This window comes from Thermomonospora sp. CIF 1 (assembly GCF_001896795.1).
Lineage (GTDB): Bacteria > Actinomycetota > Actinomycetes > Streptosporangiales > Streptosporangiaceae > Thermomonospora > Thermomonospora curvata.
In genome coordinates this window covers 113,457-342,018 of the sequence record NZ_MOYN02000021.1, presented here as the reverse complement: position 1 = coordinate 342,018, position 228,562 = coordinate 113,457, and the positions used below count along the sequence as shown (strand labels likewise).

Annotated in this window: 209 protein-coding genes, 1 tRNA gene, 1 pseudogene and 1 riboswitch (2 of these 212 only partly in view); of the genes and pseudogenes, 149 read left to right on the top strand and 62 right to left on the bottom strand. The window is 72.5% G+C overall.

All coding sequences use genetic code 11. The annotated features are described in order from the left end of the window. From BUE48_RS14820 to BUE48_RS14780, 9 genes are all read left to right on the top strand, one after another. On the top strand, positions 1-1,224 hold the 3' portion of the coding sequence (locus tag BUE48_RS14820; RefSeq protein ID WP_012853325.1) for an RsmB/NOP family class I SAM-dependent RNA methyltransferase. 192 nt of this gene lie to the left of the window's left edge; the window shows 1,224 of its 1,416 coding nt (coding positions 193-1,416); its start codon lies beyond the left edge, outside the window; its stop codon occupies positions 1,222-1,224. Positions 1,225-1,281: 57 nt separating this feature from the next. Next, positions 1,282-2,259: a phosphatase PAP2 family protein gene (locus BUE48_RS14815; protein WP_041439792.1), complete on the top strand. Its 978-nt coding sequence runs from the start codon at positions 1,282-1,284 to the stop codon at positions 2,257-2,259. 11 nt (positions 2,260-2,270) lie between these two features. Beyond that, on the top strand, positions 2,271-2,936 hold the full coding sequence (gene rpe / locus BUE48_RS14810; RefSeq protein WP_286990157.1) for a ribulose-phosphate 3-epimerase: 666 nt from the start codon (positions 2,271-2,273) through the stop codon (positions 2,934-2,936). 264 nt (positions 2,937-3,200) lie between these two features. Continuing rightward, positions 3,201-3,331, top strand: a riboswitch (FMN riboswitch). 255 nt (positions 3,332-3,586) lie between these two features. Then, the gene (locus BUE48_RS14805; protein ID WP_286990156.1) at positions 3,587-4,195 is read left to right on the top strand and encodes a riboflavin synthase; all 609 of its coding nucleotides are present in this window, start codon (positions 3,587-3,589) and stop codon (positions 4,193-4,195) included. Positions 4,196-4,361: 166 nt separating this feature from the next. After that, on the top strand, positions 4,362-5,618 hold the full coding sequence (locus tag BUE48_RS14800; protein ID WP_012853321.1) for a bifunctional 3,4-dihydroxy-2-butanone-4-phosphate synthase/GTP cyclohydrolase II: 1,257 nt from the start codon (positions 4,362-4,364) through the stop codon (positions 5,616-5,618). Positions 5,619-5,657: 39 nt separating this feature from the next. Continuing rightward, positions 5,658-6,170, top strand: coding sequence for a 6,7-dimethyl-8-ribityllumazine synthase (gene ribH, locus BUE48_RS14795; protein WP_012853320.1), 513 nt, complete (start codon positions 5,658-5,660; stop codon positions 6,168-6,170). Positions 6,171-6,221: 51 nt separating this feature from the next. After that, the gene (gene hisG, locus BUE48_RS14790; protein WP_012853319.1) at positions 6,222-7,097 is read left to right on the top strand and encodes an ATP phosphoribosyltransferase; all 876 of its coding nucleotides are present in this window, start codon (positions 6,222-6,224) and stop codon (positions 7,095-7,097) included. 59 nt (positions 7,098-7,156) lie between these two features. Next, a complete protein-coding gene (locus BUE48_RS14785) occupies positions 7,157-7,612 on the top strand; it encodes a PH domain-containing protein (RefSeq protein ID WP_012853318.1) in 456 nt (151 codons plus the stop codon). 112 nt (positions 7,613-7,724) lie between these two features. After that, a complete protein-coding gene (locus BUE48_RS14780; RefSeq protein ID WP_286990154.1) occupies positions 7,725-8,291 on the top strand; it encodes a Uma2 family endonuclease in 567 nt (188 codons plus the stop codon). Here BUE48_RS14780 and BUE48_RS14775 read toward each other — a convergent pair. Together BUE48_RS14775 and BUE48_RS14770 are read right to left on the bottom strand one after the other, a co-directional pair. Continuing rightward, a complete protein-coding gene (locus BUE48_RS14775; protein ID WP_012853316.1) occupies positions 8,288-8,650 on the bottom strand; it encodes a hypothetical protein in 363 nt (120 codons plus the stop codon). The two genes, BUE48_RS14780 and BUE48_RS14775, sit on opposite strands and share 4 nt — an antisense overlap. Before the next feature lie 3 nt (positions 8,651-8,653). Beyond that, on the bottom strand, positions 8,654-9,571 hold the full coding sequence (locus tag BUE48_RS14770) for a D-alanyl-D-alanine carboxypeptidase family protein (RefSeq protein ID WP_012853315.1): 918 nt from the start codon (positions 9,569-9,571) through the stop codon (positions 8,654-8,656). Positions 9,572-9,594: 23 nt separating this feature from the next. Between BUE48_RS14770 and BUE48_RS14765 the strand changes: the two are divergent. Next, positions 9,595-10,449, top strand: a pseudogene (locus BUE48_RS14765) (amidase); the annotation flags it as partial. After that, positions 10,404-11,099: an amidase family protein gene (locus tag BUE48_RS14760; RefSeq protein ID WP_353745294.1), complete on the top strand. Its 696-nt coding sequence runs from the start codon at positions 10,404-10,406 to the stop codon at positions 11,097-11,099. The pseudogene BUE48_RS14765 and the gene BUE48_RS14760, both read left to right, overlap by 46 nt. Before the next feature lie 50 nt (positions 11,100-11,149). Here BUE48_RS14760 and BUE48_RS14755 read toward each other — a convergent pair whose 3' ends face one another. The 7 genes from BUE48_RS14755 to BUE48_RS14725 all read right to left on the bottom strand — a co-directional run bounded on the left by BUE48_RS14755 (position 11,150) and on the right by BUE48_RS14725 (position 19,320). Beyond that, positions 11,150-12,361, bottom strand: coding sequence for a Dyp-type peroxidase (locus tag BUE48_RS14755; RefSeq protein WP_286990151.1), 1,212 nt, complete (start codon positions 12,359-12,361; stop codon positions 11,150-11,152). Positions 12,362-12,366: 5 nt separating this feature from the next. Beyond that, positions 12,367-12,906, bottom strand: a complete 540-nt coding sequence (locus tag BUE48_RS14750; RefSeq protein WP_286990150.1) for a copper chaperone PCu(A)C — start codon at positions 12,904-12,906, stop codon at positions 12,367-12,369. Positions 12,907-13,062: 156 nt separating this feature from the next. Then, entirely contained in the window at positions 13,063-13,620 is a 558-nt protein-coding gene (locus tag BUE48_RS14745; protein WP_012853311.1) for a hypothetical protein, read from the bottom strand. Positions 13,621-13,683: 63 nt separating this feature from the next. After that, positions 13,684-15,762 (bottom strand): AAA family ATPase, encoded by a 2,079-nt coding sequence (locus tag BUE48_RS14740; protein WP_012853310.1) that lies wholly within the window; start codon positions 15,760-15,762, stop codon positions 13,684-13,686. Between the two features lie 217 nt (positions 15,763-15,979). Next, positions 15,980-16,612: a hypothetical protein gene (locus BUE48_RS14735; protein ID WP_012853309.1), complete on the bottom strand. Its 633-nt coding sequence runs from the start codon at positions 16,610-16,612 to the stop codon at positions 15,980-15,982. Next, complete coding sequence (locus BUE48_RS14730; protein WP_012853308.1) at positions 16,609-18,006, bottom strand: selenium-binding family protein; 1,398 nt, start codon at positions 18,004-18,006, stop codon at positions 16,609-16,611. The genes BUE48_RS14735 and BUE48_RS14730 overlap by 4 nt, the downstream gene beginning before the upstream one ends. A 66-nt stretch (positions 18,007-18,072) precedes the next feature. Continuing rightward, positions 18,073-19,320 carry a sulfite oxidase gene (locus tag BUE48_RS14725; RefSeq protein ID WP_286990149.1) on the bottom strand — a complete coding sequence of 416 codons (1,248 nt, stop codon included), beginning with the start codon at positions 19,318-19,320 and terminating at the stop codon, positions 18,073-18,075. 106 nt (positions 19,321-19,426) lie between these two features. Between BUE48_RS14725 and BUE48_RS14720 the strand changes: the two genes are divergently transcribed. From BUE48_RS14720 to BUE48_RS14700, 5 genes are read left to right on the top strand one after another with little or no spacing between them, the layout of a single operon-like run. Beyond that, positions 19,427-20,341 (top strand): AAA family ATPase, encoded by a 915-nt coding sequence (locus tag BUE48_RS14720; protein WP_012853306.1) that lies wholly within the window; start codon positions 19,427-19,429, stop codon positions 20,339-20,341. Between the two features lie 5 nt (positions 20,342-20,346). Beyond that, positions 20,347-21,486, top strand: coding sequence for a vWA domain-containing protein (locus BUE48_RS14715; protein ID WP_286990147.1), 1,140 nt, complete (start codon positions 20,347-20,349; stop codon positions 21,484-21,486). Further along, a complete protein-coding gene (locus tag BUE48_RS14710) occupies positions 21,467-22,624 on the top strand; it encodes an XdhC family protein (protein ID WP_012853304.1) in 1,158 nt (385 codons plus the stop codon). The genes BUE48_RS14715 and BUE48_RS14710 overlap by 20 nt, the downstream gene beginning before the upstream one ends. A gap of 20 nt (positions 22,625-22,644) precedes the next feature. Further along, positions 22,645-23,208 carry a nucleotidyltransferase family protein gene (locus tag BUE48_RS14705; RefSeq protein WP_041439787.1) on the top strand — a complete coding sequence of 188 codons (564 nt, stop codon included), beginning with the start codon at positions 22,645-22,647 and terminating at the stop codon, positions 23,206-23,208. 55 nt (positions 23,209-23,263) lie between these two features. After that, positions 23,264-23,755 carry a nitroreductase family deazaflavin-dependent oxidoreductase gene (locus BUE48_RS14700; protein ID WP_012853302.1) on the top strand — a complete coding sequence of 164 codons (492 nt, stop codon included), beginning with the start codon at positions 23,264-23,266 and terminating at the stop codon, positions 23,753-23,755. A gap of 24 nt (positions 23,756-23,779) precedes the next feature. Here BUE48_RS14700 and BUE48_RS14695 read toward each other — a convergent pair whose 3' ends face one another. The 6 genes from BUE48_RS14695 to BUE48_RS14670 form a co-directional block, all read right to left on the bottom strand. Beyond that, positions 23,780-24,298: an XdhC family protein gene (locus tag BUE48_RS14695; RefSeq protein ID WP_012853301.1), complete on the bottom strand. Its 519-nt coding sequence runs from the start codon at positions 24,296-24,298 to the stop codon at positions 23,780-23,782. Between the two features lie 37 nt (positions 24,299-24,335). Further along, entirely contained in the window at positions 24,336-25,553 is a 1,218-nt protein-coding gene (locus BUE48_RS14690) for a DUF6986 family protein (protein WP_012853300.1), read from the bottom strand. Beyond that, positions 25,550-26,461, bottom strand: a complete 912-nt coding sequence (locus BUE48_RS14685) for an aldose 1-epimerase family protein (protein ID WP_286990145.1) — start codon at positions 26,459-26,461, stop codon at positions 25,550-25,552. Before BUE48_RS14685 ends, BUE48_RS14690 begins: the two co-directional genes overlap by 4 nt. Before the next feature lie 88 nt (positions 26,462-26,549). Continuing rightward, complete coding sequence (locus BUE48_RS14680; protein ID WP_012853298.1) at positions 26,550-27,836, bottom strand: YlbE family protein; 1,287 nt, start codon at positions 27,834-27,836, stop codon at positions 26,550-26,552. Continuing rightward, on the bottom strand, positions 27,833-29,275 hold the full coding sequence (locus BUE48_RS14675; RefSeq protein WP_286990144.1) for an AllF/FdrA family protein: 1,443 nt from the start codon (positions 29,273-29,275) through the stop codon (positions 27,833-27,835). Before BUE48_RS14675 ends, BUE48_RS14680 begins: the two co-directional genes overlap by 4 nt. A gap of 220 nt (positions 29,276-29,495) precedes the next feature. After that, entirely contained in the window at positions 29,496-30,491 is a 996-nt protein-coding gene (locus BUE48_RS14670; protein ID WP_012853296.1) for an oxamate carbamoyltransferase subunit AllH family protein, read from the bottom strand. Between the two features lie 175 nt (positions 30,492-30,666). On the opposite strand from BUE48_RS14670, the gene BUE48_RS14665 reads away from it, so the two are divergent. Then, positions 30,667-32,385: a PucR family transcriptional regulator gene (locus BUE48_RS14665; protein WP_286990143.1), complete on the top strand. Its 1,719-nt coding sequence runs from the start codon at positions 30,667-30,669 to the stop codon at positions 32,383-32,385. Between the two features lie 216 nt (positions 32,386-32,601). Then, positions 32,602-34,080 carry a uracil-xanthine permease family protein gene (locus BUE48_RS14660; RefSeq protein ID WP_286990142.1) on the top strand — a complete coding sequence of 493 codons (1,479 nt, stop codon included), beginning with the start codon at positions 32,602-32,604 and terminating at the stop codon, positions 34,078-34,080. A 330-nt stretch (positions 34,081-34,410) separates the two neighbouring features. On the opposite strand, the gene BUE48_RS14655 is transcribed toward BUE48_RS14660, so the two are convergent. Further along, complete coding sequence (locus tag BUE48_RS14655; RefSeq protein WP_012853293.1) at positions 34,411-35,268, bottom strand: polysaccharide deacetylase family protein; 858 nt, start codon at positions 35,266-35,268, stop codon at positions 34,411-34,413. A 281-nt stretch (positions 35,269-35,549) separates the two neighbouring features. Between BUE48_RS14655 and BUE48_RS14650 the strand changes: the two genes are divergently transcribed. Next, positions 35,550-38,078 carry an ATP-dependent Clp protease ATP-binding subunit gene (locus BUE48_RS14650; RefSeq protein ID WP_012853292.1) on the top strand — a complete coding sequence of 843 codons (2,529 nt, stop codon included), beginning with the start codon at positions 35,550-35,552 and terminating at the stop codon, positions 38,076-38,078. A gap of 73 nt (positions 38,079-38,151) precedes the next feature. Here BUE48_RS14650 and BUE48_RS14645 read toward each other — a convergent pair whose 3' ends face one another. From BUE48_RS14645 to BUE48_RS14635, 3 genes are read right to left on the bottom strand one after another with little or no spacing between them, the layout of a single operon-like run. Next, positions 38,152-38,985, bottom strand: a complete 834-nt coding sequence (locus BUE48_RS14645; RefSeq protein WP_012853291.1) for an ABC transporter permease subunit — start codon at positions 38,983-38,985, stop codon at positions 38,152-38,154. Beyond that, complete coding sequence (locus BUE48_RS14640) at positions 38,982-39,941, bottom strand: ABC transporter ATP-binding protein (RefSeq protein WP_012853290.1); 960 nt, start codon at positions 39,939-39,941, stop codon at positions 38,982-38,984. Before BUE48_RS14640 ends, BUE48_RS14645 begins: the two co-directional genes overlap by 4 nt. Positions 39,942-39,961: 20 nt before the next feature. Next, entirely contained in the window at positions 39,962-40,336 is a 375-nt protein-coding gene (locus BUE48_RS14635) for an FKBP-type peptidyl-prolyl cis-trans isomerase (protein WP_041441900.1), read from the bottom strand. 220 nt (positions 40,337-40,556) lie between these two features. Between BUE48_RS14635 and BUE48_RS14630 the strand changes: the two genes are divergently transcribed. Continuing rightward, positions 40,557-41,954, top strand: a complete 1,398-nt coding sequence (locus BUE48_RS14630; protein WP_286990141.1) for an FAD-binding oxidoreductase — start codon at positions 40,557-40,559, stop codon at positions 41,952-41,954. On the opposite strand, the gene BUE48_RS14625 is transcribed toward BUE48_RS14630, so the two are convergent. Beyond that, complete coding sequence (locus tag BUE48_RS14625; RefSeq protein ID WP_286990140.1) at positions 41,948-42,739, bottom strand: carbon-nitrogen hydrolase family protein; 792 nt, start codon at positions 42,737-42,739, stop codon at positions 41,948-41,950. The two genes, BUE48_RS14630 and BUE48_RS14625, sit on opposite strands and share 7 nt — an antisense overlap. Positions 42,740-42,842: 103 nt before the next feature. Between BUE48_RS14625 and BUE48_RS14620 the strand changes: the two genes are divergently transcribed. The 12 genes from BUE48_RS14620 to BUE48_RS14565 all read left to right on the top strand — a co-directional run bounded on the left by BUE48_RS14620 (position 42,843) and on the right by BUE48_RS14565 (position 53,010). Next, positions 42,843-43,787 carry an ABC transporter ATP-binding protein gene (locus tag BUE48_RS14620; protein ID WP_286990139.1) on the top strand — a complete coding sequence of 315 codons (945 nt, stop codon included), beginning with the start codon at positions 42,843-42,845 and terminating at the stop codon, positions 43,785-43,787. Further along, positions 43,784-44,623: an ABC transporter permease gene (locus BUE48_RS14615; protein ID WP_012853285.1), complete on the top strand. Its 840-nt coding sequence runs from the start codon at positions 43,784-43,786 to the stop codon at positions 44,621-44,623. The genes BUE48_RS14620 and BUE48_RS14615 overlap by 4 nt, the downstream gene beginning before the upstream one ends. A 36-nt stretch (positions 44,624-44,659) precedes the next feature. Then, positions 44,660-45,877 carry a sensor histidine kinase gene (locus BUE48_RS14610; RefSeq protein WP_012853284.1) on the top strand — a complete coding sequence of 406 codons (1,218 nt, stop codon included), beginning with the start codon at positions 44,660-44,662 and terminating at the stop codon, positions 45,875-45,877. Then, on the top strand, positions 45,874-46,479 hold the full coding sequence (locus tag BUE48_RS14605; protein ID WP_012853283.1) for a response regulator transcription factor: 606 nt from the start codon (positions 45,874-45,876) through the stop codon (positions 46,477-46,479). The genes BUE48_RS14610 and BUE48_RS14605 overlap by 4 nt, the downstream gene beginning before the upstream one ends. Before the next feature lie 49 nt (positions 46,480-46,528). Beyond that, positions 46,529-47,692, top strand: a complete 1,164-nt coding sequence (locus BUE48_RS14600; RefSeq protein ID WP_012853282.1) for a pyridoxal phosphate-dependent aminotransferase — start codon at positions 46,529-46,531, stop codon at positions 47,690-47,692. A gap of 119 nt (positions 47,693-47,811) precedes the next feature. Then, positions 47,812-48,543: an SseB family protein gene (locus BUE48_RS14595; RefSeq protein ID WP_041439779.1), complete on the top strand. Its 732-nt coding sequence runs from the start codon at positions 47,812-47,814 to the stop codon at positions 48,541-48,543. A gap of 10 nt (positions 48,544-48,553) precedes the next feature. Further along, on the top strand, positions 48,554-49,336 hold the full coding sequence (locus BUE48_RS14590) for a prepilin peptidase (RefSeq protein WP_012853280.1): 783 nt from the start codon (positions 48,554-48,556) through the stop codon (positions 49,334-49,336). A gap of 69 nt (positions 49,337-49,405) precedes the next feature. Next, entirely contained in the window at positions 49,406-50,584 is a 1,179-nt protein-coding gene (aroC, locus tag BUE48_RS14585) for a chorismate synthase (RefSeq protein ID WP_012853279.1), read from the top strand. Between the two features lie 11 nt (positions 50,585-50,595). Further along, positions 50,596-51,111, top strand: coding sequence for a shikimate kinase (locus BUE48_RS14580; RefSeq protein WP_012853278.1), 516 nt, complete (start codon positions 50,596-50,598; stop codon positions 51,109-51,111). Beyond that, positions 51,108-52,184, top strand: coding sequence for a 3-dehydroquinate synthase (aroB, locus tag BUE48_RS14575; protein ID WP_012853277.1), 1,077 nt, complete (start codon positions 51,108-51,110; stop codon positions 52,182-52,184). The genes BUE48_RS14580 and aroB overlap by 4 nt, the downstream gene beginning before the upstream one ends. After that, entirely contained in the window at positions 52,181-52,630 is a 450-nt protein-coding gene (gene aroQ, locus BUE48_RS14570) for a type II 3-dehydroquinate dehydratase (RefSeq protein ID WP_012853276.1), read from the top strand. The genes aroB and aroQ overlap by 4 nt, the downstream gene beginning before the upstream one ends. Positions 52,631-52,644: 14 nt before the next feature. Beyond that, positions 52,645-53,010 carry a DUF2834 domain-containing protein gene (locus BUE48_RS14565; RefSeq protein WP_286990136.1) on the top strand — a complete coding sequence of 122 codons (366 nt, stop codon included), beginning with the start codon at positions 52,645-52,647 and terminating at the stop codon, positions 53,008-53,010. 16 nt (positions 53,011-53,026) lie between these two features. Here the strand turns inward: BUE48_RS14565 and BUE48_RS14560 are convergent, their stop codons facing one another. Next, positions 53,027-53,602, bottom strand: a complete 576-nt coding sequence (locus BUE48_RS14560; protein WP_041441887.1) for a TetR/AcrR family transcriptional regulator — start codon at positions 53,600-53,602, stop codon at positions 53,027-53,029. A 102-nt stretch (positions 53,603-53,704) separates the two neighbouring features. Between BUE48_RS14560 and BUE48_RS14555 the strand changes: the two genes are divergently transcribed. The 9 genes from BUE48_RS14555 to BUE48_RS14515 all read left to right on the top strand — a co-directional run bounded on the left by BUE48_RS14555 (position 53,705) and on the right by BUE48_RS14515 (position 60,703). Beyond that, complete coding sequence (locus tag BUE48_RS14555; RefSeq protein WP_012853273.1) at positions 53,705-53,908, top strand: hypothetical protein; 204 nt, start codon at positions 53,705-53,707, stop codon at positions 53,906-53,908. Between the two features lie 34 nt (positions 53,909-53,942). After that, complete coding sequence (locus tag BUE48_RS14550) at positions 53,943-54,605, top strand: enoyl-CoA hydratase/isomerase family protein (protein WP_012853272.1); 663 nt, start codon at positions 53,943-53,945, stop codon at positions 54,603-54,605. Between the two features lie 73 nt (positions 54,606-54,678). After that, complete coding sequence (locus BUE48_RS14545; RefSeq protein ID WP_286990134.1) at positions 54,679-55,725, top strand: LLM class F420-dependent oxidoreductase; 1,047 nt, start codon at positions 54,679-54,681, stop codon at positions 55,723-55,725. Between the two features lie 155 nt (positions 55,726-55,880). Next, positions 55,881-56,963, top strand: a complete 1,083-nt coding sequence (locus BUE48_RS14540) for a M24 family metallopeptidase (RefSeq protein ID WP_012853270.1) — start codon at positions 55,881-55,883, stop codon at positions 56,961-56,963. A 53-nt stretch (positions 56,964-57,016) separates the two neighbouring features. After that, positions 57,017-57,574, top strand: coding sequence for an elongation factor P (gene efp, locus BUE48_RS14535; protein ID WP_012853269.1), 558 nt, complete (start codon positions 57,017-57,019; stop codon positions 57,572-57,574). 79 nt (positions 57,575-57,653) lie between these two features. Further along, positions 57,654-58,070, top strand: a complete 417-nt coding sequence (nusB, locus tag BUE48_RS14530; RefSeq protein WP_012853268.1) for a transcription antitermination factor NusB — start codon at positions 57,654-57,656, stop codon at positions 58,068-58,070. 20 nt (positions 58,071-58,090) lie between these two features. Next, positions 58,091-58,864, top strand: a complete 774-nt coding sequence (locus BUE48_RS14525; RefSeq protein ID WP_012853267.1) for a methyltransferase — start codon at positions 58,091-58,093, stop codon at positions 58,862-58,864. A 19-nt stretch (positions 58,865-58,883) separates the two neighbouring features. Beyond that, complete coding sequence (locus tag BUE48_RS14520; protein WP_012853266.1) at positions 58,884-60,152, top strand: DNA polymerase IV; 1,269 nt, start codon at positions 58,884-58,886, stop codon at positions 60,150-60,152. A 146-nt stretch (positions 60,153-60,298) separates the two neighbouring features. Further along, positions 60,299-60,703: an SCO2097 family morphological protein gene (locus BUE48_RS14515; protein WP_012853265.1), complete on the top strand. Its 405-nt coding sequence runs from the start codon at positions 60,299-60,301 to the stop codon at positions 60,701-60,703. A 320-nt stretch (positions 60,704-61,023) separates the two neighbouring features. Here BUE48_RS14515 and BUE48_RS14510 read toward each other — a convergent pair whose 3' ends face one another. The 3 genes from BUE48_RS14510 to BUE48_RS14500 are packed head-to-tail and all read right to left on the bottom strand — an operon-like array spanning position 61,024 to position 65,803. After that, positions 61,024-63,456, bottom strand: coding sequence for a transglutaminase TgpA family protein (locus BUE48_RS14510; protein ID WP_286990131.1), 2,433 nt, complete (start codon positions 63,454-63,456; stop codon positions 61,024-61,026). Positions 63,457-63,490: 34 nt separating this feature from the next. Continuing rightward, positions 63,491-64,738, bottom strand: coding sequence for a DUF58 domain-containing protein (locus BUE48_RS14505; RefSeq protein WP_012853263.1), 1,248 nt, complete (start codon positions 64,736-64,738; stop codon positions 63,491-63,493). A gap of 39 nt (positions 64,739-64,777) precedes the next feature. Further along, on the bottom strand, positions 64,778-65,803 hold the full coding sequence (locus BUE48_RS14500; protein ID WP_502694614.1) for an AAA family ATPase: 1,026 nt from the start codon (positions 65,801-65,803) through the stop codon (positions 64,778-64,780). 475 nt (positions 65,804-66,278) lie between these two features. On the opposite strand from BUE48_RS14500, the gene mraZ reads away from it, so the two are divergent. The 18 genes from mraZ to BUE48_RS14410 all read left to right on the top strand — a co-directional run bounded on the left by mraZ (position 66,279) and on the right by BUE48_RS14410 (position 86,927). Continuing rightward, the gene (mraZ, locus tag BUE48_RS14495) at positions 66,279-66,710 is read left to right on the top strand and encodes a division/cell wall cluster transcriptional repressor MraZ (protein ID WP_012853261.1); all 432 of its coding nucleotides are present in this window, start codon (positions 66,279-66,281) and stop codon (positions 66,708-66,710) included. 308 nt (positions 66,711-67,018) lie between these two features. Then, on the top strand, positions 67,019-68,032 hold the full coding sequence (gene rsmH, locus BUE48_RS14490; protein ID WP_012853260.1) for a 16S rRNA (cytosine(1402)-N(4))-methyltransferase RsmH: 1,014 nt from the start codon (positions 67,019-67,021) through the stop codon (positions 68,030-68,032). Continuing rightward, entirely contained in the window at positions 68,029-68,610 is a 582-nt protein-coding gene (ftsL, locus tag BUE48_RS14485) for a cell division protein FtsL (RefSeq protein WP_012853259.1), read from the top strand. The genes rsmH and ftsL overlap by 4 nt, the downstream gene beginning before the upstream one ends. 412 nt (positions 68,611-69,022) lie before the next feature. After that, positions 69,023-70,735 carry a peptidoglycan D,D-transpeptidase FtsI family protein gene (locus BUE48_RS14480; protein WP_483754781.1) on the top strand — a complete coding sequence of 571 codons (1,713 nt, stop codon included), beginning with the start codon at positions 69,023-69,025 and terminating at the stop codon, positions 70,733-70,735. An 84-nt stretch (positions 70,736-70,819) separates the two neighbouring features. Then, positions 70,820-72,364 carry a UDP-N-acetylmuramoyl-L-alanyl-D-glutamate--2,6-diaminopimelate ligase gene (locus BUE48_RS14475; protein WP_041439772.1) on the top strand — a complete coding sequence of 515 codons (1,545 nt, stop codon included), beginning with the start codon at positions 70,820-70,822 and terminating at the stop codon, positions 72,362-72,364. Further along, positions 72,361-73,788, top strand: a complete 1,428-nt coding sequence (locus BUE48_RS14470; protein ID WP_012853256.1) for a UDP-N-acetylmuramoyl-tripeptide--D-alanyl-D-alanine ligase — start codon at positions 72,361-72,363, stop codon at positions 73,786-73,788. Before BUE48_RS14475 ends, BUE48_RS14470 begins: the two co-directional genes overlap by 4 nt. Next, positions 73,785-74,864 carry a phospho-N-acetylmuramoyl-pentapeptide-transferase gene (gene mraY, locus BUE48_RS14465; protein WP_012853255.1) on the top strand — a complete coding sequence of 360 codons (1,080 nt, stop codon included), beginning with the start codon at positions 73,785-73,787 and terminating at the stop codon, positions 74,862-74,864. Before BUE48_RS14470 ends, mraY begins: the two co-directional genes overlap by 4 nt. Next, entirely contained in the window at positions 74,846-76,270 is a 1,425-nt protein-coding gene (gene murD / locus BUE48_RS14460; protein WP_041439769.1) for a UDP-N-acetylmuramoyl-L-alanine--D-glutamate ligase, read from the top strand. Before mraY ends, murD begins: the two co-directional genes overlap by 19 nt. A gap of 6 nt (positions 76,271-76,276) precedes the next feature. Further along, entirely contained in the window at positions 76,277-77,530 is a 1,254-nt protein-coding gene (gene ftsW, locus BUE48_RS14455; protein ID WP_012853253.1) for a putative lipid II flippase FtsW, read from the top strand. 39 nt (positions 77,531-77,569) lie between these two features. After that, positions 77,570-78,664, top strand: a complete 1,095-nt coding sequence (gene murG / locus BUE48_RS14450) for an undecaprenyldiphospho-muramoylpentapeptide beta-N-acetylglucosaminyltransferase (RefSeq protein ID WP_012853252.1) — start codon at positions 77,570-77,572, stop codon at positions 78,662-78,664. Next, positions 78,661-80,076, top strand: coding sequence for a UDP-N-acetylmuramate--L-alanine ligase (murC, locus tag BUE48_RS14445; protein ID WP_286990124.1), 1,416 nt, complete (start codon positions 78,661-78,663; stop codon positions 80,074-80,076). Before murG ends, murC begins: the two co-directional genes overlap by 4 nt. A 228-nt stretch (positions 80,077-80,304) precedes the next feature. Then, a complete protein-coding gene (locus BUE48_RS14440) occupies positions 80,305-81,063 on the top strand; it encodes a cell division protein FtsQ/DivIB (RefSeq protein ID WP_012853250.1) in 759 nt (252 codons plus the stop codon). A 471-nt stretch (positions 81,064-81,534) separates the two neighbouring features. After that, positions 81,535-83,019, top strand: coding sequence for a cell division protein FtsZ (gene ftsZ, locus BUE48_RS14435; RefSeq protein ID WP_286990122.1), 1,485 nt, complete (start codon positions 81,535-81,537; stop codon positions 83,017-83,019). Next, complete coding sequence (locus BUE48_RS14430; protein ID WP_012853248.1) at positions 83,019-83,753, top strand: YggS family pyridoxal phosphate-dependent enzyme; 735 nt, start codon at positions 83,019-83,021, stop codon at positions 83,751-83,753. The genes ftsZ and BUE48_RS14430 overlap by 1 nt, the downstream gene beginning before the upstream one ends. 102 nt (positions 83,754-83,855) lie before the next feature. Then, positions 83,856-84,389 (top strand): cell division protein SepF, encoded by a 534-nt coding sequence (locus BUE48_RS14425; protein WP_012853247.1) that lies wholly within the window; start codon positions 83,856-83,858, stop codon positions 84,387-84,389. Between the two features lie 21 nt (positions 84,390-84,410). Beyond that, positions 84,411-84,701 carry a YggT family protein gene (locus BUE48_RS14420; RefSeq protein WP_012853246.1) on the top strand — a complete coding sequence of 97 codons (291 nt, stop codon included), beginning with the start codon at positions 84,411-84,413 and terminating at the stop codon, positions 84,699-84,701. Between the two features lie 72 nt (positions 84,702-84,773). Beyond that, complete coding sequence (locus BUE48_RS14415; RefSeq protein ID WP_012853245.1) at positions 84,774-85,652, top strand: DivIVA domain-containing protein; 879 nt, start codon at positions 84,774-84,776, stop codon at positions 85,650-85,652. A 138-nt stretch (positions 85,653-85,790) separates the two neighbouring features. Further along, a complete protein-coding gene (locus BUE48_RS14410) occupies positions 85,791-86,927 on the top strand; it encodes a hypothetical protein (protein WP_286990121.1) in 1,137 nt (378 codons plus the stop codon). A gap of 58 nt (positions 86,928-86,985) precedes the next feature. Here the strand turns inward: BUE48_RS14410 and BUE48_RS14405 are convergent, their stop codons facing one another. Together BUE48_RS14405 and ileS are read right to left on the bottom strand one after the other, a co-directional pair. Next, the gene (locus BUE48_RS14405; RefSeq protein WP_286990120.1) at positions 86,986-87,375 is read right to left on the bottom strand and encodes a LiaF domain-containing protein; all 390 of its coding nucleotides are present in this window, start codon (positions 87,373-87,375) and stop codon (positions 86,986-86,988) included. Positions 87,376-87,562: 187 nt separating this feature from the next. After that, a complete protein-coding gene (gene ileS / locus BUE48_RS14400) occupies positions 87,563-90,742 on the bottom strand; it encodes an isoleucine--tRNA ligase (RefSeq protein WP_286990119.1) in 3,180 nt (1,059 codons plus the stop codon). A 363-nt stretch (positions 90,743-91,105) separates the two neighbouring features. Between ileS and BUE48_RS14395 the strand changes: the two genes are divergently transcribed. The 4 genes from BUE48_RS14395 to BUE48_RS14380 all read left to right on the top strand — a co-directional run bounded on the left by BUE48_RS14395 (position 91,106) and on the right by BUE48_RS14380 (position 93,606). Beyond that, positions 91,106-91,378: a DUF167 domain-containing protein gene (locus BUE48_RS14395; RefSeq protein ID WP_217265529.1), complete on the top strand. Its 273-nt coding sequence runs from the start codon at positions 91,106-91,108 to the stop codon at positions 91,376-91,378. 256 nt (positions 91,379-91,634) lie between these two features. Then, positions 91,635-92,015, top strand: coding sequence for a TraR/DksA family transcriptional regulator (locus BUE48_RS14390; RefSeq protein WP_286990334.1), 381 nt, complete (start codon positions 91,635-91,637; stop codon positions 92,013-92,015). Positions 92,016-92,083: 68 nt separating this feature from the next. Next, positions 92,084-92,665, top strand: coding sequence for a signal peptidase II (gene lspA / locus BUE48_RS14385; protein WP_012853240.1), 582 nt, complete (start codon positions 92,084-92,086; stop codon positions 92,663-92,665). An 11-nt stretch (positions 92,666-92,676) separates the two neighbouring features. Further along, a complete protein-coding gene (locus BUE48_RS14380; protein WP_012853239.1) occupies positions 92,677-93,606 on the top strand; it encodes an RluA family pseudouridine synthase in 930 nt (309 codons plus the stop codon). An 84-nt stretch (positions 93,607-93,690) separates the two neighbouring features. Here the strand turns inward: BUE48_RS14380 and BUE48_RS14375 are convergent, their stop codons facing one another. From BUE48_RS14375 to BUE48_RS14345, 7 genes are all read right to left on the bottom strand, one after another. Further along, positions 93,691-94,554, bottom strand: coding sequence for a DUF2382 domain-containing protein (locus BUE48_RS14375; protein WP_012853238.1), 864 nt, complete (start codon positions 94,552-94,554; stop codon positions 93,691-93,693). A gap of 101 nt (positions 94,555-94,655) precedes the next feature. Then, complete coding sequence (locus BUE48_RS14370; protein ID WP_012853237.1) at positions 94,656-94,967, bottom strand: AzlD domain-containing protein; 312 nt, start codon at positions 94,965-94,967, stop codon at positions 94,656-94,658. After that, on the bottom strand, positions 94,964-95,692 hold the full coding sequence (locus BUE48_RS14365; RefSeq protein WP_012853236.1) for an AzlC family ABC transporter permease: 729 nt from the start codon (positions 95,690-95,692) through the stop codon (positions 94,964-94,966). The genes BUE48_RS14370 and BUE48_RS14365 overlap by 4 nt, the downstream gene beginning before the upstream one ends. 40 nt (positions 95,693-95,732) lie before the next feature. Continuing rightward, positions 95,733-96,071, bottom strand: a complete 339-nt coding sequence (locus BUE48_RS14360) for a chorismate mutase (protein WP_286990116.1) — start codon at positions 96,069-96,071, stop codon at positions 95,733-95,735. Between the two features lie 234 nt (positions 96,072-96,305). Beyond that, positions 96,306-97,730: an NAD(P)/FAD-dependent oxidoreductase gene (locus tag BUE48_RS14355; protein WP_286990114.1), complete on the bottom strand. Its 1,425-nt coding sequence runs from the start codon at positions 97,728-97,730 to the stop codon at positions 96,306-96,308. Positions 97,731-97,737: 7 nt separating this feature from the next. Continuing rightward, positions 97,738-98,043, bottom strand: coding sequence for a hypothetical protein (locus BUE48_RS14350; protein WP_012853233.1), 306 nt, complete (start codon positions 98,041-98,043; stop codon positions 97,738-97,740). After that, positions 98,040-98,282: a ribbon-helix-helix domain-containing protein gene (locus BUE48_RS14345; protein WP_012853232.1), complete on the bottom strand. Its 243-nt coding sequence runs from the start codon at positions 98,280-98,282 to the stop codon at positions 98,040-98,042. The genes BUE48_RS14350 and BUE48_RS14345 overlap by 4 nt, the downstream gene beginning before the upstream one ends. 352 nt (positions 98,283-98,634) lie before the next feature. Here BUE48_RS14345 and dnaE point away from each other — a divergent pair, with 352 nt between their 5' ends. Next, complete coding sequence (dnaE, locus tag BUE48_RS14340) at positions 98,635-102,168, top strand: DNA polymerase III subunit alpha (RefSeq protein ID WP_012853231.1); 3,534 nt, start codon at positions 98,635-98,637, stop codon at positions 102,166-102,168. A 212-nt stretch (positions 102,169-102,380) separates the two neighbouring features. On the opposite strand, the gene BUE48_RS14335 is transcribed toward dnaE, so the two are convergent. Continuing rightward, positions 102,381-103,142, bottom strand: a complete 762-nt coding sequence (locus BUE48_RS14335; RefSeq protein WP_012853230.1) for a DUF6882 domain-containing protein — start codon at positions 103,140-103,142, stop codon at positions 102,381-102,383. Between the two features lie 600 nt (positions 103,143-103,742). Here BUE48_RS14335 and BUE48_RS14330 point away from each other — a divergent pair. Together BUE48_RS14330 and BUE48_RS14325 are read left to right on the top strand one after the other, a co-directional pair. Further along, entirely contained in the window at positions 103,743-105,074 is a 1,332-nt protein-coding gene (locus BUE48_RS14330) for a UDP-glucose dehydrogenase family protein (RefSeq protein ID WP_012853229.1), read from the top strand. 103 nt (positions 105,075-105,177) lie between these two features. Beyond that, entirely contained in the window at positions 105,178-105,783 is a 606-nt protein-coding gene (locus BUE48_RS14325; protein WP_281054993.1) for a hypothetical protein, read from the top strand. Here the strand turns inward: BUE48_RS14325 and ybaK are convergent. Both ybaK and BUE48_RS14315 read right to left on the bottom strand, forming a co-directional pair. Further along, positions 105,667-106,161 carry a Cys-tRNA(Pro) deacylase gene (ybaK, locus tag BUE48_RS14320; protein WP_012853228.1) on the bottom strand — a complete coding sequence of 165 codons (495 nt, stop codon included), beginning with the start codon at positions 106,159-106,161 and terminating at the stop codon, positions 105,667-105,669. The genes BUE48_RS14325 and ybaK overlap by 117 nt on opposite strands. A 71-nt stretch (positions 106,162-106,232) precedes the next feature. Beyond that, positions 106,233-106,895 (bottom strand): LON peptidase substrate-binding domain-containing protein, encoded by a 663-nt coding sequence (locus BUE48_RS14315; RefSeq protein WP_012853227.1) that lies wholly within the window; start codon positions 106,893-106,895, stop codon positions 106,233-106,235. 105 nt (positions 106,896-107,000) lie between these two features. On the opposite strand from BUE48_RS14315, the gene hisD reads away from it, so the two are divergent. The 8 genes from hisD to hisF are packed head-to-tail and all read left to right on the top strand — an operon-like array spanning position 107,001 to position 112,720. Continuing rightward, positions 107,001-108,308 carry a histidinol dehydrogenase gene (hisD, locus tag BUE48_RS14310; RefSeq protein WP_012853226.1) on the top strand — a complete coding sequence of 436 codons (1,308 nt, stop codon included), beginning with the start codon at positions 107,001-107,003 and terminating at the stop codon, positions 108,306-108,308. Then, the gene (locus BUE48_RS14305; protein WP_286990109.1) at positions 108,305-109,405 is read left to right on the top strand and encodes a histidinol-phosphate transaminase; all 1,101 of its coding nucleotides are present in this window, start codon (positions 108,305-108,307) and stop codon (positions 109,403-109,405) included. The genes hisD and BUE48_RS14305 overlap by 4 nt, the downstream gene beginning before the upstream one ends. After that, positions 109,402-109,995 (top strand): imidazoleglycerol-phosphate dehydratase HisB, encoded by a 594-nt coding sequence (hisB, locus tag BUE48_RS14300; protein ID WP_012853224.1) that lies wholly within the window; start codon positions 109,402-109,404, stop codon positions 109,993-109,995. Before BUE48_RS14305 ends, hisB begins: the two co-directional genes overlap by 4 nt. A 3-nt stretch (positions 109,996-109,998) precedes the next feature. Further along, complete coding sequence (locus tag BUE48_RS14295; RefSeq protein ID WP_012853223.1) at positions 109,999-110,169, top strand: CG2302 family histidine operon protein; 171 nt, start codon at positions 109,999-110,001, stop codon at positions 110,167-110,169. Then, on the top strand, positions 110,166-110,798 hold the full coding sequence (hisH, locus tag BUE48_RS14290) for an imidazole glycerol phosphate synthase subunit HisH (RefSeq protein WP_012853222.1): 633 nt from the start codon (positions 110,166-110,168) through the stop codon (positions 110,796-110,798). Before BUE48_RS14295 ends, hisH begins: the two co-directional genes overlap by 4 nt. Before the next feature lie 40 nt (positions 110,799-110,838). Further along, the gene (priA, locus tag BUE48_RS14285; protein ID WP_012853221.1) at positions 110,839-111,558 is read left to right on the top strand and encodes a bifunctional 1-(5-phosphoribosyl)-5-((5-phosphoribosylamino)methylideneamino)imidazole-4-carboxamide isomerase/phosphoribosylanthranilate isomerase PriA; all 720 of its coding nucleotides are present in this window, start codon (positions 110,839-110,841) and stop codon (positions 111,556-111,558) included. Next, positions 111,555-111,953, top strand: coding sequence for a RidA family protein (locus BUE48_RS14280; protein ID WP_012853220.1), 399 nt, complete (start codon positions 111,555-111,557; stop codon positions 111,951-111,953). The genes priA and BUE48_RS14280 overlap by 4 nt, the downstream gene beginning before the upstream one ends. Then, positions 111,950-112,720: an imidazole glycerol phosphate synthase subunit HisF gene (hisF, locus tag BUE48_RS14275; protein ID WP_012853219.1), complete on the top strand. Its 771-nt coding sequence runs from the start codon at positions 111,950-111,952 to the stop codon at positions 112,718-112,720. Before BUE48_RS14280 ends, hisF begins: the two co-directional genes overlap by 4 nt. Before the next feature lie 39 nt (positions 112,721-112,759). Here hisF and BUE48_RS14270 read toward each other — a convergent pair whose 3' ends face one another. Further along, positions 112,760-113,026, bottom strand: coding sequence for a DUF1876 domain-containing protein (locus BUE48_RS14270; RefSeq protein WP_012853218.1), 267 nt, complete (start codon positions 113,024-113,026; stop codon positions 112,760-112,762). Positions 113,027-113,205: 179 nt separating this feature from the next. Here BUE48_RS14270 and BUE48_RS14265 point away from each other — a divergent pair, with 179 nt between their 5' ends. Continuing rightward, the gene (locus BUE48_RS14265; RefSeq protein WP_012853217.1) at positions 113,206-114,828 is read left to right on the top strand and encodes an alkaline phosphatase D family protein; all 1,623 of its coding nucleotides are present in this window, start codon (positions 113,206-113,208) and stop codon (positions 114,826-114,828) included. 8 nt (positions 114,829-114,836) lie between these two features. Here the strand turns inward: BUE48_RS14265 and BUE48_RS14260 are convergent, their stop codons facing one another. The 7 genes from BUE48_RS14260 to BUE48_RS14230 form a co-directional block, all read right to left on the bottom strand. After that, positions 114,837-116,522, bottom strand: coding sequence for a CocE/NonD family hydrolase (locus BUE48_RS14260; RefSeq protein ID WP_012853216.1), 1,686 nt, complete (start codon positions 116,520-116,522; stop codon positions 114,837-114,839). 161 nt (positions 116,523-116,683) lie between these two features. Continuing rightward, a complete protein-coding gene (locus tag BUE48_RS14255; protein ID WP_041439762.1) occupies positions 116,684-117,826 on the bottom strand; it encodes an acyl-CoA dehydrogenase family protein in 1,143 nt (380 codons plus the stop codon). Between the two features lie 145 nt (positions 117,827-117,971). Further along, entirely contained in the window at positions 117,972-118,313 is a 342-nt protein-coding gene (locus BUE48_RS14250; protein WP_041439760.1) for a hypothetical protein, read from the bottom strand. Between the two features lie 67 nt (positions 118,314-118,380). Next, entirely contained in the window at positions 118,381-118,863 is a 483-nt protein-coding gene (locus tag BUE48_RS14245; RefSeq protein WP_012853213.1) for a hypothetical protein, read from the bottom strand. A gap of 101 nt (positions 118,864-118,964) precedes the next feature. Then, positions 118,965-120,224 carry a hypothetical protein gene (locus tag BUE48_RS14240; protein WP_012853212.1) on the bottom strand — a complete coding sequence of 420 codons (1,260 nt, stop codon included), beginning with the start codon at positions 120,222-120,224 and terminating at the stop codon, positions 118,965-118,967. A gap of 65 nt (positions 120,225-120,289) precedes the next feature. Beyond that, positions 120,290-122,092: an ABC transporter ATP-binding protein gene (locus BUE48_RS14235; protein WP_286990100.1), complete on the bottom strand. Its 1,803-nt coding sequence runs from the start codon at positions 122,090-122,092 to the stop codon at positions 120,290-120,292. 43 nt (positions 122,093-122,135) lie between these two features. After that, positions 122,136-123,962 carry an ABC transporter ATP-binding protein gene (locus BUE48_RS14230; RefSeq protein ID WP_012853210.1) on the bottom strand — a complete coding sequence of 609 codons (1,827 nt, stop codon included), beginning with the start codon at positions 123,960-123,962 and terminating at the stop codon, positions 122,136-122,138. A gap of 633 nt (positions 123,963-124,595) precedes the next feature. Here BUE48_RS14230 and BUE48_RS14225 point away from each other — a divergent pair. From BUE48_RS14225 to pyk, 19 genes are all read left to right on the top strand, one after another. After that, a complete protein-coding gene (locus BUE48_RS14225; protein WP_012853209.1) occupies positions 124,596-124,802 on the top strand; it encodes a cold-shock protein in 207 nt (68 codons plus the stop codon). Between the two features lie 110 nt (positions 124,803-124,912). Beyond that, positions 124,913-125,290 (top strand): phosphoribosyl-AMP cyclohydrolase, encoded by a 378-nt coding sequence (gene hisI / locus BUE48_RS14220; RefSeq protein WP_041441860.1) that lies wholly within the window; start codon positions 124,913-124,915, stop codon positions 125,288-125,290. Positions 125,291-125,292: 2 nt separating this feature from the next. Further along, a complete protein-coding gene (locus tag BUE48_RS14215) occupies positions 125,293-125,892 on the top strand; it encodes a Trp biosynthesis-associated membrane protein (protein WP_012853207.1) in 600 nt (199 codons plus the stop codon). An 88-nt stretch (positions 125,893-125,980) separates the two neighbouring features. Continuing rightward, positions 125,981-126,643, top strand: coding sequence for a winged helix-turn-helix transcriptional regulator (locus BUE48_RS14210; RefSeq protein WP_012853206.1), 663 nt, complete (start codon positions 125,981-125,983; stop codon positions 126,641-126,643). Positions 126,644-126,687: 44 nt separating this feature from the next. Beyond that, a complete protein-coding gene (locus BUE48_RS14205) occupies positions 126,688-127,116 on the top strand; it encodes a DUF2752 domain-containing protein (RefSeq protein ID WP_012853205.1) in 429 nt (142 codons plus the stop codon). A 91-nt stretch (positions 127,117-127,207) separates the two neighbouring features. Then, positions 127,208-128,014, top strand: coding sequence for an indole-3-glycerol phosphate synthase TrpC (gene trpC, locus BUE48_RS14200; protein WP_012853204.1), 807 nt, complete (start codon positions 127,208-127,210; stop codon positions 128,012-128,014). A 99-nt stretch (positions 128,015-128,113) separates the two neighbouring features. Then, the gene (gene trpB, locus BUE48_RS14195; RefSeq protein ID WP_012853203.1) at positions 128,114-129,388 is read left to right on the top strand and encodes a tryptophan synthase subunit beta; all 1,275 of its coding nucleotides are present in this window, start codon (positions 128,114-128,116) and stop codon (positions 129,386-129,388) included. Continuing rightward, the gene (gene trpA / locus BUE48_RS14190; RefSeq protein ID WP_012853202.1) at positions 129,385-130,206 is read left to right on the top strand and encodes a tryptophan synthase subunit alpha; all 822 of its coding nucleotides are present in this window, start codon (positions 129,385-129,387) and stop codon (positions 130,204-130,206) included. The genes trpB and trpA overlap by 4 nt, the downstream gene beginning before the upstream one ends. 209 nt (positions 130,207-130,415) lie before the next feature. Then, positions 130,416-131,102, top strand: coding sequence for a MauE/DoxX family redox-associated membrane protein (locus BUE48_RS14185; RefSeq protein ID WP_012853201.1), 687 nt, complete (start codon positions 130,416-130,418; stop codon positions 131,100-131,102). Between the two features lie 86 nt (positions 131,103-131,188). Continuing rightward, a complete protein-coding gene (locus BUE48_RS14180) occupies positions 131,189-131,959 on the top strand; it encodes a DsbA family protein (protein WP_012853200.1) in 771 nt (256 codons plus the stop codon). Positions 131,960-132,170: 211 nt separating this feature from the next. Beyond that, complete coding sequence (lgt, locus tag BUE48_RS14175; RefSeq protein WP_286990089.1) at positions 132,171-133,685, top strand: prolipoprotein diacylglyceryl transferase; 1,515 nt, start codon at positions 132,171-132,173, stop codon at positions 133,683-133,685. Positions 133,686-133,709: 24 nt separating this feature from the next. Then, complete coding sequence (locus tag BUE48_RS14170; RefSeq protein WP_012853198.1) at positions 133,710-134,417, top strand: VIT1/CCC1 transporter family protein; 708 nt, start codon at positions 133,710-133,712, stop codon at positions 134,415-134,417. A 120-nt stretch (positions 134,418-134,537) separates the two neighbouring features. Next, entirely contained in the window at positions 134,538-135,317 is a 780-nt protein-coding gene (locus BUE48_RS14165; RefSeq protein ID WP_041439752.1) for a hypothetical protein, read from the top strand. Between the two features lie 145 nt (positions 135,318-135,462). Continuing rightward, positions 135,463-136,548, top strand: coding sequence for a hypothetical protein (locus tag BUE48_RS14160; RefSeq protein WP_286990087.1), 1,086 nt, complete (start codon positions 135,463-135,465; stop codon positions 136,546-136,548). Positions 136,549-136,972: 424 nt separating this feature from the next. Next, positions 136,973-141,532, top strand: a complete 4,560-nt coding sequence (gltB, locus tag BUE48_RS14155) for a glutamate synthase large subunit (protein WP_012853195.1) — start codon at positions 136,973-136,975, stop codon at positions 141,530-141,532. A gap of 14 nt (positions 141,533-141,546) precedes the next feature. After that, a complete protein-coding gene (locus tag BUE48_RS14150) occupies positions 141,547-143,010 on the top strand; it encodes a glutamate synthase subunit beta (RefSeq protein ID WP_012853194.1) in 1,464 nt (487 codons plus the stop codon). Positions 143,011-143,216: 206 nt separating this feature from the next. Then, the gene (locus BUE48_RS14145) at positions 143,217-144,494 is read left to right on the top strand and encodes a PucR family transcriptional regulator (protein WP_012853193.1); all 1,278 of its coding nucleotides are present in this window, start codon (positions 143,217-143,219) and stop codon (positions 144,492-144,494) included. A 418-nt stretch (positions 144,495-144,912) separates the two neighbouring features. Beyond that, complete coding sequence (locus BUE48_RS14140) at positions 144,913-145,491, top strand: type 1 glutamine amidotransferase domain-containing protein (RefSeq protein ID WP_012853192.1); 579 nt, start codon at positions 144,913-144,915, stop codon at positions 145,489-145,491. Positions 145,492-145,581: 90 nt separating this feature from the next. After that, the gene (gene pyk, locus BUE48_RS14135) at positions 145,582-147,012 is read left to right on the top strand and encodes a pyruvate kinase (RefSeq protein WP_012853191.1); all 1,431 of its coding nucleotides are present in this window, start codon (positions 145,582-145,584) and stop codon (positions 147,010-147,012) included. 449 nt (positions 147,013-147,461) lie between these two features. On the opposite strand, the gene BUE48_RS14130 is transcribed toward pyk, so the two are convergent. Continuing rightward, the gene (locus BUE48_RS14130) at positions 147,462-148,238 is read right to left on the bottom strand and encodes a helix-turn-helix domain-containing protein (protein WP_012853190.1); all 777 of its coding nucleotides are present in this window, start codon (positions 148,236-148,238) and stop codon (positions 147,462-147,464) included. A gap of 62 nt (positions 148,239-148,300) precedes the next feature. Beyond that, a tRNA-Leu gene (locus BUE48_RS14125) sits at positions 148,301-148,374 on the bottom strand. 79 nt (positions 148,375-148,453) lie between these two features. Here BUE48_RS14125 and BUE48_RS14120 point away from each other — a divergent pair. The 6 genes from BUE48_RS14120 to BUE48_RS14095 all read left to right on the top strand — a co-directional run bounded on the left by BUE48_RS14120 (position 148,454) and on the right by BUE48_RS14095 (position 154,287). Beyond that, on the top strand, positions 148,454-149,098 hold the full coding sequence (locus BUE48_RS14120) for an ANTAR domain-containing response regulator (RefSeq protein ID WP_012853189.1): 645 nt from the start codon (positions 148,454-148,456) through the stop codon (positions 149,096-149,098). A 232-nt stretch (positions 149,099-149,330) separates the two neighbouring features. After that, positions 149,331-150,506: a branched-chain amino acid ABC transporter substrate-binding protein gene (locus tag BUE48_RS14115; RefSeq protein WP_148233025.1), complete on the top strand. Its 1,176-nt coding sequence runs from the start codon at positions 149,331-149,333 to the stop codon at positions 150,504-150,506. Between the two features lie 86 nt (positions 150,507-150,592). Next, the gene (locus BUE48_RS14110) at positions 150,593-151,555 is read left to right on the top strand and encodes a branched-chain amino acid ABC transporter permease (protein WP_012853187.1); all 963 of its coding nucleotides are present in this window, start codon (positions 150,593-150,595) and stop codon (positions 151,553-151,555) included. Then, positions 151,552-152,733, top strand: coding sequence for a branched-chain amino acid ABC transporter permease (locus BUE48_RS14105; protein ID WP_012853186.1), 1,182 nt, complete (start codon positions 151,552-151,554; stop codon positions 152,731-152,733). The genes BUE48_RS14110 and BUE48_RS14105 overlap by 4 nt, the downstream gene beginning before the upstream one ends. Beyond that, positions 152,730-153,560, top strand: a complete 831-nt coding sequence (locus BUE48_RS14100; RefSeq protein WP_012853185.1) for an ABC transporter ATP-binding protein — start codon at positions 152,730-152,732, stop codon at positions 153,558-153,560. Before BUE48_RS14105 ends, BUE48_RS14100 begins: the two co-directional genes overlap by 4 nt. After that, the gene (locus BUE48_RS14095; RefSeq protein WP_012853184.1) at positions 153,550-154,287 is read left to right on the top strand and encodes an ABC transporter ATP-binding protein; all 738 of its coding nucleotides are present in this window, start codon (positions 153,550-153,552) and stop codon (positions 154,285-154,287) included. The genes BUE48_RS14100 and BUE48_RS14095 overlap by 11 nt, the downstream gene beginning before the upstream one ends. 62 nt (positions 154,288-154,349) lie before the next feature. Here BUE48_RS14095 and BUE48_RS14090 read toward each other — a convergent pair whose 3' ends face one another. Both BUE48_RS14090 and BUE48_RS14085 read right to left on the bottom strand, forming a co-directional pair. Further along, positions 154,350-154,889 carry a DUF4352 domain-containing protein gene (locus BUE48_RS14090; protein ID WP_012853183.1) on the bottom strand — a complete coding sequence of 180 codons (540 nt, stop codon included), beginning with the start codon at positions 154,887-154,889 and terminating at the stop codon, positions 154,350-154,352. Between the two features lie 313 nt (positions 154,890-155,202). After that, positions 155,203-155,601, bottom strand: coding sequence for a PaaI family thioesterase (locus BUE48_RS14085; RefSeq protein ID WP_052305680.1), 399 nt, complete (start codon positions 155,599-155,601; stop codon positions 155,203-155,205). 105 nt (positions 155,602-155,706) lie between these two features. Between BUE48_RS14085 and polA the strand changes: the two genes are divergently transcribed. From polA to BUE48_RS14030, 11 genes are all read left to right on the top strand, one after another. Continuing rightward, the gene (polA, locus tag BUE48_RS14080) at positions 155,707-158,427 is read left to right on the top strand and encodes a DNA polymerase I (RefSeq protein WP_012853181.1); all 2,721 of its coding nucleotides are present in this window, start codon (positions 155,707-155,709) and stop codon (positions 158,425-158,427) included. Positions 158,428-158,717: 290 nt separating this feature from the next. Beyond that, complete coding sequence (locus BUE48_RS14075) at positions 158,718-159,845, top strand: polysaccharide deacetylase family protein (RefSeq protein ID WP_286990082.1); 1,128 nt, start codon at positions 158,718-158,720, stop codon at positions 159,843-159,845. 267 nt (positions 159,846-160,112) lie between these two features. After that, positions 160,113-161,576: a 30S ribosomal protein S1 gene (gene rpsA / locus BUE48_RS14070; protein WP_012853179.1), complete on the top strand. Its 1,464-nt coding sequence runs from the start codon at positions 160,113-160,115 to the stop codon at positions 161,574-161,576. A 550-nt stretch (positions 161,577-162,126) separates the two neighbouring features. Next, complete coding sequence (locus tag BUE48_RS14065; protein WP_012853178.1) at positions 162,127-164,061, top strand: endonuclease/exonuclease/phosphatase family protein; 1,935 nt, start codon at positions 162,127-162,129, stop codon at positions 164,059-164,061. A gap of 46 nt (positions 164,062-164,107) precedes the next feature. Continuing rightward, the gene (locus tag BUE48_RS14060) at positions 164,108-164,593 is read left to right on the top strand and encodes a GNAT family N-acetyltransferase (protein ID WP_012853177.1); all 486 of its coding nucleotides are present in this window, start codon (positions 164,108-164,110) and stop codon (positions 164,591-164,593) included. A 54-nt stretch (positions 164,594-164,647) separates the two neighbouring features. Then, positions 164,648-165,250: a dephospho-CoA kinase gene (gene coaE, locus BUE48_RS14055; RefSeq protein WP_286990081.1), complete on the top strand. Its 603-nt coding sequence runs from the start codon at positions 164,648-164,650 to the stop codon at positions 165,248-165,250. A 76-nt stretch (positions 165,251-165,326) separates the two neighbouring features. Next, a complete protein-coding gene (locus BUE48_RS14050) occupies positions 165,327-166,484 on the top strand; it encodes a sensor histidine kinase (RefSeq protein WP_286990080.1) in 1,158 nt (385 codons plus the stop codon). A gap of 163 nt (positions 166,485-166,647) precedes the next feature. After that, positions 166,648-168,762 (top strand): excinuclease ABC subunit UvrB, encoded by a 2,115-nt coding sequence (gene uvrB / locus BUE48_RS14045; protein WP_012853174.1) that lies wholly within the window; start codon positions 166,648-166,650, stop codon positions 168,760-168,762. A 194-nt stretch (positions 168,763-168,956) separates the two neighbouring features. Further along, entirely contained in the window at positions 168,957-169,436 is a 480-nt protein-coding gene (locus BUE48_RS14040) for a GNAT family N-acetyltransferase (protein WP_052305679.1), read from the top strand. A gap of 351 nt (positions 169,437-169,787) precedes the next feature. Further along, entirely contained in the window at positions 169,788-170,132 is a 345-nt protein-coding gene (locus tag BUE48_RS14035) for an STAS domain-containing protein (RefSeq protein WP_052305513.1), read from the top strand. 676 nt (positions 170,133-170,808) lie between these two features. Next, positions 170,809-171,798: an SGNH/GDSL hydrolase family protein gene (locus BUE48_RS14030; protein WP_286990079.1), complete on the top strand. Its 990-nt coding sequence runs from the start codon at positions 170,809-170,811 to the stop codon at positions 171,796-171,798. A 24-nt stretch (positions 171,799-171,822) separates the two neighbouring features. Here BUE48_RS14030 and BUE48_RS14025 read toward each other — a convergent pair whose 3' ends face one another. From BUE48_RS14025 to pip, 4 genes are all read right to left on the bottom strand, one after another. Next, positions 171,823-172,974 (bottom strand): NAD(P)H-dependent flavin oxidoreductase, encoded by a 1,152-nt coding sequence (locus BUE48_RS14025; RefSeq protein ID WP_012853170.1) that lies wholly within the window; start codon positions 172,972-172,974, stop codon positions 171,823-171,825. A gap of 150 nt (positions 172,975-173,124) precedes the next feature. Then, positions 173,125-173,523 (bottom strand): Zn-ribbon domain-containing OB-fold protein, encoded by a 399-nt coding sequence (locus BUE48_RS14020; RefSeq protein ID WP_012853169.1) that lies wholly within the window; start codon positions 173,521-173,523, stop codon positions 173,125-173,127. 2 nt (positions 173,524-173,525) lie between these two features. After that, positions 173,526-174,692, bottom strand: a complete 1,167-nt coding sequence (locus BUE48_RS14015; protein WP_286990078.1) for a thiolase family protein — start codon at positions 174,690-174,692, stop codon at positions 173,526-173,528. A gap of 287 nt (positions 174,693-174,979) precedes the next feature. Next, positions 174,980-175,945 carry a prolyl aminopeptidase gene (gene pip, locus BUE48_RS14010; RefSeq protein WP_012853167.1) on the bottom strand — a complete coding sequence of 322 codons (966 nt, stop codon included), beginning with the start codon at positions 175,943-175,945 and terminating at the stop codon, positions 174,980-174,982. 129 nt (positions 175,946-176,074) lie between these two features. On the opposite strand from pip, the gene BUE48_RS14005 reads away from it, so the two are divergent. The 20 genes from BUE48_RS14005 to soxR all read left to right on the top strand — a co-directional run bounded on the left by BUE48_RS14005 (position 176,075) and on the right by soxR (position 195,735). Then, the gene (locus tag BUE48_RS14005; RefSeq protein WP_286990077.1) at positions 176,075-177,511 is read left to right on the top strand and encodes a coiled-coil domain-containing protein; all 1,437 of its coding nucleotides are present in this window, start codon (positions 176,075-176,077) and stop codon (positions 177,509-177,511) included. 237 nt (positions 177,512-177,748) lie between these two features. Continuing rightward, positions 177,749-179,428: a CTP synthase gene (pyrG, locus tag BUE48_RS14000; protein ID WP_286990076.1), complete on the top strand. Its 1,680-nt coding sequence runs from the start codon at positions 177,749-177,751 to the stop codon at positions 179,426-179,428. Beyond that, entirely contained in the window at positions 179,425-180,057 is a 633-nt protein-coding gene (locus BUE48_RS13995; protein WP_012853164.1) for an NUDIX domain-containing protein, read from the top strand. Before pyrG ends, BUE48_RS13995 begins: the two co-directional genes overlap by 4 nt. A 202-nt stretch (positions 180,058-180,259) precedes the next feature. Continuing rightward, entirely contained in the window at positions 180,260-181,204 is a 945-nt protein-coding gene (locus BUE48_RS13990) for a tyrosine recombinase (RefSeq protein WP_286990075.1), read from the top strand. Between the two features lie 121 nt (positions 181,205-181,325). After that, a complete protein-coding gene (locus BUE48_RS13985) occupies positions 181,326-182,234 on the top strand; it encodes a ParA family protein (RefSeq protein WP_012853162.1) in 909 nt (302 codons plus the stop codon). 40 nt (positions 182,235-182,274) lie between these two features. Further along, a complete protein-coding gene (locus tag BUE48_RS13980; RefSeq protein WP_012853161.1) occupies positions 182,275-183,213 on the top strand; it encodes a segregation and condensation protein A in 939 nt (312 codons plus the stop codon). Beyond that, the gene (scpB, locus tag BUE48_RS13975) at positions 183,210-183,800 is read left to right on the top strand and encodes an SMC-Scp complex subunit ScpB (protein ID WP_012853160.1); all 591 of its coding nucleotides are present in this window, start codon (positions 183,210-183,212) and stop codon (positions 183,798-183,800) included. The genes BUE48_RS13980 and scpB overlap by 4 nt, the downstream gene beginning before the upstream one ends. Further along, positions 183,797-184,549 (top strand): pseudouridine synthase, encoded by a 753-nt coding sequence (locus BUE48_RS13970; RefSeq protein ID WP_012853159.1) that lies wholly within the window; start codon positions 183,797-183,799, stop codon positions 184,547-184,549. Before scpB ends, BUE48_RS13970 begins: the two co-directional genes overlap by 4 nt. 75 nt (positions 184,550-184,624) lie before the next feature. Further along, positions 184,625-184,987, top strand: coding sequence for a chorismate mutase (gene aroH / locus BUE48_RS13965; RefSeq protein WP_012853158.1), 363 nt, complete (start codon positions 184,625-184,627; stop codon positions 184,985-184,987). 99 nt (positions 184,988-185,086) lie between these two features. Continuing rightward, positions 185,087-186,160, top strand: a complete 1,074-nt coding sequence (locus BUE48_RS13960) for a prephenate dehydrogenase (RefSeq protein ID WP_012853157.1) — start codon at positions 185,087-185,089, stop codon at positions 186,158-186,160. 144 nt (positions 186,161-186,304) lie between these two features. Then, a complete protein-coding gene (cmk, locus tag BUE48_RS13955; RefSeq protein ID WP_286990074.1) occupies positions 186,305-186,976 on the top strand; it encodes a (d)CMP kinase in 672 nt (223 codons plus the stop codon). Between the two features lie 128 nt (positions 186,977-187,104). Then, a complete protein-coding gene (gene der / locus BUE48_RS13950) occupies positions 187,105-188,496 on the top strand; it encodes a ribosome biogenesis GTPase Der (RefSeq protein WP_286990073.1) in 1,392 nt (463 codons plus the stop codon). A gap of 97 nt (positions 188,497-188,593) precedes the next feature. Continuing rightward, entirely contained in the window at positions 188,594-188,797 is a 204-nt protein-coding gene (locus tag BUE48_RS13945; protein ID WP_012853154.1) for a hypothetical protein, read from the top strand. Between the two features lie 23 nt (positions 188,798-188,820). After that, complete coding sequence (locus BUE48_RS13940) at positions 188,821-189,957, top strand: nucleoside 2-deoxyribosyltransferase domain-containing protein (protein ID WP_286990072.1); 1,137 nt, start codon at positions 188,821-188,823, stop codon at positions 189,955-189,957. 111 nt (positions 189,958-190,068) lie between these two features. Further along, positions 190,069-190,467: a TOBE domain-containing protein gene (locus BUE48_RS13935; protein WP_286990071.1), complete on the top strand. Its 399-nt coding sequence runs from the start codon at positions 190,069-190,071 to the stop codon at positions 190,465-190,467. Positions 190,468-190,519: 52 nt separating this feature from the next. Then, the gene (gene modA, locus BUE48_RS13930) at positions 190,520-191,242 is read left to right on the top strand and encodes a molybdate ABC transporter substrate-binding protein (protein WP_286990331.1); all 723 of its coding nucleotides are present in this window, start codon (positions 190,520-190,522) and stop codon (positions 191,240-191,242) included. Further along, on the top strand, positions 191,239-192,027 hold the full coding sequence (locus BUE48_RS13925) for an ABC transporter permease (protein WP_012853150.1): 789 nt from the start codon (positions 191,239-191,241) through the stop codon (positions 192,025-192,027). The genes modA and BUE48_RS13925 overlap by 4 nt, the downstream gene beginning before the upstream one ends. Beyond that, positions 192,024-193,073 carry an ABC transporter ATP-binding protein gene (locus BUE48_RS13920; protein ID WP_286990070.1) on the top strand — a complete coding sequence of 350 codons (1,050 nt, stop codon included), beginning with the start codon at positions 192,024-192,026 and terminating at the stop codon, positions 193,071-193,073. Before BUE48_RS13925 ends, BUE48_RS13920 begins: the two co-directional genes overlap by 4 nt. Positions 193,074-193,250: 177 nt before the next feature. Beyond that, entirely contained in the window at positions 193,251-195,065 is a 1,815-nt protein-coding gene (locus BUE48_RS13915; RefSeq protein WP_012853148.1) for a phosphoenolpyruvate carboxykinase (GTP), read from the top strand. A 154-nt stretch (positions 195,066-195,219) separates the two neighbouring features. Further along, complete coding sequence (gene soxR, locus BUE48_RS13910; RefSeq protein ID WP_012853147.1) at positions 195,220-195,735, top strand: redox-sensitive transcriptional activator SoxR; 516 nt, start codon at positions 195,220-195,222, stop codon at positions 195,733-195,735. Here soxR and BUE48_RS13905 read toward each other — a convergent pair. Beyond that, a complete protein-coding gene (locus BUE48_RS13905) occupies positions 195,732-198,164 on the bottom strand; it encodes a glycoside hydrolase family 65 protein (protein WP_012853146.1) in 2,433 nt (810 codons plus the stop codon). The two genes, soxR and BUE48_RS13905, sit on opposite strands and share 4 nt — an antisense overlap. A 357-nt stretch (positions 198,165-198,521) precedes the next feature. Here BUE48_RS13905 and gnd point away from each other — a divergent pair, with 357 nt between their 5' ends. After that, complete coding sequence (gene gnd, locus BUE48_RS13900) at positions 198,522-199,949, top strand: NADP-dependent phosphogluconate dehydrogenase (protein WP_012853145.1); 1,428 nt, start codon at positions 198,522-198,524, stop codon at positions 199,947-199,949. A 59-nt stretch (positions 199,950-200,008) separates the two neighbouring features. Further along, positions 200,009-202,522, top strand: a complete 2,514-nt coding sequence (locus BUE48_RS13895) for a DEAD/DEAH box helicase (protein ID WP_012853144.1) — start codon at positions 200,009-200,011, stop codon at positions 202,520-202,522. 4 nt (positions 202,523-202,526) lie between these two features. Here the strand turns inward: BUE48_RS13895 and BUE48_RS13890 are convergent, their stop codons facing one another. Next, positions 202,527-204,656 carry a SpoIIE family protein phosphatase gene (locus BUE48_RS13890; RefSeq protein WP_012853143.1) on the bottom strand — a complete coding sequence of 710 codons (2,130 nt, stop codon included), beginning with the start codon at positions 204,654-204,656 and terminating at the stop codon, positions 202,527-202,529. 253 nt (positions 204,657-204,909) lie between these two features. Between BUE48_RS13890 and BUE48_RS13885 the strand changes: the two genes are divergently transcribed. Further along, the gene (locus BUE48_RS13885) at positions 204,910-205,905 is read left to right on the top strand and encodes an arabinan endo-1,5-alpha-L-arabinosidase (RefSeq protein ID WP_012853142.1); all 996 of its coding nucleotides are present in this window, start codon (positions 204,910-204,912) and stop codon (positions 205,903-205,905) included. Between the two features lie 21 nt (positions 205,906-205,926). On the opposite strand, the gene BUE48_RS13880 is transcribed toward BUE48_RS13885, so the two are convergent. Both BUE48_RS13880 and BUE48_RS13875 read right to left on the bottom strand, forming a co-directional pair. Beyond that, positions 205,927-206,532 (bottom strand): CBS domain-containing protein, encoded by a 606-nt coding sequence (locus tag BUE48_RS13880; RefSeq protein ID WP_012853141.1) that lies wholly within the window; start codon positions 206,530-206,532, stop codon positions 205,927-205,929. 169 nt (positions 206,533-206,701) lie between these two features. After that, the gene (locus BUE48_RS13875) at positions 206,702-208,222 is read right to left on the bottom strand and encodes a bifunctional aminoglycoside phosphotransferase/ATP-binding protein (protein WP_286990067.1); all 1,521 of its coding nucleotides are present in this window, start codon (positions 208,220-208,222) and stop codon (positions 206,702-206,704) included. A gap of 250 nt (positions 208,223-208,472) precedes the next feature. On the opposite strand from BUE48_RS13875, the gene BUE48_RS13870 reads away from it, so the two are divergent. Further along, the gene (locus tag BUE48_RS13870) at positions 208,473-209,522 is read left to right on the top strand and encodes an NAD(P)-dependent alcohol dehydrogenase (RefSeq protein WP_012853139.1); all 1,050 of its coding nucleotides are present in this window, start codon (positions 208,473-208,475) and stop codon (positions 209,520-209,522) included. Between the two features lie 234 nt (positions 209,523-209,756). On the opposite strand, the gene BUE48_RS13865 is transcribed toward BUE48_RS13870, so the two are convergent. Beyond that, positions 209,757-210,206: an Hsp20/alpha crystallin family protein gene (locus BUE48_RS13865; RefSeq protein WP_012853138.1), complete on the bottom strand. Its 450-nt coding sequence runs from the start codon at positions 210,204-210,206 to the stop codon at positions 209,757-209,759. Between the two features lie 314 nt (positions 210,207-210,520). On the opposite strand from BUE48_RS13865, the gene BUE48_RS13860 reads away from it, so the two are divergent. Continuing rightward, a complete protein-coding gene (locus BUE48_RS13860) occupies positions 210,521-211,309 on the top strand; it encodes an enoyl-CoA hydratase-related protein (RefSeq protein WP_012853137.1) in 789 nt (262 codons plus the stop codon). Between the two features lie 144 nt (positions 211,310-211,453). On the opposite strand, the gene BUE48_RS13855 is transcribed toward BUE48_RS13860, so the two are convergent. Beyond that, a complete protein-coding gene (locus BUE48_RS13855; protein WP_041439735.1) occupies positions 211,454-212,068 on the bottom strand; it encodes a TetR/AcrR family transcriptional regulator in 615 nt (204 codons plus the stop codon). A 528-nt stretch (positions 212,069-212,596) separates the two neighbouring features. Between BUE48_RS13855 and BUE48_RS13850 the strand changes: the two genes are divergently transcribed. Genes BUE48_RS13850 through BUE48_RS13835 form a run of 4 tightly spaced genes read left to right on the top strand, consistent with a single transcriptional unit; the run spans position 212,597 to position 216,447 of the window. Further along, a complete protein-coding gene (locus BUE48_RS13850; RefSeq protein WP_286990063.1) occupies positions 212,597-214,990 on the top strand; it encodes a sensor histidine kinase in 2,394 nt (797 codons plus the stop codon). Positions 214,991-214,993: 3 nt separating this feature from the next. Beyond that, positions 214,994-215,446: a roadblock/LC7 domain-containing protein gene (locus BUE48_RS13845; RefSeq protein ID WP_012853134.1), complete on the top strand. Its 453-nt coding sequence runs from the start codon at positions 214,994-214,996 to the stop codon at positions 215,444-215,446. Positions 215,447-215,453: 7 nt separating this feature from the next. Continuing rightward, positions 215,454-215,852, top strand: a complete 399-nt coding sequence (locus tag BUE48_RS13840; protein ID WP_012853133.1) for a DUF742 domain-containing protein — start codon at positions 215,454-215,456, stop codon at positions 215,850-215,852. Further along, positions 215,833-216,447, top strand: a complete 615-nt coding sequence (locus BUE48_RS13835) for a GTP-binding protein (RefSeq protein ID WP_012853132.1) — start codon at positions 215,833-215,835, stop codon at positions 216,445-216,447. Before BUE48_RS13840 ends, BUE48_RS13835 begins: the two co-directional genes overlap by 20 nt. 217 nt (positions 216,448-216,664) lie before the next feature. Here the strand turns inward: BUE48_RS13835 and BUE48_RS13830 are convergent, their stop codons facing one another. Then, a complete protein-coding gene (locus BUE48_RS13830; protein ID WP_012853131.1) occupies positions 216,665-217,783 on the bottom strand; it encodes a carboxylate-amine ligase in 1,119 nt (372 codons plus the stop codon). A 392-nt stretch (positions 217,784-218,175) separates the two neighbouring features. Between BUE48_RS13830 and BUE48_RS13825 the strand changes: the two genes are divergently transcribed. Beyond that, positions 218,176-218,925, top strand: a complete 750-nt coding sequence (locus BUE48_RS13825) for an AfsR/SARP family transcriptional regulator (protein WP_245536859.1) — start codon at positions 218,176-218,178, stop codon at positions 218,923-218,925. A 156-nt stretch (positions 218,926-219,081) separates the two neighbouring features. Here the strand turns inward: BUE48_RS13825 and BUE48_RS13820 are convergent, their stop codons facing one another. Then, on the bottom strand, positions 219,082-219,891 hold the full coding sequence (locus tag BUE48_RS13820) for an antibiotic biosynthesis monooxygenase (RefSeq protein WP_012853129.1): 810 nt from the start codon (positions 219,889-219,891) through the stop codon (positions 219,082-219,084). Between the two features lie 145 nt (positions 219,892-220,036). Here BUE48_RS13820 and rfbB point away from each other — a divergent pair, with 145 nt between their 5' ends. The 4 genes from rfbB (at position 220,037) to BUE48_RS13800 (ending at position 224,074) form a co-directional block, all read left to right on the top strand. Beyond that, positions 220,037-221,047: a dTDP-glucose 4,6-dehydratase gene (rfbB, locus tag BUE48_RS13815; protein ID WP_286990060.1), complete on the top strand. Its 1,011-nt coding sequence runs from the start codon at positions 220,037-220,039 to the stop codon at positions 221,045-221,047. 37 nt (positions 221,048-221,084) lie between these two features. After that, positions 221,085-221,798, top strand: a complete 714-nt coding sequence (locus BUE48_RS13810) for a class I SAM-dependent methyltransferase (RefSeq protein ID WP_012853127.1) — start codon at positions 221,085-221,087, stop codon at positions 221,796-221,798. An 85-nt stretch (positions 221,799-221,883) separates the two neighbouring features. Continuing rightward, positions 221,884-222,531 (top strand): FMN-dependent NADH-azoreductase, encoded by a 648-nt coding sequence (locus tag BUE48_RS13805; RefSeq protein WP_012853126.1) that lies wholly within the window; start codon positions 221,884-221,886, stop codon positions 222,529-222,531. Positions 222,532-222,892: 361 nt separating this feature from the next. Beyond that, positions 222,893-224,074, top strand: coding sequence for an acyltransferase family protein (locus BUE48_RS13800; protein ID WP_012853125.1), 1,182 nt, complete (start codon positions 222,893-222,895; stop codon positions 224,072-224,074). 51 nt (positions 224,075-224,125) lie between these two features. On the opposite strand, the gene BUE48_RS13795 is transcribed toward BUE48_RS13800, so the two are convergent. Continuing rightward, a complete protein-coding gene (locus tag BUE48_RS13795) occupies positions 224,126-224,593 on the bottom strand; it encodes a hypothetical protein (RefSeq protein ID WP_012853124.1) in 468 nt (155 codons plus the stop codon). 177 nt (positions 224,594-224,770) lie between these two features. Between BUE48_RS13795 and BUE48_RS13790 the strand changes: the two genes are divergently transcribed. Both BUE48_RS13790 and BUE48_RS13785 read left to right on the top strand, forming a co-directional pair. Next, positions 224,771-225,019: an acyl carrier protein gene (locus BUE48_RS13790; protein ID WP_012853123.1), complete on the top strand. Its 249-nt coding sequence runs from the start codon at positions 224,771-224,773 to the stop codon at positions 225,017-225,019. Positions 225,020-225,041: 22 nt separating this feature from the next. Continuing rightward, positions 225,042-225,821, top strand: a complete 780-nt coding sequence (locus BUE48_RS13785; protein ID WP_286990055.1) for a 3-oxoacyl-ACP reductase — start codon at positions 225,042-225,044, stop codon at positions 225,819-225,821. Between the two features lie 142 nt (positions 225,822-225,963). Here BUE48_RS13785 and BUE48_RS13780 read toward each other — a convergent pair whose 3' ends face one another. After that, entirely contained in the window at positions 225,964-227,052 is a 1,089-nt protein-coding gene (locus tag BUE48_RS13780) for a winged helix DNA-binding domain-containing protein (protein WP_012853121.1), read from the bottom strand. 248 nt (positions 227,053-227,300) lie between these two features. Here BUE48_RS13780 and BUE48_RS13775 point away from each other — a divergent pair, with 248 nt between their 5' ends. Then, positions 227,301-227,927: a dTDP-4-dehydrorhamnose 3,5-epimerase family protein gene (locus BUE48_RS13775; protein WP_012853120.1), complete on the top strand. Its 627-nt coding sequence runs from the start codon at positions 227,301-227,303 to the stop codon at positions 227,925-227,927. Between the two features lie 86 nt (positions 227,928-228,013). Next, a protein-coding gene (locus BUE48_RS13770) for a nucleotide disphospho-sugar-binding domain-containing protein (RefSeq protein ID WP_012853119.1) crosses the window boundary here: on the top strand, positions 228,014-228,562 show its 5' end (the start). It continues 594 nt past the right edge of the window; 549 of the gene's 1,143 nt are visible here — the first part of the coding sequence; the start codon lies at positions 228,014-228,016; its stop codon lies off the right edge, out of view.

Below are 228,562 nucleotides of genomic sequence, written 5' to 3'. Positions count from 1 at the left end.
GCGCTGGCCACCGAGCTGACCTACGGGACGCTGCGCGGGCGCGGCACCTATGACGCGGTGCTGGAGGTGTGCAGCGACCGCCCCTTGCGCCGCATCGACGAGCCGCTGCTGGATGTGCTGCGGCTGGGCGCCCACCAGCTGCTGGGCACCCGCATCCCCCCGCACGCCGCCGTCGGCACCGCGGTGGAGCTGGCCCGCTCGGTCGTCGGGGCGGGACGGGCCGGGTTCGCCAACGCGGTGCTGCGCAAGGTCGCCACCCGTGACCTGAAGGCGTGGCTGGACATCGTCGCCCCGCCCGACGACGAGCTCGGCCGGCTGTCGGTGACCTACAGCCACCCCCGCTGGATCGTCTCGGCGCTGCGCGATGCGCTGGGCCCGGCCCGGGATGAGATCGAGGCGCTGCTGGCCGCCGACAACGACCGGCCGCGGGTGACCCTGGTCGCCAAACCCGGCCGCGCCACGGTGGCCGAGCTGGTCGAGGCCGGGGCCGAACCGGCCGCCTGGTCACCGCAGGCGGCCGTGCTGCCCGAAGGCGACCCGGCGGCCATCGAGGCGGTCGCCGCCGGCCGCGCCGCCGTCCAGGACGAGGCCAGCCAGCTGGTGACGCTGGCGCTGGCCGCCGTGCCGCTGGACGGCCCCGACGGCCGCTGGCTGGACATGTGCGCCGGGCCGGGCGGCAAGGCGGGCCTGCTGTCGGGCCTGGCCGGCGGGCGCGGCGCCCGCCTGTTGGCCTGCGACCTGCAGGAGCACCGGGCCGCGCTGGTGCGCCAGGCGGTCGATGACCGCACCGCCGTGGCGGTGGCCGACGGCACCGCGCCGCCCTGGCGTCCCGCCTCCTTCGACCGGGTGCTGCTGGACGCCCCGTGCACCGGGCTGGGGGCGCTGCGGCGCCGTCCCGAGGCCCGCTGGCGGCGTGACCCCAGCGCGCTGGCCGAGCTGGGGCCGCTGCAGCGGGCGCTGCTGGCCGCGGCGCTGGAGGCGGTCCGGCCCGGGGGAGTGGTGGCGTACGTGACGTGCTCGCCGCACCTGGCCGAAACCCGCGTGGTCGTCGACGACGTGCTGCGCGACCGCCCGGACGTGCAGCGGCTGGACGCCCCGGCCGTGCTCGCCGAGACGGCCCGCGGGGAGCTGACCGGGCTGGGGGAGGGCCCCTACGCCCAGTTCTGGCCGCACCGGCACGGCACGGACGCGATGTTCCTGGCCCTGTTGCGCCGCACCGGCTGAAAACCGGCCGGCGGCGACGGGCCGGATACGGATCACCGTCCCGGGAAGGGACGGGCCGTGACGGAGTTCATGCAGGCCGCGTCGTTCATCGGCGGGACGGGGTTCTACCTGTCGCTGCTGGTGGTGGCGTTCTGGTGCGTCTCGCCCCGCCCCGCCGCGACCGTGGGCGTGGCGCTGGCCCTGAGCGGGACGGTCAACGCGGTGCTGAAGCTGGTCTTCGCCCAGCCGCGGCCGTACTGGAACGACCCGCAGGGGATGGCGCACGCGGCGGAACCGACCTTCGGCATGCCCTCCGGTCACGCCCAGGCGGCCGTGGTCGTCTGGGGGCTGCTGGCCGTGCACGTCACCCGGCGGGGGCGCCCTGTCGGGCTTCCCGGGCCGCTGCCGGCGCTGCGGCCCGGTTGGGTCTGGGCGCCGGCCGGGGCGGTGATCGTCCTGGTCGGGGTGTCCCGGGTGTATCTGGGGGTGCATTCGGCGGGCCAGGTGGCGGCGGGCTGGGCGGTCGGCGCGGTGCTGCTGGCCGGGGTCGTCCGGTTCGGGCCCCGGCTCCTTGCCCGGTGGCGTGCCCTGCGGATCGGGTGGCAGGTGACGCTGAGCGCGGCGGTGACGCTGGGCGCGGTGGCGGGCGCCCTGGCCGCCCTGGCGCCGCCGGGGGAGTGGGGGAGGCTTCTGGTGGACGGCGCGGCCGTGGCCGGTCCCGAGCGGGCCGGCCTGGAAGACGCGCTGCAGGCCGCCGGGCTGCTGGGCGGCCTGGCGGCGGGGCTGTCCGTGACGGCCCGCCGCGGCTGGTTCACCGCCGGCGGTCCGCCGCCGCGCCGGGCGGCCCGTCTCCCGGTCGGGCTGGCCGGCCTGGCGGTGATCAATCTCACGGTGGGGTTCGGCCCGGCCCCGCCGGCGCTGCTGTGCGGCCGGCTGCTGAGCGGCCTGTGGATCGGCGCCGGGGCCGTGGAGGTGTTCGTGCGAGCGGGGTTGGCCCGGCGTTCCACCCCCGCCCTCCCCCGGACGGGTGAACCCGCCATGGCCGAGGACACCTAGACTCGACCATCATGGCCGCAAAGATCTTTCCCAGCATCCTGTCCGCCGACTTCGCCCGCCTGGCCGAGGAGGTCGCGCTGATCTCCGACGACGCCGACTGGGTGCACGTCGATGTGATGGACAACCACTTCGTGCCCAACCTCACGCTGGGCCTGCCGGTCGTGGAGTCGCTGGTCAAGCACAGCGCGCTGCCGCTGGACTGCCACCTGATGATCGAGGACCCCGACCGCTGGGCCCCCGCCTACGCCGAGGTCGGCGCCGGCAGCGTGACCATTCACGCCGAAGCGGCCAAGGCCCCGATCCGCACCCTGCGCGCCATCCGCGCCGCCGGGGCGCGGGCCGGGCTGGGCATCAACCCGGCCACCCCGCTGGAGCCGTACGAGGAGCTGCTGGGCGAGATCGACATGCTGCTGCTGATGACCGTCGAGCCCGGTTTCGGCGGCCAGAAGTTCCTGGACCTGGTGCTGCCCAAGGTCCGCCGCGCCCGTCAGATGATCAAAAGCCGGGACCTTGCGGTCTGGCTGCAGGTCGACGGCGGGGTCAGCGCCGAGACCATCGAACGCTGCGCCGAGGCCGGCGCCGATGTGTTCGTGGCCGGCAACGCCGTCTACGGCGCCGACGACCCGGCCGAGGCCGTCCGCCTGCTGCGCGCCAAGGCCGAGGCCGCCGGGGCCTGAACCCGGCCGGGACGTCCGGCCGGACCGGGCCCGGGAGCGCGCCCGTCCGGCCGCCTGTTTCCGCCCGCCGTCTCACTGGGCGGGATGTGATTTCAGCGCCCCGCACGCCACCGTCAAAAGCCCTTTGACCTGCTGTTGGAACGGTCCCGGCGGGCCGCCGGGCGGGTGCGGGGGCGACCGCGAAGACCCCGGTGCGGACCCGGTGGCGGGACCTGGCATGAATCTGGGAATGCCGGACATGGCACACTGGTTGTGAGTCCTTGAACGCGTGCTCCGGGGTCGGTGGAACTCCGAACCGGCGGTGAAAGTCCGCGACCCGGCCGAAGCCATCGGCCGGTTGACCCGGTGGAACTCCGGGACCGACGGTGAAAGTCCGGATGGGAGGCAGCACGCCGGGCGCCCCTGTGCGGGGCGCCGTGCTCGTTCGTCCCCGGAGCCACGACCGTCTCGAAAGACGCGGGAGGCCCGGGGAGATGAGACCACCCCAGACGGCACCGGCCGGCGAGCGACCGTCCGGTGCCCGCGCATGCCCGCCCCGCTCCTTCGGAACGGTCCCGCCCGCCCCGCAGCCGGCGGCAGGCGTTCACTTCGGCTGTGCCCAGGGTCCGGACCGCCCGTGGCCGGCACCCGCCCGAGAGGAGCGCTAGAGGATGTTCACCGGCATTGTCGAGGAGCTCGGCGAGGTCGTCGCGGTGGAACCCGCCGGGGACTCGGCCCGGCTGACCGTGCGCGGTCCGCTGGTCACCCAGGACGCCGTGCACGGCGCCTCCATCGCGGTCAACGGGGTCTGCTTGACCGTGGTGGAGGTGAACGGCGAGGAGTTCACCGCCGATGTGATGAAAGAGACGCTCGACCGTTCCAGCCTCGGCGTCCTGGAACCCGGTTCGCCGGTCAACCTGGAACGGCCCGTGCGGCTGTCGGACCGGCTCGGCGGGCATCTGGTGCAAGGGCATGTGGACGGCGTGGGACGGATCGTCTCCCGGCGGGCCGAGGAACGCTGGCACCTGGTGACCGTCTCGGTGCCCGCCGAGCTGAGCAGGTACATCGTCGAAAAAGGCTCGATCGCCATCGACGGCGTCAGCCTGACCGTGGTGGAGGCCGGGCCGGAGCACCTGTCGGTCTCGCTGATCCCGACCACCTTGGAACTGACCACCTTGGGCCGCAAAGGCCCCGGCGACCCGGTCAACCTCGAGGTCGACGTCATCGCCAAGTACGTCGAGCGGCTCACCGCTCACCGCACGGCGGAGCCCGCCCGATGAGCGGCCCGGCGGCACAGGCCGCAACGCCGCTTCCCCGATCGCATCCGGCACCGGCCGGGACGGCGCGCGGGGTGTTGATGCAAAGGAAGCAGGCGGGCGAGCAGACCCGCCGGGCGCGGCGGGCGGACCGGCCCGTCCGTTCTGAAACCAAGGAGACGGTGGCGGCATGATCGGCGATGTGATGGACGAGGTGACGGGCGAGGAGACCGGCGGCGGGATCTTCGACTCCGTCGAGGAGGCGCTGGCCGACATCGCGGCCGGCAAGGCGGTCGTGGTGGTCGACGACGAGGACCGCGAAAACGAAGGCGACATCATCTTCGCCGCCGCCAAGGCCACCCCCGAGCTGCTGGCCTTCACCATCCGCCACACCAGCGGGGTGATCTGCGTGCCGATGCTGGGCCAGGAGCTGGACCGGCTGCAGATCCCGCTGATGACGACGCAGAACGGCGACCGGATGCGCACCGCCTTCACCGTCAGCGTGGACGCCCGCGAAGGCATCAGCACCGGCATCTCGGCGGCCGACCGCGCCCACACCATCCGCCTGCTGAGCGACCCGGCCACCGGGCCGGAGGACATCGTCCGCCCCGGGCACATCTTCCCGCTGCGCTACCACGAGGGCGGGGTGCTGGTCCGCCGCGGCCACACCGAGGCGGCCGTGGACCTGGCCCGGCTGGCCGGGCTGCCCCCCGCCGGCGTGCTGGCCGAGGTGGTCAACGACGACGGCACCATGGCCCGCCTGCCGGAGCTGCAGGTCTTCGCCAAGGAGCACGGCCTGAAGCTGATCTCCATCGAGCAGCTGGTGGAGTACCGCAAGCGCACCGAGACCATGGTGCGCCGCGAGGTGGAGACCCGCCTGCCCAACCGGTACGGCATCTGGCGCGCGGTCGGCTTCTCCAGCGCCATCGACGGCGGCGAGCACGTGGCGCTGGTCTACGGCGACATCGGCGACGGGGAGAACCTGCTGGTGCGCGCCCACTCCGAATGCCTGACCGGGGACGTGCTGCACTCGGAGCGCTGCGACTGCGGCGCCCAGCTGGACGCCGCCATGGAGGCCATCTCCGCCGAGGGCCGCGGCGTCATCCTCTACCTGCGCGGCCACGAGGGCCGCGGCATCGGGCTGCTGGCCAAGCTCAAGGCCTACGCCCTGCAGGACCAGGGCCACGACACCGTCGACGCCAATCTGGAGCTGGGGCTGCCCGCCGACGCCCGCGAGTACTCCAACGCCGCGCAGATGCTGCTGGACCTGGGCGCCCGCTCCATCCGGGTGCTGACCAACAACCCCGCCAAGCTCACCGGGCTGGAGGGCTTCGGGCTGCGGGTGCTGGGACGGGTGCCGATGCCCGTCGTGGTCACCGAGCACAACCGGCGCTACCTGACCGTCAAGCGCGACCGCCTGGGCCACCGCATCGACGGCCTGGCGTGAGCTGCCCGTCCATACCCAGGCAAGGAAGGGAACCCGAACATGAGCGGCCTCGGACGCCCCGAGCTGACCAGCGTGAACGCCGCCGAGCTGACCTTGGGCATCGCCTGCACCCGCTGGCACTCCCAGATCACCGATCAGCTGCTGGAGCGGGCCGTGCTGGCGGCCAAGGAGTGCGGCATCGACGAGCCGGTGGTGGTCCGCGTGGCCGGCGCCCTGGAGCTGCCGGTGATCGCCCAGCAGCTGGCCCGCGACCTGGACGCGGTGGTCTGCCTGGGCGCGGTCATCCGGGGGGAGACGGCGCATTTCGACTACGTCTGCGACTCCGTTACCGCGGGTTTGACGAGGGTTGCCCTCGATGAGGCCACACCGGTGGGCAATGGAGTCCTCACATGTGACACCATTGAGCAGGCACTGGATCGCAGCGGGCTGCCGGACAGCCGCGAGGACAAGGGATGGGAGGCGACTGTGGCCGCTCTTGACACGGCTCTGACCCTGCGAGGTCTGCGGCACCACGGTCCCGCCGGGCATCTTTCGGAGCATTTGAGCTCCTGAAAGCGTCCCGGACATCCATTCCCTTCACCTTCAGAGCGAAAGGCAACGACTGTGCTGTCCCTCGTCCTGCCCAAGGGGTCCCTGGAGAAGGCGACCATGGAGCTGTTCGACGCGGCGGACCTGACCGTCCGCCGCTCCTCGGACCGCGACTACCGCGCCTCCATCGACGACCCCCGCATCGACCGGGTGCGCGTGCTGCGCCCCCAGGAGATCCCCACCTACATCGAGCAGGGCCTGTTCGACCTGGGCATCACCGGCCGCGACTGGATCACCGAGACCGACTCCGATGTGGTCAGCCTCGGCCAGCTGCAGTACTCCAAGGCCACCTCCAACCCGGTGCGGGTGGTCATGGCGGTGCCCAAGGACGCCCCCTGGCAGAAGGTCTCCGACCTGCCCGAAGGGGTGCGGATCTCCACCGAGTTCCCCTCGCTGACCCAGCGGTTCCTGGAAAAGCACGGCGTCAAGGCCACCGTGGTGCCCTCCTACGGCGCCACCGAGGCCAAGGTCCCCGACATCGTGGATGCGATCGTGGACCTGACCGAGACCGGCTCCTCGCTCCGCAAGAACGGCCTGCGCATCCTGGACACCCTGCTGACCAGCTACACCGAGCTGGTGGCCAACCGCCAGTCCTATGAGGACGAGGCCAAGCGCGCCGCGATGGAGGACATCGCGCTGCTGCTGCAGGGCGCCATCCGGGCCCGCGGCAACGTGCTGCTGAAGCTGAACGTCTCGGCCGCCGACCTGCAGGCCGTGCTGGACATCATGCCCGCCATGTCCTCGCCGACGGTGACCTCGCTGGCCGGCGGCGAGGCGCACGCGGTGGAGAGCGTGGTCGCCAAGAAGGGCGTCAACACCCTGATCCCCGCCCTCAAGGCGGCCGGGGCCCGCGACATCCTCGAGATCCCCATTTCCAAGATCGTTGACTGACCCGCTCGTTCCAGGAGGCGCCCGGCGGGCCTCCGCGTCGCGCGGTGGAGGTCCCGCCCGTGGCTGAAGACGGGACGCGGCCGCCGGACCTTCCGGTGGTGTGGCGGCCGCGGCGCACCCGGATCGTGGCCTACGCGCTGGCGGGCACGATCATGCTCGGCATGGTCGTGCTCGCCGTCGTGGTGGCGCCCGAGTTCACGCTCATCGACCGTTTCCTGCTGGTCGCCTGCGGCGCCGTGGTGGCCTGGCTGCTGCACATGTTCGCCCGCTGCCGCGTCGTCGCCGATGAGCAGGGCCTGACCGTCGTCAACGCCTTCCGCACCCGCCGCCTGGAATGGCCCGAGGTGCTGGGGGTCACCATGAACGAAGGCGACCCCTGGCCCACCCTCGACCTGTCCGACGGCACCTCCCTGAGCGCCATGGGCATCAACGGCGCCGAGAAGGCCCGCGCCGCCCGCCACCTGGCCCAGCTGCGCACCCTGATCGCCCGCAAGGCCGAGGCCCCCGACCGCTGAACCTTTTCGGCGCGCCTTGGGCCGCCACGACGGATTAGGCTGCCGGTGCGCCTTGGCCCGGCCTTGCGGGCTCGGCGGAATCGGCGTCCCCTCTGCGGCGGGAAGTGATTTCGTGGACGGTGTGACACCGCCGGGCGGCTTCACCGCCGACGGCTTCCTCACGATGAAGGACCTGCCCCGGCATGCCGAGCTGATCGACGGAAGCCTCGTCTTCCCAGGCCCGCAAGGAAAGTGGCACAGCCGTGTCGTCAACCTGCTCGTCCGTGAACTGGACGCGCAGGCCCCCGAAGGGCTGCGGGCGGACCGGGAGATGGCCGTCAAACTGGCCAAGCGGCAGGTGCCCGAACCGGACGTGCTGGTCGTTACGCAGGAGGCCTACGAGCGTCCGGACCCTTCCACCTATTACTTCGCCGAGGACCTCGTCTTGGCGGTGGAGGCGGTCTGCCCGGATTCGGAGGACCGGGATCGCGACACCAAGCCCCGCAAGTACGCCGCGGCGGGCATCCGGCACTTTTGGCGGGTGGAGAACGACGCCGGCCGGACCGTGGTCTACGTCTACGAATTGGATCCGGCGACCAAGTGCTATGCCTTGACCGGCATTCACCACGACCGGCTGGTGTTGTCGGTTCCCTACGCCATCGACATCGACCTGACGCAGGTGGGGCGGCGCGGAGCCTAGGAGGCGGCGCGGAAGACGGTGGAGTCGCCCTCGCTCCAGGTCATCACGAAGGAGTCGGCGCCCTTGGGCGGGGGCGGGGCGGTGCCGGTGAACTTCGCGATGCCGCAGTCGATGGCGAAGCGGTAGACGCCGCCGGCCGGGGCGGCGGTGCCGGTGCACTTGACGGTGCTGGTGAAGGCGACCTTGCCGTCCTCGGCGACGGTGAGGGTGGTGCCGCCGATGCCGGAGCCCGCGCCGCCGGCGCCGTGCCAGGTGCCGGCGAAGGGGTGGCGGTCGCGGGCGGAGGAGCCGCCGCAAGCGGTCAGCACCGCCGCCAGGGCGGCGGCGGCCACGGTGAAAACGGTGCCGCGAAGTGTCATGGCTCAGTCGACGTTGGCTCCGGGCGGCAGGGGCGCCAGGACCAGCCTCGAGGGGGCGGCGGTGCCGAAGCCCCAGCTCAGGATACGGGCGGCGTCGGTGAAACGGGCCGTGGAGTCGGTGGTGGAGCTGTTGAGGACGGCTCCGATCAGGGTGCGCTTGCCGCGGGTGGCGGCGAACAGCAGGCTGTAGCCGGCGGCGCTGGTGTAGCCGGTCTTGACCCCGTTGACGCCCTTGAAGGAGCCCAGCAGCCGGTTGGTGTTGTGCCAGGTGTAGGCGCGGTGACCGCCGCCCGCCTTGAGCCGGTAGGTGCGGGTGCGCACGATCTTGCGGAACTCCGGGAGCTTCTTGAAGGCGTAGTTGGCCAGCTTGGTCTGGTCCAGCGCCGTGGAGTAGCCCGCGGTGGGGGTGGGCCAGGGCAGGCCGTCGAAGTTGGCGTAGTGGGTCTTCTTCATGTTGAGGGCGCGGGCGGTGGCGTTCATCTTCTTGACGAAGTTCCGCCAGCCCGGCCCGTAGGCGTCGGCCAGCACGTAGGCGGCGTCGCAGCCGGAGGGCAGCAGCAGGGCGCGCAGCAGCTGCCGGGCGGTCAGTTTGTCGCCCGGCCGCAGGTGCGCCATGCTGCCGCCGTGCCGGACGGCGTAGTTGATGTGCTTCTGCTTGATGGTGATCTTGCGGTCCAGCTTGCCGGACCGCAGCACCACGACGGCGGTCATGGCCTTGGTGATGCTGCCGATCGGCCGCTTGGTGCCGCCGGCCCGATGCCAGCGGATCTTGCGCTTGGCGGGCTCGTACAGCAGCGCCGACCTGGCCTTCACCCCCGACGGCCCGGCCCCTGCGGCGGCGGCCGGAGCGGCCGGCACCGAGATCAGCAGCGTCGCCCCCACCAGGGGCACGATGATCCGGTTGGTTCGCATGAACCGCATGACTCGCCTTGCTTCCACCCCGAATGCATGGAACGCCGGAAGATTCTCAGTTCGGCGGCCTCACCGCAACCGGATCGCGATTTCGGGCGGGCACCGGAGCGTTTCTGCTCTCCCACGGCGGCCCGTTCCGGCCGGTCAGATGGGGGCGGTGGGGCGGCGGCCATGGCCGGGCATCGGGCCGTCCCCGCCCGGTGTTCAAAAGACGGCGGGGCCCGCCGGGGCGGCACCCGTGGCAGGGCTTCTTGAAGCGGCGGTCAGGGCCGGACATGGTGGCGGCCATGGACACCTGGAACGGCTGGAGCGTTGCGGAACTGCATGCGCTCTACCGCGGCGGAAAGGCCACGCCGTCACAGATCGTCGAAGAGTGCCTGCGGCGCATCGAGGCGTCCGGGTCGCTCGGGGCCTACACCGCGGTGCTCGATGAGACGGCGCGGGCCGAGGCGGCGCGGCTGGACCGGCGCATGGGCCACGAGCCGATGGGGCCGCTGTTCGGCGTGCCCGTCGCGGTCAAGGAACTGATCGACGTGGCGGGCGCCGAGATCGGCTACGGCAGCCGGGCGTTCGCCGGCCGGATCGCCACCGCCGACGCCGAGGCCGTGCGGCGCCTGCGCGCGGCCGGGGCGATCGTGGTGGGCGTGACCCGCAGCCCCGAGTTCGGCTGGAGCCTGAGCGGACGGGACGCCGCCTCACCGGCCCCCGTGGCCAACCCCTGGGATCCGGCCCGCGACCCCGGCGGCTCCAGTTCCGGGTCGGCGGTGGCCGTCGCCACCGGAACCGTCTGCCTGGCCCTGGGCACCGACACCGCCGGCTCGATCCGGATGCCCGCCGCCCTGTGCGGGGTGTGGGGGTTCAAACCCACCCGCGGCGCCGTCAGCGACCGCGGGGTGCGGCTGCTGTCGCGCCCGCATCCCCTCAGGACGCCCAGACTCCCGGCACCGTCGTCGTCGCCCCCCGCGACGGGCTCCACCCGGACTACGCCGAGGCCCTCACCGCGGCCGCGGATCGTTTCACCGCGCTCGGCTGGCGGGTGCTCACCGAGGACTTCGCGCCGCCGGAGGACGTCATCGACGGCTACATGATGATGTTGCTGCATGAGGGCGCCCGGCTTTACGCGGACGAGCCGGGCTCCTCGGTGGAGCTGTGCACCGAGCCCGTCCAGGAGATGCTGAGGGCCGGTCACGGCGTCACCGACGCCCTCTACCGGGACGCCCGGCGCACCGTCGCCCGCTACCGGGACGGGCTGCTGGCCCGGCTGGACCCCGGCACGCTGCTGCTCGGCGTGGTCTGCCCCGGGCCGCCGCACCCCTCCCGCGCCGCCACCGCCGTCACCGCCGGCGGACCCCGGCCGTTCGTCCAGGCGGTCATCCCCTGGACGCTGCCGCAGAGCATCGCCGGGCTGCCCGCGGTGGCGGTCCCCGCGGGCCGGGACCGCGACGGCATGCCCATCGGGCTGCAGCTGTCGGGCGCGCCGGGCCGGGACGGGACGGTCCTGGCGGCGGCCGCCCTGCTCGGCGGGCGGGCCGCCTGACCGCCCCGTGCCGGGCGGGCACCGCCCAAGGCGCCCGCCCGGCACGGCGGTCAGCCCAGCAGACCCTGGCCGATCCAGCCGTTTTCGTCACAGCCCGGCGGGATGGCGAAGACGGCCGAGCCGATCGGGGTGGTCCACAGATTGAGCAGGTCGCCGCCCTCGTCGAGACGGCGCTGGACGGGGATGAACTGCCGGTCGATGTCGGCCTGGTAGGCGGCGAACAGCAATCCGGCGTCCGAGCGGCCGTCGGCGGTCAGGCCCTCGTCGTAGTTGTAGGGGCGGCGCAGCATCCGCAGCCGCGGGGAGTCGACGTGGGCCAGCCGGATGTGGGCGTTCTCGGCGATCACCGGGAAGCCCGCTGAGTCCACCGCATCGAAGTCCGGCTCGTCGTGTTCGTGCCGGCCGGTCAGCGGCGCCCCGCTGGTCAGCCGGCGGCCGACGGCGAACTCCTTGCCGGCCGGGTCGGCCTCGTCCCACTTCTCCAGCTCCATGCGGATGCGCCGCAGCACCAGCGTGGTGCCGCCGCGCAGCCACTCGGGCCCGTCCTGCACCCACACGGCCTGGTCGAAGTCGGCCGTGCCGGGCACGGGGTTGACGGTCCCGTCCAGCTGCCCCATCAGGTTGCGCTGGGTGGCGCCGCTGGACTGGACGCCGGGACTGCGCCGGAACCCGCGCTGCACCCAGCGCACGCGGGTGAAGGCCCGCGCGTCCTTGACCGTCATGCGCAGGGCGTGGGCCAGCGTGATCGGGTCGTCGCAGCAGATCTGCACCAGCAGGTCGCCGCCGCTCCAGCGGTCCTCCAGCCGGTCCACCTTGAACGGCGGCAGCGGGCGCAGCCCCTCGGGCCGCTGCTTCTCCAGCCCGGTCGCCTTGAACAACCCCGGGCCGAACCCGAAGGTGAAGGTCAGCCGGGACGGCAGGGGCGCCAGGTCGGGTTCGGGGTCGGCCAGCGCCGGGCGGCCCTGGGTGAGCCGCCGGGCGTCGTCGGTCAGCAGCCGCATGAGCCGGCCCAGCTCCTTGCGCCCGGTGCCTTTGCGCAGGTCCAGGCCGAGGAAGACGGCGTGGGCCTGCGGGGGCGTGGCGATGCCCGCCTGGTGCGGGCCGTGGAAGGGTTCGGTGGCCGTGCCGGTGGTCTGCGTGGCGGAGGGGCGGGCACCGGCGGCCCGCTCCTCGGAGCAGGCCGCCAGCGCGCCCGCCGCCGCGGCGATGGCGCCGCCCGCCAGCAGTCCCCGCCGGCTCAGCGGCCGTTGCGATGGGGCCATCGGAATCACCCGTGTTCGTGGTGCTCGGAGGGGTCGTAGGTCTCCTTGGCGCCGGTGAACTCCTTGGCGACCGCGGTGAAGGCGACGGTGGAGCCGTCGCTCAGCGTCAGCGTCAGGGAGATCTCGGCGCCCGGCTCCACCGGCTGCTTGAGGTCCATCAGCATGATGTGGTCGCCGCCGGGGGCCAGGCGGTGCGAGCCGCTTGCGGGCACGGTGAAGCCGCCCTGCTTGGGCTGCATCTTGGTGGCGCCGCTGGAGTCGGCGACGACCTCGTGGAACTCGACCGCGCCGGCGGCGGGGGAGGAGCCGGAGACCACCGTCACCGGCTTGTCGGTGTGGTTGACCAGGGTGCCGAACACGGCGGTCATGCCGGACTTGGCGGCCTTGACCCACGGGTCGGTGACCGACAGCGCGGCGCGGGGGGTGGCCGCGGCCGGGGAGTGCGCGGGGGCGGCGGGGCCTTCGGTGTCGGAGCCGCAGGCGCTCAGCGGCGCGGCGGTCAGCAGTGCGGCGGCGGCCAGCAGGGAGAGACGTCGCATGTTCATGAGTGCTCTTCTTCGGATCCGCCCGGGGGCATGCGCAGGCCGTCCGGCAGGAGAAGGAGCGCATGCCGCACGCCGGGACATCGCTTCGGTTCGGTCGCCCGCGCCATCGCGCGGGATGTCAGGCCCTTTCGACCCGGGCCGAGGTGAAAGCGGTGATCAGAGCACGGCGGGCGGGCCGCGGCGGCTGACGGCGTGCCGCAGCGCGGCCTGCAGCGGCGGGCACGGCGCGGCGAAGGCCGGCACCGGGGACGGCGCCGGCTCCGGCAGCGCCCAGGCGAGGATGATCCGCACAAAGCGCAGGGCCAGCCGGCGCAGCGCCGACCACAGCAGCGCCTCGCCCCACGCCAGCCACAGCGCGGTCAGCGCCACCGCGCAGCCGTGCAGCACCACCATGACCGCGTCGGCGGGCAGCAGCCCGTGCGCGTGCTCTGCCGGATGCGCGGCGGCCGCGGCGGCCGGGACCGCCGGGGCGGACAGGGCGAACAGCAGGTGCAGCACGACCTGCAGCCCGCCCAGCAGCGGCAGCAGCACGTTCACCGAGCGTTCCCGGCCGAGGACGGGAAGGGCCGCCGCCAGCGACAGCGCCAGCCCCGCCAGGATGCTCGCGGTCGACGGCGCCGTCGCGCTCATCAGGTGCGCCATGACGCCCAGCCCGGTGCAGACCGCGGCGAACGCGGCCGCCCGCAGAACCCGGAACAGCAAAGGGGCCGTCATGACGGGACCATCCTCGCACGCACCCCGGTCACCCCCCAGAAGGCCCCGCCCCATGGGGCCGCTTCACGGGCCCTGGAGTTCGCGGGTCCACAGCCAGTCGACGATCCGTTCCACGCCGCGCGCCAGATGCCGCCGGTAGGTGCTGAACGGCAGGCCGAGGATCTCGGCGGCCCGCTCCTGGGTGGCGGCGGGCCGCAGGTAGGTCCGGTCGATCGCGCGGTAGGGGCGGTCGTCGCGGACGTCGGCGCCCAGCGCCTGCGCGGCCTCGCACAACAGGGCGCGCAGGGTGTCGGGGACGGGCTCGCCCCGCTCGCGGACCACCCGCGAGCGCAGCAGCGGGCTGCCGGCCAGCCTGTCGTCGCGGTGCAGGTCGCGCAGCGCGGCCCGGACCGCCTCGGCGAAGTCGGGGCGCGAGAGCACCAGTTCCGGGGCGGGCCCGGTGGGCGGGGCGGCCTCGGCGCCGATCTCCCGGTCGCTCATCAGGTCCAGCCACTCCTCCACCCCCAGGCGCCGGAAGTCGTGGGCGAAGACCCCGTAGCGCCGTCCGCCGACCTCATAGGAGGCCTCGTGGACGCGGTGGTAGTCGATGTGCCGCAGCAGCGGCTCCCAGAAGTCGGCGTCCTCGTAACCGGCGATGAAGTCCCAGGCCAGCGCCTTGGAGGAGAGCAGGTGCTGGATGTGGCGGGTGGTGACGACGTTCTGTGAGGGGGAGGGCCGCTGGTAGTGCTCGCGGTCCATGAAGAACCGCGCCACCCAGACCTGCTCGCCGGGGCGCGGCGCGCCGTTGCGCAGGGCGTACTGCCAGACCGCCCGGGCGCCGGGGTCGGCGGCGATGTCGGGCTCGCCGGCCTCGTGCAGCGCCAGCATGCCCGCGTATCCGATCGGCTCCTCCTCACCGGCGGTGCGGATGGGCAGGATGCGGGCCGCCGGCCGGTCCATCCAGAACGCCAGCAGCTCGGCCTGCTCGGGCCCCTGGTGCAGCTCGGTCATGGCCAGCAGCGGGTCGCGGTCCTTGGGACGCAGCTCATCGGCGTGGGCCAGCCCGAAGGTCTCCCAGTCCCAGAACCTGCTCACCACCGGGTTCGCCCGGTGCAGGAAGACGAAGTCGGCCGTCCTGCGCTGCTGTTCCAGGCCGGTGGAGCGCTGCACCTGCGCCACGATGTGGCCGCGGATGCGGCGGTGCAGGTCGTGGTAGGAGGCCGGGTCCCGCCAGCGCAGCTCGGTGTCGAGCACATCGCGCGCCACGTCGTGGGGGAACAGGCCGTGCACGCCGGTCTCGATGAACGACAGCCCGCACAGCCACTCGAACAGCTCGTGCGCATCGCCGTCCTCCAGCACGGCGCGCAGCAGCTCCTCGGTGGTGAAGCGGGCGTGCGCGCACACCTCCAGGGCCCGCCGGTGCAGCCGGCTGGGCACGGTGTCGATGAAGTTCTCCAGCAGCACCCGCACCACGTGCGGGTCGCCCAGCGGCAGCGGCGGCTCGGCCGTCTCGCGCCGCCGCGCGAGGTGCTGGGCGATGACGTCGGCCACCAGCGACAGCGCCAGCGGATGCCCGTGGGTGGCGGCCAGCACCCGCCGGTGCAGCCGCCGCGGCACCCCGGCGGCGCTCAGCAGCGCCTGCCCGTCGCGCGGCGGCAGGTTGCGCAGCGCCACCACGCGCAGCAGCTCCCGCCAGCCCGGGTCGGCCCGCCAGTGCGGGGAGGGCGGGTGCCGGCCGGCCAGCACCACCAGCGTGGTGGCCGGCAGGGAGGGCAGGAACTCCTCGCGCAGCCACTCCTCCAGCGGCGCCAGCAGCTCACAGGTGTCCACCATGAGCACGGTGCGCGCCCCCTCGCGCTCCCGGTCGCCGCCGAGCGCGCGCACCGCGGCCAGGAAGGCCGGCGGGGTCGGCTCCAGCGTCCGGGCGTCCAGGCGCACCGGGCGGGCCCCGGCCTCCTCGGCGACCTCGGCGAGCATCGTCAGCAGGGTCGACTTGCCGACTCCTCCCGGGCCGTGCACGAACAGCACTCCGAAGGGGGGCTCGTCGCAGGCCAGCGCAGAACGCAGCAGCTCCAGCTCCTCGGCCCGCCCGACGAACCGCCGCCGCCGGGCTTGCCGCAACCTGTCGGCGAGGGTCGCAGGCCCGCTCCGCTCACCCGCCATACCGTCTCCTCCCGGCCCCACACGCTAACCGGCGGGCCGGACGGGCGGAATGCGCGCAAAGGGCAGTCTTCCGGTCGGCTCCTGCGTCGATGCGGGCACCGGCCGGATGTGGACATGCCCGGGGCGGGCCCGGCCTCCCGCCCCGGGCATGCCCATGCCCTGCCGGCACGTCCCGGCGCGCAGGGGACGGACGGCAGGAGCCGGAAAGGCGCGGCCGTCAGGCGGTGATGACGGCGACGGCCCCGGCGCCGACCAGGGCCAGCGCCCAGATCCGGTCCAGGTTGAACCAGGCGTGGCGCAGCACGGCCAGCCCGACGACCTCATAGACCAGCACCGCGATCACCCCGGCCACCGCGAACATGGCCAGGGTGTGCGCGCCGGTCACGAAGACCCCCGCCATCAGCGCGCTGCCGTGGGCGTGGCCCAGGCCGTGGTCGTGGCCGGCCGCCGGGGCCGAGGCGGTGATCACCGGCAGCAGCATCAGCCCCGCCCCGTGCACCGACGACATCAGAAACGACCAGCCCGCCAGCTGCCACAGCGACACCCGCATGCCCACCCAGCGGAAGTGCCGCCGGGCCAGCAGGTGCCACAGCCCGAAGCCGACCAGCACCAGCCCGCCGCAGATCGCCACGGTCCGGGAGGCCACCACCGACTGGGTCAGCGACACCAGCACCGCGACGGCCCCCACGGAGGCGGCGTGCCCGGCGGCGATGGCCGGCAGCGACTCCAGCACCCGGGCGCGGGAGCGCTCCTGCAGCCCGCGGGCGACCGCGAACAGCCAGCCCATGGCGGGGTTGAGGCCGTGGAAGGCGCCGAGGGCCAGCAGCGCCGCCAGCGACCCCTCGGTCACGGGTAGCAGTAGGAGTCGGAGGAGGCGTCCCCGCCCTGCAGCCGGGTCTGGTGCGGGCGCAGCCCCCGGAAGTCGTCGCCGTGCGGGAAGAACCGCTCATCGAAGGCGAACTCCTCACCGGAGTCCAGCTTGGCCATCCAGGCGCCGACCCCGTCGGGGTAGAACTGGTCGTCCCAGGCCCCGTACAGCGAGTTGGTCACATACACCCGCTTGCCGTCCCGGCTGACCTCCACCATCTGCGGCCCGCCGGCCAGCGGCAGGTCGGGCGCGGCCGGGTGCGGGGTGCGGCGGACGATGCCGCCGATGCGCACCGATCCGGCCTCCACCGGGTGGAACGGGTCGGACACGTCGTAGCGCTTCAGCTCGCCGGTGCCCCAGCACGACACATACAGCCACTTGTCGTCCACCGACAGGTCGATGTCGGTGACCAGCGGCGGGACGGCCCCGAACGGCTGGATGACCGGCGGCAGCTCCGCGGGGTCGGCCGGTTCGGCGGGAATGGTGATGACCTTGGTGGCGGCCCAGGACTTCCCGTCGCGGTGCCACAGCCACACCGACGCCGACAGGTCCTCGACGCTGACGGCCACGCCGACGAAGCCGTACTGCTTGGTGGGGTCGTGGGCGGGGCGCAGCTCCAGCGGCATCTGGTGCTCATCGCCCAGGTCCACCGCCTGCACGTGGCGGCGTTTGCGCAGGTCCCAAAAGTGCAGGCGGTGCCCGTACTTGCGGCCCAGCAGCAGCTCGCCGACCACGCCGTCCTCGATCATCGACGGGGTGCCCCACTCGGAGGTGACCAGCACGTCCTGGGCGATGTGCCACCAGGCGTCGTAGGCCAGGTACTGGGGGCCCCGGTCCACTTCCCAGCGGCCCAGCACTTCAAAGGAGGTGTGGTCCAGCAGGGCGATGCCGCCCGGCCCGTCCTCACCGTCGGCGCCGCCCAGGGCGGTCAGGTACAGCCCTTCCGGGCCGCAGTGCACGGTGTGGGGGCGGGAGTAGCCGGCGCGCTTGGCCAGCTCATCGGGTTCCAGGACCTTGACGATGCGGGGGCTGGTGGGCTGCTCCTTGGTGTCCAGCACGTAGATCCGCGAGGAGCGCAGCCCCGGGACGATCAGGTAGCGGCGTTCGATGTGGGGGTGCGGGGCGTAGGGGCACAGCGCGCTGGAGCAGGCGTTCCAGCCGAAGTGGTGCAGCTCGTCACCGGTGTAGGGCATCTCGGTCCAGCCGACGACCCGGCCGTAGGAGGCGGAGTCCGGATCGGTGTCCAGCACGGCGATGGCGTCCGGCCGGGCGGCGGAACGGTCGAAGGCGGCGACGTAGGCGAGTTTCTCGGGCGGGGCCTTCACCGCGTCGCGGGGAGAGGCGTAGAAGGTCGGGTCCGGCTTCCACAGTGCCATGGGAAGAACCTCCGTTGTCTCCTGGGATCGTCACATCGCGACTACTCCCCGTCAATGAGGGAAGGGTCAGACCAATGTGACGGGGTGCCGGGCGACCGCGTCGAAGAGGTATCCGAGGGTGTTGTGCGGGGTGACGGCGGGCTGGGTGGCGCCGGTCTCGTCGGTGGCGCGGGCCAGCAGCTCATAGGAGCCGGGACGCGGGTTGCGCCACTGGTAGCGCCACTGCACCCAGCTTTCGGGGGCGTGGGGGCCGTGCAGGTGGGCCTTGTGCCAGGTGGCGCCGCCGTCCACGCTGACTTCGACCTTGCGGATGCGGCCGTTGCCCGACCAGGAGCGGCCGTGCAGCACTTTGGCGTCGCGGACGGGGACCTGCCCGTCCCAAGGCAGCTCGAAGACGCTCTTGAGGCTCAGCCGGGTCAGCGGGGCGCTGCCCTCGGGCGGGTAGGAGTCGCCGAACAATCGGTAGTAGACGGTGTTCCACGGCGAGAACAGCGGCTGGTCGGAGACCTCGATGTCGCCGACCCATTTGATGGAGGCGATCCCCACCCAGGAGGGCACCACGACCCGGACCGGGAAGCCGTGGTCGGGCGGCAGGGGGCGGCCGTTCATCTCGTAGGCCAGCAGCACGTCCTTGAGCGCCTTGGCCACCGGCAGCGGGCGCCGTACCCGGCCTTTGTTCTCGCCTTTGTCGATGTAGTCGGCGTCCAGGCCGCGCGGCATCACATCCACGGCGTGGGGGGTGATGCCGGCGCGCCGCAGCACTTCCGCCAGGGGCACGCCCCGCCAGCGCGCGGCGCCGGCGGCGCCCAGCTTCCAGGGGGTGCCGGAGACCGGCCGGCCCTGCTGGGTGGTGAACAGGCTGCGGCCGTTGCCGGTGCATTCGATGACCGCGGTCACCGTCTTCGACGGCATCGCCTTCAGGTCCGCGTAGCTGAACTCCACCGCGTTCTCCAAGGTGGGACGGCCGCGCAGGCCGCTGCCCCACACCTTCAGCCGCCAGGTGCGCGGGTCGATGCGCGGGGTGGCGGTGTGGTTGCGGACGAAGAAGCGGTCCGCGGGGGTCAGGTGGCCCTGGCCGCGCATCGCCTCCCAGCGCATCTCGGCGTTGGTGCCGTGGTCGATGAACAGCTCGGGCGGCAGCGGTTTGACGAGGGGTCCTTCGGCGCGGGCCGGCAGGGCGGGCAGGGCCGCCATCGCCAGGCCGGCCCCGGCCGAGGCGCCCAGCAGCCGCCGCCGGGTGAGGGGGGACAGCTGCAGCCACTGCCGCAGGCGGACGCGTTCGTAGGTGGCCTCGTCGGTGAGGTCGTCGCTCATGGCGCGATGGTGACCCGGGTTTCACAGATTGTCAATCGATTAGGTATAAAAACTAGGAAATTGTCACCCATTCCGTAGCGGGTCTTCGCTAAGTAGCCTGAACGGCGTGGTGGACGATGCGGCGGCCCGGGCGCCCGAAATCGGCTCGCCCCGGGAATTGGCCGCGTTGCTGGAAGAACACGGCTACCTGGCCGACGAGGCGGTGGCCACCGCCGCGTTCTTGGCGCTGCGCATGCGCCGCCCGCTGTTTTTGGAGGGCGAGCCCGGAGTCGGCAAGACCGCCCTGGCCCAGGCACTGGCGGAGGCGCTGGACACGCCGCTGATCCGGCTGCAGTGCTATGAGGGCCTGGACGCCGCCCAGGCCCTCTACGACTGGGACTTCCCCCGCCAGCTGCTGCACCTGCGCGCCGCCGAGGCCGCCGGCGTGACCGACCCGGCGCGCCTGGAGGCCGAACTGTACGACCGGCGCTTTTTGGTGGCCCGGCCGCTGCTGCGGGCCCTGCAGGTCCCCGCCGGGCAGGGCCCCGGCGTGCTGCTGGTGGACGAAATCGACCGCGCCGACGACGAGTTCGAGGCCTTCCTGCTGGAAGTGCTGTCGGACTTCGCCATTTCCATTCCCGAACTGGGCACCGTCCGCGCCGCCGAACCGCCGGTGGTGGTGCTGACCTCCAACCGCACCCGCGAGGTGCACGACGCGCTCAAACGCCGCTGCCTCTACCACTGGCTGGAGCACCCCTCCTACGAACGGGAGGTGGCCATCATCTGCCGGCGGCTGCCCCAGGTCGCCCGCCGCCTGGCCGGGCAGGTCGCCCGGGCCGCCCAGCGGCTGCGCGAGGCCGACCTGCTCAAACCGCCGGGCGTGGCGGAAAGCCTGGACTGGACCCGGGCCCTGGCCGCCTTGGGGGTGCGCGAGCTGGACCCTAAGGCCGCCGCCGTCACGCTCGGCGCCGTCCTGAAATACCGCGAAGACCAGGAGAAGGTGACCGCCTCCGGCCTGGAGGCCCTGCTGAGCGGAGGCTGAGGCCCATGCCCGGCGCCACCGAGACGCTCGTCGGCTTCGCCCGCGCCCTGCGGGCGGCCGGGGTGGCCGCCGACCCGGGACGGGTGCACGCCATGCTGCGCGCCCTGGACCACCTCGATGCGCTCGACCCCGGCGACGTCTACTGGGCGGGCCGGCTGACCTTGTGCTCGGACCCGGCCGACCTGCCGCGCTATGACCGCTGTTTCGCCGCCTACTTCTCCGGGCGCACCGCCCGGCCCGTCCGCCGCACGCCGCCGGTGGCGATCCCCCGCCCGGCGGCCGTCCCGGTCGCACCCGGCCGCGGGGAGGGGGAGGAGCCGGACCGGGCCGACCTGCGCGCCTCCGTCGCCAGCGAGATCGAGGTGCTGCGCCACCGCGACGTGGCCCGGCTCGACGCCGCCGAACGCGCTCAGCTCAACCGGCTGATCGCCGTGCTGGAGGCCGCGCCCGAGCAGCGCCGCTCGCGCCGCTTCGCCCCCGCCGCCTCCGGCCGGCCGGACCCCCGCCGCACCGTCCGGGACGTGCTGCGGCACGGCGGGGAGATTCCCGCGCTGCGGTATCGCGCCCACCGCACCCGGCCGCGCCGGGTGGTGCTGCTGGTGGACGTCAGCGGGTCCATGGCCCCCTATGCGGACGCGCTGCTGCGTTTCGCGCACGCCGCCGTGCGGACCGGCGGCCGCACCACCGAGGTCTTCAGCGTCGGCACCCGGCTGACCCGCCTGACCCGCCAGTTGCGGCACCCCGACCCGGACGCGGCCATGGCGGCGGTCTCGCAGGCCATCCCCGACTGGCGCGGCGGCACCCGCCTGGGGGAGGAGCTGAAGGAGTTCTGCGACCGCTTCGGGCAGCGCGGCCCGGCCCGGGGCGCGATCGTGGTGATCGCCTCCGACGGCTGGGAGCGGGGCGACGCCACTCTGCTGGGCGCGCAGATGGCGCGGCTGCGGCGGCTGGCGCACCGGGTGGTGTGGGCCAACCCGCACAAGGGACGGCCCGGATACCGGCCGCTGACCGCCGGGATGCGCGCGGCGCTGCCCCATGTGGACCACTTCGTGGCCGGGCACAGCCTGGCCGCGCTGGAGGAGCTGGCCCGGATCGTTCGCAAAACCGCGCGGAAGGGGGACCGGCATGCGCGACGTCCTCGCTGAGATCGCCCGCTGGCACGCGGCCGGGGAGACCTTCGGGCTGGCCACGGTGGTGGACACCTTCCGCAGCGCGCCGCGGCCGCCGGGCGCGGCGATGGCGGTCTCGGCGGCCGGCGAGGCGGTCGGCAGCGTCTCGGGCGGCTGCGTGGAGGGCGCGGTCTACGAGCTGGCCCGCGAGGTGATCGGCACCGGCCGCCCGGTGCTGCGCCGCTTCGGGGTCAGTGACGAGGCCGCCTTCGAGGTGGGGCTGACCTGCGGCGGCGTCATCGACATCTGGGTGGAGCCGGTCGATGTGGACACCTTCCCGCAGCTCGGCGAGGTGGCCGCGGCGGTCGCGGCGGGCGAGCCGGTGGCGGTGGCCACGGTGGTGGACGGGCCCGGCGTGCTCGGCGCCCGCCGCGTCATCCGGCCCGACCGCGCCTTCGGCTCCCTGGCCCCGGGCCTGCCGCACGCCGCCCGGCTGGATGCGGCGGTGGACGACGACGCCCGCGGCATGCTCGCCCAGGGCCTGACCGGGGTGCGGCGCTACGGGCCGCGGGGGGAGCGGCGGGGCGATGCGCTGGCCGTCTTCGTCCACTCCTTCGCCCCGCCGCCCCACCTGCTGGTGTTCGGCGCGATCGACTTCGCCGCCGCCGTCGCCCGGATCGGCAAGTTCCTCGGCTACCGCGTCACCGTCTGCGACGCCCGCCCGGTGTTCGCCACCGCCAAGCGCTTCCCCGAGGCCGACGAGGTGGTGGTCAAATGGCCGCACAAGTTCCTCGGCGAGCGCGCCGCCGCGGGCGGCGTGGACGAGCGGACCGCCATCTGCGTGCTCACCCACGACCCCAAGTTCGATGTGCCGCTGCTGGAGGTGGCGCTGCGCACCCCGGCCGGGTACATCGGGGCGATGGGCTCGCGCCGCACCCACCGCGACCGGATGGCCCGGCTGCGCCGGGCCGGCCTGACCGAGGCCGAACTGGCCCGGCTGCGCTCGCCGATCGGCCTGGACCTGGGCGCCCGCACCCCCGAGGAGACGGCCGTGTCCATCGCCGCCGAGCTGATCCAGCTCCGCTGGGGCGGCTCCGGCCGTCCCCTCACCGAGACCACCGGCCGCATCCACGGCGAGCCGCTCGCCCGCACGGATCCCCGGGAGCGACAGTGAGACTTCCCGTCCCGGCGGCGATGCGGGCCCCGGCGGGGCTGCTGCTGGCCGCGGGGGCGGGCAGCCGGCTCGGGCGCCCCAAGGCGCTGGTGGAGCTGGACGGCGAGCGGCTGGTCGACCGGGGCGTGCGGACGCTGCGCGGCGGGGGCTGCTCCCCGGTGCTGGTGGTGATCGGCGCGGTGTCGCTGGAGGTGGCCGGGGCGGTGGTGGTGCCCAACCCCCACTGGCGCACCGGGATGGGCTCCTCGCTGCGCACCGGGCTGGCCGCGCTGCCGCCGGGCTGCCCCGCCGTGGTGATCGCGCTGGTCGACCAGCCCCGCGTGACGCCGGAGGCGGTGCGGCGGCTGATCCGGGCCCATGAGGCGGGCGCCCAGGTCGCGGTGGCGACCTACGGGGGCGAGCCGCGCAACCCGGTGCTGATCTCCGCCCGGTACTTCGCCGAGGCGGCCGAGGCCGCGGTCGGGGACGCCGGGGCCCGGGCGTTCCTGCGCGCCAACCCGGCGCTGGTGACCGGGGTGCCCTGTGACGATGTGGCCTCCCCGGAGGACATCGACACTCCCGGCGACCTGGACGCGCTGGGCTGAGACCCGTGTGTCAGCATAAGGAAGTCCTTACGTACAAAGATCGGTCGGAGGTCGCATGTCCGCGCCCAAGATCAAGCCGCGCCCCAGGGCCTACGACTCGCCCTGGATGCCCAAGTTCATGAAGGTGATGGGCAAGACGCACGTGGCGGTCTACCGGGCGACCGGCGGCCTGATCGGGCGGCGCTTCCACGTCGGCTCGGCCTGGCTGCGCGGCGTCCCGGTGTGCCTGTTCACCACCATCGGGCGCAAGAGCGGGCTGCCGCGGACCATGCCGCTGCTGTACATGCGCGACGGCGAGCGCATCGTGGTCGTCGCCTCACAAGGCGGCCTGCCCGGCCACCCGCAGTGGTACCTCAACCTCCGGGCCAACCCCGAGGTGGTCGTCCAGATCGGCCGCAAGAAGCGGCGCATGCGCGCCCGCACCGCCGACGAGGCCGAACGCGCCCAGCTGTGGCCCCGGCTGCTGAAGATCTACGCCGACTTCGACAACTACCAGCGCTGGGCGGGCGACCGCGTCATCCCCGTGGTGATCTGCGAGCCGGCCTGAACCGGCCTTGAGAACGCAAGGCCGCTAGAACGCAAAGCCGCCCGGACGGCCGTTGCGGTCGGCCAGCAGCCCCGCCAGGGTCGCCACGGCGATCTCGGCGGGCGTGCGCGACCCGATGTTCAGCCCGATCGGCCGGTGCACGCGGGCGATGTCGCCTTCGGCCACCCCCAGCCGCCGCAGCTCCGCCACGTGCGGGGCGGGATGGCGCGCGCCGCCCATCACCCCGATCCACCGGGACGGGACGGCCAGCAGGTCGCGCAGCACCGGCCCCAGCTCGGGGCGGTGGTGGTCGGTGACCACGATGTCGGCCCGCTCGTCGATGTCGGCGGTCGGCCCGGTGATCACCTTCGGGCCGTCCCACCCGGAGGCGCGGGAGGCGTCCGGCTCCAGCAGCAGCGTGCGAAAGCCCAGATCCGCCCCGTACCGCAGCAGGAACTCCGCCACCGGCGTGGCGAACACCGCCACCAGCGTGCGGTCGGCGGTGTCGGGCACCACCTCGCCGTGCGCCACCGCGCAGGCCGGGTCGTTGTGGACATGGGTCATGGGCCCAGTGTCGCACCGGCCGCCCGGCCCGCACAGCCTACGGAGCGGCGGGCAGCGCGCTCGCGTCCAGGGCGCCGCAGTCGACGGCGCGGCGCAGCCGCTCGGTGAGCGCCTTGACGGTGGCCGGCTCCTCCAGCACGCCGTTCTTGCCCGCCACCTGCTCGTGCCAGGCCCGCACCCGCGCGATCGCCTCGTCCACCCCGGTCAGGTGGAAGGCGTACACGGCGGCGTACCGGCTGGGCAGGTGCGCCGGGTGCAGGTCCCAGCCCTGGTAGATGCCGTTGCGCAGGGAGTGCCGCACGCTCGCCGAGTGCGCCTTCCAGGTGCGGCCCACCTCCTCGGGGCCGTCGTTGCGGGGCACCGCGTTGCAGGAGCCGTCGCTGATGCGGATGCCGGTGCCGGCCAGCGCCACCTGCATGAGGGTGCGGGCGAAGTCGCAGGCCGGATGCTCGATGCGCTGCTGGTCGGGGGGCAGCCCGAGGGCGGCGGTGTAGTCGTGGACGCCGAAGTGCGCGGCGGTGATGCGGCCGCGTCCGGCCTGGGCGATGGCCCGGATCCCGATCATGCCCCGCTGGTCGATGATCGCCTCGGTGGTCTCGATCTGCACCTCAAAGCGCAGTATCCCGGCCGGCAGCCCCAGCGCGTCCTCCAGCCGGTCCAGGTAGTCGGCGAAGATCGCCACCTGCTCGGCCGACACCACCTTGGGGAAGGTGATCACAAAGCCGCCGGGCAGCCGGCCCAGCTGGTCGCGCAGCTGGGTCAAAAAGCCGTCCAGGGTGCGCATGGCCCGCTCGTGGGCGCCCCCGGTGAAGGACTTGATCCGCAGGCCCCAAAAGTGCGGCAGCCCCTTGACCTGGTAGGCGGCGGCCACCGCCGCGACGACCTGGGCGATGTGCCCGTCCTCTTCGGCGTCGGGGCGCACCCCGTAGCCGTCTTCGAAGTCGATGCGCAGATCCTCGATGGGCTCGCCGGCCAGCTTGGCGGCCACCCGTTCGCGCACCGTGCCCGCCAGCTCCGCATCGATCCCGAAGGCCGCGCCGAACGACTCGGCGTCCGGGGTGTGGTTGTTGAACAGGCGCAGCGCCTCGGCGCCGAAGTCGGCGGGGATCGTCCGGGTGAACCGGTCGGCCGGGATGTAGACGGTGTGCACCGGCTGCCGCCCGGCGGGCGGGCCGGGGAAGTGCCGGGCGTGCTCGGCGGTGACCGCCGCGATCCGCGCAGATAGGTCGTCGGTCGAGGAAACGCTCAAGTTCACCCGGCTATGATCCCCCAAGATCCGGTGACCGTGTGGCCGGGTTGCAACTCGATCAGGTCGATTCCGCTGGCGAACGCGTTCGGCGGCCCGGTCATCGGCTCCACCCCCAGCCCCAGGCGGCGCAGCGGCCCGGGAAGCCGGTCGGCGGTGTAGATCTCCAGCCAGGGCTGAGTCTCATCCAGCCAGCACGACACCGCGCGTCCCCCGCCCCGCAGGCGCACCCATGCCCGGCCCGTCCCATCCCGGCGCAGCCCGGTGTAGGCGTTGTCGATCCGCTGCGAACCCAGCACGGACGGCTCGCGGCGGTCATAGGGGGTGCCGGCGACGTCCCGGGCGGGACCGGTGGGAATCATCCGCTCATCGACCGGCAGGTACCGGTCGCCGGGGATGACCACCTCGCACTCGTCGATTGGCACGCCCACGGTGAGATAGGGGTGGGCGCCGTGCGCGTAAGGGGCCGTGCGGGAGCCGGTGTTGCGCGCCGTCAGCCGGACGGTGAGGCCGCCCGCGGCGTCCAGCGCGTACTCGACGGCCAGATCCAGCCGGAACGGGTAGCCGGCGGAGGCCAGCAGCCGGTGGGCCAGGCGCACCCGGTGCGGCTCGTGCTCCTCGGCCCGCCACGCCGCCCAGCGCACCAGCCCGTGGATGGCGCAGTCGAACTCCGGTTCGCTGATGTCGAGCTGGTGGGTCCGCCCGCCGTAGGCGTAGCGGCCGCGGTCGATCCGGTTGGGCCAGGGGACCAGCAGCTGGCCCAGGGCGGCCGGGGCGGGTTCGTCGGCGTCGTGCGACAGGATCAGCGGCGCCCCCTCGAAGGTCAGCTCCCGCAATCCCGCCCCGCACTCGGTGATCACCGCCCGGTAGGGCCCGGCCGAGATCTCATGCTGCCGCCCGGTGATCGGTTCACTCATGATCACATTCCTACCCCGGGCCGCGGGCGCCGGCCACAGGCCCCGGCGCACCGCCGGCCCGCCCCGGGGAGGGGGACGTTCCCACCGGTCAGCGGACCTGCCGGGCCAGCGCCCGCAGCGCGTCGGCGAACACCTGCGGCGGCGGCTCGAACGGGGCGGCGCCGGGCCGGGCGGTGCCGATCACCGGCAGGATCCCGGTGCGCACCACCCGGGTCACGTCGATGCCCGTCGCGGTGCCCGCCGGCGACGGCGGCACCCGGAAGACCGGATGCTCGGCCAACGTGATCTGCCGCATCCGCCGGGCGGCCGGTGCGAAGGCGCCCAGCCCGACCGTCTCCATGATCGCCGAGTCGCCGATGCCGGACGCGGCCTCCCGCGGCCCCGCCGGGCCGGTGAACCAGCGGTCGCCGGTACCGGAGAGCTGGACGCCGAAATCGGTGCCGTTGCAGGCCATGGCCACCACCGCGCCGGAGCCGGGCACACCGCGCGCCGCGTCCGCGCTCACCTTGGCCGCCGCCATCGCCGCACCGAGAAAGAAATGGTCGTTGCCGCTGAGAAAACGCAGCACCGCGGCCAGATCGGGCGGCGGCGCACCGGCGGCGGCGATGTCGGCGGCCAGCTCTCCCAGCAGCAGCAAGGTCGCCGCCCGGGTGCGCGCATGCAGCTCATCGCCCATCTGCAGGGCCTGCGCGGCGAGCGCGACCAGGTCCACCGGGCCGTGCCGGCGCAGCGCCCGCCGCAGCACCGGACCCAGCACCGCGCCCATCCACCGCAGCCGCCCGATCACCTGCGGGCCGTACGCCCCGTGCCGCAGCGCCTCGCCCGGGCCCTCGAGGAGCGGGCAGCAGGCCCGGCGCGGCGGGCGCTCGGCGGCGTCCTCGACCACGAGCACCCACATCGAGGCGCTGATCACGCCCGCCATCGGCGCCACCGCGGCACGCCGGTGGCAGGGCTCCAGGCGCACCGCCCCGCAGGCCAGCGCCCGCTCGGCCTCCTCCGGGGAGGAGGCCAGGCCCTCCAGCAGCACGGCGCCGATCAGCGCGCCCCGCATCGGCCCGGCGGCCCGCTCCCACTCCAGCGGCGGGCCGGCGTGCAGCAGCACATCCGGCTCCAGCCCCAGCGCCTGCCCGGCGGGCCGCACGTCCACCAGGTGCGGCCGGGCCGCCAGCAGGCGCTCTGCCGCGGTGGCGTCGGCCTGGGCGTGCCGGGGGTCGCCGAGCACCGCGTTCAGCGCCTCCACCGCCGCCGCGGGCGGGGGACGCCACCGCACCCGCAGCACCGCGACGGCCCGCTGCTCCAGCGCCTCGGCCGGCGCCGGGGCCCCGACCGCCACCACCACCGGCTCCCGGCCCAGCAGCCCGCCCAGCCTGCTCACCGCCCGCCCCCGGCCAGGGCGGCCGCATGGCGGGCCGCGGCGGCGTTGGAGGCGAACACATCGGCCCCGGCCCACTGCAGCGCCGCCGCCTGCCGGCCGAGGCCCTGCGGGTCGGCCGGCGTCCCGCACAGCGACACCACCACCCGCAGGTCGTCGCGGCCGGCCAGGGCGGCCTCGATCGCCGGGGCCAGCAGCGCGGCCGGATCCGGGTCGGCCCCCTGGCCCAGCAGCACATCCAGCAGCACCACCCGGCAGGACGGATCGGCGGCCGCGGCGGCCAGGTGCTCCAGCCGCGGCGCCGGGTCGATCATGGGGTGGGCGCGGCCCCGGGCGCAGGCGTCGGCGCCCAGGTCGATCAGCCGGTGCCCGCCGCAGGCCAGGTCGGGCCCCAGCATCCGGCGGGCGATCAGCGCCGCCTCCGCACGCAGCGCACCGCCGGTGAACAGCCCGCGCAGCGCGCCCGGCGCCACCGGCCCGGCGGGGCGGGCGGCGGGCCAGCACGGCCAGCGCGGCACCCTCCGGCCGAGGGCGCTCAGCAGCCGCTCGGTGGCGGCGGTCAGGTCCGGCGAGTCCTCGGCGAGCATGGCGAAGTGCACCGGGGTGTCCAGCCGGCGGGCCGCCGAGTGGACCAGATCGGCCACCCGGGGCGCCGGCGGCCCCGCCACCACGGCGATCAGCTCGGTGGCCGGGTCCTCATCCAGCGCCGCCAGCGCCGCCAGCGTGGAGCGCCCGCTGACCTCGGCCGACAGGTCGCGGCCGCCGACCCCCAGCACATGGCGCACCCCCACCCCGGCGGCGTCCAGCAGGCACATCACCTGCTGGGCGCCGGTGCCGGAGGCGGCCACGATGCTCACCGGGCCGGGCCGCACCGCGTTGGCGAACCCCAGCCCCGCCCCGCCGATCACCGCCGTGCCGCAGCCGGGCCCCATCACGATCAGGCCCCGCCGCCCGGCGGCCTCCTTGAGCGCCACCTCCTGGTGCAGCGGGACGTCGCCGCTGCACACCATCACGTTCAGCCCGGCGTTCAGCGCGTCCATCGCCTCGATGAAGGCGTACCGGCCGGGCACCGACACCAGCGCCAGCCCGCCGGCCGGCTCCGCCAGCAGCCGGGCGGCCGCCCCGGTGGTGCGGGGCGGGTCGTCCTGCGGCGCGTGCCGTGCGGCCGGCGCCGGGTCGTCGGCCAGCAGCCCTTCCAGAACCCGCCGCGCCTCCCGCACCGACGCCTCATCGGCGCCCCGGATCGCCACCACCAGGTCGTCGGGCCCGGCCCCCTCGGGGACGGCGAAACCCCGCCGCCGAAGCAGGTCGAGGTTCGGCTCGGTGGCCATCGCGACCATCGCCGCCGTGATCCCCTCACGCCCGGCCAGCTCCCGGCTCACCCGCAGCAGGGTCACCGAGTCGCGATACCTTCCGGACTGAACCTCGACCCAGGAGTTCATGCGGTCGGCCCGCCTCCCTCCGGCGCACCTCGCCGCGCACCCGGCCACGATCTGGGCCGCACGGCGCCCGGCGGCGCGCATCCCCCGGGCCACGGCGGCCGGTCTCCTCGCACGCGTGCCCGGCCGCCGCGGGCGCTCCCCGGCCCGGCCGCCGCAGTGGCTCCGGCGGCTTTGCGGCGTGCGCTTTGCGCCGGATCGCCGCCGGGCGCCTTCGGCCCGTTCATGCGGGGACCCGCCGGTCCTGCGCGGCGGCCAGGGACAGGGCCAGCACCGCGCGGCATCCGGCCAGCAGGCCGAAGGCCAGGTCGGCGCCGGAGGTGTGGCCGACGGCCAGCAGCCGGCGGACGGCCGGGCCGAGCGGGTCCGCCCCGCCGACCCCGCGCAGCACCGCGGTGACCTCGGCGCTGGCCTGGCCGGCGGCGGCGCAGTGCAGCAGCGTGGCGGCCAGCGCGGTGGTGCGGGTGCCGGCGTCGGCGGTGACCGCGGCGCCCAGCCAGTCGGCCAGCCAGATCGCGGTGCGGCCGTGCGGCACGGCGCCGCCCAGGGCGCGCAGCGCCACCAGCAGCCCGGCCAGCACATCGTCGCCGCTGGGGGTCAGCCCCGGGCCCAGCCCCACGATGCGCTCGGCGATCTCCACGGCGTCGGCCAGGTCGCCGGTGGCGCACCGCTCCGCCAGCAGGCCGGGGTCGGGATGCCCGGCCAGGCCGAGCCGGCCCTCGGCGACGGCGGCCTCCAGCTCGCCGATCCCCCGGGCGAGGCGGGCCGGGGTCACCCCGCCCAGCGCGGGAACGGGGTCCCACCAGCGGCGGATGCGCACCCGCAGCGCGCCGGCCTCGATCTGGCCGTCGCCGACCCAGGCCTCCTGGCCCTCGCGGATCGAGCGGAACGGCCGGTCCCGGCCGCCGACGGGCACCACCACCGCGTTCGGCAGCCGCACCGCGTCGCTGCACACCACGGCCAGCACCCGCGGTTCGGCGGCCGTCCGCATCTCCAGGTAGACGGCCGCCGGGAAGACGGCCAGGACCCGGGCGGGACGGCGTGCGGAATCCAGCAACTCGCGCAGGCCCATCGCGGCCGCACCGGCGATGGCCGATCCGGTGGCGGCCCGGGGATCACCCGAGAGGACGGACGCGGTGGATCGCGCCGCGCCCGCCAGCGTGGGCCGGGGTCGCCGCCGGGTGGGCAGGGCGACCGGTTCGCGCATGACGGCAGTCACAAGCCCTCCATACGTCTGTTTTCTGGAAACGTAGGGCCCCGGCCTAGTCCGGACGTATGGAGAAACATGCCAAGGATGGTTGTCATGCTTCGTGTTTCTTGTCAGGGTTGGGCGCGGAACGGTTGCGGACCTGCCCTGACTGGGGTGTCCGCGCATATGGCAGGAGACCCCCGACATGCTCCCCGACAAGCTCACCGACAGGGCTTATCCCACCGCCGACCTCGGTCCTCCGGCACTGCGGCTGGCCAGTACCGGCACGCTGACCTACGGGCTGTCGGTGGGGGAGGTGCTGGGCGTGTCCACACTGGCCGGGGCCCGCCTGATCGGCGGCCGCGCCGGACTGGAGCGTATCGTGCAGCGCCTCAACGTCATGGAGGTCCCCGACATCCTGGCCTGGGTCAAGCCGCACGAGCTGCTGCTGACCACCGGCTATCCGCTGCGCCACACCCCCCAGTCGCTGGAGAACCTGGTCGCCGACCTGGACGCGCGCGGGGTGTCGGCGCTGGGCATCAAACTGGGCCGCTACCTGGACGCCCTGCCGCCGCGGATGATCGAGCAGGCCGACCGGCTGGGCTTCCCGCTGATCCTGCTGCCCGCCGACGTGGGGTTCGACGACATCCTCAACCAGGTCCTCACCGACATCCTCAACCGGCAGGCGGCGGTGCTGGCCCGCACCGAGGAGGTGCACCGGGCGCTGGTGCAGATCGTGCTGAGCGGCGGCGGACTGCAGGAGGTGGTCGACGAGGTCGCCGCCCTGCTGGAGGTGGCGGTGGTCGCCATGGACGGGGAGCGGCGGATGCTGGCCGGCTGCGGCCCCGACGAGCACCTGCGGGCCATGCTGGAGTGGGACGGCCCCGCCGACCCGGCCGGCCCGGTCACCGACGGCGAGCACCTGATGGTGCCGGTGCTGGCCGGCGGCCTGGACCACGGCCGCATCGTCGCCTACGGCGCCGGCGGCGGGCTGCGCGCCAGCGACGTGGTGGGCATCCTGGAACGGGCCGCCACCGTGGTGGCGCTGCTGATCACCAACCAGCAGGCGGTCGCCGCCGTGGAGAGCAAGTACCGCGCCGACTTCCTGCGGGACGTGCTGGCCGGGCGGGCCGGCGAGGACGACCAGGTGATCGCCCACTGCTCGGGGTTCGGCTGGGACCTGGACCGCCCGATGACCGTGCTGGTCGCCGAGCTCGACGGGCGGGACGATGCGGCGGACGGCACCGGCGGCCGCGCCGGGCGCCGGGACCGCGGCGCCGATGAGCGCCTGGTGCAGGAACGGCTCGCCGCGGCCTGGACGTCGGTGGTGCGCCGGCACGACCGGCACGCCGCGGTGGCGGGTTTCGCCAACGAGGTGGTCGCCGTCGTGGGCGCGCCGGAGGAGGGCGGCGCGGCCCCCGACCCGGCGGTGCTGGTACGGGAGGCGGCGGCGGTCTTCTCCGAGCCGCATGGCGCGCGCCACACCTTCTCCACCGGCATCAGCCGCACGGTGACCTCCCCCTCCCGGCTGCCGGAGGCCTATGAGCAGGCCGTCAAGGCGGTGCGGGTCGGCCGGCAGATGCACGGCGCCGGGGCGCGCGTCCACTTCGACCAGCTGGGCGTCTACCGGCTGCTGAGCCTGGTCCCCGACCCGGCGGAGCTGCACGCCTTCGTCCGGGAGACGCTGGGCGAGCTGGCCTGCGACGACGAGCCGGAGGCGGTCGATCTGCGCCGCACCCTGCAGGTGCTGCTGGAGACCAATCTCAACGTCGCCGAGACCGCCCGCCGGCTGCACTTCCACTACAACACCCTGCGCTACCGCATCGGCAAGCTGGAGCGCATGCTCGGCCCCTTCACCGAGGACGCCCACCTGCGGCTGAATCTCACCCTCGCGCTGCACGTGCTCCGCATGAAGGGGATCTGAAAAAGCCGCTCGCCGGTGGGAATCCCGCCATGACCTGCCGGCCCCGATGTGGCCTGGGACACAGCGGGTTCGCCAAGGACGGGCGCTCTCTTTGGCAGGTGTCGCCGGTGATGCCCGCCTGAGCCGCGTCTATCTTCCCCTGGGCGGCGCAGGGCCGCCTAAGGCAGGTCAGGACGGGGGACTGGCCCTTCCGCCGGGATTTGAGGGAATTGATCGATGGAATTCGGCTGGAAGGTGCACGGCGACGGGCGCAGCCCCGCGCCGGGCGAGGTGGTCGGGCCGCGGGAGCGGCTGAGCTGGCCGCGCACGGTGGGGCTGGGCGCCCAGCACGTCATCGCCATGTTCGGCGCGACGTTCGTGTTCCCCCTGGTCATGGGGTTGGACCCGAACCTGGCGGTGATGATGTCGGGGGTCGCCACGATCTTGTTCCTGCTCATCGTGCAGGGCAGGGTCCCCAGCTACCTGGGCACCAGCGCCTCGTTCGCGGGCGCGGCGCTGGCCATCCGGGCCGGGGTGGACGACGCCCGCACCGACGCGTGGGTGACCGGGGCGATTCTGATCGCCGGGGTGGTGCTGGCGGCGGCCGGGCTGGCGATCCACTTCCTCGGCCCGCGGATCATCCACCGGGTGTTCCCGCCGCCGGTGACCGGCGCGGTGGTGATGCTGATCGGCTTCGGGCTGGCCTTCGTGGTGGCCGACACCTACTGGCCGCAGGACCCGTGGGTGGCGTTGCTCACGATGCTGTTCGTATTCGTGATCATGGTGGCCTTCCGCGGGTTCATCGGCCGGATCTCGGTGCTGCTCGGCCTGGTCTTCGGGTTCGTCCTCTCCTGGGTGCTGGACCGGTTCGGCCAGGTCACCTCCGTGCTGCCGGGCGCCAATCTGCGGGACGCCTCCGGCGCCCCCTGCGCCGTCGAGGGCCCCTACTGCGTGGCCACCGCCTTCCCGCACGACCGGGTGGACCTGTCGGCGGTGGGGGAGGCCCCCTGGTTCGGCCTGCCGGACATGCACGCCCCCGACTTCAAGCTGTCGGCGGTCCTGCTGGTGCTGCCGGCGGTGATCGCGCTGATCGCCGAGAACACCGGGCACGTCAAGGCGGTCGGCGAGATGACCGGCGAGGACGTGGACCCGCTGATCGGCCGGGCGATCTTCGCCGACGGCGCCGCCACCGTGGTCGCCACCTCGGTGGGCGGCTCGCCCACCACCACCTACGCCGAGAACATCGGGGTCATGGCGGCCACCCGGGTCTACTCCACGGCGGCCTACTACGTGGCGGCGCTGATCGCGATCCTGTTCGGGCTGTGCCCGAAGTTCGGCGCCCTGGTCGCGGCCACCCCCGGCGGCGTGCTCGGCGGCGTCACCGTGATCCTCTACGGCATGATCGGCCTGCTGGGCGCCAAGATCTGGGTGGAGTCGCGGGTGAACTTCTCCGACCCGGTCAACATGGTGCCGATCGGCGCGGGCATCATCTTGGCCATCGGGCCGGTCGTCCACCCCGTCGGCGACGACTTCACGCTGGAGGGCATCGCCCTGGGCACCATCGTGGTGCTGGCCGGCTACCACCTGCTGCGGTTCATCGCCGCCAGGACCGGCGGGCACGAGGTCTCCTACGGGGAGATCGGCTTTGAGCGGATCACCCTCGAGGAGGAGACCGGCGGGAAGGCGGGGGAGGACCCGAAGGGAGGGCCCGCCTAGCGCGCTCCCGGAGCCGCCGCCCGGCTGGGCCTTTTCAACACGCCGTTCCCGCGGGCGGGGACGGTGCCGTGACCTGCGATGTCATGACCTCGGACACCGCCCCGGCTCCCGTCTCCGGTGCCTGAGAGCACGTGTTGAACGAACTTCACTGCACGGCGCCGTCCCACGGCCGTTGCGGCCGGGCCCTGCCCCGGGCCTTGCGCCCGGGGCAGGGCTTGTCACCGAACCCTTTTCAACAGGCCCTCTTCGCAGGCCGGGGCGGGGACGTCACGGCACCGAACGCCATGAGGGATCCCGTCCCCGGCTCTTCGGGCCACGTGGTGAGAAAGTTCACTTGACCTGAGTGGCGGAGTCGGGGGCGTTGCCGCCCAGGGACCGTGGGATGTAGTTCTCCACCGCCGCGGGGCGGAAGCCCTGCTCCCTGATCCACGTCAAGATCATCTTGAGGTGCCCGGCCAGGCCCTTGCGGTAGTGCATCAGCACGATGTCGCCGGGCCGGAAATGCTTGCCGCCGCCGTCCCCGCGGGCGAAGCCGTTGAAGCCCACCCCGGGCCCGGTGGTGCCGTTGTAGAACTCCACGTTCCACAACATGATCAGCTTGATGCCGCACTCCTTGGCGGCCTGCTGGGTGAGGGCGTTCATCGCCCCGAACGGCGGGCGCAGGAACGTCGGCCGCCGCCCGTACTGCCGGGCGATGGCGTCGGAGGCGTCGCAGATCTCCTTGCGCTGCCTCTCCAGCGGGAGGGTGTTGAGCGCCGGATGGGTCACCGAGTGGTTCTCCATGCGCGACCCGGCGTTGCGCATCGCCCAAAAGTACTGGCCCTGCCCCTTGATGTAGGAGGAGGTCAAAAAGGTCAGGATCGGGACCCGGTGCTCGCGCACCAGCCGGACGAACTCGGCGTCGTACTCATAGCCATCGTCGATGGTGAGGAACACCACCTTGTCCTGGGTGTTGATCCGGCGGATCGTCGGCACCGGCCCCCGGGGGATGTCGGCGGCCTGCTCGATGGTCCAGCTGCCGGGCTTGGGCCGCTGCCACTGCTGGTCGGCCAGCATCGCCGACAGCTCGCCCCGCATCGAGGGATCGGTGTTGGCGGCGGCATGGGTGCGCACTTCGGGCCAGATGCCCGCGCCGACCCCCAGCACGCCTGCGACCAGGCAGGCGACCAGGGGAGTCTTCCCTCGCATGAACGGGACCTCCTTTACCGGCACCCGACCGCCCGCAGCGGGTTTCGGGCGTCCTCATCCATTGACGGACAGCGTGCGCTGGAAGGTTCGCACAGAAGCGTGACAAAGGCACGCGACTCGCTCAGGAATCCTTTGCCGTTGCCGAACACATCCCTGGCCGTCCACGCCGGGCCGCCAAGACCGCCGGGGGCGTCCGCTCACGGCGCCGGCGAGGTTTCGCCCCGACCGCCGGGGTAGAGCCCCGACCTGACCGGAACCGAGCCGTGGGAGGAGGTCACGTCATGGGCGGGGACTGGCAGGAACAGGAGGGCAAGGACCCCTTCGAGGAACTGCTCGCACGGTTCTTCGGCGCGGCCGGCGTGCACCGGGCGGTGGAACGCGTCAACCTCGCCCGGCTGATGAGCGAGCCGGGCCGCGACCTCATCCGGGACGCGGCCGCCCGGGCGGCCGAGTGGGGCAGCTCGGATCTGGACACCGACCATCTGCTGTGGGCGGTGACCCGCCAGGAGGCCACCCGGCACCTGCTCAGCCGGGCCGGCACCGACCCGGAGGAGCTGGCCGTCCGGGTGGAGGGGCACATCGAACGCGGCCCGGCCCGCGACACCCCGCCGATGATGACGCCCTCGGCCAAGCGGGCGCTGCTGGACGCCTTCCAGATCTCCCGTGCCGTCGGCTCGTCCTACATCGGCCCCGAGCATGTGCTGTTCGCGCTGGCCGTCAACCCCGACTCCGAGGCCGGACGGATCCTGCGCGAGGTGCACATCACCCCCGAGGCGCTCAAAGAGGCCGCCATCGGCGGGCATGCGGCGGCCCCGCCCACGCCGCGCCCGGCCATCGACACCCCCACCTTGGAGGAGTTCGGCCGCGACCTGACCGAGGCGGCCCGCGAAGGCCGCATCGACCCGGTGATCGGCCGGGAGTCGGAGATCGTCCAGACCATCGAGGTGCTGTCGCGGCGGACCAAGAACAACCCGGTGCTGATCGGCGACCCGGGCGTCGGCAAGACCGCGATCGCCGAGGGCATCGCCCAGCGCATCGCCGACGGCGAGGTGCCCGAGCCCCTGCTCGGCAAGCGGCTGGTCCAGCTCGACCTGTCGGGAGTGGTGGCCGGCACCCGCTACCGGGGCGACTTCGAAGAGCGATTGCGCAAGCTGATCGATGAGATCCGCGACAACTCCGAGCATTTGGTGATCTTCATCGACGAGCTGCACACCGCGGTGACCGCCGGCGGCGGGGAGGGCGCGATGACCGCCGGCAACATGCTCAAACCCCCGCTGGCCCGCGGCGAGCTGCACGTCATCGGCGCCACCACCATCGACGAGTACCGCAAGCACATCGAAAAGGACCCCGCCTTCGAACGCCGCTTCCAGCCCATCTTGGTGCCCGAGCCGTCGGTGGAGGACAGCGTGGAGATCCTGCGCGGCCTGCGCGACCGCTACGAGGCCCACCACCAGGTCCGCTTCAGCGACGAGGCGCTGGTGGCCGCGGTGGAGCTGGCCGACCGCTACCTGACCGACCGGTTCCTGCCCGACAAGGCCATCGATTTGATCGACCACGCCGGTGCGCGGGTGCGGCTGCGCACCCGGACGCCCGGCCGGGACGTGCGGGACCTGGACCGGCAGATCGAACAGGTGCGCCGGGAAAAGGACCAGGCCGTCGCCGAGGAGAACTACGACCGCGCCAAGAAGCTGCGCGAGCAGCTCAATGAGCTGGAGCGGCGCCGGGACGGGCTGCCGCACCCCGCCGGCGCCGCGGCGGTGCCCGAGGTGACCGTCGAGGACATCGCCGAGGTGGTCTCCCGCAGCAGCGGCATCCCGGTCTCCCGCCTCACCCAGGAAGAGCGCGAGCGCCTGCTGGGGCTGGAAGGGCAGCTGCAGCGGCGGGTGATCGGGCAGGACGAGGCGGTGGCCGCGGTCGCCGAGGCGGTGCGCCGCTCCCGGGTGGGGATGGGCGACCCGAACCGCCCCATCGGCAGCTTCCTGTTCCTGGGCCCGACCGGGGTGGGCAAGACCGAACTGGCCCGCACGCTGGCCGAGGCGCTGTTCGGCAGCCAGGACCGCATGGTCCGGCTCGACATGAGCGAGTTCCAAGAGCCCCACACCGTCAGCCGGCTGACCGGCGCGCCGCCCGGCTACCTCGGCTATGAGGAGGCCGGGCAGCTCACCGAGGCGGTGCGCCGCCGCCCGTACTCGGTGCTGCTGCTGGACGAGATCGAAAAGGCCCACCCGGATGTGTTCAACGTGCTGCTGCAGCTGCTGGACGACGGCCGGCTCACCGACGCCCAGGGCCGCACCGTCGACTTCCGCAACACCGTGGTGATCATGACCAGCAATCTCGGCTCGGACGTGATCGGCGGCACGGTGTCGCTGGGGTTCACCCCCGACGGCGGCGACGGGGTGGACTCGGCGGTGCGCGAGCGGGTGATGGGGCGGCTGCGCGAGGCGTTCCGCCCGGAGTTCCTCAACCGGATCGACGAGATCATCGTCTTCCGCCGGCTGGAGCCCGAGCAGCTGCGCCAGATCACCGAGCTGCTGCTGGAGGAGACCCGCCGCCGGCTGCACGCCCAGGACGTCACCGTGCAGTTCACCCCCGAGGCGATCGGCTGGCTGGCCCGCAAGGGCTACCAGCCGGAGTACGGCGCCCGCCCGCTGCGCCGCACCATCCAGCGGGAACTGGACAACCCGCTGTCGAACATGCTGCTGGACGGCAGGCTGCACCCCGGCCAGCACGTGGTGGTCAGCGTCCGCGGCGACGCGCTGGATCTGCAGGTGACCGCCGCCCGGCAGATCGCCGCCGCCAGGCCCTCCTGACCGCCGGCCCGGGGCCGCACGCGCAAAGAGCCCGGCGCATCGCCGGGCTCTTTGCACGCCGTTCAGGCGGCGCTCAGGCGTCGCGCCGGGTGAAGGAGACGAACGCCGCCGCCAGCGCGATCGCGGTGTACAGCGCGAACACCGCGCCGCCGGCCAGCGGCGAGAGCGAATCCGGCGCCTCCTTGGCCGTCATGAGCATCCCGCCGGCGTTCGACGGCAGCAGCTTGGCGACGTCATCGCCCCACTCGCCGGGCAGGAACGCCCCGATGATCGGCAGCACGAACAGCACGCCCAGCACGGTGGTGACCGCCCCGGCGGTGTGCCGCAGCAGCACGCCCACCGCCAGCGAGATCAGCGCGATCAGCGTCAGGTAGACCGCGCCGCCCACCACCGCGCGCAGCACCCCCGGGTCGCCCAGCGAGCCGTCCAGGCCCTTGGTCCGGTAGATCAGCTGGGACAGGAAGAAGGAGGCGAACGACACCACCAGCCCCACCGCCAGCACCACCCCGGCCAGCACCAGCGCCTTGGCGGCCAGGTACTGCACGCGGCGCGGCACCGCGGTCAGCGCGGTGCGGATCATGCCGGTGGCGTACTCCCCGGTGATCACCAGCACGCCCAGCACCCCGAAGGCCACCATGCCGAAGTTCAGGCCCACCAGGCTGAAGGAGGCGACATCGAAGGCCTGCCGGTCGTATTCGGGAAGCTGCTCATAGGAGGAGGTGTAGGCCAGCGAGATCAGCACCGACAGCCCGACCGACACCACCACGCCCGCCAGCAGCGTCCAGAACGTGGAGGGCACGGTGATGATCTTCGTCCACTCGGCGGCCAGCACCCGGCCGAAGGCGGCCCCGCGCGCCGGGACCGTGCGCTCGCGCCCGATCCCGCCGCCGGGCTCGACGGCGGTCACCTGCCGCCTCCCGGCAGCGGCTCGGCCGCCTGCGCCTGATGCGGGACGGCCGGTGCGCCCGCGTGATACTCCACGGCCTCTCCGGTGAGCCGCATGAACGCATCCTCCAGTGACGCCTGCACCCCGGTCAGTTCGTGCAGCCACAGCCCGGCCTCCCCGGCCAGGTCGCCGATCTGCTCGGCGGTGGCCCCGTACACCCGCACCGCCCCCTCGGAGTCGTCTTCCACCCGCCAGCCCTTTTCGGCCAGCAACGGGGCCAGCCGGTCCAGGTGCGGCGAGCGCACCCGCACATGGCTGGTGGCGTTGGCGTCGATGAACTCCCGCATCGAGGTGTCGGCCAGGATCCGGCCCTTGCCGATCACCACCAGGTGGTCGGCGGTCAGCGCCATCTCGCTCATCAGGTGGCTGGAGACGAACACGGTGCGGCCCTCTGCGGCCAGTTGCCGCATCAGCGTGCGGATCCACACGATGCCCTCGGGGTCCAGGCCGTTGACCGGCTCGTCGAACATCAGCACCCCCGGGTCGCCCAGCAGCGCCGCGGCGATGCCCAGCCGCTGGCTCATGCCCAGCGAGAACCCCCGCACCGGCTTTTTGGCCACCGCCGCCAGCCCCACCAGCTCCAGCACCTCATCGACCCGGCGGCGCGGGATGCCGTTGCTGCGGGCCAGGCACCACAGGTGGTTGTAGGCGCTGCGGCCGCCGTGCGCCGCCCTGGCCTCCAGCAGCGCCCCGACCTCGCGCAGCGGGGCCGGCAGCTCCCGGTAGCTGCGCCCGTTGACGGTCACCTCGCCCTCGGTGGGGCGGTCCAGGCCCAGGATCAGCCGCATCGTGGTGGACTTGCCCGCCCCGTTGGGCCCCAGGAACCCGGTCACCTTGCCGGGCCGGACGGTGAAGTCGGCGTGGTCGACGGCGACCTTGGCGCCGTAGCGCTTGGTCAGTCCTCGTGCCTCGATCATCTCCTGCTTTCCCGCGGGGATCAGTTCACCGCCAGCAGATCCACCACGAAGATCAACGTCTCGCCCGGGCGGATCGCCCGGCCCGCGCCGCGGTTGCCGTAGGCCAGGTGCGGCGGGATCACCAGCTTGCGCCGGCCGCCGACCCGCATCCCGGCCACGCCCATGTCCCAGCCCTTGATGACGCGCCCGGCGCCCAGCGGGAATTCGAACGGCTCGCCACGGTTCCAGGAGGCGTCGAACTCCTCGCCGGTGGAGTAGGCCACGCCCACGTAGTGCACGGTGACGTTGGAGCCCTTGACGGCCTCCGGCCCGTCGCCGACGGTGATGTCGGTGATGTCGAGGTAGCTCGGCGGAGCACCCTCGGGAAAGTCGATCTCGGGTCGTTCAAGCGCCATCGCCAGGCTCCCGCCTTCGTCGTGATCGGTCATCGGCCGCCGCCAGCCTAGTGGCAGTCGCCCCATGCCCCCGAAACCCGGTGGCGGCGCCCGGCGGCCGGGAGCGGCCGTGAGCGACGTGCCCCGGCCGGTGTTTTCAGACGTTTTTTCGGTCGCGTTACCGGTGTCCGATCCGGGTAGGTTCCGCCCACGGCATCGATGCCGGATCGGGGGATACGACATGACTGCGATCCAGGACGTGACCCAGCGCCTGGCGCCCCGGCTGAGGGGCCGGGTCGTCCGCCCGCCGGACGCCGACTACGACCGGGCCCGCGCGGTCTGGAACGGCATGATCGACCGGCGCCCGGCCTTCATCGTGCGCTGCGAGGGGACCAGCGACGTCATCGAGGCGGTGCGCTTCGCCCGGCGGCACGGCCTGCCGGTGGCCGTGCGCGGCGGCGGCCACAACGTGGCCGGCGGCGCGACCTGCGACGACGGGCTGGTGATCGACCTGTCGCCGATGCGGGGAGTGCATGTGAACCCCGCCGCGCGGACCGTGCGCGCCGAAGGCGGCGTCACCATCGGCGACCTGGACCATGAGACCCAGGTGTTCGGGCTGGCCGTGCCGATGGGGGTGGTGACCGAGACCGGGATCGCCGGGCTGACCTTGGGCGGCGGGCTGGGCTGGCTGCGCCGCGAATACGGCCTCAGCTGCGACAACCTGATCTCGGCGGACGTGGTGACCGCGGACGGGCGGGTGGTGTCCACCGACTCCGAGCGGCACCGGGACCTGCTGTGGGCGCTGCGGGGCGGCGGGGGCAACTTCGGCGTCGTCACCTCGTTCGAATTCCGCGCCCACCCGGTCGGCCCCCAGGTGTACTTCGCCAACCTCATCCACCCGGGAGCCCAGGCCCGCCGGCTGCTGCGCGCCTACCGGGAGTGGGCGGCCGACGCCCCCGAGGAGATCAGCGCCTTTGCGATCCTGTGGCACGCCCCGGCGGACGAGGCCATCCCCGCCGAGCACCACGGCAGGCCGGTCGTGACGTTCGCGGCCATGCACAGCGGCGACCCGGCCCACGGCGAGGCGGCGCTGCGTCCCCTGCGCGACATCGGCTCCCCGATCGCCGACCTGTCCGGCCCCAAGCCGTACCTGGAGGTCCAGCGGTTCTTCGACGAGGACTACCCGGCGCACGTGATGCGCTACTACTGGAAGTCGCGTTACCTCGGCGGCCTGCCGGACGAGCTGATCGACGTACTGGTCGAGCTGAACGAGGCCAGTCCCTCCCCGCACTCCACCCTGGACGTCTGGCAGCTGGGCGGGGCGTTCGCCCGCCCGGGGCCGCAGGCCACCGCCTTCGGCGACCGGTCGGCGCCGTTCCTGCTCGGCATCGAGGCCAACTGGGAGGACCCCGAACGCGACGGCGCCTGCATCCGATGGGCCCGCCGGGTCTATGACGCGGTCGCCCCGTTCACCACCGGCGCGGACTACCTGAACTTCCCCGGCCTGCTGGAAGACCACGACCGGATGGTGCGCGACTCCTTCGGCGTCAACCTTGCGCGCCTCGCGGAGCTGAAACGCCGCTACGACCCCGGCAACCTCTTCCGCCTCAACCCCAACATCCGCCCGGCGCCTCAGTAGGCGTCGGGACGGCGGTGCTGCAGGGACGGCAGGATGCGGCGGACCCGCTCGGTCACCTCCTGGTCGATCTCCGCCACCCGCACCGCCGGGAACGGGCCCAGATCGGCCACCACCGTGCCCATCGGGTCGATCAGCATGCTGCGTCCCACCCCGCCCGGGCCGCCCTCCGGCGGCCGGGTGCGGTCGGGGGCCTTGTCCACGGCCACCACCCAGGTGGTGTTCTCGATCGCCCGGGCCCGCACCAGCGTGGTCCAGTGCTCCTCCTTGAACACCCCCTGCGCCCAGGCCGCGATGATCACCAGCACCTGCGCCCCCCGGTCCACCAGCGCCCGCGCCAGCTCGGGGAAACGCACGTCATAGCAGGTGATCAGGCCGATCCGGGCACCGGCCAGCTCCACCACCACCGGGGCGTCGCCGGGCGCCACCCGCGCCGACTCCCGGTCCCCGAACGCGTCGAACAGGTGGATCTTGCGGTAGGCGCCGACCGGCCGTCCGGAGGCGTCGATGGCCACCGCGGTGTTGTAGACCCGCCCGTCGCCGGCCGGCTCGAACACCCCGGCGATCAGCGCGGTGCCGTGCTCGCGCGCCAGTTTCCGCAGCTCGCCGGCGAACCCCCGCTCCAGCGGCTCGGCCACCGCCGTCAGGTCGTTGCCGAACCGCACCGGCACCGCCTCGGGGAACACCGCCAGGTCGGCGCCCTCCGCCCGGGCCAGCGCCCGGCGGACCTGCTCCAGGTTCTCTGCGGGGTCGTCGCCGACCGGGATCTGACACAGTGCCACGCGCATGCCTCCAGCATGACAGCTGTCATGCCGCCGGCCTGACAGGCGCGGCCCGAACCGGTGACGGCGGCGACTACCGGACCGCCGCCGGCCAAAAGACCATCGAGGCATGGAAAGCGACAAAGTCGTCGAGGTGGCCGGGCTGCACCAGCGCTACGGGGACTTCGAGGCCGTGCGCGGGGTGTCGTTCGAGGTGTCCGCCGGGGAGGTGTTCGCGCTGCTGGGCACCAACGGCGCCGGCAAGACCACCACGATGGAGACCGTCGAGGGCTTCCGGCCCGCCCACGCGGGCACCGTCCGGGTGCTCGGGCGCGACCCCCACCGCGAACGCCGGCGGATCGGCGGCCAGATGGGCGTCATGCTGCAGGAGAGCGGGCTGTTCCCGGAGCTGACCGTCGCCGAGACCCTCGATCTGTGGTGCGACCTGATCCCCGGCGCCCGTCCCCGCGACCGGCTGCTGGAGCGGGTCGGGCTGGCCGGGCAGGCCGCGGTGCGGGCCCGGCAGCTGTCGGGCGGGCAGAAACGCCGGCTGGAACTGGCGCTGGCGATCGCCGGGCGCCCCAGGGTGCTGTTCCTGGATGAGCCCACCACCGGCATGGACCCCCAGTCCCGCCGCGCCACCTGGCAGATCATCCGCGACCTGGCCGCCGAGGGGGTCGGTGTGCTGCTGACCACCCACTACCTGGAGGAGGCCGAGCAGCTGGCCGACCGGCTGGCGATCATGCACCGGGGCCGGGTGGAGCTGTCGGGAACCGTGGCGCAGGTGCTGGCCGGCAGCGGCGACCGGATCAGCTTCCGCGTCCCCGCCCAGGTGGCCGTGGCCGAACTGCCGCGCCTGGGCGGCGACCCGCCCCGCATCACGGCCACCGGAGGCGGGCCGGCGGCGACCTACACGCTCCCCGGGCCGCTGCTGCAGCAATCGCTGCGCGAACTGCTGAACTGGGCCGCCGACCGGCGGCTGGAACTGGCCGGGCTGCAGGTGCGCAGCGCGTCCCTGGAGGACGTCTTCCTGCGGATCGCCGGGCGGCCGGCCGCAGAGGAGGCGCGTCGATGAACCCCACCGAGACGCTCGTCCCGCCCGCCCGCGCGGCGGGCGCCGCACGCGTGCTGCGTCTGGCGCGGCTGGACCTGCTGCTGCTGTGGCGCAACCGCACCGCCCTGTTCGGCGTCGTCGGCCTGCCGGCCTTCTTCGCCGTGATGCTGCTGGTCTCCAACGGCAACGGCCACACCAGCGGCGGGATCGACGCGGTGCTGTGGACCGCCACCGGGGATGTGGCCTTCTTCCTGGTCCCCGCGGTGTTCATGAACCTGCTCAACGTCTTCACCGCCCGCCGCGAGGAGCTGACCCTCAAACGGCTGCGCGGCGGCCCGCTGACGGACGCCCAGATCCTGGGCGGCAGCATCCTCAGCGCCACCCTGCTGTACCTGGCGCAGGCCGCCGTCATCGTGGTGATCATCGCCACCGAGCTGGGCGGCGGGCTGCCGGCCGACCCGCTGCTGATGGGGGTGGGCATGCTGGCCGGCGCGGCGGTGTTCGCGCTGCTGGGCATGGCCGTCTCCGGGCTGACCCCCACCGCCGAGCTGGCCCAGCTGACCGTGCTGCCGGTGCTGCTGGTGAGCATGGCCGCCTCCGGCTTCATGATCCCGCTGGAGGGGCTGCCGGAGGGCTGGCAGCGCGCCGCCCAGCTGACGCCGCTGACCCCGGTGGTGGAGATCGTCCGCACCGCCTACCTCGGCCGCGACTACACCGTGACCGGCGACCACGCGGAACTGGGCGCGCTGGAGACCTGGGCGACCTGCCTGCCCGCCCTGGCGGTGCTGGCCGCCTGGATCGGGCTGAGCCTCTGGGCGGCCCGGCGCTGGTTCCGCTGGGAACCCCGGCACGGCTGAAGGATCTACTCTGGGCACGATCAGGAGGTCGGGCAGGTGACCACTATCAACGGCACGTCGGCCGACATCGCCGAACGGGCGTCCCGGCGCCTGGAGAAGGCCCGCCGTCTCACCGAGGGCACCTTCGCGACGGTGGCGGTGATCCTCGCCGTGATCCTCGGCATGGACGTGGGCAGGCAGTACGTCGAGGAGACGATCGCGCCGCCGGTGGCGCTGGCGGCGCTGGCCGGACTGGGGTTCTTCGGGGCGCTGTACACCCGGCTGGTGCGGGCCGGGCTGGCCGGCCGCACCCCGGTGCGGGAGCTGGTGCTCAGCGGGGCGCTGGCCGCCGTGCTCAGCTTGATGATCTTCGAAAGCCACCTGTGGATCGCGGTCGGCCCGGTCTGGGCCTCGGGCGCGGTGCTGTGCCTGCCCGGCGTCCGCCGCATCGCCGCCGTCTGCGCGGGCACCGGCGCCGTGATGGCCACCTACACGGTGATCGAGGCCGGGGAGCGGGCCCACTGGTACATGTGGCCGACGATGTTCGTGCTGTTCACCGTGACCTGCGGGGTGACGGTGACGGGCAACATGGCGCAGAAGTGGCTGTGGGAGGTGATGCAGGAGGCGCACGCCGCCCGCGAGGCGCAGGCGCGGCTGGCGGTCACCGAAGAACGCCTGCGCTTCGCCCGCGACCTGCACGACCTGCTGGGCCACAGCCTGTCGCTGATCGCCGTCAAAAGCGAGCTGGCCATCCGGATGGCCGAGGCCGACCCCGCCCGCGCCAAGGCGGAGATGGCCGATGTGCGGCAGGCCGCCCGCGACGCCCTGCGCGAGGTCCGCGCGGCGGTGCGCGGCTACCGGCAGGTCGAGCTGGACGCCGAGGTCGCCGGCGTGCGCGCGGTGCTGGAGGCCGCCGGGGTGCGCTGCAGCGTGCCGCGGCACCTGGACGGGCTGCCCCCGCAGGTCGGCACGGTGCTGGCCTGGGTGGTCCGCGAAGGGGCCACCAACGTCCTCAAGCACAGCGACGCGCGGCGCTGCGACATCACGCTGAGCCGCGCCGACGACGCGGTGGTGCTGGAGATGATCAACGACGGCGCCCGCCCGGCGTCGGGAGACTCCGGCACCGGGCTGACCGGACTGACCGAACGGCTGGCCACCGTCGGCGGCACGCTGACCGCCGAGCACATCGAGGCGGGACGGTTCCTGCTGCGCGCCACCGTCCCGCTGCCGGGCGAGCCGGCCGCCGACGACGAGCCGCTGCGGAGCGTGGCGTGATCAAGATCCTGCTGGCCGACGACGAGCACCTGATCCGCGGCGCGGTGGCGGCGCTGCTGAACCTGCAGCCGGACCTGGAGGTGGTCGCCGAGATCGGCCGCGGCGACCAGGTCCTGGCGGCGGTGCGCGAACACGACCCGGACGTGGCGGTGCTGGACATCGACATGCCCGGCGCCGACGGCCTGACCGTCGCCGAGCAGCTGCGCGAGACCGGCGCCCGCTGCGCGGTGTGCATCCTGACCAGCCTGGGCCGCCCCGGCTACCTGCGCCGCGCCATGGCCGCCGGGGTCCGCGGCTTCATCGCCAAGGACGCCCCCGCCGAAGACCTGGCCGCCGCCGTCCGCAAGGTGCACGCCGGCGGCCGCTACCTGGACGCCGAACTGGCCGCCTCCGCCATGGCCGCCGGCGACAACCCCCTGACCGAACGGGAACGGCAGATCCTCCGCCTGATCGGCCGGGGCATGGAGGCCCCCGGCATCGCCGAGGCCCTCCACCTGTCGCAGGGCACCGTCCGCAACTACCTGTCCAGCGCCATGACCAAGCTCGACGCCCCCAACCGCCTGGCGGCCGTCCGCACCGCCGAGGAGATGGGCTGGATCTAGCCGGCCGCACCGGCGCTCCCGCCGGTGCGGCCGCCGTTAGTGTGGCGGCATGACCGAACCGCTGGTCGAGCGCATGCGGGCGTTCGGGACCACGATCTTCGCCGAGATGACCGACCTGGCCGTGCGGACGGGCGCCATCAATCTGGGCCAGGGCTTCCCGGACACCGGCGGCCCGCCGCAGATGCTGGAGCACGCCGCGCAGGCGATCGCCGAGGGCGACAACCAGTACCCGCCCGGCCCCGGCGTCCCCGAGCTGCGGCGGGCCGTGGCCGCCCAGCGCGCCGAGCGGTACGGGCTGCACTACGACCCCGACGGCGAGGTGCTGGTGACCGTGGGCGCCACCGAGGGCATCGCCGCGGCGATCCTGGCGCTGGCCGGGCCCGGCGACGAGGTGGTGGTGTTCGAGCCCTACTACGACTCCTACACCGCCATGATCGCGCTGGCCGGGGCGGTGCGGCGGCCGGTCACGCTGCGGCCGGCCGGCGGCCGCTTCACCTTCGACCCCGACGAGCTGCGCGGCGCGGTCGGCCCCCGCACCCGGCTGATCCTGGTCAACTCCCCGCACAACCCCACCGGCACCGTCTTCACCCGCGCCGAGCTGGAGGTCATCGCCGCCCTGTGCCGCGAGCACGACCTGATCGCCGTCACCGACGAGGTCTACGAGTACCTCACCTTCGACGGCGTCGAGCACGTGCCGCTGGCCTGCCTGGAGGGCATGCGGGAACGCACCGTGGCGATCTCTTCGGCGGGCAAGACCTTCTCGGTCACCGGCTGGAAGACCGGCTGGGTCACCGGGCCGGCCCCGCACGTGCGGGCCGTGCAGACCGTCAAGCAGTTCCTGACCTACGCCGCCGCGGCGCCCTGGCAGCGGGCGGTGGCCTACGCGCTGACCAGCCAGCGGGAGTGGGTGGCCGGGCTGCGCGATGCGCTGCAGGCCAAGCGGGACCGGCTGATCGCCGGGCTGGAGGCGGCCGGCTTCACCGTCTACCGGCCGCAGGGCACCTACTTCGTGCAGGCCGACATCCGCCCGCTGGGCTTTACCGACGGCATGGAGCTGGCCCGCGCCCTGCCGCACAAGGCCGGGGTGGTGGCCGTGCCCAGCCAGGTCTTCTACGACCATCCCGAGGCCGGGGCGCACTTTCTGCGCTTCGCCTTCTGCAAGCAGGACCACGTCATCGACGAGGCGGTCCGCCGCCTGTCCGCGCTGCGCTGAAGGAACGTCCGCAAGGACGAGCCGCCCGAAGACCGCCGTCGGGCAGAGGCGCGCCCGAACGCGGAGGGTGTTTTTGCAACGACCCTCGGTTGCGGCGGATCCCGTATACGCTCTCTGCCGTGGCCGCACCGACGCTTAACCAGCCCCAGTTCCCCGACGACGACGGCAGCGCCCATCCCGGACTGCGGGACGCGCTCGCCGAGTACGCCGCAGGACGGGTGAGCGAGCACACCGTGCTCCAGCAGCTTTCCGAGGCCCGCCTGCTGCTGCCGGTGGTCCCCCTCCCGCCCGAACAGCGGCACCAGGCCGGCTGCCGGTCGCACCACGACCATGACCACGACCACGATCACCACGACCACGGCGCCGCGATGGCCACGCCCACCCTCATCGGCGAGGACGGGCGGCGCGGCTACCTGGGCTTCACCTCGCTGGAGTCGCTGCAGAAGTGGCGCGCCGACGCCCGGCCCGTTCCCGTCCGCGCCCAGGACGCCTGCCGCTCCGCCCTGGAGCACAACGCCCACGCCCTGGTGGTCGATGTGGCCGGGCCCGTGCCGTTCGCGGTGGACGGGCTGCGGCTGCACCTGCTCGCCGAGGGGCAGGCCATCCCGCCGCCGCACGAGGACCCCGAGGTGCTGGCCGCCGTCAACGCCGCCTTCGGCGGCGAGCAGGGGGTCTGCGGGGTGCGGGTCGGCCGCGGCCGGTCGGCCGAGCTGGCCATCCGCTGCGGAATCGCCCCCGGCCACGATGAGCGCGCCACCATCCAGCGGGTCTCCGACCGGCTCGCCGAGCTGCTGCGCGGCCGGATCGTCGGCGGCGTCGAGCTGACCGTCAGCCGCGGCTCCCTGGACTGACGCGGCGGGCATGGACACGGCCCACCCGCTCAGGGCGCCGGCCCGCAGGCGGCGTGAACGCCTTCTCCCCCTCGGCGTTCCCGCGCTGGCCGTGGCGGCGCTGGGCCTGACGGCCCGGCATTTCGGCCCGCGCCCGGAGGCGGCCGCGCTGGCCTGCCTGCTGCTCGCCGCCTGGCGGGACGGCCGGGTCCGCGTGCCCGACCCCGCCGAGCCGGCCCTGGGACGGCGGTGGGCGGCCCCGCTGACGCGCCGCCCCGCGCTGACCGCCGCGCTGGCGGCGGCGGTGGTCACCGCGCTGGCCTGGCGGATCGGAGCGCGCCCGGAACTGGCGGCCTTCGCCTGGTTCGGCACCGCCGCCACCGCCTTGGCGATCATCGACGCGGAGACCAAACGGCTGCCCGACCCGCTGACGCTGCCGTCCTACCCGGTCGGCATCGCGCTGCTGGGCGCGGCCGCGCCGTTCACCGCCGACGGCGGCGCCCGCTACCTGCAGGCCCTGATCTGCATGGGGGCGCTGTGGCTGCTGTATGCGGCCCAATGGTTCCTGCTGCCCGGCCGGCTCGGCTTCGGGGACGTCAAGCTGGCCGGGATCTGCGGCCTGCACCTGGGCTGGCTCGGCCCCGGCGCGGTCATCGTCGGCGCCATGGCCGGCCATGTGATCTTCCTCCCCTACGCGCTGGCGCTGCTGGCCACCGGCGGCGCGGGGCGGCGCACCCAGCTCCCCTACGGCCCGTTCATGATCGCCGGTGCCCTGCTGGCGGTGCTGGTCTACGCCCCCGCCTCGGCCGGTTGAGCCGGGCCCGCCGGGACGCGGCGGCCGCACCGCACGGGCCGGGCCGCGGACTCCAATAGGATCGTGCCCATGCTGCGCTGGTTGACCGCGGGGGAGTCGCATGGCCCGGCCCTCGTCGCGATCGTCGAAGGGCTTCCGGCGGGCGTGCAGGTGACCTCGGGCGACATCGCCGAGGAGCTGCGCCGCCGCCGGCTGGGGCACGGGCGGGGCGCCCGGATGAAGTTCGAACAGGACGAGGTCACGATCACCGGGGGCATCCGGCACGGCCGCACCCTGGGCGGCCCGGTGGCCATCGAGGTCGGCAACACCGAGTGGCCCAAGTGGGAGACGGTGATGGCCGCCGACCCGGTGGACCCGCAGGTGCTGGCCGGCCAGGCGCGCAACGCGCCGCTGACCCGGCCCCGCCCCGGGCACGCCGACCTGGTCGGCATGCAAAAGTACGGCTTCGACGACGCCCGCCCGGTGCTGGAACGGGCCAGCGCACGCGAGACCGCCGCGCGGGTGGCGCTCGGCGCGGTCGCCAAGGCGTTCCTGCGGCAGGCGCTGGGCGTGGAGGTGCTCAGCCACGTGGTGGCGCTGGGCGAGGTGACCGCCCCCGAGGGGCTGCAGCCCACCCCGGCCGACCTGCCGGCGATCGACGCCGACCCGGTGCGCTGCTTCGACGCCGAGACCAGCGCCGAGATGGTGGCCCACATCGATGCGCTGCGCAAGGCCGGCGACACCATCGGCGGGGTGGTGGAGGTGCTGGCCTACGGCCTGCCCCCGGGCCTGGGCAGCCACGTCCACTGGGACCGCAGGCTGGACGCCCGGCTGGCCGGCGCGCTGATGGGCATCCAGGCCATCAAGGGCGTGGAGATCGGCGACGGCTTCGCCACCGCCCGCCGTCCCGGCTCCCGCGCCCACGACGAGATCGAGGACGGGCCCGACGGGCTGCGCCGCCGCACCAACCGCGCCGGAGGCGTGGAGGGCGGCATGACCACCGGCGAGGTGCTGCGGGTGCGGGCGGCGATGAAGCCGATCTCCACCGTGCCGCGCGCCCTGGACACCGTGGACGTGACCACCCGCGAGCCGGCCAAGGCCATCAACCAGCGCAGCGACGTGACCGCGGTGCCGGCCGCCGGGGTGGTCGCCGAGGCGATGGTGGCGCTGGTGCTGGCCGACGCCGCGCTGGAGAAGTTCGGCGGCGACTCGGTGGAGGAGACCGCCCGCAACGCCCAGGGCTACCTGTCCTCGCTGATCATCAAGTAGGAAGCGACCTCATGAAGCGACCTCGGGCCGTGCTCATCGGCCCGCCGGGCTCGGGCAAGACCACGGTCGGCCGGGCGCTGGCCGACCGGCTCGGCGCGGCGTTCCGCGACACCGACGCCGATGTGGAGGCCACGGCGGGCAAGCCGATCAGCGAGATCTTCATCGACGACGGCGAGGAGCGCTTCCGCGCCCTGGAACGGGAGGCGGTGGCCGCCGCGCTGGCCGAGCACGAGGGCGTGCTGGCGCTGGGCGGCGGCGCGATCCTCGATGCGGGGACCCAGCGGCTGCTGGCCGGCCACACCGTGGTCTACCTGCAGGTGGGGCTGTCGGAGGCGGTCAAGCGCGTCGGGCTGGGCGCGGCCCGCCCGCTGCTGGTGCTCAACCCGCGCAGCCAGTTGCGCAAGCTGATGGAGCAGCGGCGGCCGATCTATGAGCGGCTGGCGACGATCACCGTGGACACCGACGGCCGCGAGACGGCCGAGGTCGTCGACGAGCTGGCCGCCGCGCTGACCGAGGAGGCCCCGTGAGCGCCACCAGGATCACCGTGCGCGGCGAAAGCCCCTATGAGGTCGTCATCGGCACCGGCGTGCTGGAGGAGCTGCCCGGCCTGCTGGGGGAGAAGGTCCGCACCGTCGCCGTGGTGCACGATGAGGCCCTGCCGGAGATCGCCGGGCCGGTGTGCAAGGCGCTGGAGGAGGCCGGCTACACCGCATGCCCGCTGCCGGTTCCCAGCGGCGAGGCCGCCAAGGAGATCGGCGTGCTGGCCGGGCTGTGGTCGGACTTCGCCCGCCTGGGCGTCACCCGCAGCGATGCGGTCGTCGGCGTCGGCGGCGGCGCCACCACCGACCTGGCCGGGTTCGCCGCCGCCTCCTGGCTGCGCGGCGTGCGGGCGGTGCTCGTCCCCACCACCCTGCTGGGCATGGTGGACGCCGCGGTCGGCGGCAAGACCGGCATCAACATCGCCGAGGGCAAGAACCTGGTGGGCGCCTTCCACCCCCCCTCCGGGGTGTTGTGCGAGCTGTCGGCGCTGGCGACCATGCCGCACCAGGACTACATCAGCGGCCTGGCCGAGGTCATCAAGGCCGGGTTCATCGCCGACCCGAAGATCCTGGAGCTGGTGGAGGCCGACCCGGCCGGCGCCGCCTCGCCCACCGGGACGCACACCCGCGAGCTGGTCGAGCGGGCCGTGCGCGTCAAGGCCGAGGTCGTCTCGGCCGACCTGCGCGAAAGCGGGCTGCGGGAGATCCTCAACTACGGCCACACCTTGGGACACGCCATCGAGAAGGCCGAGGACTACCGCTTCCGGCACGGCCATGCGGTCGCCATCGGCATGGTCTACGCCGCCGAGCTGGCCCGTCTGACCGGGCGGCTGGATGCGGCGACCGTCGAGCGGCACCGCACGGTCTTGACCTCCGTGGGGCTGCCGACCGGTTACCGGGCCGACGCCTGGCCCGCGCTGCGCGAGGGCATGCGGGTGGACAAGAAGGCGCGGGGCGCCACGCTGCGCCTGGTGGTGCTGGACGGCCTGGCCCGCCCCGGCCGCCTGGAGGGCCCCGCCGACGAACTGCTGGCCGCCGCCTACAAGGAGATCGCCGAGTGAGACACGTCCTGGTGCTCAACGGTCCCAACCTGCGTCGTCTCGGCACCCGCGAGCCGGATGTGTACGGCGTGCAGACGTTCGCGGACCTGGAGGCGTTGTGCCGGGAGACCGGCCGCCGGCTGAGCCTGCACGTCGATGTGCGGCAGACCGACGACGAGGCCGAGATGATCAGGTGGGTGCACGAGGCGGCCGACTCCCGGCTGCCGATCGTGATCAACCCGGCGGCCTTCACCCACTACTCCTATGCGCTGCGCGACGCCCTGGCCCAGCGCACCGCGCCGCTGGTGGAGGTGCACATCTCCAACCCGGCCGCCCGTGAGGAGTTCCGCCACAACTCCGTGGTCGCCGGCGTCGCCGACGGCACCATCGCCGGTTTCGGCCTGTACTCCTATGTCCTGGCGCTGCAGGCCGTCGCCGAGATGCTGGCCAGGGAAGAGGCCCGCTGAGTAAGCTCCCGCTTATGCTGCGGCGGCGGGACAAGATTTTGTGCGGGATCTACGCGGTCATCGCCGCCGGTGCGCTGATCGCCACCTGGTCGCAGAACATCCGCTTCTTCCTCCAGGACGGCAACGGCGGGCTCGTGGGCTTCCTGGAGGGCGCCTGGGCCAACCCGGCCGCCGCCTCGCTGTCCAACGACGTGGTGTTCGTGGCGCTGGCCGCGGTGGTGCTCATGGTGAACGAGGCGCGCCGGTGGGGCGTCCGCCACGTGTGGGCGTATGTGATCGGCTCGGCGCTCATCGCCATCAGCGTCACCTTCCCGCTGTTCCTCATCGCCCGCCAGCTGCGCATCGCCGCCCGCCGGGCCGAAGCGGCCGCCTCCGCCTGACGGTCCGGCCGCGCCGTCAGCGGTCCCGGACGGCGGCGCGGGTCAGTTCCTTGAGCTCGGCGACCACGTCGTCGAGCGGCCGCACGTCGCGGTGCGCCCGGCACAGCAGGGTGGCGCCCTCCACCGCCGCCACGATCAGCCGGGCCAGCCGGGCGGCCCGCGCGTCGGGGATGCCCGCGTTGGCCAGGCCGGTGGCCAGCGTGTCCTGCCAGCGGTCGAACACCGCCGCGGCGGCCTCGGCCAGCTGCGGGACCTCGTCGTGGCACTCGACGGTGACGGCCGCCACCGGGCAGCCGGCCCGGAACCCGCTTTTGATCAGCACCCCGCGCCACCAGCCCACGAAGGCGTCCACGGCGGCGGCCGGGTCGCCGCCCTCCATGGCCTTTTCGATGCCGGCGTTGAGGAACTCGCCGGCGTACCGCACCGCCTCCTGGGCCAGCTGCACCTTGCCGCCGGGGAAGTGGTGGTAGATCGACCCGCGCGGCGCCCCGCTGTGCGCGATGACGTCGCGGAACCCCGTCCCGCTGTAGCCGCGCTCACGGAACAGGTAGGCGGCGCTGCGCACCATGCGCTCCCGGCTGTCGGTTGCCATGGTCATTGATTATGACATTCGTCATAGGGATGTCGACTTGACCATGACGAGTGTCATAGGAAAACGTGTCTATGACGGTCGTCATACAGAGAGGGCGGTGACATGGCGGACACGCGGCAGCGGGACGGCCTGCAGCGGCTCCGGGAGCCGTGCGCGCAGGGCGCCGCGCGGCTGGGCGGCGTGGGCGGACCGCGCCGCGAGGGAACCGCCGTCCACCGCCGGGGCCGCATCACCGGCGGGGCGGGCGGGCCGGCGGCGCACGGGACCGCCACCCGCATGATCTTCTCGCCGGCCGCCTCCCAGTAGGGTCGTGGGGACCGCCTGGGAAGGAGAGAGCGGCATGATCGATCTGCAGCGCGACGGAGACGTGCTCGTCCTGCGGCTGGAGGAGGGGGAGAACCGCTTCAGCCCCGGATTCCTGGACGGCGTGCTGGAGGCCCTGGACGCCGCGGAGAAGGCCGAGGGACCGCGCGCGCTCGTCACCGTCGGGGCCGGCAAGTTCTACTCCAACGGGCTGGACCTGGACTGGCTCGGCGCCAACCGCGACAAGCTCGGCGACTATCTGCGGCGGGTGCAGGAGATGTTCGCCCGGCTGCTGGAGCTGCCCATGCCCACCGTGGCGGCCGTCAACGGTCACGCCTTCGCCGGCGGCGCCATGCTGGCGCTGTGCCACGACTTCGCCGTCATGCGCACCGACCGCGGCTTCTTCTGCCTGCCCGAGGTCGACCTGGGCATGAACTTCACCCCCGGCATGAGCGCCCTCATCCAGGCCAGGCTGCCCAAGGTCACCGCGCACGAGGCGATGATCACCGGACGCCGCTACACCGCGCAGGAGGCGCTGGCGGCGGGGATCGTCTCCCAGGCCGTCCCCGAGGAGCAGGTACTGCCGGCCGCGCTGGAGCGGGCGGCGGGACTGGCGGGCAAGGACGGGCCGACCGTCGCCAAGATCCGCACCCGCATGTACGCCCAGGTCCTGGAGGCGCTGCGGGGCCCACTGTCGTGACGGGGAAACGGCGGGCTACGCTCGTCGTTCACATGCTGAACCAGATTCGGTTTACACCGGGGAGGAACGCCGGATGCGCATCGGGATGTCACTGAGCTACTCGGGCGGCTTCAAGGAGACCGTGGAGGAGCTGGCCGACTACGAAAAGGCCGGCCTGGACATCGTGTTCGTCGCCGAGGCCTACAGCTTCGACGCCGTCAGCCAGCTCGGCTACATCGCGGCCAAGACCGAACGCCTGCAGATCGCCTCCGGCATCCTGCCGATCTACACCCGGACCCCCACCCTGCTGGCGATGACCGCGGCCGGCCTGGACTACGTCTCCGACGGCCGCTTCACCCTCGGCCTGGGCGCCTCCGGCCCCCAGGTCATCGAAGGCTTCCACGGCCTGCCCTACACCGCCCCCCTGGGCCGCACCCGCGAGGTCATCGAGATCTGCCGCCAGGTCTGGAAGCGCGAGCGCGTCCAGTTCCAGGGCAAGTACTACCAGCTGCCGCTGCCGCCGGAGAAGGGCACCGGACTGGGCAAGCCGCTCAAGCTGATCAACCACCCGGTCCGCGAGCGCATCCCGGTGCTGATCGCCGCCATCGGCCCCAAGAACGTGGAGATGGCCGCCGAGATCGCCGAGGGCTGGCTGCCGATCTTCTACATGCCGGAGAAGGCCGCCGACGTGTGGGGCGAGGCGCTGGCGGCCGGCAAGGCCAAGCGCGACCCCTCCCTGGGCGAACTGGACGTGGTGGCCTCCGCCCCGCTGGCCATCGGCGACGACGTCGAGGGCTACCTGGAGTTCGGCCGTCCCATGCTCGCCCTCTACATCGGCGGCATGGGCGCCAAGGGCAAGAACTTCTACAACGACCTGTGCCGCCGCTACGGCTGGGAGAAGGAGGCCGAGGAGATCCAGGACCTGTACCTGTCGGGCAAGAAGGACGAGGCCGCCGCCAAGGTCCCGCTGGAGCTGCTGCGCAGCACCTCCCTGATCGGGCCGGAGTCCTACGTCAAGGAGCGGCTGGCCGCCTTCAAGGAGTCGGGCGTCACCACGCTCAACGTCACCCCGATCGCCGGTGACCACAAGGCCCGCGTGGCCCTGATCGAGAAGATCAAGGAGCTGGCCGCCGAGGTCTGAGATCGCCAGGCGCCGAGAGCCGCCCGGTCACCGGCGCCGGTGACCGGGCGGCCCCGGTGCGCAGGCGGTTTCACCTCCTCCCCGGCCGGGGTAGGCGGACCGACGATCCCGTCCGGCCGAGGACGGGCGATCGCAGAGAAAGAACCGGAACTTCGATGAGCGATCTCCACGCCGAGCGCCGGCGGCGGCTGGCCGGACTGGTCGCCGCCGACGGCCACGACGCCGCGCTGATCACCCGCCTGGTGAACGTGCGCTACCTGACCGGGCTGGCCAGCTCCAACGCCGCGCTGCTGGTGCCCGCCGACGGGGAGGCGGTGCTGGCCACCGACTCCCGCTACGCCGGCACCGCCGCCGCGCTCTGCCCCGGCCTGGAGACCGTCATCGACCGCGACACCGCCGGGACGCTGCTGAAACGGGCCGCCGGCGCGGGAGTGCGCACGCTGGCCTTCGAAGCCCACGACCTGACCGTGGAACGGCACGCCGAACTGACCGAGAAGGCCGGGGAGGGCACGTCCCTGGTCCCGCTCGGCCGCCGGGTCGAGCAGCTGCGCACGGTCAAGGACGAAAGCGAGATCGCCCTGCTGCGGCAGGCGTGCGCCATCACCGACGAGGCCTTCGCGGCCGTGCTGCCGCTGATCCGGCCCGGCCTCACCGAACGGCAGCTGGCGGTGGAACTGGAACGGCGCATGGTGGACCTGGGCGCCGAAGCGCCGGCCTTCGAGTCGATCGTGGCCGCCGGCCCCAACGGCGCGATCCCGCACCACCGCCCCGGCGATCGCCCCCTGGCCGAAGGCGACCTGGTCACCATGGACTTCGGCGCCCGCTGCGGCGGCTACCACGCCGACATGACCCGCACCGTGGCCATCGGCCGCGTCGCCGACTGGCAGCGCGAGATCTACCAGCTGGTCGCCGCGGCCCAGCGCGCCGCGCTGCAGGCCATCGTCCCCGGCGCCGACGTCCACGACGTCGACGCCGCCGCCCGGAACATGATCGACGAGGCCGGGCACGGCGCCGACTTCCCGCACGGGCTCGGGCACGGAGTGGGCCTGGAGATCCATGAGGCGCCGCTCTTGGGGTACGGCAAGACCGGTAAACTGAGCGGTCGGGTTCCGATCACCGCCGAGCCCGGGGTGTACCTTGCGGGCCGGGGCGGAGTCCGCATCGAGGACACCCTGGTGGTCCGGGCGGACGGGCCCGAGATCCTCACCAAGACGACCAAGGACCTGCTCGTGGTGTGACACCGGCCGCCCGGCCGGGGCCGGCGGGCGGGGCCGCGACCGGGAGAAGCACCGTGACCACCACGAACGACCTGAAGAACGGCATGACGCTGAACCTCGACGGCCAGCTGTGGACCGTCCTGGAGTTCCAGCACGTCAAGCCAGGCAAGGGCGGCGCGTTCGTGCGCACCAAGCTCAAGAACGTGCTCTCCGGCAAGGTCGTGGACAAGACCTTCAACGCCGGTGTCAAGGTCGAGGTCGCCAGCGTCGACAAGCGCGAGATGCAGTACCTGTACCGTGAGGGCGAGGACTTCGTCTTCATGGACACCGAGACCTACGACCAGCCGCACATCCCGGCGGCCACCGTGGGGGACGCGGCCAACTACCTGCTGCCCGAGCAGACCGCGGTGGTGGCCTTCCACAACGAGACCCCGCTGTATGTGGAGCTGCCCGCCGCGGTGGTGCTGGAGGTCACCCACACCGAGCCGGGCCTGCAGGGCGACCGCTCCACCGGCGGCACCAAGCCCGCCACCTTGGAGACCGGGGCCGAGATCCAGGTGCCGCTGTTCATCACCACCGGCGAGAAGGTCAAGGTCGACACCCGCACCGGCGAGTACCTCGGCCGGGCCTGATGACAGCCGAAGGCGGCGGCGCGGCGGAAGACCACCCGCCGCGCCCTGCAGGCGGTGAGCCGTTGAGCGGAGCGAGGTAATGGCAGCACGCACCAAGGCCCGCAAGCTGGCCCTGGACATCCTGTACGCCGCCGAGATGCGCGGCGAGCGGCCCACCGACGTGCTCGCCCAGCGCGGCCGTCCCAACACCGACGAGATCTCCGCCCGCGAGCACGCCGTCCGGCTGATCGAGGGCGTGCAGGAGCACCGGGAGCGGATCGACGAGCTGCTGGCCACCTACGCCACCGGCTGGACGCTGGACCGCATGCCGGCCGTCGACCGCAACCTGTTGCGGCTGGGCGCCTATGAGCTGCTGTGGGTCGACGACGTGCCCGACGGCGTGGCCATCGCCGAGGCGGTGGCACTGGCCACCGAGCTGTCCACCGACGAGTCCCCCCGCTTCGTCAACGGGCTGCTGTCCCGGCTGCAGCGGCTCAAGCCGTCCCTGGCCCTGTAGGCGCGGTCTAGGGTGGTGTCATGACCGACACCATCGGCGGCGCCGGAGATGTGATCATGGGCACTCGGGGAAGCGGACGGGTGCGGACCGCCGTGCTGTGGCAGGCGCTGCGCCGCACGGTGGACGAGCTGGCGAGCACCAGGCCGGGCGGCCTGGAAGTGATCGACGCCGGCGGCGGCACCGGCGGCCTGGCCGTTCCGCTGGCCTCCCTGGGGCACAAGGTGACGGTGGTGGACGCCAGCCCCGATGCGCTGGCCGCCCTGGAACGCCGCGCCGCCGAGGCGGGCGTCGCCGTGGCGTCGGTGCAGGGCGACGCCGGCGACCTGCTGGACCTGATCGGCCCCGGGCGGGCCGACCTGGTGCTGTGCCACAGCGTGCTGGAGTACACCGACGACCCGGCCGCGGTGATGGCCGCGCTGGCCGGCACGGTCCGCCCCGGCGGGGCGGTCAGCGTGCTGGTGGCCGGCCGGCTCGCCGCCGCCGTGCACCGCGCCCTGACCGGCCACTTCGATCAGGCCCGCCGGGCGCTGACCGACCCGGCCGGCCGGTGGGGTGAGCGCGACCCGGTGCCGCTGCGCTTCACCCGGCAGACGCTGACGGAGCTGGCCGAGGGCGCCGGGCTGCGCGTGGCCGAGCTGCAGGGGGTGCGGATCTTCGCCGACCTGGTGCCGGGGGCGCTGCTGGACGGCGAGGCGGAGGCCGTGCAGTCGCTGATCGAGCTGGAGACGGCCGCGTCCGTCCACCCGGTGCTGCGCGATCTGGCCACCCAGCTGCATCTGCTGGCCCGCAAGTAGCCCGGCTACCCTCGATCGGGTGAGCCGCAAGCAGCAGCTGCCCCGCCCGGGGCCGCCGCCCGGCCCGCCGGCCGACGACACCGGCTGCGGCATCCTGCACGTCGACATGGACGCCTTCTACGTCAGCGTCGAGCTGCGGGAACGTCCCCAGCTGCGCGGGCGCCCGGTGATCGTGGGCGGGACCGGCGGACGCGGGGTGGTCGCCTCCGCCTCCTATGAGGCCCGCGCCTTCGGGGTGCACTCGGCGATGCCCATGGCCCGGGCCCGGCGGTTGTGCCCGCAGGCGGTGGTGCTGCCGCCCCGGCACGAGGTCTACGCCCGCGTCTCCGCCGAGATCATGGAGATCTTCCGGGCCGTCACCCCGCTGGTGGAGCCGCTGGCCCTGGATGAGGCGTTCTTGGACGTCAGCGGGGCGCGCCGGCTGCTGGGCCGGCCGGCGGAGATCGGCCGGCGCATCCGCGCGCAGGTCGCCGCGCAGCAGGGCATCACCTGCTCGGTGGGGGTGGCCGCCACCAAGTTCGTCGCCAAGCTGGCCTCCACCCGCTGCAAGCCCGACGGCCTGCTGGTGGTGCCCACCGAGCAGGTGGTGGAGTTCCTGCACCCGCTGCCGGTGGCCGTGCTGTGGGGAGTGGGGGAGCGCACCGAGCAGCGGCTGCGCCGCCTGGGCCTGCGGACCGTGGGGGACCTGGCCCGCTACCCGGTGGCGGCGCTGCGCCGCGAGCTGGGCGATGCGCTGGGCGAGCACTTGCACGAACTGGCCTGGGGACGCGACCGGCGGCCGGTCACCCCGCACTCGCCCGACAAGAGCATCGGCGCCGAGGAGACCTTCGAACGCGACATCGCCGACCCCGAGCTGATCCGGCGGGAGCTGCTGCGGCTGTCGGAACGGGTCGGGGCGCGGCTGCGGGCCGCCGGGCTCGCCGGCCGGACCATCGGCGTCAAACTGCGCACCGACCGGTTCCGCACCCTGACCCGGGCCCGCACCTTGGACGAGCCCACCGATCTCTCCCGGGTGATCTACCTCACCTCGTGTGAGTTGTACGAGGCCGCAGGGCTGAGGGGGGTGCCGCTGCGGCTGGTGGGCGTCCGTGTGGAGAACCTCACTCCACCCGGGCGCACCCCGCGGCAACTGGCCTTGGACGAGGCGGAAAACTCCTGGCGGGAGGCCGAACGCGCGGTGGACCAGGTGGTCCGGCGCTTCGGCAAGGGAATGGTCCGTCCCGCCTCGCTCGTCGACCGGCCCGGCGGGCGTGGCGACAACTGTGACGGAAGTGACGTGAGAGCTTAAAGAGGTTGTCGAGGCTACCCGCCGATGACCTCACGGTGGAGGTTTCCTTTCGAACACTCGTTGGGCCTCGTATTGTGGGCATATCACCGTTGAGTTCTCCGTCCGTCATCGGGATCCCCGATGCGGGGCTGTCGTTGGGAGGCGCCGTGCCGCTCTCTGAGCACGAGCAGCGTCTGCTCGACCAGATCGAGCGGGCGTTGTACGCCGAGGATCCGAAGTTCGCGCACGCCGTCCGCGCCAAGGATCCTCAGGTGCATTACAAGCGCCGGATCGTCAAGGCGGTCCTCGGTTTCGTGCTGGGCGTGGTGGTGTTGATGACGGGCCTGGTCATCAACGCGGGCACCGCCACGATCGTGGTCAGCGTCGCCGGCTTCCTGCTCATGGTGCTCTGCTGCGTGTGGGGCCTGACCAGCTGGAAGCGCATGGCGGGCATCGGCACCGACCCCGATTCGGCCGCCCGCCCGCGCCTGGGCGGCGTCCGCCGGCCGGCTCGGGGCGGCTTCATGGAGCGCCTGGAGGAGCGCTGGCGCCGCCGCATGGAGGGCCAGTGACCCTTGCCGGCCGCCGCCCGTGAACGGCCGGCCGCAGAACCCTCCTCATCTCAAGCATTCCCAGCGCCCCGAGAACACCGGGTCCCGCCGCGGATCCGCCATGCCTTCCCGGGGCCGCTTCGTCTGCGCGGCATGCCCGCCCTGCGCAGGCGGTCTGCGCCGGCTCGGCGGACGTCCCCATCAGCGACGCCTCGCACCCGTCACCTCCGCCCGCAAGACTCATCTCCGCCCGCAAGGCGCCGTCCACCGCGGGCGTCCAAAGGCTCAAGCGCCGGGCGCTTGACGCGCGACGCAGAGCGCCCCTTCCGGCGGGCGGGCGATCAGCGACGGAAGACGCGGCGCAAGACCACGCCCAACCGGCGAGCATCGAAGCGCCCCAGATCGGCCGCGAACCGTGCGGCGCCCTCCCGCAGGCCCTCCATCGTCGAGGGCGGGGCCAGCCGGGCCCGCCAGCGGGTGCGCCGGTCCACCGCCGCCCCGAACGCCTCCCGCACGATCCGGATGTCTTCGCCCAGGGTGTCGGCGGGGGCGGGGACGCGCGCATAGCGGGCCCGCTCCTCTGCCCTGGCCAACCGCTCCAGCGCGGCGACGGCCGGTGAACCCGGCTCCAGCGTCCGGCTCAGCCGGCGCGCGGTGGCCCGGGGGCTTTCACCGGACCGCCAGGCCAGGCCGTGATCGATGGCCTCGGCGCGCAGCTCCCGCCAGGCGGCGTGCGCGGCCGCACCCGGATCGGACGGCGCCTGGCCCCCGCCCCGTCCGCCGCCTGCGAGCCGCCGCCCGGCGGCGCCGGCCGGCGCCACCTGCGCCCAGCGCCGCCGCCGCGCCAGCGACCGGGCGGCCATCGGGGCGCTCAGGACCAGCGCCGTCAGCAGGCCGGCGGCGATCCAGCCGAACGGACCGCCGCCGTCTGCGGCATCGGCCGCCATCTCCCGCCCGGCCTGCGGGGCGTCCCGGTCGGCGAGACGGCCGGCGCCGGGCGTGGCGTCCGGGGTCTGCGCGGCCTGAGAGGGGGAGGGCTCGGCGGCGTCCGGGGCACTGGCCTGCGGCTGCCGGTTGTCCTCGCCGCTTTCCCGGGTGTAGGAGGGGACGGTGGCGCTGCCCTGCCCGCCGGGCCCGGCCGGGGTCGGCTCGAACCGCACCCAGCCGGCGCCCTCGAAGTACAGCTCCGGCCAGGCGTGCGCGTCCCGGGAGCGGACCACCCAGCGTCCGTCGGGGGCCTGCGTCCCGGAGGTGTACCCCATGGCGACTCGGGCCGGGATGCCCAGCAGCCGGGCCATCAACGCCATCGACGCCGCGAACTGCTCGCAGTACCCCCGCCTGTTGACCAGCAGGAAGTCCACCAGGTCAGAGGTCGCCCGGGGCGCGATCGCGCTGGTGTCGTAGACGAACCGGTCGCCGGTGGTGAACCAGCGCTGCAGCCGGCGCGCCTGCTCGTACTGCGACCGGGCCCCGGCGGTGATCTGCTCGGTCAACCGCCGCACCTGTGGGGGGAGGTCACCGGGCACCCCCAGGTACCGGCGCAGCACCTCCGCGGCGGGGGAGGGGGCCTGGGCCAGCTGCCGGGGAGTGGGCTCGGCGCGCAGGCTGGAGACCGTGTAGGTGCGTCCGGCGGCCTCGTCGCGCAGCGAGTAGATCATCAGCGACGGCGCGTGCACCCGCCAGTCGCCGCCGATCGACACCATGGCCGGCGCATAGGGGACCGGCAGGAAGTTCATGTTCCGTACGTGCGAGGCCACCGAGATCCGCGTGGTGACCGGGCGGCTGCGCACGGCCGACAAACCGGGCGGGGCCGGCAGGGGGCGGCCTTCGGTGATCCGGTCGCGCGGCGAGCTCTGCAGCGGGCTGTAGGTCCAGTGGTCCCCGTCGAACCGGTCGAGCGCGAACAGCCGCAGATAGTCGGGGGCTTGGTCGTCGGTGCGGTAGACGAGCACGACCTCGTCGCTTTGGCGGGTCAGCTCCCGCTTCAGGCTGACCAACGGATCGGGGGTGGTCACCGTCTGTGAGCCGCTCTCCCCGGCGCCGGCGCCCAGCCCGAACGGCCCGCGCGGGTGCACCCCCGGCACCACGGTGGGCACCGCCACCGCGATCGCCACCGCCGCCAGCCCCACCCGGTTGCCCGAGGAGGCCATCGGATGCGGCCGGATCCGCCGCGCCGCCGCGGAGCGGGGCGGCACCGGCCTGCCCCAGGCGCGCGTCTGCTCCCGGGAGTCGATCAGCAGCAGCCACAGGAACCCGGCGGCGCCCAGCGCGAACGCCACCCAGCTCAGGCTTTCCTCGCGGATCGCGGCGGGCACGCTGTAGAGCGCCAGCAGCGGCAGCCCGGCCGCGGCGGCCCGGCGCAGCCGCACCGCCAGCAGGTCCACCATGACGGCCACCGCGCCGATGCCCGAGGTGGCCAGCAGCTCGATGCCCGGCCCCGGCGGCACCGGCGCCGCGTACCGGTTGGCCGTCTCCCACCCCTCGCCGGCCAGCTCGGCGAGCCGGGCCAGGGACGCGGGCGTGGGCACTGCGCCCAGCAGCGCCTGGCCGGGGGCGTACCGCAGGGTGAGGTAGGCCAGCAGGAAGAACAGGGCGACCGGCGAGTCGGCCACCGCCGGCAGCCGCAGCCGGCGCGACAGCGCGCCCGCCGCCGCCACCGTCGCGATGGCGCCCACCCCCGACCAGGCCCAGCCGGTCCCCTCGAACAGGGGATAGAGCCCGATCGAGCTCAGCAGCGTCGCCACCGCGGCGACGATCGTCAAATGCACGCGCATGAGCGGCTCCCGTCCCCCTGAACGCCGTCGGGCCTTACGGACTGCTTCGGGCCTGCCGGCGGGGCGCCCGGTCGGCGGCGATCCAGGCGGCGGGCAGCTCGGCGGCCGAGGCGACCACCGTCACCTGCCAGCCCGCGGCGCGCAGCAGCCGGGCGGCCCGGTCGCTCGGGCGGCGCCGGTCACCGGATTGATCCACCATGATCGCCACATGGGCGGCGGCGCCGCGCCGCAGCGCCGCCAGCGCCTGCGCCTCCTGCTCCTCCAGCGCGCCGAGCACCGCGATGACCGGTCCTGCGCCGTTTTCGCCCGGACCGCCGCCGGTCAGCTCGGCCAGGCCGCGGTTCAGCGAGCTCCTCTTGGAGGGCCGCACCCCGGCCAGCAGGTCCAGCAGCGCGCTTTCGAAGGCGGCCGAGGCCTCCAGCGACCGCCCGGCGTCGGTGACCAGCCGCAGCCCCACCCCGGCCCGGCTCAGATGCACGCCCACCGAGGCGGCGATCGACACCGCCTGCTCGAACGACCCGGCCGGCCCCTCCCCGGGGTGCGCGCGGGCCCGGGTGTCCAGCAGCAGCGTGCCGCTGTCGCGCCGGTGCCGCTCCTCGCGGCGCACCATCAGCTCGCCGCGGCGCGCGGTCGACCGCCAGTGCACCCGCCGCAGGTCGTCGCCGTGCCGGTACTCCCGGGGCGCCACATCGTCCTCGCCGGAGCCGGCCAGCGCGCGGGCCGGGCTGTCGCCGCCTCCGCCCCATCCGCCCGGCGGCCGCCCGGCCGGCAGCTCCACCACCTGCGGGGTGACGGTCAGCCGGTCCGCCACGCTGAAGGAGCGGACCAGCTCCACCAGCCCGAACGGGTCGGCCAGCCGCACCGTCAGCGGGCCCACCCGGTGACGTCCGCGCACCTGCGAGCGCACCCGGTAGCTCAGCTCGCGCGACCCCTGCGGCTCGATCCGCTCGATCACGAACCGGGCCCGCCCGCCCAGGGCGTACGGCACCCGGTCCTCCACCAGCAGCAGCCCGCTGGGCAGCCGCGAGACGTTCTGCAGCCGCAGGTCCACCCGGGCCTCGTGCCCCACCGGCACCCTGGCGGGCGCCAGCCGCCGGGCGCACACCAGCCGGTAGCGGGTCCGCGCGACCATCACCGCCGACAGCAGCGGCAGCACCAGCACCAGCATCCCGGCGCGCAGCAGGTCCCGCTCCCCGAGCACGAACGCGCACACGATCGCGGTCACCCCGGCGGCCATGAAGGACCTGCCGCGCGTGGTCAGGCCGCTGAGCGTTCTCCTCACGTCCGCATTCTCCCGTCGCCGAGCCGCCGCCGGGCCGGCTCAGCGGCGCGGACCGGGCACCGGCAGCCGTTCCACCAGGGCGGCCACCACCTGCTCGGGGGTGCGCCGCTCCAGCAGCGCCTCGGGGGTCGGCAGCAGCCGGTGCGCCAGCACCGGGACGGCCAGCGCCTGCAGGTCGTCGGGCACCACATAGTCGCGGTCGTCGAGCGCGGCGTAGGCACGGGCCGCCCGCACCAGCTGCAGCGTCGCCCGGGGCGAGGCGCCCAGCCGCAGATCCGGGTGCTTGCGGGTGGCGGTGATCAGGTCGATGGCGTACTGGCGCACCCCCGGCGACAGGTGAACCTGGCGGATCGCCTCGGCCAGGGCGCGCACGTCGTGGGCGTGCGCCACCGGGGTCAGCCGCTCCAGCGGCGAGGACCGCCCATGGGAGTCGATCATCTCCAGCTCGGCGGCCGGGTCCGGGTAGCCCATGGAGATCCGGGCGGTGAACCGGTCCCGCTGGGCCTCCGGCAGCGGGTAGGTGCCCTCCATCTCCACCGGGTTCTGGGTGGCGATCACCATGAACGGCGACTCCAGCGGGTAGGTGGCGCCGTCCACCGTGACCTGCCGTTCCTCCATGCACTCCAGCAGCGCCGACTGGGTCTTGGGGGAGGCCCGGTTGATCTCGTCGCCGACCACGATGTTGGCGAAGACCGGGCCGGGTTTGAACTCGAACTCGCCCCGTTCGGCGTTGTAGGCGCTCACCCCGGTGATGTCGCTGGGCAGCAGGTCGGGGGTGAACTGCACGCGCCGCACCGAGCAGTCGATGGACCGCGCCAACGCCTTGGCCAGCAGCGTCTTGCCCACGCCCGGCACGTCCTCGATCAGCAGGTGCCCCTCGGCCAGCAGCACCGTCAGCGCCAGCCGGACGGCCCGGGGCTTGCCTTCCACGACCGACTCCACGGCGTTGCGGATCTTGGTTGCGATCTGCACCAGATCGTCCAGCCCTACGCCGCCGTTTCGGGACGCTTCGGGGGCGGGTGCGGGGGGATTCACATATGACTCGCCATGCGTCCCTACTGACACAAACCCTCCTCCGCCACCCCTGCCGCGGTGCCGACCACCGGATAAGGACCGCCGGCCCTGGATGTGGTCTCCTGCGAGGCGATGCACATGCTTTTTGTCTGGCTTAACGACAGTACGTCGTCCGGTCGTTCCGCCGCGATGTTTCATGCGCGGCGGGAGAGTCACCATTCTGCCGCTCCGCGGCGAGTCCGTGGGGATCGGCACAGCCAGGGGACTTGGCCGTTTTGTTCGCGCACTCGCCATGCCCGCCTTCTGCGCCCTCGCTTGGCGCCGTGCCGGGCCGGGAGGCCGCCGGGGAGGGCCGCTGCGGGGCCCGGCCGTGCACCACTTCTCACCACCCCCTTTTGAGCTGCGGTTTTGTCGCCTGAGACGCAATGAGACACGGGTTTAGGCAGTTGACGGTGGGGAGGAGTGGAGTAGAGTGGAGCCGCGTGGGGGGCCGGTCGCGCCCTACGCGGCGCGGGGAGGTGGGCCGGTGTTTCTGGGCACCCATACTCCGCGTCTTGATGAGAAGGGACGGCTGTTCCTGCCGGCGAAATACCGCGAGGAGTTGTCGGGGGGATTGGTGATCACGAAGGGCCAGGAACGCTGCCTCTACGTCTTCCCCGTGGCAGAGTTCCAGCGCATCACCGAGGCCCTGCGCACCGCACCGCTCACCGACAAGGCCCTGCGGGCCTACAGCCGGGTCTTCTTCGCCGGCGCCTGTGACGAGGTCCCCGACAAGCAGGGGCGCATCACCATACCGCCGGCGCTGCGGGCCTACGCCGGTCTCGAGCGGGACTGCGCCGTCATCGGGGCCAACACCCGTCTGGAGATCTGGGACGCCCGGGCGTGGCAGAAGTACCTGGAGGCCCAGGAGCCCGCCTTCGCGGATCTGTCGGAGGAGGTGATGCCCGGGATCTTGTGATCGTTCCTGCGCCGGTCGCAACAGACCGGCACGGCCGACGTTCGGCCAGGTCTCCAGCCGCTCTCCGGTCAGCTGACGCAGCTTCCCCGGTGTCAGGTGACGCTCGCCTCCGCGGTGACGCGGCGGCCTCCCATATCAGGGCAGCGGATGGGGACCTGGCCGGACGAGGTGGCCGGTTCTCGGGGGCACCCACGGGACACGGCGACCCCGCACCGACGGGGCCGGGACGGTGAGCCGTCGCATCATGCGGCCACCGAGTCCTCGTGCGAGCCGTGGCCGACTGTGGCGGTACAAGGGGGGGTAAGGACGTGCAGGACAGCGCTTGCGCGGCGCAGGCCGGCCACATACCGGTACTGCTCGACCGCGTCCTGTCCCTGCTGGCCCCCGCCGTCGAATCCGCCCCCGCCGGGCGCGACCCGCTCTATGTCGACGCCACCTTGGGAATGGGCGGCCATGCCGAGGCCATGCTGCAGGCGCATCCGAGACTGCGCCTGATCGGGCTGGACCGCGACCCCTCCGCCATCGAACGCGCCGGCCGCCGCCTGGCGCGTTTCGCCGACCGCGTGCGCCTGGTGCACGCCGTCTACGACGAGCTTCCCCGCGTGCTGGCGGAGCTGGGCGAGCCGCACGCCGAGGCGATCCTGTTCGACCTGGGAGTCTCCTCCCCCCAGCTGGATGAGGCCGAACGCGGCTTCGCCTACTCCTACGACGCCCCGCTGGACATGCGGATGGACCCCACCCAGCCGCTGACCGCCGCCGACGTGGTCAACGGCTACCCGCCCGAGGAACTGGCCCGCATTCTGCGCGAGTACGGCGAAGAACGCCACGCCCGGCGCATCGCCGCCGCGATCGAACGCGAACGCCGCCGCGCGCCGCTGCGCTCCACCGGGCGGCTGGCCGAGCTGGTGCGCCAGGCCATCCCCGCACCGGCCCGCCGCAGCGGCGGCAACCCCGCCAAACGGACTTTCCAAGCACTGCGCATCGAGGTCAACGGCGAACTGGCGATCTGGGAGCGGGCGCTGCCGGCCGCTTTGCAGGCGCTGCCCGTCGGCGGCCGGGTGGCGGTGCTGTCGTACCACTCGCTGGAGGACCGCATCACCAAGCGGGTGCTGACGGCCTGCAGCACCGACACCACCCCGCCGGGACTGCCCGTCTCGCTGCCGGAGCACCGGCCGACCTTCCGGCTGCTGACCCGGGGCGCCGAGACGCCCGGCGAGGAGGAGATCACGGCCAACCCGCGCGCCGCCTCGGCCCGGCTGCGCGCGGCCGAGCGAATCGGCGAGCCGGTCGCCGCACCGGCGGGTCCAGGAGGCAGGGCATGACCACGACCACCGACCCCGGGTCGCGCCCCACCCGGCGCCCGTCCCGGCGTCCGGCCCGCTCCGGCCGGGCCGTTTCCCAGCGCCCGCACGCCGCCCCGCCGCAGCGGCGGCCCCGCGCCGGGGAACGGGCCGCCCGGGACGGACGACGGGCCGAGGAGTGGGGGCCGGCGCGGCCGGCGGCCCCGCCGCGGACTCCGTTCGTGCTGCTGATCATCGGGTTGCTCGCCGGCGCGCTGGTCAGCCTGCTGCTGCTGAACACGGTGCTCGCCCAGGACGCCTTCGAGCTGAGCCGGCTGCAGCGCAACGTCAAGCTGCTCCAACAGGAAAAGCAGGCCATGGAAAGCGAGATCGCCCGCGAGGAGTCCCCCGAGCGCCTGGCCCGCAAGGCCGAGAACCTCGGCATGGAGCAACCCACCCAGGTCGCCTTCATCGACCCGCACACCCGCCGGGTGGTGGGCGGCGGCCTGCGGCCCGTCCCGCACGCCGCGGCCGCCGCGGCCGCGGCGGCGGGCGCCCTCGGGGTGCCCGGCGCGGTCATCCCGGGCGGTGAGGCGGCCTCCGCGGCCACCCGACCGTGATCGCCGGGGGCAGCGCATGACGACCCGTCCGGGAGGTTCTCCGAGCGGCGGCAGGCGATCTCCGCGCAACCGCGGCGACGACGGCGCCGGCCCGCCCCGCGTCTCCGGACGGCGGGGCGGCCGCCCGCCCGCCGGCGGCGACCGCGTCGGCCGATCCGACCGTGCCGGCCGGGANNNNGCCGCCCGGCGCGGCCCGGCGGCCGACTCCGCCCCCGTCCGCCCCGCCGCCAGGGACCGGCGGTCCTCCGGCGCGGCGGGCCGGACGCCGTCCGCCGCCCGGCGCCCGGCGCGCACCGAGGCGGCGTCCGTCCGCAGGCTCCCGACCGCCTCCACCGGACGTCCGGGCCGGTCCCGCAGGACCTCCGGCGGCGGCCCGCGCCGCCCCCGCCCGTCCTTCCGCCGCGCCGACCCGATGCGCCGGCTGAACGCCGGGCTGCTGGCCATCGCGTTCGTGCTGTCGCTGTTCGCCGGACGGCTGGTGCAGCTGCAGACCATCGACTCGGAGGTCTACACCGCCCGGGCCCTGCAGCAGCGGCTGCACAAGCTGGAGCTGCCGGCGGTGCGCGGCGACATCACCGACGCCGAGGGCCACCCGCTGGCCAAGACCGTGGAGGCCCGCGCGGTCTTCGCCGACCCGCACCTGATCAAGCCCGAACAGCGGCAGAGGATCGTCTCGGCGCTGGCGCCGCTGCTGGGGCTGGAGGCCGACTGGCTGCTCAAGAAGATCAGCACCCCCAACAGCCGGTTCGTCTACCTGGCCCGGGGCATCGCCCCCGACCAGGGCCGGATGGTGGAGGCGCTGCGCCTGCCCGGCATCGACACCCTCCCCGAATACCGGCGGATCTACCCCAACGACGACCTGGCCGCCGGCGTCATAGGTTTTGTGAACCGAGACGGCAAGGGCGGCGCCGGGCTGGAGTGGGCGCTGGACTCCCAGCTGGCCGGCAAGGACGGCTGGCAGCGCGTGGAGATCAGCCCCACCGGCCAGCACATCCCCATGGGGCAGGACAGCAAGCAGCCGCCGGTGCCCGGCAAGGGCGTGCGGCTGACGCTGCTGCGCGACCTGCAGGCCCACGCCCAGCAGGCGATCGAAAAGCAGGTCAAGGCCACCGGGGCCGACAACGGCAGCGTCATCGTCATGGAGCCCCGCACCGGGCGGATCCTGGCCATGGCCTCCGCCCCCGGATACGACCCCAACCGCTACAGCGAGGCCGACAACTGGCGCAACCCGGTCGTCGAGGACGCCTACGAGCCGGGCAGCACCAACAAGGTCATCACCGCCGCCGCCGTGCTGGAAAAGGGCGGGGTGACGCCCGACACGGTGTACCGGGTACCTTACTCCATCCGCCGCTATGACCGGGTCTTCCACGATTCCAGCCCGCACCCCACCCGGCGGATGACCTTCGCCGGCGTGCTGGCCAAGTCCAGCAACGTCGGCACCATCCTGGCCAGCGAGACCATCACCGACCAGGAGCTGTACGGCTACCTGCGCGCCTTCGGGTTCGGCGAGAAGACCGGGGTGGGCCTGCCGGGCGAGACCCCCGGCCAGCTCAAGCCGCCCTCCCAGTGGTCGGGCACCGACCGCTACCCCATCTCCTTCGGCCAGACCGTCTCGGTGAACGCGCTGCAGATGGCCAGCGTGTACGCCACCATCGCCAATGGCGGGGTCCGCGTCACGCCCACCCTGGTCGCCGGCACCATCGGCCCCGACGGCCGCTTCACCCCCTCCCCCGAGCCGGCCCGGCGGCGGGTGATCAGCGAGCGCACGGCCGATGAGATCATCCGCATGCTGGAGGGCGCCACCGGCGCCGAGGGCACCGCCCCGGCCGCCGCCATCCCCGGCTACCGGGTGGCCGGCAAGACCGGCACCGCCGAGATCGTCAACCCGCGCTGCGGCTGCTACAAGGGCGGCGGCTACACCGCCTCCTTCGCCGGATTCGCCCCCGCCGACGACCCGCAGCTGGTGGTCCAGGTCGTCCTGCAGAAGCCGACGAAGGGAAGCCACTATGGTGGCGACATCGCCGCGCCGGTGTTCCGGGACGTGATGTCCTTTGCGTTGAAGACCCGGAAGATCCCGCCCACCGGGGGAACGGCGCCGAAGATCAGAATCTACGCCCGAGACTGACCACGATCGGTACGGTGAGCGAGTATCTTCCCGCCGTGTCGCCGTAGCGACGTCCGGCCCGCTGACCGCCGCGAAAGAACCATGATGCGCCCGACCACCAATCCCGCCCGCCCGCTGCTGGGGCTGGTCGAGCTGCTGTCCGCTCAGGCGGACGGGCCCGGCCTGGCCAAGGTCGCGGTGACGGGCATCACCCACGACTCCCGGCAGGTGCTGCCGGGGGACCTGTACGTCGCGCTGCCGGGGACCCGCGCCCACGGCGCCGAGTTCGCCGCCCAGGCCGCCGCCGCCGGCGCCGTCGCGATCTGGACCGACCCGGCCGGCCGCCACCGGGCCGCCGCCACCGGGCTGCCGGTGCTGGTCACCGACGACGTCCGCGCCCGCCTGGGCGAGGCGGCCTCCTGGGTGTACGGGGACCCGGCCCGCGACCTGAGCCTGATCGGAGTGACCGGCACCAGCGGCAAGACCACCACCGTCTACCTGCTGGAGGCCGGGCTGCGCGCCGCCGGGGTGGACACCGCGGTGATCGGCACCGTGGAGATGCGCATCGGCGACACCCGGCTGCCCAGCTCGCTGACCACCCCCGAGGCCACCGACCTGCACGCCATCTTCGCCAAGATGCGGGAGGTGGGCGTGGGCGCGGCGGCCATGGAGGTCTCCAGTCACGCCCTGGCCCAGGGACGGGTCGGCGGCACCTGCTACGACGTGGCGGTCTTCACCAACCTCTCCCAGGACCACCTGGACTACCACGCCACCATGGCGGACTACTTCGCCGCCAAGGCCAAACTGTTCACCCCCGCCTACAGCCGGGTCGGCGTCGTCAACGTCGACGACGGCTACGGCCGGGAGCTGACCCGCATCGCCCAGGTCCCGCTGACCACCTTCTCGGCGGCCGGCGACCCGTCGGCGGACTGGCGCGCCGAGGATGTGCGGCTGGGCGCCGACGGCAGCGTCTTCCGCCTGGTGGGGCCCGGCGGCATCGAGGCCGACGTCTCCATCCAGCTGCCCGGCCCGTTCAACGTCGCCAACGCGCTGGCCGCCATCGTCGCGCTGGTGGAGGCCGGGCTGCCGCTGCAGGTCGCGGCGGCCGGGGTCGGCACGCTGACCGGCGTGCCGGGCCGCCTGGAGCCCATCGACGAGGGCCAGGACTTCACCGCCCTGGTGGACTACTCCCACAAACCCGGCGCCGTGGAGGCGGTGCTCACCTCCCTGCGCGAGGTCACCGCCGGACGGCTGATCGTGGTGCTGGGCTGCGGCGGCGACCGGGACCGCGGCAAACGCCCGCTGATGGGCGAGACGGCGGCCCGGCTGGCCGATGTGGCGGTGCTCACCGACGACAATCCCCGCTCCGAGGACCCGCTGGCGATCCTCGCCGCTATGGTCGAGGGCGTGCTCAAGGTGCCGCAGGCCGAGCGGGCGCACCTGGTGGTCGAGCCCGACCGCGCCGCGGCGATCGCCTTGGCGCTCGGCCGGGCCCGGCGCGGCGATGTGGTCGTCATCGCCGGCAAGGGGCACGAGCAGGGACAGTACGTGGCCGGCCGGGTCCTGCCGTTCGACGACCGCGAGGTCGTCCGCGCCGAGCTGCGCCGGCTGGTGGCCCAGGCGGACGGAAGGGACGTGGCCCAGCGGTGATCCCACTTGCGCTGTCGCAGATCGCGCTGCTTTCCGGCGGAAAGGCGACGCCGGGCGCCGAGGACGCCCTGGTGACCGGCCCGGTCGTCATCGATTCGAGGGCCGTCGTCCCCGGCGCGCTGTTCGTGGCGCTGCGCGGCGAGCGCGCCGACGGGCACGACTTCGCCGCCGCCGCGGTGGCCGCCGGCGCCGCCGGGGTGCTGGCCCAGCGTCCCCTGGACGACCCGGCGCTGCCCGCGGTGATCGTGGACGATGCGGTGGCCGCCCTCGGCCGGCTGGCCGGCGGGGTGCTGGCGCGCCTGCCGCAGGTCACCGTGGTCGGGGTCACCGGGTCGGCGGGCAAGACCTCCACCAAGGACCTGATCGCCCAGGTGCTGCGGCGGCACGGGCCCACCGTCGCCGCCGAGGGCTCGTTCAACAACGAGATCGGGCATCCGCTGACGGTGCTGCGCGCCGACGAGCAGACCCGGCACCTGGTGCTGGAGATGGGCGCCCGGGGCATCGGGCACGTGGCCTACCTGTGCCGGGTGGCGCCGCCGCGCATCGGCGTGGTGCTGAACGTCGGCAGCGCCCACCTGGGGGAGTTCGGCGACCGGGAGGCCATCGCCCGGGCCAAGGGCGAGCTGGTGGAGGCCCTGCCGGCCGACGGCGCCGCCGTGCTGAACGCCGACGACCCCCTGGTGCGGGCGATGGCCGCCCGCACCGCCGCCGAGGTCCTCACCTTCGGCCGGGCCGCCGACGCCGATGTGCGCGCCGCCGACGAGACGCTGGATGCGCGGGGCCGGCCGCGTTTCACCCTGGTCACCCCCCGCGGCTCGGCACCGGTGGAGCTGCGGCTGCACGGCCGGCACGCGGTCGGCAACGCGCTGGCCGCCGCCGCGGTGGCGCTGCGGGCCGGGATGGCGGTGGAGGCGATCGCCCGGGCGCTCTCCCAGGCCGCCCCACTCAGCCGCTGGCGGATGGAGGTCACCGAACGGCCCGATGGGGTCACGGTGGTCAACGACGCCTACAACGCCAACCCCGAGTCGATGCGCGCCGCGCTGGAGGCGGTCGCGCACATGGCGCGGGCCGCCGGCGGCCGCGCTTTCGCCGCCTTGGGCGAAATGGCGGAACTCGGCGCCCGTTCTGTGGCGGAACACGAGAAGATCGGGCAGCATGTCGCGCGCAACGGATACGCCGGACTGGTCGCCGTGGGCGAGGCGGCGGCTCCGCTGCTCGACGGGGCCAGGCAGGCGGGGTCATGGACGGGAGAGTGCGTACAGGTGGATGACGTCGGCGCGGCGGTGACCGCGCTCAGCGAGCGGCTGCGTCCGCGGGACGTCGTGCTGGTGAAGGGCTCCCGTGTCGCGGGGATGGAACGGGTCGCCCAGGGGCTGCTGGCGTCCGCCGGCGAGCGCAAGGCCGATGGAGGTGCCGCCCGGTGAGGAACATCATCCTGGCCGCGGCGTTCTCACTGTTCATCGGCATGGTGGGAACTCCGCTGTGGATCCGCATCGTGCGCCGCCTCGGTTATGGGCAGATGATCCGCGAAGAGGGGCCGTCGGCCCACTACGACAAGCGCGGCACCCCCACCATGGGCGGCACGGTCTTCATCGTCGGCTCGCTGGTCGGCTACGCCGCCGCGCACGTCTTCACGCGGACCCCGCCCACGGTGTCGGGGCTGCTGGTGCTGATGCTGATGGCCGGGCTGGGCCTGGTCGGCTTCGTCGACGACTACATCAAGGTGTTCAAGCAGCGCAGCCTGGGCCTGCGCAGCGGCGCCAAGATGATCGGCATCATCCTGGTCGGGGTGGTCTTCGCCGTCGCCTCGCTGAACTTCCCCAACGGCTATGACGTCACCCCGGCCACCGACCAGCTGTCGTTCCTGCGCGACTTCGGCCCCTCCATCGGGCCCTACCTGTTCGTGCTGTGGGCGCTGTTTTTGATCGCCGCGGTCTCCAACGGGGTCAACCTGACCGACGGCCTGGACGGCCTGGCCGCCGGCCCGGCCGCCATGGTGCTGGCCGCCTACGTGATCATCGGTAACTGGCAGCTGCGCAACAGCTGCTTCAACGACGCGCTGGCGCCCAACTGCTACAGCGTGCGCGACCCGCTGGATCTGGCGGTGGTGGCCGCCGCGGTGCTCGGCGGTGTGTTCGGCTTCCTGTGGTGGAACGCCCCGCCCGCCAAGGTCTTCATGGGCGACACCGGCTCGCTGGCCCTGGGCGGCGTGCTGGTGGGCCTGGCCATCTTGACCCGCACCCAGTTCCTGCTGGCGATCCTGGCCGGCCTGATCGTGATGATCACCCTGTCGGTGATGATCCAGGTCGGGGTGTTCCGGGTCACCCAGAAGCTGACCGGCACCGGGAAACGGGTGTTCAAGATGGCCCCGCTGCAGCACCACTTCGAGCTGTCGGGGTGGGCCGAGACCACCATCGTCGTGCGATTCTGGCTGATGTCGGCGCTGTTCGTGGCGATCGGCGTCGGGTTGTTCTACCTGGAATGGATGCCCAAGGGGTGAGCTGGAAGGATCGCCCGGTCTGCGTGGCCGGGCTGGGGATCTCGGGCCGGGCGGCGGCCAGGGCGCTGGCCGCCCGCGGCGCCCGCGTCACCGTCGTGGACGCCCGCGACGATGCGGCCGCCCGCGAGCAGGCCGGCGAGCTGCGCGAGTGCGGCGTGCAGGTGCGGCTGGGCGACGGGGACGCACTGCCGGAGGGCACCGACCTGGTCGTGGTCTCGCCCGGCTGGCGGCCGGACGCGCCGCTGCCGGCGGCCGCCGCCGCGGCCGGCGTGGAGATCTACGGCGAGGTCGAGCTGGCCTGGCGGCTGAGCCGGGAGGACGGCGGGCGCGCCGCTCCCTGGCTGGCGCTGACCGGCACCAACGGCAAGACCACCACGGTGCGGATGCTGGCGTGCATCCTGCGCGCCGCCGGGCACCGGGCGCCGGCCGTCGGCAACGTCGGCACCCCCATCGTGGAGGCGGCGCTGGACCCCTCCTGCGACGTGCTGGCCGTGGAGCTGTCCAGCTACCAGCTGCACTGGTCCTCCAGCCTGGCCCCCGAGGCGGGCGCGGTGCTCAACGTGGCGCCCGACCACCTGGACTGGCACGGCTCCCTGGAGGCCTACGCCGCCGACAAGGGCAAGATCTACGCGCCCGGCACCGTGGCGGTGTTCAACGCCGACGACGAGATCAGCACCCGCCTGGCCGCCGGCGCCGAACGCGCCGTCGGCTTCACCCTGGGCATCCCCGCCCCCGGGCAGCTGGGCGTCGTGGAGGACCTGCTGGTGGACCGGGCGTTCACCGGCGACCCCCGGCGGGAGGCCGCCGAGCTGGCGCAGCTGTCGGACGTGCGGCCCTTCGCCCCCCACAACGTCGCCAACGCCCTGGCCGCCGCCGCGTTGGCCCGCGCCCACGGCGTGCCGCCGCAGGCCGTCGCCGAAGGGCTGCGGGCGTTCGTGCCCGACCCGCACCGCATCGCGCACGTGGCCACCGTGAACGGGGTCGACTACATCGACGACTCCAAGGCCACCAACCCGCACGCGGCGGCCGCGTCGCTGGCCGCCTGCGAGTCGGCGGTGTGGATCGCCGGCGGCCTGCTCAAGGGCGCCGACGTGACGGAGCTGGTGCGCTCGTGCGCGCCGCGGCTGCGCGCGGCGGTGCTCATCGGCGCCGACCGCGCCAAGATCGCCGAGGCGCTGGCGCGACACGCGCCCGAGGTCCCGGTGGTGGACATCCCCGACACCCACACTGGGACGATGGACATCGTCGTCGCCGAAGCCGCCCGCCTGGCCAGGCCGGGCGACACCGTGCTGCTGGCCCCCGCCGGGGCCTCCTTCGACATGTTCACCAGCTACGGCGCCCGCGGGGAGGCGTTCGCCGCGGCGGTGCGCCGGCTGGCCGGCCGCGACGGGCGGGCCGACGGGTAGCCGCCGATGACCCCGCTGCCTGCCGAAAGCGGCCCGGGCCGGGTGGGGGCGCGCGGCCGGCTGGTGGCCGTGATCGGGCTGCTGGACCGCCCGCTGACCTCCTACTACCTGGTGCTGGGCTGCTCGATGCTGCTGCTGGCGCTCGGGCTGACCATGGTGCTGGCCTCCTCCAACGTCGACCAGCTGGAGCGGACCGGCTCGGCGTTCACGCTGCTGCAAAAGCAGGCCGCCTGGATCGGGATCGGGCTGCCGGTCATGTGGCTGGCGTCCAAGCTGCCGCCGCGCACCTTCCGGGCGCTGGCCTACCCGCTGCTGCTGCTGTCGGTCATCGGGCTGGTGATCGTGCTCATCCCCGGGCTGGGCGTCAGCGCCTGGGGCGCCACCCGCTGGATCGACGTCGGACCGTTCCAGGTCCAGCCGTCGGAGCCGGCCAAGCTGGGCCTGGTGCTGTGGGGCGCCGACCTGATGGCCCGCCGCGAGCGGCTCGGCCAGCTCACCGACTGGCGGGCGCTGCTGATCCCGCTGCTGCCCGGCGCCGGGGTGGTGGTGATGCTGGTGATGCTGGGCAGCGACCTGGGCACCACGGTGGTGCTGCTGACGATCTTCCTGACGCTGCTGTGGGTGGTGGGCGCCCCGGTCCGGCTGTTCGTCGGCATGGCCGGGCTGATCGGGCTGCTGGTGGCGATCCTGATCGTGGTGGAGCCGTACCGTATGCAGCGCCTGGTGGGCTTTCTGGACTCCTCCGGCGACCCGCTGGGCATCCGCTACCAGGGCAACCAGGGGCTGCTGGCGGTCGCCTCCGGGGGCTGGTTCGGCACCGGGCTGGGGGAGGGCCGGGCGCAGTGGGGCTTTTTGCCGCGCGCCGAGAACGACTTCATCTTCGCGATCATCGGAGAACAGCTCGGTCTGGTCGGTACTCTCGTCGTGTTGGGGCTTTTCGGGCTGCTGGCCTATGCCGGGCTGCGGATCGCCCGCAGGGTCAGGGATCCGTTCATGCGGCTGGCCGCCGCCGCCGTCACCGGGTGGCTGTCGGTCCAGGCGATCGTCAACATCGGAGGCGTGATCGGCGTGCTGCCCATCACGGGCATCCCGCTGCCGCTGGTCTCCTACGGCGGTTCGGCGATGATTCCGACCCTGGCCGCGCTGGGCATGCTGCTGGCGTTCGCGCAACGCGAGCCGGGGGCACGGCAGGCGCTGGCCGCGCGGGGTCCCGGACCCGCCCGCAGAGCCCTAAGCTGGCTGGGTCTGGCACGGCGATGAAGTGCGGTACACCATGACGTCAAGGAGGCGTACTCGAGCATGAGGGTTGTCCTGGCCGGCGGCGGGACCGCTGGACACATCGAGCCCGCCCTCGCCCTCGCCGACGCGCTGCGTCGGGAGGATCCGAGTGTCGGGATCACCTGTCTGGGCACCGAGCGGGGACTGGAGACCCGCTTGGTCCCGCAGCGCGGCTATGAGCTCGAGCTGATCCCCCCGGTGCCGCTGCCGCGTACCCTGACCCCCCGGCTGCTGACCGTGCCCGGACGGCTGCGCGGGGCCATCAACGCCGCCGCCGCCGTGCTGGACCGGGTGCAGGCCGACGTGCTGGTCGGCTTCGGCGGCTACGTGGCCACCCCCGGCTATCTGGCCGCCCGCAAGCGCCGCATCCCGATCATCGTGCACGAGGCCAACCCGCGGCCCGGCCTGGCCAACAAGCTGGGCGCCCGCTTCACCGAGCACGTGATCGTCTCCCACCCCGACACGCCGCTGCCGAACGCCAAGTTCATCGGGATCCCGCTGCGCCGCGACATCGCCACCTTGGACCGGCTGGCCAGCGGCGACAAGGCCCGCTCCTACTTCGGGCTGCTGCCGGACCTGCCCACGCTGCTGATCTTCGGCGGTTCCCAGGGCGCCCGCTCGCTGAACCGGGCCGCGGTCGCCTGCGCCCCGGCGTTCCGGGAGGCGGGCATCCAGGTGCTGCACATCGTGGGCCCCAAGAACACCGAGGAGCCCGAGCCCGGCCCCAAGGGCAGCCCCCAGTACGTGACGCTGCCCTACTGCGACCGGATGGACCTGGCCTATGCCGCCGCCGACATGGCGCTGTGCCGCGCCGGCGCGATGACCTGCGCGGAGCTGACCGCGGTGGGACTGCCGGCGGTGTATGTGCCGCTGCCGCACGGCAACGGCGAGCAGCGCCTGAACGCCGAGCCGATCGTCAAGGCCGGCGGCGGGATCCTGGTGGAGGACGCCGAGCTGAGCCCGGAGTGGATCACCGCCAACCTGCTGCCGGTGCTGGCCGATCCCGCCCGGGTCGCCCAGATGTCGGAGGCGGCCGCGGCGATGGGCCGCCGGGACGCCGACGTGGCGCTGGCCCGGCTGGTCCGCGAGGTCGTCCAGGGAGCGCAGGCGCGATGACGCAGGCCGCCGGGCCGGGCGCGGCGATCGACGGCGCGACCATCAGGCACGCGCACTTCATCGCCATCGGCGGAGCGGGCATGTCGGGGATCGCCCGGATCATGCTGCGGCGCGGCATCACCGTCTCCGGCAGCGACGCCAAGGACTCCCCGATACTGGCGCAACTGGCCGAACTCGGCGCCGAGGTCTTCGTCGGCCACTCCGCCGAGCACCTGGGGGACGCCGACACCGTGGTGGTCTCCACCGCCATCCGGGAGAGCAACCCCGAGCTTCGGGCGGCGCGTGAGCGCGGGCTGCGGGTGCTGCACCGCTCCGAGGCGCTGGCGGCGCTGATGGCCGGGCGCCGGGCGGTCGCGGTCGCCGGCACCCACGGCAAGACCACCACCACCTCGATGCTGACCGTGGTGCTGCAGCACGCCGGTCTCGACCCCGCCTACTGCATCGGCGGGCAGCTGGTCACCACCGGCCTGGGCGCCGACGACGGCACCGGCGACGTCTTCGTGGCCGAGGCCGACGAAAGCGACGGCTCGTTCCTGCGCTACAGCCCGCACATCGCGGTGGTGACCAACGTCGAGGCCGACCATCTGGACAACTACGGCGCCTTCGAGAAGGTCAAGGAGAACTTCGCGCGGTTCATCGAGCGGATCGAGCCCGGCGGCGCGCTGGTGGCCTCGGCCGACGACCCGGTCGCCGGCGAGCTGGCCGGCGCCGCCCGCGAGCGCGGCCTGACGGTGGTCACCTACGGCGAGTCCGCCGGCGCCGACCTGCGCCTGACCGGCTTCACCCCGCGCGGCCTGGGCTCGCGCTTTGCGATCGAAGGGCTGGGGGAGCTGACGCTGGAGGTGCCCGGACGGCACTACGCCCACAACGCCACCGCGGCGTTGGCCGTGGCGCGCCTGCTGGGCTGCGATTTCGCCACCATCCGGGACGGGCTGGCGTCCTTCACCGGGTCGATGCGCCGGCTGGAGCGCAAGGGCGAGGCCGGCGGGGTGCAGGTGTTCGACAGCTACGCCCACCACCCCACCGAGCTGACCGCCGACCTGCAGGCCACCCGCGAGTACCTGGACCAGCTGGCCGCCGAGGGGCGCACCGGCCGGATCGTGGCGGTCTTCCAGCCGCACCTCTACAGCCGCACCCGCTTTTTCGCCACCGAGTTCGGCCGGGCTCTGGGACTGGCCGACGTGGCGGTGGTGCTGGACGTCTACGGCGCCCGCGAGGACCCCGAGCCGGGGGTGAGCGGCCGGCTCATCGCCGACGCCGTGCCGGAGGGCACCCGCGTGGAGTACGTCCCGGTGCGCGAGCAGGTGCCGCAGGTGGTGGCGGAGCTGGCCCGTCCCGGTGACCTGGTGCTCACGCTCGGCGCCGGCGACGTGACCGCGCTGGGTCCGTTGATCTTGGAGCGGCTGGCCTGAGGACGGCCGGCGGCGAACGCCGCACGGCGGCGGGCGAGGGTGTGTTAGCGTTGCGCGGTCCGGCGGTGACCAGGCCGGATCCACCACATGAGCGGCGGGCCGGCGACCGGGGGAGCGGCCGCAGGCCCTCGGCGAGAATCCCGGAGCCGCCGGTGCGGCAGGCAGGGTCCGGACTCAGAGGATGAATCTCCCGGCCTCGGCCGTGGGGAGGAGACCGACATCGGGGCCATGACACAGCCCAGGGGGAAAGAGCAGGCCGGGCGGGGCGTCCCGGCCGGGCGCGATCGGCGGCGCTGGCGGCTGGTCTGCGCGGTGCTGCTGGTGGCGGCCGTGCTGGCGGCCGCCGCCTGGGTGCTGCTCGGCTCCCGGCTGCTGGTGGTGCGGCACGTGGAGGTCTCCGGCACCCATCTGGTGCCCCGCGACCGGCTGGTGCACGTCGCCCGCATCCGGCTGGGCCTGCCGATGGTCAGGCTGGACACCGGCGCCGTCGCCGGACGGGTGCGGCGGCTGCGCGAGGTGGAGTCGGTGCGGGTCAAGCGGGTCTGGCCGGGCACGGTGCGGATCGAGGTGCGCGAGCGGGTGCCGCTGGTGGCCGTGGAGCGCGCGGGCCGCTACTACCAGCTCGACCGGTTCGCGATGGTCGTGGTCGACTCCGCGCAGCGGCCGGCGCTGCCGCTGCTGACGGCGGCCTCGCCCGGCCCGGAGGACCCGGCCACCCTGGCCGCGCTGCAGGTCCTGCAGGAGCTGCCGGAGTCGATGGTGCGGCGGCTGGTCTCCCTGGAGGCGCCCAGTCCGCAGGCGGTCACCCTGCGGCTGGGCGGCGGCGGGCTCGGCGAGGACGACGCCGGCCCGCTGACGGTGGTGTGGGGGGCGCCCGGCCGTGCCGCCGAAAAGCTCCGGCTGGTGGAGGCGTTGCGCCGGACGTCGGCCGGACGCTCGGCGCACACCATCGACGTCAGCTCACCCGAAGTGGTTACCGCCCGGTAAGGCCGCTTGCGGCGCCGCCCGGGCGAACATCACGAAGACGATCGGGCTGCATCGTGTGTGTCGGCGGGTATGACTGCCCTTTCATGGGGCAGTCTTGGAACACCTCGGGTGCGCCGCCCCGGTGCGCCGATGCGACAGAGAGGGGAGGGATCGGAATGCACGTCCGGCCGACGGCTCATCCGGGCAACCGGACGAGGTGCCCGGACCGGGGCAACCCTCTCCCAGCGCGACACGCCGGGCCACTTTTCAGGCGGTTAGTTGACCCTGCCGGTGACCCGCCCCTACTGTCCGTATCAGCCCGCAGGTTGACATAACTCTAACCCTCAACTTGAGGGTGAGGGTTGACGGGCGGCCCCGGGTATCCGATCACACAGCAAAGACCAGGTCAGTAACATTGCGCGGGTCGGCGTGATGCTTCATGGTGAAGCTCCCCGGTCCGCCGGACACAAGCGAGCGGAAAGGCCCCTCGTCGTGGCAGCACCGCAGAACTACCTCGCGGTCATCAAGGTCGTCGGTATCGGCGGCGGCGGCGTCAACGCCGTCAACCGGATGATCGAAGAGGGCCTCAAGGGCGTTGAGTTCATCGCGATCAACACCGACGCCCAGGCGCTGCTGATGAGCGATGCCGACGTCAAGCTGGACGTCGGCCGTGAGCTCACCCGCGGGCTCGGCGCCGGGGCCAACCCGGACGTGGGCCGCAAGGCCGCCGAGGACCACCGCGAGGAGATCGAGGAGGTCCTCAAGGGCGCCGACATGGTCTTCGTGACCGCCGGCGAGGGCGGCGGCACCGGCACCGGCGGGGCGCCGGTGGTGGCCAACATCGCCCGGTCGCTGGGCGCGCTGACCATCGGCGTGGTCACCCGGCCCTTCAGCTTCGAGGGCCGCCGCCGGGCGATGCAGGCCGAGGCGGGCATCGAGACGCTGCGCGATGAGGTCGACACCCTCATCGTCATCCCCAACGACCGGCTGCTGTCGATCTCCGACCGCCAGGTCAGCGTGCTGGACGCCTTCAAGGCCGCCGACCAGGTGCTGCTGTCGGGTGTGCAGGGCATCACCGACCTGATCACCACCCCGGGGCTGATCAACCTGGACTTCGCCGACGTGAAGTCGGTGATGAGCGGGGCCGGCTCGGCGCTGATGGGCATCGGCTCGGCCCGCGGTGACGACCGCAGCGTGGCCGCCGCGGAGATGGCCATCTCCAGCCCGCTGCTGGAGGCCAGCATCGACGGCGCCCACGGGGTGCTGCTGTCCATCTCCGGCGGCTCGGACCTGGGCCTGTTCGAGATCAACGAGGCGGCCCAGCTGGTGTCCAACGCCGCCGCCCCCGACGCCAACATCATCTTCGGCGCGGTCATCGACGACGCGCTCGGCGACGAGGTGCGCGTCACGGTGATCGCCGCGGGGTTCGACGAGGGCCGCCCTACTAAGCCGGCGCCGGAGGTGGACACCCGCAAGCTTCCGACGTCGGCGAACCGTCCCGCCTCCGCTCCCGCCGCGCCGGGAGCGGCCGCCCCGCAGAGCAACCCCATCCCGACCAAGATCGGCCGCTCCGAGAGCATCTCCGTGCGGCCGCCCCGCCCGCCGGCGTCCCCGTCCGCCGCGACCCCGCCGGCCGCGCCGCCCAAGCCGGTGCCGCCCCGCCAGGAGAGCGGCTCCGCCAAGCAGGAGGGCGAGGGGACCGCCGGCGCCTCCGGGTCGGCCTCGGGCAAGGAGGAGTCCTCCCGGCCGTCCGCACCCTCCGGCGGATCCGCCGCCTCCGGCGAGTCCTCCTCCGCGGCCAAGGCCGAGCGGGAGCAGGCCGACGCATCCTCACGCCCTCGGCCCCAGCCGGAGCAACCCGCTCCCCGGCCGCAGGCCGAGAGTGAAGGCGGCCCGTCCGGTCCCGCCGTCCCGCGGCGCCGGCCGGTCGTCTTCGATGAGGACGACGATCTCGACATCCCCGAGTTCCTGAAGTAGTGGACCACGCATCCTCGGCCGCCGCGGCGGGGATCGAGGCCCGCCGCCGGGAACTGGCGGCCAATCTCGACAAGGTTCGCCGGCGCATCGCCGCGGCCTGCGCCGCGGCGGGGCGGGACCCCGAGCAGATCACTTTGATCGCGGTCACCAAGACCTTCCCGGCCTCCGACGTGCGCCTGCTGGCCGGGCTCGGGGTCGCCCACGTGGGGGAGAACCGCGACCAGGAGGCCGCGCCCAAGGCCGCCCAATGCGCAGACCTTCCGTTGACCTGGCATTTCGTGGGTCAGCTGCAGACCAACAAAGCGCGTTCGGTGGCCCGTTACGCCGATGTGGTCCACTCCGTGGACCGTTCCCGGCTGGTGTCGGCGCTGTCGGCCGGCGCGCTGCGGGCCGGCCGGACGCTGCGCTGCCTGGTGCAGGTGTCGCTGGAAGAACACGCCGAGGGCCGGGGCGGCGCCGCTCCTGAGCGGGTGCCGGAACTGGCCGCGCAGATCGCCTCGGCCGAAGGGCTGGAACTGGGCGGGGTGATGGCCGTGGCGCCGCTCGGCGCCGACCCCGCCCCGGCCTTCGAACGCCTGGCACAGGTCGCCGCCGAGCTGCGCGCCGAGCATCCCGCCGCCACGATCATCTCCGCCGGGATGAGCGGGGATCTGGAACAGGCGATCGCGTGCGGAGCGACACACCTGCGGATCGGTACGGCGTTGCTCGGCGGCAGGAACGCAATCGTCAGGTAATGTCCCCACAGCGGCCCCTGCCGGGGCCGGGAGCACATCCGAGCTACTGCCACAGCGGCGGCGTCCGCCAGGTGCGGCACCAACAGGACGACGGAGGGGCGTATGGCCAGCGCGATGCGCAAGATGGCGGTCTACCTCGGCCTGGTTGAGGACGACCGCTACGACGATAAGTACGACGATTACGACGAGTACGACGTCTACGACGACGACGCGGTCGAGCAGGGCCGACGCCGTTCCGATGAGCCCGGCGGCCAGCTTACCCGAGGCGAGGGCGGCCCGGACCGCGATCGCGATCACCACGCTCCGTCAACGTCTGATCGACGTTCCGCACCTTCTCATGAGTCGGGTTCGTCAGACCTCGCGCGCATCACTACCCTGCATCCCAGGACCTACAACGAGGCGAGGATCATCGGGGAGCACTTCCGGGAGGGCACTCCGGTGATCATGAATCTGACCGAGATGAACGACAGCGACGCCAAACGGCTGGTCGATTTCGCCGCGGGCCTGATATTCGGCCTGCACGGCAGCATCGATCGTGTTACCAACAAGGTGTTCCTGTTGACTCCCGCCAACGTTGAGGTGACGGCCGAGGACAAGGCCCGGATGGCAGAACGAGGATTCTTCAACCAAAGTTGACAGCCACATGAGAGAGCGTCCGTGAACATCGTCGCGTCCGTACTGACCACGGTGCTGTGGATCTTCCTCCTGTTCCTGATCGGGAGGCTGGTCCTGGAGGTGCTGCAGTCATTCGCCCGGTCATGGCGGCCCAGGGGAGCGGTCTTGGTGGTGGCGGAGGTCACCTACACCGTCACCGATCCGCCGCTGAAGTTGCTCAGACGGTTCATCCCGCCGGTACGGCTGGGTAATGTGGCTCTAGACCTCAGCTTCACGGTGCTGTTCCTTGTGGTCTACATCTTGATCATCCTCATCGGGAGCTGGTCGCAATGATCACCTTCGCCACGGAGCTCTGATCAGATACCGTCCTTTGGGACAGGACTCCAAGCGCGCCAAGGAGACGACATGCCGCTCACACCCGCCGATGTGCGGAATAAGCAGTTCAGCACCACCAGGCTGAGGCCCGGCTACGACGAGGAGGAAGTGGACGCCTTCCTCGACGAGGTCGAGGCCGAGCTCGACCGCCTCATCCAGGAGAACGAGGAGCTGCGCGCCAAGCTGGCCGAGTGCCTGCGCGGCAAGGTGCCGGCGATGGCGGCCCCGATCGTCGAGCCCAAGCCCGACCTGCCTCCGATGCCCGAGCCCCCACGGCCGGAGCCCAAGCCCGAGCCCGAGCCCGCGCCCTTGGGCATGTCCGCGCCCAGCGGCGAGGACAACATGGACACCGCCGCCCGGGTGCTGGCGCTGGCGCAGCAGACCGCCGACCAGGCGATCGCCGACGCCCGCCGGGAGGCCGACGAGACGCTGGGCCGCGCCCGCCGCGAGGCCGAGGAGATCGTCGGCAAGGCCCGCCGGCAGGCCGACCAGATCATCAGCGAGGCCCGCTCGCGCGCCGAGGCCCTCGACCGCGACGCCCAGGAGCGCCACCGCCAGGTGATGGGCTCCCTGGTGCAGCAGCGCGAGGAGCTCGAGCGCGAGGTGGACAACCTGCGCGCCTTCGAGCGCGAGTACCGCAGCCGCCTGAAGGTCTATCTGGAGGGGCAGCTGCGGGAACTGGAGGTCGGCGCCGTCGAGACAGGACCCTTCGGTGCCGGCGGCGCACAGACAGGGCCGCAACCCACCGTGACGCATCCGGAGAACCGCAACGGCCAGCCGCCGCAGCCCGCGCCCGCCACGACCGGCCCCACTCCGTTCCCGCCACCGGCCGAGCCCGTCCCGCACGCTCAGCACTCTGCGACAGGAGCCTTCCACACGGCTGACAACCCGCCGCACGACAGGCGTTGACGCCCGCTGAGCAGACGGTAGTGTCTTCGTGATCGCCGCGTCGCGGATGGCAGCGCGGCCATTCGCCCGACGCAGCGAGAACGGTGGTGGCGCCGGCCCTTCGGACGGCCTGCGGAAAGCCTTGGAGAGAAGGACCCAGTGATCATCCTGAGCGGCGTTCTCGTCGTGGTGGCCTTCGCCCTGCTGATCGTGGGCATCGTGGCCGGCAACGGTGCGGACGCGCAGGTGCTCGGCATCGACGCGCGGATGGTGATCTACGCCTCGATCGGGGTCAGCATCGCCTCCGCCGTGTTCTTGATCATCGGGGTCTTCCTGCGGCGCAACGAGCTGTTCGGCGTCGGGGCCGCTCCGGCCCGTCCCAAACCGGCCAAGAGCCGCCGCTCCAAGCAGCCTGCGCGCAAGGCCGCGGCATCGGGCTCCGGCACCGCGACGGCCACCGCCGTCGCCGATTCCGCCGGGAAGGTGCCCGATGAGGCGCTGGTGCACGTCGTCCCCGGCCGCAAGCGTTACCACCTGGCCACCTGCCGTCAGCTGGCCGGGCGCGACACCGAGGAACTCACCTACATCGAGGCCAGGGAGGAAGGCTTCAGCCCCTGCACCGCCTGCATGCCCGACACCGCTTTGGCGGCGCGCGCCGCGGCGTCGGCACCGGAATCCGCCGAAGCGGGCGGACCGGCCAAGGGCAGGGGCAAGCGGCAGGACCGGGCCGCAGGCAGGGCCAAGGCGGCCAAGAAGACCGATGCGGCCGAGCCCGGGCGTGACAAGGCCGCCGGCCGGGGAGACCGCCCGAGCGGTGCGGACACCGCCGACGGCGGCACCGCGGTGCCGAGCAAACCCGGCGCCTCCACGCGGCCCCTGCCGGATGAGCCCGCCGCGGCCGCGGCACCGGCTCCCGCACCGGTCGCGCCGGCCGCGTCCGGCGCGCCTTCCGCACCGGCCGCTCCCGCGCCCGCGTCGCCGAGGGCGGTGCCGTCCGCCTGGTCTCCTCCCAAGTCCTCCCCGGAGGGACGCGCTGAGAGCGTCTCCCGGCCCTCCGGTACGGCCGGGCGGTCGCGGCCACGATCGGCCACCGTCACCGACGACGGGGAGGCCGCCGAGTCCGACCCGAAGGTCTGCATTCTCAGCGGCACCAAGCGCTTCCACCGGGTGGACTGCGCGCTGATTGAGGACATCGGGGAGACCGAGGACCTGGAGACACTGCCGCTGTCGCAGGCGCAGGAGCGCGGCTGCACCCCCTGCCTGGTGTGTCAACCCGACAAGACGTCCCTCGGCTGAGGACGTCCCCTCTTCACCGGCCCGCCGGCCAGGGACCCTGCCGGGGCCGGGGTGAGGCCTAGACGGCTTGGTCGCGCCTGATGTCCAGCTTGCCCAAGAGCAGCGACCCGCTCAGCCGGATCGTGGGGGCGTCGTCGCCGGGCTGCCCGTAGTTCTGATCCTGGCTGAAGGCGAACCCGCCGAGCGGGGGCGTCAGCGACGCGATGTCCAGCTTGACCCCCGGCGGAATCTTGACCGTGACCCCACCGAACAGACAGCGGATGGCGACGGTCACCTCCTGGCTGCTCAGCACCGCCTGACGAAAGTCCAGCTCGGCTCTGCCGAAGACGACCCGCACGGCGGTGTCCGGTTCCACCAGCCAGCGACCGCTGCGCTCGACCTTGGTGAAGACCGCTGAAATGTTCGCCGACTCGCGGCGTGGCCGGGGGGAGGTCTCAGGGGAATTCACGCCCCTCATCATTCCAAGCACGATGCGCCGGGACAAAAACCGAAGGCTCGCATCGTCCTCTTTCCCCGTCACCGAGTTCCCCCGTCACCGAGCACGGCGGCTCAAAACGTGCACAAGCGGTGCGCCCCGTTCCCTTCGCACGAAGAGAACGGGGCGCACCGGCCTGCGGCGTCGTCCGTTTCCCGGCTCAGCTCTTCTTGCGCAGGCAGAACACCAGCCCCAGCTCCTCGTCCCGGTGGACGGGCAGCTCCTCGTCGGGCTCGCCTTCGCGCATCGCGACGGCCAGCACCTCCGCGGCGATCTGCGCATCGTGCGCACGCAGCGCCTCGGCCAGGTCGGCGGCGGTGGCGCCCTCGGCCCGCCACCACAGCTCGATCCGGTCGGTGACCTCCAGGCCGCTGGACTTGCGGGCCTCCTGCACCAGCCGGATCACCTCCCGCACCAGCCCGGCGCGGCGCAGCTCGGGGGTGATGGTCAGGTCCAGGGCGACGGTCTCGCCGGCGGCGCTCTCCACCGCCCAGCCGCTGCGCGGACGCTCGGTGACGATCACATCGTCGGGGCCCAGCGTCACCTCGCCCACCTCGGGCACCTGCAGGGTCACCGACCCGTCGGCCCGCAGCGCGCTCACCAGGGCGGCCGGGTCGGCGGCGGTCACCGCCCCCGCGACCTTGGGGGCGTTCTTCTTGTAGCGTCCGCCCAGCGCTCGGAAGTTGGGCTTGACCTGGTATTCGACCAGGTCTCCGCCGATCGCCGACAGGTCCTCGAAGTGCTCGACGTTGAGCTCCTCGGCCAGCTGGGCGCGCAGCTCGGCCGGCAGCTCCGCCCAGCCGGGGGCGCCGACCAGGGCGCGGCCCAGCGGCTGGCGGGTGCGCACCCCGCTGGAGGCGCGGGCGGCCCGGCCCAGCTCCACCAGCCGCCGCACCAGGGCCATCTGGGCGCTCAGCTCCTCGTCCACCAGCTCCGGCCGGGCGGTCGGCCAGTCGGCCAGGTGCACCGAGGACGGCGCGCCCTCAGGGCGGATGACGTCCCAGATGTAGTCGGTGATGAACGGCACCAGCGGCGCCAGCAGCCGGGTCAGCGTCTCCAGGCACTCATACAGCGTGGCGAACGCCGCCGCCCCCTCGGGGGTGTCGGGGCCCTCCCAGAACCGCCGCCGCGACCGCCGCACATACCAGTTGGACAGGTCGTCGATGAACTCCGCCAGGCGGCGTCCGGCGCGGGTGGTGTCGAAGTTCTCCAGCGCCGCGTCCACCTCGGCGACGGTGCGGTGCAGCTCCGACAGCGCCCAGCGGTCCAGCAGCGGCCGGTCGGCGGGGGCGGGGGCCTCGCTCATCCGGTCCGGCGTCCAGGGCCGCCCGCCGGAGGCCGCCGCGGCGTTGGAGTACAGCACCAGGAAGGAGGCGGTGTTCCAGTAGGTCAGCAGGACCTTGCGGACGATCTCCTCCAGCGCCGCGTGCCCCACCCGCCGGGCGGTCCACGGCAGGCCGTTGCAGGCCATGAACCAGCGCAGGGCGTCGGCGCCGTGCCGGTCCATCAGCGGGATCGGCTCCAGCACGTTGCCCAGGTGCTTGCTCATCTTGCGGCCGTCCTCGGCCAGGATCAGGCCCACGCACAGCACGTTCTCGTAGGAGGACTTGTCGAACACCAGCGTGCCGACCGCCATGAGCGAGTAGAACCAGCCGCGGGTCTGGTCCTGGGCCTCGCAGATGTACTGCGCCGGGTAGGTCCGCTCGAAGATCTCCTTGTTCTTGTAGGGGGCGCCCCACTGGGCGAACGGCATCGCGCCCGAGTCGTACCAGGCGTCGATGACGTCGGGCACCCGCCGGGCCTCCTTGCCGCACTGCGGGCAGGGGAAGGTCACCTCGTCGACGAACGGGCGGTGCGGGTCCAGCCCCGACAGGTCGCGCCCGGCCAGCTCGCCCAGCTCCTTCAGCGAGCCGATGGCGGTGACGTGCTCGTCCTCGCACAGCCACAGCGGCAGCGGGGTTCCCCAGTAGCGGTTGCGCGACAGCGCCCAGTCGACGTTGTTGCGCAGCCACTCCCCGTAGCGGCCCTCCTTGACCGTCTCGGGGAACCAGTTGGTGGCGGCGTTCTCCTCCAGCAGCCGGTCCTTGATCTGGGTGGTCTTGATGTACCAGGCCGGCAGCGCGTAGTACAGCAGCGGGGTGTGGCAGCGCCAGCAGTGCGGGTAGCTGTGCTCGTACTTCTCAGCGCGGAACAGCAGGCCCCGCTCCCGCAGGTCCTTGGTGAGCACCTCGTCGGCGTCCTTGAAGAACACCCCGCCGACCTGCGGCACCTCGGCGGAGAACCGGCCGTCGGGCCGGATCGGGTTGACCACCGGCAGCCCTTCGGCCCGGCAGGCGGCGAAGTCGTCGGCGCCGAAGGCCGGGGCCAGGTGCACCATGCCGGTGCCGTCCTCGGTGGTGACGAAGTCGGCGGCGATCACCCGGTGCGCTTCGGGGATGTCCACCAGTTCAAAGGGCCTGCGGTAGGTCGAGCCGACCAGCTCGGTGCCGGCCAGCCGCTGCAGCGTCTCCCACCCTTCGCCGAGGACCTTGTCGAACAGCGGCTCGGCGACCACGACCGTCTCGGCGCCGTTGGTGGCGACCAGGTACGTCACCTCCGGGTGGACGGCCACGGCGGTGTTGGACACCAGCGTCCAGGGGGTGGTGGTCCACACCAGCAGGGACGCCCGGCCGGCCAGCGGCCCGGAGGTGAGCGGGAAGCGGACGGTCACCGACGGGTCCACCACGGTCTCATAGCCGCCGGGCTGGCCGAGTTCGTGGTCCGACAGCGGGGTGCCGCAGCGCGGGCAGTAGGGGCTGATGCGGTGGTCGCGCACCAGCAGCCCCTTGTCGAAGATGACCTTCAGGGACCACCACACCGACTCGATGTAGTCGGCGTCCATGGTGCGGTAGGCCTGGGACATGTCCACCCAGTAGCCCATGCGCTCGGTCATCGCCTCGAAGGCGTCCACGTGGCGCAGCACCGACTCGCGGCAGCGCTCGTTGAACTCCACGACGCCGTAGCGCTCGATGTCCTGTTTGCCCGACAGGCCCAGTTCCTTCTCCACCGCCACCTCGACCGGCAGGCCGTGACAGTCCCAGCCGGCCTTGCGGGGGACGTGGAAGCCCTTCATGGTCTTGAAGCGGGGGAAGACGTCCTTGAAGACCCGGGCCTCCACATGGTGGACGCCGGGCATCCCGTTGGCGGTGGGCGGGCCCTCGTAGAACATCCAGAGCGGGCCCTGTGCGGTGCGCTCCAGCGACCGCTGGAAGACCTTCTGCTCCTGCCAGCGGCGCAGTACCTCCCGCTCCAGTGCGGGCAGATCGACCTGCGCGGGCAGCGACCTGAACTGACGGCTCACTGCGGGAACCTCCGGTGCGACACGACAACCCTCATGTGGACCGGAGGGACGAGGCTCGCTGCGCGGGCCCCGCGGTACCACCCTCCCTTGACCGCGCCCGCACATGGGACGCGGCCCCCTTCATTTACGTCTCGGCTGCCGGTTCTACTGAGACGCCAAGGTCCGTTCTTCCGGCGGCTCCGGGGTGATCAGACCGCCGGGCACGCCTCCGGGCTCGCACCGTCCCCGGATCGCTCATGGCTGCGTACGGCGGCAGGTGTCCCCATCAATGCCGTGCCTGTGAGACTGCCGTAAGCGACGATACTGCACCGGCAGGGCAAACTCGTCCCGATATCGGTGTCGGGACGGGATCGGGAGGCGATGATGGCCGTTCGGGTGGCGATCCGGGTGGGTCCCGGCGCGTCGCGGACCAAGGTCGGCGGCGCGCACGGCGAGGCGCTGGTGGTGAAGGTGGCGGCGCGGGCGGTGGAGGGCAAGGCGACCGAGGCGGCGCTGCGCGCGGTGGCCGACGCCCTGGGGGTGCGGCGCCGGGACGTGCGGCTGATCAGCGGGGCCACCAGCCGCGAGAAGCTGATCGAGGTGGACGGGGACGAGCGGGCGCTCACAGAAAAGATCAACGCCTTGCGAGGTTCCTGACGACCGGCGGGCGGGCACATATGCGGCCTGTCCATCAGGTCGATTCGTCCGCGGCCCCGTCGTAAGGAGACCCATGCTGCCAGCACTGCCCGCCGAGAAGACCAGCGTGAGGGACGCCGGAACGGCCGGTGCGCAAGGCACCGGACGGCAGGCCGCCCCGCCCGGTGAGCACCCCGAACGCGCCGCACCCGCCGAGCGGCGCCGCGCCGCCTCCGGCCGGGCGAACGCCCGGCCGGCCTCCGCCGCGGCCGCCGAGCTGCCGGTGCGCGGCGATGAGGAACGCTGGAGCGAGGCCGAGCTCGCCGAGGTGCGCGCCCGCCTGGAGGCCGAGATCACCGCCCTGCGGGCCGAGATCGCCGCCGCCGAGACGCAGATCGCCCAGGAGGACATCAGCGAGGGGGCCGGCGACGACCAGGCCGACTCCGGCGCCAAGGCCTACGCCCGCGAGCATGAGATGGCGCTCGCCTACAACTCCCGTGACCTGCTGATCCAGAACGAGCGGGCGATCGCCCGGATGGACGCGGGCACGTACGGGGTGTGCGAGTCGTGCGGCCGGCCGATCGGCAAGGCGCGACTGCAGGCCTTCCCTCGTGCGACGCTATGCGTACCATGCAAAACACGCGAGGAGCGTCGCTGAGCGACGCACAAGACCCCCGCAACGCAGCCGAGGGAACCGGTGGGTGCCCTCGGCCGCGCCGTATCGGCGTGCTGATCTCAGTGGCGCTGACCGCGTTGGCGCTGGATGCGATCACCAAGGTCGTGGTGGTGGCGCACCTGGAGGGCGGCACGCCGATCGAGCTGCTGGGCGGGCTGCTGACGCTGCGGGTGACCCGCAACAGCGGGGCGGCCTTCTCCATCGGCACCGGGATGACGATCGTGTTCACCCTGATCGCCCTGGGGGTGGTGGTGGCGATCTTGCGCACCGCCCGCCATCTGCGCAGTGTGCCCTGGGCGGTCAGCCTGGGGCTGCTGCTGGGCGGCGCCACGGGTAACCTTGCCGACCGGCTGCTGCGTGCCCCCGCCCCCCTGAAGGGGCACGTGGTGGACTGGATCGAGCTGCCGTACTGGCCGGTGTTCAACCTGGCCGACTCGGCGATCGTGTGCGGCGGCGCCCTGGCGGTGGTGCTGGCGGCCCGCGGCCTGCAGCTGGACGGGACCCGGGCCGGCGAGACCGGGGAGGGGCCGGAGGCATCCGGTCGCGACGGCCGCGATGATGGAGACGGCGGCAAGGACGCCCCCGAGGACGACGGCGCCGCAGGGCAGGCGCGAAGCGGCGACGAGCAGTGACGGAAGGAGCCATGGCGGACGTACGCAGCCTCCCCGTACCCGAGGGACTCGACGGCGAACGGGTGGACGCGGCGCTGGCCCGGTTGTTCGGGCTGTCGCGCAGCCGCGCCGCCGAGCTCATCGCGGCCGGGGACGTGCTGGTGGACGGCCGGACGGTGGTCAAGTCCGACCGGCTGCACGGCGGCGGCTGGCTGGAGGTGACGCTGCCGCCCCCGCCCGCACCGCCGCGCCCGGTGGCCGAGCCGGTGCCGGGCATGACGATCCTGTACGAAGACGAGCACATCGTGGTGGTCAGCAAGCCGGTCGGCGTGGCCGCGCACCCCACCATCGGCTGGAACGGGCCGACCGTGCTCGGCGGGCTGCTGGGCGCCGGCCACACCGTGGCCACCAGCGGCGCGGCCGAGCGGCAGGGCATCGTGCACCGCCTGGACGCCAACACCACCGGCGCCATGGTCGTCGCCAAGAGCGAGATCGCCTACTCCCGGCTGAAGCGGGCCTTCAAGGAACGCCGTGTCGACAAGCGCTACCACGCGCTGGTCCAGGGGCATCCGGACCCGCTGCGCGGCACCATCGACGCCCCCATCGACCGGCATCCCTCCGGGGACGGCCGCTTCGCGGTGGTCGCCGGAGGGCGGCCCTCGATCACCCACTACGACACGCTGGAGGCGTTCCGGGCGGCCAGCCTGCTGGAGATCGACCTGGAGACCGGGCGCACCCACCAGATCCGGGTGCACATGTCGGCGGTGCGCCACCCGTGCGTGGGCGACCTGCTGTACGGGGCGGACCCGACGCTGGCGGCCCGGCTCGGCGTCAAGCGGCAGTGGCTGCACGCGATCCGGCTGGGGCTGGAGCACCCCACCACGGGCGAGTGGATGGAGTTCGAAAGCCCTTACCCGGAGGATCTGACCCGCTCCCTGGAGCTGATCCGCCAGGAGTCCTGATTTCCGGGCCGCATGCCGGCCGGCCCCGTCCCCGCCGTCCCGGGCCGGCCGCGGCGCCGCCGGGACGGCCCAGGGAGGCCGGGCTCACCGGCCCCGGCGCTTGCGGCCGGAGCGTCCGGTGTCCTCCTCTTCGATCTGGATCTCCTCTCTGCGGACCTCGCCGCCCACCGTCTCCTCCTCGGTGACCGTCTCTTTGGCGGCCCGCACCCGCTCGACCGGGACGGTCTCCTTGGAGACCACCGGCCGTTCCTCGTGCAGGATGACCTCGTGCTCGGCCTCGGAGATCTCCGGCCCGCTCATCGCGGCCTCCCGGTTCTCCTCGGTGATCGGCTCGCGTTCCAGCCGCACCTCTTCGTGGCTGACCGGTACGGTGACCTCCTGCTGCTCGGTCACCACGTACTTGCGCAGCCGGGCGCGGCCGCTTTCCCGGGTCTCCTTGCTGACCCGCAGCCGCTCCTCCGAGCGGGTCATCGCGGTGTCGTCCGATCCGGCGGCGGCTCGTTCCCGTTCGCGCAGCCGCTGCCGCCGGAGCGACTCCTCGGTGGGAGCGGTCCCCGCGGCACCCATGGCTCCCGCGGTGCCCGCCGCCCCGGCGGTTCCGGTGGTCTCGGCCGCCGTGGCCTGGCCGCTCCAGTCGATGCCGTAGTAGCGGTACAGCTGCTCCTCCTCGGCGGCCGACAGGTGACCGCGGTCGTCGACGTCGACGTGGGGCGCGTGCTTGATGAAGTCCTTGTCGAAGCCGACCTCCACGTGGTCGGTGACGAATTCGGCGCTGCCGGTCGGCACGAAGGCCTCCTTCGTGCCGAACATGCCGGTCTTGACGCACAGCCATTCCGGGCGGCCGGTGGCGTCGTCGAGGAAGACGTGCTTGACGTCGCCGATCTTGCTGCCCTGCCGGTCGTAGACCGCATGGTCCAGCACCTGCGGGATCTGCTGTTCTGTGATCATCTCGATACTCCCTCCTTCCCGGTGACCTACCGCAGCACATCCGAACAACTCCGATGAGGTGGGCAAAACCTGGTCAAATAGGGAAGAGGGGGCGTGTCCCGTCAGCCGGTCACCAGCCGCAGCAGGGCGGCGGTGGCGGCGGCCACGGCCAGCACCACCAGGAAGGGAGCGCGCAGCAGCAGGGCGGCCACCGCGGCGCCCAGCCCGGCCAGCCGGGGGGCGTCCAGTTCCAGGGATCTGCCGTCGGCGAAGGTCTGCACGGCGATCAGCGCGGTCAGCAGCGCCACCGGCACCAGTTCGGTGAAGCGGCGCACCCTGGGGTCGGCCAGGAAACGCTGCGGAGTGACCAGCCCGCCCAGCTTGAGGGCATAGCAGCCGGCCGCGGTCGCCAGCACGGCGATCCAGGTGCTCATGCGGTGGAGTCCTTTCGCCCGCCGTCGTCGTCACCGTCCACCGCGGCCGCGCCCGGCGCCCGCAGCCCGGCCAGCGCCGCCACGGCGGCCAGCATCACCGGCACCCCGGGCGGCAGCAGGGGAGTGGCGGCGATCGCGATCACCGCGGCGGCCGCGGCCACCCGCGCCTCGGCCCGCCCGGCCGTCAGCCGCGGCCACAGCAGTGCCAGGAAGACCGCCGGACCCAGCACGTCCAGGCCGAAGGTGGCCGGATCCCCGATGCGGGCCGCGCCCAGCGCTCCCGCCAGCGTGCTGAGGTTCCAGGTCGCATACAGGCTCACCGCGGTGGTGTAAAAGCCCACCCGGGCCGCGCGGTCGTCGCCTTGGGCGGTGGCCACCGCCGTGGTCTCGTCGATCACCACCTGGGCGGCCAGCAGCCGGCGCCAGCCCCGCACCCGCAGCAGCGTCGCCAGCCGCAGCCCGTACAGCCCGTTGCGGGCCCCCAGCAGCACCGCGCCCAGCGTGCCGGCGGCCAGGTTGCCGCCACCGCCGACCACCCCGGCCAGCGCGAACTGGGACGCGCCGGTGAAGGCCAGCAGGCTGAGCACGCACGCCTGCGCCACCGACAGGCCCGCCACGGCCGCGGCGGCGCCGAACGCCAGTCCCGAGATGCCGACCGAGACGCCCACACCCAATCCGTCGCGCACCGCGGCGCGCACCGCGCCCGGCGGGGAGGTCATGCGCATGGGCCCGCCTTGAGGCCGCGGCGGGGCGTTCGCGGGGCCGTCAACGGGCCTCCCGGCTCTCTTCGGCGACCTCCAGCCCGGCCTCGATCACCGCGTTCATGATCCGGGCCAGCCGCTCGGCGCCCAGCGAGGGCGCCCGCCGCGCCATGGCCTCCACGATCTGGTGTTCGCGACGGCGGTCGCGTCCGGCGAAACCGCCCACCGGCTTGAGCCGCTGCACCGCCCCGGCCAGCTCGGCCCGCCGCTCCAGCAGCACCGCCAGCGCGGCGTCCACCCGGTCGATGGCCGCCCGGGCCTCCTCCAGCGACGTGACCTGCGCCGCCGTCGGCAGGCCGCAGGTCACCTCCGCCTCGCAGATCACCGATTCCGCCGTGTCCATGGTGTGTCCTTCCTCACCGCCGGCCGGTGGCCCGCAGTGGGGAACCGGCCGCAAAGAAAAAGAGCAGAGACCCGCGGGACTCTGCTCAGCCGGCTCCGGGGATCGTCGCTCAGGGGGCGCCGACCGGCTCACCCGGAGCCGGCTGGATAAACCCGAAATAGCGGCGATCCACGCCCCCAGCCTAGGGAAAAGGCCCGCCACCTGCCAAATTCCGCGCCCGGGGGTGCGCCGCCGTCAGCGCCCGGAGATCAGGTCGGCGAGCCTGGCGTAGGCGGAGGTGGTCTGCAGCCCGCCGTTCTCCCGGCGATCGGCGGCCCGGTACAGCGTGTAGATCAGCCGCACGCCCAGCCAGCGCAGCGGCTCGGGCTCCCAGCGCCGCACCCGGCGGCCCACCCACGGCAGGCGGGTCAGTTCGGTGGACTCCCCCAGCACCAGGTCGCGCAGGGTCCGCCCGGCCAGGTTGGTGGTGGTCACGCCGCTGCCGACATAGCCGCCGGCCAGGCCCAGCCCGCTGGAGCGGTCCACATCCACCACCGAGCACCAGTCGCGCGGCACGCCCAGCACCCCGCACCAGGCGTGGTCGATGCGGGCGTCGGCGGCGGCCGGCAGCAGCCCGGCGAGCATCCGCTGCAGCGCCGCCGCGGTCCGCAGGTGGGTGGCGCCCCGCTCGTCCCAGCGGGAGCCGAACCGGTACGGCACGCCCCGGCCGCCGATGGCGATCCGGTCGTCGGCGGTGCGCTGGGCGTAGATGTAGGCGTGCGCGGAGTCGCCCAGCACCTCGCGCCCCTCCCAGCCGATGCGCTCCCACACCTGCGCATCCAGCGGCTCGGTGACGATCATGGAGCTGTTCATCGGCAGCCACTGGCGGCGCTGCCCGGCCAGTCCGGCGGTGAAGCCCTCGGTGGCGCGGATCACATACTCGGCGGTGACCTCGCCGTGCTCGGTGACCGCCGCCGCGGGCCGCCCGCCGCGGCGGGGCCGGATCTCGGTCACGGTGGTGGACTCGAAGATGTCCACCCCGAGCCGCTCCGTCGCCTGCGCCAGCCCGAGCGCCAGCTTGGCGGGCTGGATGCGGGCGCAGTGCGGGCTGTAGGCGGCCTCCAGCACGCCCGCCAGGCGCAGCCGCTTTTCGCTCTCGTCGCGGTCGAGCAGGTACAGGTCCTGCTCGTCCCAGCCCCACCGGCGCGCCTCGGCCACCTCGGCGCGCAGCCGCCGGCGCTGGGCGGGGTTGGTGGCCGCATACAGGACGCCGCCTTTGACGATGTCGGCGTCGATGCCCTCCCGGGCGCACACGGCGATGACCTCGTCCACCGCGGCCATCATGGCCTTTTGGAAGGCCACCACCGGCTCGCGGCCGGAGCGGGCGGCATAGCGCCGTTTGGAGCCGGCGATCTCGGCCGACAGCCACCCGCCGTTGCGGCCGGAGGCGCCGAAGCCGGCGAACTCCCGCTCCAGGATGGCGATGCGCAGGTCCGGCCGGGCCTTCTTCAGGTAGTAGGCCGTCCACAGCCCGGTGTAGCCGCCGCCGACGATGCACACGTCGTACTGGCGCGGCCCCGGCAGCGCCGGGCGGGGCCGGGGCAGTCCCGCCCGGCGGTACCAAAAGGACACCCCGCCGTTGGTGAAGCCGGGGGTGCGGGGGAATGCGTGGGCGCTCATACGGACGTCAATCGCGGATGCCGAACAACAGGCGCAAGGCGATCTCCACGTGGTCGAGGACCGACTGCTCGACGTCGCCGATGTGCTCGATGAAGCGCTTGGGGGAGAAGGGCCCCACGTCGTAGACCGCGGCGATGCCCGTCACCGGAGAGTCGACACGGACGCTCAGCACCGTCTCGGGGACCTCTCCCGGGTCCTTGATCGGCACCACCTGGATGCCGCGCAGGTGCGGGATGAACACATCGTCCAAGACGACGATGCCGGTCCGCTCGCGGTTGACGGTCTGCAGTCGCCACACCTGACCGCGCTTCACGCCGCACCCACGGCGGCGCCCCAGAAATCCGGGTCGCGGTCGCTCTCGATGGTGTTCAGCCAGTCCTCGTCACCGAGCGCGCCGACGCTCTTCAGCTGTACCAGCGCGTCCTCCAGCAGCGCCTTGCGGACCGACTCCCCGATGAACGTCGACCTGGACACCCCGACCCGTTTGACGTGCGCATCCAGCATGCGCAGCTGGGCCGAGGGCAATGACACGTTGATCCGCTCAGTCGCCATGTCCACAACATTAATACACACGACTCGTGTGTATCACCCGTGTGTATGGGTGTGTCCCCACACCCCATGAAGAGCGCGAAAAGTAGTTGTTTGTGTGCGTAAAGTGACAGAGCTGGGGTAGAGGGCGAGAAAGGCGGCGTCCATCCAGGACGGTCAGCGGCCGGACGGAACGGGTGCAGCCGACATCCGGAGTGTCGGGCAACGGCCACCGGCCGATCGCGTTAGGCTCGCAGGCACCGAGCCGCCCCGGAGGGGAAGAGTCCGGGACGGCGGTCTTCCCCCGGATCCCGTATCAGCGACACGTGCCGGCGGGCACGTGCGTGGTCGCATGCACTGAGGAGGCGCAGCGGGCATGGCCGACTCGTTCGTCCATCTCCACGTGCACACCGAGTACTCCATGCTGGACGGCGCCGCCCGGCTCAACCAGCTGTTCGCCGAGGTCGAGCGGCAGAAGATGCCCGCCATCGCGATGACCGACCACGGCAACATGCACGGGGCCTACGACTTTTGGAAGCACGCCAAGGACGCGGGCGTGACCCCGATCATCGGGATCGAGGCCTACATGGCGCCCGAGTCGCGCTTCCACAAGAAGAAGGTCCAGTGGGGCGAGCCGTCCCAAAAGCGCGACGACGTCTCCGGCGGCGGCCTGATCAACCACATGACGCTGTGGGCGCGCAACAAGACCGGGCTGCACAACCTGTTCAAGCTGTCCTCGCGCGCCTACACCGAGGGCTTCGTCTTCAAGTACGCCCGCATGGACGAGGAGCTGCTGGCCGAGCACTCCGAAGGGGTGATGGCCACCACCGGCTGCCCGTCCGGCAAGATCCAGACCCGGCTGCGGCTGGGGCAGTTCGACGAGGCGCTCAAGGCGGCGGCCACCTTCCAGGAGATCTTCGGCAAGGAGAACTACTTCCTGGAACTGATGGACCACGGCCTGGAGATCGAGCGCCGGGTCCGCGACGGGCTGCTGGAGATCGGCAAGAAGCTCGGCATCCCCCCGGTGGTGACCAACGACTCCCACTACACCCACGAGTCGGAGGCCGCCGCCCACGACGCCCTGCTGTGCGTGCAGGTCGGCAAGCAGCTGTCCGACCCCGACCGGTTCCGCTTCGACGGCACCGGCTACTACCTCAAAAGCGCCGAGGAGATGCGCTCCCTGGACTCCTCGGAGGTGTGGGCCGAGGGCTGCCGCAACACCCTGCTGATCGCCGAGCGGGTCGACCCCACCGGCTTCTTCGAGCACCGCAACCTCATGCCCCGCTTCCCCGTCCCCGAGGGCGAGACCGAGGCCTCCTGGTTCCGCAAGGAGGTCATGCGGGGCATGGACCGGCGCTTCCCCAACGGCTATGACGAAGCGCACCGCCGCCAGGTCGAGTACGAGATCGACATCATCACCCAGATGGGGTTCCCCGGCTACTTCCTGGTGGTGGCCGACTTCATCATGTGGGCCAAGAACAACGGCATCGCCGTCGGCCCCGGCCGCGGCTCGGCCGCCGGGTCGCTGGCCGCCTACGCCCTGGGCATCACCGACCTGGACCCGCTGCAGCACGGCCTGATCTTCGAGCGGTTCCTCAACCCCGAGCGCGTGTCCATGCCCGACATCGACGTGGACTTCGACGAGCGCCGGCGGGGCGATGTGATCCGCTACGTCACCGAGAAGTGGGGCGCCGACAAGGTCGCCATGATCGCCACCTTCGGCACCATCAAGGCCAAGGCCGCCGTCAAGGACGCCGGCCGCGTCCTGGGCTTCCCCTACGCCATGGGGGACCGCATCTCCAAGGCCTTCCCGCCCGCGGTGATGGGCAAGGAGATCCCGCTGTCGGCGATCTTCGATGAGAACCACCCCCGCTACGGGGAGGCCGGCGAGCTGCGCAAGATGTACGAGGAGGAGGCGGACGTCAAGCAGATCCTCGACCTGGCCCAGGGCCTGGAGGGTCTGATCCGCCAGTGGGGGGTGCACGCGGCCGGGGTGATCATGTCGTCCGAGCCGCTCACCGACCACATCCCCATCATGCGGCGGGACAGCGACGGGGCGATCATCACGCAGTTCGACTACCCGACCTGCGAGACGCTGGGCCTGCTGAAGATGGACTTCCTGGGCCTGCGCAACCTCACGATCATGGACGACGCCCTGAAGGCCATCAAGGCCAACAAGGGCGTCGAGATCGACCTGCTGAAGCTCCCGCTGGACGACAAGAAGACCTTCGAACTGCTGGCCCGGGGCGACACGCTGGGGGTGTTCCAACTCGATGGCGGGCCCATGCGGGCCCTGCTGCGGCTGATGAAGCCGGACAACTTCGAGGACATCTCCGCGGTGCTGGCGCTGTATAGGCCCGGCCCGATGGGCGCCAACTCCCACACCAACTACGCGCTCCGCAAGAACGGCCAGCAGGAGATCACCCCGATCCACCCGGAGCTGGAGGAGCCGCTCAAGGACATCCTCGACACCACCTACGGCCTGATCGTCTACCAGGAGCAGGTGATGGCCATCGCCCAGCGGGTGGCCGGCTACACCCTGGGCGGCGCCGACCTGCTGCGCCGGGCGATGGGCAAGAAGAAGAAGGCCGAACTGGACAAGCAGTTCGAGTTCTTCGAAAAGGGCATGCGGGAGAACGGCTACTCCGATGAGGCCATCAAGGCCCTGTGGGACATCCTGCTGCCGTTCTCCGACTACGCCTTCAACAAGGCCCACACCGCCGGCTATGGGCTGGTGTCGTACTGGACGGCCTACCTGAAGGCCAACTACCCGGCCGAGTACATGGCCGCGCTGCTGACCTCCGTCAAGGACGACAAGGACAAAAGCGCCCTGTACCTCAACGAGTGCCGCCGCATGGGCGTCACCGTGCTGCCGCCGGACGTCAACGAGTCCGACGCCGACTTCACCCCCAAGGGCGACGCCGAGGTCCGCTTCGGGCTGTCGGCCATCCGCAACGTGGGGGAGAACGTGGTGGAGGCCATCATCGCCGCCCGCCGCGAAAAGGGCGCCTTCACCGACTTCAACGACTTCCTCAACAAGGTGCCCTCCCAGGTGTGCAACAAGCGGGTGGTGGAGTCGCTGATCAAGGCGGGGGCCTTCGACAGCCTCGGGCACCGGCGCCGGGCGCTGCTGACCGTGCACGAGCAGGCCATCGACTCCGTCATCGACATCAAGCGCAAGGAGGCCATCGGCCAGGACTCGCTGTTCGGCGCCCTGGACGGCGGGGAGGACACCACGGCCTTCTCGGTGACCATTCCCGACGAGGAGGAGTGGGACAAGACCACCAAGCTGTCCTTCGAGCGGGAGATGCTCGGCCTGTACGTCTCCGACCACCCGCTGCTGGGCGTGGAGCACATCCTGGCCAAGGAGGCCGACACCTCGATCGCCGCGCTGACCGGCGAGAGCGACCGGCCCGACGGCCAGGTCGTCACGGTGGCCGGGCTGCTGTCGAACCTGCAGCGCAAGGTCACCAAGCAGGGCAACTCCTGGGCCATGTTCCAGCTGGAGGACCTCGGCGGCTCCATCGAGGTGATGTGCTTCCCCTCGACCTACCAGCTGTGCTCCACCCTGCTGGCCGAGGACGCCATCTTGGTGGTCAAGGGCCGGCTGGACAAGCGCGAGGACACCACCAAGATCGTCGCGATGGAGGTGACCCAGCCGGACCTGACGACCGGTGACTCGGGCGCGCCGCTGGAGGTCGCGCTGCCGCTGTCCCGCTGCACCCCGCCGGTGGTGGAACGGCTCAAGGAGGTCCTCACCACCCACCCCGGCCCCAACGAGGTGCACCTGCACCTGCAGAACGGGCCGCGCACCACGGTCGTCCGCCTCGACGACAAGCTGCGGGTGAACCCCTCACCGGCGCTGATGGGCGACCTGAAGCAGCTGCTGGGGCCTTCCTGCCTGCTGTGAGGACCCGCGCCGCGATCCCGCGGCCGTGGCGCACCCGGCCGTGGGATCGCCGGCGGGAAGGGCTCTTCGGGCTCCCCGCCTGAGACGGGACGGATGCGACGCCGGGCCATGCCCGAGGCCCCGCCGTTCTCTGCGGCGGGGACGCACCGAAACCGTGCACGAACGGCGGAGAGGCGGCGTCAAGGGCGCCGGTTCGCCCTGCGGCGTCCGCCTCACCAGGCGCGGCCGGCCGCGCCCTCCCCGCCCGTCTCCGCGCCGGCCGACGAGGCCGGGATGTGGGAGTTCCACTCGGTGAGCCGGCCCTGCCGGTCGAAGCGGGCCAGCGCCGAACCGCCCCCGGGCAGCAGCGCCTCGATCGTGGTGGGGGTCTGCCGGTAGGGCACCCGGTGGTGGCTGAGCAGCCTGGCCAGCGTCAGCCGGGAGTCGTGGGGGAACAGCCCGGCGGCGTTGGCGACCAGCCGCGGCACCGGGATCGGGTCCCAGGAGGCGCGCGGCGCCTGCGGGTCGTCGACGTGCAGGTAGGCCGAGCCCCCGTCGTAGCCGGCGCCGATGTATCCGCCCCCGCCCAGGATCCCGCCGGCCACCACCGCGATCAGCTCGCCGCCGTGCCCGGCCGGCCCGTCATACCAGGCCAGGTCCACCTCGGGGGTGACCAGTTCGGGAACGCCGAGCCGCTGCCCGATCTCGCGCACCACCAGCGTCGGCACCACCGCGGGGTGCTCCTCGCCGAACTGCGGGTTGGCCCACCCCCACAGCCAGGTCTGCTCGCGCACCGCATAGCTGCCCAGCAGCGAGACCCGCACCGTCACGCCGCCGCTGGAGTAGGTGCGGGCGGTCAGGTCGGCTTTCCAGTCCTCCCGCGGCAGGAACTCCGCGAGGGTCTCCTGCTGCTGCAGGACGACCGCGGCCAGTGCCGCGCCGAGACGCTGGAAGGCGGGGCTGAACCCGGCCTGCGACGGGGTGGCAGTAGACATCTTGGGCAAGAGTATCTCAGGTGGTGCCGCGGGTTTCCGCCTCGTCGGAGGGGTGCGGCGGGCGGGTTTCCCCGGCCGGGACGGCTCTGGCGCGCACGCCGGCCCAGGGCCGTACCGGGAGCGTATGGGAGTGTCCGGGCGGACGCCGCGATGACGGCGGTTCGCGCAAGGATTCGCGCAAGGAGCGGCGTGAGCGACCCGCGGGTGAGACGACGACGCGCCCGAGGCGGCTTGCAACAGTGCCACCCTGTGCCCGAAGGTGCGGCCACGGCCCGTCGGGCGGATGAGCGACGCGCCGGCGCCGGCCTGCGCGGGACGGGCGGTTCGCGGTTCCCTCGAGGAGAGAGATATGCCCGGGTTCCGGATGAACCGGCGCCCGGGACAAGGCAGGATGAATGCACCAGCGCGGGTACTCGATGGGAACCGAGCGACGTGACCGACGAGACCGGCCTGGGACTGTCGGCGGGCCCGCCGATCGCCGCGGCGGCCCGGGCCACTGCCGGCAGGCACACCGACGAGGGGGCGGTACATCGACTTCCCGCGCAGCCCGCGGCTTCCGGGTGCCGCGGCTCGCACCGTGACACATGAGGGAGAGTGAGATTGAACACGGACGAGTCCCCGCGTCTCACCGTGATCGGCACCGGTTACCTCGGCGCCACCCATGCGGTCTGCATGGCCTCGCTGGGCTATGAGGTGATGGGCGTCGACGTGGACGCCGCCAAGATCGAGAAACTGGCCTCCGGGCAGGTGCCCTTCTTCGAGCCGGGGCTGCCGGAGCTGCTGACCAAGACGCTGGAGTCGGGCAGGCTCCGTTTCACCACCTCCTATGAGGAAGTCGCCGAGTTCGGCGACGTGCACTTCATCTGCGTGGGCACCCCCCAGATGCCGGGCTCGGACGCCTGCGATGTCAGCTACGTCGACGCCGCGGTCACCTCGCTGGCCCCCCACCTGACCCGCAAGGCCCTGGTGGTCGGCAAGTCGACGGTGCCGGTGGGCACCGCCGCCCGCCTCACCCACACCATCCGCGAGCTGGCCCCGGCCGGGGAGGAGGTGGAGCTGGCCTGGAACCCCGAGTTCCTGCGCGAGGGCTATGCGGTCGACGACACGCTGCACCCCAACCGGCTGGTCTTCGGGGTGGCCTCCGAGTGGGCCAGGGAACGGCTGACCGCCGCCTTCCGGCCGATCATCGATGCCGGCACCCCGGTGGTGGTCACCGACCTGGCCACCGCCGAGCTGGTCAAGGTCGCCGCCAACTCGTTCCTGGCCACCAAGATCTCCTACATCAACGCCATGGCCGAGGTCTGCGAGGCCACCGGCGCCGACGTGCGGGACCTGGCCACCGCGCTGGCCTACGACGACCGGATCGGCGGCAAGTTCCTGCAGCCGGGGCTGGGTTTCGGCGGCGGCTGCCTGCCCAAGGACATCCGGGCGTTCGCGCACCGCGCCGAGGAGATCGGGGTGGGCCAGGCGGTGGCGTTCCTGCGCGAGGTGGACGCCATCAACCGGCGCCGCCGCTCCCGCACCGTGGACCTGGTGCGCGAGCTGCTGGGCGGGCGGCTGGACGGCAAGCGGATCGCCTGCCTGGGCGCGGCCTTCAAGCCCAACTCCGACGACATCCGCGACGCCCCCGCCCTGGACGTGGCGCGCACCATGCACGGCCTGGGCGCCTACGTGCGGGTCTACGACCCGGCCGCGCTCGACAACGCCCGCCGCGCCTACCCGGAGCTGCGCTACGGCACCAGCGCGATGGACGTGGCGCAGGACGCCGACGTGGTGGTGCTGCTGACCGAGTGGGCCGAGTTCCGCCAGATCGACCCGTACGCCATGGGGGAGGTGGTCGCCCACCGCCGCATCGTGGACGGCCGGCACGCCCTGGACGCCGAGGCCTGGCGCGCCGCCGGCTGGGAGTACCGGGCGCTCGGCCGCTGCTGAGGCCGCCGCCCGGCGGCGGCGCGCTGTGCGCATTGCCGATCACCCCGCCGTCGCGCACTAGGCTTTTTCGCAGGACGAGACGCGGGTGCGCGGGGCAGGGGGCATGCCAGTGGGCCGACCGGATGTGCGATCGCTGCTGACCTGGGCGGTCACCACGGCGACGCTGGCGCTTTTGGGTCCGCCGGCGGGGCTGCTGTGGGCGGCGGTCGCGCCCCCGGTGCGGTACCTGGTGCTGGAGGGACGGCCGGTGCTGGCCGACCCGGAGACCCAGGCGCTGATCGCCGGGGACGGCTGGTTCGCGCTGATCACCGGGGCCGCCGGGCTGGCCTGCGGGACGCTGGCCTATCTGGCCGGCGGCCGCGGCAACGACATCCCGCTGCTGCTGGGCCTGGGCAGCGGGGGAGTGGCGGCCGCGCTGCTGGCCTGGTGGAGCGGGCACCAGGTGGGGCTGGCCGAGTTCGAACGGGCGGTGCGGGCCGCCGCCGGCGGGCCCGTGGAGAGCCCGCCCGACCTGCACGCCACCGGGGTGGTGGTGTGCTGGCCGCTGCTGGCGGTGGCGGCCTATGCGGTGCTGGAGGCGGCGCTGGCCCGCCTAGCGACGCGCGATGGGGGCCAGCGCGGCGCCGGTGAGGCGGACCAGGTCGGCGGGGGCCAGCTCGATCTGCAGGCCGCGCCGCCCGGCGGAGACAAAGATCGTGTCGAACCCTGAGGCCGACTCATCCAGCACGGCCGGCAGCCGGCGGCGCTGGCCCAGCGGGCTGATCCCGCCCACCACATAGCCGGTGAGCCGTTCGGCCGTCTCCGCTTCGGCCATGCGGGCCCGTTTGCCGCCCGTCGCGGCGGCCAGCGCCTTGAGGTCCAAGGCGCCGCAGACCGGCACCATCCCGACCGTCGGCTCCTCGTCCACCACGGCGATCAGCGTTTTGAACAGCCGTTCCCGCGCCACCCCCAGCGCGTCGGCGACCTTCGCCCCGTAGTCGTCGACGCCGTGCTCCACCTCATACGGGTGCAGGGTGAAGGCGACCCCGGCCTTGGCGGCGGCCACCGTGGCGGGCGTCTGCCCACCGCCCTTCTTTCGAGCGCCCATAGGGGCAGTGTGCCGTCCGCGATCGCTTCCCGCACCTTGATATTTCGCCGGCGCTCCGCCCGCGGCGGGAGTCAGTTGGGGTGGACGGCGCCCTCGATGAGCCGCCCGGCCGGCACCGTCGGCAGCGCGTCCAGCAGCCGGATCTCCCGCCGCAGCAGCTCGTGCTCGGCCCACAGCCGCTGCGTGGCGTCGGCGGCCTCCAGCAGGCGCTGCTTGTCGCGCTGGTCCAGCACCATGGCCCCGGCGATCAGGTAGGACAGCCGCACCGGGTCGTCGGGCAGCTCCACGGGGTCGCCGGCCGGCGCGCCCGCCGCCTCCAGCCGCAGCCGGTAAAGCCGAAACAGCCGGCCCACGCGCCCGGCGGCCGCATCGGGCTCCGTGCCCGCCTCCTCGGGCAGGAACTCCACCTCGCCGCTCAGATAGGGCCGCGAGTCGTCCACCTGCAGCAGCCGGAATCGCTCGCCGCCCACCGTCACCACGTCGAACCGGCCGTCGTCGTGGGGGTTGACGACGCGGATCTCGGCGGTGCAGCCGACCGGGGCCAGCCGCCGCGCCGCGCCGTCGCCGACCTCATGGCCCAGTTCGATGCCGACGACGCCGAAGCGGCGCGGCCGCGGCTCCTCCAGCAGCTCGCGGATCAGCAGCCGGTAACGCTCCTCGAAGATGTGCAGGGGTAGCACCAGTCCCGGAAAGAGCACCGTGCCCAACGGGAACAGCGGCAGCCGTGCGGTCACACCGTCAGCCTACGCGCTGGTAACGATCATGGCGGCCGGGGCTTTCTCAAATGATGAAGCACGCCCCGGCACCGATCAGGGCGCGCGCCTTCGTAGACTGGAGCGGTGATCTCCCGAATCGACCTGCGCGGTTCGCTGCCCGGCGACCTGCGCTCCGTGCTGCCGCGTGCCGAACTGGACGTCGAGGCCGCCCTGGAGCGGGTGCGGCCCATCTGCGAGGACGTGCGCCATCGCGGCGCGGCGGCGGTCCGGGAGTACACCAAGAAGTTCGACGGGGTGGAGCTGGAGAGCCTGCGGGTGCCCGCCGCGGCGCTGGAGCGGGCGCTGGCCGGGCTGGACCCGGCCGTGCGGGACGCGCTGGAGGAGTCCATCCGCCGCGCCCGCCTGGTGCACCGCGACCAGCGCCGCACCGACGTCACCACCCAGGTGGTGCCCGGCGGCACCGTCACCGAGCGGTGGATCCCGGTGGAGCGGGTCGGGCTGTATGTGCCGGGCGGCCGGGCCGTCTACCCCTCCAGCGTGGTGATGAACGTCGTCCCCGCCCAGGAGGCCGGGGTCGGCTCGCTGGCCGTCACCTCCCCGCCGCAGCAGGAGTTCGGCGGCCTGCCGCACCCGGCGATCCTGGCCGCCTGCGCCCTGCTGGGCGTGGAGGAGGTCTACGCCGCCGGCGGCGCCCAGTCCATCGCGATGCTGGCCTACGGCACCGACGAGTGCCGCCCGGTCAACCTGGTCACCGGCCCGGGCAACATCTGGGTGGCCGCCGCCAAACGCCACCTGCGGGGCGTGGTCGGCATCGACTCCGAGGCCGGCCCCACCGAGATCGCCATCCTCGCCGACGCCAGTGCCGACCCGGTGCACGTGGCCGCCGACCTGATCAGCCAGGCCGAGCACGACACGCTGGCCGCCGCGGTGCTGGTCACCGACAGCGAGGAGCTGGCCGAGCGGGTGGAGCGGGAGCTGGCCGAGCAGGTCGCCCGCACCAAGCACACCGAGCGCATCACCCAGGCGCTGGCCGGCCGGCAGTCCGGCATCGTGCTGGTCGACGACATCGAGGCCGGGCTGGCGGTGGTCAACGCCTATGCCGCCGAGCACCTGGAGATCCAGACCGCGAACGCCCGGCAGGTGGCCGAGCGGGTCCGCAACGCCGGGGCGATCTTCATCGGCCCGCACTCGCCGGTGTCGCTGGGCGACTACCTGGCCGGGTCCAACCACGTGCTGCCCACCGGAGGGTGCGCCTGCCATTCGTCGGGGCTGTCGGTGCAGTCCTTCCTGCGCGGCGTCCATGTGGTCGAGTACGACCGCGCCGCGCTGGCCGAGGCCACCGCCCGGGTGGTGGCGCTGGCCGAGGCCGAGGACCTGCCCGCCCACGGAGCCGCGATGAAGGCCCGCTTCAACTGGGAGATCCCCACGTGACATCCCTCGACGACCTCCCGCTGCGCGAGGACCTGCGCGGGCGGGAGCCTTATGGTGCCCCCCAACTGGACGTGCCGGTCCGGCTGAACACCAACGAAAACCCCTACCCGCCCTCGGAGCGACTGGTCGAGGCGCTGGCGAAGGCGGTCGCCGACGCCGCCGCCTCGCTCAACCGCTACCCCGACCGCGACGCGCTGGCGCTGCGCGCCGAGCTGGCCGACTTCCTCAACCACGACACCCCCGGCGCGGAGCTGACCGCCGAGCGGGTGTGGGCGGCCAACGGCTCCAACGAGATCATCCAGCAGATCCTGCAGGCCTTCGGCGGCCCCGGCCGGTGCGCGCTGGGCTTTGAGCCGTCGTACTCGATGCACCCGATCATCACGCACGTCACCGGGACGCGCTGGATCAACGCCCACCGCGACGAGGACTTCGGCCTGGACGTCGACCGCGCCCTGGCCGCGATCGACGAGCACCGCCCCGACGTGGTGTTCCTCACCTCGCCCAACAACCCCACCGGCACCTCGCTGCCGCTGGAGGTCATCGAGGCGATCGCCGCCGCCGCGCCCGGCATGGTGGTGGTGGACGAGGCCTACGCGGAGTTCCGCCGCGAAGACACCCTCTCGGCGCTGGAACTGCTGGCCGAGCACCCGCGCCTCATCGTCACCCGCACCATGTCCAAGGCGTTCGCCATGGCGGGCGTGCGGCTGGGCTACCTGGCCGCCCACCCGGCGGTGATCGAGGCGCTGCTGCTGGTCCGGTTGCCCTACCATCTGTCGTCGATCACCCAGGCGGCGGCCCGCACCGCGCTGGCCCACGCCGATGAGCTGCTCGGCTCGGTGGCGCAGCTGCGCACCGAACGGGACCTGATCGTCGGCTGGCTGCGCGGCCAGGGCCTGCGGGTGGCCGACTCCGACGCCAACTTCGTGTTGTTCGGCACATTCCCCGACCGCCGCCGGGTGTGGCAGGCCATGCTGGACCAGGGCGTGCTGATCCGCGAGGTGGGGCCGCCGCAGTGGCTGCGGGTCACCGTCGGAACCCCCGCCGAGATGGCCGCCTTCCGATCCGCGCTGACCACCGCATTGAAGGAGATCCAGTGAGCCGCACCGGGCGCATCGAGCGCGCCACCAAGGAGACCACCGTGGCCGTCGAGATCGACCTGGACGGCACCGGGCGGGTGGACGTGGCGACCGGGGTGGGCTTCTTCGACCACATGCTCGCCCAGCTCGGCAAGCACGGCTCGTTCGACCTGACCGTCAAGACCACCGGCGACCTGCACATCGACAGCCACCACACCATCGAGGACACCGCGATCGCGCTCGGCCAGGCCTTCGCCCAGGCCGTGGGCGACAAAAGCGGCATCCGCCGCTTCGCCCACGCCGCGGTGCCGCTGGATGAGGCGCTGGCCCAGGTCACCGTGGACATCGCCGGCCGGCCCTACCTGGTGCACACCGAACCGGAGGGCATGGCCCCGATGATCGGGCCCGACTACGACACCACGATGACCCGGCACATCCTGGAGTCGTTCGTGGCCAACGCCCGCATCGCGCTGCACGTGCACGTCCCCTACGGCCGCAACGCCCACCACATCGTGGAGGCCCAGTTCAAGGCGCTGGCCCGGGCGCTGCGCGACGCCGTCGCCTTCGACCCCCGGGTGCAGGGCGTGCCCTCGACCAAGGGGGCCTTGTAAGGCATGGAGATCGGCGGCCTGCACTTCACCTACCTCAATGTGGCGCTGTTCGGCCTGGCCGTCTTCCTGCTGATGGGCGTGATCAGCTTCATCAGGCAGGGCATCAAGGGCGGGGCGGTGCTGCTGGCCGTGCTGACCGTGATGGCCTTCGTGGCGGGAGTGTTGTGGCTGTGAAACCTTCGGTGGTCGTCTTGGACTACGGGTCGGGCAACCTGCGCTCGGCCGAGCGGGCGGTGGCCCGCGCCGGCGCGCAGGTGACCGTCACCTCCGACTATGAGACGGCGCTGGAGGCCGACGGCCTGGTCGTCCCCGGCGTCGGCGCGTTCGCCGCCTGCATGCAGGGGCTGAACGCCATCCGCGGCCGGCAGCTCATCGGCCGCCGCCTGGCCGGCGGCCGCCCGGTGCTGGGCATCTGCGTGGGCATGCAGATCCTGTTCGAAAAGGGCGTCGAGCACGGCGTCACCACCGAAGGCTGTGCCGAATGGCCCGGCACGGTGGAACGGCTGCACGCCCCCGTCCTGCCCCACATGGGCTGGAACACCGTCCGGGCCCCTGAGGGGTCGGTGCTGTTCCGCGGCCTGGACGCCGACACCCGCTTTTACTTCGTGCATTCTTATGCGGTGCGCCGCTGGGAGATGCCGGCCGGCAGCCGGCTGACCCCGCCGCTGGTCACCTGGGCCGAGCACGGCGAACCGTTCGTGGCCGCGGTGGAGAACGGCGCCCTGTGCGCCACCCAGTTCCACCCCGAAAAGTCCGGCGACGCCGGCGCCCAGCTGCTGCGCAACTGGCTGTCCACGCTTTAAGAGGATCGCGCCGCCCCGCGGCGATGGATGAGGTTTTGCGATGACTTTGACGCTCCTTCCCGCCGTCGACGTCTCCGGCGGCCAGGCCGTCCGGCTGGTGCAGGGCGAGGCCGGCACCGAGACCTCCTATGGGGCTCCGCTGGATGCGGCGCTGGCCTGGCAGGCGGCCGGAGCGGAGTGGATCCACATGGTGGACCTGGACGCGGCGTTCGGCCGGGGCTCCAACCGGGAGCTGCTGGCCGAGGTGATCGGCCGGCTGGATGTGAAGGTCGAGCTGTCCGGCGGGATCCGCGACGACGCCTCCCTGGAGGCGGCGCTGGCCACCGGCTGCGCCCGGGTCAACATCGGCACCGCCGCGCTGGAGAAGCCCGAGTGGTGCCGCAAGATCATCGCCGAGCACGGCGAGAAGATCGCGGTCGGCCTGGATGTGCGCGGCACCACGGTGGCGGTGCGCGGCTGGACGCGCGAGGGCGGCGACCTGTGGGAGGTGCTGGAACGGCTGGAGGCCGACGGCTGCCCCCGCTATGTGGTCACCGACGTCACCAAGGACGGCACGCTGCGCGGCCCCAACCTGGAGCTGCTGCGCCAGGTGTGCGCCCGCACCGGCAAGCCGGTGGTCGCCTCCGGCGGCGTGTCGTCCCTGGAGGACCTGCGCGCCCTGACCGCGCTGGAGGGCGACGGCGTGGAGGGCGTCATCATCGGCAAGGCCCTGTACGCCGGGGCGTTCACCCTGCAGGAGGCCCTGGAGGCGGTGAAGTGATCCGCCGGGTCGGCTCGGGCGCCCCCTGGGAGGGGATCGTCGGCTACAGCCGGGCCGTCGCCGCCGGTGACCACGTGCACGTGAGCGGATGCGCCCCGGTGGACCCGGCCGACGGCAGAGTGGTGCACGAAGGCGACGCCTACGCCCAGACCCGCCAGTGCCTGGCCAACGTGCTGCGGGCGCTGGAGCGCTTCGGCTGCTCGGCGGCCGACGTGGTGCGCACCCGCATCTACGTCACCGACATCGCCCGCTGGCGCGAGTACGGCCGCGCCCACGGCGAGGTCTTCGGCGAGGTCAGGCCCGCGACGACGATGGTGGAGGTGGCCGGGCTGATCGACCCGGCGATGCTGGTGGAGATCGAGGCCGACGCCTACCGGGCGGGGGTGGGACGATGAGCGTGGCGGTACGGGTGATCCCCTGCCTGGACGTGGACGCCGGGCGGGTGGTCAAGGGCGTCAACTTCCGCAACCTGCGGGACGCCGGCGACCCGGTGGAGCTGGCCCGGCGCTATGACGCCGAGGGCGCCGACGAGCTGACCTTCCTGGACATCACCGCCTCCAGCGCCGACCGCTCCACCACCTATGAGGTGGTGCGGCGCACCGCCGAGGAGGTGTTCATCCCGCTGACGGTGGGCGGCGGGGTGCGCACCGTCGAGGACGTGGACCGGCTGCTGCGCGCCGGCGCCGACAAGGTCTCCATCAACACCGCGGCCATCGCCCGTCCGGAGTTCCTGCGCGAGGCCGCGCATCGCTTCGGCTCCCAGTGCATCGTGCTGTCGGTGGACGCCCGCCGCGTCACCGGCGACGTGCGCACCCCCTCCGGTTTCGAGGTCACCACGCACGGCGGGCGGCGCGGCACCGGCATCGACGCCATCGAGTGGGTGCGCCGCGGCGAGGAGCTCGGGGTGGGGGAGATCCTGCTGAACTCCATGGACGCCGACGGCACCAAGAACGGCTTCGACCTGGAGATGCTGCGGCAGGTGCGCGCGGCGGTGACGGTCCCGGTGATCGCCAGCGGGGGAGCGGGCGCGCTGGAGCACTTCGCCCCCGCGGTGGAGGCCGGGGCCGACGCGGTGCTGGCCGCCAGCGTCTTCCACTTCGGCGAGCTGAAGATCTCCGAAGTCAAGGACGCGCTGCGCCGCGCCGGGCACCCGGTCCGCTGAAAAAGCGGGCGCCCGGCCGGCGGCGCCCTGCGGGCCTCCCTAGTGGGTCAGGCGCACCTTGCGGTGCTCGATCTGGCTGATCTCCCGGGCGGCGGCGTCCAGCAGCCCGTGCGACAGCTCCGACAGCGCCCGTGATACCGCCAGTTCGTCGCCGATGCTGGGCACGTCGGCGTCGCGCGGGTTGCGGCGCGCGACGCCGCGCCCGGTGAGCGTCCCGTTCGGCGTGGACAGTTTCGCCTCCGCCTCCGTGTAGCGGTCCTGCTCGCTGATGTGCACCGTCAGCTGCCAATCCTTGTCCTGGTGCATGGCTCCTCCTGGTCTGGGTCCCCCTGTCGCCATGGGTGGGCGTTTACCCCCGTTCCGCCGCTGCATGCCGCCCGCCCGGCGCACGAGGGGACCCGGCCGCCGGTACCAGGGGTGAACGGGCGGTGTCCATTGCAGGAAACCCTTTTCTGGTCAGGGCATGGGTGAGTACTTTCCCAACCATGACCCTCCTTGACCGTCGTGGTTTTCTCCGGGTCGGCGGGGCGGGCGCGTTGGCGATCCCCTCGCTCGGCCTGGCGGCCTCCGGCGCGCATGCCGCGCCCAGCCGCTACTTCCGGCACGGCGTGGCCTCCGGCGACCCGCTGCCCACCGCGGTGATCATCTGGACCCGGGTGACCCCCACCGCCTCTTCCCTCCCCGGCTCCGGCGCCGGCCCGGTGGTGGACGTCGGCTGGCAGGTGGCCCGGGACGCCGCGTTCCGCAAGATCGTGGCCAGGGGGACCTTCCGCACCGGCCCTGACCGTGACCACACGGTCAAGGTGGACGTGCGCGGCCTGGCCCCCGGGACCGTCTACTACTACCGGTTCCTGCTGGACGGCAGCCCCTCCCCGGTCGGCCGCACTCGCACCGCGCCGCCGGCGACGGCCCGGGTGCCGGCGCTGAAGCTCGGGGTGGTCTCCTGCGCCAACTGGGAGGCCGGCCACTTCGCCGCCTACCGGCATCTGGCGGCGCGCGACGACCTGTTCGGGATCGTCCACCTCGGCGACTACATCTACGAGTACGCCAGCGGGGACTTCGCCGCCGGCGGCCGCGTGGTGCGCCCCAACGAGCCCCGGCACGAGATCCTCACCCTGGCCGACTACCGGATGCGGCACGCCCTCTACAAGACCGACCCGGACCTGCAGGCGCTGCACGCCCGCTTCCCCTGGATGATCGTCTGGGACGACCACGAGGTCGCCAACGACGCCTGGGCGGGCGGCGCCCAGAACCACGACCCGGCCACCGAGGGCCCGTACGCGGCCCGCCTGGCCGCCTCCCGCCGGGCCTACTTCGAGTGGATGCCGGTGCGGGTGAAGCCGGGCGGCGCCATCTACCGACGGCTGCGGTTCGGGCGGCTGGCCGAGCTGACATTGCTGGACCTGCGCGGCTACCGGTCCCGCCAAGAGCGCGGCATCGCGGTGGACGACCCGGCCCGCACCATCACCGGCACCGCGCAGATGCGCTGGCTGAAGGAGGGGCTGTCGGCCAGCAAGGGCGAGGTGCGCTGGCGGCTGATCGGCAACTCGGTGATGATCAGCCCGGTGGCGGTCGGGGCGGTGCCCGCCCGGCTGCTGGGCCCGCTGGGGCGGCTGCTGGGCGTCCCCGCCGGGGGGTTTGCGATCAACCCCGACCAGTGGGACGGCTACACCGCCGACCGCAAGCAGCTGCTGGGCCACCTGCACCGGAACCGGATCGGCAACACGATCTTTTTGACCGGCGACATCCACACCTGCTGGGCCAATGAGGTGCCGCTGGATGCGGCCACCTACCCGCGCAGCCCCGCGGTCGCCACCGAGATGGTGGTGCCCTCGGTGACCAGCGACAACATCGACGATCTGGCGGGCGTGCCACCGCGCACGCTGTCGCTGGCGGCCGAGGGGGCGCTGGCGGTGACCAACCGGCACGTGCGCTGGGCGGAGCTGGACTCCCACGGCTACGGCGTGATCGGCCTGACCCCCGAGCGGGCGCGGATGGACTGGTTCGCGCTGTCCGACCGCACCCGCCGCGACGCCTCCTCCCGCCGCCTGGCCTCGTTCGCGGTGCCCTCCGGGTCGCCCACGCTCAAGCGGCTGATCGCCGGCTGAGGGCCGCTTCAGACCTGCTCGGCCGCCGGGTCGGACACGGTGTGCTCGGCGGCCCGCTCGACCACCGGCAGGTGGATCGCCGACGGGTGGTCCGGGTCGTGCAGCACCTGCTGGCGTGCGACGAGGCGGGCGGTGGCGCTGCCCAGCGGCTCGCCGGTGCCGGGGTTGACGGCCACGACGGGGAACGCCCCGCTGGCCACGTGCACGCGGACGCGGTGGCCGCGGCGGAAGCGGTGGCCGACCGGCCACAGCTCCACCCGCACCCGGCGGACCCCGTCGGGGCCGGGGGCCGGGTCGCCCGGGCGCAGCCGCCGTGCGCCCTCGCACAGGTTCAGCGAGGTGCCGTCGGGGGCGACGTCGCACAAGCGCACCACGAAGTCGGTGTGCTCGCGGTCGGAGCGCACGAACAGCTCCGCCTCCACCGGGCCGATGACGTCCAGGTCCGCCCGCAGCGGCGCGGAGGTGAACACCAGCACATCGGCGCGTTTTTCCACCGGGCGCTGGTCCACCGGCTTGCAGCTGCCCAGCACGCTCGGCCCGGCCAGCGAGGGGGTCGGGTCGGCGGGGTCGAACAGGTAGCGGCTGGGCTCGCCCGGCTGCGGCCCGTCCTCCCCGAGCCCGCCCCCGGGGTGCAGGTGCCAGCGGACCGGCCGCATGCCCGGCGGCGGCCAGTCGCGGTAGTCGCGCCACTGCCCGGCCCCGGTGAGGTACACCCGCACCGGGTTGGCGCGCACCCGGGAGAAGTCGCCCCGCAGGTGGGCGCGGAACCAGGCCAGCGACTCGCGCAGCGCCGCGATCCCGTGCCGGGCGTCGAAGTGCCACCACGGGCCGATGGTCAGGTAGGGGCGCCGCCCGGCGGCGCGCAGCGCCAGGTAGTCCTTCAGCTGCCAGGGCAGGAAGATGTCGTACCAGCCGCCCAGCAGCGTCACCGGGGCGGTGACCCGGTCGAGGGTGCCGGTGAAGTCGCGGCTGCGCCAGTACTCGGCGCCGGGCTCGTCGTTGGCCAGCAGGTCCTGGTAGAAGCGCACCATCGCGCCGGTGGCCAGCTCGTCCAGCTCCGCCAGCGGCCGGCCGCTGCGCGCGGCCCGCCGGGCCCGCCGTTTGGCCAGCAGCGCCCCGTTGACCATGCCCAGCGGCCGTTCCTGCCGGAAGGTCAGATCCGACCAGGTCAGCACGGTCTCCAGGGCGAACGAGCCGCCCACGTAGGCGGCGTCGCGGAAGGAGGAGGCGGTGACCTGCGCGGAGATGGCCTTGAGCTCCGGCCCGGCCTCGGCGGCGATCGCCCAGGAGGAATACCCCAGGTAGCTGGCGCCGTAGGTGGCGAAGGACCCGGTGAACCACGGCTGGCTGCGCATCCAGCGCACGGTGGCCAGCCCGTCGGCCTGCTCGCTGCCCAGCGGGTCGAACTCCCCGCCGGAGCCGAAGGTGCCGCGGACGCTTTGCACCAGGAGCTGGAACCCGAAGGGGACCAGCGGCAGCCCGGCCAGGACGGCCGGCAGCCCGCGGCGCCCGTACGGGGTGCGGACCAAGATGGTCGGCGCGTCGGGCACGCCGGCGGGGGCGTAGCGGTCGGCCAGCAGCGTCACCCCGTCCGGCATCGGTACCGGGATGTCGCGCTGCACGGTGTAGCGGAAGCGGCCGCGGGGGAGCGGCAGCCGGCGGGCCGGAGCGGGCAGGCGCTCGATGAGAGGCATCGCGTCCTCCTCGCGCGCCCCGGTGTGCCCGGGGCGCCACGGCGGCCCGGAGCGAGGGGGCGGCGGGCCGAGCCAGACCTTACTAGCAGGTAACTATAACGTATTTCAGTTGTTGAATGTCGTGTTTGTCCTGCTCAGTGAGGTTCTGGGGTGCTGGTCCGCTACGCCCGCGCCAGATGACGGGCGATCACCATGCGCTGAATCTGGTTGGTGCCCTCGAAGATCTGCATGACCTTCGCCTCGCGCATGAAACGCTCCACCGGGAAGTCCCGGGTATAGCCGTAGCCGCCGAGCACCTGCACCGCGTCGGTGGTGACCTTCATCGCCGCATCGGTGGCCACCAGCTTGGCGATGGAGGCCTGCCGGGAGAAGGGCAGCCCACGGTCCCGGCGGCGGGCGGCCTCCAGGTAGGTCGCCCGGGCCGACTCCACCGCCGCCGCCATGTCGGCCAGCAGGAAGCCCAGCCCCTGGTGCTCGATGATGGGACGGCCGAACTGCTCGCGCTGCCGGGCATAGGCGACCGCCTCATCCAGCGCCCCCTGCGCCAGGCCCACCGCGCAGGCGGCGATGCCCAGCCGCCCCGAATCCAGCGCCGACAGCGCGATCGGAAAGCCCTGCCCCTCGGCGCCGATCCGCCGCTCGGCGGGCACCCGGGCGCCGTCGAACAGCAGCTGGGCGGTGGTGGAGCCGGTCAGGCCCATCTTGCGTTCCGGCGGCCCGAACGACAGCCCGTCCATCCGCCCGTCGATCAAGAACGCGCTGATGCCCCGTCCGCCGTCGTCGGAGGTGCGGGCGAACAGCACATAGAAGTCGGCCTCGCCGCCGTGGGTGATCCACGCCTTGGTGCCGGTGATCACGTAGTGGTCGCCGTCGCGGACCGCCCGGGTGCTCAGCGCCGCCGCGTCCGACCCGGCGTGCGGCTCCGACAATGCGTACCCGCCCAGCAGCTCGCCGCCGAGCAGCTCCGGCAGCCGCTTGCGCTGCTCCTCGTCGCCGTACGTCGCCACCGGGTAGCACGCCAGCGTGTGCACGCTCACCCCGACCGCCACCGACGCCCACGCCGCCGCGATCTCCTCCAGCACCTGCAGGTAGACCTCGTACGGCTGGCCCCCGCCGCCGACCTCCTCCGGGTACGGCAGGCCCAGCAGCCCGGCCCGGCCCAGCACGCGGAACACTTCGCGGGGGAACTTCTCCGCGGCCTCGGCCTCGGCGGCGCGGGGGGCCAGCTCGGCCTTGACGATCTGACGGGTGAGGTCGATGAGATCCTCGGCCTCGGGGGTGGGAAGCATGCGTTCTGCTGGCATGTCCCCATATTGGCCGATATGTCGGCATGAGGTGGACGGGGGTGCCCGGGCTCAGCCCATGGGCCTCACCTGCGGCCGGCGTCGCGCCGGAACTCGACCCGGCGATCCCGGGTGCAGCTGACACACAGCCGTAGCCGGCGTTGCGTCAGCCCTCGCCGCCGCCCCGGGAGATCTTGACGACCACCTGGTCCTGGGTGATGGACTCCACGCCCACGCTCAGCCCGTCGGCCTCCCCCTCGCCCTCCCGCGGGACGGTGATCTGCTGGCCGGCGATGCGCAGCGTGACGCTGTCGCCGTCCACGCCCACCAGTTCGGCCTTGATGCCCAGGATGGAGGCGCTGGCCTCCACCCCCCGGTCGAAGGTCACGGTGCAGGAATCGATCGTGCACTCGGTGGTGGCGCCCTCACCGCTGCAGGCGGCGACGGCAGCGAAGGGCAGCAGAGCGAGGGAGACCGCGGCGAGCGTCCGTCGAACAGGAAGGATCATGCCGCCGAGTTTACGGTCCCTTGAGCCGCCGGCCCCCTCCCGCGGAAGGAACACCGCCCGCCGCCGCTCACCCCGGGGTATGACCCGCATGACCACCGGAGCCGTGTCCGTGGTCCTCACCCTTTTGGATCTGGCCGCCCAGTTCCTGACGCAGCGTCTGCAGCGTCGGCTCGGTGCCCACCACCACCCAGCGCAACCCCACCAGGTAGGTGCCGCCCCAGGGCTTGGCCTCCTTGAGCCACTCGGCCTGCCCCTCGTCGGTGGCGAAGGTCAGCAGGGTGTAGCGGTTCTGCCCGGACTTGCAGGCGCCCTGCTGCAGCTCCTCGGCCTCGGTCCGGTTCTGCAGCTTGCAGCCGGACTTGGCGGCCAGGTCCTCCAGCCCGGCCACCAGCACGGCCGGCGGGTCGCCGCGGCCCGCGGCGCCGGCGGCCCGCCCGCCGCCGTCCGAGCAGCCGCCCAGCAGCAGCGCCGCGGCGCAGGCCGCGCCCAGGGCGGCAAACGGCGCCGGCCCGGTCCGGGGGCGGGGGAAGAACAGGTGCGGGCGTCTCATCGGCCGTCCTTCCGCGAAGGTGGAACACCATCGCCGGGACATACGCGGCCGCAGACGCCGGAAGTTCAACGCGAAGGCGCGGGCCTTGAATTCACGACATCTCAGAGCATCAACCGCTCGGCGGCGGCGGCGCGGACCTGCCGGTCTTCGGCCGGATCCGAACGCAGACGGTGCAGCCGCAACCGGGTCTCGTCGGTGAACGGGGCGGCCGAGGCGGCCACCCGCCGGGTGTCGTCCTCACAGTCCCACAGCGCTTCGACGGCGTAGGACTCGGCGGTGTGGGGTGCGGTGCGGGTCAACGCGACCAGCACGCGGGGCCGCAGATAGGAGTAGGCCGATTCGGTCCAGATGCGTTTCAGCAGCGGCACGGCCTCACCGGCGCGGAGCCGGCCCAGGCCCTCCACGGGGCCGGCGGCGGCGCCCCAGGACCGGCGCGCCACCGCGGCCTCCAGCTCGGCCATGAGGATGGGGATGTCCTGCCGGGTGCCGTGCTGGGCCAGGATGCACAGCGCGATTTCCGCGCAGCCGGTGTGGGCGCGCGCCCATGCGCGGGCTCTGGGCAGCGCCTGTGAGCCGTATTCCCGCAGCGCCCGGCATAGCGCGCCCTCCCACCGCCCGTGACGTTGCGGCAGCAGTTCCTCGGCCAGGTCCAGCAGCGCCGGGGTGCGCCGCCGGCCCAGTTCGAAGATCGCCGCCACCGCCCCGTCGTCGTCGCGTCGCCGGGCCAGGTCCAGCAGCTCGGAGTCGGATCTGGCGGTGCGGTCCCCGCCGTCCTCTTCCCAGGCCGGACGGGCCTTGCCCGCCCCCGCCGTCCCTTCGCGCCGCCGGCGCAGGGCGGCGGCGATCTGCGGCCGCCGGCGGGCCCACTGCTGCAGCACCGGGTTGTCCGGGTCGGTGATCAGCCAGTCCAGGTCGGGTTCGTCACAGCGGGAGACCACCAGCTCATCCAGCCCCTCGGCGAGCGCCGGATCGCCCAGCCCGATCAGCGCGTCCACCGCCTCAAACCACAGCTCGCCCTCTTCGGCGCAGGTCCGCAGCGCCGCGGCCGCCTCCCGCCGGCTCAGCCGGACCAGCTCGGTCAGCACCTCCAGGGCCAGCCGTCCCCGCCACTCGTCGCCGCCGGAGGGCTCCAGCAGGAACTCGCCGATCGGCGCGGCCGGCAGCTCCAGATCGACCACCAGGCGGGCGTAGTACAGGCCGCGCGCCTCCACCTGGCGATCCCAGCGCGGATCGCGCCGTATGCAGTCGAAGACCAGATCGCCCGCGCCCTTGTGGTCCGCCGCCCGGCGCGCACCCCTGCCCAGGCCGCGCTGCAGCTGCCCGTGCAACGTGTCCGCTGATTCGATGACGACCCTGTTCACTGCGCCAATATGCGCAGACGACCGCAGACCGGGCAAGTGCTATTCGCCGCCGGCGGCCCTTGCGGTCAGATCTTCCGCTGGGCGATCCAGGAGGCGTACAGATCGGCGTAGACGCCCTCCTGGGCGACCAGCTCGGCGTGCGGGCCGCGCTGCACCAGCCGCCCCCGGTCGAACACCAGCACCTCATCGGCGTTCTCGGCGGTCGAGAGCCGGTGGGCGATGGTGACGGAGGTGCGGCCGCGGGTGACGCTCTCCAGCGCCTGCGCGATGCGCATCTCGGTGGCCGGGTCCACCGCCGAGGTCGCCTCGTCCAGCACCAGCAGGTCCGGGTCGGCCAGGTAGGCGCGGGCCAGCGCCACCAGCTGCCGCTCGCCGGCCGACAGCGACTCGCCGCGCTGGCCCACCGGGGTGTCCAGCCCGCGCGGCAGGCCCTCCAGCCAGTCGGCCAGCCCCAGCTCCGCCAGCGCCCGCCGCAGCTCCTCGTCACTGGCGCCGGGACGGCCGTAGCGGATGTTGTCGCCCAGCGAAGCGTCGAACAGGAACCCGTCCTGGGGCACCATCACGATCCGCTCCCGCAGCGAGGAGAAACGCACCCGGTCCAGCGGCACCCCGTCCACCAGCACCCGGCCCCGCACCGGGTCCATCAGCCGGGTCAGCAGTTTGGCGAAGGTGGTCTTGCCCGATCCGGTCTCGCCCACCACCGCCACCCGGGAGCGGGGGGCGATGTCCACCGACACGTCCTTCAGCACCATCGGCCCGCCCGGGTAGGCGAAGGAGACGTTCTCAAAGCGCACCGCGACGGGCCCGCGCGGCAGCTCCCGCCCGCCGGACCCCGGGTCGGCCACGTCCGGCTCGGTGTCCAGCACGTTCAGCACCCGCCGCCAGCCGGCGATGGCGTTCTGCGCCTCGTTGAGCACCTCGGTGGCGACCTGCATCGGCCCCACGAACAGCGTCACCAGGAACATGAACGCCACCAGCTCCCCGGCGGTCAGATGCCCGCCCACGCCCAGCAGCGTGCCCGCCACCACCACGGCGGCGGTGGCCACCGCCGCCACCAGCTCGCTGGAGGGAAACGTCAGCGCCACCAGCCCCTGGGCGTGGGTCTGCGCCTTGCGGTAGGCCTCCACCGACTCGTCGACGCGCCGGGCGGTGCGCTCCTCGGCGGCGTACGCCCGGATGACCGGCGCCCCCACCACCGACTCGCCGATCGCCGCCAGCATGTCCCCGGCGCGTTCCCGCACCCGCAGGTAGGCGTTCGACAGCAGCCGCTGGAAGTGCCGCAGCGCCAGCGCCAGCGGCAGGAACGACGCCCACACCAGCAGCGCCAGCGGCCAGGAGTAGATCGCCATCAGCGCGCTGGCCACCACCAGCTGACCCACCGACACGATGATCATCAGCCCGCCCCACTGCATGAACTGGCTGATCTGGTCGACATCGCCGGTCACCCGCGACACCAGCGAGCCGCGCCGCTGGCTGCTTTGGGTCAGCATGGACAGGTCGTGCACGTGCCGGAACGCCTTGATGCGCAAGGTGGCCAGCCCGCCCTCGGTGGTCTTGTACAGCCGGACGTTCATCAGGTACGCCGACAGCGCCGTCACCACCACGACGACGGCCGACACCAGCACCGCCCGCCGGATGAAGGCCACATCCGGGCCGCCGGGGGCGGCCAGCCCCCGGTCGATGGTCTGCTGGATCGCGATCGGCACCACCACCCGCCCGGCGGTGGCCACCAGCGCCAGCAGCAGCGTGACCGGCAGCCCCACCCGGAACTCCGGGCTCAGCCGCAGCCCCCGCCGCAGCGTGCTGAGCGCGCCTTCGCCGGCGGCGCCCTCGTTCAGCCCCGCCTCCGCCGTCTGCGCACCGCTCACCGGCCTGCCCCTTTCCCCTCGGGTGCGACCCCGCGCCCGCTGATCACGCGGTCACCTCCTCGCCGTGCGCGGCCCGGCGCTCGGCCTCGGCCCGTTCGTAGGCGTTGACCAGCTCGCGGTAGCCCGCGCAGCGTTCCAGCAGCTCGGCATGGGCGCCGCGGTCCACCACCCGGCCGCGTTCGAGGTAGACGACCTCGTCGGCCAGCGCGATCGTCGCCTTGCGGTAGGCCACCACGATCACCGTGGCCCCGGCGCCGGCGTCCTGGGCGGCCCGCAGGCCCTGCAGGATCCGGGCCTCCACCTGCGGGTCGACGCTGGAGGTGGCGTCGTCGAGCACCAGCAGGCGGGGACGGCGCACCAGCGCCCGGGCCAGCGCCAGGCGCTGGCGCTGCCCGCCCGACAAGGTGGCGCCGCGCTCGCCGACCCGGGTGTCCAGCCCCTCCGGCAGCGCCGCCACGAACCCGTCGGCCTGCGCCAGCCGCAGCGCCTGCCAGATGCGCTCATCGGGGATGTCGGCGCCCAGCGTCACGTTGCCGCGCACGGTGTCGTCGAACAGGAACGTCTGCTGGGGCACCAGCGCCGCGGTGGCGGCCACCGCGCCGCGCGCGGCCCGCCGGGCGTCGATCCCATCCAGCAGCACCGTGCCCTCGTCCGGGTCCACCAGCCGCACCAGCAGGCTGGTCAGCGTCGACTTGCCCGAGCCGGTCGGCCCCACCACCGCGATGGTGCGGCCCGGCTCGACGCTCAGCGACACATCGTGCAGCACGCGCGCCCCGTCTTCCGCACCGGCGTAGGCGAAGCGCACCCGCTCGACCTGCAGGCCGGCCGGGCCCTCCCCGTCCAGGGGGTGCTCCCCATAGGGCAGCGACCCGGAGGCGTCCAGCACCTCCCGCACCCGCTGCCAGCCGACCACGCTGCGCGGGATCTCCGCCAGCACCCAGCCCAGCGCCCGGATCGGCCAGGCCAGCAGGGTGAACAGGTACGACACGCCCACCAGATCGCCGGCGTTGAGCGCGCCGGACTCCAGGCGCACCGAGCCGACCAGCAGCACCGCCAGCACGCCCAGCGTCGGCAGCGCCTCCAGCAGCGGGTCGAACATCCCCCGGACGCGGCCGACCGCCACGTTGGCGTCGCGCAACCGCCGGGCCCGATCGGTGAACCGCTCGGTCTCGGCGCGTTCGCGGCCCAGCGTCTTGACCACCAGGGCGCCTTCGAAGCTTTCGTGCGCCACCTCGCTGACCTCGGCCCGCAGCTGCTGGGCGCGCGCCGCCAGCGGCGACAGGCGGCGCTGGTAGACCACGTTGAGCAGCGCGATCGCCGGGAACACGCAAAAGCCCACCAGCGCCACCGGCACGTCCACCGCCAGGATGGAGACCGCCGCCACCAGCAGCATGAACGCCACGCCCACCGCCATCGGCAGCGGCGCCAGCGGCGCCCAGGCGGCCTCCACGTCGGCGTTGGCGTTCGACAGCAGCTGGCCGGTGGGGTGCCGGTGGTGCCAGGCCAGCGGCAGCCGCAGGTACTGGCGGGTCACCGCCCGGCGGTAGCGCGCCTGCATCCGGTACTGCATCAGCCCGGCGTAGAACCGCCGCCCGGCCACGCCCAGCGCCTTGAGCACCGCCACGCCGACGATCGCCAGCGCGGCCGCCGCCAGCGCGCCGGCGCCCGCCCGGCCCTGCCGCAGCGCCGGCAGCACCACCTGCTCGGTGGCCCAGCCCAGCACCCAGGCGCTGGCCACGGTCATCGCCGCATACAGCGCGCTGGCCGTCACGGCGAGGGCGAACACGCGCGGCTCGGCCCTGATGGCGACCCACAGGACCCGCAGGCCCTCGCGCAGGATCCTCGGCTCGACCTTCGGCCCTGCTGGCACAGCATCCTCCCGTCCGATGGCGGGGCCTGCACGGCCCGAGCGTGGGGTGAATGGGACCCTTCGACCCGCTCATGCCTACCATCCCGGGCCGACGGATTATTCCCCGCCGCCGCTGCGGCGGCCGCCGCCGGGGCCCGGGCGGCCCGCCGCGGCGCCCGCCGGGGGCGCAAGACGCCGGAATCGGCGCCCCGGGGGTGCTCTCGCCACCGGATCCGCACGGCGCCCTTCCCGGGATCACCGTTCACGCGGCCGGGCCGGAGCGATGGACATGATGGTCTTTTACTGGCAAACAGGTGAAAACAGTACGTATTTTCCCTGGGTAAAGTCACGGTCAGGAGAGCCTTCGTCGCCTCCGGAAAACGCCGTGCACCCGGCGCGCGGCCGCCCGGCGCCCCGGCTTCGCCGGTTCCGCCGAAATCCGATGCGCCGTCTTCTCCGCTTCGCCCCCAAGCGGTGATACGGTGGAGTCGTCGGTTGCAGTCGTAAGTTCCCGATCGTTTGCAAGAACGCCCGCGGACTGATGGCAGCGGGCGTTTTGGCTTTCCGGGACGGTGCCGGGGGCGAGAACGTTCCGCAGCGACCGCACCGGGCCCGCGAGGTGCGGACCGGAAGTTTTGCTGCAAGGAGAAAGACATGCCCCAGCAGGGCACCGTGAAGTGGTTCAACGCCGAGAAGGGCTACGGCTTCATCGCCGTCGACGGTGACGGGCCGGACGTGTTCGTGCACTACTCGGCGATCCAGTCGTCCGGTTACCGCACCCTCGACGAGAACCAGCGCGTCGAGTTCGAGGTGACCCAGGGCAGCCGGGGGCCGCAGGCCGACCAGGTCCGTCCCCTGTAACACCCGACGATCTTCCGCCGGGCCCCGCACCCACCGGGTGCGGGGCCCGATGCGCGTCTCAGGCGCGCCGCCGATCCGAGCACGCCCGCACCGGGGGCACAATGGAGGACATGTCCGAGCGACCATCCGGCCTGGATCCCAAAATCGCCGCGCGCCTCAAGCGCGACCCCAACGGGCTGGTGCCCGCCATCGCCCAGCAGTACGACACCGGCGAGGTGCTCATGCTGGCGTGGATGGACGATGAGGCCCTGCACCGCACCCTGACCACCGGGCGCGCCACCTACTGGTCGCGCAGCCGCCAGGAGTACTGGGTCAAGGGGGAGACCTCCGGGCATCAGCAGTGGGTGAAGTCGGTGGCGCTGGACTGCGACGGCGACGCCATCTTGCTGAAAGTCGACCAGGTCGGCCCCGCCTGCCACACCGGTGACCGCACCTGCTGGGACTCCGATGTGCTGGAGGCCGTGGTCGGCGAGCGTCCCGAAAGCTGACCGTGCGACCGCGCCGTGAACGGGCCGGCGCGGCGCTGGCCGGTGCGGCCGGCGCCGCCCTGGTGCTGCTGGCCGGGGGCCGGCAATGGGCCGCCGTCCGTGCGCACGGCGCTCTCACCCCCGTGGAACAGACGCTGACCGGCGGCGAGCTGGCCGGCGCGGTCACCGCGCTGGGATGGGCGGGACTGGCCGCGCTGGCGGCGCTGCTCGCCACCGGGGGCTGGGCCCGCCGCGCCGTCGGGGCGCTGCTGGTGCTGCTGGGCGCCGCGGCGGCCTGGAGCGCGGCCGGCGCGGTCCGCCACGCCCACGTCCTGGCCGTCGCCGAGGAGCGCAGCGCGCTGCTGCGCCTGAGCGGCGAGGCGGCGGTCGACGTCTCCCGGTGGTGGGCGGTGGCGGCGGCCGGCGGGGCGCTGCTGGCCGTCACCGGGGCGCTCGCCGTGGCCCGCGGGCACCGCTGGCCCGGCCTGTCGGCCCGCTACGAGCGGCCCGGCGCCGTCCCGGCGTCCGCCCGCCCGGCGCGCCCGGCGCCCGCCGCCGACGATCCGGTCGGGCTGTGGAAGTCACTGGACCGCGGTGAGGACCCCACGGCAGACGACGGGTGAGGACGGAAGGCAGGCCGCGACCATGAGGAACCCGATGTCCGCTGAGCACGCCGCCGCGGCGGCGGCCCCCTTCGGGAACTGACCGGCCATGAAAGAGCGCGGCGGGCTGGTCCTGCTGGCCGAGCACGAGCCGGGGGTGGCCGAACTCGGCCGCCGCTACCTGGTGCGGGCCGGTTTCGAGGCCGAACTGGAACACGACCCCGGCCGGGCGCCCGGCACCGTCGCCCGGCTGCGGCCGGACGCGGTCGTGCTGGACCTGTCGGCGGCCCGGCCGCCGGAAGAGCTGTACCGCAAGGTCGCCGACGCCGCGGCGGGCGCGCCGGTGGTGTGCGTGGTCGGCGGCGACCAGCCCACCGACCTGGGCGACCCGCACCTGCCCACGCTGGTGCGCCCCTTCGGGCCGCGGGTGCTGGTGGAGGCGGTCTCCCTGGCGCTGCGCGGACGCGGCGGGGACGACGACTCCCACGTGCTGCAGGTCGGGGCGGTCAGCCTGGACCCCAGGGCCCGCACCGTCACCGCCGGGGACCGCGCCGTCACGCTCACCGCCACCGAGTTCGACCTGCTGTGCTTTCTGATGGGGCGGCCCGGCCGGGTGTTCACCCGCGAACAGCTCCTGGAGGCCGCCTGGGAGCCGGGCGTCAGCGCCGGCAACCGCACCGTCGACGTCCACATCGCCCAGCTGCGCGCCAAGCTCGGCGAGGCCAGCCCGATCCGCACCGTCCGCGGCGTCGGCTACGCCGTCGACCCCTGACGCGCCGTCCCGGCGGCCCGTCCGCGGCGGCATAGGCTGAAGACATGGCGCAGGTCGGTGCGGGCCCCTCGGGAAGCCCGGCGCGCAGGCTGAGAGGGCCGCTGGCGGTCCTGGCCGCGGCGGGCGCGGCGGTGCTGCTGGTCGCCACCGTGGACCCGCACGAAAGCGGCCACTACCCGCCCTGCCCGCTGCTGGCCGCGACCGGGCTGTACTGCCCGGGCTGCGGCGCGCTGCGCATGATCCACTCCCTGGCCCACGGGGACCTCGCGGCGGCCTTCGGGCGCAACCCCCTGCTGTTCGTGCTGCTGCCGTTCCTGGGCTACCTGTGGGTCCGGTGGGCGGTGCTGTCGGCGCGCGGCCGGCCGATGGCCTCCCTGCTGCTGCGCCCGGGGGTCGCTTACGTTCTTGTCGGGGTCGTGGTGGTGTACTGGGTGGTCCGAAACCTGCCCTTCGCATCGGCGCTGGCGCCATGAACCGCCCTGTATCCGGGTCGGGTGGCGGGACGGGCGGCGTCTCGGGCTACGATCAGTGAACGCACCATCCGCGAACAAGGGGGCCCTACCTGTGAGTGTGCTCGAGGAGATCCTGGAAGGGGTCCGAGCCGATCTCGCCGAACGGCAGGCGGCGGTACCGCTCGACGCGCTCAAGGAGAAGGCCGCCGCCGCACCGCCGCCGCGCGACGCCATCGCCGCGCTGCGCTCCGACGGGGTGTCGGTGATCGCCGAGGTCAAGCGCTCCAGCCCGTCCAAGGGCGCGCTGGCCGCCATCGCCGACCCGGCCGCGCTGGCCCGCGACTACGAGGCCGGCGGCGCCAAGGTCATCAGCGTGCTCACCGAGCGCCGCCGCTTCGGCGGCAGCCTGGCCGACCTGGCCGAGGTGCGCGCCAACGTCGACGTGCCGCTGCTGCGCAAGGACTTCATCGTCACCTCCTACCAGCTGTGGGAGGCCCGCGCCTACGGCGCCGACCTGGCACTGCTGATCGTGGCCGCCCTGGAGCAGGACGCGCTGGTGTCGCTGGTGGAACGGGCCGAGTCGATCGGGCTGGTCCCGCTGGTGGAGGTGCACACCGAAGAGGAGCTCGCCCGGGCCCTGGAGGCCGGCGCCAAGGTCATCGGCGTCAACGCCCGGGACCTGAAGACCCTCCAGGTGGACCGCGGAGTGTTCGCCCGGCTCGCCCCGCTGATCCCTCGGGACGTGGTCAAGGTCGCCGAGTCCGGGGTGCGCGGCCCGCACGACCTGCTGGCCTACGCCTCCGCCGGCGCGGATGCGGTGCTGGTGGGGGAGAGCCTGGTGACCGGGCGCGACCCGCGCACGGCCGTCGCCGACCTGGTCGCGGCCGGCGCGCACCCGGCGCTGCGCCAGGGGAAGTAGGGCCGCGGTCATGCCCGCCGAGCCGCTGCGCGAGCGATGGTGCGCTTATCCGATCCATCTTTGACCCGGGTAAGCCTTACTTCCACGACAGGACCGACCATGACCATCGACGTCGCGCGCGGCGCCGCCAGCGCGCCTGTGAGCCTTCCCGATTCCGCCGGCCGCTACGGCCGCTTCGGCGGCAGATTCGCCCCCGAAGCGCTGATGGCCGCGCTCGATGAGCTGACCGAGCAGTTCCAGGCCGCCATGGCCGACCCCGCCTTCACCGGCGAGCTGGACCGGCTGCTGGCCGACTACGCCGGCCGGCCCAGCCTGCTCACCGAGGCCCGCCGCTTCTCCGAGCACGCCGGCGGCGCCCGCATCCTGCTCAAGCGCGAGGACCTCAACCACACCGGCTCCCACAAGATCAACAACGTGCTGGGGCAGGCGCTGCTGACCCGCCGCATGGGCAAAAAGCGGATCATCGCCGAGACCGGCGCCGGCCAGCACGGCGTGGCCACCGCCACCGCCGCCGCCCTGCTGGGGCTGGAATGCACCGTCTACATGGGCGAGGTCGACACCCGGCGCCAGGCCCTCAACGTCGCCCGCATGCGGATGCTCGGCGCCGAGGTCGTCCCGGTCACCACCGGCAGCCGCACCCTCAAGGACGCCGTCAACGAGGCCTTCCGCGACTGGGTCGCCACCGTGGACGACACCCACTACTGCATCGGCTCGGTCATGGGCCCCCACCCGTTCCCGATGATGGTCCGCGACTTCCACCGCGTCATCGGCACCGAGGCCCGCAACCAGGTGCTGGAGCTGACCGGCAGGCTGCCGGACGCGGTCGCCGCCTGCGTGGGCGGCGGCTCCAACGCCATCGGCATCTTCCACGCCTTCATCCCCGACGCCCAGGTGCGGCTGTACGGCTTTGAGGCCGGCGGCGACGGCGTGCAGACCGGCCGGCACGCCGCCACCCTGACCGGCGGCTCCCTGGGCGTCATCCACGGCATGCGCACCTTCCTGCTGCAGGACGAGGAGGGCCAGACCCTGGAGACCCACTCGGTGTCGGCCGGGCTGGACTACCCGGGCGTCGGCCCCGAGCACGCCTGGCTGCACGACACCGGACGCGCCGTCTACCAGGCGGTCAGCGACGCCGAGGCGATGGACGCCTTCGCCCTGCTGTGCCGCACCGAGGGCATCATCCCGGCCATCGAGTCCGCCCACGCCCTGGCCGGGGCGCTGCGGATCGGCCCGCAGCTGGCCGCCGAGCTCGATGAGGAACCGGTCATCGTGGTGTGCCTGTCGGGCCGCGGCGACAAGGACATGCACACCGCCGCCCGCTGGTTCGGCTTCGTCACCGGGGAGGACGTGACGGGAGAGGAGAACGCCCAGTGAGTGCGACCGTCGCGTTCGAGAAGGCCAAGGCCGAGGGCCGCGCCGCCCTCGTCGGCTACCTGCCCGCCGGGTTCCCCTCCCACCAGGGCGCCATCGCCGCCGCCACCGCCATGGTCGAGGCCGGCTGCGACATCATCGAGGTCGGCCTGCCCTACAGCGACCCGCTCATGGACGGCCCCACCATCCAGGACGCCGTCCACCGGGCGCTGACCGGCGGCACCCGCGTCGCCGACGTGCTGCGCACCGTCGAGGCGATCGCCGCCACCGGCGCGCCCACGCTGGTCATGACCTACTGGAACCCCATCGACCGCTACGGTGTGGACGCCTTCGCCCGCGACCTGAAGTCGGCCGGCGGGGCGGGGCTGATCACCCCCGACCTCACCCCGGAGGAGGCCGAGCCCTGGCTGGCCGCCTCCGACGCCCACGACCTGGATCGCGTCTTCCTGGTCGCGCTCACCTCCACCGAGGAGCGCCTGACCAAGATCACCAACGTGTGCCGGGGCTTCGTCTACGCCGCGTCCCTGATGGGCGTCACCGGCACCCGCAGCGCCGTGAACACCGGCGCCCCGGGCCTGGTGGAGCGGACCCGCAAGGTGCTCGACCGGCGCCCGCCCGAGGCGCCCGCGCTGCCGATCGGGCTGGGCCTCGGGGTGAGCAACGGGGAGCAGGCCGCCGAGGTCGCCTCCTTCGCCGACGGGGTGATCGTCGGGTCGGCGTTCGTGCGGCGGCTGCTGGACGCCCCCGATGAGGCCTCCGCCGTCCGCGCCGTCGGCGAGTTCGCCGCCGAACTGGCCGAAGGCGTGCGCCGGGGCGCCTGAGCGGGCCGGGCGGAACCCACGATCGCGGCGGCGGGCCTTTCGGCCCGCCGCCGCGCGCATACGGCCGCGGACACGCCAGGGCGGGTACGGCCGGGGACCGGCGGGTGCCCGTGGGAGGATGGCCCCGGCGCTGACGCCCCGCTTATGCGGAGCCGGTTAGCGTACGGTCGGATACATCCGCGTCCATCAATGGGGAAGGCGACGCGACGGTGGTCACAGACAAGGCGCGAGACAAGGCGCGCGATGCGACGGGCATCCCCGACGCCGCACCCTCGCCGTCCGGCGGCCCGCCGCCCTGGACGCTGCCCGCGGTGACGTTCGCCCTGACGGTGCTGCTGGCCTGGGCGGCCTGGGCCAAGGTCGCCCAGCAGTGGGCGGGGATCGCCGGGGGAGCGGCGCTCATCGCCCTGCTCGGCTGGGCCGCCGCCACCGGACGCGCCGCCGACCAGATGACCACCGCCGCCGCCCGCGCCGGGCTGGCGGTGGTGCTGGGCTGGGCCGGCCTGGCCAAGGCCACCGAGCCCCCGGCGCTGCAGGAACTGGCGGTCGAGTCCTACCAGCTGCTGCCGGAGGGGCTGATCACCCCGGTCGGCGTCGGGCTGCCGATCCTGGAGATCGTGCTGGCGGCGCTGCTGCTGGCCGGGTTCGCCACCCGGTTCAGCGGGGCGCTGTCGGGCCTGCTGATGGTGGTGTTCATCGTCGGGATCGCCTCCGCCTGGGCGCGCGGACTGAAGATCGACTGCGGCTGCTTCGGCGGCGGCGGCCAGATCGACGACCCGCCCTACCTCGGTGAGATCATGCGCGACCTGGGCTTTTTGGCGCTGGCGGCGTGGGTGGCCGCATGGCCCCCCGGCAGGTTCGCGCTGGACCGCAAGATCGGTCTGTACCAGGACTGAAAAGGCCGCGGGGCCCGCGGAGGGCGGCCGGCGCCTCTTCGCGCGCCCGGCCGCGGCTGTGAACGTGCAAAAGGAGAGATAGGTCGATGAGCAAGGCCGAGCGCTATCGCAACGCCCGCGAGCGGCTGGCCGAGCAGCGCCGCCGTGAGGAACAGCGCCGCAAGCGGCTGCGCGCCCTGCTGGTCAGCGGCGGCGCGATCGCGCTGATCGCCGTCGTGGTGGTCGCGGTGGTGCTGGTGCGGGCCGGCGGCGACGACGGCGAGGCGGTGGCGACCGCGCCGGTGTCGCGGCAGTCCGACGGGTCGATCGTGATGGCCCAGCCGGGGGTCACCGGCCCGGTGCTGGAGATTTACGAGGACTTCCAGTGCCCGGCGTGCCAGAAGTTCGAAGAGGCCACCGGCAAGACCATCAAGCAGCTGGCCGCCGACGGCGAGGTCAAGGTCATCTACCGGCCGTTCTCACTGTTCCGGGCCTCCCCCGAGCCGACCCGGGGCAACTCGCTGCGGGCGTTGAACGCCTCGCTGTGCGCCCCGGCCGACAAGTGGCTGGCCTACCACGACAAGCTGTTCGAAGAGCAGGGCCCCGAGAGCCGGACCGGCTTCAAGAACGACGACCTGATCGACTGGGCCGCGGACGTCGGCATCACCGGCGAGGCGTTCGAAAAGTGCGTCAAGAACACCGAGCGGCAGTCGCTGGTTGACCAGGCCAACGACATCGCCGACAAGGCCGGTGTGCAGAGCACCCCCTGGGTCGCCCTCAACGGCAACAAGCTCGGCGACGTGGCCGTCTTCACCCCCGAGGGCATGCGCGAGGCCGTCCGGAACGCGCCGGCCTCCCCGGCGCCCTCCTCCGGCTGACCCGCAGACGAACCCGACGGGGCCTGATGACGGGCATGGCCCGCCATCAGGCCCCGTCCATGACGCCGGACGGCCGCGCCGCTGAAGGCGCACCCCGCCTCCCGCCACCGGCGGACGCGGCCCCGGCCGGGACCGCCCTCCGGCAAGACCGGGTGATCAAGCTGGGCGACCGGCCCTGACCACCGGGCGGAAAGCGGTAACGTCAACGCTCATGCAGCCGCTTGCGACGATTCCAAGCCCCGCCGAGGGGGTCTGGCACCTCGGGCCCATCCCCATCCGCGCCTACGCCCTGATGATCATCGCGGGCATCGTGGTCGCGGTCTGGCTGGGCGAACGGCGCTGGGCCGCCAAGGGCGGCACCCCCGGCGTGGTCATCGACGTGGCCGTGTGGGCGGTGCCGTTCGGCCTGCTCGGCGGACGGCTCTACCACGTGATCACCGACTGGCAGCGTTACTTCGGCGACGGCGGCGACCCGGGCCGCGCCGTGCGGGTCTGGGAAGGCGGGCTGGGCATCTGGGGCGCCATCGCCCTGGGCGCCCTGGGCGCCTGGATCGGCTGCCGCCGCCGCGGCGTGTCGGTGCTGGCCCTCGGCGACGCCATCGCCCCCGGCCTGGCGCTGGCCCAGGCCATCGGACGCTGGGGCAACTGGTGGAACCAGGAACTGTACGGCCGGCCCCTGAACACCTGGTGGGCCTTGGAGATCGACCCCGAGCACCGTCCCAGGATCCCCGGCACCAGCGCCATCGACCCCCGCTACGCCGACGTGGCCACCTACCACCCGACGTTCCTGTACGAGTCGCTGTGGTGCGCGGGATTGGCGCTGGTGGTGATCTGGGCGGGCCGCCGCTTCACCCTCACCCACGGCCGCACCTTCGCCCTCTATGTCGCCGGCTACACCGTGGGCCGCTTCTGGATCGAGTGGCTGCGCATCGACGAGGCCCACGTGATCGCGGGCCTGCGTCTCAACGACTGGACGTGCCTGGTCGTCTTCGCCGGCGCGGTCGCCTACCTGTGGCTGGCCCGCAACCGGACCTCGCCTGAGGCCGTCACCGTCAAGGACCCCGCCGCCCCGCCCGCGGAGACCGGGCGGGACCGGCCCGCCGCACCCCGGGAGTCCGCGGCCGGCACGGCCCCGGCGCCCGGGACGCAGGGCGAAGCCATCGCGGCCGGATCGGCTTCAGACCCCGCCGAGCGCTCCGAACCCGAGACGACGCCCGGGCCGGCTTCGCCGTCCCCGGCGGCCGAGCGGCCCGAACCCGCGTCCGAGCCGACCGGATCCGCTCCGGCCTCCGGCGAGCGGGCCGAGCCTGCCTTGGAGGCGGGAGACGGAGCGACTGCGGCCGGGGCCGGCTCAGTGCCCGAGGCGGAGGACGAACCGGCCGTGACCGGCTCCGGGCCGGGGCTTGCGTCCGGAACGGAGAAGGAGCCGTCCGCGGCCGGGACGCAGGCCGCCACCGAGACCGGGGAGCGGCCTGAGCCCGCCTCCGCGCCGCCGGGCGAGCCGGACGAGGCGGAAGACACCGCCGGCGAGCGAGCCGCCTCCGAGCCGGCCGGGCAGAATGAGTCGTCGACCGGGGACGGACCCGCTCCCGGAACCGCTGCGGCCGGTGGCCCGCCGGAGGAGACTTCCGACGCCCGGGCCGCGGGCGGGGGTGGGACGCCCGGCGAGGGGAAGGGAGCGCAACGGGCCGGCCGTACGGCCGAGCCCGCCGAGGACGCCCGCTGAGGAGCCGGACCGAAGGATGAGAGCGTGAGCACCACCGCCCACACTTCCGGACATGAGCATCGCGACGTCACCGGCGGGTGGCTGCGGCCGGCGGTATTCGGCGCGATGGACGGGCTGGTGTCCAACTTCGCCCTGATCGCCGGGGTCGCCGGGGGCGGGGTGAAGCCGTCGGTGGTGGTGCTGGCCGGGTTGGCGGGACTGGCCTCCGGGGCCTTCTCCATGGGAGTGGGAGAGTACGTCTCGGTGGCCTCTCAGGCGGATCTGGCCCGGGCCGAGATCGAGGTGGAGCGGCGGGAGCTGGACCGCCATCCCCAGGCCGAGCTGGCCGAGCTGACCGATCGGCTGGTGGCGCTGGGGGTGGAGCGGGAGGTGGCCGCCGAGGCCGCCCGGCAGATCTCCCGCGACCCCCGCCAGGCCCTGCGCGTCCACGCCCGCGACGAGCTGGGCGTGGAGCCCGGCCGCCTGCCGTCCCCGCTGCTGGCGGGTGTCTCCTCCTTCCTGGCGTTCTCGGTGGGCGCGGTGCTGCCGGTGATTCCCTACCTGCTGGGGGCGAGCGCCCTGTGGCCGGCGGCCCTGGTGGCGGCCGCCGGCCTGTTCGGGGCCGGGGCGCTGGTGGCGCAGGTGACGGCCCGTCCCTGGTGGTTCTCCGGGCTGCGCCAGCTGGCCTTCGGCGCGGCCGCCGCCGCGGTCACCTACCTGGTCGGCTCGCTCATCGGCGTCGCCGCGCTGTGATCAGTCCGGCAAAGGGATGTAATGGCCTTTTCGGTACGCCGAAGGCCGCCGGCCGATAGGCTCACCGCTGCTGATCCACGTTGGTGAACCGGAGGCGAAGTGAGCGGATCGGGCTCACCCATGACCACGCACCAGGCCGAAGAGGACTTCCGGCCGACCGACCGGTCCCGGCGCCCCGAGCCGGGCCGCTCTAAGAAACCGCTGCTGATCGGCGCCGTGGCCGCGGTGGCCGTCATCGCGGTCGCGGTGGCGGCGGTGCTGATGATGGGCGGCGGCGACGAAAAAGGCGGCGGCGCGCAGGCCACCGTCCTGCCGACCGTGTTCACCCCCTCCATGGCCAACCGGGACACCGCCAGGCTCGGCAGCCGCACCGCCGATCCCCGGCCGCTGAACGAAGGCGAGGTGTTCACCCCCGCGGTCAAGACCGTCACCTACCGCAAGTACGCCTTCACCCTGGCCGGCTCGGACGTCTCAGCCGACTGCAAGGCCGTCACCTGGGGGGAGCGTCTCCAGGCCGACCTGGCCAAGTACGGCTGCAACCAGATCGTGCGCGGCGCCTACGTCAGCGGCGACAAAAAGCACGTGGGCCAGTTCATCGCCATCAACCTGGCCGACCAGGCGGGCGCCGAGCAGATCGTCCGCGACCTCAACCCCCAGGCCGAGGCCGGGTTCGTGGTGCCGCTGCAGGCGCCGGGGGTGAGCGACTTCGGCAAGGGCTTCAGCGCCGCCTACGCCCAGATCTACGGCCACTATGTGGTGATCGCCTGGGTGCAGCGGGCCGGGGGCGAGCAGCCGGCCAACCTCAACGAGATGATCGACGTCAGTTTGGCGGTGGAGAAGCCCGGCGACTTCGTGTGGGCGCGGATGCAGCTGCTGCCGGACGCCAGGAGGACGAACTGACGGTCACGGCGGCGCTGCTCTGCGAGTATCCTCCCCCCACGTGAGAGACGACGAACCCGGCGCCCGGCGGGGCCGCCGGCCCACCGCCCGCCCCGCCGGACCGCCCGCGTCGGGTTCCCGGCGCGTTCCGGATGCCTCCGGACGGATGCGACGTCCGGGACCCGCCGCCGATCCCGGGCAGGAGGCCGGTTCCGGCCCGCCCCCGGGGTGGGGGAGCGGCGGGCGCCCCGTCGGCCGGCCCGGTCCGCGCCGCCCCTCCGGCCGCGGCCGTCCCGGCCGCGCCGACCGGCCCGAGCCCGCCGAACGCCCGGCACCCCGGCAGGCCTCTGTTCCCGCCGCCCGGCGCGGCCCCGGCAAGGCCGCCGGGGGCCTGCTGAAGGGCGCCTCCCAGAAACGATCCGGTCATAAGACGGCCGCCCGCCCGGCGGGCGTGGCGTTGCCCCGCTCCAAGGTCCTGCTGGCGGCGGCCGGAGCCCTGGCCGTCGTCGCCGCCGTGGTCGTGGTGACGATCCTCGTGGGAGGGGATGAGAACGCCTCCGGTCCCGCGGGGCCGCGGTCGTCGGTGGGCCGCCCGGCCGGCAGCGGCTCGGCGCCCTCCTCCTACTCCAGCTCTCCCTCCAGCTCCGTGTACGAGGGCATCGACCGGCGGGAAGAAGACAGCGAGCCGCTCACCGAGCAGGAGGCGTTCCCCGCCGCGGCCCGCAGCCTGACCGTCGCCGCCGCCCGCAGCCGGCTGCGCCTGGTCGGCGCCCGGGTGGACGGCGACTGCGCCGAGGCGGTCTGGGGCGCGGCGCTCGGCGAGGAGCTGCGCCGGGGCGGCTGCACTCAGGCCGTCCGCGGCATGTACGCCGACACCCGGCGGGGTTATGCGCTCAGCGTCACGATCTTCAACCTGGCCACCTCCGCCGACGCCGACCGGCTGGTGGAGGCGCTCGGCCGGGGCCGCGGCGGCTTCGTCCGGCCGCTGACCGACACCCCCGGCGGGGTCGTCGCCACCCCCACGGTCACCTTGCGGCCCTCGGGGTCCGCCACCGCCGGGGTGTACTCTCTGGCGGATTTCGGGCGGGGGTTCAGCATGGCCCGTGGGCTGGCGATGGGGCACTACGCGGTGATCGCCTGGGCGCAGCGGCTGGACGGCACCGGTGAGGAGACCGACGGGGCGCTGCTGGCGCTGCTGATCGAGGGCGGCAAGGCGCCGGCCGTGCTGGGCCGCGCCGCCGGCGTCAAGTAGCGGCATCGAATAGGAATATTTTCAGACCGTATCCTGGGGGAGGGCGCGGACCGCTCAGCCGGCCGAAACCCCACGTCGGGCGGGCTTGCGCCGCGATCGCCCCGGCCCTCCGGTGAGAACGATCACCGGAGGGGGTGATTTGCAACTGTTCCGTCCGGGTTATCCTGGTCTAAACCACTTGCCGGTGTCGCCGGGATGCGACGGGCGACGAAGCCCATCACGCGATCTGGCGTGGCTTCCGGACAACCGGGTATACCGGGCGACACCAGGGATCTCGTCGACCGGCCGCGGACGGGGGTGGTGCGCCGGACGGCGACGATCCCAGGCAGTGGGACAGTTTTCACATACTGAAAAAATGCAGCAGGGCCAGCGCCGTCCCGGACTGCACTGACACGTAAGCAGTGACACTACGACGGGAGGGTTGATGACGGCTGCTGCCCTCACACCTGGTACGCCCGAGCGTCAGGGCCTGTACGACCCGGCCCACGAGCACGACGCCTGCGGCGTCGGCATGGTGGCGGACCTGCATGGGCGCAAGAGCCACGACATCGTCGAAAAGGCCCTGACCGTCCTGCGCAACCTCGACCACCGCGGCGCGGTGGGCGCCGAGCCCGACGACGGCGACGGCGCCGGCATCCTCACCCAGATCCCCGACGCCCTCTTCCGCGAAGTCGTCGGCTTCGAGCTGCCCCCCGCCGGCCACTACGCGGTCGGCACCGCCTTCCTGCCCACCGACGGCGAGCAGCGCGCCGCCGCCGTCGCCCACATCGAGGCGCTGTGCGCCGAAGAGGGCCTGACCGTGCTGGGCTGGCGGGAACTGCCCCACGACCCCTCCTTCTGCGGCCCGGCCGCGCGGCGCACCATGCCGCACTTCGCCCAGCTGTTCGTCAAGGCCGCCGACGACGGCCCGCACGCCGGCAAGACCGGGCTGGAACTGGACCGCGTGGTGTTCTGCATGCGCGAACGCGCCGAGCAGGACGTGGCGGTCTACTTCCCCAGCCTGTCGTCGCGGACCATCGTCTACAAGGGGATGCTCACCACCCCGCAGCTGGAGCCGTTCTTCCCCGACCTGTCCGACCGCCGCTACGAGACCGCCATCGCGCTGGTCCACTCGCGCTTTTCCACCAACACCTTCCCCGCCTGGGAACTGGCCCACCCCTTCCGGTTCATCGCCCACAACGGCGAGATCAACACCGTCAAGGGCAACCGGAACTGGATGCGGGCCCGCGAGGCGCTGCTGAAGTCGGACCTGATCCCCGGCGACCTGTCGCGGATCTACCCGGTCATCGACATCGAGGCCAGCGACACCGCCTCCTTCGACGAGTGCCTGGAACTGCTGCACCTGGGCGGCCGGTCCCTGCCGCACGCGGTGCTGATGATGATCCCCGAGGCGTGGGAGAACCACACCGAGATGGACCCGGCCCGCCGGGCCTTCTATGAGTTCCACTCCACCCTCATGGAGGCCTGGGACGGCCCGGCCAGCGTCACCTTCACCGACGGCACCGTCGTCGGCGCCGTGCTGGACCGCAACGGCCTGCGCCCGGGCCGCTTCTGGGTCACCGACGACGGCCTGGTGGTGCTGGCCAGCGAGGCCGGCGTCCTGGACGACATTCCCCCGGGCAAGGTCGTCCGCAAGGGCCGCCTGCAGCCCGGCCGGATCTTCCTGGTCGACACCGCCGCCGGCCGCATCATCGAAGACGACGAGATCAAGGCGCAGCTGGCCGCCGAGCACCCCTACCGGCAGTGGCTGGAGGAGGGCCTGGTCCGCTTCGAGGAGCTGCCGCCCCGCCCGCGCCGCACCGAGGAGGCCCAAGAGCCGCTGCTCAAGCGGCAGCAGGCCTTCGGCTACACCTTGGAGGAGCAGCGGGTCATCTTGACGCCCATGGCCCGCACCGGCGCCGAGCCGGTCGGCTCCATGGGCACCGACACCCCGCTGGCGGTGCTCTCCCAGCGCCCCCGCCTGCTGTACGACTACTTCAAGCAGCTGTTCGCGCAGGTCACCAACCCGCCGCTGGACGCCATCCGCGAGGAGCTGGTCACCTCCCTGCAGTCCACCCTCGGCCCCGAGGGCAACCTGCTGGAGCCCGGCCCCCACTCCTGCCGGCGGCTGGTGCTGCCCACCCCGATCATCGACAACGACGAGCTCGCCAAGATCGTCCACATCAACGACGAGGGCGACCTGCCGCACCTGCAGGCCCACGTCGTCCACGGCCTGTACGAGGTCGACGGCGGCGGGCAGGCCCTGCAGGAACGGCTGGAGCAGATCTGCGCCGAGGTCTCCCGGGCCATCGACGACGGCGCCCGCATCATCGTGCTGTCGGACCGCGGCGCCGACGCCACCCGCGCCGCCATCCCCGCGCTGCTGCTGACCGGCGCCGTCCACCACCACCTCATCCGGGAGAAGTCCCGCACCCGCGTCGGGCTGGTGGTGGAGACCGGCGAGGCCCGCGAATGCCACCACATGGCGCTGCTCATCGGCTACGGCGCCTCCGCCGTCAACCCCTACCTGGCGCTGGAGACCGTCGAGGACCTGATCGCCGCCGGCAAGATCACCGGCGTGGAGCCCGCCAAGGCCGTGCGCAACATGGTCAAGGCTTACGGCAAGGGCGTCCTGAAGATCATGTCCAAGATGGGGGTGTCCACCGTCGCCTCCTACACCGGCGCCCAGATCTTCGAGGCCATCGGCCTCGGCGAAGAGGTCATCGAGCGCTGCTTCACCGGCACCACCTCCCGCCTGGGCGGCGTCGGCTTCGACGTCATCGCCCGCGAGGTCGCCGAACGGCACCGCCGCGCCTACCCGCGCGGCAACGCCCCCGCCCACCGCACCCTGGAGGTCGGCGGCGAGTACCAGTGGCGGCGCGAGGGCGAACCGCACCTGTTCAACCCCGAGACGGTCTTCAAGCTGCAGCACGCCACCCGCACCCGCCGCTACGAGATCTTCAAGGAGTACACCCGCCTGGTCGACGACCAGTCCGCCCGGCTGATGACGCTGCGCGGCCTGTTCCGCCTCAAGGAGGGCGTGCGCCCGCCGGTGCCGATCGAGGAGGTCGAACCGGTCAGCGAGATCGTCAAGCGGTTCTCCACCGGCGCCATGTCGTATGGGTCCATCTCCGCCGAGGCGCACGAGACCCTCGCCATCGCCATGAACCGCCTGGGCGGCAAGTCCAACACCGGCGAAGGCGGCGAGGACCCCGAGCGCTACACCCCCGACCCCAACGGCGACCTGCGCCGCAGCGCCATCAAGCAGGTGGCCTCCGGCCGGTTCGGGGTGACCGCCGAGTACCTCACCAACGCCGACGACATCCAGATCAAGATGGCCCAGGGCGCCAAGCCCGGCGAGGGCGGCCAGCTGCCCGGCCACAAGGTCTACCCGTGGGTGGCCAAGACCCGCCACTCCACCCCCGGCGTCGGCCTCATCTCCCCGCCGCCGCACCACGACATCTACTCCATCGAGGACCTGGCCCAGCTCATCCACGACCTCAAGAACGCCAACCCCGCGGCCCGCATCCACGTCAAGCTGGTCGCCGAGGTCGGCGTCGGCACCGTCGCCGCCGGGGTCTCCAAGGCCCACGCCGACGTGGTCCTCATCAGCGGCCACGACGGCGGCACCGGCGCCTCCCCGCTGACCTCCATCAAGCACGCCGGCGCCCCCTGGGAGCTCGGGCTGGCCGAAACCCAGCAGACCCTCATGCTCAACGGGCTGCGCGACCGCATCGTCGTGCAGGTCGACGGGCAGATGAAGACCGGCCGCGACGTGATCATCGCCGCGCTGCTGGGCGCCGAGGAGTACGGCTTCGCCACCGCGCCGCTGGTGGTCTCCGGCTGCGTCATGATGCGGGTGTGCCACCTGGACACCTGCCCGGTCGGCGTCGCCACCCAAAACCCCGAGCTGCGCAAGCGCTTCAGCGGCAAGCCCGAGTTCGTGGTGAACTTCTTTGAGTTCATCGCCCAGGAGGTCCGCGAGTACCTGGCCGCCCTCGGCTTCCGCAGCCTGGATGAGGCCATCGGCCGCATCGACATGCTCGACACCCGCGAGGCCGTCGACCACTGGAAGGCCTCCGGGCTGGACCTCAGCCCCATCCTCCACCAGCCGGCCAACCCCTACGGCAACGCGCCGCGCTGCGTGAACCGCCAGGACCACGGGCTGGAGAAGGCCCTGGACAACACCCTCATCCAGCTCGCCGAAAGCGCCATCACCCGCGGCGAGAAGGTCAAGCTGGACCTGCCGATCCGCAACGTCAACCGCACCGTCGGCACCATGCTCGGCCACGAGATCACGCTGCGGCACGGCGGCGCCGGGCTGCCGGACGACACCATCGACATCACCTTCACCGGCTCGGCCGGCAACTCCTTCGGCGCCTTCGTCCCCCGCGGCGTCACGCTGCGGCTCATCGGCGACGCCAACGACTACGTCGGCAAGGGCCTGTCGGGCGGCCGCATCACCCTGCGGCCCCACCCGGACGCCCCGTTCGAGGCCGAACACCAGATCATCGCCGGCAACGTCATCCTCTACGGCGCCACCTCCGGAGAACTGTTCGCCCGCGGCATCGTCGGGGAACGCTTCTGCGTCCGCAACTCCGGAGCCACCGCCGTCGTCGAAGGCGTCGGCGACCACGCCCTGGAATACATGACCGGCGGACGCGCCGTCATCCTCGGCGCCACCGGCCGCAACCTGGCGGCCGGCATGTCCGGCGGCATCGCCTACGTGCTGGACCTGGTGCCGGCCCGCGTCAACACCGAAATGGTGGAGATCGAACCCCTCGACGAGGCCGACCGCACCTTCCTGCGCGACATCATCGAACGCCACCAGGCCGAGACCGGCTCCACCGTGGCGGGCAAGCTGCTGGCCGACTGGGAGGGCTCCCTGAACCGCTTCTCCAAGATCATGCCGCGCGACTACAAGCGCGTTCTGGAGGCCAAGGCCCGCGCCGAGGCCGAGGGCCGCGACGTCAACGAGGCCATCATGGCCGCCAGCCGAGGCTGAAAGGAGGCTCCCCCATGGCCGACCCGAAGGGTTTCCTGACCGTCCCGCGGGAGCTTCCCAAGCGCCGCCCCGTGGACGTCCGCATCAAGAACTGGCGCGAAGTCTACGAAGACTTCGACCGCGCCCGCCTGGAGCGGCAGGCCAGCCGCTGCATGGACTGCGGCATCCCGTTCTGCCACCAGGGCTGCCCGCTGGGCAACCTCATCCCCGAGTGGAACGACCTGGTCTACCGCAGCGACTGGCGGGACGCCATCGAACGGCTCCACGCCACCAACAACTTCCCCGAGTTCACCGGCAAGCTGTGCCCCGCCCCCTGCGAGGCCGCCTGCGTGCTCGGCATCAACTCCGACCCGGTCACCATCAAGCGCGTCGAAGCCGAGATCATCGACCGGGCCTGGGAAGAAGGCTGGGTCACCCCCAAGCCCCCCGCCGTCAAGACCGGCAAGAAGGTCGCCATCGTCGGCTCCGGCCCCGCCGGCCTGGCCGCCGCCCAGCAGCTCACCCGCGCCGGCCACGACGTCACCGTCTATGAGCGCGCCGACCGCATCGGCGGGCTGCTGCGCTACGGCATCCCCGAATTCAAGATGGAAAAGCGCCACCTGGACCGGCGGCTGGCCCAGATGCGCGCCGAAGGCACCGAATTCGTCACCTCCGTCGAAGTCGGCGTCGACATCACCGCCGAGGAACTGCGCGCCCGCTACGACGCCATCCTGCTGGCCGGCGGCGCCACCGTCCGCCGCGACCTGCCGGTGCCCGGACGCGACCTGGCCGGCATCTACCAGGCCATGGAGTACCTGCCGGAGGCCAACCGCGTCCAGGAGGGCGACCGCACCGAACCGCTCATCAACGCCGCCGGCAAGGACGTCGTCGTCATCGGCGGCGGCGACACCGGGGCCGACTGCATCGGCACCGCCATCCGCCAGGGCGCCCGCTCGGTCACCCAGCTGGAGATCATGCCCAAGCCGCCGGAGCAGCGGCCCCCGCACCAGCCCTGGCCCACCTACCCGATCCTCTACAAGACCGAAAGCGCCCACGAGGAACTGGCCGACATGGGCGGGCAGCGCCTCTACGCCCTGTCCACCGTCGAATTCCTCGGCGACGAGCACGGCCACGTCCGCGCGCTGAAGGTCGTCGGCGTCGAAGGCCCCGAAACCGGCTTCAAGCCCATCCCCGGCACCGAACGCGAAATCCCCGCCCAGCTGGTCACCCTCGCCATGGGCTTCCTCGGCCCCCAGCGCGAAGGCCTCCTTCAGCAGCTCGGCGTGGAATTCGACCAGCGCGGCAACGTCGCCCGCGACGACAACTACGCCACCAACGTCGAAGGCGTCTTCGTCGCCGGCGACATGGGCCGCGGCCAGTCCCTCATCGTGTGGGCCATCGCCGAGGGACGCTCCGCCGCCAGCGGGATCGACGCCTACCTCACCGGCAGCACCACCCTGCCCCGCCCGATCCCGCCCACCGCCCGTCCCATTTCCTGACCCCACGCCCAGCCGGCATTCGCGGGCCGGACGGTCGCAGCGACCGTCCGGCCCGTTCCATGTCCAGGGAAAAGCCGGCCCGCCGTATCTGTCACCGCACTGACAACGCCACCGCCAAACCTTTGGGATCATGAACGGCACTTCCCGGCGACGGCCGAGTACGGTTCGGTGCCTGACCCGGCCCACCGAACTCGGGGGTGAGCAACATGGCCTCCCTGCACCTTGCCGACGACAGGCAGCCATGGCGCAACGTGCCGCGCCGAATCGCCGAAGAATTCCGCCCGCTCGTGCCCACGGTCGCAGCAGAGGCCGTCGCCGCCATCCGCCGGCAGATCCCCGAATACGCCCGCCCCGCCGACCCCAAATACGCCGAGGTCCTCCGCGACGCCGTCGAAAAGGCCATCGGCCACTTCATCGACCTCATCGCCGACCCCGACACCCCCTGGGACGAGGCCCTCGAATTCTTCCGGGAAATCGGCTACGGCGAAGCCAAAGAAGGCCGCACCCTCGACCCCTGGGACACCGCCCTGCGCCTGGGCGCCCGCATGGCCATCCGCACCTTCGGCGAACACGCCGACCGCCTCGACATCTCCCGCCAGACCCTCGGCCACCTCGCCGAAGCCGTCTTCGCCTACCTGGAGATCCTCTCGGCCGCCGCCGTGCGCGGCCACACCGAGGCCACCGCCCGCGCCGCCGGGGAACTCCACAAACGCCGCCGCCGCCTCATCGAACTACTGCTCACCGGCACCGCATCCCCCCAGGCCGTCACCGACCTGGCCCGCCTGGCCCACTGGCCCGTCCCCCGCACCCTGTGCGTCGTCGCCTTCCACGAACGCGGCCAAAGCCCCTTCCGCCCACCCGCCCTGCCCCCCGACGTCCTGGTCGACATCGACCGCAGCGACCCGTGCGCCATCGTCCCCGACCCCGATGGACCCGGCCGCCGCGCCATGCTCGCCACCGCGCTGCGCGACTGGGTCGCCGCCGTCGGCCCCACCGTCGACCCCATGGCCGACCCCTCCCACACCGCCCGCTCCCTGCACTGGGCCCGCGAAGCGCTCGCCCTCGCCCGCCGCGGCCTGCTCCCCGCCGACGACCTCGTCATCGCCGCCGACCACATGCCCGTCCTGACCATCATGCGCAGCCGGGAACTGGTCCTGCTGGTCGCCGCCCACCGCCTCAAACCCCTGCAGTCCGTCCGCCCCTCCCAGCGCGTCCGCCTGGCCCGCACCCTCCTGGAGTGCCTGCGCTGCGGCTTCAACGCCACCGAAGTCGCCGCCCGCCTCCAAGTGCACCCCCAAACCGTCCGCTACCGCCTCCACCAGCTCCACGACCTGTTCGGCGACATCCTCCACGACCCCGAACGCCGCCTCGAACTGGAAATGGCCCTGCACGCCTGGCTCGCCCGCTCACCGCCCCACGACCACGACGAACCACCGGCCCCGCCCGCCGAGGCCGACGTCATCCCCCTGACGCCCCTGCGCTGACCTCGCCCCTCACAGGCCCGGCCGCCCCCACCCACCGGCCGGCCTGGACGCGTCTTTCAAAGACCCCGGCACAAGGCGCGGACGAATCCCAACGGCCGCCCCGTCCGCATCCGAACCGGGTGCCTGGCTCCCGTGGACAGTGCGACGCGCCCCCTCACGCGGTCGCCTTCATGATGCGGTGCATCCACCGAACCGGCCGTCCGGCGCCCCGCGGCGCTCGCCTGTCTCTTCCCGCATCGACGGAACACCGGGCACCATCCCGGCCCGACGGCCGGCCACCTCAACGGCACGATCACACGTCCGCGAGCACACCGGTCCCCGGCAGGGCCCGAACCCGTCGCCGCCCCCATGCATACCGCCACCCGCTACGGGCACTGCGCACAGAGACCGACGACACCCACCATCAAGGAGGCCCCAGATGACCGCCGAACTGCACGGCAAGACCGTCGCCCTCCTCGTCGCCCCCGAGGGCACCGAGCAAATCGAACTCACCGAACCGCGGCGGGCCATCGAAGACGCCGGCGGCACGGCCCTCCTGGTGTCCACCCAATCCGGGCGCATCCAGGCCTTCAACCACCTCGACAGAGACGGCACCTTCGCCGTCGACACCACCGTCACCGTCTCGAAAGCCGGCGAATTCGACGCCCTCGTCCTCCCCGGCGGCGTCGCCGGCCCCGACTACCTGCGCACCGTCCCCGCCGCGGTCGCCTTCACCAAAGCCTTCTTCGACGCCGGCAAACCCGTCGCCGCCATCTGCCACGGCCCCTGGACCCTCATCGAAGCCGGCGTCGTGCGCGGCCGCACCCTCACCTCCTGGCCCAGCCTCCGCACCGACCTGCGCAACGCCGGCGCCACCTGGACCGACCGGCAGGTCGTCAGCTGCCGCAACGGCCCCAACACCCTCATCACCAGCCGCGGCCCAGGCGACCTGAAAGCCTTCTGCCGGGCCCTCGTGGAGACCCTGCGCGCCCCCGCGCCCGCCCACCGATTGGTCTAGACCCCAGGGCTAGACCAATCGGTGAATCTTCGAAGACGGTGTCCTGCATGAACGCCCCTTACCAACCAGTAACAACCTAGGGTTGTGTCCGTGAACCGTCGAGCGAAGATAGTCAGTACCATCGGACCGGCCTGCTCCAGCGAGGAACAGATCTACGCCCTCGTCAAAGCCGGCATCGACGTCGCCCGCCTCAACATGAGCCACGGCGACCACGCCACCCACGAGGCCGTCTACCACCGCATCCGCGCCGCCTCCGACGCCACCGGACACGGCGTGGGCATCCTCGCCGACCTGCAAGGACCCAAGATCCGCATCGGCCGCTTCGCCGAGGGCCCCGTCCGCCTCTCCTTCGACGACGAGTTCACCATCACCACCGAGGACGTCCCCGGCAACCACAAGCAGGTCTCCACCTCCTACAAGGGACTCCCCGGCGACGTCACCGTCGGCGACACCATCCTCATCGACGACGGCCGCATCGCCCTCGCCGTCACCGACGTCGACGGCCCCCGCGTCCACACCCGCGTCATGGTCGGCGGCGTCCTGTCCGACAACAAAGGACTCAACCTTCCCGGCGTCCCCGTCAGCGTCCCCGCCCTCACCGAAAAAGACGAAGCAGACCTGCGCTGGGCGCTGCGCCTGGGCATCGACATGATCGCCCTGTCCTTCGTCCGCAGCCCCGCCGACGCCGAAGTCTGCTACCGCATCATGGAAGAGGAGGGCGTCCGCGTCCCCCTCATCGCCAAAATCGAAAAACCCCAGGCCGTCGAGGCGCTCCCCGAAATCGTCGCCGCCTTCGACGGCATCATGGTCGCCCGCGGGGACCTCGGCGTCGAACTGCCCCTCGAACAAGTCCCCATCGTCCAGAAACGAGCCATCGAGCTGTGCCGCGAAAAGGCCCGCCCCGTCATCGTGGCCACCCAGATGCTCGAATCCATGATCTCCTCCCCCCGCCCCACCCGCGCCGAGGCCTCCGACGTCGCCAACGCCATCTACGAGGGCGCCGACGCCGTCATGCTCTCCGGCGAGACCAGCGTCGGCCAATACCCCGTCGAAGCGGTCCAGACCATGAGCCGCATCGCCATCGCCACCGAACGCGACACCCTGCGCGCCGTCCACTCCCTGGACCGCAAGCCCGAAACCGTCGGCGGCGCCATCGCCCGCGCCGCCGCCGAAGTCGGCGCCATCGTCGGAGCCAAGGCCCTGGTCGCCTTCACCATGTCCGGGGAGACCGCCCGCCGCCTGGCCCGCTACCGCTCACCCATCCCGTTGCTGGCCTTCACCACCGTTCAGGCCACCCGCAGCCAGCTCTCCCTGGTCTGGGGCGTGGAGACCTTCATCGTCCCCCATGTCGACCACACCGACGACATGGTCCGCCAGGTCGACCAGGCCCTGCTCGAAATCGGCCGCTGCCAAAAGGGCGACCGCGTCGTCATCGTCGCCGGCTCGCCCCCCGGCACCCCCGGCTCCACCAACGCCCTGCGCGTCCACCGCATCGGCGACGCCATCGGCATGCGCCACTGACCCCGCACGCCCGGAACCGGCGTTTCCCGAGCGTGCCCGGCCTCCCACCGGCCGGAGCCGAAACAGGCGCGTACGCGGTGGAGCGCCCCGCCACCGCGCACGCGCCTGAACCGCAACGCACCTCGTCACCGGGCATGGCCCGCCACAGGGCCTGAGGCGATGCCGCAGGTCCGGCTCCGGGAGCCGGCGGACGGCGCGATCACCGCTCTGAAGGAGGGGAGAAGGCCCACCACGGTTTTCCCGGCGCGTGATGCCGCATGAGACGTTCCACCGAAGCGGCCGTGCAAGGCTCGCCGATGCGTGGTGACGCTCACAAAGACGCAAGCCGGCGCCGGCCCGGGTGAACGTCGTCGGACACGGGCACTGGCCACCGGGCCCGCCCGGCCCGAGATTTTCAAGGGCTGTTGACGACGGCTCTTGGGGGATGTGCTCTTGCCCCCCGGAAAAACTCAGTACTTCGGACCCACGAACTCATCCAGCCGCGCCACGGCGTCCTTCTTGGCGATCGAGATGGTGTTGCGCTTGCTGTAGCGCCATGCGATCCCGAGCCGGTCCAGAGCGGCGCCCAAGATCTGCAGGATGTCCTGCGATTCGTTGGTGAACAGGTAGCGGGGGTATTCGTACCGGCGTTCTCCGGACGGAAGCCTCCTGCGGATTTTATTGGTCAGACGGCAACCGTCCGAATGCAGCAGACCTCGGATGAATCGCTCCGTGTGCTCGTCCACGATCTGCTGCTGCCAGGCGGTGAGCCGGATCCGGCGCAGGTGCTTCTTGCCCGGGCCGTGCTGCGGGAAGAGACAGGGCCAATGCCGGGACATGCTCTTGACCTCGGTGCAGCCGGTGCAGGGGATGCGCCGGACCTTGTTGCCCGGCCGGATCGAACGGACCGCGTTCTCGCACTCGGTGATCAGGCCGGGCCAGGTGTCCGCGCACATGATGCGCAGAGCCCAGACGGACTTGGCGGGATCTCCGACGGGGGTGATGCAGCCGTCGCCCAGATACAGCCCGAGAAGGTATGCGTAGTCAGGACCGGGCTCGGGCAGGGAAGGGGTTTCCGCGCAGCGGGGGCAGCGCGAGCCGGCCTGCGCGGTCAACGCCTTTGCGGGGTCGTCACGCCATTCCTTCACCGCTGCGCGTGAAACTCCGATACGACGGCTCACTTCAGAGACGGTGAATCCGTCCTGGAGGAGCTTGAGTGCGCTCCTGCGCGTTGCGACGTCGTACATGCCGAGATTGTCTCAGGGAAAAACAAAAACCACCGCCGATATCGGCGGTGGTTACATCAATGTGCCCCGAGTGGGATTCGAACCCACACTGAACGGCTTTTGAGGCCGCCGGCTCTACCGATTGGCCTATCGGGGCTTTAAGCTTATGAGGCCGATCCTACCGGACGGTTGAGCGGACCCAACCTCACGCCAGGATAGCGCGTCCAGGTAGTCTCATGCGCGTGACCGAGAGCGCCCGACGAGTTGTGATCGCAGAAGACGAGGCCCTGATCAGGCTGGACCTCAAGGAGATGCTGCAGGAAGACGGCTATGAGGTCGTCGGCGAGGCGGGGGACGGCGAGGCGGCGGTGCGGCTGGCCACCGAGCTCAAGCCCGATCTGGTGATCCTGGACGTGAAGATGCCGGTGCTGGACGGCATCTCGGCGGCCGAGCGGATCAGCGCGGCGCGGCTGGCCCCTGTGGTGATCTTGACTGCTTTCTCCCAGCGCGAGCTGGTGCGGCGGGCCACGGAGGCGGGGGCCATGGCTTACCTGGTCAAGCCGTTCACCAAGTCGGACCTGACGCCGGCGATCGAGATGGCGGTGAGCCGGTATGAGCAGATCCGGGCGCTGGAGGCGGAGGTCAGCACGCTGACCGAGCGGCTGGAGACGCGCAAGGTGGTGGACCGCGCCAAAGGGCTGCTGCAGGAGCTCAACGGCTGGACGGAGCCGCAGGCGTTCCGGTGGATTCAAAAGACGTCGATGGACCGGCGTTTGACGATGCGTGCGGTGGCGGATGCGGTGCTGTCGGGGGCGCTGGGCCGTGATCTGCAGGTGGAGCGCGATCGGGGCAAGGAGCGCGGGTCGGGCGGGTCGTCGTGACAAGGTCCGCTAACGGAACGTAACGGTCTTATTTACCGACGGGTAGTGCCTGAGCACGGAGGTGTAACGAACCAGTAACCCTTCCGCGAGGGGGTGCTGATCTTTGTGGGGTCGCCGGTGTACTACGTTCCTGGCCTTCACCTGTTCTGCCGGTTGTGGCAGGTGAGGTGAGGGTGTCACGGGGTTCACTTGCAGCCGATCCCTGACGGGGTCCGATTGAAAGGTTGGCACCTTGCGGCGCAACATGATGAGGGTTACCGGCGCCATGGCGCTGAGCGCGGTGCTCGCGTTGAGCGCGGCCGCCTGTGGCGGTGACGACGGCGGGTCGGGCGGTGACGGCAACAGCGTCACCATCGGTTTTCTGGGTGACCTGACCGGTGAGAACTCGGGCATCGTCATTCCGCCCAAGCAGGGTGCGCAGCTGGCGATCGACGAGTACAACGCCACGAATCCGAAGGTCAAGATCGTTCTGAAGACCTACGACAGCCAGGGGCAGCCGGATCAGGCCACCAGCCTGGTGCAGTCGGCGATCAAGAGCGACAACATCGTGGGTCTGATCGGCCCGGCCTTCTCGGGCGAGTCGCAGCAGGCGGTGCCGGTGCTGGAGGAGGGGAAGATCCCCAACATCTCGGCGTCGGCGACGAACGTGACGCTGGGCGAGAAGGGCTGGAAGTACTGGCACCGGGTGGTCGGCAACGACTCGATGCAGGGCACGGGCGTGGCCGAGTTCCTGGTCCGGGAGGCCAAGGCCAAGAAGGTCTTCGTGGCGCACGACAACGAGGACTACAGCAAGGGCCTGGCCGACTACGTGACCAAGGGCCTGAAGGAGAAGGGCGTCACCGTCGAGCAGGACGTGGTCGACCCGCGGGCCTCTGACTACTCCTCCACGGTGAACAAGGCCAAGGCCTTCAAGCCGGACGCGATCTTCTACGGCGGCTACTACGCGCAGGGCGGCCGGCTGCTGAAGCAGCTGCGGGAGAACGGCGTGGACGCGCTGTTCGCCTCCGGTGACGGCTCGCTGGACAAGGGCCTGATCGAGGGTGCGGGTGAGAAGAACGCGGTGAACACCGTGGTGAGCTGCCCGTGCCTGATCGACCCGACGGGTGAGTCGAGCCCGGCGAGCAAGAAGTTCGCCGAGGCGTACAAGGCCAAGTACAACTCCGAGCCGGCGATTTACGCGGCGGAGGGTTACGACGCGGCCACGGCGTTCATCGAGGCGATCAAGGCCGGTAACACCACCACGGAGGCGATCAACGAGTTCCTGAAGACGATCGACGTGCCGGGTGTGTCCAAGCAGATCAAGTTCGACGACAAGGGCGAGCCGGCCGGCGGTGACGTCTACATCTACCGCGTCGAGGGCAAGGAGCTGCCGCTGCTGGGCAAGGCTTCGGAGGCCAAGCTCCAGTAGGGCGTCGGCGTAGTACGACGTTCTTGGTGAGTGCGCAGGAGCGGGAGCGCCACAGCGCTCCCGCTCCTTGACGAAGGCGACCAAAAGTGCTCGATAATCTTCTGATCAACACGGTCGACGGGCTGTCGCTCGGGGCGATTTACGCGCTGGTGGCACTGGGGTACACGATGGTGTACGGGGTGCTGCGGCTGATCAATTTCGCCCATTCGGAGATCTTCCTGATCGGCACGTGCGCCAGCCTGGTGGTGGTGAACGCGGTGGCGCCGTCGGCTCCGTTGAGCGGGGTCGCGCTGCTGGGGATCGTGCTGCTGATGGCCGCGGTGGCGATGGTGGCCTCCGGCGCCGGTGCGATGGCGTTGGAGTTCGTGGCCTACCGTCCGTTGCGCAAGCACGGTGCCTCGCGGCTGGCGGCGCTGATCTCTGCGATCGGCGCCTCTTTGTTTCTGCAGCAGTTCTTCGCGCTGTTCGTGATTCCCTGGCTTTTCGACAAGCCGAAGGAGGGCGGCCGTCTGCCGGTGCAGCCGGAGCAGCACTTCGTGGACCGGCATGACGTCTTTTCGATCGGCGGGGTCGGCGTGGCCAACGACAAGCTGATCGTGTTCATCGCGGCCATCTTGATGATGGTGGTGCTGGATCAGTTCGTGAACCGGACGAAGCTGGGCCGGGGGATCCGGTCGACGGCGCAGGATCCGGAGACGGCCGTGCTGATGGGCGTGAACATCGACCGGATCGTGACGGCGACGTTCGCGATCGGCGGTGCGATGGCCGGCGTGGCGGCGGCGCTGTATGTGCTGCGGTTCGAGGAGACCTTCTTCATGGTGGGTTTCCTGTTGGGCATCAAGGCGTTCACGGCGGCGGTGCTGGGCGGTATCGGCAACATCCGGGGCGCGTTGACCGGCGGCTTCGTGCTGGGGCTGCTGGAGATGTACGGCTCGATGGTGTTCGGTTCCGCCTGGAAGGACGTGGTCGCGTTCGTGATCTTGATCCTGGTCCTGATGTTCCGTCCCACCGGCATTCTCGGTGAATCTCTTCAGCAGGCGCGCGCATGAGCAGCAACGGCATCAGCAAGAGCGTGAGCAACGGCATCGGCAACGGCAAGGCGGCCGTTGGGCGGCTTGTGGAGTGGCCGCGTGAGTGGTGGGCCACGGCGCCGGGGTATGCCCGGTGGACGGTGTATCTGCTGCTGATCGCGGGTGCGCTGATCCTGCCGATGGAGCCGATCGGCCGGGTGATGAGTCCGCACTCGGACTGGGCGACGGTGCTGTTCTACCCGATCGGGGTGTTCATCCTGCTGGCGATCGGGCTGAACATCGTGGTGGGCCAGGCCGGGCTGCTGGACCTGGGCTATGTGGCCTTCTTCGCGGTCGGCGGCTACACGATGGCGATCTTCGGGACGAAGTACGGCTGGAACTTCTGGGAGATCCTCATCGTCGGCGTGGTGCTGTCGGCGATCTCGGGGTTGATCCTGGGGGCTCCGACGCTGCGGCTGCGCGGGGACTATCTGGCGATCGTGACGCTGGGGTTCGGTGAGATCGTCCGGATCACCGCCAACAACAGCGAGTACGTCAACGGCCCGCGGGGGATCGCGGGGATTCCGCACCCGCCGTCGCTGTCGGAGGTGGAGATCTTCGGGGTTCAGCCGCTGAAGTACGGGGTGCTGGACCCGCGGCCGTACTACTACCTGCTGGTGGCGCTGATCGTGCTGACGATCATCTTCGCCAAGCGGCTGGAGAAGAGCCGGGTGGGCCGGGCGTGGGCGGCGATCCGGGAGGATGAGGACGCCGCGGAGCTGATGGGCGTGCCCACGTTCCGGTTCAAGCTGGCGGCGTTCGCGATCGGCGCGGCGATCGGCGGTGCGACGGGAGTGGTGTGGGCCTCCAAGGTGATCTCCATCATTCCCAACAACTTCCCGTTCATCCTGTCGGCGACGATCCTGGCGGCGGTGGTGCTGGGCGGTTCGGGCAACATCCCGGGCGTGATGCTGGGGGCGTTCCTGGTGGCGTGGCTGCCGGAGCGGTTCCGGGGCCTGGAGGACTACCGGGTGCTGATCTTCGGTGCGGCGCTGGTGGCGATGATGGCGCTGCGGCCGGAGGGGATCTTGCCGTCCAGGCAGCGTAAGGCGGAGCTGGCCGAGGGCACCGGCGGCATGGGGAGCATGGGCGCGGAGGTGCCCACCGCTTCCGGGGCCGGTGCCGCGGACACGGACCAGGTCGAGGTGAGCAAGTGAGCGAGGAGAAGGCCGCCGGGGCGGCCGGGGTCTCCGCGCCTGCCGGGCGGGAAGCGCAGCCGGTTCTGCAGATGCAGTCGGTCACCATGCGGTTCGGCGGCGTGGTGGCGATCAACGGGCTGGATCTGACCGTCCGCGAGGGTGAGATCTTCGCGTTGATCGGCCCGAACGGGGCGGGGAAGACCACCGTGTTCAATGTGATCACGGGGGTGTACCGGCCCACGGAGGGCCAGGTGCTGCTGCGCGGTGAGCGGATCAACGGCAGGAAGCGGTTCGCGATCACCAAGCGGGGCGTGGCCCGGACGTTCCAGAACATCCGGCTGTTCCACAACATGACCGTCCTGGAGAACGTGCTGGTGGGGGCGGACGCCCACCACAAGACGGGCTTCATGGGGGCGGCGCTGGGGCTGCCGTGGCATCGGCGTGAGGAGCGCGAGGGCCGGGCCAAGGCTCGCGAGCTGCTGGAGTTCGTGGGCGTGGCGCACCGGATGGACGAGCCGGCCAAGAACCTGCCCTACGGTGATCAGCGGCGGCTGGAGATCGCGCGGGCGCTGGCGACCGATCCGCGGCTGCTGTTGCTGGACGAGCCGGCGGCGGGCATGAACCCGGCGGAGAAGGTGCGGCTGCAGGAGCTGATCGGCCGGATCCGGGATTCGGGACGGACGGTGCTGCTCATCGAGCACGACATGAGCCTGGTCATGGGGATCAGCGATCGGGTCGCGGTGCTGGACTTCGGGCAGAAGATCGCCGAGGGCCTGCCGCAGGACGTGCAGCGCGATCCCAAGGTCATCGAGGCGTACCTGGGGGCTCCGGCCGATGCTTCTTGAGGTCTGTGACATTCACGTCCACTACGGCAAGATCGCTGCGCTCAAGGGCGTGTCCCTGCAGGTGGAGCAGGGCGAGATCGTCACCTTGATCGGGGCGAACGGGGCGGGCAAGACCACCACGCTCAAGACGATCTCGGGGTTGCGTCCGCTGTCGCGGGGCCGGGTGCTGTTCGAGGGCCGGGACATCAGCCGGATGCCGGGGCACAAGCGGGTGCTGGCCGGGATCGGGCAGGCCCCGGAGGGCCGCGGGGTGTTCCCGGGCATGACGGTCGAGGAGAACCTCCTGATGGGCGCCTATGCCCGCAAGGGGGATCTGTCCAAGGACCTGGCCGAGGTGTATGAGCTGTTCCCCCGGCTGGCCGAGCGCAAGAAGCAGCCCGGGGGGACGATGTCGGGCGGCGAGCAGCAGATGCTGGCGATCGGGCGGGCGTTGATGGCCCGGCCGAAGGTGCTGCTGCTGGATGAGCCGTCGATGGGGCTGGCGCCGATGCTGATCCGGCAGATCTTCGAGATCATCAAGGAGATCAACCGGCGGGGCACGACGGTGCTGGTGGTGGAGCAGAACGCCCAGCAGGCGCTGCAGCTGGCGGACCGCGCCTACGTCCTGGAGACGGGGCGGGTGGTCAAGAGCGCGCCGGCGGCGCAGCTGCTGGACGACCCGGAGGTCCGGGCCGCTTATCTGGGCGGTGATCTGGACACCGGGGCGCCGACTGCGTCGGAGGGCTGAGCGGATGCGCGGTGGCCGCGGCCGGGGGTCTCCTCGGCCGCGGCCACTGGTGTGTGCGGCTTTCAGGAGGGCAGGGGCAGGTCGGCGTCGGGCGGCCGGCCGGTGAGGGCGGCGGCGCCGCTGACGCGCAGGGCGCGGGGGCGGGCGGTGGCGGGGATGTCGTACCACAGGTCGAATTCGATGCGCATGGCCGAGCCGAGGCGCAGTTCGTCCGGTTGCCGTTTGATGAGCATGGCGTTGTGGTCGGGGGCGTAGACGCGGCCGTGGTCGTCGATGAGGCGTTGCCGGGCGGTGCGGATGCTGACGGTGTTGCGGCCGGTGTTGGCGACGATGACGCGGATGCGCACGAAGCGTCCTTTGGCGGGGATGTCGGCGTGGCTGCCGACCAGTTCCGGCATGCCGGTGGTCAGCCCGATCACGGTGAAGGAGACGTCGCCGGAGGCGGCGTAGGCGGGCTGGACGGCCTGTTCGCCGGGCCGGACGGTGCGCGGCGGGAGGCGGTAGGTGGGGGCGGCGGGCTGCGGCCCGGCGGGGCTCGCCGAGCATGCCGGAAGCAGGGACGCGGCGAGCAGCAGGCCGGCCGCCGGCGCGAGTGGGCGCATGGCGTGACGGTAGGCGGCGCCGTGGGGGTGGTGGGGCGGGTCGCCGTTAATCGCAACCCAACCGCAACCGGGCGGGTACCGGGGCCGCCTTTGGGGCCGTACACCCCTTCCCCGGACGTACGTTGTCTACTCAGCGGCCCCGGCCCCTGTGGGGCAACGCTAGCGACGCATGGGGCCTGCTTGCAAAGGATGTTTTGTTCGCGGTGAGCGGGATGCGGCGGTATCCGCCCGGCGCGGCGGGCCTTTTACGGCCCCGCCCGGCCCGCACGGCTCGGCGGGTCGGTGCCGTGCGGGCCGTTCTTCCGCCGGGTTTTCACTGGGCGGGTGCGTCGCGCAGCATGCAGGTCAGGCGGGCGGTGCAGACCCGCCGGTCCTGATCGTCGGTGATGACGATGTCGTAGGTGGCCAGCGTCCGGCCGCCGTGCACCCGGGTGGCGACACCGGTGACGTGGCCTTCGGTGACCGACCGGTGGTGGGTGGCGTTGATCTCCACGCCGACCGCGATCCGTCCCGGCCCGGCGTGCAGGGCCGCCCCGGTGGAGCCCAGGGATTCGGCCAGCACGCAGGACGCTCCGCCGTGCAGCAGTCCGTAGGGCTGGGTGTTGCCTTTGACGGGCATCCGTCCCACCACGCGTTCGGCGCTGGCCTCCAGCAGTTCGATGCCCATGGTGGTGCCCAGGTCGCCTCTGGGTATGCCGCCGAACGTCTCGATGAGCCGGTTGCGGTCCTCCCCGCTGATGCCGCCGGGGGTCGCACTGCCCTGGTCGATCACGCATGCCTCCCTCAAAGTGTCGTAACGGAAGGCTAGGCTCAATCCGTGGAGACGACAGCACCGACCCCTGACAACGCCGATCGCGGCGCCGGCGAGGGCGGCCGGCTCCTGCTGCTGGACGGGCATTCCCTGGCCTACCGGGCGTTCTTCGCGCTGCCGGTGGAGAACTTCTCGACCACCGACGGCCAGCCCACCAACGCGGTCTACGGCTTCACGTCGATGCTCATCAACGTGCTGCGCGATGAGCAGCCCACGCACGTGGCGGTGGCCTTCGATCGTTCGGAGCCGACCTTCCGGCACGAGCAGTACGCCGACTACAAGGCGGGCCGGGCCAAGGCGCCCGATGAGTTCCGCAGCCAGGTCAGCTTGATCTTCGAGGTGCTGGACGCGCTGCGCATTCCCCGCCTGTCGGTGCCCGGCTATGAGGCCGACGACATCATCGCCACGCTGGCCTCCCAGGCGTCCGCCCAGGGCATGCAGACGCTGGTGGTCACCGGTGACCGGGACGCCTTCCAGCTGGTGAACGAGCACGTCACGGTGCTGTACCCGGTGCGGGGGGTCTCCGAGCTGGTGCGCTATGACCCGGCGAAGGTCGCCGAGAAGTACGGGGTGCCGCCCGAGCGCTACCGGGAGCTGGCCGCGCTGGTGGGGGAGACCAGCGACAACCTGCCCGGGGTGCCGGGGGTGGGGCCCAAGACCGCCGCCAAGTGGCTGACGCAGTACGGCGACCTGGACGGCCTGGTGCGCAACGCCGACAAGCTCAAGGGCAAGGCGGGCGCGGCGCTGCGCGAGCATCTGCCGCAGGTGCTGCGCAACCACCAGATCAACAAGCTGGACTGCGCGGTCCCGCTGGAGGTGGGGCCGGCGCAGCTGCGGCTGGGGCAGTGGGACCGGGAGGAGATCCACACCCTGTTCGACACCCTGCAGTTCCGGGTGCTGCGGGAACGGCTGTATGCGACGCTGTCGGCGGTGGAGCCGGAGGCCGAGGAGGGTTTCGCGGTCGAGCTGACCCGCCTGGAGCCGGGCGCGCTGGCGGCCTGGCTGGCCGAGCACGCCGGCCGGGCGGGGGAGCGGGTCGGGCTGGCCGTCACCGGCCGCTGGGGCCGCGGCACCGGCGAGGTGGACGCCCTGGCCGTGGCCACCGCCTCCGGGGCGGCCGTCTACGTGGAGCCGGCCGAGCTGGGAGAGGCCGACGAGCGGGCGCTGGCCGAGTGGCTGGCCGACCCGCACCGGCCCAAGGCGATCCACGACGCCAAGGGCCCGATGCTGGCGCTGGCCGCCCGCGGCATGACGCTGGCCGGGGTGACCAGCGACACCGCGTTGGCCGCCTACCTGGCGCTGCCCGGCCAGCGCACCTTCGACCTGGGCGACCTGGTGCTGCGCTACCTGCACAAGGAGCTGCGCGAGCACGCCGAGCCCGGCGGGCAGCTGACCATCGACGGCATCGCCGACGACGACGCCGCCCGGGAGCTGGCGGTGCGGGCCCGCGCCGTGCTGGAGCTGGCCGAGGCGCTGGACCGCGATCTGGAGCGGCGCGGCGCCGCCCGGCTGCTGCACGAGGTGGAGCTGCCGCTGACCGGGGTGCTGGCCGCCATGGAACGGGCCGGCATCGCGGTGGACGTCGACCATTTCATCCAGCTGTCGGCCTCGCTGGGCGGCCAGGCCAAGGACACCGAGCAGCAGGCGCACGCCGCCGTGGGGCACGAGTTCAACCTGGGCTCGCCCAAGCAGGTGCAGCAGGTGCTGTTCGAGGAGCTGGGGCTGCCCAAGACCAAGCGCACCAAGACCGGGTACACCACCGATTCGGAGGCGCTCAACAGCCTGCGGGCCAAAAGCGACCACCCGGTGCTGGAGCACATCCTGCGGTGGCGGGAGGTCGCCAAGCTGAAGAGCATCGTCGACTCCCTGATCCCGATGGCCGCCGAGGACGGCCGCATCCACACCACCTTCAACCAGATGGTCGCCGCCACCGGCCGGCTGTCGTCCACCGACCCGAACCTGCAGAACATCCCGATCCGCACCGCCGAGGGCCGGCAGATCCGGGAGGGGTTCGTGGTCGGGGAGGGGTATGAGTGCCTGCTGACGGCCGACTACAGCCAGATCGAGCTGCGCATCATGGCGCACCTGTCCGGCGATGAGGCGCTGATCGAGGCGTTCACCTCGGGCGCGGACTTCCACACCATCACCGCCTCGCGGGTGTTCGGGCTGCCGCCCGAGCAGATCGACGGGGAGCTGCGGGCCCGGATCAAGGCGATGAACTACGGGCTGGCCTACGGCCTGTCGCCGTTCGGGCTGGCCTCCCAGCTGGGCATCACCCCCGACGAGGCGCGGGTGCTGATGGAGGAGTACTTCCAGCAGTTCGGCGGGGTGCGCGACTACCTGCAGGGGGTGGTCCGCCGGGCCCGGCAGGACGGTTACACCGAGACCATCTTGGGCCGCCGCCGCTACCTGCCCGACCTGACCTCCGACAACCGGCAGCGCCGGGAGATGGCCGAGCGGATGGCGCTCAACGCCCCCATCCAGGGGTCGGCCGCCGACATCATCAAGGTCGCCTCGCTGCGGGTCGACCGGGCCCTGCGGGAACGCGGCCTGGCCTCCCGGATGCTGCTGCAGGTCCACGACGAGCTGGTCTTCGAGGTCGCCCCCGGGGAGCTGGAGGAGCTCAAGGAACTGGTCAGGGAGCAGATGACGGGCGCCTATGAGCTGCGCGCCCCGCTGGAGGTCGCCATGGGCACCGGCCGCACCTGGCAGCAGGCCGGCCACTGACCCCGCCGTGCCCGCCGCCCGGCCGGTGCCGTGGCCGCCCGGCGCGGTGCGCCTTTGCGACGCGCCGCCTGCGGCCGGGGCGAGTGCCCTGGCCGCCGAGGCGGGTGCGGTGCCCCGGCGGGGTGTGGGGCCGCGTGCCGGCAACGGTTCCGTGACGGGGCGGGACGCATCCGCGGGCCGGGCGGGGGTTTACCGGGGTGTTAGCCGATTGTGCTCGGGTGTGCGCTACCGGCGGGGCCGGGACGGGCCCTACGCTGGGGCCGACCCCTTCGGTGATCGACGGGAGGGCCGTGCCACCCCTGCACAAGCTCGCCGGTGTAGTGATCGTCTTGGCGGTGATCGTGGGGCTGGTCGCCCCGGACGCCGGAGGACAGGGCGCCGCCGAAGGGAGGACGGCGGGTGCGCCCGGCCCTTCGGCGCCGGCTGTCTCCCCGGCGGGGAGCGGGCGGCCGCGGCAGGCGGCGCGGACCGCCGCCACACCGGAGCCCGCCGCCTCCGAGCCCACCCCCGAGCCCACCATCGGGCCGGCCTCGGCCACCGCGCGGCAGGTGCGCGCCAACGAGCTGGGACAGATCCCGGTGATCATGTATCACCGGATCGTCGCCAAGGAGACCACCTCGCTGGACCGCACTCTCGGTGAGTTCCGCAAGGAGCTGACCCGGCTGGCGGAGGAGGGGTATGTGCCCATCACCGCCGCCGAGTTCGCCCGGGGGTGGATCGACGTGCCGGCCGGGCGGCACCCGGTGGTGCTGACCTTCGACGACGGATCCCCCACCCACTTCGCCTTGGACGAGCAGGGCGTCCCCAAGCCGGACACCGCGGTCGGCGTCCTGCTGGAGGTGGCCCGGCGGTACCCGCACTTTCGGCCGGTGGCCACCTTCTACGTCAACGACGACCCGTTCGGGCTGGGGGAGCGGGCGCCCGAAGGGATGCGCTGGCTGGTGGAGCACGGGTTCGAGATCGGCAACCACACCCTCAGCCACGCCGATCTGTCGCGGCTGCCGAAGGAGGGGGTCCAGCGGGAGATCGGCGAGGTCGAGGCGAAGATCACGGCGCTCACCGGCGCTCCCTCCGCCACGCTGGCCTACCCGTTCGGCGCCCGGCCCCGCAAGACGTCATGGGCGCGTTCCAAGCCGGGAAGCTACTCTTTCCGGGGAATCTTCCTGGCGGGGTGGCGGCCGTCACTATCGCCCTTCCATGCCGACTTCGACCCCGACGCGATCATGCGGATCCGCTCCGAAGGTAAAATCGCGGAAAACGATTGCCGTCGCTACTGCTCGCAGGCCTGGCTGGACTGGCTGGCCGACAACCCCGACGAGCGGTACGTCTCCGACGGTGACCCGGGCACGGTGACCTTCCCGGAAGGTAAAACCCCGGATTTGGCAGCCCGGTATCGTAGATACGGCCGGTCCTACTAGACTGGCCTACAAATCTTGCTAGAGGGGGGGTCTGTCGCCCGCGCGCAGGGCCGTATCCCACGATTGACCGTCGTGGCTGCGTCCCATATGCTGATCGCTGCGCTGTGGGCCTGCGCGTGCTTCAGACAGAGCAGGCTCGCGCTCGGTCAGGTCGACATCGGTATTTCAGGCGGACCTCCGCCGTCTCCGGTTTTGGCAGGGACGAAAAAGGGCCCTCTGCGCTGCACAGACGAACGATTCATGTCCGTATCCGGAGCCAGCCCACACATGACGAGCAGCACCGACACCTCGACCACCACTCCTCAGGTAGCGGTCAACGACATTGGCTCGGCAGAGGAGTTCCTCGCCGCGATCGACGAAACGATCAAGTACTTCAACGACGGCGACATTGTCGAGGGCACTGTCGTCAAGGTCGACCGAGACGAGGTCTTGCTCGACATCGGCTACAAGACCGAGGGGGTCATCCCCTCCCGGGAGCTGTCGATCAAGCACGACGTCGACCCCCATGAGGTCGTCAAGGTCGGCGACCACGTCGAGGCCCTTGTCCTGCAGAAGGAGGACAAGGAGGGCCGGCTGATCCTGTCCAAGAAGCGCGCCCAGTACGAGCGCGCCTGGGGCACGATCGAGAAAATCAAGGAAGAGGACGGGATCGTCACCGGGACGGTCATCGAAGTCGTCAAGGGCGGCCTGATCCTCGACATCGGCCTGCGCGGCTTCCTGCCCGCCTCGCTGGTGGAGATGCGCCGCGTGCGCGACCTGCAGCCGTACGTCGGCCGCGAGCTCGAAGCCAAGATCATCGAGCTGGACAAGAACCGCAACAACGTGGTGCTGTCTCGGCGCGCCTGGCTGGAGCAGACCCAAAGCGAGGTCCGCCAGACCTTCCTCAACACCCTGCAGAAGGGCCAGGTCCGCAAGGGCGTGGTCTCCTCCATCGTCAACTTCGGTGCGTTCGTCGACCTGGGCGGCGTGGACGGCCTGGTGCACGTCTCCGAGCTGTCCTGGAAGCACATCGACCACCCCTCCGAGGTCGTCGAGGTGGGCCAGGAGGTCACCGTCGAGGTCCTCGACGTCGACATGGAGCGCGAGCGGGTGTCGCTGTCGCTGAAGGCGACCCAGGAGGACCCCTGGCAGCAGTTCGCCCGCACCCACCAGATCGGCCAGGTCGTGCCGGGCCGGGTCACCAAGCTGGTGCCGTTCGGCGCGTTCGTCCGCGTCGAGGAGGGCATCGAGGGCCTGGTGCACATCTCCGAGCTGGCCGAGCGCCACGTGGAGATCCCCGAGCAGGTCGTGCAGGTCGGCGACGAGATCTTCGTCAAGATCATCGACATCGACCTGGACCGGCGCCGCATCAGCCTGTCGCTCAAGCAGGCCAACGAGACCGCCCTCGGTGTCGACGAGGAGAACTTCGACCCGACCCTCTACGGCATGCCGGCCGAGTACGACGAGCACGGCAACTACAAGTACCCCGAGGGCTTCGACCCGGAGACCGGCGAGTGGCTGCCCGGTTACGAGGAGCAGCGCGAGGCCTGGGAGCGGCAGTACGCCGAGGCCCGCCAGCGCTACGAGGCCCACCGCCGCCAGATCGAGGAGGCCCGCCGGGCCGAGGCCGAGGCCGCCGGCGCCCTGGAGGGCGACACCTCCTACTCCGGCGGCGAGGCCGACTCCGGCGGCGCCCTGGCCTCCGACGAGGCCCTGGCCGCGCTCCGCGAGAAGCTGTCGGGCGGTCAGTGACCTCCGCCGCCGCGGCGCTTTGACCGCCGCGGCGTGAACCACGACGCCTGTGTCCCCGGCCCCAAGGCCGGGGACACCGCGTTCTCGCCCCCGTGGTGGACGTCGCCGCCCACCGCCCCCAGGCATCGGCGTTGCTCCGCCGCCCCGGGAGGCGCGGACCGGGCGGCATCGCGGTCGTGCGGCCGGTGCGGGAGGCGGTGACCACCGCCCCGGCGGTGCCGCCGGCCCGCCGGGAGCCGAGGGCGGCGCCGCCACGGGGGTGCCGCGGCCCGAGAGAACGTCCCGGACCGGTGCTCGCCGGCTGAGCGGAGCCGGTGCGAAGACGGCGTCTTTTGACGGCCGCACCGAATGCACATTTCTGGAAAACCCCGCCGGGCGAGGGGCCGTGTCGGTCGATCGCCGGTCGGTGTGCGATGACATAATGACCATGGCCGGACGACGGTCCTCACGCTGGGGCCGCTCTCCGGCCGTGGTCGTTTTTTCCTGCGGCTTTCGTGGCCGGAGCAGGCACGACCCCGCCGAACCTCCCGCAGTCAGGAAGCGACGTCACGTGACCACCACCCATCCTGGAACCAGGCACCAGGACGCGCCGGCGATCGTCCCCCAAGGACCGGCGCGGCTGACGCTGATCGCGATCACGGTCGCGGTGCTCGCCCAGGTCCTGCGCCTGTCGGCACCGCAGTTCGACCATCTGGCCGGCTCGCTCGGCAACGCGGCCGCCGTCGCCGTGATCTCGGCGGTCTTCCTGGCCGGCATGGCCGCCCCGGCGCTGCGCGCCGCGACCGGCCCGGCCGGGCTGCTGCTGACCGGCGTCGGCGGGCTGCTGGCGGTGCGGCTGCTGGCGCAGCTGCTGTCCCCGCAGCTGTGGCTGGCGCTGCTCGGCACCGCCATCGGCATGATCGCCGTGGTGGCGCTGTATGAGGCGGCGCGGGGCCTGTCGGGGGTGGGGTTCGCCACCGCCACGGTGGCCGGGCTCGGCGCCGACACCACGCTGCGCATGGCGTTCGGCACCTGGGACCCGGTGTGGCGCTCCGGCCTCGCCGAGTGGGCGCTGTGCCTGCTGGTGGTCGGCCTGGGCGGCGCCGCCCTGGCCCGCGAGCTGCGCTCGGGCCCGGTGGCCGCGCCCGGCATCTCCTGGCGGGACGCCCTGGGCGCGGCGGCCTTCGGGCCGTTTTTGGCGCTGCAGATCCTGGTGCTGTCCAGCCCGGCGTTCGTGGCCTCCTCCGGCTGGCAGTCGCTGACCGTCGCGCACCTGGCCGTGGCCACCGGCCAGGGCCTGGCGCTGGCGTTCCTGGCCTCCGGGCTGGCGGTGCGGGCGGTGCCCGGCGGGGTGTGCGTGCTGGGCGGGACGGTGCTGGGCGTGGGCGTCGGCGCCGTCGCCGGGGCCTATGCGATCTCCGGGACGGTCGTCGTCGGCATCGTGATCTGCGGCCAGGTGCTGGCGGCCTGGCTGCTGGCGGTGGCCTGCCGCGCCCCGCTGCGCCGCGCCGGGCAGGGCGGCCCGGTGTGGCGGATCGACGTCGGCGCGGCGCTCGGCGGGTTCCTCATCGCGGCGGTGCTGCTGCCCTACCAGCTCAGCGCGGTCGGGGCGCTGCCGTTCCCCAACAACGTGCTGCCCGGCCTGGCCGGCATCGGGCTGGGCGCGCTGGCCGCCATCGCCGCCGCCCGCGGCGGGCCGCTGCCGGCGCGGGCGCCGCTGCGGGCGCTGGTCGGCGGGGCCGCGGCGTTGGTGCTGCTGGCGGGCACGCTGCTGTTCACCGTCACCAACCCCAAGGCCGAGCCGCGGGCCGCCGACCCCGCCAGGCTGCGGGTGCTGACCTACAACATCCACCACGGCGTCAACGCCGCGGGGAAGCTGGACTTGGACGCGCTGGCCGCCGTCATCGAGCGGCAGCGCGCCGATGTGGTGCTGCTGCAGGAGGTCGGGCGCGGCTCCCTGGTGTCGGGCACCACCGATGTGGGCGTGTGGCTGTCGCGCCGGCTCGGCATGCACCTGATCTGGGGTCCGGCCGCCGACGGGCAGTTCGGCAACGCCATCTTGACCTCCCGCCGGGTGCTGTCGTCGGGCAGCGCCCGCATGCCCAAGGGCGACTGGTCCCAGATCCGCGGCTATGTGTGGGCCCGCCTGGACGTCGGCGGCCGGCCCGTCTACGTGTGGTCCACGCACCTGGACGGCGGTGCCGATCGGGCCGCGGCCCGGCAGCGGGAGATCGCGGCGCTGCTGCGCGCCTGGGGCGGCGCCCCCCGCACGATCATCGGCGGCGACATGAACAGCGAGCCCGGCAGCGCGGAGATGAGCCGTTTCCTGGACGGCACCGGGCTGCGCGCCTCGGCGCTGGGCGACTACGCGCCCACCACCCCCGCCGGCAAGAAGGTCGACTGGATTCTCGGCACCGACGACCTGGTCTTCTCCGACCACGGAGTGCACCCGTCCAAGACCTCCGACCACTATCCGGTGGCGGTGACCGTCCGGATCGGGCAGTGACCGGCCGCCGGTGAGCACGGGACGGCCGGCGGGAGGGGACGCGGCGATGGACGCCCGGCAGGTGCGCATCCTGCCGGCCACCGAGCAGGACGCCGGGGAGATCCTCACCGTGCAGCGGGCCGCCTACCTGGCGGAGGCGCAGCTGTACGGCGACCCGTTCCTGCCGCCGCTGGTGGAGACCTGCCGGCAGGTGCGCGAGGCGCTGCGCGGCGACGGGCTGGCGCTGAAGGCGATGCTGGGGACTCGCCTGGTGGGGGCGGTGCGCGCCCGTTTCAGCGGCCGCACCTGCCTGATCGGCCGGCTGGCGGTGGCCCCGGACGTGCAGGGCCGCGGCATCGGCCGCCGGCTCATCGGCGCGGTGGAGGAGCGGGCCGCCGGCCGGGCCGACGAGTGCGTGCTGGTCACCGGGCATCTCAGCGAGGGCAACCTGCGGCTGGGGCGGAGGCTGGGCTACCGCGAGGGGCGCCGGGAACGGGTCGCCGCCCACCTGACGTTCGTTCACCTGCGCAAACCGCTCCCACCGCCCGCTTGAGCCCGATGCACCCCGATCCGGGGCGAAGGGGAGGGCACCGGCTAGGCTCGGGCCGTGTTGCGAGTGGGATTGACCGGTGGAATCGGTTCCGGCAAAAGCGAGGTGTCGGCGCGGCTGGCGGCCCGTGGCGCGCTCATCATCGACGCCGACAAGATCGCCCGTGAGGTGGTGGCGCCGGGCACCCCGGGCCTGGCCGCCGTGGTGGCCGAGTTCGGCGAGGAAGTGCTGCTGCCGGACGGCTCCATGGACCGGGAGAAGGTCGGTTCGATCGTGTTCGCCGACGCCGAGCGCCGCGCCGCCCTCAACGCGATCGTCCACCCCCTGGTGGGGCAGCGCATGGAGGAGCTCGTGGCGGCCGCCCCCCGGGACGCCATCGTGGTCTATGACGTCCCGCTGCTGGTGGAAAACGGCCTGGCGGAGATGTACGACGTGGTCGTGGTGGTGGACGTGCCGGTGCAGACCCAGATCGAGCGGCTCACCACCCGGCGCGGCATGAGCGAGTCCGACGCCCGGGCGCGGATCGCGGCGCAGGCCTCCCGGGAGCAGCGGCTGGCGGTCGCCGACCACGTCATCGACAACTCCGGGACGCTGCAGGAGCTGGAGGAGCGGGTCGAGGCGCTGTGGGCGGAGCTGACCGAGCGGGCCGCGGCGTCCTGAACCGGCCGCCGAAAAACAGGTGCCGGGAGGCCCCGGAATGAGATATATCGGGTCTTGGTTCGCTTAGGGTCGCTTCATGTTCAGGGGTCCGGGGACGGCGATGGAGCCGAAGAGAAGATCACGGATGCTGGACGTCTCACTGGCGATCGGTTCCGCGGTCATCGATGCGGCGCTGATGCAGGCCGCCGGGCTGAACACCTCCTGGACTCCCCGCTGGGCGGCGCTCGCCGCGGCCGTCCTGCTCGGCCTGGCCCTGGTGGTGCGCCGCCACCGCCCGGTCGCCCTGGCCGGCGTCGTGGTCGCCGCCGGGGCGCTCACCGGGGCGGGCGCCGTCTCCGGCCTCATCGCGCTGTACTCGCTGGGCGCCTACGCCTCCTCCCGGCGGGCCGTGATCTGCCTTGCGGCGGCGGCGATCGCGGCGTTCACCCTGCAGCCGGAGCCGGGGCTGCGGCATGAGGAGCCGCTGTGGCTGCGCCTGGCCGTCGCCGCCGTCTTCGTCGCGCCGCCGGTGCTGCTGGGCCTGTACATGGGCACCCGCAAGCAGCTCATCGCCTCGCTGCAGGAACGCACCCGGCGGCTGGAACGCGAACGGACCCTGCTGGCCGAGCGCGCCCGGGTGGAGGAACGCGCCCGCATCGCCCGGGAGATGCACGATGTGGTGGCCAACCGGGTCAGCGTCATGGTGGTGCACGCCTCGGCGCTGAAGGCGATCGCCGCCCGCGACCCCGAGCGCGCCGCCGAGACCGCCGCCGTCATCGCCGACATGGGCCGGCAGGCGCTGGAGGAGCTGCGCCAGGTGATCGGGGTGCTGCGGCTGGGAGAGACCAGCGGCCCGCAGCCCACGCCCACCCTGGAGGACTTCCGCCGGCTGGTGGACCAGTCCGGGGCGGCCGGGCTGAAGGTCAGCCTGACCACGGAGATCGAGGACGGGACGCTGCCGCCGGAGGTGGCCCGCACCGCCTACCGGGTGCTCCAGGAGGCGCTCACCAACGTCCACAAGCACGCCGGCGGCGCCGACACCTGCGTGCGGATCCGGCAGATGCCGGACGTCATCGAGATGGCGGTGGAGAACGAGCCGGGCGACGAGCCCGGCCACGCCCTGCCCGGCGGCGGCAACGGCCTGGTGGGGCTGCGGGAGCGGGTCACCGCGCTGGGCGGCTCCCTGGAGGCCGGGCCGCGGCCGGGAGGGGGGTTCGCCGTCCACGCCCGCATCCCGCTGCCCGCCGTCTCCTGAAGGCCGCCGTCCCGCCGGCCGCCCCCCATGGGCGGAAGTGGACGGAAACGTCACACCGGCTGCGTACAGTGGGGCACGTGGGCGCGAGCCGTCCCCCGCCCGTTCGGCTCGCGCACGGGGGCCGGGGGCCGTCCCCGCAGGAACGGGACCAGGGAGGAACGACGTGCGGCCTGTCACCGATCTGCAGCGCAAGGACGCGCCCTTCAAGGTCGTCACGGACATGACGCCCTCGGGCGACCAGCCGCAGGCCATCGCCGAACTGGAGGCGCGGATCCGGCGCGGCGACCGCGACGTGGTGCTGCTGGGCGCCACCGGCACCGGCAAGACCGCCACGGTGGCCTGGCTGATCGAGCGGCTGCAGCGGCCGACGCTGGTGATGCAGCCGAACAAGACGCTGGCCGCCCAGTTCGCCAACGAGCTGCGCCAGATGCTGCCGCACAACGCCGTCGAGTACTTCGTGTCGTACTACGACTACTACCAGCCCGAGGCCTACGTCCCCCAGACCGACACCTACATCGAAAAGGACTCCTCCATCAACGAGGAGGTCGAGCGGCTGCGGCACTCGGCCACCAACTCGCTGCTGACCCGCCGCGACACCGTGGTGGTCGCCTCGGTCTCCTGCATCTACGGCCTGGGCACCCCGCAGGAGTACGTCGACCGCATGGTGACGCTGCGGGTCGGCATGGAGATCGACCGGGACGCGCTGCTGCGCAAGCTGGTCGACATGCACTACACCCGCAACGACGTGGCCTTCACCCGGGGCACCTTCCGGGTCCGCGGCGACACCGTGGAGATCATCCCGCAGTACGAGGAGCTCGCCGTCCGGATCGAGATGTTCGGCGACGAGATCGAGCGGCTGGCCACGCTGCACCCGCTCAACGGGGAGGTGCTCGGCGACAGCGACGAGGTGCACATCTTCCCCGCCTCCCACTACGTGGCCGGCCCGGAGCGGATGGAACGCGCGATCGCCGGGATCGAGGCCGAGCTGGCCGAGCGGCTGGCCGAGCTGGAGGCCCAGGGCAAGCTGCTGGAGGCGCAGCGGCTGCGCATGCGCACCACCCACGACATCGAGATGATGCGGCAGGTCGGCACCTGCTCCGGCATCGAGAACTACTCCCGCCACATCGACGGCCGCGAGCCCGGCAGCCCGCCGCACACCCTGCTGGACTACTTCCCCGAGGACTTCCTGCTGGTCATCGACGAGTCGCACCAGACCGTCCCGCAGATCGGCGCCATGTACGAAGGGGACGCCTCCCGCAAGCGGATGCTGGTCGAGCACGGTTTCCGGCTGCCGTCGGCGCTGGACAACCGCCCGCTGAAGTGGGAGGAGTTCTGCGAGCGCATCGGCCAGACCGTCTACCTGTCGGCCACCCCGGGGCCGTATGAGCTGAGCCGGGTCGGCGGGGACGTGGTCGAGCAGGTCATCCGGCCCACCGGGCTGGTGGATCCGGAGATCGTGGTCAAGCCCACCAAGGGGCAGATCGACGACCTGGTCCACGAGATCCGGCTGCGCGCCGAGCGGGACGAGCGGGTGCTGGTCACCACGCTCACCAAGAAGATGGCCGAGGACCTCACCGACTACCTGCTGGAGCTGGGCATCCGGGTCCGTTACCTGCACAGCGAGGTCGACACGCTGCGGCGCATCGAGCTGCTGCGGGAGCTGCGCAGCGGCGAGTTCGACGTGCTGGTCGGCATCAACCTGCTGCGCGAGGGCCTGGACCTGCCGGAGGTGTCGCTGGTGGCCATCCTGGACGCCGACAAGGAGGGCTTCCTGCGCTCGGAGACCTCCCTGATCCAGACCATCGGCCGGGCCGCCCGCCACGTCTCCGGCCAGGTCCACATGTACGCCGACCAGATCACCCCGTCCATGGCCCGCGCCATCGAGGAGACCAACCGGCGCCGCGCCAAGCAGCAGGCCTACAACGCCGAGCACGGCATCGAGCCCAAGGCGCTGCGCAAGCGCATCGCCGACATCCTCGACTCCCTGGTCCGCGAGGACGCCGACACCCAGACCCTGCTGGGGGACGGACGCCGGCTCAGCCGCGGCAAGGCCCCCGTGCCCGGCCTGGCCCCCCGCACCCGCCAGGCCGGCCGTCACGCCGCCGACCTGGTCGGCGAGCGTCCCCGGGAGGAGCTGGAGTCGCTCATCGAGCAGATGACCGAGCAGATGCACCAGGCCGCCGCGGATCTGCAGTTCGAGCTGGCCGCCCGGCTGCGCGATGAGATCAAAGAGCTCAAGCGCGAGCTGCGCGACATGAAGGAGGCCGGCGTCCACTGAGCCTTTCCCAGCAGGAGGTCTCACCGGGCCGGGACGGCGACCCGGGCGGTGCCCGGGGGCATGAGGCTGCAGGTCACGGCACCGTGCCCGACTGCGGCGCCCCCGTGGGCGATCTGCGGGAGCGGCGGGCGGAGAAAAGCCCGCCGGCCCTTGACGGAGCGCCGCGGGCGCGCCCTCGGGACGTGCAGGCGGAGATGACGGTGCGGACGGCCCGCGAAGAGGAGCTGGCGCTGCTTCCGGAGATCGAACGCAGCGCCGATACGCTCTTTCAGCGCCTGGGCATCGTCTTCCCGCCCGGGCCCACGGTGATCGAGGAGATCGGAGCGGACGCCCGGGTGCTGGTCGCCGGGGAGCCGCCCATCGCCTTCGCCGCGGTCATCGAACTGGACGGGCACCCCCATCTGGAGCAGATCGCCGTGGCCGCCGAGTTCACCGGCCGCGGGATCGGCGGGCTGCTGCTGGAACGGGTCATCGCGCAGGCCGCCGGCCCGCTGACGCTGATCACCTTCCGCACGGTGCCGTGGAACGGGCCGTGGTATGCCCGGCACGGTTTCACCGAGCTGCCCGGCGACCGATGGGGACCCCGGCTGCGGGCGCACTGGCAGGCCGAGATCGACGCCGGGTTGCACGCCCTGGGACCCCGGACGGTCATGTGGCGGCGGGGCGGCCGCTGACGGCCTGCCGGTTTTCGGGTGGCGGCCGCTTCGCCGGAGCCCGGCACGCGAATTCCCTGCCGTTGCCGTCGCTTGGCGGCGCCGGTCACCGAGTAAAAGATCACTCCTCCGTCGCGAAGAGAAGATCTTTTTCCGGAAGTCCGGAAAACGCTAGGGACGAGGGCCGGCGGCAAGCATATCCGACTTTACCTTTTTAAGAGATATATGGCGTGAGCTTGGGGTTGGGGGCGTTGAGGTCAAGGGCATTGGGGGGAATTGATACATATCAAGTGGTGTGTCGAGCGGGTCACTGCTTGAGGATCGACTAAGCAGTTCGAAACAGCGATGCGGACGGTGGGTCGTATGACGAGCATGACGGTGCATCGGGAGGACGACTTCGCGACCACCGTGCTGCGGCACGGAGATCGCGCAGTGGTCTATGTCTCAGGAGATGTCGACCTGAGCACCGAGGACCATCTGCGACAGGCCCTGCTGTCCCTGATCGGCGAACAGCGGGTGCGTCAGGTGGTCGTGGACCTGCGCGAGATCGGCTTCTTCGGCTCCGACGGACTGCGAGTGCTGGCCCAGGCGCAACTGGCCTCCGAACTCGAAGGGGTCACGCTGACATTGGCCGCGGTGCCGCCGAACGTGCTGCGCATCATGGAGATCACCGGCATGGCGGGCTCGTTCCGCATCCGCAAGCTCGCCCCCACCTGATCGCCCTTCGCCCTCGGCGAGCCCGGCGCCGGGCTCGCCGAGGGCTTTTTCGTGCCCGTGCGCGGGATATGACGGCCGGGGAACGCCGTGGAGGCCCAGGTGGAACGTCTCGGGCCGTCCTTGGCGGCTGTGCTTTTCCGTACGTGGCCTCGGCGCCGGGGACAGAAAGCCCGGCGATGCCGGGCATCGTCCTAGATCGCGGCAACGTCCCCCGGCGGTGCCCGCGTGCTCTCGCTCCCGGTGGAAGCGTGTCGCAAGGGACGCTCTTGAACCAAGGTGAGACGCCGATCTGACGATTTCAGTCAGATCGGTCAGAAGGTCAGTTCGTGGCCGCTGGAACTGAATCTTTTTCAGAATGCCGCGCCCGCAGGCCGGGACGGATGCGCGGCGCCGGGGGACGGAGGTGCTACGGAGTTGGGCGGCTCCTCAGGCTCCCGCCTCCTTGGCGCCTGGGGCCCCACTCTGCCGGAGGTGCACACCGCCCCTGGCAAAAGGGGGGCAGGGAGGCGCGACCTGTGCGGCCCTCCGGGCGTCCTCGTGCGACTCTCGGGGGCGTATGACGTGAGCGCGGACGGCTTCCGCCCGGATCACCACTTGTGATCTACAACGTAAAGCCGGGAACCGGTGATGTTGAACAGGCGTCTCTCCTCATGCGAACGGTGAGAAGAGGAGGGGCATGACCGGCCCGGTCTTGCTGGCCATCGGCCCGCTGGTGGCGCTGCCGGCGGTGCGCTGCGAGGTCTTCGGCCTCGGCTGCCGCCGCCCGGCGCCGCAGCCGTCGGCGGCCGAGCCCGCCCGCACCGCCACGCCCCGCCCGCTCACTCCCGTGGAGGCCGCCACCTGGGGTTCCTATGTGGCGCTCGGCGACTCCTACTCGGCGGGGGAGGGCGCCTACGCCACGGCGGCCGACCGGGCGCCGACCAATCGGTGCCGCCGCACCTCGCAGGCCTACTACCACACGATCGCCAAGGAGTTCCGCTTCGCCGGCGGGAGCGCGCTGTGGGCGTGCAGCGGCGCCACCACCCAGCACGTGCTCAAGGGCAAGGCGGGGGAGCCGCCGCAGATCGAGCGGGTCAACGCCGGCACCAGCCTGGTGACCATCAGCGTGGGCGGCAACGACGCGGGGTTCTCCCGGGTGCTGGCGGGCTGCGTGATCCGGGTGCCGTGGAGCCGGGCCTGCCGGGACCAGGGCGGTGAGATCGCCGACCGGCTGGCGGCGCTGCGCCTTTCCCTGGCCGAGGTGCTGGACGCGATCACCGAGCGCGCCCCGCGCGCCCGGGTGATCGTGCTGGGCTATCCGCGTCTGTTCGCCGAGACCGAGGGGGCCGCCGGCGACAATTTGAGCATCGGCGACCAGCAGTGGCTCAACTCCCAGGCCCGGGCCCTCAACGAGGTCATCCGGCAGGTGGCGGCCGACCGCGACCACCAGATCGCCGCGAGCGGGGGAGCCGGCAGCGTGGAGTTCATCGACGCCTACAGCGCTTTCGCCGGGCATGAGGTCGGCACCCCCGACCCCTATGTCAACGGGCTGAAGGTCGATCTGGCGGCGCTGGCGGCCGAGCCCGCCAGCTTCCATCCCACCGCGGGCGGCTACCGGGCCCTGGCCGCCCTGGTCAGCCAGCAGATCAAGGCCGGCCCCGGCCGTCCCCTCCACCAGTACCGGTGAGACGGGACGGCCGGGGCGGGGCCGTCACTCGCTCGACAGGGCGTTGAGGCGTTCGAGGGCCTCGGCGAACTCCTGCATCATGTCGTAGACGACCTGGCGGGCGGGGCGGACGGTGTTCATCAGCCCCACGCACTGCCCGACGAAGTAGTTGGCCAGTTCCCGGGCCCCGGGGTGGCCGCTCTCGGCGACCTTGTTGATCTGCCGCATGGCGCCTTCGGCCAGCACCATCTGCGTCGGCATGCCCAGCGGGCCGGGGCTGTCGGGGCCCTCCCAGGCGTCGGTCCAGGCCGAGCGGAGCTGCCGGGCGGGCTTGCCGGTGCGCGAGCGGGAGCGGATGGTGTCGCGGGAGGTGGCGGCCAGCATCTTCTCCTTGACGTGCGGCGGGGTCTCGGCCTCCTCGGTGGTCAGCCACACCGAGCCGCACCACACCCCGGAGGCGCCCAGCGCCATCGCGGCGGCCATCTGGCGTCCGGTGGCGATGCCGCCGGCGGCCAGCACCGGCACCGGGGCGACGGCGTCCACCACCTCGGGGACCAGCACCATGGTGGAGATCTCGCCGGTGTGCCCGCCGGCCTCGGTGCCCTGGGCGACGATGAGGTCCACTCCGGCGGCCACCTGGCGGCGGGCGTGCTCGACGGTGCCGACCAGGGCGGCGACCGGGACGCCGGCGGACTTGGCCGCCTCCACCATGCGCGGCGGCGGGGTGCCCAGCGCGCTGGCGATCAGCCGGATGGGGTGGGAGAGGGCGACCTCGATGAGGTCGGTGGCGCCCTTCTCGGTGACCTGCTCGCCGACGCCCTTGGCCTTGGAGCGGCGGGCGGCCTCGAAGTCCGGCAGCGGGACCTGGTAGCGGGCGAACAGGTCGCGCAGGAAGTTCCAGTGCTCCTCGGGCACCGCGGCGAGCATGGCGGCCAGCCCGCCGCCGGACTCGCCGGACTTGTCGCCGTTTTTGAGGTCGAGCTTGGCCGGCACCAGCACGTCCACCCCGTAGGGCCGGCCGCCGACCTGCCGGTCGATCCAGCGCAGCTCCTCTTCGAGCCGCTCGGGGGAATAGGCGACGGCGCCGAGCACTCCCATCCCGCCGGCGTTGGTGACCGCCGCGACCACGTCGCGGCAGTGACTGAAGGCCAGCAGCGGGAACTCGATGCCGAACATCTCGCAGACCTCGGTACGCATGGCTTGACGCTACTGGACCGAATGTCATTCGGTCCAGTCGGCGCAGGTCGTGAGCCCGCACACTCCCGGGCGGCCGGGCCCGGACATGGGAACGGCCCGTGCCGGGCCGGGCACGGGCCGTGCGGTCGCGGGACGGGGCGCCCCTTCCGCTCAGGCGGGACGGAACAGCAGGTAGGACTCGCCCTCTTCGGGGTGCACGAAGACGGCCCGCAGGGGGAGCCCTTCGCGCAGGGCGGCGGGGTCCACCTCGGTCAGCCGGCCGTGCAGCCAGGGGCCCTCGGCCAGCTCCACCAGCGCCAGATGCACCGGCGGCGGCGTGGTGCCGTCCTCGGCGGGGCGGCCGTGCAGCGTCGTCCAGCTCACCAAGGTCGCCTCGCCACTGGCCTCGGCCCAGCTCAGCTCGTTGCCGCCGCACTCGGCGCAGCCGGTCTGGTCGGGGGTCAGCCAGCGGTCGCACGGCTCGCACCGCTTGATCAGCAGCCTGTCCTCGGCGGCGGCGTCGAAGAACGGGTCGGTGCGGCCGTCCTTGCGCAGGATTCCCACGTCCATGGTCAGGCTCCCTTCCGGTGCGGGCTGACGATCAGCGTGGAGTGGTGCTCCAGGATGCCGCCGTTGCCGCTGACCAAGATCACATCGTTCTTGGCGACCTGGCGCTCGCCGCCGTCCCCGCGGGCCTGGATGATCGCCTCCGACAGCGGGGTCATGCCCCACATGTAGTAGGCCGACAGCTGCCCGCCGCCGGTGTTGGTGGGCAGCGCGCCGCCGGGACCCAGCACCCCCGACTCCACGAACGCGCCGCCCTCGCCCTTGGCGCAGAAGCCGTAGTCCTCCAAGGAGACCAGGACGGTGTAGGTGTAGCAGTCGTACAGCTGGCAGATGTCGATGTCCTGGGGGGTGACCCCGGCCATCTTCATGGCGATGGGCCCGGAGATCGCCGCGCCGGTGGTGAGGCCGAAATCACTGTCGCGTTCCATGCGGTGCACCGGGTGGCCCTGGCCCCAGCCCCAGATGTGCACGGGGGGACGCGCCAGGTCGGCGGCTCGGTCGGCGCCGGTCACCACGACGGCGATGGCGCCGTTGGAGACCAGGCAGCAGTCCAGCAGGTGCAGCGGCTCGGCCACCCAGCGGGAGTTCTGGTGATCTTCCAGCGTGATGGGCTCGCGCATCTGCGCCAGCGGGTTCATGGTGGCCCACTGCCGGGTGGCGACCGCGATCGCGCCGAGCTGCTCGCTGGTGGTGCCGTAGCGGGCCATGTGGCGCCGGGCGGCCAGCGCATACAGGGTGTTGACGTCGCGGAAGCCGAGCGCGGAGGTCATGCCGCCGAAGCCGTACCACTCCTTGGCGCTGCGCTTGTAGGCGGCGCCCGCGGACTGCTTGGGCCGCAGCGGCGCGTCGGCGAACACGCAGGCGACGGTGGACGCGGCGCCGCTGATCACCGACATCGCCGCGTACGCCACCATGGCGCCGGCGGTGGCGCCGAAGGACTGCATCACGGTCAGCACCCGCAGGTCGCGCAGCCCCAGCGTGCCGGCCAGCTCGATGCCGGGGGAGCCGCCGAGGCCGTGGCTGACCACCAGCCCGTCCAGGTCCGCCAGGGTCAGCCCGGCGTCGGCGACCGCCCGGCGCACGGCCTCATCGGCCAGCCGGCGCGGGCTGCGCCCGTACACCTTGCCGAGCTCGGTCATGCCGAGCCCGGCGATCGCCGCCCCCTCACCCATGGATCCTCATCACTCCTCCTACCGGGGTGTGTTCTCGGCAGCCCACGGTACCGAATCGTGTTCGGTATATGGCGTGCGCGGGCGGGGCGGGAGCGGATCCGGTGAACCGGGAACGGCTTCGTCCCGCGGCATGGGACGGGACGGCGCCCGGCGCGGCCGTGATCTTCGGTGGATCCGGGAGCGCCCGGATGGGCCGGCCACCGGGCGCCTTCGGTGATCTCGCCCACCTTGCGGCGGCGGTGAACCTCATCGCTTGCGGCCGGGCGGGGACGCCCGCGGCCCGCCGGTCAGCTGCGGGCGAAACGGTCGGTGGCCTCGATGAGGCGGTGCAGGATGCCCGGCTCGTCGTAGGAGTGCCCGGCGTCGTCCACCAGGTGGAACTCCGCCTCCGGCCAGGCCCGGTGCAGGTCCCAGGCGGTGGCCGGCGGCGTGCACACGTCGTAACGGCCCTGCACGATCACCGCCGGGATGTGCCGGATCCGCTCCACGTCGCGCAGCAGCTGGTTTTCCTCAAAGAAGCCGCCGTGGCGGAAGTAGTGGTTTTCGATGCGGGCGAAGGCCACCGCGTAGTCCGGATCACCGAAGTGCTCGACCAGCGAGGGATTGGGACGCAGCGTCAGCGTCCTGGCCTCCCACTGCGCCCAGGCACGGGCCGCCGCCACCCGGACCTGGCGGTCCGGCGACTCCAGGCGCGCCCCGAACGCGGCGATCAGATCGTCCCGCTCTTCTTCGGGAATCGGCTCCACATACTTCTCCCAGGCGTCCGGGAACAGCAGCGAAGCGCCCTCTTGGTAGAACCAGTACAGCTCGAAGGGGCGCAGCATGAACACCCCGCGCAGCACCAGCTCGCTCACCCGCTCCGGGTGCGTCTGCGCGTACGCCAGGGACAGCGCGCTGCCCCACGACCCGCCGAACACCAGCCACCGGTCGATGCCCAGGTGCTCGCGCAGCCGCTCCATGTCGGCGACCAGATGCCAGGTGGTGTTGTGCTCCAGGGAGACCGCCGGGTCGGATGCGTGCGGCCGGCTGCGGCCGCAGTTGCGCTGGTCGAACAGCACGATCCGGTAGGCCTGAGGGTCGAACTGGCGGCGATGATCGGCGGTGCACCCTCCGCCGGGCCCGCCGTGCACCATCACCGCCGGTTTCCCGTCGGGATTGCCGCAGACCTCCCAATAGATCTGATTTCCATCGCCGACGTCCAGCATCCCGGATTCGTGCGGTTCGATCGGCGGGTAGAGGGTGCGTAGCTCCATGGGCAGCGATTGTCTCACCGCTTGCGGCCCGCGTCGGCGCGTCGATGGTCTGTTAACAACGCGTTGAGATCTGGGTTCTCGAACCCAAACAGGGCAAACGCTGAGCCCGACGGCACTAGAGTGCAGGGTGTGAGCGACCTCAACGGATCGGGAGGCCAGCGGCCGGTGCAGGAACTGGGCTCGCCGTGGCCGGTGCTCGGCCCCGACTCAGGACCGCAGCCCGCCGTGCCGGCGCAGGCCGCGGCCGCTGCCGCCGGCCGGCCCGGCGAGCAGCGGGACGCCCAGCCCTGGGACATCGTCGAGCGGCTGCGCCAGATGGCCGATCTCATCGGCGACGCGCTGGCCGCCGGTGAGCGCAAGGTCATGGAGGCCGCCAAGGAGGCCGCCGCCCTCCAGCAGGAGAAGGAGGCCGCCCAGCGGGACGCCGCGGCCGCCTGGGGGGAGGTGCAGCGCGCCCGCGGCCAGGCCGAGCAGGCCGACCGCCGGGCCGGTGAGGCCGAACGGCGCGCCGCCGAGGCCGAGCATCGTGCCGGTGAGGCCGAGCGGCGGGTCGCCGAGCTGGAGCGGCGGATGGCCGAGGCCGCCAATGAGGCCGCCGCGCAGATCGCCGCGTTGCAGGCCGAGCGGGAGTCCGCCCAGCGCGATGCGGCCGCCGCCTGGAACCAGGCGCAGCAGTCCCGCGCCCAGGCCGAGCAGGCGCTGGCCCAGGCCGAACAGTCCGAACGGCTGGCCGCCGAGGCCGAACGCCGCGCCGAGCAGTCCCGCGCCCAGGCCGAGCAGGCGCTGGCCCAGGCCGAACAGGCCCGCGCCCAGGCCGCCCAGGCCGAACAGGCCCGCATGCAGGCCGAACAGGCCCGTGCCCAGGCCGAGCAGCGGATGGCCGAGGCGGAGAACACCGCCCGCCAGATGATGGCCCAGCGCGACTCGATGCGGGAGGCCCGCGACGAGGCCCACCGCGCCATGGAGGAGGCCGTCGCCGCCCGCCGTTCCGTGGAGGCCGAACGGGACCGCCTCTCTGAGCAGGCCGCCGAGCTGTCGCGGGCGCTGGAGAGCGCCCACTCGGAGCTGGCCGGCCTGCGCGCCAAGCTCAGCGAGGCGGAGATGGCCGCCGCCAACTTCCAGCACGCCGCCGCGGCGGCGGCCAAGGAGGCCGAGTCCGAGCGGCGGCGCGCCGCCGAGCTGGAGAAAGAACGCCAGCAGGCGCTGGAGGCCGTCCGCGCGGCCGAGCAGCAGCGCGACGCGGCGCTGCAGGCCCAGGCCCGCGCCGACTCGGAGGCCACGCTGGCCCGCGGCCGCGCCGAGCAGGCCGGGCGCGAACGCGACAACGCGGTGGCCGCGATGCGGCAGCTGGCCGCCGAACGCGACGCCATCGCCGAAAAGCTCGCCGAGCGCGACCAGTGGGTCGACCAGCTCGCCCAGGCCGTCACCGAGCAGCGCACCGCCCTGGCGGAGATGTCCCAGGAGCGGGACGCCGCCCGCACCGCCGCCGACCAGGCCCGCACCCTGGTCGACGAGCTGACCCGGCAGCTGCGCACCATCATGCCCAGCGCGGCTCCGCGGGTCTGATCCGCCCGCGCCGGGCGGCCGGCGCCCCGCCTTCCGATCCCGGGTGCCGAGCACGGTGATCCACGCCCCTTGCACCGTCGAATCGGCGTCCGACCAGGGGCGATACCGTCGTTTGCGCGGCCTGGACGCCTTTGCCGTGTGCGTCCCGCCCTGCTCGGTGTTCTCCGGCTGTTATCCTGGTGGCCCGTGGATAAAGCGGCCAAGCCCCGCCTCGCGACGACCACGGGAGCGTCCTACTTGCCATCGGCAGCCACGGGTAGCCAGCGTCCTACCAAACATCTCTTCGTCACCGGCGGTGTCGCCTCCAGCCTCGGCAAGGGACTGACGGCATCCAGCCTCGGGCGGCTTTTGACCCTGCGTGGCCTGAAGGTCACCATGCAGAAGCTGGACCCCTATCTCAACGTCGACCCGGGGACGATGAACCCCTTCCAGCACGGGGAGGTCTTCGTCACCGACGACGGCGCCGAGACCGACCTGGACATCGGGCACTACGAGCGGTTCCTGGACACCGACCTGCACGGGTCGGCCAACGTGACCACCGGCCAGGTGTACTCCAACGTCATCGCCAAGGAGCGGCGCGGGGAGTACCTCGGCGACACCGTCCAGGTCATCCCGCACATCACCAACGAGATCAAAGACCGCATCCGCGGCATGGCCGAGCCCGGCGTGGACGTGGTCATCACCGAGGTCGGCGGCACCGTCGGCGACATCGAGTCACTGCCGTTCCTGGAGGCCGTCCGGCAGATCCGCCACGAGATCGGCCGCGACAACTGCTTCTTTCTGCACGTGTCGCTGCTGCCCTACATCGGCCCGTCCGGGGAGCTGAAGACCAAGCCCACCCAGCACTCGGTGGCCGCGCTGCGCAGCATCGGCATCCAGCCGGACGCGATCGTGTGCCGCTCGGACCGGCCGATCAGCGACGGCCTCAAGCAGAAGATCAGCATGATGTGCGACGTGGACCGCGAGGCGGTGGTCTCGGCGGTGGACGCCGCCAGCATCTACGACATCCCCAAGGTGCTGCACGCCGAGGGCCTGGACGCCTACGTGGTGCGCCGGCTGGGCCTGCCGTTCCGCGACGTGGACTGGAGCGCCTGGGACGAGCTGCTGCGCCGGGTCCACCTGCCGGTCCACGAGGTCACCATCGCCCTGGTCGGCAAGTACATCGACCTGCCCGACGCCTACCTTTCGGTCACCGAGGCGCTGCGGCACGGCGGGTTCGACAACGACGCCCGGGTCAACATCCGCTGGGTCAAAAGCGACGAGTGCGCCACCCCTGAGGGCGCGCAGCGGATGCTGGAGGGCGTGGACGGGGTGCTGATCCCCGGCGGGTTCGGGGTGCGCGGCATCGAAGGCAAGATCGGCGCGGTCCGCCACGCCCGCGAGAACGGCATCCCGCTGCTGGGCATCTGCCTGGGCCTGCAGTGCATGGTGATCGAGGCGGCCCGCTCGCTGGCCGGCCTCACCGACGCCGGCAGCAGCGAGTTCAGCGACGACACCCCGCACCCGGTGATCGCCACCATGGCCGACCAGGTCGATGTGGTCTCCGGCGACCGGGACATGGGCGGCACCATGCGGCTGGGCCTGTACCCGGCCGACCTGGCCGAGGGCTCCCTGGTCCGGGAGCTGTACGGGGCGCCCCGCGCCTCCGAGCGGCACCGCCACCGCTACGAGGTCAACAACCGCTACCGCGAGCAGCTGGAGAAGGCCGGGCTGCGCTTCAGCGGCCTGTCCCCCGACGGCCGCCTGGTGGAGTACGTCGAGCTGCCCCGCGAAGTGCACCCGTTCTTCGTGGGCACCCAGGCGCACCCGGAGTTCCGCTCCCGTCCCACCCGGCCGCACCCGCTGTTCTCCGGGCTGATCGCGGCGGCCATCAAGTACGGCGCGGCCCGCCGTTCCGGCGCCGTCACCACCTCATGAGCGGCGCCGAGGAGGTCCGCGACCGGCCCGAACGCTGGGAGGTGGTCGCCAGCGCCACCTCCTATGCCGGACGGCTGGTGCATGTGCGCAGCGACCAGGTGAAGATGCCGGGCGCCTCGGGCGTGGAGGTCGTCACCAGGGAAGTGGTGGTCCACCCCGGCTCGGTGGCCGTGGTCGCCCTCGATGAGGCCGAGCGGGTGCTGCTGATCCGCCAGTACCGCCACCCCGCCGGGCGCCTGCTGTGGGAGCTGCCCGCCGGGCTGCGGGACGTGCCCGGCGAGCCGCTGCGCGACCTGGCCGCCCGGGAGCTGCTGGAGGAGGCCGGGCACCGCGCCGAACGCTGGCACACCCTGGCCGACGTGCTCGTCTCGCCCGGCATCTCCACCGAGCGGTCCCGGATCTTCCTGGCCCGCGACGTCAGCGAGGTGCCCGCCGAGCAGATCGGCTTCCAGCGGGTGCACGAGGAGGCCGACATGCCGGTGGCGTGGGTGCCGCTGGAGGAGGCGGTGGCCAAGGTGCTGGAGGGGCACATCCACAACCAGCTCGCGGTGATCGGGATCTTGGCCGCCCGCGCCGCCCGCGCCGCCGGCTACCGCTGCCTGCGTCCCGCCGACGCCCCCGAGGAGTGAGTCTTTTCCACCAGCCGGCCCGGGGCCGCAGGCGGGGCGCAAAACGCGTCCGGCACCGCATCGCTCCGGGGCACGGCATCGGCTCGACCTGCGGGACGGCGCGGTGAAACGCGCCGATCGGCGCGGCCTGCGCGCACAACCGTCCCGGAACCGGCATCATGGGGCGGGTCGGACTATCGGCGGGTGGACGGGAGTGCTGTGCGTGGCGGCTGAGTCCGCGTTGGAGACGGCCGTGAGCCGCTACCTGGCGCACCTGGCCGCAGACCGCGGCCTGGCCGCCAACACCCTCAGCTCCTACCGGCGCGACCTGCGCCGGTATGCGCAGGCGCTGCGCGAGCGGGGCCGGTGCGCCATCGGCGAGGTGACCGAGGCCGACGTGCTGGGCTACCTGGCGGGCCTGCGCGAGGGCGACGCCGCCCACCGGCCGCTGTCGGACCGCTCGGCCGCGCGGGCGGTGGCGGCCGTGCGCGGCCTGCACCGCTTCGCCGTGCGGGAGGGACTGGCCGCCGCCGACCCGGCCGCCGGCGTCCGGCCGCCGGCCTCTCCCAAGCGCCGGCCCAAGGCGATCTCCGTCGCCGAGGTGGAACGGCTGCTGGCGGCCGCCGCCTCCGAGGGCACCCCGCGCGGGCTGCGCGACCGGGCCCTGCTGGAGCTGCTGTACGGGTCGGGGGCGCGCATCTCCGAAGCGGTCGCGCTGGATGTGGACGACCTGGACCTGAAGGCCGGTCTGATCCGCCTGACCGGAAAAGGCGGCCGCGTCCGCCGGGTGCCGGTCGGCGAGCACGCCAGGCGGGCCGTGGAGGCGTACCTGCGGCAGGCCCGTCCGCACCTGGCCAAGGACGGGACCGCAGGGCCTGCGTTGTTCCTGAACGCCCGCGGCGGGCGGCTGTCGCGGCAGGGCGCCTGGATGGTGCTGCGCGCCGCCGCGCAGCGGGCCAGACTGGTGGGGGTGTCCCCGCACACCCTGCGGCACTCCTTCGCCACCCACCTGCTGGACGGCGGTGCCGACGCCGGGGTGGTCCACCAGCTGCTCGGCAATGTCTCCGCCGAGCAGGGCCGGGGCGGGCGAATGTACGCTCTGGTCACTCAAGGGCTGCTCACCGAGGTGCACGCCATGGCCCATCCCCGGGCGCGCGCCGAGGTGTGAAAGCGCGCGCAATCTGCGCTTCAATCGATTCCCCCGGCGCGCGTCGGCTTGAGCCGCCGCGCGCCGTACCCCTAAAGTCCCCGTTTTGGACGGTAACCAGGCCGCCGGGAAGGTTAAAGCCGTGACCAGTACGCCGGAGGCAGCCGGGACCGAGCTCCCGGTCGCCCTGACCGATCCTCGTCAGGCCCTCGGGCCGACAGGGCGGCCCCTGCCCGTGTTCCCCGAGCCCGAGCCGCTGACCGAGCACGGGCCGGCGCGCATCGTGTCGATCTGCAACCAAAAGGGCGGGGTCGGCAAGACCACCACCACCATCAATCTGGGCGCCGCGCTGGCCGAGGTGGGCCGCCGGGTGCTGCTGGTCGACTTCGACCCCCAGGGCGCGCTGTCGGTCGGCCTCGGCAAGGGCGACCCCCGCCAGCTGGAGCTGACGGTCCACAACCTGCTGCTGGAGGACAACGTCAGCTGGGAGGAGGTCGTCCTCGACACCGGCTTTGAGAACATGGACCTGCTGCCCAGCAACATCGACCTGTCGGGGGCCGAGGTCCAGCTCGTCCACGAGGTCGGCCGCGAGTACATCCTGTCCGGGGCGCTCAAGCCGGCCGTCCCCGAGTACGACTACATCCTCATCGACTGCCAGCCGTCGCTGGGGCTGCTGACGGTCAACGCGCTGGCCGCCAGCCATGGCGTGCTGATCCCGCTGGAGTGCGAGTACTTCGCCATGCGGGGCGTGGCGCTGCTGATGGAGACGATCGAGAAGGTGCAGGCCCGGATCAACCCGGAGCTGAAGATCGACGGTGTGCTCGGCACCATGTACGACTCGCGCACCCTGCACACCCGCGAGGTGCTGGAGCGGATCGTGCAGGCCTTCGGCGACCGGGTGTTCCACACCGTGATCAACCGGACGGTGCGCTTCCCCGACGCCACGGTGGCCGGGGAGCCGATCACCTACTTCGATCCCACGTCCATGGGCGCCAACGCCTACCGGGAACTGGCCAAGGAGGTCCTGGCGAGGTGGGCCGAGACCGGTTGATCCCCGCCGGCCCGCCGGCGCGCAGGCCGGTGGGCCGCCGATGCCGGGTCAGTGCCGGTCTTCCATTACGGTGCAGGGTGTGAAGCACGCCGCCGCCCCCGAAACCGGCCCGCCGCGGGCCGCCGAGCAGGCGGACGGGCCGCAGGACGAGCAGCGCGCCGCCGGCTTCCAGGTCCACCTGGACAACTTCGAGGGGCCCTTCGATCTGCTGCTGGCGCTCATCTCCAAGCACAAGCTCGACATCACCGAGGTGGCGCTGCACAAGGTCACCGACGAGTTCATCGCCTACATCCGCTCCCGCGGCCCCGACTGGGACCTGGACCAGGCCAGCCACTTTCTGCTGGTGGCGGCGACGCTGCTGGATTTGAAGGCGGCCCGGCTGCTGCCGTCGGGGGAGGTGGACGACGAGGAGGACCTGGCCCTGCTGGAGGCCCGCGACCTGCTGTTCGCGCGGCTGCTGCAGTACCGCGCCTACAAGGAGGTCGCCAAGGTCCTCGCCGAGCGAATGGCCGAGCAGAGCCGCCGCTATCCCCGCAACGTGCCGCTGGAGCCCCGTTTCGCCAACCTCCTGCCGGAGGTGCTGCTGGGGCTGGGACCGGTGGAGTTCGCCCGGCTGGCCGCCAAGGCGCTGGCGCCCAAGGAACCCCCGCCCGGCGTCCCGGTCGAGCACATCTACCAGCCGAAGGCCAGCGTCGCCGAGCAGGCCGCCATCGTGGTGGCCAAACTGCGCCGGATGCGGCGGGCCACCTTCGCGGTGCTGACCGCCGACTGCCGGGGGACGTTCGAGGTCGTCGCCCGCTTCCTGGCGCTGCTGGAGCTGTACCGGGAGCAGGCGGTCGTCTTCGAGCAGGCCGAGCCGTTCGGGGAGCTGCACGTGGAGTGGACCGGCAGCGACGAGGGCGAGATAGCGGTCGGCGACGACTACGAGGGGACCCCGGACCGCCAGGACGGCCGGGGTGAGAACGGGGACGGAAGATGACCGTGACGACTGACCGGCCGGAGCCGGAGGCCGAGCCGCAGGTGGGGCTGCGGGCCGCCCTCGAGGCGATCCTGCTGGTGGCCGACGAGCCGGTGACCGAGGTCGCGCTGGCGCAGCTGCTGGAGCGGCCCGTGCCGGAGGTCGCCGCCGCCCTGCGGGAGCTGTCGGATGAGTACACCGCCCAGGGGCGCGGGTTCGATCTGCGCCAGGTCGCCGGCGGGTGGCGTTTCTACACCCGCGACACCTGCGCGCCGGTGGTGGAACGTTACGTCACCGACGGCCAGCAGGCCCGCCTGACCACGGCCGCGCTGGAGACGCTGGCCGTGGTCGCCTACCGCCAGCCGGTGAGCCGGGCCAAGGTCTCGGCGATCCGGGGCGTCAACAGCGACGGGGTGATGCGCACCCTCACGTTGCGCGGGCTGATCGAGGAGGCGGGACGGGACCCGGAGACCCAGGCCCACCTGTACCGCACCACCGGCTACTTCCTGGAGCGGCTGGGGCTGCGCAGCCTGGACGAGCTGCCGGAGCTGGCCCCCTACCTGCCCGAAGACCTTCCTGAGGACATCATCGAGGACGGACGCGCATGAACACCGACACCGGCACCGCAGAGCACAAAGAGGGCGTGCGGCTGCAGAAGGTCCTGGCCGAGGCCGGGCTGGGCAGCCGGCGCCAGTGCGAGCGGCTCATCGTCGAAGGCCGGGTCAAGGTCGACGGCGAGGTGGTCTCCTGGCTCGGCGCCAGGGTCGACCCGGCCAAGGCCGTCATCCATGTGGACGGCCTGCGCGTGGAGACCCGCCCGGAGATGCGCTACTACGCCCTCAACAAGCCGCGCGGGGTGGTCAGCACCATGGCCGACGAGCGCGGCCGCAAGTCGCTGGCCGACTATGTGGACGTGCCCGAGCGGCTGTTCCACGTGGGCCGGCTGGACACCGACACCGAAGGGCTGATCCTGCTCACCAACGACGGTGATCTGGCTCACCGCCTCACCCATCCCAGTTTCGGCGTGGAGAAGGTCTACCTGGCCGAGATCGTCGGGCCCATCCGGCGCGACCTGGGGCGGCGGCTGCGCGCCGGCATCGAGCTGGAGGACGGCCTGGCCAAGGCCGACCGTTTCCGCCTGGTCGAGCAGGTCGGCAAGCGGGCCCTGGTGGAGATCACCCTGCACGAGGGGCGCAAGCACATCGTGCGGCGGATGCTCAAGGAGGCCGGGCACCCGGTGCAGAAACTGGCCCGCATCAGGTTCGGCCCGATCAAGCTCGGCCGCTTGAAGCCGGGTAGCCTGCGCGCGTTGACCATCAAGGAGGTCGGCGAGCTGTACCGGGCGGTCGGGTTGTAAGGTCCCGGCGCGGCGTCGCCGGCCCGCGGCGGCACCCCCCGCCGCCGCGACCTTCGGCAGGGAGGAATGACGACAGTGGCGGTACGCGCGATCCGCGGGGCGACCCAGGTGGAGGCCGACGACCGGGAGCAGATCCTGGAGGCGACCACGGAGCTGGTCACCGAGGTGATGCGGCGCAACGGGCTGTCCACCGACGATGTGATCAGTGTGATCTTCACGGCCACCCCCGACCTCACCGCGGAGTTCCCCGCATTGGCCGCCCGCAAGCTCGGCTTCCACGAGGTGCCGCTTCTGTGCGCCACCGAGCTGGACGTGCCGCACGCGCTGCCCCGGGTGATCCGGCTGATGGCCCATGTGGAGACCGACCGGCCCCGCTCCCAGATCCAGCACGTCTACCTGCGCGGGGCTGTCGCGCTGCGGCTCGACATCGCCCAGTAGGCCGCTTGACCCGCCGTTTTCCGGCAGGTCAAAAGCAGGTCGGCGGATTTTCGGCACGGCCGGGGCCGCTACGCTGAGGGCGTGGAGAGCGACCAGGCGATGCGGCGCATCATCATCATCGGAACGGGGCTGATCGGCACCTCCGTGGCGCTGGCGATGCGCGAACGCGGCACCGAGGTGCTGCTGGCCGACCGGGACGCCGCGAGCCTGGAGCTGGCCGTTCAGCTCGGCGCCGGGACGCCGCTGCCGGAGGACGGGCCGGACGAGCCGGCCGACCTGGCCGTGGTGGCCGTGCCGCCGGCGGCCGTGGCGCCGGTGCTGCTGGATGCGCAAAAACGCGGCCTGGCCCACGTCTACACCGACGTGGCCAGCGTCAAGGCGATGCCGCTGCAGGAGGCCGCCGAGCTGGGCTGCGACCTGACCAGCTATGTGGCCGGGCATCCGCTGGCCGGCAGCGAGCGCTCCGGCCCCGCGGCCGCCCGCGCCGACCTGTTCCTGGGCCGCACCTGGGCGCTGTGCCCGGTGGAGGAGACCGATTCCCGAGCCTTGGAGCGGGTCCGGCAGCTGGCCACGGCCTGCGGCGCCCGGACGCTGACCGTGCCGGCCGCCGAGCACGACCGGGCGGTGGCGCTGGTCTCCCACGGCCCGCACGTGGTCTCGGCCGCGATGGCCGCCCGGCTGCGCGGCGCCGACGACGTCGCGCTCAGCCTGGCCGGGCAGGGAGTGCGCGACGTCACCCGGATCGCCGCCGGCGATCCGCGGCTGTGGCTGGGGATTCTGTCGGCCAACGCCGGGCCCGTCGCCGACGTGCTGGAGGAGGTCGCCGCCGACCTGAAGGCCGCCGCCGCGCACCTGCGCGAAGGCGGCGAGCACGCCCTGGAGCGGGTGACGGACCTGCTGGTGCGCGGCAACGCCGGACGGGCGCGCATCCCCGGCAAGCACGGGGGGCGGCAGTCCCGCTACGCGGTCGTCCCGGTCCTCATCCCCGACCGGCCCGGCGAGCTGGCCCTGCTGTTCCAGGCCGCCGGGGTGGCCGGGGTCAACATCGAGGACGTGTCCATCGAGCACTCCCCGGGCCTGGCGGTCGGCGTGGTGGAGCTGTCGGTGGAGCCGGAGGCGGCCCAGCGGCTGGCCGCCGAGCTGCGCGCCCGCGGCTGGTCGGTCCCCGGCTGAGCGCACCCGCCGGCCGCGCCCTGCGGTGTCTGCGGAAGATCCGGCATGCCGGTAGCCTGGGCCGGGGCCCGCGCCTTATCACCGGCGCCCCGCGATCCTTCACCTCGGCCCCGGCCGCCTCTTGCACCTTGGGAAGGAAGCACCGTGTCGCTCGTCATCGCCATCGACGGACCGTCGGGATCGGGCAAGTCCAGCGCCGCCAAGGGCGTCGCCCGCGCGCTGGGGCTGCGCTACCTGGACACCGGCGCCATGTACCGGGCCATGACGTGGTGGATGCTCTCCCAGGGGGTGCCCGTGGAGGACGCCGAGGCCGTCGCCGCGCGGGCCGGCGAGCCGGTGCTGGAGTGCGGCACCGACCCCGACGCCCCGACGATCTCGGTGAACGGCACCGACGTGTCGGGCCCGATCCGCACCCGCGAGGTCACCAACGCCGTCAGCGCGGTCAGCGCGGTGCCGGCGGTGCGCGAGCGGCTGGTGGCGCTGCAGCGGGAGATCATCGGCGATGGGGGGATCGTGGTCGAGGGCCGGGACATCGGCACCGTGGTGGCGCCCGACGCCCCCGTCAAGGTCTTCCTGACCGCCAGCGAGGAGGCCCGGGCGCAGCGGCGGGCCAGGGACCTGGCCGCCGACCCCGCGGTGACCGTGGAGCTGACCCAGGCCGAGCAGGCCCGCCGGGACCGGCTGGACTCCACCCGCAAGACATCCCCGCTGACCAAGGCCGACGACGCCTGCGAGATCGACTCCACCGACCTGACGTTGGAGGAGGTCATCGAGACGGTGGTGCGTCTGGCCAAGGAGCACGCCGCCACGGGGTGACCGATGGCGACGCCGTCCCGGGCGGGACGGCGGGAAGGCCCGGCACGCCGGCCGGGCGGGCCGCAGGCTCCGAGCAGGCCGTCCGCGGAGCACGTGGTACGGCAGGACGGCCACGAAGCGGAGTAGCAGTGAGTGAGCACGACGTTTACCAGTCCGTAGCGGAGGCCGCCGGCGACGGCGTGCGCCAGGATCGGGTGCCGCCGGTGGTGGCCGTGGTCGGGCGTCCCAACGTGGGCAAGTCCACCCTGGTGAACCGGATCCTGGGACGCCGGGAAGCGGTCGTGGAGGACGTCCCGGGGGTGACCCGGGACCGGGTCTCCTATGAGGCCGACTGGAGCGGGCGGCGGCTGACGATCGTGGACACCGGCGGCTGGCTGCCGGACGCCACCGGGCTGGCCGCGGCCGTCGCCGAGCAGGCCCGGCTGGCGGTGGAGCTGGCCGATGTGGTGCTGTTCGTGGTGGACGCCACGGTCGGCGCCACCGACGTGGACGAGGCCGTGGTGGACATCCTGCGCCGCTCCGGCAAGCCGGTGCTGCTGGTGGCCAACAAGGTCGACGACGCGGCCACCGAGCTGGACGCGGCGGCGCTGTGGTCGCTGGGCATCGGGGAGCCGCACCCGGTCAGCGCCCTGCACGGCCGCGGCAGCGGCGACCTGCTGGACGCGGTGCTGGCCGCGCTGCCCGAGCCGCCCCCGCCCACCGAGGACGCCGCCGGCGGCGGCCCGCGCCGGGTGGCCCTGCTGGGCCGTCCCAACGTGGGCAAGTCCAGCCTGCTCAACAAGCTGGCCGGGGAGAACCGCGTGGTGGTCGACGACGTCGCCGGCACCACGCGCGACCCGGTGGACGAGCTGATCGAGCTGGGCGGGCGGACCTGGCGGTTCATCGACACCGCCGGGATCCGGCGCCGCTACCGGGAGAGCCAGGGCGCCGACTTCTACGCCACGCTGCGCACCCAGTCGGCGCTGGAGCGCGCCGAGGTGGCGGTGGTGCTCATCGACGCCTCCCAGCCGCTGGCCGAACAGGACCTGCGGATCATCTCCATGGTGATCGAGGCCGGCCGGGCGCTGGTGCTCGCCTACAACAAGTGGGACCTGCTGGATGAGGAGCGCCGCCACTACCTGGAACGGGAGATCGACCGGCAGCTGCACAACGCCCGCTGGGCGCCGCGGGTGAACATCTCCGCGCTGACCGGCCGGCATGTGGACAAGCTGGTGCCGGCGCTGGACACCGCGCTGGCCGGGTGGGGCTCGCGGGTGCCCACCGCCAAGCTGAACCAGTTCTTCTCCGCCCTGGTGGCCGCCCACCCGCACCCGGTCCGCGGCGGCAAGCAACCCAAGATCCTCTTCGCCACCCAGGCCGATGTCCGCCCGCCCCGGTTCGTGCTGTTCACCACCGGGTTCCTGGAGGAGAGCTACCGGCGGTTCATCGAACGGCGGCTGCGCGAGGAGTTCGGCTTCGCCGGCACCCCCATCGACATCACCATGCGGATCCGGGAGCGGCGCTCGTCCCGGCGGAAGTGAACGGCGCCCGGCGCAGGGCTTCCCGGCGCCGGGCGGTTCTCCTATCGTGGGCGCAAAGCGAGAACGCGTTCTACTTTGCCGTCAGGGGGAGAGCCGCGTGAGAACCCTGCTGCTGGGCGCCGTAGCGATCGCCCTGGTGGGCTGTGGTTTCGCCTGGGACAAGCCGTGGCTGTGGGGGCTGGGGCTGCTGGTGGGCCTGGGCGCGCTGTTCGGCGACAGCGACCCGGTGGAGCTGGACGGCAGGGACCACGGCCCGGAAACCCCTATGGGCGTGCGCAAAATGCGCAATAAGGGGTTGTAACCGGCCCGGGGGACAATGCCCCCATGGAGCCTGAGGTCCTGGACGTCTGCGCGCGTGAGGAACCGCCCGGCCACTGGGACGCGGCGATCTTCCTGGCCGGTCCATCGCCCCGCGACGAGGCGGTGCCCTCCTGGCGCCCGCGGGCCGTCGAGGTATTGCGCGACCGCTGGAAGGCGCCCGGACGCCTGGTCGTCTTCGTCCCCGAGCACCGCCACGGCGTCTACGACGACTACACCGGCCAGGTGGAGTGGGAGGAGCGCTGCCTGCACCTGGCCGACGAGATCGTCTTCTGGGTGCCGCGCGACATGCGGACCATGCCGGCGCTGACCACCAACGTGGAGTGGGGCATGTGGCACGACTCCGGCAAGGTGGTCTTCGGCGCCCCTCCGCAGGCTCCCCGCAACAAGTACCTGCGCCACTACGCCGTCAAGCACGGCGTGCCGGTCGCCGCCACGCTGGACGATGTGATCGCCGCGGCCTTGGAGCGCATCGGCGAGGGCGCCCGGCGCAGCGGCGGCGAGCGGGAGATACCGCTGCTGCTGTGGCGGCAAGAGAGCTTCCAGCGCTGGTACGCCGCCCAGCGCGGCGCCGGCAACGCGCTGCGCGGCGCCCGGCTGCAGTGGCGCGCCGGGCCGTACTGGGGGCTGCGCGCGGCGGTCGAGGTGGCCGCCGAGGGACGGGTCAAGGAGGAGATCGTCTTCTTCCGTCCCGACGTCAGCGCCGTCGTGCTGTACCGGCCGGGCGCCACGCCGGAGGAGACGGCGGTGGTGCTGGTCCGGGAGTTCCGCGGCCCGGCCGCCACCGAGGACGGGTTCGCCCGCGCGCTGCCGGGCGGGTCGGGGCCGGGCGATCCGCGGCATGTGGCGGCGCGGGAGGTCGCCGAGGAGACCGGGCTGGCGGTGGATGCGGCGCGGCTGCGCCCGCACGGCTCCCGGCAGGCCGACGCCGCGATGTCGGCGCACCGCGTCCACCTGTTCTCCGCCGAGATCACCGAGGAGGAGCTGGCCCGCATCCGCGGCACCGGCCCGCACGGCCGGGCCGAGGAAGGGGAGCGCACCTTCGTGGAGGCGGCCACGTTCGCCGAGATCGGCCGGGGCCGCCTGGTGGACTGGGCCACTTTCGGCATGATCGCCGAGGTGCTCGCCGCCGTCCGGCGGTGACCCGGCCGGCTCATGACATCGCATTTGCCAGGGTCATTCGTTGGATGCCCTTGTTTCTTCGAGGGAAAAATCCCATTGATGCTGGTATATGCGAGGTGTTAGCTTTCTTGCGTGGCGACGTTCCGGATCAGTGAGGCCGCCGCGCTGCTGGGGGTCAGCGCCGACACGGTGCGCCGCTGGGTGGACTCCGGCCGGCTCGGCGCGGCCCGCGACGAGCACGGCCACCGCCTGATCGCCGGCGCCGACCTGGCCGCCTTCGTGCGGGAACGGCGGGCCGACCCCGAACCGGGGGCCCGGTTCTCCTCGGCCCGCAACCGGCTGCGCGGCATCGTCACCGACGTCGTCCGCGACACCGTGATGGCCCAGGTGGAGATCCAGGCGGGCCCGTTCCGGGTGGTGTCGCTGCTGAGCCGGGAGGCCGCCGACGAGCTCGGCCTCAAGGTCGGCGTGGTCGCCGAGGCCGTCATCAAATCCACCACCGTCGTCGTCGAAGTGCCCGGGCGCGGATGACCGGGGGAACGCCTTGATCAGGAGTGTTGCCGCCGCCCTCGTCACGGCCGTCATGGCGCTGACCGCCGCCGGCTGCGGCGGCGCCTCCGAAAGCGCTGAGGGGCGGACGCTGACGGTCCTGGCGGCGGCGTCGCTGACCGAGACGTTCACCGCGCTGGCCGAAACCTTCGAAAGCACCCACCCGGGGGTGAAGGTCCGGCTGAGCTTCGGCGGCAGCTCGACGCTGGCCCAGCAGATCCTCCAGGGCGCCCCGGCCGACGTCTTCGCCGCCGCCGGCCCGGCGACCATGAAGCCCGTCACCGAGGCGCGGCTCACCGCCGGCGAGCCGCGCGTCTTCGCCCGCAACCGGCTGGTCATCGCGGTCCCGCCGGGCAACCCCGGTAGGGTGCACGCCCTGCGCGACCTGGCCGGGCGGAAACTGAAGGTCGTGGTGTGCGCGCCGCAGGTGCCGTGCGGCGACGCGGCGCAAAGGGCGCTGCGGGCGGCCGATACCGAGATCACCCCTGCCTCGCAGGAACAGGACGTCAAGGCCGTCCTCACCAAGGTGCGGCTGGGCGAGGCGGACGCCGGGCTGGTCTATCGGACGGACGTGCGCTCGGCCGGCGGCCGGGTCGAGGGCATCGAGTTCCCCGAGGCGGCCGAGGCGATCAATGACTACCCGATCGCGGCGCTGGCCGAGGCGCCCCGGCCGAAGCTCGCCCGGGAATTCATCGACCTGGTGCTCTCCCCGCAGGGCCGGAAGACGCTGACAGAGGCGGGATTCGAGTCCGCATGAACGCACACGCCCGGGTGCCGTGGGTGCTGCTGGTTCCGGCGCTGCTCGGGCTGGCCTTCCTGGTGCTGCCGCTGACCGGGCTGCTGATCCGCGCCCCCTGGTCCACGCTGGGCGCCCGCCTGACCGAGCCGCAGGTGCTGGAGGCGCTGCGGCTGTCGCTGGTGACCTCGACGCTGGCCACGGCCCTGTGCCTGGTGCTGGGGGTGCCGCTGGCCTGGGTGCTGGCCCGGACCGCGCTGCCCGGACGCGGCCTGGTGCGGGCGCTGGTCACCGTGCCGCTGGTGCTGCCCCCCGTGGTGGGCGGCGTGGCGCTGCTGTTGGCGCTGGGGCGGCGCGGGATCGTGGGGCGGTGGCTGGAGGCGGCCTTCGGCGTCACGCTGCCGTTCACCACCGCCGCCGTGGTGCTGGCCGAGGCGTTCGTGGCGATGCCGTTCCTGGTGATCAGCGTGGAGGGGGCGCTGCGCGGCGTCGACCGCCGCTATGAGGAGGCCGCCGCCACGCTCGGGGCCTCCCGGTGGACGGTGTTCCGCCGGATCACGCTGCCGATGGTCGCCCCCGGCGTCGCGGCCGGCGCGATCTTGTGCTGGGCCAGGGCGCTGGGGGAGTTCGGCGCCACCATCACCTTCGCCGGCAGCTACCCGGGCCGTACCCAGACCATGCCGCTGGCGGTCTACCTGGCGTTGGAGACCGAGCCGGAGGCCGCCATCGTGCTGAGCCTGGTGCTGCTGGCGGTCTGCGTGGTCATCCTCGCCGCGCTGCGGGACCGGTGGGTGAGCCCGCCGTGAGCGCCCTGGAGGCCCGCCTGACCGTGCGGCGCGGGAACTTCACGCTCGACCTGCCGCTGCGCGCCGGGGCGGGGGAGGTCGTGGCGCTGCTGGGCCCCAACGGGGCGGGCAAGACCACCGCGCTGCGCGCCCTGGCCGGGCTGCTGCCGCTGGAGGAGGGGCACATCCATCTGGACGGCGAGCCGGTCCACCTCCTGCCGCCCGAGCGGCGGCCGGTCGGCGTGGTCTTCCAGGACCACCTGCTGTTCCCTCACCTGTCGGCGTTGGAGAACGTGGCGTTCGGGCCCCGCTGCCGGGGGATGCCGCGCCGGGCGGCGCGCGAGCACGCCGCCGCATGGCTGGAGCGGGTGGGGCTGGGAGATCACCTGGCCGCAAAACCCCGGGCGCTGTCGGGCGGGCAGGCCCAGCGGGTCGCGCTCGCCCGGGCGCTGGCCGTCGAGCCCCGGCTGCTGCTGCTGGATGAGCCGATGGCCGCTTTGGACGTGCGCACCCGGCCCGAGATCCGCGCTCTGCTGCGCCGGCATCTGGCCGATTTCCCCGGGGTGACGGTGCTGGTCACCCATGATCCGCTGGAGGCCATGGCGCTCGCCGACCGGCTGGTGGTGGTGGAAGAGGGGAATCCGGTGCAGGAGGGCGCGCCCGCCGAGATCGCCCGGCGTCCCCGCACCGGCTACATCGCCCGCCTGGTGGGGCTGAACCTGCACCGGGGCCGGGCCGACGGCCGCACGGTCGTCTTGGACGCCTCCCGCGGCGCCGAGCCGCTGCGGCTTCACCTCGCCGAGCCGGCGCGGGGCGAGGTGTTCGTGGCCTTCCCGCCCTCGGCCGTGCGGGTGCACCGCGCTCTGCCGCAGGGCGCCGGCAACCGGTGGCCGGCCCGCGTCGAGGCGGTCGAGTGGCAGGGCGACCGCGTCCGCGTCGAGCTGGAGGGGCCCGTGCAAGTCGCCGCCGACATCCCCCCGGAGGCCGTGGCCGAGGCGGCTTTGACCGAGGGCGAGGAGGTCTGGGCGACGCTGCCGGCCGGTGCGCTCCACGTCTACTGTGCCTGAAATCTCCCCATATGGGGGAATACTTCGTGCCACGAAGGGCACGTTCCAATAAGTGATATCTGTCACAAAACCGCCATGAGACCGTAAAAGACGGCCGGATTGGTCCAGACCAAATGGAAAACATGTGCGGTTTTGTTCATGATGCAAAGATCCTGCGAACAGCATAAGGAGTTGCCCGTGTCCCTACAGGTCCCCGGCCTCGACCAGGCCCCCACCAGCCACACCGAGCTGGTCGACTGGGTGCGTCAGATCGCCGAGCTCACCAAGCCCGATCGGGTCGAGTGGTGTGACGGCTCGGAGGAGGAATGGCAGCGGCTCACCGACCTTCTCGTCGAGCAGGGCACCTTCAAGCGACTCGATCCCGCCAAACGACCCAACAGCTTCTACGCGGCCTCCGATCCCAGTGACGTCGCCCGCGTCGAGGACCGCACGTTCATCTGTTCCGAGAAGGAAGAGGACGCCGGCCCGACCAACAACTGGATCGCCCCGGCGGAGATGCGGGCCACCTTCAACAAGCTGTTCGACGGGTGCATGAAGGGGCGCACCATGTACGTGGTGCCGTTCTGCATGGGCCCACTGGGCGGCAACATCTCCCAGCTGGGAGTGGAGATCACCGACTCGGCCTACGTGGCGGTGTCGATGCGGATCATGACCCGCATGGGCACGCCCGCGCTGCGGCTGATCGAAGAGCGCGGCTCGTTCGTCAAGTGCGTCCACTCCGTCGGCGCCCCGCTGGAGCCGGGCCAAAAGGACGTGCCCTGGCCGTGCAACTCCACCAAGTACATCTCGCACTTCCCCGAGACCCGGGAGATCTGGTCCTACGGGTCCGGCTACGGCGGCAACGCGCTGCTGGGCAAGAAGTGCTACGCGCTGCGGATCGCCTCGACCATGGCCCGTGACGAGGGCTGGCTGGCCGAGCACATGCTGATCCTCAAGCTCACCCCGCCCTCCGGTGAGCCCCGCTACGTGGCCGCCGCCTTCCCCTCGGCCTGCGGCAAGACCAACCTGGCCATGCTGCAGCCGACCATCCCCGGCTGGAAGGTGGAGACCATCGGCGACGACATCGCCTGGATGCGCTTCGGCGAGGACGGCCGGCTGTACGCCATCAACCCCGAGGCCGGCTTCTTCGGCGTCGCCCCCGGCACCGGCGAGTCCACCAACGCCAACGCCATCAAGACCCTGTGGGGCAACAGCATCTTCACCAACGTCGCCCTCACCGACGACGGCGACGTGTGGTGGGAGGGCCTGACCGACGAGCCGCCCGCCCACCTGACCGACTGGCGGGGCAACGACTGGACGCCGCAGTCCGGCACCCCGGCCGCCCACCCCAACGCCCGCTTCACCGTCCCGGCCAGCCAGTGCCCGACCATCGCGCCCGAGTGGGAGGACCCCAAGGGCGTGCCGATCTCGGCGATCCTGTTCGGCGGCCGCCGCGCCACCGCCGTGCCGCTGGTGACCGAGTCCTTCGACTGGCAGCACGGGGTGTTCCTGGGCGCCAACGTGGCCTCCGAGAAGACCGCCGCGGCCGAGGGCAAGGTCGGCGAGCTGCGCCGCGACCCGTTCGCCATGCTGCCGTTCTGCGGCTACAACATGGGCGACTACTTCGGCCACTGGATCAAGATCGGCAAGCAGGCCGACCCGGAGAAGCTGCCGCGGATCTACTACGTCAACTGGTTCCGCAAGGACGACAGCGGCCGCTTCCTGTGGCCGGGCTTCGGTGAGAACAGCCGGGTCCTCAAGTGGATCGTCGAGCGCCTCAACGGCCAGGCGGACGCGGTCAAGACCCCGATCGGCCACGTGCCGACCAAGGAGTCGCTGGACACCGAGGGCCTGGACATCCCCGAGGCCGACCTGGAGGTCCTGCTGTCGGTCGACCCCGAGGTGTGGCGGGAGGAGGCCGGCCTCATCGCCGAGCACTTCAAGACCTTCGGCGACCACCTGCCCAAGGAGCTGTGGGAGGAGCACCGCGCCCTGGTGAACCGCCTGGGCTGACGGGCCGTCCCGCGACGGCCTCGCCACACGGGCGCCGCGTCCTCAGCGCCGAGGACCCGGCGCCCGTGCCGCATGAGGACGCGCCCGGCCGGCGAGGCCGGCCCGCCCCGGAAGAGAACCTGAAGTTCGCTTGAGGTCGGGTTATGCTGTGATCATGACGCGACCCGCCCACAACGCGCCCGAGCTCACCGTGGGCCAGCTGGCCGAACGCAGCGGCGTCGCGGTGTCGGCCCTGCACTTCTACGAGTCCAAAGGGCTGATCCGCAGCCGCCGCACCGCCGGCAACCAGCGCCGCTTCACCCGCGACACGCTGCGCCGGGTGGCCTTCATCCGGGTGTCGCAGCGAGTGGGCATCCCGCTGGCGGAGATCCGCGAGGCGCTGGCCAAACTGCCCCAGGAACGCACCCCCACGGTGGCGGACTGGGCGGCGCTGTCGGAGTCCTGGCGGCAGAAACTGGACGAGCGCATCGCCCAGCTGCAGCGGCTGCGCGACAACCTCACCGACTGCATCGGCTGCGGCTGCCTGTCGCTGAGCCGCTGCGCCCTGGCCAACCCCCGCGACGAGCTGGGCGAGCAGGGCCCGGGCCCGCGCCGGCTGCTGGCCCCGGCCCCGCCGCGTCCCCGCATCGACGACGCCGGCTGCGACCCCTGCGCGCCGCCCGCCCGTTAACCCGGCGGCGTCTGCGACAGCTGCAGGTCGCCCACGCGCGGGGAGCGCAGCGGCCGCCCCGACGGGTCGGTGCGGCGCGGAGCCGGCTCGCGGCCCGGCGGCTGCGGCGGACGCGGCCGCGGCGGCGTCGGCATCGGCGGGATCGGCAGCTCGACCGGTTCCCCGCCCAGCTCGAACTCCCGGCCGTGGTGGGTCAGTGTGATCGGGTCACCCTCGTGCAGCTCATAGCGGGCCTGCTCGGAGGTCACCGTGACGCACAGCCGCCGTCCCCGGTAACGCATCCGGAACGCCAGCCGGCTGATCCCGCCCGGCAGGCGGGGGGCGAAGCGCAGCCGCCCGTTCAGCGCCCGCATCCCCCCGAACCCGGCCACCAGCGCGCTCCACGCCCCGGCCAGCGAGGCCAGGTGCAGCCCGTCCCGGGTGTTGCGGGCCAGGTCATGCAGGTCCATCAGGGCGGTCTCGCCCAGGTAGTCGTGCGCCAGGTCCAGCTGCCCCACCTCAGCGGCGATCACCGCCTGGGTCTGCGCCGACAGCGAGGAGTCCCGCACGGTGATCGCCTCGTAGTAGGCGAAGTTGCGCTCCTTTTGCTCGGGGGTGAAGGCCTCCCCGCACAGGTGCATGGCCAGCACCAGGTCGGCCTGTTTGACCACCTGCTTGCGGTACAGGTCGAAGTAGGGGAAGTTCAGCAGCAGCGGGTACTGGTCGGGCTTGGTCTCGGAGAAGTCCCAGCGCGCGTGGTTGGTGAAGTTCTCGCTCTGCGGGTGCACGCCCAGCCGCTCGTCGTAGGGGATCACCATCGCGTTCGCGGCGTCCCGCCAAGAGGCGGCCTCCTCGGTGGTCACCCCCAGCCGCTCGGCCACATCCGGGTTGCGCATCGCGATGTCGGCCGCCGCGCGCAGATTCCGCTGCGCCATCAAATTGGTGTAGACGTTGTTGTCCACCAGGGCGCTGTACTCGTCCGGCCCGGTCACCCCGTCGATCCGGAACCCGCCGTGCACATCGTGGTGGCCCAGGCTGCGCCACAGCCGGGCGGTGGCCACCAGCAGCTCCACGCCGATCTCCCGTTCGAACTCGGTGTCCTCGGTGGCGTCCAGGTAGCGGATCACCGCGTCGGCGATGTCGGCGTTGATGTGGAAGGCGGCGGTGCCGGCCGGCCAGTACCCCGAGCACTCCTGGCCGCGGATGGTCCGCCACGGGAACGCCGCCCCTTTGAGGCCGAGCTGGCGGGCCCGTTCCTCGGCCAGCGGCAGCGTCATGTGCCGCCAGGCCAGCGCGTCGGCCGCCGCCGCCGGATAGGTGTAGGTCAGCACCGGCAGCACGAACGTCTCGGTGTCCCAGAAACTGTGCCCGTCATAGCCGGGACCGGTCAGCCCCTTGGACGGGATCATCCGCCGCTCGGCCCGCACCCCGGCCTGCAGGATGTGGAACAGCCCGAAGCGCACCGCCTGCTGCACCTCCGGGTCCCCGTCCACCTCCACGTCGGCGCCGCTCCAGAACTCGTCCAAAAACCGCCGCTGCTGGTCCAGCAGGCCCTGCCAGCCGGTCAGCCGGGCGTCCGCCAGCGCCGCCACCACCTGGTCGTGCAACGCCGGCCGGGACCGCCGGCTGGACCACCCATAGGCCAGGTACTTGATGATCCGCAGCCGCTGCCCCGGCTCCAGCCGGGCGGCCACGGTGACGCGGCCGACGTCGGGGAAGCTCTCGGCCTCCACCGCCAGCCGCTCCGGGCCGCTGATCTCATGGGTCATCCCGGCCGCCAGGCGCAGCCCGCTGCGCCGGGTGCGGTGCACCAGCACCACCCGCCGCCCGTTGGACACGTGCTCCTCGCTGACCAGCGGGTGCTCCAGCACCGCCGCCGTCCGCGGGTCGTCGCCCAGGTGCGGCAGCGACTCGTTGGCCACCAGCTCCGACTGCACCACGATCCGCACCGGGCCCTCGACCGGCTCCACCTCATAGCAGAACGCCGCGATGGCCCGCTGGGTCAGCGAGACCAGCCGCGTGGTGGTGATGCGCACCCTGTCGTCGGCCGGGGAGCTCCACTCCACCTCGCGGGTCAGCGTCCCGGCGCGCATGTCCAGCTTGCGCTCGTGCCGGTGCAGCTTGCCGTAGCGGACGTCGAACGGCTCGTCATCGACCAGCAGCCGGAACACCTTGCCGTTGGTGACGTTGATGACCGTCTGCCCGGACTCGGGGTAGCCGTAGCCGGCCTCGGCATAGGGCAGGGGGCGCAACTCGAAGAAGGAGTTGAGGTAACTGCCGGGCAGGCCGTAGGGCTCCCCCTCCTCCAGGTTGCCGCGCAATCCGATGTGCCCGTTGGACAGTGCGAACACCGATTCGCTCTGGGCGAGGCGGTCCAGGTGCAGTTCCTTCTCATAGATGCACCAGGGGTCCACCTCGTAGATGGGTTGGGGGATTTCAGGCGTGCTCATCTGGCCTCCAGAGGCTCACCGGGATCACCGGCCATTGCGCCTTATCCACTGTGTCCCACCATCCACTGTGTCCCACCATCCACTGCGTCCCGCCGTGCGGGCCTTGCGGGGCGGGAGCCGGCCACCGCTCGGTGAACGGGCGGAACAGTGCCGAAAAAGATTCGCCGTGCCGCCGCCGTGTCCTGAAGCCGCCGTCACCGGCGAACGGGCAGGCTCACAAGGCGGCATCGCTCTCCCGGAAGCCGTGGTCACATTCTTCGTCTCCCCTCACTGCTACCCGGAGGCGAAGAGAGCGAACAAAGCGGGCGGGCATCACGTACAAGGGGTAAGCCGACTCGACGAAGAGGGGACGAGGCGATGCAAGAGGCGAGCATCGGGGTCACCGGCCTGGCGGTGATGGGCCGCAACCTGGCCCGCAATCTGGCCCGGCACGGCCACCCGGTCGCCGTGCACAACCGCACCGCGGCCCGCACCGAGGAGCTGGTGGCCGAGTTCGGGCACGAGGGGACCTTCATCCCGGCCAAGACCCCCAGGGAGCTGGTGGCCGCCCTGCGCCGCCCCCGCCGGCTGATCGTCATGGTCAAGGCCGGCGCCCCCACCGACGCGGTGATCGCCGAGTTCGCCCCGCTGCTGGAGCCCGGCGACATGATCGTCGACGGCGGCAACGCCCACTTTTCCGACACCCGGCGCCGCGAACGATGGCTGCGCGAACACGGCATCCACTTCGTGGGCACCGGCATCTCCGGCGGCGAGGAGGGCGCGCTGCACGGCCCCAGCATCATGCCGGGCGGGTCGGCCGAGTCCTACCGGGAGCTCGGGCCGCTGCTGGAGGACATCGCCGCCAAGGTCGACGGCGTGCCCTGCTGCACCCACGTCGGCCCGGACGGGGCCGGGCACTTCGTCAAGATGGTCCACAACGGCATCGAGTACGCCGACATGCAGCTCATCGGCGAGGCCTACGACCTGCTGCGGCACGGCGCGGGCCTGGCCCCATCCGAGATCGCCGAGGTCTTCGCCGCCTGGAACCGCGGGCGGCTGGAGTCGTACCTGATCGAGATCACCGCCCAGGTGCTGGCCCACACCGACCCCGCCACCGGCCGTCCCTTCGTCGATGTGGTACTGGACCGGGCCGAGCAGAAGGGCACCGGCCGCTGGACCGTGCAGACCGCCCTGGAGCTGGGCGTGCCGGTGAGCGGCATCGCCGAGGCGGTGTTCGCCCGGGCGCTCTCCGGGCACGCGGCGCTGCGGCGGGCCGCTCGCGCCCTGCCCGGGCCGCGCCCGTCCCGCCCGGCCGACGCCGGCTCCTTCGCCGACGAGGTGGAAAAGGCGCTGTACGCCTCCAAGATCGTCGCCTATGCCCAGGGCTTCCACCAGATCCAGGCCGGCAGCGCCGAGTACGGCTGGAACATCGACCCGGGGGCGATGGCGACGATCTGGCGGGGCGGCTGCATCATCCGCGCCCGCTTCCTGGACCGCATCCGCGCCGCCTACGCCGCCGACCCGGCCACCCCCACCCTGCTGGCCGACGAGTACTTCGCCCAGGCGCTCGGCGACGCCCAGGACGCCTGGCGCAAGGTCGTCGCCACCGCCGCCCACCTGGGCATTCCCGCCCCGGGCTTCGCCACCGCGCTGTCCTACTACGACGCGCTGCGCGCCGAGCGCCTGCCGGCCGCCCTCACCCAGGCCCAGCGGGACTTCTTCGGCGCCCACACCTACCGCCGCGTCGACCGCGAGGGCTCCTATCACACCCGGTGGGCGGGCGACCGCGCCGAGATCGCCGTCTGAACCGGGACGCGGGCCGGGAACGTGCACGCCCACTCGGTCATACCGGGCAGGATGGATGCGTGAACCTCATCGATCGGTTGCCGCCCCCCGACAAAGCCGACCCCGACACCCTCTTCGACAGGTTCCAAGCCTGGGTGTCCGAGCGTGGCATCACGCTGTACCCGGCCCAGGAGGAGGCGCTGATCGAGGTGGTGTCCGGATCCAACGTGATCCTCGCCACGCCGACCGGGTCGGGCAAGAGCCTGGTGGCCGCCGGGGCGCACTTCGCCGCGCTCGGCCGCGACCAGGTCAGCTTCTACACCGCTCCGATCAAGGCGCTGGTGTCGGAGAAGTTCTTCGACCTGTGCGAGATGTTCGGCAGCGAGAACGTCGGCATGATGACCGGGGACGCCAGCGTCAACGCCGACGCCCCCATCATCTGCTGCACCGCCGAGGTGCTGGCCTCCATCGCGCTGCGCGAGGGCGCCGACGCCGACATCGGCACGGTCATCATGGACGAGTTCCACTTCTACGCCGAGCCGGACCGCGGCTGGGCCTGGCAGGTGCCGCTGCTGGAGCTGCCCCAGGCGCAGTTCCTGCTGATGTCGGCGACGCTGGGCGATGTCAGCCACTTCGAAAAGGACCTGACCCGGCGCACCGGCCGTCCCACCGCGGTGGTCACCTCCGCCGAACGTCCCGTCCCGCTGGAGTACGAGTACCGCACCACCCCGCTGCACGAGACCATCGAAGACCTCCTCAAGGCCGACAAGGCCCCCATCTACGTGGTGCACTTCACCCAGGCGGCGGCGATGGACCGGGCGCAGGCGCTGATGAGCGTCAACGTCTGCACCAAGGAGGAGAAGGCCGAGATCGCCGAGATGATCGGCAACTTCCGGTTCACCACCCGCTTCGGCCGCAACCTGTCGCGTTTTGTGCGGCACGGCATCGGGGTGCACCACGCCGGGATGCTCCCCAAGTACCGGCGGCTGGTGGAGCGGCTGGCCCAGGCCGGGCTGCTGAAGGTGATCTGCGGCACCGACACCCTCGGCGTCGGCGTCAACGTCCCCATCCGCACCGTGGTGTTCACCGCGCTGAGCAAGTTCGACGGCCAGCGGGTGCGGCGGCTGCGGGCCCGCGAGTTCCACCAGATCGCCGGGCGGGCCGGCCGCGCCGGGTTCGACACCATCGGGTACGTGGTCGCCCAGGCCCCCGAGCACGTCATCGAGAACGAGCGGGCGCTGGCCAAGGCCGGCGACGACCCCAAAAAGCGCCGCAAGGTGGTGCGCAAAAAGCCCCCCGAGGGCTTCGTGTCCTGGAACGAGGACACCTTCCGCAAGCTGCAAAGCGCCCCGCCGGAGCCGCTGCAGTCCCGCTTCAAGGTCACCCACGCCATGCTGCTGTCGGTGATCTCCCGGCCCGGCAACCCCTTCCAGGCGATGAAGAAGCTGCTGACCGACAACCACGAGCCCCGGGAGCGGCAGCGCAAGCACATCAGCCACGCCATCGCCATCTACCGGTCGCTGCGGGACGGGGGAGTGGTCGAGCAGCTGGAGGAGCCCGACGAAGAGGGCCGCTACGTCCGGCTGACGGTGGACCTGCAGGAGGACTTCGCCCTCAACCAGCCGCTGTCGACGTTCGCGCTGGCCGCCTTCGAGCTGCTGGACCGCGCCTCCCCGACCTACGCGCTGGATGTGCTGTCGGTGATCGAGGCGACGCTGGACGATCCCCGCCAGATCCTGGCCGCCCAGGAGAACAAGGCCCGCGCCGAGGCCATCGCCCAGATGAAGGCCGACGGGCTGGAGTACGAAGAGCGCATGGAGCGGCTCCAGGACGTCACCTACCCCAAGCCGCTGGAAGAGGAGCTGCAGGCCGCCTACGACATCTACCGCCGCGGCCACCCGTGGGTGAGCGACCATCCGCTCTCGCCCAAGTCCATCGTCCGCGACATGTACGAGCGGGCGATGACGTTCGTGGAGTACATCGGCCACTACGAGCTGGCCCGCGCCGAAGGGCTGCTGCTGCGCTACCTGTCCAGCGCCTATAAGGCCCTGCAGCAGACCGTGCCGGAGTCGATCAAGACCGAGGAGCTGATCGACCTGATCGAGTGGCTGGGCGAGATGGTCCGCCAGGTCGACTCCAGCCTGCTGGACGAGTGGGAGCAGCTGGCCAACCCCACCGAGCCCAAGGAAGAGGAGGACACGGTGGCCGACGCCCCGGCCGCCAAGGTCACCGCCAACCCGCGGGCGTTCCGGGTGCTGGTGCGCAACGCCATGTTCCGCCGGGTCGAGCTGGCCGCCCTGGAGCGCTACCAGGAGCTGGGGGAGCTGGACCCGGACTTCGGCGCCGACGGCTGGGAGCAGGCCATGGAGGCCTACTACGCCGAGCACGAGGAGCTGCTGACCGGCCCCGATGCCCGCGGCCCCAAGCTGCTGCTGATCGAGGAGGCCCCCGCAGAAGCGCTGTGGCGGGTCCGGCAGATCTTCGACGACCCGGCCGGCGACCACGACTGGGGCATCTCGGCCGAGGTGGACCTGGCCGCCTCCGACGAGGCCGGCACCGCCGTCATCCGGGTGCTGTCGGTGGACCGCATGTGAACGGCTACGGCTGGGCGTTCAGCAACAGCAGGGCGATGTCGTCGTCGAGCGCGTTGAGCCGCCGGCGGTACTCCACCAGGGCGGTGGCCAGGTAATCCGCCGGGGCCTGCCCGGCCTGCGAGAGCACGTCGGCCAGCCCCTCCATCGCCGTGTCCATGTCGACGTCCGGCGATTCCACCAGGCCGTCGGTGTACAGGACCAGGACCGAACGGGCCGGCAGCGGCACCTCGGTGGTGGGGTACTCGACGTCCTGCTCGATGCCGAGCAGCAGCCCGGGATCGACCCACAGCACCTCGGTGCTCCCGTCGGGGTGCCGCAGCAGCGGCGGCAGATGCCCGGCCGAGGCCAGGTGCATCCGCTCGTTCTTCAGATCGATGTGGGCGTACAGGCAGCTGGTGAACAGCCCCGGGCTCAGGTCGGTCAGCAGCCGGTTGGTGTGGGAGAGCACGTCCCCGGGGCCGGCCCCCGCCGCCGCGTGGGCGTGCACGGCGGTGCGGACCTGGCCCATGAGGGCGGCGGCGGTGACGTTGTGGCCCTGCACGTCCCCGATCACGGCGGCGGCGGTTTCGTCGTCCAGGTGGATCAGGTCATAGAAGTCGCCGCCGATGTCCATGCCGCGGGTGGCCGGCAGGTAGCGGGCGGCCACATCCAGCCCCGGCACGGTGGGCAGGACGGTGGGCAGCAGGGTGGACTGCAGGCTGTGGGCGAGGTCGTGCTTGGTGTCATACAGCCGGGCGCGGGCCAGCGCCTGGGCGATGAGCCCGGCCAGCGAGGTCAAGATGGTGCGCTCTTCGGGGGAGAACTCGTGCGGCCGGTCGTAGGACAGCAGGCAGCACCCGGTCATCCGGCCTGAGACGACCAGCGGCAGGACGGCCCAGGCCGCCTTGCCCGTCAGCCGCGGGATGCCGGGGTAGTTCTCCTCCACCTCTTCCGGGGACTCGATGAAGACCGGCGAGCCCCGTGCCGCCATCCGCTCCACCGGGGTGAGCGGGGTCTTCAGGGAGATCACGTTGAGCTGGTCCACCGCCTCCGGGGAGTACCCGCGAAAGCCGATGGCGCGCAGCCGGTTGTTCTCCAGTTCGAACAGCACCAGCCCCTGGGCGTCGAAGGCAGGCATGATCTGGTCGGCGACCAGGTCGACCACGTCCTGGACCCCCACCGCCTCGGTGAACATGGCGGCCAGCTGCACCAGCTGGTAGAGCGCGCCGGGGCGCAGCCGCCGCCGGGGGGCCGCCGCGGCGGGCCTGGGCGGTTCCTCTGCCCCCTCCGGTGTGGTGGTGGGGGTGATGCGCACGCTGACCCCCTGGGAGTCGGGGTACAGCTCAAAGGACAGCCACCGGCCGCCGGGGGGACGGGCGCTGAAGGACGTGACCTGCCGGCTGACCAGGGCCGCCTGGTAGCGGTCCTCATAGACCGGGTCCTGCAGCCAGGGCAGCTCCTTCCACGGCGGCCTGCCCAGCAGTTGCGTCCTGGGCTTTCCCAGCAGGTTGGCGGCGGTGCTGTTGAGGAAGGTGAGCCGCCCCTCCAGGTCCAGCGAGCAAAATCCCTCGGGAAGGCGCTCGACGAGCTCGACCGCGGCCGCGGCCTCGGCGGGGGAGGCCAGGTGGGACGGGTGGGAGGCGACCACGCGCGGTTCGAGGGCGGACGGCTCCGGCCAGCCGGACGCGAAGGCCTGCTGCAGCAGGTCCGCCAGGCGGTGGCAGGTCTTGTCGAGCCGCTCCTGCTCGGCCGGGGAAGGGCCGGGCGGGTGGGAGGCCGGCCACTGCAGCACCAGCACCCCCAGGTCGGTGCCTTCTGCGGTGATCGGGAGGGCGACCATCGTGAACAGGTAGGGCAGCACGAACGCCAGCTGCGGGTAGTCGCGGGACAGGTCGCCCTGGCTGGTCAGCCAGACCGGGCGGTGCTCCTGGATCGCCTGGGTGATCGGCAGCGACCAGCTCAGCGGGACGCGTTTCCACGACTGGACGATCTCCGGGGTGATCCCGCTGAGCACGGCCAGCCGCAGCACCTGCTCTTCCGGCAGCAGCAGGTACAGCATGCAGGAACCGGCACCCACCCGCCGCACCGTCCGGACCAGCAGCGCCTCGATCGCCTCGGGGTCGAACTCACCGGAAGACCCGGCACCGCCACCCATGACCCGCCGCCCTCATATGCCCTGCCATCAGCGCAAATACCTCCGCCGTACCTCCGTCAGCGGCATATGCCCGGTTGGCGCGAGCCGTACACACCCCGGCGACGATGCGTCCCGGCGCGCAAAGCGAGCCGGGAAGGTGGGGACTCACACCGGCCCGGCCGGGCGGTTGTCGCGGGCGACCACAGTTGTGAAAGCCCCTTGGACGGCGGCCCCGGGCGTGCTGGACTGCGCCGGCAGAACCGAGGAGGAGCCCATGATCGGCGTTTGTTCCAGGCGGATCCGCCGCGGCGTCCTGGCGGTGGGGCTGGCCGCCGCCACCGCGTTGGCGATGGCGGGCCCGGCCCGTGCGGCCTATCCGGAGCCGGGACTGGTGCGGGGCGACGTCTTCGTGCACGACCCCACGATGATCCGCGCCGCGGACGGCACCTACTACGTGTACTCGACCCACAACGGGCTGGAGGCGCGTTCGTCCACCAACCGGATCGATTTCTCTCACGCCGGCTCGGCGCTGCCCGCCGGGGCGTCATGGGCGACCGCCTACAGCGGCGATCCCCGTGAACTGTGGGCGCCGGACGTGTCCTACCAGGGCGGCCGGTACCTGATGTACTACTCGGCCTCCACCTTCGGCTCCAACAATTCGGCGATCGGGCTGGCGGTCAGCGACAGCGGCCGCCCGGGCACCTGGCGCGACCGGGGACGGGTGATCACCTCCTCGTCCCGCGACGACTACAACGCCATCGACCCGCAGCTGACGGTGGACGCCCAGGGCCGCTGGTGGCTGGCGTTCGGCTCCTGGTGGACGGGCATCAAGCTGATCCGCATCGACCCGGCCACCGGCAACCGGCACAGCGACCGCACCATCTACTCCCTGGCCCGCCGCAGCAGGGACGACCTGGGCATCGAGGCCCCGCACATCATCTACCGCAACGGCTACTACTACCTGTTCACCTCCTGGGACCTGTGCTGCCGGGGCACCTCCAGCACCTACCGCATCATGGTCGGCCGTTCCCGCTCCATCACCGGCCCCTACGTCGACCGTTCCGGGCGGCCGCTGCTCAGTGGCGGCGGCACCCAGGTCCTGGCCTCCCACGGCAACCGGGTGATCGGTCCCGGCGGCCAGAGCGTCCTGCGCGACGGCAACCAGGACCTGCTGGTCTACCACTACTACGACCGCACCGACGGCGGCCGTCACAAGCTCGGCATCAACTACCTGGGCTTCGACGCCGCGGGCTGGCCGTATGTGTGGTGATCGGTGACGCGGCGCCCGGGGTCAGGCCGGCTCCTCCAGCAGGACGCGGGTGACCCCGGGCACGGTCCGGGCGATGGTCTCGGCGATGTGCCGGGCGTTCTCATCGCCGGCCGGGCCGCTCAGCCGCACCACCCCGTCGGTGACCTCGGCGGTCCAGTCGTGGCCGCCGGGCATCAGCTCGGCCAGCGCCGACAGCACGTCGTCGCGGATGCGGGCGTCGCCGCGGGCCAGCACCGCCATCAGGTCCCGGCGGCTGACCATGCCGACCAGGGTGTCGCCGTCCAGCACGGGCACGCTCTTGATGGCGGTCCGCATCATCATCTCGGCCAGCTCGGCCACGTCGGTGGTGGGCTGCGCGGTGCGCACATCGGTGATCATGACGTCCCGCACCAGGCGCGGCGGCGGCTCGTGCGGCCCGGCCACCGGCCGGGCGAAGGCGCGCGGATCGGCGGCGAACTCCCCGCGCAGCAGGTCCATCTCGCTGACGATGCCGACCATGGCGCCGCTGTCGTCCACCACGGGCGCCGCGGTGATGTTGTGCTCATACAGCACCCGGATCGCCTGGCGGACGGTCGCGTCCGGCGACACCGTCACCACGGGGGAGGTCATGGCCTCTCGGACGAGCATGGCAGGGTCCTTTCGGTCGGCGGTGCCGGCGGTCGCCCGGTCATGTTCCCAGCCCTACCCGCGGGCGGACCCGGCCGGCGAGATCTTCCTTACCGGGCGCTGCGCGCCCCTGGATGAGCCTTCGTTCCCATCCGGCCGGATGAGGGCCCGCGGCCGCAGCGCGCTCGCCTCAGCCCGGCGGCAGTTGCGGGCGGCGGGGCCACACGTGCTCGGCGCCGTGCGGGCGCACGATCGACAGCGCCTGCTCGACGGCCTTGTCGGCGGGGCCGGAGGTGTCGATGACGTCGGCCTCGGGCCAGGGGGCGCTGCGGGCGGCCATGGCCGCCGCGATCTCGGGGTCGGCGTCGGAGGGGCCGCCCGTCCTGGCCCGCATGCGCTGCTCGGCCAGCGCCGGCGGGGCCTCACAGCGCAGGGCGAACAGGTCGGCGTGGGTGCGGCGGGCCAGCAGGCGGGCCAGGGTGCGGTGCTCGGCCACCGTCCAGGAGGCGTCGAGCACCACGCTCTCGCCCTGCTCCAGCAGCGTCTCGGCCCGGCCCAGCAAGGTCGCGTACGTGCGTTCGGTGTGGGCGGGGCTGTAGATGCCCGTGCCGTAGGGGGCGGCGGCCGACTGGTCCGGCGGGATGCCGGCCAGCTCCTTGCGGACCACGTCGCTGTTGAGCACGGCGCAGCCGAGCCGGTCGCCCAGCGAACGGGCCAGCGTGGACTTGCCGGTGCCGGGCAGCCCGCCGACCAGGATCAGCCCCACCGCCCCGGCCCGCAGGTGCCGCAGCGTCAGCTCGGTGAGCGGGTCGATCTGCGCGGCGGCGGCCGCATCGCCCTGGGCGTGGCGCAGGCAGGCGACCTTGGCGCGGACGAAGGCCCGGTAGGCCACATAGTGGTGCCGCAGCGAGGCCGGCGCCGGGTCGGCGGCGTACTCGGCGTACCAGTACAGGAAACGCTCGGCCAGGCCGGGGGCGCCCAGCCGTTCCAGGTCCATGGCCAGGAAGGAGGCGTCGTCGAGGCCGTCCAGCCAGCGCAGCCGGTCGTCGAACTCCAGGCAGTCCAGGATGCGCGGCCCGTCGTCCAGGCAGAAGATGTCGGTGGCCATCAGGTCCCCGTGGCCGTCGACGATGCGTCCGGCCTGGATCCGCGACCGGAACAGCGGCTCGCGCCCGGCCAGGAAGCGCAGGACGCGCTCTTCGATCTCGGCGGCCTCGGCCGCGCCGATCGAGCGGCCGTGGAAGGGCCGGACCTGCTCGAAGCTGTCCCGCCAGCGCTGCCGCAGCGCGTCCCGCGACCCCTGCTCGCTGATGTGCGGGCCGCGCGGCGCCTGGGCGTGCCAGGCCGCCAGCGTGCGGGCGACCGCCCGCAGCGGCTCCTCCACCGGCCGGCGCGCGGCCACCAGCGTCGCCAGCCGGCGCCCGGCCGGCATGCGGCGCATCACCACGATCGGCTCGGGCGGTTCGTCGCCCGGCCCGGACAGCTCGGCGACCCCCAGGTACACGTCGCCGGCGAAACGCCGGTTCAGCTCCACCTCCCGGTGGCACACCCGCCGGCGCTCCCGCCGGGTGGTCAGGTCGACGAAACCCAGATCGACCGGCTTTTTGACCTTGTAGGCCCGCTCGCCGGCGAAGAAGACGATCCCGGTGTGGGTCTCGCTGACCGCGGCGGCCCGGTCGCGGTCGGCGGCGTGGTCCGTGGTGGTGTCCATGGACGTCCTCCTGCTCGGATGCTTCGACCGTATGCCGCCGCACCGGGATCGAACAGAGCCGAAGGTCCCCGCCGGAGGCGCCGATGCTCCGGCCGCGACGGGACGTCCGCCCGGCGAGGCGCCCTTTCCGCGCTTCATCGGGCGGACGGGGAAGAGCTTGGGTGCGTTGAGGTATTTCCCGCCGAATGCGGGCATGCATCCTGCGGCCTCCGCAGCCGATCCGCAGACCACGGGAGAAAGGGGGGCCGCGATGCGCGCATTGCGGTTGATGCGGTGGAACTCCGAACCGGAGCTGGTGGAGCTTCCCGAGCCCGAGCCCGGCCCGGGCCAGGTGGTGATCCGGGTCGGCGGCGCCGGCGCCTGCCATTCCGACCTGCACCTGATGCACGACTTCCAGCCCGGTCAGATGCCCTGGGACCCGCCGTTCACCCTCGGCCACGAGAACGCCGGCTGGGTCCATGCGCTCGGCGAGGGGGTCACCGGGCTGGAGATCGGGCAGCCGGTCGCCGTCTACGGCCCCTGGGGGTGCGGTTTCTGTGAGCGCTGCCGGGTCGGCGTGGAGACCTACTGCGAGAACACCTCGGCCTCGCCGGCCCCCGGCGGCGGTGGCGGGCTCGGAGCCGACGGCGGCATGTCCGAGTTCATGCTCATCCCGCATCCCCGGTTCCTGGTTCCGCTGCCGGACGGGCTGGACCCGGTGTCGGCCGCGCCGATCACCGACGCCGGGCTCACCCCCTACCACGCGATCCGCCGCTCCTGGGGCAAGCTCCCGCCGGGCAGCACCGCCGTGGTCATCGGGGTCGGCGGGCTCGGCCACATGGGGGTGCAGATCCTCAAGGCGACGACCGCCGCCCGCATCATCGCGGTCGACACCCGCGAGGCGGCGCTCAAACTCGCCCTGGCCTCCGGCGCCGATCAGGCCTTGCTCTCCGGGAAGGACACCGCGGCGGAGATCCGCTCGGCCACCGGGGGCCGCGGCGCCGATGTGATCTTGGATTTCGTGGGCTCCGACGCCACCTTGGCCATGGCCGGGGCCGCGGCCCGGATGGTCGGCGATATCACCATCGTCGGCATCGCCGGCGGCACGCTGCCGGTGTCGTTCTTCTCCCCGCCGTATGAGGTCTCGGTGCAGAGCACCTACTGGGGCAGCCGCCCGGAACTGATCGAGGTCCTCGACCTGGCCGCCCGCGGGCTGGTCAGCCCGACGATCGTCACCTACCCGCTGGAGCGGGCGGTGGAGGCCTACCGGCGGCTGCAGGCCGGGGAGCTCAGCGGACGCGCCGTGATCACCCCGTCCTGACCCGGGGCCCGCAGCCCGGCCGGATCCCCTCAGGGCCGGCGGCGCTTTTCAGCGGACGAGGGGCGAAGGTCCTTGATCCGATGGGCCGGAAGGGATTTATGCCGCAGAGTGATTCGTCGGCCGGGCAGGTTGTGAATTCTTCGAACCTTTTTCAGCGGGATGGGATTTCATGCAAGGGGAAACACGCCGATACCCGCCCGGCACTCCGGCGGTGCCGGGCGGCCCGGCGGGGCGTCACTTCTTCTTGATGGCCACGCGCTTGGCCTCGGCCTTGGGCTCCTTGGGCAGCGGCACCGTGACGGTGAGGACGCCCTTGTCGTAGGAGGCCTTCACGCTGTCGGCGTTGACGCCCTTGGGCAGCGGCAGCGTCCGCGAGAACGACCCGTAGCGGAACTCAGAGCGCCGTCCCTCCCGGTACTCCTCCTGCCGCTCGGCGCGGATGTGCAGGGCGTCGTCGGAGACGGTGATCTCGATGTCCTTGTCGGGGTCGACGCCGGGCAGCTCGGCCCGCACGATGTAGTCATCGCCCTCGACGTAGTCCTCCACCCGGATGAGCTGGCCGGTGAAACCGCGCAGCAGCGCCAGCGGCGACTCGACCCTGTCGAAGAATTCCGGGAACAGGTCGGGGAAGTCGGCGAAAGCGGGCAGCAGTCCGCTTGAGCGGCGACGTACCTGAGTGCTCATGGCAGCCTCCTTACGGAAGATCTTCTGCGTTTTCAGTTCACTCACCGAAGCCGTTTCATTGAAGGTCCGACGGGCCCGAAGGAGCGGGACTTTGGTCCCCGGCGGAATTTCCACCGGCCGGCTCTTCGCCGGAACCTCTCTAAAAGAGCGGGGACGGCGAGATTCGGATGTCTTCGGCCGTGCCTCCCGCCTCCAGGCCGCACGGCGGACGCCCAAGGCGCCGGGGCCGGTAGGGCCGCGTGAAGCGGCTTCGATACGGTCGGCCTCGCCCCGCCGCGCCGCCGGCGGGCACCCGATGCCGATGGGAGGGGTCGATGGAGAACACCGAAGAGACCGTGCTGGTGCGCCAGGAGCGTTCGGTGGCGGTGGTCACGCTCAACCGGCCGCAGGTGCTCAACGCCATGACCAAGCAGATGGCGATGGAGTACGCGCACGCGCTGCGGGAGGCCGACGCCGACCCGCAGGTGCGGGCCATCGTGGTGACCGGGGCCGGCCGGGGCTTTTGCGCCGGCGCCGACCTGGCGATCCTCAACCAGGGCCCGCAGGCCATCCGGACGTTCCTGCCGCCGGCAGAAGACCTGCCCCACCTGGCGCTGCGGCTGCGCACCCCGGTGATCGCGGCCGTCAACGGCCCGGTGGCCGGCATCGGTTTCGCCTACATGCTCGGCAGCGACGTGCGCTTTGCGGCCCGGGGAGTGAAGATGACCACCAGCTTCTCCCGGCTGGGACTGGTCGCCGAGTACGGGCTGTCGTGGCTGCTGCCCCGGCTGATCGGCGCCTCGCGGGCGATGGAGCTGTTGCTGTCGGGCCGGACGCTGGACGCCGAGGAGGCCGAGCGGATCGGGCTGGTGCACCGGGTGGTCGAGCCGGAGCGGCTGCTGGCTGAGGCCGTGGACTACGCCGCCGACCTGGCCTCCGGCTGCTCGCCGCACTCGCTGGCGACGATCAAGGCCCAGGTGTGGGCCGACCTGGAACGCGGACACGATGAGGCGCTGGCCGAGACGCTGAAACTGATGGACGCCTCCTTCGACGGCCCGGACCTGGCCGAGGCGCTCGCGGCCCGCCGCGAAAAGCGCCCGCCGGTCTTCGCGCCGCTGCAGTGAGCCTTTATCGCCACGCGGTCTCAGGAGACCTGGGAGGGGAGCCCCGCGGTATGACATCGCAGGCCGCGGCATTGTCCCCGACTGCGAGGCCTCCGCCTGCGATCTGCGGGGACGGCGTGGTGAAAAGGCTCGGCAGGCCGAGGGTCAGTCCCGCCGCCCGGCGGGCGCGCCGAGGGCGCGCAGGGCGAAGCCGACCACCTGGTCGGCGGCCTCGGCGGGGCCGAGGCGGGCGGTCTGTGTCATCTGCTCCATGAACGCCTGACCCAGCGCCGCCTGGATGAAACGGGCGTCGCCTTCCGGATCGGCCCAGGGGAAGGAGCCGTCCGCCCGGCCGGCCCGCAGGATCTCGGCGATGGCCGCCTCCTGGGCGGCCACGAAGCGCTGGTGCTCGGCGGCGTAACCGCGGGCCCGCCGGGCTTCTGCGGAGGTCAGCACCAGCACCCGCCGCCGGCGGCGCGGGTCGGCCGTCAGGCGCAGCATCACATGGGCCATCACGCGCAGTGCTTCGGCCGGAGTGGCCGCCGCGGACGTCGCCTCCCGCAGCTCTGCCAGCAGGCGGTCGGCGTCCCGGCGGAACATGGCCAGCAGCAGCCCGTCCTTGGAGTCGAAGTGCCGGTAGAAGGCACGGGTCGACAGTCCCGCGGTGCTGAGGATGTCCGTGATCGACGCGGTCGCGCCATCGCTGTCGGCCAGGCAACGGTAGGCGGCCTCCATGATGCGCGCCCGCTCGGCGGCGGCCTGCTTCGGCGGCACGGCCACGCCCCCTTCCCGACATGCCGGGCCACGCGCCCGGCGCTGTGGCGGTCAGGGCGACAGAGTACCGGCGACACATCCGGTCGTAGGGTGACATTTGCCGATGTCCGGGAAACGGTGAGGTCACCGTTCGAAGACCGGCCGGCCGTCCTGGAACACCGCCCGGACGGGATCGGACGGGCCGGGTGCGGCCGGGAGAGTGAACGGCGCCACTTCGGCACCGTGTTACCGCGTCGTAGAAACCGTGCTTTCACAGGCCGGCCGAAGAGGGCATCGGCGGGGGAGTATATGCCCTGACCACGGATTTGTTGTTACTGTGTCGCAGATGCCCATGAATGGGCTATCCCCTAAGCTTCCGTGGAGTTGGCCGGACCGTGCCCCTGGGGGTGGGTGTGTCGCTGTTTCCTCCGACGACCTCCGGGGCGAGCAGGCGCTCTTCGCCGCCGTGGCGGCGGCGGGACCGATCATGGAGTGACGATCTTGTCGAAGCGTGACCAGACTCCGGGATCCCATCAACGTCCCCGCACCCGGGCCATGCGGAGCCGGATCGCGTTGCTGCTCGTCATCCCGCTGCTCTCGCTGATCACGCTGTGGGGGTTCGCCGCGAGCCTCACCCTGTCGGGCGTGCTGGCCAAACGGAACTTCAACACCCTCTACGACCGCGTCGGCACCCCGAGCGCCGCCGTCGCCCAGGTGCTCGAAGGGGAGCGCGCCGCGGCGGCCGCCCTGATGGGGGACCCGAGCACCGAGAACACCCGCAAGTTCCAGGAGGAGTCGGCCAAGCTGGACGCGATCGTCGCCCGCTTCCGCAACCTGGCCTTCTCCAAAGAGGCCCGGGACGCGGTCGACGAGGACGGCCGGCGGGGCCTGGCCGCGCTCAACGAGGCGCTCGACACCCTCGGCACGCTGCGCTCACAGGTCAGGGCGAACGCCATCGACCCGGTGGCGGCCGTGGACGGCTACAGCCGGATCAGCGACGCGGCCTACCAGCTGCTGCTCACCATCTCCGACCTCAACGAGGTGGAGATCCAGCGGAACACCGCCGCGGTGATGCAGGCGTCCATGGCCCGCGACATGATGCTGCGCCAGGACGCCCTGCTGGCGGCGGTCCCCGCCGACGGCCGGCTGACCGGCGCCCAGCGCACCGCCTTCGCCCGGTGGGCCGGCAGCCGCGCCCAGTTCATGGCCATGTCGACCGTCGTCTTCCAGGGCGAGCTGCAAAAGCCCGTGCAGCGGCTGATCGGCTCCCCGGAGTTCGAGCGCTACCAGTCGCTGGAGGCCGGCGTGGTCTCCCACGGGGTGAATACCAGCGGCGGGGTCCGGCTGGCCGACTGGAAGGCCAGCACCGCGGCGCTGGCGCCGATGTGGTGGAACACCATCCACCAGACCGGTGAGGCGCTCAACAAGCGCACCCACGAGATCGGCGACCAGATCCAGCTGCGCTTCTACCTGGCCGGCGGGGTCGGCCTGCTGGCCGTCATCGCCGCGGTGACGCTGTCGGTGCTGTTCACCCGCAGCGTCTCCGGGGAGCTGCGCCGGCTGCAGCAGGCCGCCTACAGCCTGGCCCACGAACGGCTGCCGCGCGTGGTGGCGCGGCTGCGCCGCGGTGAAGAGGTGGACGTGGCGGCCGAGGCGCCCCGCCTGGAGGCCGGCCGCACCAGGGAGATCGCCGAGGTCGCCGACGCCTTCGCCGTCGTCCAGCGCACCGCCATCCAGACCGCCGTCGGCGAGGCCGAGCTGCGCAAGAACATCAACCGGGTCTTCATCAACCTGTCCTGGCGCAGCCAGTCCCTGCTGCAGCGGCAGCTGAAGCTGCTGGACACCATGGAGCGCCGCGCCTCCAGCCCCGAGGAGCTGGACGACCTGTTCAAGCTGGACCACCTGACCACCCGCATGCGGCGGCACGCCGAGGGCCTGGTGATCCTGGCCGGCTCGCCGACCGTGCGGGCCTGGGACCACCCGGTGCCGGCCGAGGACGTCGTCCGCGCCGCCATCGCCGAGGTGGAGGACTACACCCGGGTGGACGCCGTCGTCTCCTCGACCGACATGATCGCCGGTGCCGTGGTCGCCGACGTGATCCACCTGCTGGCCGAGCTGATCGAGAACGCCACCATCTTCTCCCCGCCCACCACCGAGGTGGTGGTGCGGGCCGACGCCGTGGCCAACGGACTGGCCGTGGAGATCATCGACCGCGGCATCGGCATGCACCCCGAGCAGCTGGCCGAGCTCAACCAGCGCCTGGCCGACCCGCCGGAGTTCGACCTGGCCGACACCGAGCAGCTGGGCCTGTTCGTGGTCGCCCGCCTGGCCGTCCGGCACGGCATCAAGGTCTCCCTGCAGCCGTCGCCCTACGGCGGCACCACCGCGGTCGTGCTGATCCCCGGCTCGCTGGTGGTCTCCGAACGGCAGCAGGCCCGGCAGGAACCGGTGGCGGTGCCGGCCGGGCCGGAGGGCGCCCGCCAGACCCACCACCCCCAGCCGCGGCACGCCCCCTCCGGCCGGCTGGGCCGCCCGGTGCGCGACCTGCCCGGCACCGGCCCGCTGGCCTCCGGCGGCCGCCACGCCGCCGGGAGGGGCGGCAACGGCGGGCACATCAGCGGCGATACCGGCCCCATCGGCGAGGCCACCGGGCCGATCGGCATCGTCCCGGCCACCGGCCCGGTCGAGCAGGGCACCGGCCCGCTCGATGTGACCCCCACAGAGGGCGAAGGTCCATTGCCGCGCCGCCGCCGGCAGGAAAACCTGGTGCCGCAGCTGCGCAGGGACCCCTCCCCGCAGATGTCCGCCGCGATGGACGAGGAGGACTTCGACGAGCCCAGCCCGGAGTACAGCCGTGACCTGATGTCGTCGCTGCAGGCCGGCTGGATGCGCGGCCGCGACGACGATGAGGAAACACCGGATCTCGATCAATGGAATGAGCGGGGGTAAGGCATGAACCAGCCGCAACAGGCCGGCGATCTCGGCTGGCTGCTCGACGACCTGGTGCAGCGGGTCGATGAGGTGCGCCAGGCCGTGCTGCTGTCGCGCGACGGTCTCGTCATGGGCGCATCCAGCGGCGTCACCCGCCGGGACGCCGAGTTCCTGGCCGCCCTGTCGTCGGGCTTCCACAGCCTGGCCAACGGCGCCCGCGAGCACTTCGCCGCCAAGCGGGTGCGGCAGACCGTCGTGGAGATGGACGGGCTGCTGTTCTTCATCGTGCCCGCCGGCAACGGCAGCTGCCTGGCCGTGCTGAGCGAGGCCGGCAATGCCGGCATGGTGGCCTACGAGACGGCGATGCTGATCAAGCGGGTCCGCCGGCACATGACCGCCGCCCCCCGCGCCGAGGCCGAGCAGCAGGCCGCCGAGCCGGTGACCCGAGCCCACCCCGCCCCCGGACCACGCTGAAACGCCCATGGAAACTCCCAAAGAGCGCTGGGTCGGCCGGGAGGCCGGGCCGCTGGTGCGCCCTTATGCCGTCACCCGAGGCCGGACCAGGCCGCGCGGCATCCGGTTCGACCTGGTCACCATCCTGGTCGCCACCGGCCGCCGCCCCGGCGACCACCTGCGCCTGACCCGCGAGCATCGCCGCCTGCTGGAGCTGTGCCGCCGGCCCTCCACCACCGCCGACCTGGCCTCGGACCTGGACCTGCCGCTGCGGGTCGTGCAGGTGCTGCTCGGCGACCTCTACCACCACGGCCTGATCGAGGAGCAGCGGCAGCCGAGCGCCGTCCATGCCGGCGGCACCGCCATGCCCGAACGACCCGATACCCGGCTACTGATGAGGGTGCTCGATGATCTCCGCCGCCTCTGACCAGCCCGCCTTCTCCGACGACCTGGACGACGTCCCGCGGGTGGCCCTGAAGATCCTGGTGGCGGGAGGGTTCGGGGTCGGCAAGACCACGCTGGTCGGCTCGGTCAGCGAGATCCGCCCGCTGCGCACCGAGGAGACGCTGACCGACGTCAGCGTCGGCGTCGACGACATCAGGGGCGTGGAGGGCAAGAGCACCACCACGGTGGCCATGGACTTCGGCCGGCTGACCTTCCCCGACGGCGTCCGCCTCTACCTGTTCGGCACCCCGGGCCAGGAGCGGTTCTGGTTCATGTGGGACGAGATCGCCTACGGTGCGGTGGGCGCCATCGTCCTGGCCGACACCCGCCGGCTGACCTCCAGCTTCGCCTCCATCGACTACTTCGAGCGGCGCGGGATGCCCTTCGTCGTCGCGGTCAACTGCTTCGACGGCGCCCGCCGCTACAGCGTGGAGACCATCCGCGAGGCACTGGACGTCGACCCGGGCGTCCCGGTGATGCTGTGCGACGCCCGGCGGCGGGAGTCGGTCAAGGAGGTCCTGGTCGCCCTGGTCGAGCACGCCATCCGGGTGTCGGAGCTGGAGGAGCAGCGGCGCTGACGCACCCGCTCGGGGAAGGGCGACCCTCGGCTCGCCGCGGCCTCGGCGGTGTTGCCGGCCGGGGCCGCGCCCGTCCCGGCACATCCCGACGCTCGGGCGGCGTCAGAGGAGACCGGCCGGCGCCCTCACTCCGCTGCGCGCCGATCGCAGGCGTCCTTGACCTTCTCCGGCTGCTCCGCACGCCGCGGATGTCACCGTGCCCGGCGGACCGCGGCGGTCACACGGCCCGGGGCATGGGCGCGGTCTGCTGGAGGAGATGGTCCACCACACCGGTCAGCCCGCCGCCGCGGGCGGCCCGGCGCTGCCGGGAGGCCCCGTCCCCGTGCTCGATCAGCCGGCGCAGCCAGCCGGTGACCCGCCCCAGGTCCCCGTGCCGCTCCAGGCCCGGCCGGGCCGTCTCCAGCAGCCGCTCGGCCAGCTCGACGGCCGGCAGCAGTTTGCCGGTGTGCACGTCCACCCCCGATCCGCTCAGCCCGTCGCGGGCGGCCCGCCAGTAGGCCAGGCGCAGCAGCTCCGGCCGCAGGTGCGGGCCGTCTTCGCCGCGGTCGACCGCCGGCAGCAGGCTGGTGATCAGGGCGCGTACCAGCGCGGCCAGCGCGGCGGACTCCTCGGCGGTGATCGGCACGTCGCTCACCCGCACCTCCAGGGTCGGCAGGTGCGCCGAGGGCCGGATGTCCCAGAAGACGTTGCCGACATCGACCAGCGCCCCGGCCTCCTGCATGGTGGCCACCAGCGTGTCGTAGTGCTCGGCGGACTCCAGGTAGGGCGGCGGGCCGGCCACCGGCCAGCGGCTCCACAGCAGGGTCCGCCAGCTGGCGTACCCGGTGTCGCGCTCGCACCAGTAAGGGGAGTTGGCGCCCAGCGCGATCAGCACCGGCAGGTGGGGGCGCAGATGGTTGCTCATCCGCACGGCCCGCTCCCGGTCGGCCATCTCCACATGGACGTGCAGCGCGCAGAAGGCCGCCTCGTGGTGCAGCCCGCGGAAGGTGGCGTTGCCCCGGTTCTGACGGGGTCCCTCGGTGATCGGGGAGGGGACCGCGCCGCCCAGCACCGGAGTGCCGCTGGCGATGACGCCCAGCCCGCCCCCGTCGGCCGCGGCGGCCAGGTGGGCGCGGTTGGCGGCGATCTGACCGGCCAGCTCGGCGGCCGTGGTGCAGGGCCTGGTGCGGCTCTCCACTTGCACCAGCGTGATCTCCCCGCAGACCCGGTCGCCGAGCCGGGCCGCGGCACGCTCGATCACCGCGGGCGCCCCCGCCACGGTGGCCCGGGTCCGGCGGTCGATGACCAGGAACTCCTCTTCCACTCCGAACCGGAGGGCTTCACCGTCCACGCTCATGTCCGTGCCCACCTCACCGTCGCCGCACGACCGCGGTGAGCGCCGCGGTCCGCTTCCAGGCTATGAAGCAGACCTGTCGTGAGCCATGGGGGAACGGGATGCCCCCGACCGCCGGCACGCCCCTCAGAGCCTGCCCGGGAGCGGTCCGCCGCCGCTGGGACGCACCACAGGACGCCCGGTGACCTGCCCCGACGTCGGACTTATGAATTTCTCACTTATGTGCTGTGAGTTTTTCACGCCGTATTGATGGCGGCGGCACTGTCCCCCTCACGGGTTTTGCTTTGCACTTGTTGAAGAGACATTCCTGTGACGGATGCTTCGGCGAGGGGAGAGCTTCGATGATGCGCATCAAGGTGCTGGGGCCCCTTGAAGCGACCAGGAACGGTCAATCGGTGGCGCCGACGGCGGCCAAGCCGCGGCAGATCCTGGCGTTGCTGGCGCTGCGCGCCGGCGAGGTGGTCCCGGTGCCCACCCTGGTGGAGGAGATCTGGGGGGAGGATCCGCCGCGCAGTGCGCTGACGACCATGCAGACCTACATTTTGCAGCTGCGCCGGCTCATCGGCCGTTCCTCCGACTCCGGATCGGCCAAAGACATCCTGGTCACCCGCTATAACGGCTACTTGTTCCCGGCCGATGCCGTGACGGTGGATGCCCAAGAGTACGAGAAACTGGCCGAGCAGGGCAACCGTGCCTGGGAGCGCGGAGACTACGTGGCGGCGGCCGAGCTGCTGCGCAAGGCGCTCGATATGTGGTCGGGGGAAGCGCTGGTCGATGTGCAGCGGGGCATGCCGCTGAGCGTCGAGGCGACACGCCTGGAGCAGAGCAGGATCGGGGTGCTGGAGACGCGCATCGACGCCGAGCTGCGGCTGGGCCGGCACCACGCGCTGCTGGGCGAGCTGGCCATGCTGGTCGCACGCAACCCGATGCACGAGAATCTATGCGCGAAGTTCATGATCGCCTTGTACCGCTCCGGGCAGCAGTGGCGCGCCCTGGAGGTCTTCCGGCAGCTGCGCATGGCGCTCGCCAATGAGCTCGGCGTGGAGCCCTCGGCCCGGCTGCAGCGGCTGCAGCGCTCGATCCTCTCGGCGGACCCGGCGCTGGACCTACCGGAGACCGGGGCCTTCGCCGCCATCCCCGCCTGATCGTCCGGCGATGCACGGGCCACCGCGGGAGCGGATCTGCCCCATGATCTGCTCCAGGGCGGCTTTTGGGGCAGAGCCGCTCCCCGCTTCCAGGCGGCCGGTGCGGAATGGGGAGACGGACCGACCCGCGCGGCGGGCCGGCCCTGGACGGGAGGTTCAGCCGGCGTCCACGGCGGTCGTGGTGAGCCGGACGGAGAAGACCTTCGGGTCCGAGGTGCTGACCGCTCGCAGCGCCAGCGCGTGCCGCTTGAACTCCGGCCGCGTCACCGCCGCCCGCAGCGAGGCCCCGTCGGTCCAGCGGGCGACGTTCACGTACGAGCGGGGCTCGTCGGTCTGGCGCAGCAAGTTGTGGTCGATGAACCCCGGCTGCTCGGCGAAATAGGCCGCGGTGGTGGCGAACGCACGCTCGAACTCCTCCGCCGAGCCGGTCACCGTGAACCGGTTGATCAGGGTGACCGGGCCGTCGGCCAGCTCGGCGGCGCGGGCCTTCATGTGCCGCGCCACCACGTCCCGGTACTGCGCCAGGGTCTCGCCCGGGCTGGGACCGTCGAGCGCGGAGTGGATGAACTCCGCGATCTCCCCGTGCCGGTCCAGCCCGCTGTGGGTGAGCGAAACGACCGTCCGGTCCGGGCCGTCGGGCCGGAAGTCGACCTCGATGAAGCTGGCCTTCTCATCGTCGTGGATCGGCTGCCAGTTCGGCCCGACACGCCAGGTCAGCACGATCCGGCGGGGCGGGTCCCACTCCACCACGGTGCCCCAGGCGATCTCGGTCCCGTCGGCGCCCCGCTCGTAGTAGCGGCCGCCCACCTTGGGCTCGATGGTGATGGATTGGCGGTTCTCGACGAACACGTGATGTTCAGGCCACCACTCGATCGGATGCTCGGCGAAGATGGCGAAGGCGCGCTCGATGGGCGCCTCCACCGTGACCTCCTTGCGGACGTCGGGAACTCGCTTCGGCTCGGCCATGAAGACCCTCCTGGACCATCGGGAATTCACCCGACAGGTTCGGAGCCGGCTCTCGAAAGCCGATGGAGCCGAGATGGACAGGGAAGGGCGGGCGTCTCGACCGGTGATGTAGAGGGTCTCAAGGCACCGCCGTGATGGTTCCGGTATGCGCATCCTGGTCACCGGAGCCGCCGGTTTCATCGGCTCGTACTACGTACGCGCAATGCTCGACGGCGAGTATCCCGGCTTCACCGACGCCAAGATCACCGTCGTCGACAAGCTCACCTATGCCGGGAACCGGGCCAATCTGCCGGCCTCGCACCCGCGGCTGGAGTTCGTCCAGGCCGATATCTGCCAGCAGTCCCTGCTGCTGGAGCTGGTGGACGGGCACGACGCCGTGGTGCACTTCGCCGCCGAGTCGCACGTGGACCGCTCGCTGGTGAACGCCGGCGACTTCGTCAGCACCAACGTGCTGGGCACCCAGAATCTCATGCACGCCTGCCTCACCACCGGGGTCGCACGGGTGGTGCATGTGTCCACCGATGAGGTGTACGGCTCCATCGAGCAGGGGGCCTGGACGGAGGAGTGGCCGCTCAGCCCGAATTCCCCTTATGCCGCCTCCAAGGCCGCCAGCGACCTGATCGCGCTGTCCTACGCGCGCACCCACGGGCTGGACGTGTCGGTCACCCGCTGCTCCAACAACTACGGGCCCTACCAGCATGTGGAGAAGCTCATCCCGCTGTTCGTCACCAACCTGCTGAGCGGCGAGCCGGCCCCGCTGTATGGTGACGGCTCCCACGTACGCGAGTGGCTGCACGTGTCCGACCACTGCCGCGCCGTGCAGCTGGTGCTCACCTCGGGCCGGGCCGGGGAGGTCTACAACATCGGCGGGGGGACCGAGCGGACCAACCGGCAGATCGCCGAGGAACTGGTACGGCTGTGCGGCGCCGGCCCGGAGATGATCCGGCGGGTTCCGGACCGCAAGGGGCACGACCGGCGCTACGCCCTGGACGACTCCAAGATCCGCGCCGAACTGGGCTACGCGCCCCAGGTGCCGTTCGAAGAGGGACTGGCCGCCACTGTCGCCTGGTACCGGGATCATCCCGACTGGTGGAAGCCGCTCAGGGAGAGCGCCGGAACCGTCCGTGAATCCGCCGTTCACGCGCTGGGCACCTGAACCGCACGAGATCGCACACAAGACCGGGGAGGCCGGTATGTACGGGGCGGAGGCCGCCAAGATCTACGACGCCCAGCACCGGGCGCGCGGCAAGGACTACCGGGGCGAGGCGACCGAGGTCGCCGCCCAGATCAGGCGCCGGATGCCGGAGGCGCGTTCCGTGCTGGACGTGGCCTGCGGCACCGGCGGGCACCTGGAGCCGTTCCTGGACATGTTCGACGACGCCGAGGGCCTGGAGCTGTCGGAGCCCATGCTCGACATCGCCCGGGCCGCGCTGCCGGGGGTGAAGCTGCACCACGGCGACATGCGCGACTTCGACCTTGGCCGCACCTTCGACGCCGTCACCTGCCTGTTCGCCTCGATCGCCTATGTCACCAGCGAGGCGGAGCTGCACGCCGCGCTGCGCTGCTTCGCCCGCCATGTCGTGCCCGGCGGGGTGGTGGCGGTCGAACCCTGGTGGCTGCCGGAGAAGTTCATCGATCGCTACTGCTCGGGCGACGTGGTCGAGGCGGACGGCATGCTCATCGCCCGCGTGGCCCACACCGTCCGCGACGGGGACGCCTCGCGCATGGAGGTCCACTACACCGTCGTCGGCGCCGACACCGGCATCCGGCACTTCGCAGAGGTTCACCGGGCGATGCTGTTCGAGCGGCGGCAGTACGAGGAGGCGTTCACCGCGGCCGGCCTGGACGTCGAGTACATCGACGGCATCCAGTGCGGGCGCGGGCTGTTCGTCGGCGTCCGGCGGTGACGGCTCGACCGAGTGTCGACCCGTCCTGCAGGGGGTGGGCCGACCGTGGTCGCAGACCGCTCCACACGCCGATCCGGAGGGAAACATGGCCCGACTGCTGCACATCGACTCTTCGCCCATGGGCGACATGTCTGTCTCCCGCGGGCTGGCGGCGGCCTTCCGCGCCCGCTGGGAGGAGGAGCTTCCCACCGGCACCGTCGTCTACCGGGACGTGTGCGCCGACCCGCTCCCGCTGCTGGACCGGGACGCCATCATGACGTTCTACATGCCGGAGGAGGCCCGTACGCAGGCGCAGGCCGAGGCGGCACGGTACCGCACCGCGCTGGCCGAGGAGCTGCTGTCGGCCGACGCCGTGCTGGTGAGCGCGCCGATGCACAACTGGACCATTCCCGCGCACCTCAAGGCGTGGCTGGACCAGGTGCTGATCGATGGCGTGACCCTGGTCCAGCCGGGGGAGACGCACCCGCTGGCCGGCCGGCCGGCGACCGTGGTACTCGCCTACGGCGGCGGCTACACCCCCGACGCCCCGCTGGCCGGCTGGGACCACGTCGAGCCGTATCTGCGGACGGTCTTCGCAGGTGCCCTGCAGATGGAACTGTCGGTCATCACAGCGCAGCTGACGCTCGTCAACGAGCCGCCGGAGCTGGCGGAACTGGCGCGCAAGTCGCGGCGCGAGGCCGAGGCCGCCATCGAGGAGCGCGCCCGCAAGGTCGCCGCGCAGCTCGCCGGCTGAGCGACCCCTTCCCGCCGCGCGACCCGCACGGGCCGGTCACCGCCCCGCCGGCCGGTGCGGGAACGGGCCGGCGGATCGGTGAGCGCACAGGACCTTTTCAACACGTGGCCCAAGGTGCCGAAGCGGGGCCTCGGTGCGTCCGTTACCGCGACGTTTCCATCTCGACCTGCAGGGGCGGTGTGCCGGAAAAGGTCCACAGGGCGGGCGTGACGGGACCCGATCCGTAATACCGCCCCGTTGCGGCCCCGTTTCCGGGGCCGCAACAGCCCTGGCCGAGCCCTCTTCCCCTTCTCGTCGGCTTGTGGGAACAGCCCGCCGGGAAGGGCTCGGCCATTCGATATGCAGGAAAAGGAAAAGGGACATGGTCGATCCTCTGGGGCGGTCGTCGCGGCTGCCTTCGTTGACCGGGCTGCGCTTCGTCGCGGCGTCGCTGGTGCTGCTGTGCCACTGCGGGATCACCTTGCTGCCGCGAGTGGCCCCCGAGCGGGAATTTGAGATCGCACTCTTTTACGCCGCCGGCGCCGTCGGGGTGTCGTTCTTTTTCATCCTCAGCGGTTTCGTGCTGACCTGGGTCGCCACCGACTCCGACACCAAACTGCTGTTCTGGCGCCGCCGGGTCGTGAAGATCTTCCCCAACCACCTGGTGACCTTCGCCGCCGCCGTGGCGTTGATGCTGCTCACCGGGGCCGCGGTGACCTTCGGCAACACCGTCCCGGTGGCGCTGCTGGCGCACGCCTGGATCCCCGACCAGGGGGTGCTGCTGAACTTCTTCATCAACACCCCGTCCTGGTCGCTGGCCTGCGAGCTGTTCTTTTACCTGTCGTTCCCCTGGCTGCTGGCGTTGATCCGGCGGATCCGGCCGGAGCGGCTGTGGGCGTGCTTTGCGGCCGTGACGGCCGCGATCTTCGCGGTGCCGGCGGTGGCCGGCCTGCTGCCGGCCGGCGAGCGGATCTACGGGAGCGGCGAGCCGTGGCTGGGCGGGTGGTTCATGACCTTCTTCCCCCCGGTGCGGGCGCTGGAGTTCGTGCTGGGCATCCTGCTGGCGCGGATCGTCATCAGCGGACGCTGGATCCGGGTTCCGCTGACCGTCGCGGTTCCGCTGGCCATCGGCGGCTGTCTGCTGAGCGCCTGGCTGCCCGACCGGTTCGGGGAGGTGGCGGTGACCGTCATGCCGCTGGCCTTCGTGATCGCCGCCGCCGCGACCGCCGATATCGGGCGGCACGGCACCGTTTTCGGCGGCCGGACGATGGTCCGGCTCGGCGAGATCTCCTACGCCCTGTACCTGGTGCACTGGCTGGTGATCGCCTACGGCCCGATCGGCCGCTCAGACCCCCAGTGGGGGCAGAGCTGGGGGACGACTGCGACGGTGCCGGAGGCCCTGCTGCAGGCTTCGGTGACCATCGTGGTCAGTCTCGTCCTCGCCTGGCTGCTCTACACGCTGGTGGAGCGGCCGGCGATGCGCCGGTGGAGCCGCCCGGCGCATCGCCCGGGTTCCTCTTCGGCCGAGGTCCCCGCCGCCGTGGCGGGTCGGCCGGTCTCGTGAGGGAAGGCGGCCGGGAGGGCTTTCCAGTGCTCCCGGCCGCCCGCCGCGGCTTCAGCAGGGCGTCGGGCTGGTGCCGGTGCGGCGCATGTCCAGCCGCGAGGTGACGGTGTAGTAGAGGTTCCACTCGGCGTCGTACTGGGCGGACTCGCCCTTGCTGCGGAACCGCGGCCCGGTCTGCACGGCCTTCTGGGAGGTCGTCAGCCACCCGAGCGTCTCCCCGTCGGGGCCGTAGAACCGCTCGGTGGCGGTGAACGAGAAACGATTGCCGCCCGTGTGCCGCCATACCCCCGAGCCTTCGGCGCCGCCGGCCGGGTCGTCCTCGGGCACCAGGCACAGCGTGCCGTCGGCGAAGAAGGACATCGCCACCTCCTGCCGTCCGCCGTCCCAGGAGACCACTCCGGTCCAGGTGCCGACCGGGTGCCCCGTGCGACGGGCGGCCGCCTCCGCCGGCGTCGCTATGCAGATCCCGGCCACCACGGCGGCCGTTCCGGCCGCGACGCGCCATGCTGTGCGGATCACTTTCCCTCCCCGTGACGAATCGGTCAGCGACAGATATCAGGAATGAATCGGAGAATCGCTCGAAATTCGCTGGAGGGGACGGCGGGGGGCGGTTCCAGGTGTTCACCAGCACGGCCCGAGTGATTCCGCTGATCCTCAGAGGAAATCCATGGGCGAATCCGACCACAGGAGCGTGAAATGGCGGAACTGACCCTTGAGCGGCTCAAGGAGATGCTGCGCGTCAGCGCGGGGGAGGACGAGTCGATCCCGCTCGGCGACGACATCGCCGACACCAGCTTCAGCGAGCTGGGCTATGACTCCCTGGCCCTGCTGGAGACCGCGGCCTTGATCAAGCGGGAGTACGGCGTGGACGTCACCGACGCCATCGCCGACATCGAGACCCCGGCCGCTCTGCTGGACCTCGTCAACACCGGCTTGGCCGCGTGAGCGGCGGCAAGGAGACGGGCAGATGACCGACAGGCGAGTCGCCTTCGTCACCGGCGCCAGCAGCGGCATCGGCCTGGCGGTGACCCGCACCCTGGCCCGGCAGGGGATCGCGGTGTACGGATGCGCGCGGAACGCCGAGAAAATGGCGGCGACCGTCAGCCGGCTCACCGCCGAGGGCCTGGAGGTGTCGGGTGGCCCTTGCGACGTGACCTCCGGGGAGGAGGTGCGGGCCGCCGTGGCGGACGCCGTCGCTCGGTACGGGCGCATCGACATCCTGGTCAACAACGCCGGCCGCAGCGGGGGCGGAGAGATCGCCGCGCTCGATGAGCAGCTCTGGCTCGACGTGATCGACACCAACCTCAACGGTGTCTTCCGCGTCACCCGGGAGGTACTGGCCAACGGTGGGATGGGCAAGGACGGCTACGGGCGGATCATCAACATCGCCTCCACCGGAGGCAAGCAGGGCGTGATCTACGCCTCGCCGTACTCGGCCTCCAAGCACGGGGTGGTGGGTTTCACCAAGGCCGTGGGCCTGGAGCTGGCCAAGACCGGTATCACCGTCAACGCGGTGTGCCCCGGGTACGTCGAGACGCCGATGGCCGAGCGAGTCCGGGCCGGCTATGCCGAGTACTGGGGCATCACCGAGCAGGAGGTGCTCGAAAGGTTCAACGCCAAGATTCCGCTGGGCCGTTACTCCACTCCGGAAGAGGTGGCCGGCCTGGTCGCGTACCTGGTGACCGATACCGCCGCCTCCATCACCGCGCAGGCGCTCAACGTCTGCGGCGGACTCGGCAACTACTGAGCCCTTTCCGCCTTCGGCCCCCGCGGATGAGGGCTCCCCGTCCCCGTGGCGGGATCCGCCCAGGCCCGGCGTCCGGGAAGCCGGGCCTGGGACCTGCCGGGGCCTTCGTCCCGCCGGTGTCCGGGACGGTACGGCGGGGCGTTCACTCCCCGACCGGGCGGAACCGGATGTCGTGGACCTCGCAGTCGGCGGCACCGAAGCGCAGCAGCCGCTCGCCCTCGGCGAGGACCTCCGCCTCCTGTCGTTTGGACAGTGGCTCGAACAGCCGGATGTCCAGTGTGGCGGTCTTCTTGGCCCGCTTGATGGCCCACAGCCCGCGCACGAAGCCGTCCACCGTCATCGTCGCGTCGATCCAGGCGTACTTGCGCTGCTCCTCGGTCACGATGCGGGAGCGGTCGTGGTAGCTGAGCACCACGTTGTCGAGCGCGGCCAGAAAGCGCACCGGGGCGGGCACGTCCGGGTCGGGGCGCGGTGCGTCGGGCAGGTCGAACAGTTCCCGCCCGTTTTCGTCCCGGAAGGTGCGCAGTTTCGGCCGCAGCGGCTCGAAGGCCTCCTTCAGCCCGGTCAGCCCGCTCCAGGCCCGCACGTCGCTGACCGTGGCCGGGCCGAAGGCCGCCAGGTAGCGCCGGATGAGGTCCTGCACCGACGGTTCTTTCGACAGCGGCCGGCCCAGCCAGTGCTCGGCGAGCGCGAACGGCGTGGCACCACGCCGCCGCCACAGGCCGTCGGGCGGCGGATGCAGGACCGGCAGCAGGTGCTGGGCCGACCGCGCCAGCGCCACCTGATCCCGTCCGGGCCACCGCTCGGCCAGTGCCCTGCCCAGCTCGGGGCGGGTCACCGTGCCGGATCCGATGATCTCGCGAGCGGCCCGGGCCAGTTCGGCCAGGTCGATGCCTTCGGTCTGGCGGCGGAAGGTCCCGTTCTGCAAGGTGGCCAGCAGCTTGTCGAACAGCGGCCGGAATCGCACGTAATCGTCGGCGGTGAGCAGGTGCTGGGTGCCGCGGAAGAGCATCGCCCGCACCACTTGGCGATCGTGCAGCAGCCGGACCAGGTCCTCGATTTGGAAGCCCTCGATCCGCGACCACAGGCCGAAGTAGGGCGGGTCCGGGTCCTGGCCCTGCAGGCCGACCAGATGCTCGATCACCTTGGCGGGCGGCCAGTCGACCCGGCGCAGCAGTAGCTGGCGCTCCAGCGTCGCCCGGTTGAGCGCCCGGCGGCTCAGGGTCTCCATCACGTCCTTTCAAACGTCGACCGGGTCTCCAGCGGCGTTCAAGGGATGTTATCGATGCTGCCAGCGGGTGACACCGATTTCCCCGGCACCGGCTCGAGCATCGCTGGAATCCCGCTGAACTCTTTTCCGCACGCGGCCTGTGAGCCCGTGCGGCCGTGCCCGCCGGGATCGTGGGGGAAAGCCGGCCGTCACGATGACGAGCAGGCAGAACGGCGTGTTGAAAAAGGTTCACTGGAGCGGAGCGAGGAATGCGAGTACGTGAACTCGCGGTGGCCGGTGCGTTCGAGTTCGTCCCCCCGATCTTCCGGGACGCCCGCGGGCAGGTGGTGACGCCCTTCCACGGAGAGGGGTTCTCCCGGGTGGGCGGGCACCGGGCGTTCCCGGTGGCGCAGACGATTCACAGCGTGTCCCGGCGCGGCGTGGTGCGCGGCGTGCACTTCACCGTCACCCCGCCGGGCCGGACGGCCAAGTACGTCTTCTGCCCCCATGGCAGGGTGCTCGACATCGTGGTGGACCTCAGGCTCGGGTCGCCGACGTTCGGCCGCTATGACGCCGTGCCGCTCGGCCCGGACGACTGCCGGGCCGTGTACCTGCCGGTGGGGGTGGGGCACGCCTTTGTCGCCCTGCGGGACGGCTCGGTGATGTCCTATCTGCTCTCTGAGTGCTTCACCCCCGAGAATGAGCGGGAACTGTCGGTGTTCGATCCGCGGCTGCGCCTGCCCATTCCCTCTGATATCGAACCGATCCTGTCCGAACGGGACCGGAAGGCACCGACCCTGGAACAGGTCATGGCCGCCGGCGAGCTGCCGGAATACGCCGACTGCCTGCGCATCGAAGCCGATATTTTCGGTGCATATGGAAATGCGGCGGTATAGTCGCAAAGTGTGGCTATGTCCAAAATTTGGGTGCCTGTCGAGTCGTGGTCAAGCCGGTCTCCAGAGTGATTTCCTAACTTCCGGGCATGAAGATCTTGATGAACACCGGCCCGGCGCACCCGCTGTTCTTCCCGATCGTTCCCCTGGCGTGGGCGCTGCGCGCGGCCGGTCATGAGGTGCTGGTCGCGACCGCGGAGAGTTTCGAGGAGACCGTACGACAGTCCGGACTGGCCATGACTCCAGTGTGCGGCTCGCTGGACATGGGCGATGTCATGGCCAGGGACCGGGAGGGCAACATCGTCCGCCCGCCCGACTCCTACGAGGGCATGACGGTCGAGATCGGGCGGGGCTTCGGCAGGCTGGCCGCCCGTACCGTCGACGGCCTGCGCGACCTGGTCGCCCGGTGGCGGCCGGACGCCATCGTCACCGAGTCCTACTCCTTCGCCGCCGTCGCCGCGGCCGCGCGGCTGCACGGCGTGCCGTGGATCAAGCACACCGTCGGCCCCGGTGACCTGCCGATCGTCACCTCCGCGACCCGGGAGCTGGCTCCTGAGCTGGAGCGGCTGGGCCTGGACGGGCTGCCGGAACCGGACCTGATCATCGACAACTGCCCGCCGCTGCTGGGCGAGATCACC

Coding starts and splice junctions, on each gene's coding strand:
- BUE48_RS14665 (WP_286990143.1), top strand. CDS start 30,667: ATGCTCCCCGACAAGCTCACCGACAGGGCTTATCCCACCGCCGACCTC.
- BUE48_RS14600 (WP_012853282.1), top strand. CDS start 46,529: ATGACCGAACCGCTGGTCGAGCGCATGCGGGCGTTCGGGACCACGATC.
- BUE48_RS14375 (WP_012853238.1), bottom strand. CDS start 94,554: ATGATCACAGAACAGCAGATCCCGCAGGTGCTGGACCATGCGGTCTAC.
- aroC (WP_012853279.1), top strand. CDS start 49,406: ATGCTGCGCTGGTTGACCGCGGGGGAGTCGCATGGCCCGGCCCTCGTC.
- BUE48_RS14650 (WP_012853292.1), top strand. CDS start 35,550: ATGGGCGGGGACTGGCAGGAACAGGAGGGCAAGGACCCCTTCGAGGAA.
- BUE48_RS13995 (WP_012853164.1), top strand. CDS start 179,425: ATGAGCGGCGCCGAGGAGGTCCGCGACCGGCCCGAACGCTGGGAGGTG.
- BUE48_RS14715 (WP_286990147.1), top strand. CDS start 20,347: ATGCCCGGCGCCACCGAGACGCTCGTCGGCTTCGCCCGCGCCCTGCGG.
- BUE48_RS13890 (WP_012853143.1), bottom strand. CDS start 204,656: ATGGGTGGCGGTGCCGGGTCTTCCGGTGAGTTCGACCCCGAGGCGATC.
- BUE48_RS14775 (WP_012853316.1), bottom strand. CDS start 8,650: ATGACACTTCGCGGCACCGTTTTCACCGTGGCCGCCGCCGCCCTGGCG.
- BUE48_RS13850 (WP_286990063.1), top strand. CDS start 212,597: ATGCGGAGCCGGATCGCGTTGCTGCTCGTCATCCCGCTGCTCTCGCTG.
- BUE48_RS13835 (WP_012853132.1), top strand. CDS start 215,833: ATGATCTCCGCCGCCTCTGACCAGCCCGCCTTCTCCGACGACCTGGAC.
- BUE48_RS13810 (WP_012853127.1), top strand. CDS start 221,085: ATGTACGGGGCGGAGGCCGCCAAGATCTACGACGCCCAGCACCGGGCG.
- BUE48_RS14140 (WP_012853192.1), top strand. CDS start 144,913: ATGACCGCCGAACTGCACGGCAAGACCGTCGCCCTCCTCGTCGCCCCC.
- BUE48_RS14580 (WP_012853278.1), top strand. CDS start 50,596: ATGAAGCGACCTCGGGCCGTGCTCATCGGCCCGCCGGGCTCGGGCAAG.
- BUE48_RS14210 (WP_012853206.1), top strand. CDS start 125,981: ATGAAAGAGCGCGGCGGGCTGGTCCTGCTGGCCGAGCACGAGCCGGGG.
- BUE48_RS14545 (WP_286990134.1), top strand. CDS start 54,679: ATGCGCATCGGGATGTCACTGAGCTACTCGGGCGGCTTCAAGGAGACC.
- BUE48_RS13830 (WP_012853131.1), bottom strand. CDS start 217,783: ATGAGCGTGGACGGTGAAGCCCTCCGGTTCGGAGTGGAAGAGGAGTTC.
- BUE48_RS14370 (WP_012853237.1), bottom strand. CDS start 94,967: ATGAGCACCTGGATCGCCGTGCTGGCGACCGCGGCCGGCTGCTATGCC.
- BUE48_RS13860 (WP_012853137.1), top strand. CDS start 210,521: ATGGAGAACACCGAAGAGACCGTGCTGGTGCGCCAGGAGCGTTCGGTG.
- BUE48_RS14480 (WP_483754781.1), top strand. CDS start 69,023: ATGCGCCGGCTGAACGCCGGGCTGCTGGCCATCGCGTTCGTGCTGTCG.
- BUE48_RS14700 (WP_012853302.1), top strand. CDS start 23,264: ATGTCCGCGCCCAAGATCAAGCCGCGCCCCAGGGCCTACGACTCGCCC.
- BUE48_RS14090 (WP_012853183.1), bottom strand. CDS start 154,889: ATGCGCCCACTCGCGCCGGCGGCCGGCCTGCTGCTCGCCGCGTCCCTG.
- BUE48_RS14020 (WP_012853169.1), bottom strand. CDS start 173,523: ATGGACGTGGGAATCCTGCGCAAGGACGGCCGCACCGACCCGTTCTTC.
- BUE48_RS14750 (WP_286990150.1), bottom strand. CDS start 12,906: ATGAACATGCGACGTCTCTCCCTGCTGGCCGCCGCCGCACTGCTGACC.
- ftsL (WP_012853259.1), top strand. CDS start 68,029: ATGACCACGACCACCGACCCCGGGTCGCGCCCCACCCGGCGCCCGTCC.
- nusB (WP_012853268.1), top strand. CDS start 57,654: ATGGCAGCACGCACCAAGGCCCGCAAGCTGGCCCTGGACATCCTGTAC.
- BUE48_RS14440 (WP_012853250.1), top strand. CDS start 80,305: ATGACACAGCCCAGGGGGAAAGAGCAGGCCGGGCGGGGCGTCCCGGCC.
- BUE48_RS14590 (WP_012853280.1), top strand. CDS start 48,554: ATGGACACGGCCCACCCGCTCAGGGCGCCGGCCCGCAGGCGGCGTGAA.
- BUE48_RS14365 (WP_012853236.1), bottom strand. CDS start 95,692: ATGCGCATGACCTCCCCGCCGGGCGCGGTGCGCGCCGCGGTGCGCGAC.
- rpsA (WP_012853179.1), top strand. CDS start 160,113: ATGACGAGCAGCACCGACACCTCGACCACCACTCCTCAGGTAGCGGTC.
- BUE48_RS14205 (WP_012853205.1), top strand. CDS start 126,688: ATGGCGCAGGTCGGTGCGGGCCCCTCGGGAAGCCCGGCGCGCAGGCTG.
- hisF (WP_012853219.1), top strand. CDS start 111,950: ATGAGCGTGGCGGTACGGGTGATCCCCTGCCTGGACGTGGACGCCGGG.
- BUE48_RS13840 (WP_012853133.1), top strand. CDS start 215,454: ATGGAAACTCCCAAAGAGCGCTGGGTCGGCCGGGAGGCCGGGCCGCTG.
- murC (WP_286990124.1), top strand. CDS start 78,661: ATGACGCAGGCCGCCGGGCCGGGCGCGGCGATCGACGGCGCGACCATC.
- BUE48_RS13865 (WP_012853138.1), bottom strand. CDS start 210,206: ATGAGCACTCAGGTACGTCGCCGCTCAAGCGGACTGCTGCCCGCTTTC.
- BUE48_RS14540 (WP_012853270.1), top strand. CDS start 55,881: ATGAGCGATCTCCACGCCGAGCGCCGGCGGCGGCTGGCCGGACTGGTC.
- BUE48_RS14050 (WP_286990080.1), top strand. CDS start 165,327: ATGTTCAGGGGTCCGGGGACGGCGATGGAGCCGAAGAGAAGATCACGG.
- BUE48_RS14015 (WP_286990078.1), bottom strand. CDS start 174,692: ATGGGTGAGGGGGCGGCGATCGCCGGGCTCGGCATGACCGAGCTCGGC.
- ribH (WP_012853320.1), top strand. CDS start 5,658: ATGAGCGGCCTCGGACGCCCCGAGCTGACCAGCGTGAACGCCGCCGAG.
- BUE48_RS13805 (WP_012853126.1), top strand. CDS start 221,884: ATGGCCCGACTGCTGCACATCGACTCTTCGCCCATGGGCGACATGTCT.
- BUE48_RS14260 (WP_012853216.1), bottom strand. CDS start 116,522: ATGCCTCTCATCGAGCGCCTGCCCGCTCCGGCCCGCCGGCTGCCGCTC.
- scpB (WP_012853160.1), top strand. CDS start 183,210: ATGACCGTGACGACTGACCGGCCGGAGCCGGAGGCCGAGCCGCAGGTG.
- priA (WP_012853221.1), top strand. CDS start 110,839: ATGACTTTGACGCTCCTTCCCGCCGTCGACGTCTCCGGCGGCCAGGCC.
- BUE48_RS14695 (WP_012853301.1), bottom strand. CDS start 24,298: ATGACCCATGTCCACAACGACCCGGCCTGCGCGGTGGCGCACGGCGAG.
- BUE48_RS14180 (WP_012853200.1), top strand. CDS start 131,189: ATGAGCAAGGCCGAGCGCTATCGCAACGCCCGCGAGCGGCTGGCCGAG.
- BUE48_RS14295 (WP_012853223.1), top strand. CDS start 109,999: ATGGAGATCGGCGGCCTGCACTTCACCTACCTCAATGTGGCGCTGTTC.
- BUE48_RS14560 (WP_041441887.1), bottom strand. CDS start 53,602: ATGGCAACCGACAGCCGGGAGCGCATGGTGCGCAGCGCCGCCTACCTG.
- murD (WP_041439769.1), top strand. CDS start 74,846: ATGGATGCCCAAGGGGTGAGCTGGAAGGATCGCCCGGTCTGCGTGGCC.
- BUE48_RS14745 (WP_012853311.1), bottom strand. CDS start 13,620: ATGACGGCCCCTTTGCTGTTCCGGGTTCTGCGGGCGGCCGCGTTCGCC.
- BUE48_RS14635 (WP_041441900.1), bottom strand. CDS start 40,336: ATGGCGCTTGAACGACCCGAGATCGACTTTCCCGAGGGTGCTCCGCCG.
- BUE48_RS13970 (WP_012853159.1), top strand. CDS start 183,797: ATGAACACCGACACCGGCACCGCAGAGCACAAAGAGGGCGTGCGGCTG.
- rpe (WP_286990157.1), top strand. CDS start 2,271: ATGGCCGCAAAGATCTTTCCCAGCATCCTGTCCGCCGACTTCGCCCGC.
- BUE48_RS14675 (WP_286990144.1), bottom strand. CDS start 29,275: ATGAACTCCTGGGTCGAGGTTCAGTCCGGAAGGTATCGCGACTCGGTG.
- BUE48_RS14130 (WP_012853190.1), bottom strand. CDS start 148,238: ATGTACGACGTCGCAACGCGCAGGAGCGCACTCAAGCTCCTCCAGGAC.
- gltB (WP_012853195.1), top strand. CDS start 136,973: ATGACGGCTGCTGCCCTCACACCTGGTACGCCCGAGCGTCAGGGCCTG.
- BUE48_RS14730 (WP_012853308.1), bottom strand. CDS start 18,006: ATGGCACTGTGGAAGCCGGACCCGACCTTCTACGCCTCTCCCCGCGAC.
- BUE48_RS14255 (WP_041439762.1), bottom strand. CDS start 117,826: ATGCCAGCAGAACGCATGCTTCCCACCCCCGAGGCCGAGGATCTCATC.
- BUE48_RS14655 (WP_012853293.1), bottom strand. CDS start 35,268: ATGCGAGGGAAGACTCCCCTGGTCGCCTGCCTGGTCGCAGGCGTGCTG.
- BUE48_RS14335 (WP_012853230.1), bottom strand. CDS start 103,142: ATGTCTACTGCCACCCCGTCGCAGGCCGGGTTCAGCCCCGCCTTCCAG.
- BUE48_RS13785 (WP_286990055.1), top strand. CDS start 225,042: ATGACCGACAGGCGAGTCGCCTTCGTCACCGGCGCCAGCAGCGGCATC.
- BUE48_RS14525 (WP_012853267.1), top strand. CDS start 58,091: ATGACCGACACCATCGGCGGCGCCGGAGATGTGATCATGGGCACTCGG.
- modA (WP_286990331.1), top strand. CDS start 190,520: ATGGCGCTGACCGCCGCCGGCTGCGGCGGCGCCTCCGAAAGCGCTGAG.
- BUE48_RS14030 (WP_286990079.1), top strand. CDS start 170,809: ATGACCGGCCCGGTCTTGCTGGCCATCGGCCCGCTGGTGGCGCTGCCG.
- BUE48_RS13780 (WP_012853121.1), bottom strand. CDS start 227,052: ATGGAGACCCTGAGCCGCCGGGCGCTCAACCGGGCGACGCTGGAGCGC.
- BUE48_RS14345 (WP_012853232.1), bottom strand. CDS start 98,282: ATGGCGACTGAGCGGATCAACGTGTCATTGCCCTCGGCCCAGCTGCGC.
- BUE48_RS14145 (WP_012853193.1), top strand. CDS start 143,217: ATGGCCTCCCTGCACCTTGCCGACGACAGGCAGCCATGGCGCAACGTG.
- BUE48_RS14270 (WP_012853218.1), bottom strand. CDS start 113,026: ATGCACCAGGACAAGGATTGGCAGCTGACGGTGCACATCAGCGAGCAG.
- BUE48_RS13845 (WP_012853134.1), top strand. CDS start 214,994: ATGAACCAGCCGCAACAGGCCGGCGATCTCGGCTGGCTGCTCGACGAC.
- BUE48_RS14475 (WP_041439772.1), top strand. CDS start 70,820: ATGCGCCCGACCACCAATCCCGCCCGCCCGCTGCTGGGGCTGGTCGAG.
- BUE48_RS14620 (WP_286990139.1), top strand. CDS start 42,843: ATGGAAAGCGACAAAGTCGTCGAGGTGGCCGGGCTGCACCAGCGCTAC.
- BUE48_RS13940 (WP_286990072.1), top strand. CDS start 188,821: ATGGAGCCTGAGGTCCTGGACGTCTGCGCGCGTGAGGAACCGCCCGGC.
- BUE48_RS14415 (WP_012853245.1), top strand. CDS start 84,774: ATGCCGCTCACACCCGCCGATGTGCGGAATAAGCAGTTCAGCACCACC.
- BUE48_RS14380 (WP_012853239.1), top strand. CDS start 92,677: ATGGCGGACGTACGCAGCCTCCCCGTACCCGAGGGACTCGACGGCGAA.
- BUE48_RS14360 (WP_286990116.1), bottom strand. CDS start 96,071: ATGGACACGGCGGAATCGGTGATCTGCGAGGCGGAGGTGACCTGCGGC.
- BUE48_RS14095 (WP_012853184.1), top strand. CDS start 153,550: ATGCTTCTTGAGGTCTGTGACATTCACGTCCACTACGGCAAGATCGCT.
- hisI (WP_041441860.1), top strand. CDS start 124,913: ATGTCCGAGCGACCATCCGGCCTGGATCCCAAAATCGCCGCGCGCCTC.
- BUE48_RS13880 (WP_012853141.1), bottom strand. CDS start 206,532: ATGCTCGTCCGAGAGGCCATGACCTCCCCCGTGGTGACGGTGTCGCCG.
- BUE48_RS14245 (WP_012853213.1), bottom strand. CDS start 118,863: ATGAGACGCCCGCACCTGTTCTTCCCCCGCCCCCGGACCGGGCCGGCG.
- BUE48_RS14160 (WP_286990087.1), top strand. CDS start 135,463: ATGCGACGTCCGGGACCCGCCGCCGATCCCGGGCAGGAGGCCGGTTCC.
- BUE48_RS14555 (WP_012853273.1), top strand. CDS start 53,705: ATGGCGGACACGCGGCAGCGGGACGGCCTGCAGCGGCTCCGGGAGCCG.
- BUE48_RS14035 (WP_052305513.1), top strand. CDS start 169,788: ATGACGGTGCATCGGGAGGACGACTTCGCGACCACCGTGCTGCGGCAC.
- BUE48_RS13775 (WP_012853120.1), top strand. CDS start 227,301: ATGCGAGTACGTGAACTCGCGGTGGCCGGTGCGTTCGAGTTCGTCCCC.
- BUE48_RS14660 (WP_286990142.1), top strand. CDS start 32,602: ATGGAATTCGGCTGGAAGGTGCACGGCGACGGGCGCAGCCCCGCGCCG.
- murG (WP_012853252.1), top strand. CDS start 77,570: ATGAGGGTTGTCCTGGCCGGCGGCGGGACCGCTGGACACATCGAGCCC.
- BUE48_RS13790 (WP_012853123.1), top strand. CDS start 224,771: ATGGCGGAACTGACCCTTGAGCGGCTCAAGGAGATGCTGCGCGTCAGC.
- BUE48_RS14800 (WP_012853321.1), top strand. CDS start 4,362: ATGATCGGCGATGTGATGGACGAGGTGACGGGCGAGGAGACCGGCGGC.
- BUE48_RS14510 (WP_286990131.1), bottom strand. CDS start 63,456: ATGCGCGTGCATTTGACGATCGTCGCCGCGGTGGCGACGCTGCTGAGC.
- BUE48_RS14325 (WP_281054993.1), top strand. CDS start 105,178: ATGCCAGTGGGCCGACCGGATGTGCGATCGCTGCTGACCTGGGCGGTC.
- BUE48_RS13875 (WP_286990067.1), bottom strand. CDS start 208,222: ATGGACACCACCACGGACCACGCCGCCGACCGCGACCGGGCCGCCGCG.
- BUE48_RS14225 (WP_012853209.1), top strand. CDS start 124,596: ATGCCCCAGCAGGGCACCGTGAAGTGGTTCAACGCCGAGAAGGGCTAC.
- BUE48_RS14740 (WP_012853310.1), bottom strand. CDS start 15,762: ATGGCGGGTGAGCGGAGCGGGCCTGCGACCCTCGCCGACAGGTTGCGG.
- BUE48_RS14565 (WP_286990136.1), top strand. CDS start 52,645: ATGCTGCGGCGGCGGGACAAGATTTTGTGCGGGATCTACGCGGTCATC.
- BUE48_RS13905 (WP_012853146.1), bottom strand. CDS start 198,164: ATGAGCACGCCTGAAATCCCCCAACCCATCTACGAGGTGGACCCCTGG.
- BUE48_RS14265 (WP_012853217.1), top strand. CDS start 113,206: ATGACCCTCCTTGACCGTCGTGGTTTTCTCCGGGTCGGCGGGGCGGGC.
- lgt (WP_286990089.1), top strand. CDS start 132,171: ATGCAGCCGCTTGCGACGATTCCAAGCCCCGCCGAGGGGGTCTGGCAC.
- BUE48_RS14705 (WP_041439787.1), top strand. CDS start 22,645: ATGCGGGCCCCGGCGGGGCTGCTGCTGGCCGCGGGGGCGGGCAGCCGG.
- BUE48_RS14120 (WP_012853189.1), top strand. CDS start 148,454: ATGCGCGTGACCGAGAGCGCCCGACGAGTTGTGATCGCAGAAGACGAG.
- BUE48_RS14105 (WP_012853186.1), top strand. CDS start 151,552: ATGAGCAGCAACGGCATCAGCAAGAGCGTGAGCAACGGCATCGGCAAC.
- BUE48_RS14425 (WP_012853247.1), top strand. CDS start 83,856: ATGGCCAGCGCGATGCGCAAGATGGCGGTCTACCTCGGCCTGGTTGAG.
- BUE48_RS14640 (WP_012853290.1), bottom strand. CDS start 39,941: ATGATCGAGGCACGAGGACTGACCAAGCGCTACGGCGCCAAGGTCGCC.
- BUE48_RS13980 (WP_012853161.1), top strand. CDS start 182,275: ATGCCGGGTCAGTGCCGGTCTTCCATTACGGTGCAGGGTGTGAAGCAC.
- BUE48_RS14150 (WP_012853194.1), top strand. CDS start 141,547: ATGGCCGACCCGAAGGGTTTCCTGACCGTCCCGCGGGAGCTTCCCAAG.
- soxR (WP_012853147.1), top strand. CDS start 195,220: ATGACGCGACCCGCCCACAACGCGCCCGAGCTCACCGTGGGCCAGCTG.
- BUE48_RS13960 (WP_012853157.1), top strand. CDS start 185,087: ATGCGGCGCATCATCATCATCGGAACGGGGCTGATCGGCACCTCCGTG.
- pip (WP_012853167.1), bottom strand. CDS start 175,945: ATGGAGCTACGCACCCTCTACCCGCCGATCGAACCGCACGAATCCGGG.
- BUE48_RS14025 (WP_012853170.1), bottom strand. CDS start 172,974: ATGCGTACCGAGGTCTGCGAGATGTTCGGCATCGAGTTCCCGCTGCTG.
- gnd (WP_012853145.1), top strand. CDS start 198,522: ATGCAAGAGGCGAGCATCGGGGTCACCGGCCTGGCGGTGATGGGCCGC.
- BUE48_RS14550 (WP_012853272.1), top strand. CDS start 53,943: ATGATCGATCTGCAGCGCGACGGAGACGTGCTCGTCCTGCGGCTGGAG.
- BUE48_RS14060 (WP_012853177.1), top strand. CDS start 164,108: ATGGACGCCCGGCAGGTGCGCATCCTGCCGGCCACCGAGCAGGACGCC.
- ftsW (WP_012853253.1), top strand. CDS start 76,277: ATGACCCCGCTGCCTGCCGAAAGCGGCCCGGGCCGGGTGGGGGCGCGC.
- BUE48_RS14630 (WP_286990141.1), top strand. CDS start 40,557: ATGACTGCGATCCAGGACGTGACCCAGCGCCTGGCGCCCCGGCTGAGG.
- BUE48_RS14805 (WP_286990156.1), top strand. CDS start 3,587: ATGTTCACCGGCATTGTCGAGGAGCTCGGCGAGGTCGTCGCGGTGGAA.
- ybaK (WP_012853228.1), bottom strand. CDS start 106,161: ATGGGCGCTCGAAAGAAGGGCGGTGGGCAGACGCCCGCCACGGTGGCC.
- BUE48_RS14165 (WP_041439752.1), top strand. CDS start 134,538: ATGACCACGCACCAGGCCGAAGAGGACTTCCGGCCGACCGACCGGTCC.
- BUE48_RS13820 (WP_012853129.1), bottom strand. CDS start 219,891: ATGGCCGAGCCGAAGCGAGTTCCCGACGTCCGCAAGGAGGTCACGGTG.
- BUE48_RS14040 (WP_052305679.1), top strand. CDS start 168,957: ATGACGGTGCGGACGGCCCGCGAAGAGGAGCTGGCGCTGCTTCCGGAG.
- dnaE (WP_012853231.1), top strand. CDS start 98,635: ATGGCCGACTCGTTCGTCCATCTCCACGTGCACACCGAGTACTCCATG.
- BUE48_RS13800 (WP_012853125.1), top strand. CDS start 222,893: ATGGTCGATCCTCTGGGGCGGTCGTCGCGGCTGCCTTCGTTGACCGGG.
- BUE48_RS14615 (WP_012853285.1), top strand. CDS start 43,784: ATGAACCCCACCGAGACGCTCGTCCCGCCCGCCCGCGCGGCGGGCGCC.
- BUE48_RS14685 (WP_286990145.1), bottom strand. CDS start 26,461: ATGAGTGAACCGATCACCGGGCGGCAGCATGAGATCTCGGCCGGGCCC.
- BUE48_RS14770 (WP_012853315.1), bottom strand. CDS start 9,571: ATGCGGTTCATGCGAACCAACCGGATCATCGTGCCCCTGGTGGGGGCG.
- BUE48_RS13925 (WP_012853150.1), top strand. CDS start 191,239: ATGAACGCACACGCCCGGGTGCCGTGGGTGCTGCTGGTTCCGGCGCTG.
- BUE48_RS14625 (WP_286990140.1), bottom strand. CDS start 42,739: ATGCGCGTGGCACTGTGTCAGATCCCGGTCGGCGACGACCCCGCAGAG.
- BUE48_RS13870 (WP_012853139.1), top strand. CDS start 208,473: ATGCGCGCATTGCGGTTGATGCGGTGGAACTCCGAACCGGAGCTGGTG.
- BUE48_RS14355 (WP_286990114.1), bottom strand. CDS start 97,730: ATGAGCGCCCACGCATTCCCCCGCACCCCCGGCTTCACCAACGGCGGG.
- BUE48_RS13885 (WP_012853142.1), top strand. CDS start 204,910: ATGATCGGCGTTTGTTCCAGGCGGATCCGCCGCGGCGTCCTGGCGGTG.
- BUE48_RS14725 (WP_286990149.1), bottom strand. CDS start 19,320: ATGAGCGACGACCTCACCGACGAGGCCACCTACGAACGCGTCCGCCTG.
- rfbB (WP_286990060.1), top strand. CDS start 220,037: ATGCGCATCCTGGTCACCGGAGCCGCCGGTTTCATCGGCTCGTACTAC.
- trpB (WP_012853203.1), top strand. CDS start 128,114: ATGACCATCGACGTCGCGCGCGGCGCCGCCAGCGCGCCTGTGAGCCTT.
- BUE48_RS14250 (WP_041439760.1), bottom strand. CDS start 118,313: ATGATCCTTCCTGTTCGACGGACGCTCGCCGCGGTCTCCCTCGCTCTG.
- BUE48_RS14710 (WP_012853304.1), top strand. CDS start 21,467: ATGCGCGACGTCCTCGCTGAGATCGCCCGCTGGCACGCGGCCGGGGAG.
- BUE48_RS14395 (WP_217265529.1), top strand. CDS start 91,106: ATGGCCGTTCGGGTGGCGATCCGGGTGGGTCCCGGCGCGTCGCGGACC.
- BUE48_RS14755 (WP_286990151.1), bottom strand. CDS start 12,361: ATGGCCCCATCGCAACGGCCGCTGAGCCGGCGGGGACTGCTGGCGGGC.